The 230686-nt window shown below is 69.9% G+C and carries 198 protein-coding genes, 2 pseudogenes and 1 riboswitch (1 of these 201 cut by a window edge); of the genes and pseudogenes, 88 read left to right on the top strand and 112 right to left on the bottom strand.

Annotated features, from left to right (window positions below):
* Positions 1 to 652: the end of a transaminase gene (locus B0I29_RS21045; RefSeq protein ID WP_111650731.1), read on the top strand. The gene continues 716 nt to the left of window position 1, outside the view; 652 of the gene's 1368 nt are visible here — the last part of the coding sequence; its start codon lies off the left edge, out of view; it ends in the stop codon at positions 650 to 652.
* 75 nt (positions 653 to 727) lie between these two features.
* Here B0I29_RS21045 and B0I29_RS21040 read toward each other — a convergent pair whose 3' ends face one another.
* Positions 728 to 1678, bottom strand: a complete 951-nt coding sequence (locus tag B0I29_RS21040) for a hypothetical protein (RefSeq protein ID WP_111650730.1) — start codon at positions 1676 to 1678, stop codon at positions 728 to 730.
* 2 nt (positions 1679 to 1680) lie between these two features.
* Positions 1681 to 2181, bottom strand: coding sequence for a SigE family RNA polymerase sigma factor (locus tag B0I29_RS21035; RefSeq protein ID WP_111650729.1), 501 nt, complete (start codon positions 2179 to 2181; stop codon positions 1681 to 1683).
* A gap of 80 nt (positions 2182 to 2261) precedes the next feature.
* On the opposite strand from B0I29_RS21035, the gene B0I29_RS21030 reads away from it, so the two are divergent.
* Both B0I29_RS21030 and B0I29_RS21025 read left to right on the top strand, forming a co-directional pair.
* Positions 2262 to 3110 carry an alpha/beta fold hydrolase gene (locus B0I29_RS21030; RefSeq protein WP_220091382.1) on the top strand — a complete coding sequence of 283 codons (849 nt, stop codon included), beginning with the start codon at positions 2262 to 2264 and terminating at the stop codon, positions 3108 to 3110.
* A 115-nt stretch (positions 3111 to 3225) separates the two neighbouring features.
* Positions 3226 to 4098 (top strand): phosphotransferase, encoded by an 873-nt coding sequence (locus tag B0I29_RS21025; protein WP_245972654.1) that lies wholly within the window; start codon positions 3226 to 3228, stop codon positions 4096 to 4098.
* A gap of 172 nt (positions 4099 to 4270) precedes the next feature.
* On the opposite strand, the gene menC is transcribed toward B0I29_RS21025, so the two are convergent.
* From menC to B0I29_RS21010, 3 genes are read right to left on the bottom strand one after another with little or no spacing between them, the layout of a single operon-like run.
* Positions 4271 to 5371: an o-succinylbenzoate synthase gene (gene menC / locus B0I29_RS21020; protein ID WP_111650727.1), complete on the bottom strand. Its 1101-nt coding sequence runs from the start codon at positions 5369 to 5371 to the stop codon at positions 4271 to 4273.
* Positions 5368 to 5994 carry a MurR/RpiR family transcriptional regulator gene (locus B0I29_RS21015; RefSeq protein ID WP_111650726.1) on the bottom strand — a complete coding sequence of 209 codons (627 nt, stop codon included), beginning with the start codon at positions 5992 to 5994 and terminating at the stop codon, positions 5368 to 5370. Before B0I29_RS21015 ends, menC begins: the two co-directional genes overlap by 4 nt.
* Positions 5991 to 6788, bottom strand: coding sequence for a GNAT family N-acetyltransferase (locus B0I29_RS21010; protein WP_245972653.1), 798 nt, complete (start codon positions 6786 to 6788; stop codon positions 5991 to 5993). Before B0I29_RS21010 ends, B0I29_RS21015 begins: the two co-directional genes overlap by 4 nt.
* Between B0I29_RS21010 and B0I29_RS21005 the strand changes: the two genes are divergently transcribed.
* The gene (locus B0I29_RS21005) at positions 6759 to 7841 is read left to right on the top strand and encodes a M20/M25/M40 family metallo-hydrolase (RefSeq protein ID WP_111650724.1); all 1083 of its coding nucleotides are present in this window, start codon (positions 6759 to 6761) and stop codon (positions 7839 to 7841) included. The two genes, B0I29_RS21010 and B0I29_RS21005, sit on opposite strands and share 30 nt — an antisense overlap.
* 26 nt (positions 7842 to 7867) lie before the next feature.
* Positions 7868 to 9346 carry a PP2C family protein-serine/threonine phosphatase gene (locus B0I29_RS21000; RefSeq protein WP_111650723.1) on the top strand — a complete coding sequence of 493 codons (1479 nt, stop codon included), beginning with the start codon at positions 7868 to 7870 and terminating at the stop codon, positions 9344 to 9346.
* Here B0I29_RS21000 and B0I29_RS20995 read toward each other — a convergent pair whose 3' ends face one another.
* The 6 genes from B0I29_RS20995 to B0I29_RS20970 all read right to left on the bottom strand — a co-directional run bounded on the left by B0I29_RS20995 (position 9347) and on the right by B0I29_RS20970 (position 14527).
* Positions 9347 to 9709, bottom strand: a complete 363-nt coding sequence (locus B0I29_RS20995) for an STAS domain-containing protein (protein ID WP_181557900.1) — start codon at positions 9707 to 9709, stop codon at positions 9347 to 9349.
* A 96-nt stretch (positions 9710 to 9805) separates the two neighbouring features.
* The gene (locus B0I29_RS20990; protein WP_111650721.1) at positions 9806 to 10291 is read right to left on the bottom strand and encodes a hypothetical protein; all 486 of its coding nucleotides are present in this window, start codon (positions 10289 to 10291) and stop codon (positions 9806 to 9808) included.
* Positions 10292 to 10297: 6 nt separating this feature from the next.
* Positions 10298 to 11467 (bottom strand): ABC transporter permease, encoded by a 1170-nt coding sequence (locus B0I29_RS20985; protein WP_111650720.1) that lies wholly within the window; start codon positions 11465 to 11467, stop codon positions 10298 to 10300.
* Complete coding sequence (locus tag B0I29_RS20980; RefSeq protein ID WP_111650719.1) at positions 11464 to 12168, bottom strand: ABC transporter ATP-binding protein; 705 nt, start codon at positions 12166 to 12168, stop codon at positions 11464 to 11466. The genes B0I29_RS20985 and B0I29_RS20980 overlap by 4 nt, the downstream gene beginning before the upstream one ends.
* A gap of 3 nt (positions 12169 to 12171) precedes the next feature.
* Complete coding sequence (locus B0I29_RS20975; protein ID WP_111650718.1) at positions 12172 to 13290, bottom strand: efflux RND transporter periplasmic adaptor subunit; 1119 nt, start codon at positions 13288 to 13290, stop codon at positions 12172 to 12174.
* Positions 13291 to 13360: 70 nt separating this feature from the next.
* Positions 13361 to 14527 carry an efflux RND transporter periplasmic adaptor subunit gene (locus tag B0I29_RS20970; protein WP_111650717.1) on the bottom strand — a complete coding sequence of 389 codons (1167 nt, stop codon included), beginning with the start codon at positions 14525 to 14527 and terminating at the stop codon, positions 13361 to 13363.
* A 40-nt stretch (positions 14528 to 14567) separates the two neighbouring features.
* On the opposite strand from B0I29_RS20970, the gene B0I29_RS20965 reads away from it, so the two are divergent.
* Entirely contained in the window at positions 14568 to 15230 is a 663-nt protein-coding gene (locus B0I29_RS20965; protein ID WP_245972652.1) for a sensor histidine kinase, read from the top strand.
* Positions 15231 to 15235: 5 nt separating this feature from the next.
* On the opposite strand, the gene B0I29_RS20960 is transcribed toward B0I29_RS20965, so the two are convergent.
* The 3 genes from B0I29_RS20960 to B0I29_RS20950 are packed head-to-tail and all read right to left on the bottom strand — an operon-like array spanning position 15236 to position 16269.
* Positions 15236 to 15646, bottom strand: coding sequence for a hypothetical protein (locus B0I29_RS20960; protein WP_111650715.1), 411 nt, complete (start codon positions 15644 to 15646; stop codon positions 15236 to 15238).
* Positions 15643 to 15819 carry a hypothetical protein gene (locus B0I29_RS45810; protein ID WP_181557899.1) on the bottom strand — a complete coding sequence of 59 codons (177 nt, stop codon included), beginning with the start codon at positions 15817 to 15819 and terminating at the stop codon, positions 15643 to 15645. Before B0I29_RS45810 ends, B0I29_RS20960 begins: the two co-directional genes overlap by 4 nt.
* Before the next feature lie 45 nt (positions 15820 to 15864).
* Positions 15865 to 16269, bottom strand: coding sequence for a response regulator transcription factor (locus tag B0I29_RS20950; RefSeq protein WP_245972651.1), 405 nt, complete (start codon positions 16267 to 16269; stop codon positions 15865 to 15867).
* A gap of 32 nt (positions 16270 to 16301) precedes the next feature.
* Between B0I29_RS20950 and B0I29_RS20945 the strand changes: the two genes are divergently transcribed.
* Complete coding sequence (locus tag B0I29_RS20945) at positions 16302 to 18605, top strand: ATP-binding protein (protein ID WP_245972650.1); 2304 nt, start codon at positions 16302 to 16304, stop codon at positions 18603 to 18605.
* Here B0I29_RS20945 and B0I29_RS20940 read toward each other — a convergent pair.
* Together B0I29_RS20940 and B0I29_RS20935 are read right to left on the bottom strand one after the other, a co-directional pair.
* Positions 18602 to 19186: a hypothetical protein gene (locus B0I29_RS20940; protein ID WP_111650713.1), complete on the bottom strand. Its 585-nt coding sequence runs from the start codon at positions 19184 to 19186 to the stop codon at positions 18602 to 18604. The genes B0I29_RS20945 and B0I29_RS20940 overlap by 4 nt on opposite strands.
* A gap of 85 nt (positions 19187 to 19271) precedes the next feature.
* The gene (locus B0I29_RS20935; RefSeq protein WP_111650712.1) at positions 19272 to 20270 is read right to left on the bottom strand and encodes a zinc-binding dehydrogenase; all 999 of its coding nucleotides are present in this window, start codon (positions 20268 to 20270) and stop codon (positions 19272 to 19274) included.
* Here B0I29_RS20935 and B0I29_RS20930 point away from each other — a divergent pair.
* Both B0I29_RS20930 and B0I29_RS20925 read left to right on the top strand, forming a co-directional pair.
* Positions 20269 to 20829: a hypothetical protein gene (locus tag B0I29_RS20930; RefSeq protein ID WP_111650711.1), complete on the top strand. Its 561-nt coding sequence runs from the start codon at positions 20269 to 20271 to the stop codon at positions 20827 to 20829. The two genes, B0I29_RS20935 and B0I29_RS20930, sit on opposite strands and share 2 nt — an antisense overlap.
* A 16-nt stretch (positions 20830 to 20845) precedes the next feature.
* A complete protein-coding gene (locus B0I29_RS20925) occupies positions 20846 to 21643 on the top strand; it encodes a hypothetical protein (protein ID WP_111650710.1) in 798 nt (265 codons plus the stop codon).
* On the opposite strand, the gene B0I29_RS20920 is transcribed toward B0I29_RS20925, so the two are convergent.
* Positions 21633 to 22256: an SMI1/KNR4 family protein gene (locus B0I29_RS20920; RefSeq protein ID WP_181557898.1), complete on the bottom strand. Its 624-nt coding sequence runs from the start codon at positions 22254 to 22256 to the stop codon at positions 21633 to 21635. The genes B0I29_RS20925 and B0I29_RS20920 overlap by 11 nt on opposite strands.
* 338 nt (positions 22257 to 22594) lie before the next feature.
* Here B0I29_RS20920 and B0I29_RS20915 point away from each other — a divergent pair, with 338 nt between their 5' ends.
* Positions 22595 to 22825 (top strand): hypothetical protein, encoded by a 231-nt coding sequence (locus tag B0I29_RS20915; protein ID WP_111650708.1) that lies wholly within the window; start codon positions 22595 to 22597, stop codon positions 22823 to 22825.
* On the opposite strand, the gene B0I29_RS20910 is transcribed toward B0I29_RS20915, so the two are convergent.
* The 5 genes from B0I29_RS20910 to B0I29_RS20890 are packed head-to-tail and all read right to left on the bottom strand — an operon-like array spanning position 22822 to position 28978.
* On the bottom strand, positions 22822 to 23412 hold the full coding sequence (locus B0I29_RS20910; protein ID WP_111650814.1) for a LutC/YkgG family protein: 591 nt from the start codon (positions 23410 to 23412) through the stop codon (positions 22822 to 22824). The two genes, B0I29_RS20915 and B0I29_RS20910, sit on opposite strands and share 4 nt — an antisense overlap.
* Positions 23409 to 24836, bottom strand: coding sequence for a LutB/LldF family L-lactate oxidation iron-sulfur protein (locus tag B0I29_RS20905; RefSeq protein WP_111650707.1), 1428 nt, complete (start codon positions 24834 to 24836; stop codon positions 23409 to 23411). Before B0I29_RS20905 ends, B0I29_RS20910 begins: the two co-directional genes overlap by 4 nt.
* Before the next feature lies 1 nt (position 24837).
* On the bottom strand, positions 24838 to 25569 hold the full coding sequence (locus tag B0I29_RS20900; protein ID WP_111650813.1) for a (Fe-S)-binding protein: 732 nt from the start codon (positions 25567 to 25569) through the stop codon (positions 24838 to 24840).
* 2 nt (positions 25570 to 25571) lie between these two features.
* Positions 25572 to 26951 carry a rhamnulokinase gene (locus B0I29_RS20895; protein ID WP_111650706.1) on the bottom strand — a complete coding sequence of 460 codons (1380 nt, stop codon included), beginning with the start codon at positions 26949 to 26951 and terminating at the stop codon, positions 25572 to 25574.
* On the bottom strand, positions 26948 to 28978 hold the full coding sequence (locus B0I29_RS20890) for a bifunctional aldolase/short-chain dehydrogenase (RefSeq protein WP_111650705.1): 2031 nt from the start codon (positions 28976 to 28978) through the stop codon (positions 26948 to 26950). Before B0I29_RS20890 ends, B0I29_RS20895 begins: the two co-directional genes overlap by 4 nt.
* Before the next feature lie 1826 nt (positions 28979 to 30804).
* On the opposite strand from B0I29_RS20890, the gene B0I29_RS20880 reads away from it, so the two are divergent.
* Both B0I29_RS20880 and B0I29_RS20875 read left to right on the top strand, forming a co-directional pair.
* Positions 30805 to 31371 (top strand): sugar O-acetyltransferase, encoded by a 567-nt coding sequence (locus tag B0I29_RS20880; protein ID WP_111650704.1) that lies wholly within the window; start codon positions 30805 to 30807, stop codon positions 31369 to 31371.
* 23 nt (positions 31372 to 31394) lie between these two features.
* A complete protein-coding gene (locus B0I29_RS20875) occupies positions 31395 to 32147 on the top strand; it encodes a TetR/AcrR family transcriptional regulator (RefSeq protein WP_245972649.1) in 753 nt (250 codons plus the stop codon).
* Positions 32148 to 32155: 8 nt separating this feature from the next.
* On the opposite strand, the gene B0I29_RS20870 is transcribed toward B0I29_RS20875, so the two are convergent.
* On the bottom strand, positions 32156 to 33535 hold the full coding sequence (locus B0I29_RS20870; protein ID WP_111650703.1) for an MFS transporter: 1380 nt from the start codon (positions 33533 to 33535) through the stop codon (positions 32156 to 32158).
* An 86-nt stretch (positions 33536 to 33621) separates the two neighbouring features.
* Here B0I29_RS20870 and B0I29_RS20865 point away from each other — a divergent pair, with 86 nt between their 5' ends.
* Positions 33622 to 34572 carry an Lrp/AsnC family transcriptional regulator gene (locus tag B0I29_RS20865; RefSeq protein ID WP_111650702.1) on the top strand — a complete coding sequence of 317 codons (951 nt, stop codon included), beginning with the start codon at positions 33622 to 33624 and terminating at the stop codon, positions 34570 to 34572.
* A 141-nt stretch (positions 34573 to 34713) separates the two neighbouring features.
* Here B0I29_RS20865 and B0I29_RS20860 read toward each other — a convergent pair whose 3' ends face one another.
* The 3 genes from B0I29_RS20860 to B0I29_RS20850 form a co-directional block, all read right to left on the bottom strand.
* The gene (locus tag B0I29_RS20860) at positions 34714 to 35532 is read right to left on the bottom strand and encodes an NAD-dependent epimerase/dehydratase family protein (RefSeq protein WP_111650701.1); all 819 of its coding nucleotides are present in this window, start codon (positions 35530 to 35532) and stop codon (positions 34714 to 34716) included.
* Between the two features lie 130 nt (positions 35533 to 35662).
* Positions 35663 to 36340 (bottom strand): SDR family NAD(P)-dependent oxidoreductase, encoded by a 678-nt coding sequence (locus B0I29_RS20855; protein ID WP_111650700.1) that lies wholly within the window; start codon positions 36338 to 36340, stop codon positions 35663 to 35665.
* 9 nt (positions 36341 to 36349) lie between these two features.
* Positions 36350 to 37063, bottom strand: coding sequence for an MBL fold metallo-hydrolase (locus tag B0I29_RS20850; RefSeq protein WP_111650699.1), 714 nt, complete (start codon positions 37061 to 37063; stop codon positions 36350 to 36352).
* 137 nt (positions 37064 to 37200) lie between these two features.
* Here B0I29_RS20850 and B0I29_RS20845 point away from each other — a divergent pair, with 137 nt between their 5' ends.
* Together B0I29_RS20845 and B0I29_RS20835 are read left to right on the top strand one after the other, a co-directional pair.
* Positions 37201 to 37761 (top strand): TetR/AcrR family transcriptional regulator, encoded by a 561-nt coding sequence (locus B0I29_RS20845; protein WP_111650698.1) that lies wholly within the window; start codon positions 37201 to 37203, stop codon positions 37759 to 37761.
* Between the two features lie 1595 nt (positions 37762 to 39356).
* Positions 39357 to 39767, top strand: a complete 411-nt coding sequence (locus B0I29_RS20835) for a hypothetical protein (protein WP_146616838.1) — start codon at positions 39357 to 39359, stop codon at positions 39765 to 39767.
* A 244-nt stretch (positions 39768 to 40011) separates the two neighbouring features.
* Here the strand turns inward: B0I29_RS20835 and B0I29_RS46805 are convergent, their stop codons facing one another.
* Positions 40012 to 41304 (bottom strand): RtcB family protein, encoded by a 1293-nt coding sequence (locus tag B0I29_RS46805; RefSeq protein WP_245972648.1) that lies wholly within the window; start codon positions 41302 to 41304, stop codon positions 40012 to 40014.
* 225 nt (positions 41305 to 41529) lie between these two features.
* On the opposite strand from B0I29_RS46805, the gene B0I29_RS20820 reads away from it, so the two are divergent.
* On the top strand, positions 41530 to 42381 hold the full coding sequence (locus B0I29_RS20820; RefSeq protein ID WP_111650696.1) for a poly(ethylene terephthalate) hydrolase family protein: 852 nt from the start codon (positions 41530 to 41532) through the stop codon (positions 42379 to 42381).
* A gap of 86 nt (positions 42382 to 42467) precedes the next feature.
* Positions 42468 to 44051 carry an ABC transporter substrate-binding protein gene (locus B0I29_RS20815; RefSeq protein WP_111650695.1) on the top strand — a complete coding sequence of 528 codons (1584 nt, stop codon included), beginning with the start codon at positions 42468 to 42470 and terminating at the stop codon, positions 44049 to 44051.
* Here the strand turns inward: B0I29_RS20815 and B0I29_RS20810 are convergent.
* From B0I29_RS20810 to B0I29_RS20795, 4 genes are all read right to left on the bottom strand, one after another.
* Complete coding sequence (locus tag B0I29_RS20810) at positions 44033 to 44440, bottom strand: hypothetical protein (protein WP_111650694.1); 408 nt, start codon at positions 44438 to 44440, stop codon at positions 44033 to 44035. The two genes, B0I29_RS20815 and B0I29_RS20810, sit on opposite strands and share 19 nt — an antisense overlap.
* Positions 44441 to 44467: 27 nt before the next feature.
* Positions 44468 to 45298, bottom strand: a complete 831-nt coding sequence (locus B0I29_RS20805) for a DUF72 domain-containing protein (protein WP_220091384.1) — start codon at positions 45296 to 45298, stop codon at positions 44468 to 44470.
* A 101-nt stretch (positions 45299 to 45399) separates the two neighbouring features.
* Positions 45400 to 46083 carry an alpha/beta fold hydrolase gene (locus B0I29_RS20800; protein ID WP_220091381.1) on the bottom strand — a complete coding sequence of 228 codons (684 nt, stop codon included), beginning with the start codon at positions 46081 to 46083 and terminating at the stop codon, positions 45400 to 45402.
* 146 nt (positions 46084 to 46229) lie between these two features.
* Positions 46230 to 47264, bottom strand: coding sequence for a LacI family DNA-binding transcriptional regulator (locus tag B0I29_RS20795; RefSeq protein WP_111650691.1), 1035 nt, complete (start codon positions 47262 to 47264; stop codon positions 46230 to 46232).
* A 172-nt stretch (positions 47265 to 47436) separates the two neighbouring features.
* On the opposite strand from B0I29_RS20795, the gene B0I29_RS20790 reads away from it, so the two are divergent.
* Complete coding sequence (locus B0I29_RS20790) at positions 47437 to 47814, top strand: VOC family protein (RefSeq protein ID WP_111650690.1); 378 nt, start codon at positions 47437 to 47439, stop codon at positions 47812 to 47814.
* A 46-nt stretch (positions 47815 to 47860) separates the two neighbouring features.
* Here B0I29_RS20790 and B0I29_RS20785 read toward each other — a convergent pair whose 3' ends face one another.
* On the bottom strand, positions 47861 to 48358 hold the full coding sequence (locus B0I29_RS20785; protein ID WP_111650689.1) for a polyketide cyclase: 498 nt from the start codon (positions 48356 to 48358) through the stop codon (positions 47861 to 47863).
* Positions 48359 to 48558: 200 nt separating this feature from the next.
* On the opposite strand from B0I29_RS20785, the gene B0I29_RS20780 reads away from it, so the two are divergent.
* The gene (locus B0I29_RS20780; protein WP_111650810.1) at positions 48559 to 48858 is read left to right on the top strand and encodes a hypothetical protein; all 300 of its coding nucleotides are present in this window, start codon (positions 48559 to 48561) and stop codon (positions 48856 to 48858) included.
* Positions 48855 to 50435 carry an amidase gene (locus B0I29_RS20775; RefSeq protein ID WP_111650809.1) on the top strand — a complete coding sequence of 527 codons (1581 nt, stop codon included), beginning with the start codon at positions 48855 to 48857 and terminating at the stop codon, positions 50433 to 50435. Before B0I29_RS20780 ends, B0I29_RS20775 begins: the two co-directional genes overlap by 4 nt.
* 83 nt (positions 50436 to 50518) lie before the next feature.
* Here the strand turns inward: B0I29_RS20775 and B0I29_RS20770 are convergent, their stop codons facing one another.
* Positions 50519 to 50731 (bottom strand): helix-hairpin-helix domain-containing protein, encoded by a 213-nt coding sequence (locus tag B0I29_RS20770; protein WP_111650688.1) that lies wholly within the window; start codon positions 50729 to 50731, stop codon positions 50519 to 50521.
* A 214-nt stretch (positions 50732 to 50945) separates the two neighbouring features.
* On the opposite strand from B0I29_RS20770, the gene B0I29_RS20765 reads away from it, so the two are divergent.
* The 8 genes from B0I29_RS20765 to B0I29_RS20730 all read left to right on the top strand — a co-directional run bounded on the left by B0I29_RS20765 (position 50946) and on the right by B0I29_RS20730 (position 57560).
* Entirely contained in the window at positions 50946 to 51269 is a 324-nt protein-coding gene (locus B0I29_RS20765) for a hypothetical protein (protein ID WP_111650687.1), read from the top strand.
* Between the two features lie 86 nt (positions 51270 to 51355).
* Complete coding sequence (locus B0I29_RS20760) at positions 51356 to 51871, top strand: hypothetical protein (protein WP_111650686.1); 516 nt, start codon at positions 51356 to 51358, stop codon at positions 51869 to 51871.
* A gap of 134 nt (positions 51872 to 52005) precedes the next feature.
* A complete protein-coding gene (locus tag B0I29_RS20755; protein WP_111650685.1) occupies positions 52006 to 53094 on the top strand; it encodes a hypothetical protein in 1089 nt (362 codons plus the stop codon).
* Positions 53095 to 53146: 52 nt separating this feature from the next.
* Entirely contained in the window at positions 53147 to 53617 is a 471-nt protein-coding gene (locus tag B0I29_RS20750; protein ID WP_111650684.1) for a SigE family RNA polymerase sigma factor, read from the top strand.
* A complete protein-coding gene (locus tag B0I29_RS20745; protein WP_146616837.1) occupies positions 53614 to 54615 on the top strand; it encodes a hypothetical protein in 1002 nt (333 codons plus the stop codon). The genes B0I29_RS20750 and B0I29_RS20745 overlap by 4 nt, the downstream gene beginning before the upstream one ends.
* Before the next feature lie 52 nt (positions 54616 to 54667).
* The gene (locus B0I29_RS20740; RefSeq protein WP_111650682.1) at positions 54668 to 55114 is read left to right on the top strand and encodes an SHOCT domain-containing protein; all 447 of its coding nucleotides are present in this window, start codon (positions 54668 to 54670) and stop codon (positions 55112 to 55114) included.
* 44 nt (positions 55115 to 55158) lie between these two features.
* Complete coding sequence (locus tag B0I29_RS20735) at positions 55159 to 55917, top strand: group II truncated hemoglobin (protein ID WP_111650681.1); 759 nt, start codon at positions 55159 to 55161, stop codon at positions 55915 to 55917.
* Positions 55918 to 55961: 44 nt separating this feature from the next.
* Positions 55962 to 57560 (top strand): methyl-accepting chemotaxis protein, encoded by a 1599-nt coding sequence (locus B0I29_RS20730; RefSeq protein ID WP_181557897.1) that lies wholly within the window; start codon positions 55962 to 55964, stop codon positions 57558 to 57560.
* Between the two features lie 42 nt (positions 57561 to 57602).
* On the opposite strand, the gene B0I29_RS20725 is transcribed toward B0I29_RS20730, so the two are convergent.
* Entirely contained in the window at positions 57603 to 58217 is a 615-nt protein-coding gene (locus B0I29_RS20725) for a hypothetical protein (RefSeq protein ID WP_181557896.1), read from the bottom strand.
* Between the two features lie 209 nt (positions 58218 to 58426).
* On the opposite strand from B0I29_RS20725, the gene B0I29_RS20720 reads away from it, so the two are divergent.
* Positions 58427 to 59260, top strand: coding sequence for a PHP domain-containing protein (locus B0I29_RS20720; protein ID WP_111650808.1), 834 nt, complete (start codon positions 58427 to 58429; stop codon positions 59258 to 59260).
* A gap of 33 nt (positions 59261 to 59293) precedes the next feature.
* On the opposite strand, the gene B0I29_RS20715 is transcribed toward B0I29_RS20720, so the two are convergent.
* Positions 59294 to 60508, bottom strand: coding sequence for a PQQ-binding-like beta-propeller repeat protein (locus B0I29_RS20715; protein WP_146616836.1), 1215 nt, complete (start codon positions 60506 to 60508; stop codon positions 59294 to 59296).
* Positions 60509 to 60691: 183 nt separating this feature from the next.
* On the opposite strand from B0I29_RS20715, the gene B0I29_RS20710 reads away from it, so the two are divergent.
* A complete protein-coding gene (locus B0I29_RS20710; RefSeq protein WP_111650678.1) occupies positions 60692 to 61744 on the top strand; it encodes a glutamate-cysteine ligase family protein in 1053 nt (350 codons plus the stop codon).
* A 646-nt stretch (positions 61745 to 62390) separates the two neighbouring features.
* Here B0I29_RS20710 and B0I29_RS20705 read toward each other — a convergent pair.
* On the bottom strand, positions 62391 to 63272 hold the full coding sequence (locus tag B0I29_RS20705; protein ID WP_111650677.1) for an LLM class flavin-dependent oxidoreductase: 882 nt from the start codon (positions 63270 to 63272) through the stop codon (positions 62391 to 62393).
* Between the two features lie 567 nt (positions 63273 to 63839).
* Entirely contained in the window at positions 63840 to 64598 is a 759-nt protein-coding gene (locus B0I29_RS20700; protein WP_111650676.1) for a nucleotidyltransferase domain-containing protein, read from the bottom strand.
* Between the two features lie 54 nt (positions 64599 to 64652).
* Between B0I29_RS20700 and B0I29_RS20695 the strand changes: the two genes are divergently transcribed.
* Entirely contained in the window at positions 64653 to 65057 is a 405-nt protein-coding gene (locus B0I29_RS20695) for a hypothetical protein (protein WP_146616835.1), read from the top strand.
* Between the two features lie 57 nt (positions 65058 to 65114).
* On the opposite strand, the gene B0I29_RS20690 is transcribed toward B0I29_RS20695, so the two are convergent.
* The 3 genes from B0I29_RS20690 to B0I29_RS20680 all read right to left on the bottom strand — a co-directional run bounded on the left by B0I29_RS20690 (position 65115) and on the right by B0I29_RS20680 (position 67129).
* Entirely contained in the window at positions 65115 to 66248 is a 1134-nt protein-coding gene (locus tag B0I29_RS20690) for a tyrosine-protein phosphatase (RefSeq protein ID WP_111650807.1), read from the bottom strand.
* Positions 66249 to 66314: 66 nt separating this feature from the next.
* Entirely contained in the window at positions 66315 to 66536 is a 222-nt protein-coding gene (locus B0I29_RS20685; protein ID WP_111650674.1) for a hypothetical protein, read from the bottom strand.
* Positions 66537 to 66748: 212 nt separating this feature from the next.
* Positions 66749 to 67129, bottom strand: coding sequence for an STAS domain-containing protein (locus B0I29_RS20680; protein ID WP_111650673.1), 381 nt, complete (start codon positions 67127 to 67129; stop codon positions 66749 to 66751).
* Positions 67130 to 67274: 145 nt separating this feature from the next.
* Between B0I29_RS20680 and B0I29_RS20675 the strand changes: the two genes are divergently transcribed.
* Positions 67275 to 67640, top strand: coding sequence for an ArsR/SmtB family transcription factor (locus B0I29_RS20675; RefSeq protein ID WP_111650672.1), 366 nt, complete (start codon positions 67275 to 67277; stop codon positions 67638 to 67640).
* Positions 67624 to 68094 carry an SRPBCC family protein gene (locus tag B0I29_RS20670; RefSeq protein WP_111650671.1) on the top strand — a complete coding sequence of 157 codons (471 nt, stop codon included), beginning with the start codon at positions 67624 to 67626 and terminating at the stop codon, positions 68092 to 68094. The genes B0I29_RS20675 and B0I29_RS20670 overlap by 17 nt, the downstream gene beginning before the upstream one ends.
* 53 nt (positions 68095 to 68147) lie before the next feature.
* Here the strand turns inward: B0I29_RS20670 and B0I29_RS20665 are convergent, their stop codons facing one another.
* The 4 genes from B0I29_RS20665 to B0I29_RS20650 are packed head-to-tail and all read right to left on the bottom strand — an operon-like array spanning position 68148 to position 75193.
* Positions 68148 to 69398, bottom strand: coding sequence for a glycosyltransferase (locus tag B0I29_RS20665; protein ID WP_111650670.1), 1251 nt, complete (start codon positions 69396 to 69398; stop codon positions 68148 to 68150).
* Entirely contained in the window at positions 69395 to 71605 is a 2211-nt protein-coding gene (locus B0I29_RS20660; protein WP_281270901.1) for a glycoside hydrolase domain-containing protein, read from the bottom strand. Before B0I29_RS20660 ends, B0I29_RS20665 begins: the two co-directional genes overlap by 4 nt.
* 33 nt (positions 71606 to 71638) lie before the next feature.
* On the bottom strand, positions 71639 to 73933 hold the full coding sequence (locus B0I29_RS20655) for a putative bifunctional diguanylate cyclase/phosphodiesterase (protein ID WP_245972646.1): 2295 nt from the start codon (positions 73931 to 73933) through the stop codon (positions 71639 to 71641).
* Between the two features lie 54 nt (positions 73934 to 73987).
* Positions 73988 to 75193 carry an aminotransferase class V-fold PLP-dependent enzyme gene (locus tag B0I29_RS20650; protein WP_111650669.1) on the bottom strand — a complete coding sequence of 402 codons (1206 nt, stop codon included), beginning with the start codon at positions 75191 to 75193 and terminating at the stop codon, positions 73988 to 73990.
* A gap of 33 nt (positions 75194 to 75226) precedes the next feature.
* Positions 75227 to 75341: riboswitch (SAM riboswitch) on the bottom strand.
* Between B0I29_RS20650 and B0I29_RS20645 the strand changes: the two genes are divergently transcribed.
* Together B0I29_RS20645 and B0I29_RS20640 are read left to right on the top strand one after the other, a co-directional pair.
* Positions 75336 to 76187, top strand: coding sequence for a DUF1684 domain-containing protein (locus B0I29_RS20645; RefSeq protein ID WP_111650804.1), 852 nt, complete (start codon positions 75336 to 75338; stop codon positions 76185 to 76187). Its footprint overlaps the riboswitch before it by 6 nt.
* 9 nt (positions 76188 to 76196) lie before the next feature.
* Positions 76197 to 77285 carry a M20 family metallopeptidase gene (locus tag B0I29_RS20640; RefSeq protein WP_245972645.1) on the top strand — a complete coding sequence of 363 codons (1089 nt, stop codon included), beginning with the start codon at positions 76197 to 76199 and terminating at the stop codon, positions 77283 to 77285.
* A gap of 497 nt (positions 77286 to 77782) precedes the next feature.
* On the opposite strand, the gene B0I29_RS20635 is transcribed toward B0I29_RS20640, so the two are convergent.
* The 3 genes from B0I29_RS20635 to B0I29_RS20625 form a co-directional block, all read right to left on the bottom strand.
* Positions 77783 to 78340, bottom strand: a complete 558-nt coding sequence (locus B0I29_RS20635) for an HD domain-containing protein (RefSeq protein ID WP_111650668.1) — start codon at positions 78338 to 78340, stop codon at positions 77783 to 77785.
* Between the two features lie 66 nt (positions 78341 to 78406).
* The gene (locus B0I29_RS20630; protein ID WP_111650667.1) at positions 78407 to 78727 is read right to left on the bottom strand and encodes an STAS domain-containing protein; all 321 of its coding nucleotides are present in this window, start codon (positions 78725 to 78727) and stop codon (positions 78407 to 78409) included.
* Between the two features lie 107 nt (positions 78728 to 78834).
* A complete protein-coding gene (locus tag B0I29_RS20625; protein WP_111650666.1) occupies positions 78835 to 79170 on the bottom strand; it encodes a hypothetical protein in 336 nt (111 codons plus the stop codon).
* A gap of 113 nt (positions 79171 to 79283) precedes the next feature.
* On the opposite strand from B0I29_RS20625, the gene B0I29_RS20620 reads away from it, so the two are divergent.
* On the top strand, positions 79284 to 79574 hold the full coding sequence (locus tag B0I29_RS20620; protein ID WP_111650665.1) for a SemiSWEET family sugar transporter: 291 nt from the start codon (positions 79284 to 79286) through the stop codon (positions 79572 to 79574).
* Here the strand turns inward: B0I29_RS20620 and B0I29_RS20615 are convergent.
* The 4 genes from B0I29_RS20615 to B0I29_RS20600 all read right to left on the bottom strand — a co-directional run bounded on the left by B0I29_RS20615 (position 79555) and on the right by B0I29_RS20600 (position 88258).
* Positions 79555 to 80439, bottom strand: a complete 885-nt coding sequence (locus tag B0I29_RS20615; RefSeq protein ID WP_111650664.1) for a hypothetical protein — start codon at positions 80437 to 80439, stop codon at positions 79555 to 79557. The two genes, B0I29_RS20620 and B0I29_RS20615, sit on opposite strands and share 20 nt — an antisense overlap.
* 278 nt (positions 80440 to 80717) lie before the next feature.
* The gene (locus B0I29_RS20610) at positions 80718 to 81110 is read right to left on the bottom strand and encodes a sigma factor (protein ID WP_111650663.1); all 393 of its coding nucleotides are present in this window, start codon (positions 81108 to 81110) and stop codon (positions 80718 to 80720) included.
* A gap of 49 nt (positions 81111 to 81159) precedes the next feature.
* Positions 81160 to 87021, bottom strand: coding sequence for a beta strand repeat-containing protein (locus B0I29_RS20605; RefSeq protein ID WP_111650662.1), 5862 nt, complete (start codon positions 87019 to 87021; stop codon positions 81160 to 81162).
* A gap of 10 nt (positions 87022 to 87031) precedes the next feature.
* Positions 87032 to 88258: an MFS transporter gene (locus B0I29_RS20600; protein ID WP_111650802.1), complete on the bottom strand. Its 1227-nt coding sequence runs from the start codon at positions 88256 to 88258 to the stop codon at positions 87032 to 87034.
* A gap of 173 nt (positions 88259 to 88431) precedes the next feature.
* On the opposite strand from B0I29_RS20600, the gene B0I29_RS20595 reads away from it, so the two are divergent.
* From B0I29_RS20595 to B0I29_RS20570, 6 genes and pseudogenes are all read left to right on the top strand, one after another.
* Complete coding sequence (locus B0I29_RS20595; protein ID WP_111650661.1) at positions 88432 to 90009, top strand: glycoside hydrolase domain-containing protein; 1578 nt, start codon at positions 88432 to 88434, stop codon at positions 90007 to 90009.
* Between the two features lie 238 nt (positions 90010 to 90247).
* Positions 90248 to 90616, top strand: coding sequence for a hypothetical protein (locus B0I29_RS20590; RefSeq protein WP_111650660.1), 369 nt, complete (start codon positions 90248 to 90250; stop codon positions 90614 to 90616).
* Positions 90616 to 91722, top strand: a complete 1107-nt coding sequence (locus tag B0I29_RS20585) for a hypothetical protein (protein WP_111650659.1) — start codon at positions 90616 to 90618, stop codon at positions 91720 to 91722. Before B0I29_RS20590 ends, B0I29_RS20585 begins: the two co-directional genes overlap by 1 nt.
* Entirely contained in the window at positions 91715 to 92011 is a 297-nt protein-coding gene (locus B0I29_RS20580; RefSeq protein ID WP_111650658.1) for a hypothetical protein, read from the top strand. Before B0I29_RS20585 ends, B0I29_RS20580 begins: the two co-directional genes overlap by 8 nt.
* Positions 92012 to 92118: 107 nt before the next feature.
* Positions 92119 to 92298, top strand: a pseudogene (locus tag B0I29_RS20575) (YfcE family phosphodiesterase); the annotation flags it as partial.
* Positions 92295 to 93002, top strand: coding sequence for a siderophore-interacting protein (locus B0I29_RS20570; RefSeq protein ID WP_146616834.1), 708 nt, complete (start codon positions 92295 to 92297; stop codon positions 93000 to 93002). The pseudogene B0I29_RS20575 and the gene B0I29_RS20570, both read left to right, overlap by 4 nt.
* Positions 93003 to 93215: 213 nt before the next feature.
* Here B0I29_RS20570 and B0I29_RS20565 read toward each other — a convergent pair whose 3' ends face one another.
* Positions 93216 to 93887, bottom strand: coding sequence for an NUDIX hydrolase (locus B0I29_RS20565; RefSeq protein WP_111650656.1), 672 nt, complete (start codon positions 93885 to 93887; stop codon positions 93216 to 93218).
* Between the two features lie 62 nt (positions 93888 to 93949).
* Between B0I29_RS20565 and B0I29_RS20560 the strand changes: the two genes are divergently transcribed.
* Together B0I29_RS20560 and B0I29_RS20555 are read left to right on the top strand one after the other, a co-directional pair.
* Positions 93950 to 95005: an SPFH domain-containing protein gene (locus B0I29_RS20560; protein WP_111650655.1), complete on the top strand. Its 1056-nt coding sequence runs from the start codon at positions 93950 to 93952 to the stop codon at positions 95003 to 95005.
* A gap of 26 nt (positions 95006 to 95031) precedes the next feature.
* Positions 95032 to 95883, top strand: coding sequence for an NAD(+)/NADH kinase (locus B0I29_RS20555; protein ID WP_245972644.1), 852 nt, complete (start codon positions 95032 to 95034; stop codon positions 95881 to 95883).
* A 47-nt stretch (positions 95884 to 95930) separates the two neighbouring features.
* Here B0I29_RS20555 and B0I29_RS20550 read toward each other — a convergent pair whose 3' ends face one another.
* From B0I29_RS20550 to B0I29_RS20540, 3 genes are read right to left on the bottom strand one after another with little or no spacing between them, the layout of a single operon-like run.
* Positions 95931 to 97565, bottom strand: a complete 1635-nt coding sequence (locus tag B0I29_RS20550) for a sensor histidine kinase (RefSeq protein ID WP_111650653.1) — start codon at positions 97563 to 97565, stop codon at positions 95931 to 95933.
* 3 nt (positions 97566 to 97568) lie between these two features.
* A complete protein-coding gene (locus tag B0I29_RS20545; protein ID WP_111650652.1) occupies positions 97569 to 98765 on the bottom strand; it encodes a GAF domain-containing protein in 1197 nt (398 codons plus the stop codon).
* 21 nt (positions 98766 to 98786) lie between these two features.
* Complete coding sequence (locus B0I29_RS20540) at positions 98787 to 100358, bottom strand: ABC transporter permease (RefSeq protein ID WP_111650651.1); 1572 nt, start codon at positions 100356 to 100358, stop codon at positions 98787 to 98789.
* Positions 100359 to 100495: 137 nt separating this feature from the next.
* On the opposite strand from B0I29_RS20540, the gene B0I29_RS20535 reads away from it, so the two are divergent.
* Complete coding sequence (locus B0I29_RS20535; RefSeq protein ID WP_111650650.1) at positions 100496 to 101848, top strand: gluzincin family metallopeptidase; 1353 nt, start codon at positions 100496 to 100498, stop codon at positions 101846 to 101848.
* On the opposite strand, the gene B0I29_RS20530 is transcribed toward B0I29_RS20535, so the two are convergent.
* On the bottom strand, positions 101827 to 102102 hold the full coding sequence (locus B0I29_RS20530) for a hypothetical protein (RefSeq protein WP_111650649.1): 276 nt from the start codon (positions 102100 to 102102) through the stop codon (positions 101827 to 101829). The genes B0I29_RS20535 and B0I29_RS20530 overlap by 22 nt on opposite strands.
* Positions 102103 to 102209: 107 nt before the next feature.
* Between B0I29_RS20530 and B0I29_RS20525 the strand changes: the two genes are divergently transcribed.
* The 3 genes from B0I29_RS20525 (at position 102210) to B0I29_RS20515 (ending at position 105582) form a co-directional block, all read left to right on the top strand.
* Positions 102210 to 102710 carry a GNAT family N-acetyltransferase gene (locus B0I29_RS20525; protein WP_111650648.1) on the top strand — a complete coding sequence of 167 codons (501 nt, stop codon included), beginning with the start codon at positions 102210 to 102212 and terminating at the stop codon, positions 102708 to 102710.
* Between the two features lie 28 nt (positions 102711 to 102738).
* Complete coding sequence (locus B0I29_RS20520; RefSeq protein ID WP_181557894.1) at positions 102739 to 103125, top strand: VOC family protein; 387 nt, start codon at positions 102739 to 102741, stop codon at positions 103123 to 103125.
* Between the two features lie 147 nt (positions 103126 to 103272).
* A complete protein-coding gene (locus tag B0I29_RS20515; RefSeq protein WP_111650646.1) occupies positions 103273 to 105582 on the top strand; it encodes a hypothetical protein in 2310 nt (769 codons plus the stop codon).
* Between the two features lie 6 nt (positions 105583 to 105588).
* Here B0I29_RS20515 and B0I29_RS20510 read toward each other — a convergent pair whose 3' ends face one another.
* From B0I29_RS20510 to B0I29_RS20495, 4 genes are all read right to left on the bottom strand, one after another.
* Positions 105589 to 106308, bottom strand: a complete 720-nt coding sequence (locus B0I29_RS20510; RefSeq protein ID WP_111650645.1) for a hypothetical protein — start codon at positions 106306 to 106308, stop codon at positions 105589 to 105591.
* 9 nt (positions 106309 to 106317) lie between these two features.
* Positions 106318 to 106689: a YunG family protein gene (locus B0I29_RS20505; RefSeq protein WP_111650644.1), complete on the bottom strand. Its 372-nt coding sequence runs from the start codon at positions 106687 to 106689 to the stop codon at positions 106318 to 106320.
* Positions 106690 to 106960: 271 nt separating this feature from the next.
* Positions 106961 to 109018, bottom strand: a complete 2058-nt coding sequence (locus tag B0I29_RS20500; protein ID WP_111650643.1) for a hypothetical protein — start codon at positions 109016 to 109018, stop codon at positions 106961 to 106963.
* Complete coding sequence (locus tag B0I29_RS20495; RefSeq protein ID WP_111650642.1) at positions 109015 to 109329, bottom strand: hypothetical protein; 315 nt, start codon at positions 109327 to 109329, stop codon at positions 109015 to 109017. The genes B0I29_RS20500 and B0I29_RS20495 overlap by 4 nt, the downstream gene beginning before the upstream one ends.
* Before the next feature lie 253 nt (positions 109330 to 109582).
* On the opposite strand from B0I29_RS20495, the gene B0I29_RS20490 reads away from it, so the two are divergent.
* Positions 109583 to 109927 carry a DoxX family protein gene (locus tag B0I29_RS20490; protein WP_111650641.1) on the top strand — a complete coding sequence of 115 codons (345 nt, stop codon included), beginning with the start codon at positions 109583 to 109585 and terminating at the stop codon, positions 109925 to 109927.
* Here the strand turns inward: B0I29_RS20490 and B0I29_RS20485 are convergent.
* Positions 109924 to 110856 (bottom strand): RICIN domain-containing protein, encoded by a 933-nt coding sequence (locus B0I29_RS20485; protein WP_111650640.1) that lies wholly within the window; start codon positions 110854 to 110856, stop codon positions 109924 to 109926. The two genes, B0I29_RS20490 and B0I29_RS20485, sit on opposite strands and share 4 nt — an antisense overlap.
* A 193-nt stretch (positions 110857 to 111049) precedes the next feature.
* Complete coding sequence (locus tag B0I29_RS20480; protein WP_111650639.1) at positions 111050 to 111481, bottom strand: VOC family protein; 432 nt, start codon at positions 111479 to 111481, stop codon at positions 111050 to 111052.
* 63 nt (positions 111482 to 111544) lie between these two features.
* On the opposite strand from B0I29_RS20480, the gene B0I29_RS20475 reads away from it, so the two are divergent.
* Positions 111545 to 112489 (top strand): helix-turn-helix transcriptional regulator, encoded by a 945-nt coding sequence (locus B0I29_RS20475; protein WP_111650638.1) that lies wholly within the window; start codon positions 111545 to 111547, stop codon positions 112487 to 112489.
* Here the strand turns inward: B0I29_RS20475 and B0I29_RS20470 are convergent.
* On the bottom strand, positions 112474 to 112917 hold the full coding sequence (locus B0I29_RS20470; protein ID WP_111650637.1) for an Lrp/AsnC family transcriptional regulator: 444 nt from the start codon (positions 112915 to 112917) through the stop codon (positions 112474 to 112476). The two genes, B0I29_RS20475 and B0I29_RS20470, sit on opposite strands and share 16 nt — an antisense overlap.
* Positions 112918 to 113056: 139 nt before the next feature.
* Here B0I29_RS20470 and pdhA point away from each other — a divergent pair, with 139 nt between their 5' ends.
* The 4 genes from pdhA (at position 113057) to B0I29_RS20450 (ending at position 118170) form a co-directional block, all read left to right on the top strand.
* Positions 113057 to 114148 (top strand): pyruvate dehydrogenase (acetyl-transferring) E1 component subunit alpha, encoded by a 1092-nt coding sequence (pdhA, locus tag B0I29_RS20465; RefSeq protein WP_111650636.1) that lies wholly within the window; start codon positions 113057 to 113059, stop codon positions 114146 to 114148.
* Positions 114149 to 114168: 20 nt separating this feature from the next.
* Positions 114169 to 115140 carry an alpha-ketoacid dehydrogenase subunit beta gene (locus B0I29_RS20460; RefSeq protein WP_245972660.1) on the top strand — a complete coding sequence of 324 codons (972 nt, stop codon included), beginning with the start codon at positions 114169 to 114171 and terminating at the stop codon, positions 115138 to 115140.
* A complete protein-coding gene (locus B0I29_RS20455) occupies positions 115137 to 116486 on the top strand; it encodes a dihydrolipoamide acetyltransferase family protein (RefSeq protein WP_111650634.1) in 1350 nt (449 codons plus the stop codon). The genes B0I29_RS20460 and B0I29_RS20455 overlap by 4 nt, the downstream gene beginning before the upstream one ends.
* Positions 116487 to 116559: 73 nt before the next feature.
* Positions 116560 to 118170, top strand: a complete 1611-nt coding sequence (locus tag B0I29_RS20450) for a methyl-accepting chemotaxis protein (protein WP_111650801.1) — start codon at positions 116560 to 116562, stop codon at positions 118168 to 118170.
* Positions 118171 to 118184: 14 nt separating this feature from the next.
* Here B0I29_RS20450 and B0I29_RS20445 read toward each other — a convergent pair whose 3' ends face one another.
* On the bottom strand, positions 118185 to 118670 hold the full coding sequence (locus tag B0I29_RS20445) for a GNAT family N-acetyltransferase (RefSeq protein ID WP_111650800.1): 486 nt from the start codon (positions 118668 to 118670) through the stop codon (positions 118185 to 118187).
* Between the two features lie 11 nt (positions 118671 to 118681).
* Here B0I29_RS20445 and B0I29_RS47735 point away from each other — a divergent pair, with 11 nt between their 5' ends.
* A complete protein-coding gene (locus tag B0I29_RS47735) occupies positions 118682 to 119326 on the top strand; it encodes an Ltp family lipoprotein (protein WP_311733602.1) in 645 nt (214 codons plus the stop codon).
* A gap of 9 nt (positions 119327 to 119335) precedes the next feature.
* Here the strand turns inward: B0I29_RS47735 and B0I29_RS20435 are convergent, their stop codons facing one another.
* From B0I29_RS20435 to B0I29_RS20410, 6 genes are all read right to left on the bottom strand, one after another.
* Positions 119336 to 119998 (bottom strand): nucleotidyltransferase domain-containing protein, encoded by a 663-nt coding sequence (locus tag B0I29_RS20435; protein WP_111650632.1) that lies wholly within the window; start codon positions 119996 to 119998, stop codon positions 119336 to 119338.
* A 1-nt stretch (position 119999) separates the two neighbouring features.
* Complete coding sequence (locus tag B0I29_RS20430; RefSeq protein WP_111650631.1) at positions 120000 to 120695, bottom strand: hypothetical protein; 696 nt, start codon at positions 120693 to 120695, stop codon at positions 120000 to 120002.
* Positions 120696 to 120742: 47 nt separating this feature from the next.
* Positions 120743 to 121363, bottom strand: a complete 621-nt coding sequence (locus B0I29_RS20425) for a hypothetical protein (protein ID WP_111650630.1) — start codon at positions 121361 to 121363, stop codon at positions 120743 to 120745.
* 80 nt (positions 121364 to 121443) lie between these two features.
* Positions 121444 to 122430 (bottom strand): malate dehydrogenase, encoded by a 987-nt coding sequence (locus B0I29_RS20420; protein WP_220091379.1) that lies wholly within the window; start codon positions 122428 to 122430, stop codon positions 121444 to 121446.
* Between the two features lie 124 nt (positions 122431 to 122554).
* Positions 122555 to 122938 carry a DoxX family protein gene (locus B0I29_RS20415; protein ID WP_111650628.1) on the bottom strand — a complete coding sequence of 128 codons (384 nt, stop codon included), beginning with the start codon at positions 122936 to 122938 and terminating at the stop codon, positions 122555 to 122557.
* A 2-nt stretch (positions 122939 to 122940) separates the two neighbouring features.
* Positions 122941 to 123804, bottom strand: a complete 864-nt coding sequence (locus B0I29_RS20410) for a sigma-70 family RNA polymerase sigma factor (RefSeq protein WP_111650799.1) — start codon at positions 123802 to 123804, stop codon at positions 122941 to 122943.
* 74 nt (positions 123805 to 123878) lie between these two features.
* Here B0I29_RS20410 and B0I29_RS20405 point away from each other — a divergent pair, with 74 nt between their 5' ends.
* Positions 123879 to 124751, top strand: coding sequence for a S66 peptidase family protein (locus B0I29_RS20405; protein ID WP_111650627.1), 873 nt, complete (start codon positions 123879 to 123881; stop codon positions 124749 to 124751).
* On the opposite strand, the gene B0I29_RS20400 is transcribed toward B0I29_RS20405, so the two are convergent.
* Together B0I29_RS20400 and B0I29_RS20395 are read right to left on the bottom strand one after the other, a co-directional pair.
* Positions 124675 to 125688 carry an esterase/lipase family protein gene (locus B0I29_RS20400; protein WP_111650626.1) on the bottom strand — a complete coding sequence of 338 codons (1014 nt, stop codon included), beginning with the start codon at positions 125686 to 125688 and terminating at the stop codon, positions 124675 to 124677. The two genes, B0I29_RS20405 and B0I29_RS20400, sit on opposite strands and share 77 nt — an antisense overlap.
* A gap of 69 nt (positions 125689 to 125757) precedes the next feature.
* Entirely contained in the window at positions 125758 to 127182 is a 1425-nt protein-coding gene (locus tag B0I29_RS20395; RefSeq protein WP_111650625.1) for a hypothetical protein, read from the bottom strand.
* A 230-nt stretch (positions 127183 to 127412) separates the two neighbouring features.
* Here B0I29_RS20395 and B0I29_RS20390 point away from each other — a divergent pair, with 230 nt between their 5' ends.
* Positions 127413 to 127700 (top strand): hypothetical protein, encoded by a 288-nt coding sequence (locus B0I29_RS20390; protein ID WP_245972643.1) that lies wholly within the window; start codon positions 127413 to 127415, stop codon positions 127698 to 127700.
* A gap of 4 nt (positions 127701 to 127704) precedes the next feature.
* On the opposite strand, the gene B0I29_RS20385 is transcribed toward B0I29_RS20390, so the two are convergent.
* Complete coding sequence (locus tag B0I29_RS20385) at positions 127705 to 128166, bottom strand: DinB family protein (RefSeq protein ID WP_111650623.1); 462 nt, start codon at positions 128164 to 128166, stop codon at positions 127705 to 127707.
* A 30-nt stretch (positions 128167 to 128196) separates the two neighbouring features.
* Here B0I29_RS20385 and B0I29_RS20380 point away from each other — a divergent pair, with 30 nt between their 5' ends.
* Together B0I29_RS20380 and B0I29_RS20375 are read left to right on the top strand one after the other, a co-directional pair.
* Positions 128197 to 128961 carry an alpha/beta hydrolase-fold protein gene (locus tag B0I29_RS20380; protein WP_311733601.1) on the top strand — a complete coding sequence of 255 codons (765 nt, stop codon included), beginning with the start codon at positions 128197 to 128199 and terminating at the stop codon, positions 128959 to 128961.
* Between the two features lie 95 nt (positions 128962 to 129056).
* Entirely contained in the window at positions 129057 to 129413 is a 357-nt protein-coding gene (locus B0I29_RS20375; protein ID WP_111650621.1) for a PRC-barrel domain-containing protein, read from the top strand.
* A gap of 28 nt (positions 129414 to 129441) precedes the next feature.
* Here B0I29_RS20375 and B0I29_RS20370 read toward each other — a convergent pair whose 3' ends face one another.
* Positions 129442 to 130827 (bottom strand): aminotransferase-like domain-containing protein, encoded by a 1386-nt coding sequence (locus B0I29_RS20370; protein ID WP_111650620.1) that lies wholly within the window; start codon positions 130825 to 130827, stop codon positions 129442 to 129444.
* Between B0I29_RS20370 and B0I29_RS20365 the strand changes: the two genes are divergently transcribed.
* Positions 130826 to 131728 (top strand): DMT family transporter, encoded by a 903-nt coding sequence (locus tag B0I29_RS20365; RefSeq protein ID WP_111650619.1) that lies wholly within the window; start codon positions 130826 to 130828, stop codon positions 131726 to 131728. The genes B0I29_RS20370 and B0I29_RS20365 overlap by 2 nt on opposite strands.
* 5 nt (positions 131729 to 131733) lie before the next feature.
* Positions 131734 to 132348 carry an FMN-binding negative transcriptional regulator gene (locus B0I29_RS20360; protein WP_111650618.1) on the top strand — a complete coding sequence of 205 codons (615 nt, stop codon included), beginning with the start codon at positions 131734 to 131736 and terminating at the stop codon, positions 132346 to 132348.
* A gap of 633 nt (positions 132349 to 132981) precedes the next feature.
* Here B0I29_RS20360 and B0I29_RS20355 read toward each other — a convergent pair.
* A complete protein-coding gene (locus B0I29_RS20355) occupies positions 132982 to 135075 on the bottom strand; it encodes a DUF4132 domain-containing protein (RefSeq protein ID WP_111650617.1) in 2094 nt (697 codons plus the stop codon).
* A 273-nt stretch (positions 135076 to 135348) separates the two neighbouring features.
* Between B0I29_RS20355 and B0I29_RS20350 the strand changes: the two genes are divergently transcribed.
* Together B0I29_RS20350 and B0I29_RS20345 are read left to right on the top strand one after the other, a co-directional pair.
* Positions 135349 to 138507 (top strand): N,N-dimethylformamidase beta subunit family domain-containing protein, encoded by a 3159-nt coding sequence (locus B0I29_RS20350; RefSeq protein WP_220091378.1) that lies wholly within the window; start codon positions 135349 to 135351, stop codon positions 138505 to 138507.
* A gap of 13 nt (positions 138508 to 138520) precedes the next feature.
* Entirely contained in the window at positions 138521 to 142921 is a 4401-nt protein-coding gene (locus B0I29_RS20345; protein WP_181557893.1) for a DUF4082 domain-containing protein, read from the top strand.
* Between the two features lie 29 nt (positions 142922 to 142950).
* Here B0I29_RS20345 and B0I29_RS20340 read toward each other — a convergent pair whose 3' ends face one another.
* The 5 genes from B0I29_RS20340 to B0I29_RS20320 are packed head-to-tail and all read right to left on the bottom strand — an operon-like array spanning position 142951 to position 147034.
* The gene (locus B0I29_RS20340; protein WP_111650614.1) at positions 142951 to 143556 is read right to left on the bottom strand and encodes a hypothetical protein; all 606 of its coding nucleotides are present in this window, start codon (positions 143554 to 143556) and stop codon (positions 142951 to 142953) included.
* Positions 143553 to 144866 carry a hypothetical protein gene (locus B0I29_RS20335; RefSeq protein WP_111650613.1) on the bottom strand — a complete coding sequence of 438 codons (1314 nt, stop codon included), beginning with the start codon at positions 144864 to 144866 and terminating at the stop codon, positions 143553 to 143555. The genes B0I29_RS20340 and B0I29_RS20335 overlap by 4 nt, the downstream gene beginning before the upstream one ends.
* Positions 144863 to 145663: an ATP-binding cassette domain-containing protein gene (locus tag B0I29_RS20330; protein ID WP_111650612.1), complete on the bottom strand. Its 801-nt coding sequence runs from the start codon at positions 145661 to 145663 to the stop codon at positions 144863 to 144865. Before B0I29_RS20330 ends, B0I29_RS20335 begins: the two co-directional genes overlap by 4 nt.
* Positions 145664 to 145685: 22 nt before the next feature.
* Positions 145686 to 146486, bottom strand: a complete 801-nt coding sequence (locus B0I29_RS20325) for a cupin domain-containing protein (RefSeq protein WP_111650611.1) — start codon at positions 146484 to 146486, stop codon at positions 145686 to 145688.
* Entirely contained in the window at positions 146483 to 147034 is a 552-nt protein-coding gene (locus B0I29_RS20320) for an RNA polymerase sigma factor (RefSeq protein ID WP_111650798.1), read from the bottom strand. The genes B0I29_RS20325 and B0I29_RS20320 overlap by 4 nt, the downstream gene beginning before the upstream one ends.
* Positions 147035 to 147155: 121 nt before the next feature.
* Between B0I29_RS20320 and B0I29_RS20315 the strand changes: the two genes are divergently transcribed.
* Both B0I29_RS20315 and B0I29_RS20310 read left to right on the top strand, forming a co-directional pair.
* Positions 147156 to 148106 carry a hypothetical protein gene (locus B0I29_RS20315; RefSeq protein ID WP_111650610.1) on the top strand — a complete coding sequence of 317 codons (951 nt, stop codon included), beginning with the start codon at positions 147156 to 147158 and terminating at the stop codon, positions 148104 to 148106.
* Positions 148106 to 149797, top strand: coding sequence for a peptidase M16 family protein (locus B0I29_RS20310; RefSeq protein WP_111650609.1), 1692 nt, complete (start codon positions 148106 to 148108; stop codon positions 149795 to 149797). Before B0I29_RS20315 ends, B0I29_RS20310 begins: the two co-directional genes overlap by 1 nt.
* A gap of 18 nt (positions 149798 to 149815) precedes the next feature.
* On the opposite strand, the gene B0I29_RS20305 is transcribed toward B0I29_RS20310, so the two are convergent.
* The 4 genes from B0I29_RS20305 to B0I29_RS20290 all read right to left on the bottom strand — a co-directional run bounded on the left by B0I29_RS20305 (position 149816) and on the right by B0I29_RS20290 (position 155110).
* Complete coding sequence (locus B0I29_RS20305) at positions 149816 to 150625, bottom strand: AfsR/SARP family transcriptional regulator (RefSeq protein WP_111650608.1); 810 nt, start codon at positions 150623 to 150625, stop codon at positions 149816 to 149818.
* Positions 150626 to 150663: 38 nt separating this feature from the next.
* Entirely contained in the window at positions 150664 to 153429 is a 2766-nt protein-coding gene (locus B0I29_RS20300; RefSeq protein WP_146616833.1) for a glycine-rich protein, read from the bottom strand.
* A gap of 84 nt (positions 153430 to 153513) precedes the next feature.
* Positions 153514 to 153939, bottom strand: a complete 426-nt coding sequence (locus B0I29_RS20295; protein WP_111650606.1) for an aromatic ring-opening dioxygenase LigA — start codon at positions 153937 to 153939, stop codon at positions 153514 to 153516.
* A gap of 64 nt (positions 153940 to 154003) precedes the next feature.
* Positions 154004 to 155110, bottom strand: coding sequence for a helix-turn-helix domain-containing protein (locus B0I29_RS20290; protein ID WP_111650797.1), 1107 nt, complete (start codon positions 155108 to 155110; stop codon positions 154004 to 154006).
* Between the two features lie 117 nt (positions 155111 to 155227).
* Here B0I29_RS20290 and B0I29_RS20285 point away from each other — a divergent pair, with 117 nt between their 5' ends.
* From B0I29_RS20285 to B0I29_RS20255, 7 genes are all read left to right on the top strand, one after another.
* Complete coding sequence (locus tag B0I29_RS20285) at positions 155228 to 156487, top strand: flavin-containing monooxygenase (RefSeq protein ID WP_111650605.1); 1260 nt, start codon at positions 155228 to 155230, stop codon at positions 156485 to 156487.
* Entirely contained in the window at positions 156484 to 157308 is an 825-nt protein-coding gene (locus B0I29_RS20280) for an SDR family NAD(P)-dependent oxidoreductase (protein ID WP_245972641.1), read from the top strand. Before B0I29_RS20285 ends, B0I29_RS20280 begins: the two co-directional genes overlap by 4 nt.
* Positions 157305 to 158627 carry an MFS transporter gene (locus B0I29_RS20275; RefSeq protein ID WP_245972640.1) on the top strand — a complete coding sequence of 441 codons (1323 nt, stop codon included), beginning with the start codon at positions 157305 to 157307 and terminating at the stop codon, positions 158625 to 158627. The genes B0I29_RS20280 and B0I29_RS20275 overlap by 4 nt, the downstream gene beginning before the upstream one ends.
* Positions 158628 to 158725: 98 nt before the next feature.
* Complete coding sequence (locus B0I29_RS20270; RefSeq protein ID WP_111650603.1) at positions 158726 to 158917, top strand: hypothetical protein; 192 nt, start codon at positions 158726 to 158728, stop codon at positions 158915 to 158917.
* Positions 158918 to 159126: 209 nt separating this feature from the next.
* A complete protein-coding gene (locus B0I29_RS20265; protein WP_111650602.1) occupies positions 159127 to 159720 on the top strand; it encodes a BON domain-containing protein in 594 nt (197 codons plus the stop codon).
* Positions 159721 to 159956: 236 nt separating this feature from the next.
* On the top strand, positions 159957 to 160577 hold the full coding sequence (locus B0I29_RS20260) for a TetR/AcrR family transcriptional regulator (protein ID WP_111650601.1): 621 nt from the start codon (positions 159957 to 159959) through the stop codon (positions 160575 to 160577).
* Between the two features lie 9 nt (positions 160578 to 160586).
* A complete protein-coding gene (locus B0I29_RS20255; protein WP_111650600.1) occupies positions 160587 to 162941 on the top strand; it encodes an MMPL family transporter in 2355 nt (784 codons plus the stop codon).
* Positions 162942 to 162994: 53 nt separating this feature from the next.
* Here B0I29_RS20255 and B0I29_RS20250 read toward each other — a convergent pair whose 3' ends face one another.
* Genes B0I29_RS20250 through B0I29_RS20240 form a run of 3 tightly spaced genes read right to left on the bottom strand, consistent with a single transcriptional unit; the run spans position 162995 to position 164206 of the window.
* Positions 162995 to 163303, bottom strand: a complete 309-nt coding sequence (locus B0I29_RS20250) for a hypothetical protein (RefSeq protein ID WP_111650599.1) — start codon at positions 163301 to 163303, stop codon at positions 162995 to 162997.
* A gap of 25 nt (positions 163304 to 163328) precedes the next feature.
* Positions 163329 to 163772: a DUF3618 domain-containing protein gene (locus tag B0I29_RS20245; RefSeq protein WP_111650598.1), complete on the bottom strand. Its 444-nt coding sequence runs from the start codon at positions 163770 to 163772 to the stop codon at positions 163329 to 163331.
* The gene (locus tag B0I29_RS20240) at positions 163769 to 164206 is read right to left on the bottom strand and encodes a phage holin family protein (RefSeq protein ID WP_111650597.1); all 438 of its coding nucleotides are present in this window, start codon (positions 164204 to 164206) and stop codon (positions 163769 to 163771) included. The genes B0I29_RS20245 and B0I29_RS20240 overlap by 4 nt, the downstream gene beginning before the upstream one ends.
* Positions 164207 to 164433: 227 nt before the next feature.
* Here B0I29_RS20240 and B0I29_RS20235 point away from each other — a divergent pair, with 227 nt between their 5' ends.
* Positions 164434 to 167649: a S8 family peptidase gene (locus B0I29_RS20235; protein ID WP_111650596.1), complete on the top strand. Its 3216-nt coding sequence runs from the start codon at positions 164434 to 164436 to the stop codon at positions 167647 to 167649.
* A 42-nt stretch (positions 167650 to 167691) separates the two neighbouring features.
* On the opposite strand, the gene B0I29_RS20230 is transcribed toward B0I29_RS20235, so the two are convergent.
* Positions 167692 to 168114 carry an SHOCT domain-containing protein gene (locus B0I29_RS20230; RefSeq protein WP_111650795.1) on the bottom strand — a complete coding sequence of 141 codons (423 nt, stop codon included), beginning with the start codon at positions 168112 to 168114 and terminating at the stop codon, positions 167692 to 167694.
* A gap of 127 nt (positions 168115 to 168241) precedes the next feature.
* Between B0I29_RS20230 and B0I29_RS20225 the strand changes: the two genes are divergently transcribed.
* The 5 genes and pseudogenes from B0I29_RS20225 (at position 168242) to B0I29_RS20205 (ending at position 176642) form a co-directional block, all read left to right on the top strand.
* Positions 168242 to 169819, top strand: a complete 1578-nt coding sequence (locus B0I29_RS20225; RefSeq protein WP_146616832.1) for a sensor domain-containing diguanylate cyclase — start codon at positions 168242 to 168244, stop codon at positions 169817 to 169819.
* A gap of 673 nt (positions 169820 to 170492) precedes the next feature.
* Positions 170493 to 171425, top strand: a complete 933-nt coding sequence (locus B0I29_RS20220) for a maleylpyruvate isomerase family mycothiol-dependent enzyme (protein ID WP_111650594.1) — start codon at positions 170493 to 170495, stop codon at positions 171423 to 171425.
* A 1-nt stretch (position 171426) separates the two neighbouring features.
* A complete protein-coding gene (locus tag B0I29_RS20215; RefSeq protein ID WP_111650593.1) occupies positions 171427 to 171990 on the top strand; it encodes an RNA polymerase sigma factor in 564 nt (187 codons plus the stop codon).
* 185 nt (positions 171991 to 172175) lie between these two features.
* Positions 172176 to 174977: a PQQ-dependent sugar dehydrogenase gene (locus tag B0I29_RS20210; protein WP_111650794.1), complete on the top strand. Its 2802-nt coding sequence runs from the start codon at positions 172176 to 172178 to the stop codon at positions 174975 to 174977.
* A gap of 35 nt (positions 174978 to 175012) precedes the next feature.
* Positions 175013 to 176642 (top strand): annotated as a pseudogene (locus tag B0I29_RS20205) (ThuA domain-containing protein).
* Positions 176643 to 176704: 62 nt separating this feature from the next.
* On the opposite strand, the gene B0I29_RS20200 reads toward B0I29_RS20205, so the two are convergent.
* The 3 genes from B0I29_RS20200 to B0I29_RS45800 all read right to left on the bottom strand — a co-directional run bounded on the left by B0I29_RS20200 (position 176705) and on the right by B0I29_RS45800 (position 179174).
* On the bottom strand, positions 176705 to 177490 hold the full coding sequence (locus B0I29_RS20200) for a maleylpyruvate isomerase family mycothiol-dependent enzyme (RefSeq protein WP_111650592.1): 786 nt from the start codon (positions 177488 to 177490) through the stop codon (positions 176705 to 176707).
* 583 nt (positions 177491 to 178073) lie between these two features.
* Complete coding sequence (locus tag B0I29_RS20195) at positions 178074 to 178700, bottom strand: hypothetical protein (RefSeq protein WP_111650591.1); 627 nt, start codon at positions 178698 to 178700, stop codon at positions 178074 to 178076.
* Positions 178701 to 179024: 324 nt separating this feature from the next.
* A complete protein-coding gene (locus B0I29_RS45800; RefSeq protein WP_181557891.1) occupies positions 179025 to 179174 on the bottom strand; it encodes a hypothetical protein in 150 nt (49 codons plus the stop codon).
* A 476-nt stretch (positions 179175 to 179650) separates the two neighbouring features.
* Here B0I29_RS45800 and B0I29_RS20185 point away from each other — a divergent pair, with 476 nt between their 5' ends.
* Both B0I29_RS20185 and B0I29_RS20180 read left to right on the top strand, forming a co-directional pair.
* Entirely contained in the window at positions 179651 to 183157 is a 3507-nt protein-coding gene (locus B0I29_RS20185) for a TIR domain-containing protein (protein ID WP_111650589.1), read from the top strand.
* Positions 183151 to 183636, top strand: coding sequence for a hypothetical protein (locus tag B0I29_RS20180; protein WP_245972639.1), 486 nt, complete (start codon positions 183151 to 183153; stop codon positions 183634 to 183636). Before B0I29_RS20185 ends, B0I29_RS20180 begins: the two co-directional genes overlap by 7 nt.
* Here B0I29_RS20180 and B0I29_RS20175 read toward each other — a convergent pair.
* The 5 genes from B0I29_RS20175 to B0I29_RS20155 all read right to left on the bottom strand — a co-directional run bounded on the left by B0I29_RS20175 (position 183573) and on the right by B0I29_RS20155 (position 193568).
* Positions 183573 to 186527: an AfsR/SARP family transcriptional regulator gene (locus B0I29_RS20175; RefSeq protein WP_245972638.1), complete on the bottom strand. Its 2955-nt coding sequence runs from the start codon at positions 186525 to 186527 to the stop codon at positions 183573 to 183575. The genes B0I29_RS20180 and B0I29_RS20175 overlap by 64 nt on opposite strands.
* Positions 186528 to 186662: 135 nt before the next feature.
* Complete coding sequence (locus B0I29_RS20170) at positions 186663 to 189542, bottom strand: AfsR/SARP family transcriptional regulator (protein ID WP_111650586.1); 2880 nt, start codon at positions 189540 to 189542, stop codon at positions 186663 to 186665.
* 120 nt (positions 189543 to 189662) lie between these two features.
* Positions 189663 to 190244: a class I SAM-dependent methyltransferase gene (locus B0I29_RS20165; RefSeq protein ID WP_220091376.1), complete on the bottom strand. Its 582-nt coding sequence runs from the start codon at positions 190242 to 190244 to the stop codon at positions 189663 to 189665.
* 2 nt (positions 190245 to 190246) lie between these two features.
* On the bottom strand, positions 190247 to 190552 hold the full coding sequence (locus B0I29_RS20160) for a 2TM domain-containing protein (RefSeq protein WP_111650585.1): 306 nt from the start codon (positions 190550 to 190552) through the stop codon (positions 190247 to 190249).
* 100 nt (positions 190553 to 190652) lie between these two features.
* A complete protein-coding gene (locus B0I29_RS20155; RefSeq protein ID WP_245972637.1) occupies positions 190653 to 193568 on the bottom strand; it encodes an ATP-binding protein in 2916 nt (971 codons plus the stop codon).
* A 79-nt stretch (positions 193569 to 193647) separates the two neighbouring features.
* On the opposite strand from B0I29_RS20155, the gene B0I29_RS20150 reads away from it, so the two are divergent.
* From B0I29_RS20150 to B0I29_RS20135, 4 genes are read left to right on the top strand one after another with little or no spacing between them, the layout of a single operon-like run.
* Complete coding sequence (locus B0I29_RS20150; protein WP_111650583.1) at positions 193648 to 196746, top strand: ATP-binding protein; 3099 nt, start codon at positions 193648 to 193650, stop codon at positions 196744 to 196746.
* A gap of 4 nt (positions 196747 to 196750) precedes the next feature.
* Positions 196751 to 199786 (top strand): ATP-binding protein, encoded by a 3036-nt coding sequence (locus tag B0I29_RS20145; protein WP_220091375.1) that lies wholly within the window; start codon positions 196751 to 196753, stop codon positions 199784 to 199786.
* A 49-nt stretch (positions 199787 to 199835) separates the two neighbouring features.
* Positions 199836 to 200630 carry an SAM-dependent methyltransferase gene (locus tag B0I29_RS20140; RefSeq protein WP_111650582.1) on the top strand — a complete coding sequence of 265 codons (795 nt, stop codon included), beginning with the start codon at positions 199836 to 199838 and terminating at the stop codon, positions 200628 to 200630.
* Positions 200631 to 200685: 55 nt separating this feature from the next.
* A complete protein-coding gene (locus tag B0I29_RS20135; RefSeq protein WP_111650581.1) occupies positions 200686 to 200934 on the top strand; it encodes a hypothetical protein in 249 nt (82 codons plus the stop codon).
* Positions 200935 to 200963: 29 nt separating this feature from the next.
* Here the strand turns inward: B0I29_RS20135 and B0I29_RS20130 are convergent, their stop codons facing one another.
* Positions 200964 to 201479: a DUF4097 family beta strand repeat-containing protein gene (locus B0I29_RS20130; protein ID WP_245972636.1), complete on the bottom strand. Its 516-nt coding sequence runs from the start codon at positions 201477 to 201479 to the stop codon at positions 200964 to 200966.
* A 132-nt stretch (positions 201480 to 201611) separates the two neighbouring features.
* On the opposite strand from B0I29_RS20130, the gene B0I29_RS45795 reads away from it, so the two are divergent.
* On the top strand, positions 201612 to 201767 hold the full coding sequence (locus B0I29_RS45795) for a hypothetical protein (RefSeq protein ID WP_092549807.1): 156 nt from the start codon (positions 201612 to 201614) through the stop codon (positions 201765 to 201767).
* Between the two features lie 98 nt (positions 201768 to 201865).
* Here B0I29_RS45795 and B0I29_RS20125 read toward each other — a convergent pair whose 3' ends face one another.
* The 6 genes from B0I29_RS20125 to B0I29_RS20100 form a co-directional block, all read right to left on the bottom strand.
* Positions 201866 to 202207, bottom strand: coding sequence for an ankyrin repeat domain-containing protein (locus B0I29_RS20125; RefSeq protein WP_111650580.1), 342 nt, complete (start codon positions 202205 to 202207; stop codon positions 201866 to 201868).
* A gap of 68 nt (positions 202208 to 202275) precedes the next feature.
* On the bottom strand, positions 202276 to 203016 hold the full coding sequence (locus tag B0I29_RS20120) for a hypothetical protein (protein ID WP_111650579.1): 741 nt from the start codon (positions 203014 to 203016) through the stop codon (positions 202276 to 202278).
* A gap of 46 nt (positions 203017 to 203062) precedes the next feature.
* The gene (locus tag B0I29_RS20115) at positions 203063 to 203272 is read right to left on the bottom strand and encodes a hypothetical protein (RefSeq protein ID WP_111650578.1); all 210 of its coding nucleotides are present in this window, start codon (positions 203270 to 203272) and stop codon (positions 203063 to 203065) included.
* 52 nt (positions 203273 to 203324) lie between these two features.
* Positions 203325 to 205628, bottom strand: coding sequence for a putative bifunctional diguanylate cyclase/phosphodiesterase (locus tag B0I29_RS20110; protein WP_111650577.1), 2304 nt, complete (start codon positions 205626 to 205628; stop codon positions 203325 to 203327).
* Positions 205629 to 205678: 50 nt separating this feature from the next.
* Positions 205679 to 206698, bottom strand: a complete 1020-nt coding sequence (locus B0I29_RS20105) for a glycoside hydrolase family 11 protein (protein ID WP_111650576.1) — start codon at positions 206696 to 206698, stop codon at positions 205679 to 205681.
* Positions 206699 to 206921: 223 nt separating this feature from the next.
* Positions 206922 to 208901 (bottom strand): putative bifunctional diguanylate cyclase/phosphodiesterase, encoded by a 1980-nt coding sequence (locus B0I29_RS20100; protein ID WP_111650575.1) that lies wholly within the window; start codon positions 208899 to 208901, stop codon positions 206922 to 206924.
* Positions 208902 to 209004: 103 nt separating this feature from the next.
* Between B0I29_RS20100 and B0I29_RS20095 the strand changes: the two genes are divergently transcribed.
* Entirely contained in the window at positions 209005 to 210186 is a 1182-nt protein-coding gene (locus B0I29_RS20095) for a branched-chain amino acid ABC transporter substrate-binding protein (RefSeq protein WP_111650574.1), read from the top strand.
* 5 nt (positions 210187 to 210191) lie between these two features.
* Here B0I29_RS20095 and B0I29_RS20090 read toward each other — a convergent pair whose 3' ends face one another.
* Positions 210192 to 210863 carry a hypothetical protein gene (locus B0I29_RS20090; RefSeq protein ID WP_111650573.1) on the bottom strand — a complete coding sequence of 224 codons (672 nt, stop codon included), beginning with the start codon at positions 210861 to 210863 and terminating at the stop codon, positions 210192 to 210194.
* A gap of 63 nt (positions 210864 to 210926) precedes the next feature.
* Positions 210927 to 211535: a hypothetical protein gene (locus B0I29_RS20085; RefSeq protein ID WP_111650572.1), complete on the bottom strand. Its 609-nt coding sequence runs from the start codon at positions 211533 to 211535 to the stop codon at positions 210927 to 210929.
* Between the two features lie 176 nt (positions 211536 to 211711).
* Here B0I29_RS20085 and fxsT (B0I29_RS20080) point away from each other — a divergent pair, with 176 nt between their 5' ends.
* Entirely contained in the window at positions 211712 to 214927 is a 3216-nt protein-coding gene (gene fxsT, locus B0I29_RS20080) for an FxSxx-COOH system tetratricopeptide repeat protein (protein WP_220091373.1), read from the top strand.
* Positions 214928 to 215114: 187 nt separating this feature from the next.
* On the opposite strand, the gene fxsT (B0I29_RS20075) is transcribed toward fxsT (B0I29_RS20080), so the two are convergent.
* The 4 genes from fxsT (B0I29_RS20075) to B0I29_RS20055 form a co-directional block, all read right to left on the bottom strand.
* Positions 215115 to 217985 (bottom strand): FxSxx-COOH system tetratricopeptide repeat protein, encoded by a 2871-nt coding sequence (gene fxsT / locus B0I29_RS20075; RefSeq protein ID WP_111650570.1) that lies wholly within the window; start codon positions 217983 to 217985, stop codon positions 215115 to 215117.
* A 676-nt stretch (positions 217986 to 218661) separates the two neighbouring features.
* Positions 218662 to 219513, bottom strand: coding sequence for a pyridoxal kinase PdxY (pdxY, locus tag B0I29_RS20065; RefSeq protein WP_111650568.1), 852 nt, complete (start codon positions 219511 to 219513; stop codon positions 218662 to 218664).
* 35 nt (positions 219514 to 219548) lie between these two features.
* Complete coding sequence (locus tag B0I29_RS20060) at positions 219549 to 223001, bottom strand: TIR domain-containing protein (protein ID WP_111650791.1); 3453 nt, start codon at positions 222999 to 223001, stop codon at positions 219549 to 219551.
* Between the two features lie 59 nt (positions 223002 to 223060).
* A complete protein-coding gene (locus tag B0I29_RS20055) occupies positions 223061 to 224176 on the bottom strand; it encodes a sensor domain-containing diguanylate cyclase (protein ID WP_220091372.1) in 1116 nt (371 codons plus the stop codon).
* A gap of 81 nt (positions 224177 to 224257) precedes the next feature.
* Here B0I29_RS20055 and B0I29_RS20050 point away from each other — a divergent pair, with 81 nt between their 5' ends.
* Complete coding sequence (locus B0I29_RS20050) at positions 224258 to 225316, top strand: MsnO8 family LLM class oxidoreductase (protein ID WP_245972634.1); 1059 nt, start codon at positions 224258 to 224260, stop codon at positions 225314 to 225316.
* Here B0I29_RS20050 and B0I29_RS20045 read toward each other — a convergent pair.
* The 3 genes from B0I29_RS20045 to B0I29_RS20035 form a co-directional block, all read right to left on the bottom strand.
* Positions 225250 to 226257, bottom strand: coding sequence for an LLM class flavin-dependent oxidoreductase (locus B0I29_RS20045; protein WP_111650567.1), 1008 nt, complete (start codon positions 226255 to 226257; stop codon positions 225250 to 225252). The two genes, B0I29_RS20050 and B0I29_RS20045, sit on opposite strands and share 67 nt — an antisense overlap.
* Positions 226258 to 226385: 128 nt before the next feature.
* Positions 226386 to 226658, bottom strand: a complete 273-nt coding sequence (locus B0I29_RS20040; protein WP_111650566.1) for a DUF3349 domain-containing protein — start codon at positions 226656 to 226658, stop codon at positions 226386 to 226388.
* A 2-nt stretch (positions 226659 to 226660) separates the two neighbouring features.
* Positions 226661 to 230686, bottom strand: a 4026-nt coding sequence (locus B0I29_RS20035) for a ricin-type beta-trefoil lectin domain protein (protein WP_146616830.1), incomplete at its 5' end; no start/stop codon positions are given.

The following is a 230686-nucleotide window of genomic DNA, read 5'->3' as shown; positions in this document are numbered from 1 at the left end:
GGACGGCTACCTGGCCGGCGTCCGCGAGCTGACCCGCCAGTACGGCACCTACCTGATCAACGACGAGACGCACACGTTCTCGGCCGGTCCGGGTGGCGCGACAGCGTTCTGGGACCTGCAGCCGGACGTCGTGACGATCGGCAAGGCGATCGGCGGCGGTGTGCCGGTCGGCGCCTACGGCCTGTCGGCAGAGCTCGCGGACGCGCTCACCGGCCGCGGCGACCTCGACCTGATCGACATGGGCGGCGTCGGCGGCACTCTGGCAGGCAACCCGGTGTCGATGGCCGCGACCCGCGCGACCCTGGAGCACGTGCTCACCGAGACCGCTTTCGATCACATGATCGGTACGGCGTCGGCTTTCGCCGACGGCATTCAGAAGATCATTGACGGGTACGCCCTGCCGTGGTCGGTCAGCCGTCTCGGCGCCCGCGTCGAATACCGGTTCGCCAACCCGGCCCCGCGCAACGGCACCGAGTCGGCGGCCAGCGCGGACGCCGAGCTGGAGGACTTCCTGCACGTCTACCTGGCGAACCGCGGCGTGCTGCTGACCCCGTTCCACAACATGGCCCTGATGTGCCCGGACACCTCGATCGCCGACGTCGCCCGCCACCACGAGATCTTCGACGCCGCCCTCAAAGAGCTGACCGCCTAGGCGCATCCCGCCCCTCCGCGATCTTGAGCGATTCTCCACCCTCCACGGTAGAAAGTCGCTCAAGATCGCGCGCAGTCAGCCGACCCAGGACAGATCGGGGGCCGTGGCGTTCGCCGCGGCCAGGATCGCCGTCGTCTGCTCATCCGTCAGCGGCACCCCGCCACCGACCGCGTCCGCCGGCTCCCCCGGCAGATAGACGGTGAGGCCGTTGCGCGTGACCGCCTTGAACTGCTCCCCGCTCTCCGGCGGCGACGTCGACAACTGATAGGCGCTCCGCCCGTCCGACGACGTGAAGGTCAGCGACTGCGCCCCGCCGCCGCTCGTCGGATACACCTCGAACAGCGCGGTCCCATCGTCGTACCCAGGCGGCGTGACCGGCGACGTCATGGTGACCAGCGCGGTCGCGGTCGTCGCGGCCACCGACCGCGCGACCCGCAGCGCGATCGAGGCGTCGTCCCCGGTCCCATAGACAGAAACGGTCATCCACGGCCCACCCGCCGGCTGCCACTGCACGAACGCCGTGTCGGTCACCCACATCGTGCCGTCCGCCGAACCGATTTTCACCGGCTCCGCGGTCTCCCCCTCACCGGCCTGCTCGCCGATGCCGAACGTGACGCTGCCTTCCGGCACCTGAACCGAGTACGGCGAACCCTCCGGGTACCACGACCGGGACCCGCCGAGCGCCGTGAAGTTCACCGTCGTGAACCGCACCGCCCGGAACCGCTCGGCCACTCCGTCCGGCAACCACGTCGGCGCGTACATCAGCGACACCGCACGCACCCGCACCGGCTGAACCTCCGCGGGCGGCGGCGAAAACCCCGGCGGCGCAAGCTCACCGAGCCCCTCACCCAGCGCCATGGGTACGCCCACCGCAGCGGCAACCGTGGCAAACCCGGCACCGGCCAGCAACAACCGTCGCTGCCGATGTGCCCTGGCCCGGGCGTCGATCCGGGCCCGCACCCGTTCCGGCGAGACCGCCGTGGCAGCGATCGCGTCGAAAGCATCCTTGATCGTCTGATCGTTCACGGTCAGCCTCCGATCCTGGTGGCGTCCTGGGGAAAGTTCGCGCGCAGACTCGCCAGCGCGCGTGAGGTGTGGCTGCGTACCGTCGCGGGCCGGCAGCCGATCAGGTCGGCGATCTCGTGGTCGCTCAGCCCTTCGTAGAACCGCAGCGCGATCACGATGCGCTGCTTCACCGGGAGCTGGGCGATCCGCCGGATCATGGCGTCCCGTTCGCCGAGTTCGGCCTGCCGATCGCTGTCCGGCGCCGTGACGGTCTCCAGGGCCTCGTGCGACAACGGCACCACCCGGGACGCCTTACGCCGCCGCCACGACGCCAGCTCGTTGATGATCATGCGTTTCACGTACGCCTCGGGCGCGTCGGCAGCGGCGATCCGCTCCCAGCGTGGCTGCGCCCGGGCCAGGACCTCCTGAACGATGTCCTCGGCCAGGTGCGGGTCACAGGCCAGCACGGTGGCGTACCGCAGCAGCGCCGCCAGCCGTGCCGCCAGAAACTCCTCGAATGTCACCGGCGTTCCCCCTTCCGCCCCTCGTGACGCGTTCGACGGCAGGAAGTGTGGAGTGGCGCACCGACAATTATCGTGTGGGAGTGATCGAGACCGATGTTCGCCTGCCCGGCGGCCGCATCCTGCATGCCTATTCGTGGGGTGACGGCGACCGGGTCGTCCTGTGGCATCACGGCACACCCAACATCGGCCGCCCACCGGAGCCGCTGTTCGCGGCGGCGACGATTCTCGGCCTGCGGTTCATCGCCTACGACCGGCCCGGTTACGGCGGCTCGACGCCCAGCCCGGGCCGCGACATCGCCTCGGCGGCCACCGACGCGGCAGCGGTGGCGGACGCCCTCGGCGCCGGCGAGTTCGCGGTCATGGGCCACTCCGGCGGCGGCCCGCACGCCCTGGCCTGCGCGGCCCTGCTCCCGGCCCGGGTCACGGCGGCGGTCTCGATCTCGGGTCTGGCCCCGCACACCGCCGCCGGCCTCGACTGGTTCGCCGGGATGGGGCCGGGCAGTCTCGCCTCCCTCCAGGCCGCCGCTGCCGGCCGCGCCGCCAAGGAGACCTACGCCGCCGCACCCACGGTCACCGACCCGGACTTCACCGACGGTGACTGGGCCGCTCTCGAAGGCGTCTGGGGCTGGTTCGGCTCGGTCGTCGAACCAGCGATCAAAAACGGTCCGGCCCCGCTGATCGACGACGACCTGGCCTACGTCGGCCCATGGGGGTTCGACCCGGCCACGATCACCACGCCTGTGCTGCTCGTGCACGGCGGCGACGATCTCATGGTGCCCAGCTCGCACAGTGCCTGGCTGGCCGGCCAGATCACGAACGCCGAACTCCGCGTCGTCCCCGGTGCCGGACACATCTCCGTGCTGCCGGTCGAGGGCGAGCCTGCGCTGGGCTGGATCCCGGCGGTTACGCGTACCCGGAAAAATGCGTGAGCCGCCCGCCGGCTTGACCGAAAGGGGTCTGCTTTCGGCGCTTCGCGCCGGGTGGGGTGTCAATTCCGGGGAGATCGAGTTTCTTCCGGTCGGTGCGGGCAGTCACCACTGGTCGGTGGCTCAGCGTTGGTTCGTCAAGGTTGACGATCTCGGTTTCGCGCCGGAGGGCCGGGAGGCGGAGCTCGACCGGATCCGGCGTTCACTGCTGACCGCGGTCTCGCTGCGCGACGATTCCGGGCTCGACTTCGTCCTCGCCCCCATCCCGGACGAGACCGGCGCGGTCATCCGCCGGCTCTCCCCTCGGTACGCGTTATCGCTGTACCCGCTGCTCGAAGGAGTCTCCGGACCGTTCGCGCCGCATCCTCCGGCCGATCGCCGTGAGATCGCTGAACTCCTCGCCCGGTTGCACACAGCAAACCCGCTTCCCGGCAGCGACCCCTACACGATCGCGCCTCGCCTCGACCTGGGCGTGCCCGGCCGTAAGAAAATCGACATGGCGCTGAGTGAGCTGGATCGGCCGTGGAACGCGGGCCCTTACTCTGCGGAAGCACGCACCCTGCTGGCCGCCCGAGCCGACGACGTCCGTCAGTGGCTGACCGATTGCGATCGCCTAGCCGCCGACCAGCCGCAACACTGGGTGCTGACTCACGGCGAGCCGCACCCCGGCAACTTCCTGCGCACCGGCGACGGTCGCTTCCTGATCGACTGGAACACCGTCGCGATCGCCCCACCGGAACGCGACCTCTGGATGCTGACCAGCCGCTTCGCCGACCTGGTGGGCGAGCCTCCGGACGGCGACGACCGCGAGGTGCTGCGCCACTACGAGGAGCTGACCGGCCTCACGATCACCGACCCGGCCCTGAACCTCTACCCGATCCGCTGGGCGCTGTTCGACATAGCCATCTTCGTCGACGAACTACGCCGAGGCGAAAACCTGCCGGACTCCCTGACCTATCTGCGCGGTTACCTGCACCCCACCACGCCCTGAGCACCCATCACTCGCATGGGCCGCCGTCGAATGCCACGCTTTCGCGCGAAAGTCTGGTCAGCGACGGTCGGACAGGACGTAGGACGCTGCTGCCGTCACGGCCGAGACCGCCAGAACCGACGGCCAGGCGCCGATCTTCTTGGCCAACGGGTGGGAGAGCCATGGGCCCAAACTACGCCACTGTCACCCGGTCGATCGTCTGCGACTCGATGAAGGCGAGGTCCGGCTCCCAGCCCAGGCCGGGTGTGGCGGGGATGTCGACGAAGCCGCCGGTGCAGACGATCGGGGCGGTCGTCACGTCGCGGGCGTAGTACTTGTCGGAACCGGACACGTCGGACGGCATCGTGAAGCCGGGCAGGGAGCTGAGCGCCACGTTGGCGGCGCGGCCGATGCCGAATTCGTGCATGCCGCCGCACCAGGCCGGGATGCCTTCGGCGCGGGCCAGGTCGTGGGCGCGGATCGCGGGGGTGAGGCCGCCCATCCGGGAGACCTTGATGTTGACGACCCGGCCGGCGCCCAGTTTCAGCGCGGTGGCCAGGTCGGCGACGTCCTCGATGGATTCGTCCAGGCAGATCGGGGTGGAGATCCGTTCCTGGAGCGCCGCGTGGGCGAGCAGATCACGCGGCGCGAACGGCTGCTCGATCATCAGCAGCCCGAGCTCGTCCAATTCCAGAAAAACGGAGATGTCGGAAAGAGAGAACGCACCGTTCGCGTCCACGTGCAGCGGCATTTGCGGAAACGCCGCGCGCACCGAACGCACCACCCCCACATCCCAACCCGGCGCTATTTTCAGCTTCACCCGCTGATATCCCTCGGCCACCCGGGCCGCCACCTGTTCCAGCAACGCGTCGACCGTCGGCTCGATGCCGAGCGAAACGCCCGCCGGAACCCGCGAGCGCGTACCGCCCAACGAAAAAGCCAGCGACTCGCCGCGACCGGCCGACCAGAGGGACCAGGCAGCCACATCGAATCCGGACCGCGCGAAATGGTTACCCCGGATCTTGCCCATCGCCTGCGCCAGAACCGACGGATGATCCCAGGAAACCCCGAGCACCAGCGGCGCCAGGAAATCGCGCGCCACCGCCCAGCACGACGACACCGTCTCGGCCGCATAGAACGGCCCGCTCGGCGACGCGATCTCACCCCAGCCGACCGCTCCGTCGTCGTTTTCGATGCTCACCAGGATGTGGTCGAGGAATCGTTTGGCGTGCGAGCTCGTCTGGAACTCGTGCACGAGAGGCAGCCGAACCCGGCGCAGGGTTATCCGGGTCATGGCTCCTCCGCGTACAGGCCTAGTTCGAGGGCGAGTTCGTCGCGTTCACGCAGGCGGCGACCGGCCCCTTTGGAACTGGCGATGGTCAATGTGGCGAGCAGGTGAAGGGCGAGCACGACCGAGGCCGGCGAGTTCGCATAGGAGGCCGTGTCCGCGCCGATCACGATTTTCACCGCTGCCAGGGAGGCGAGGGGCGCGTCCTCGGCGTCGGTGACCAGGACCAGGTCACCGCCGTGCCGGACGTAGGACGACGCGATCTCGACGGTTTCCCGGCGGTAACGCGACATCGACACCGCGACGAGCAGATCACCCTGCCGGATGTCGCCGAGAACGTCGAGCGACCGCAGCGCAGCCCCGTCGACCAGGTGCACCCCGGAAAGACCGGCGCTCAGGTCGGCGGCGAGCAATGACGCATAGCTGTGCGACTTTCCGTACCCGAGCAGGTAACGGCGCCTCGCCGAGACGATGAGAGCAGCCGCGCGTTCGATGGAGTCCTGTTCGGCGGCCCACGCGAGAGCCTTCCCGAATTCGGCGCGCTGCTGTTCGAGCACCCGCTGCTTGAGCACCTGCGCGGAACGGCGCTGCACATTGCGGTCGAACCGCTCGGAAGGAGAAGACGTCACGACGGAGCATTCTCGAACACGTAATCGACGCCATCTCCGGCGCGTGCCACGCCGGCAAGCCGGCTCCCGGCCCCGAATTGGTCCATCAACTGCCTTCGCAACCGGCCGCGATCCACCGGGTCAGGCGCCGCGACCGTGTCACTCGCCGCGGTCCGCACGCTCGCGACCACAGGGGTACGCGTAACCGCACCGCCCCCGAGCCCCCAGCTGACGAGAACCCGATCGGTGCCGGGCTCACCATAGAAATCGGGCATGAAACGAATCCCGGTGGCACCGAGAACGGCGAAGTTGAAATGGGCGTTGCGTAACGCGTACGGATCGAATGTCCACCGCATGGAACGCGCCCCGGTGGCTCGCGCCGCAGTGGCCTGCGCCTGCTTCAGCAGGCGTCCGACGCCGCCGCCCTGCGCGCCCGGCGCGACCACCGCGGCCTGGCTGTAGTGGTAGATCTCGCCGTCCTCGACCGCGGTGAAGCCGTAGCAGAAGCCGATCAGCGTGCCGTCCTCACCGAACGCGCCGATCGCCGTCCCGGAGTTCCTCTGCAAGGCCATGATCAGGCGTGGGCTGAGACCCCACTCGGGCTCGGTGTATCCGAAGACCAAGCGGTAGAGCGCGGCGGCCGCCGTCGATTCAGCGATGCCGTCCAGGTTGCGGATCTCGGCCACGAGGACCTCCCGGCGATCAAAGATAGAAACCGTATGTTGCCCATCCTGGCGCCGAACGGGCTCGTTGACAACGCAGTTGATGGAAATTATGTTTCGCATATGTTGTACACCGCTCTCGAAGCGCTGCACCGGTACACACTGCTGGAGTCGCCGACCGGTGACCCGGTGAGGCTGGGTGAGCTGGCCGAGGTGCTCGAGGCGGACGCCGCCCGGGCCGGGTTCACCGTCACCCGCGAGCCGCATCCCACCGGCGACCACCTGCTTTGGAGCATTCCCTCGACCGGCAGCGAAGGTGCGCCGACCCTGCTGCTGACTCATTACGACACGGTCTGGCCGGTCGGCACCCTGGAGACGATGCCCTGGTCGGTGGAGAGTGACGTGATCCGCGGGCCGGGGGTCTACGACACGAAAGCCGGCATCGCGGCACTGCTGGAATCGGTCACCGGGCTGACGACCCATCCGGAGATCCGGGTGATCGTGGTGGCCGACGAGGAGATCGGCTCACCGACCGCCGGCGACCTGGTGCGCTCCGAGGCGGGCCGGGCCGGCATGGTCCTCGGGCTGGAGCCGCCGCATCCCGGCGGCGACCTGAAGACCGGCCGGCGGGGCAGCACCCGCGCCCGCATCGAGGTGACCGGCGTGGAGGCGCACGCGGCCCTCGACCCGGACGCCGGGGCGAACGCCATCGACGAGCTGATCGACCAGCTCCTGCGGGTCCGGGCCGGTGTCGCGGACCGGCCGGTGCTGCTGAACACCGGGACGATCGCCGGCGGCGGGCGTACCAACGTGGTGGCCGGCTCGGCGTACGCCGACCTGGGGCTGCGGTTCGTCGCACCGGAGGACGAGGAGGCGGTGATCTCGCTTCTCACCGATCTGCGTCCGGTGAACGCCAAGGCCGAGGTCACGACAACGCTGCTCTCGCGGCGGCCGACATGGCGGCCGTCACCACCCGGCGCCGACCTCCTGCAAAGGATCACGATGGCTGCCGCCGGAATCGGTCAGCAGATCGGCGGGCGCCCGGCCGACGGGGCCGCCGACACGAACACCACAGGATCACTCGGCGTGCCGACCGTCGACGGCTTGGCTCCGCGCGGTGGTGGTGCTCATGCGCGTACCGAATGGGTCTCGGCAATCGGCGTGGGTGAGCGAGTCGCGTTGCTCGGGGCGCTCCTGGCCGGTTGAAGGTTATCGGCGGTTAGAGTTCGCGCGTGATTGATCTGTTCGAGGCCGCCGGATCGCTGCGCGGGGCGTATGCGGACGTCGGCTGGGCGGCGACCACGCTCGGGCCGCCGGCGGCGTGGAGCCCGACGCTGCAGACCGCCGTGGACCTCGCGCTGCGCAGCAAGTACCCGGTCACGCTCTTCTGGGGTGACGAGTTCCGGCTGATCTACAACGAGGCTTACGTCCCGATGATCGGCGACAAGCACCCGTCGGCGCTGGGTGCGCCGACCGCGGACGTCTTCCCGGAGATCTGGGACGTCATCGGGCCGATGCTGGAGTCGGTGCGATCATCCCGGCAGGCGACCATGGCCGACAATCTGCTGCTGATGATGGACCGGCACGGGTTCACCGAGGAAACCTACTTCACCTTCTGCTACTCCCCGATCGTCGGACCGTCCGGCGAGGTCGAAGGCATGATCGACATCGCGACCGAGACGACCTCGCAGATCCTGGCCCACCGGCGCCTCGAGGTCGTCGCCCGTCTCACCGACGCGCTCGCCGCCGCCGGCGGCCCCGGCAACATCGCGGAACGGGCCCTGACCGTGCTCCGGTCCGCACCGGCCGACCTGCCCGAGGTCACGATCCGGCTCGGTCCCGTCGTCGACGTACCCGGCACCGAGTCGGTCCGGATCTCGGACGATCCGGTCGCGGCTCTCGACGTCCGGCTCAGCGAGCATCTGCACGCCGACGAGGCTTATCTCGGGTTCGTCCGGCTCATCGGAGCGGCGCTGACACAGGCGTTCACCCGGGCGCAGGTCCGGCTGGCCGAGCAGCGGATGTCCGAGGCGCTGCAGCACAGCCTGCTGACCGCGCCGGTGCGAGCGGCGAATCTCGACATCGCCGTCCGATATCGCAGCGCCGCGCACTGGGCCCAGATCGGCGGGGACTGGTACGACTCGTTCCAGTTGCCCGACGGCTCCCTCGCGATGGTCGTCGGCGACGTCACCGGCCACGATCGCGACGCCGCCGCGGTGATGGCGCAGATGCGTAACCTGCTGCGCGGTGTCGCGTACGGCCAGGACCGCTCGCCGGCGCGCATCCTCACCGCGCTCGACGTGGCGATGCGGGGCCTCGGCGTCGGCTCGTTCGCGTCCGCGTTGCTCGTCCGGCTGCTGCCCGGCCGGATGTGGTGGTCCAGCGCCGGCCACCTGCCGCCGGCCACCATCCAGCCGGACGGCCGGGTCACCCTCCTGCACACGTCACCCGAGACGTTGCTCGGCTTCAACCCCGCGACGGTACGCCAGGACCACACGACCGAGCTGGCACCCGGTACGACAGTGGTCCTGTACACCGATGGACTGGTCGAGCGGCGGCATCAGATCATCGACGCGGGGCTGGCGAAGCTCGTCGCCACATTGACCGACCGGCAGGACCTGAGCCCCGGCGAGATCTGCGACCTGCTGCTCGCCGAGCACGCCGGCGGCGACGACGATGTGGCGCTGCTGGTGTTCCGGGTGCTGGCCTGATCAGGCCTGTTCGCTCGTGCGCATGTCGAAGAGCTCGCCGAGCCCGGCCATCTCGATGACCCGCTGCTCCCAGGAGCGCACGTTGTCCAGCACGAGGTGACGTCCTTGCTCCTGGCTGACGGTGTGGCACTCGACCAGGACCCGCAGGCCCACCGAGCCGAGGAACAGCACCCCGCCCATGTCGACGACCAGCGTCTCAGGCGTGGAGGAGAGCATCGTGAGCAGCGTGTGCCGCATGTGCTCCCCGTTGTCCATGTCGATCTCCCCGCGCACGGCCACGGTGACCGACGTGGCGGTCTGCCCGGTGACCTCCAGCTCGATCTCGGCCCGCGGGCAGCAGTCGGGAAGGTCCACCGAACTCATGCTGCCCCTCCTCATGCCGACAACGTGTCTTAAGAAGTTACCAACACCCGAGCGCGAAACAGGGCAGCTGGCGCGTCGACATGGAGACAGTGAGCCTCAGCCGGCGGTCACCGTTGTCGCTGTCACGATGCCCTCGGTGTCGGCGGCGCCCACCACTGTCACCTGCTGGCCGCTGACCAGCTTGTCCAGCGTCGTCGTCTCGGACAGTTTCACGGCTGTGGTGTCGTTCGTGCGTACCGTAATGGTCTCGCCTGCGTCAGTTTCGACGTAGAGGGTGGTTCCGTCGATGAGCTTGACCGTTCCGGACGTGCCGGACGCGGACGCGGCAGCGTCCGGCCGTTGCCCTCCGAAACCACCGCCTCCGCTGGGCATCCCCGCATTCCTCGGAAAAGAGGACGCAGGAGAAGACGACGAACCCCAGCGTTCCTGGGCCTGCACTCCCCCGAGGAAGCCGCCCACCGCCAGGACCAGGCCCAGCAGGGCGAGCGTCGTCCGGTTCCACCAGCGTTTGGGCGCGGCCGCGGCGATCGCGCTGTTCAGATCATCGTCGGTACGGGGTAACACCTCGGTGTCGGAATCCACGAGTCCTCATTCGTAGCGGAGGGCGTCGATCGGCCGGAGCCGGGCGGCGCGGGCGGCCGGCAGGCCACCGAAGAAGAGTCCGATGAGCACGGAGACGCCCAGGGCGAGCGCGACCGAGCTGGGCACGATCACCGGCGTGACGCCGACGATCTCGAAGCGGCTGCCGATCACGGCGGCCGCGACGCCCAGGCCTCCACCGATAACACTCAGCAGGGTCGCCTCGATGAGGAACTGACTGAGGATCACCCGGCGGGGCGCGCCGAGGGCCTTCCGGATGCCGATCTCGCGGGTCCGTTCGGTGACCGTCACGAGCATGATGTTGGTGATCCCGATGCCGCCGACCAGGAGGCTGATCGCCGCGACCGCGCCGAGCAGCGTGGTGAACGTGTCGGCTGTCTCGGTCTGCGTCTCCAGCAGCTGCGAGGCGTTCTGGATGCGGTAGGAGTCCGCGTCCAGCCGCTGGTTCAGCACCGTGGTGATCTCCGACTGGACGGTGTCCACCATGTCCGAGTCGTGGGCCTCGACCAGGATCGAGCTGAGTGAGCCGTACCCGGCCAGGACCTGCCGGACCGCGCTGAGCGGCGCGACAGCGGTGTCGTTGGAGTCCTGGAAGCCGGACGAGCTCTTCTCCTGGAGCACCCCGGCCACGGTGAACAGCGCGCCGCCGATGGTGACCTGCTCGCCGACCGGGTCGACGCCGGTGAACAGCTCCTCGGCGACGGTCTGTCCGATCACCACGACCCGCCGGGCCTGCGCCTCGTCGTCGTCGGTGAAGACCGCGCCGGTGCCGACCGGGAAGTTGGAGGCGGTGAACCACTCCGGCGTGGTGCCGACGAACGTGCTGATCTCGTGCTCGGCGCCCTCGTAGGTCAGCGTCGCGGACGTGCTGACCACCGGCGAGACGGATTTGACGTCGGGGGCGAGCACCGGGTCGTCGAGCGCCTCCGCGGTCGCCGGGCTGAGTGACGCGCCCCGGCTGGTGCTCATCACGGTCAGCGTGTTGGTGCCGAGCGCGGAGATCCGGTCGGCAATCGCCTGGGCGGAGCCGTTGCCGACCGCGACGAGCAGGATGACGGCGGCGACACCGATCAGGATGCCGAGCATGGTGAGCACGGAACGGAGTTTGTTGGCCCCGATCCCGCGCAGCGCGAATCGCACAATTTCGTGAAAATTCATGCTGCGTGCCGTCCGATTCGCGCGTCCTCGACCACGTGGCCGTCGAAGAGCCTGATCAGCCGGTCGGCGTGCGCCGCCACCTCGTCCTCATGGGTGATCAGCACGATCGTGCGACCGGCCGCGTTCAGGTCGTCGAACACGCGGAGCACCTCCTCGGTGGCGTGACTGTCCAGGTTGCCGGTCGGCTCGTCGGCCAGCAGCAACGCCGGCTCGGTGACCAGCGCCCGCGCCACCGCGACCCGCTGCTGCTGGCCGCCGGAGAGCTGATTCGGCTCGTGCTCGGCGCGGTCGGCGAGGCCGACCAGATCCAGGGAGAACATCGCGCGGCGGCGCCGTTCCGCGGCGCGCATCCCCGAGTACGCGAGAGGCAGCTCGACATTCGCGACCGCACTCGTGCGCGGGATGAGATTGAACGCCTGGAAGACGAACCCGATGAGCCGGTTCCGGACCAGGGCGAGCTGCGCGTCGCCGAGCCGGCTCACGTCAACGCCGTCCAGCAGGTAGGTGCCGGTGCTGGGCACGTCGAGGCAGCCCAGGATGTTCATCAGGGTGGATTTGCCGGAACCCGACGAGCCCATGATCGCCACGTACTCGCCACGCTCGACCTCGATCGAGACGCCGTCGAGAGCGCGCACCAGGGTGTCACCCGCGCCGTAGACCTTGGTCAGCGAGCGTACGTCGAGCACCGGCCTGGCGGACATCGCTCAGCGCCCGCCCATTCCGCCGCCGGTTCCGCTGCCGCCGCCGGGTGGGGCGCCGCCGCCACCGCTGCCGAATCCCCCGCCGCCGCCGCTGTTTGTCGTCGTCGTGGTGGTGGTCGCGGTCGGGACGATCACTCGCTCACCCGCGGTGAGACCCGAGGTGATTTGGTACGCGTCATCGCCCTCCAGCCCGACCTGCACCTGACGCGTCTCCTGCTGGTTGTCCGTACCCAGCACGGTGACGGTCTTCCGGTTGCCGGTGCTGGTCACGGCTGCCGAGTTGACCATGACGGCGTTCTCGACGTTGCCGGTGATCACGGCGACGCTGACGGTCTGGCCGGGCTTGGCGCCGTCCGGCGGGTTCGGCAGGCTCACCGTGACGCCGTAGGTGACGACGCTGTTCGTGGTCGTCGCGGTCGGGTCGACAGCGATCACCTGGCCGGTGGTCTCGGTGCCCTGCAGAGCGTTCCAGGTGACGGTGGCGGACTGGCCCTCTTTGAGCTCGGTGGCGTCAGCCTCGGAGAAGGCGGCGGTGATCTGGAGTTTGCCGAGGTCGGCGAGATCAACAAAGCCGCTGCTGGTGCTGCTGCTCGTCGTGCCGCTGCCTCCGCCGCTGGATGAGGCTCCTCCGAGGGTGCCGTTCACTGCCGTCACCGTGCCCGCCATCGGCGCGGTCAGCTTCGTGCCGGTGACCGCGGCCTCCGCCTCGTCGACGGACAGCTCCGCCTGGGTGACCTCGTTCGTCGCGCTGCTCGTGTCGGTCCCGGCGTCCTCGGCCCGGTCAAGAGCGTCCTGAGCCGCGTCCAGGTTCGCCTCGGCCAGGTCCAGCGATCGTTCCGAGTCGGTGGCGTCCACCCGGGCCAGCAGCTGACCCGACGTGACCTTGTCGCCGACCTTCACCTTGATCGTGGTGACCGTGCCCGACGTGGTGAACGTGGCGGTCGCCGTCGAGGCGCTCTCCACACTGCCGTCGGCCGAGACCGTCTTCGTCACGGTGCCCTGGTCGACGGTGAGCGTACGCAGGCCGGAAGCGTTCGCCTCGGTGTCCGAGTCGGTGTCGCGCAGCAGTGTCCAGCCCCAGAACGCGGCGCCGACGATGAGCAGTGCCAGCAGTGCGTTCACGGCCGTACTGGGACGGCGAAGCGCTTTCACATCTGCATTCTGTCCGGTTCCCGAGGCGTTGTCCGCGACATCACCAGGAACGTACGACTTGTTCGCCCTCGGACAGTCCGTCGGTTATCTCGGTGTACTGGTCGCCGCGCAGCCCGACGGTCACGGTCCGCTCGACCGGATCGCTGCCACCACTCACCATGACCGTCCCGGACTCCCCGGCGACGTCGTGGACGGCGGTGGACGGCACCCGCAGCACCCCGGAGGCCTCGCCGGTGCGTACCTGGACCTGGGCGCTCTGCCCGACGAGCAGGTCGGACGGCACGTCGGTGAAGGAGAGCAGCACGCCGTACCGGACGAGGGTCCCGTCGGAGGTGCCGACCGGGTCGACCTGCACGACCTTCGCCTCGTAGCTCTCGTCGGAGTCGGCGAGGGTGACGGTGCCGGTCTGCCCTTTCGCGAGGGAGCCCGCGTCGGCTTCCGGGAAGTCGGCGGAGACCTGCATGTCGTACGTGTCGGCCAGCCCGATGAAGGTCGACCCGGAGTTGACCTTGTCGCCGATGCTGCCGGAGATGGAGACGATCGTGCCGGCGATGGGTGCTGTGATGACGGTGCCGTCGAGCGCTTCCTCAGCCTCGGCGAGCGAGACCTCGGCGTTGTTGACGGCCTGTTCGGCGTTGAGCACCTGGTCGTTGCCGGTGTCGGGATAGCCCTGGGTCGCACAGGCGGTGGCGGAGCCGACTGCCGCGATTTCCGCGCCGGCCGCAAGTTGCGCGCCGGCCGCGACCGGCGCGCCGCCGCCACCGGTTCGCGTGGCTACGGCGCAAGCTGTCGCGCTGGCCGTGGCCGCCGCCGCGTTCGTCTCAGCGGTGGCGAGCCGGTCCTGAGCGTCGGCAAGCTTGGTGGAGGCGTCGCTGACCTTCTCGGTGGCGTCCGCGTCGTCCAGGGTGGCGAGCTCGTCGCCCTCCTCGACCTTGTTCCCGGCACGGACCGCGATCGCCTCGACGGTCCCGCCCACGGCGAACGACAGGCTCCGGGTGGTGGCCGGCTCAACGGTCCCGGTGGTGGCCACGTCCAGGGTGACGTCACCCTTGTCCGCCGCGACGGTGACGACCCGCGCCGTCGTGGTTTTCTCGTCCTGGTTCACAGCGAACACCACACCCGCAGCGGCCACGCCCACCAGCACGATCCCGGCGCCGATCCACCGATTGCGCCGTTCAGCCCGGCTCCGCCCCGTTACCTTGCTCATGATCGCATTGTGTCTGCTGGCCGAACCGCAGGAGCCCTCTTTGCCGACGACGCCAAGCCGGCACCGGCGCCGCCAGCAGAACCGCGCCCTGGCCGAGCTGACCGCTTCCAAGGCCGAGCTGGTCAGTGCCCTGCTGCACGAGCTGCGCACCCCGCTGGCGGCCGCGCTCGCCGTGGTGGGCCTGTTGCCGGAGAAGACCGGCGACCCTGCGGTGGACGACGTGCTGCCGATCCTGGGCCGCAACCTGCACCGCATCGAGGACGTGGTCTCCGAGATCGCCACGATCAGCGGCCTGGAGAACGGCACGATCCCGCTGGATCACCGGCCGTTCTCACTGCCGGAGCTGCTGACCGAGGTGTCAACCGAAGCAGGAACGAGGGTGTCCCTGCCCGCCTCGCCGACAGCGGGCGATGTGATCGGCGACCGTACCCGGATGGCCCAGGTCTTCCGCCGGCTGCTGGCAGCGGTACGCGCCCTCGGCGGCGACGGCACGATGGACGTGACCGAGGAGGCCGGCCACTGGCGAGTGGCTTTCCGCCTGCCGTCCGAACAACCCACCGACCGCCTGTTCACCGGCCCGGGCGGCCAGGGCAACGCGATGGCCCTGATGCTGGCCCGAGCAGTGGTGGGCCGTCACAACGGTCAGGTAGCGGTAGAAACCCTCAACGACACGCCCTACCTATGCACCACCCTCCCCCACTGACCGACTCAGATCACCGCCACCGAGATGTCGTGACCGCCATAGGCTTCCGGAACGCGAGTCACCACCACGGCGCCCATCTGCTTGGTCTCCCAGATCACCTGGCCGACCATGATCGGTCCGATCAGGGCGGAGTGCACCGGATGGTGCAGGAGCCGCGGGCGGGCGATATCACCGACATCCACTGCGGCGTCCGCGGAGAGCGGCAACTCGGTGACGCCGGTGCGACCGAGAATGGCACTCCAGGCGGAGCCTGTGACAGCCAGAACCGCCTGTGCTTCGGCGACCGCGACTGCCGGAACAGCGATGCTGAAGTCGCCATCGGCCGCTCCGCCTAGGAGCTCCAAGAGCCGGGGATGCCCCTGAAACAGTTCCACCAGAGCTGAAGCATCGAGCACGCGTGGCTGGTGGTCTGTCACGCCGCGTCTCTCCGGCGCGCACGCATCGCTTCGACCTGGGCGTCACCCTCACGCATCCACGCCTCGAAGGCCGCTCTCTGCTCCGCTGTCGGTGGCGGCGGCACCGGAATGCCCACAGCGGCGCAGAACTCATGCACAGCCTTACCCCACGCCGGAGGCCTGTCCTCATCCATGTGCATGAGACTAGTAGGCATACGCCAAGATCGCCACCCCCGCCACTACCCCGTCACCGTCATCGTCAGCGCCTCCACCCGGGTCAGCAGATCCTGCGCGGTAAACGGCTTGACCAGGTAATCGTCGGCCCCCGCGTCAAACCCGGAAGCCACATCCAGCCACTGCCCCCGCCCGGTCAGCAGCAGGATCGGAACGTCCGCCGTCTCCACGTCATCCCGCAGCGCCCGGCACACCTCAAGCCCCGTCATCCCCGGCATGCTCACGTCAAGAACGGCACAGTCCGGCACCCGCTCATGCGCCGCGACCAGCCCGTCACGACCAGTGCTGCGCGTGTCCACATCCAGCCCGCCGGACCGCAACACCGTCTCCACGATCTCCAGCACCGTCGGATCGTCGTCGATTACCAGCACCGATGTCACAACCACCACCTCATTAGCCCAGTCCGGCACACCACAGCAAACAATTACCTAGAGTAGTTCTCATGTCTGATCTCGGTGATCGGATCGCCGCCCGCAAACCCTCACGCTGGACCGTGGGGCGCATGCTCGCGGCCGGTTTCACGCTCGCCCTGGTGGCCCTGGCCGTCGTCGGGATCAGTGCGTACGTCCGGATCGGCAGTCTCGTCGCGACCCAGGACCCGATGCGCCACTCGCACATGCTCCTCGGGCAGATCGGCGGGCTCGGCGACGCCATCCACAACCTGGACCGGGTGACCCGGGGCCGGCAGGACCCGCCCACGGCCCAGTGGACCGAGGCGTTCCAGATGAGCCGCTCGATGGTCGACCGCCGGCTCGACGAGGTCCGGTCCGAGGCGGACGGCGACCTGACCCATCTGGCCCTCGCCGGGCGCATCCAGGAGCAGGTGGACACCTGGACACCGACCAGCGGCGGCGACATGAGCCTGATCTTCCCGCTGGTCAGCGAGATGCATCAGCACGAGGAGGCGCAGCTCTCCCGCAAGCTCTCGGAGAGCCGGGCGAGCGCGCAGAACACCCGCTGGCTGATCCTCTGGTTCGTGGTGGCGACGTCGATCCTGGTGGCACTCTGCGCCCGCTGGATCACCAAGAAGATCACCGACCCGGCGAAACAGGTCACCGCGGCCGCCCAGCGCGTTGCCGAGGGTGATCTGACCCAGCGCGCCGAGGTGACGTCACCCCGTGAGCTGGCGCAGATGGCGCAGGCCGTCAACGCGTCGATGACCGCGATACTCACCGCCCACGACGAGGCGGTGGCCGCGACGAACGCGAAGTCGGCGTTCCTGGCGACGATGAGCCACGAGATCCGTACCCCGATGAACGCGGTGATCGGGATGACCGGCCTGCTCATGGAGACCGATCTGGACGAACGGCAGCGCGAGCTCGTCGAGACGGTCCACGCCAGCGGCGGCTCGCTGCTCGTGATCATCAACGACGTGCTGGACTTCTCCAAGATCGAGGCGGGCGAGCTCTCCCTGGACGAGCAGCCGTTCACCCTGCGTGCCTGCGTGCAGCAGGCGATGAACCTGGTGGCGCTCACCGCCGACGCGAAGGGTCTGCACCTGTCCAGCCACTTCACCCCGGAATGCCCGGAGATGGTGTGCGGCGATCAGGCCCGGATCCGGCAGATCCTGGTGAACCTGCTCGGCAACGCGGTCAAGTTCACCGAGCACGGCGCGGTCACCGTCGCCGTCTCGACCGCGCCGGACCTCAACGCCCAGGAGAGCGGCCGGGTCGCGATCCGCCTCGCCGTGCGCGACACCGGCATCGGCATCGCCGCCGATCGGATGGACCGCCTCTTCCTCCCGTTCAGCCAGGTCGACGCGTCGACCGCGCGCAGCTACGAGGGCACCGGCCTCGGCCTGGTGATCAGCCAGCGCCTCGCGGAGGCGATGGACGGCGGCATCACCGCCGACAGCCAGCCCGGTCACGGGTCCACCTTCGCGGTCACCTTGCGCCTGGGCGAGGCCCAGGTCAAAACCCCCCTTGGGTACGCGCAAAGCACCCCAGCCTCGACCGCACTGACCCCGGGCCGCAGCCTCCTGGTGCTGGTCGCCGAGGACAACCCGGTCAACCAGCGGGTCGCCCAGCTCCTGCTGGAACGCCGCGGCCACCGCGTCGAGATGGTCACCGACGGCGAGGCAGCCGTCGAGGCCGTCATGCGTACGCGCTACGACCTGGTCCTGATGGACGTACAGATGCCGGTCCTGGACGGCCTGGACGCCACCCGCCTGATCCGCGCCGACCCGCCGGCACACGGCGCGCCCCGGATCGTCGCGCTGACCGCGAACGTCATGGTCGACGACCGCAAGGCCAGCCGTTCCGCCGGTATGGACGGCTTCCTGTCCAAGCCGATCAACGAGGAGGATCTGGACGTCGTCCTGGCCACCGCGTCGGCGTACGCCGATGTGCGCCTGGCCGGTCAGGGCCCGATGCCGGGACCGGACACCGCGGAGCCGGACAGCATCCGGGCCTGCGTCGACGCGATCGCGGGCGTGGTGCCGGACGACCGGGAGCGGCTCGCCGAGATCCTGCACAACTTCGCCGACCGGCTGCCCGGCGTGCTCGGCAAGATGGAGGAGGCCGCGGCCTCCGGCGACACCCGTAACCTGGCCCGGCTGGCTCACGGCCTGAAGGGCTCGTCCTCCACGCTGGGCGCGAACCGCTTCGCCGCGATCTGCGCCGACCTGGAGGACCGTGCCTTCCGCCACCCGGAGGGCTCCGCCGACCTGCTGCGCGACCTGCACGACCAGGCCCGCGAGGTGAGCGCCACGATGAACACCCTTTCCCGCGAGCTGGTCAGCGCCTAGGACGCAGGGCCGTCGCACTCCTTGAGCGTGACCACCGGCGTGGTGACCTCGGTGGTGCCGTCGTCGCCGTTGAACACGACCCGGCCCCGACCCTGCGCTGCTTTCAGCCGCCAGCGATAGGTGTCGCCGGACCGGGACAGCAGCGGGCTCTTGGCCTTGACCTCGACCCAGGACCACTCGGTGCCGTTCGAGCGGAAGAGCAGATCGTTCTCGATCATGATGTCGGCGCCGAAGTCACCGGCCACGTCGACTCCCGTGTACCCGGTCCGGTGGTCGCCGTCGGTGTCGATGAAGACGTGGTGGAACTCGAAGTCGTCCTGGTACGTGGCGGTGAAGGTGACAGTGCCGCCGGACGAGCATGCCGAGTACTTCACGATCGGCTTCGCCGTCGCGGCCGGCACCGACGAGGACGGCGTGGGTGACGGCGACTCGGCCGCCGGTGGCGTGACGATCGGGAATCCCTTGCCCACCGCGTCGTTTGTCGCCTCGGCCTGCGCGCCGGCGCCGGCCCCGGCGCACCCGGAGACGGTGAGGGCGAGCGCGATCGCGGCCGCCAGGTGCCTGCCCGTACGCTCCCTCACCGTTACTCCACATTGTCTTAAATGTTGATCGATGTCCGACTGGCACCGTACACAACCATCATCGATCGCTTGACGCCAGCCGACGTCATGGCCGAAGGATGAGCCGGATCGGATTGCCCTCCCGGCTCTGCAGGCGCTCCACGGCGGCCGGGGCGTCGGCCAGCGGCAGCACGTCGCTGATCGAGCCGGCCAGGTCGAGCCGCTTCTGCCGGGCCAGCCGGACCAGTTCCTCGACGTGTTCCGCATCCGAGCCGTAGTGCCCGTGGATCGACAGCTTCAGGTAGTTGAAGAAGCTGTCCGAGCTGATCGTCACCGGTTTGTTGGCGATACCGGCGAGGATCAGCTTGCCGCCCCGGGCGAGCACGGTCAGCGCCTGCTCGCGGACCGCCGGTACGCCCGCGAAGTCGAACGCCACCGCGAGCCCGCCGCCGGTGAGCTCCCGGATCCGGCCGGCCTCACCGGGATCCAGTGCGAAGTCCGCGCCGAACGCCAGGGCCCGTTCCCGGGCCGCCGGCAGCGGGTCCACCGCGATCACCGGCGCCGCGCCGATGAGCCGCAGCAGCTGCACCGCGTGCGCGCCGAGCCCGCCGACACCCCAGACCGCCACCGGATCGCCGGCCTTGACCTGCGCGGTCGCCGTGATCGCCGCCCACGGTGTGGACACCGCGTCCGGGATGATGCAGGCCTGCTCGAACGGCAGATCGTCCGGGATCGCCACCAGCGTGTCGGCGCGGGCCGCCGTGTACTCGGCCCAGCCACCGTCGTAGTCGACGCCCCGCGTGTAGACGGTCCCCAGCCGGTCCCGCTGGCCGGCCTGCAGCAGGACCCGGTCCCCCGGCTTCCAGCCCTCGACCCGGTCACCCACCCGGTCGATCGTTCCGGCGGTCTCGTGCCCGAGGGTGACCACGTCACCGCCGAGCAGCCGCGGGGTCAGCCCGCCCTCGATCAGGTGCACGTCGGACAGGCACACCCCGGCCGCCTCCACCTTGATCAGAACCTCCTCCGGCCCCGGCTCGGGCACGTCCACGGACTCCATCCGCAGCGCGCGTTCCTTCAGGTGCAACCGGCCCGCAAGCATCTTCATGAAGATCACCCTATGGGCACCCGGGACCGGCTTCCTTGACATCGGCGCCGATGATGTCGGCGTGACCGAAGCGGAGCTGGTGATCTGGCGTGCCGAGACCGACGATTCCGGGTACGCCTGGCGTAAGGCCGGGATCTACCTGCTGGCCTCCGCCATCCCGATGGTGCTGATCTTCTGCGCCGGCGGGCTGATGGGCGCCATCCCGAACGCGCTCTGGCTGTCGCTGCTGCTCATTCCGGTCGGTGCGATCTTCGGCATCCGGGAGATCCTGATGGACCGCAGGGCAATCGTTGCCGTCGAGCTGCGGAACAACGCGTTCACGGTGACCGGCAGCGATCACCGGCGGACGAGCTATCCGGCCCGCGAGGTGAGCCGGATCGACGTGGTCCGCAACGTGTACGACGGCCGGCCCTCGAATCTCACGATGCGGCTGCACGCCGGCGGCCGGGTTCTGCGTACCCGGCCCGGGCCGCCCGACCTACCGGAGGGCTGGGCGGACGCCGTCCGGATCGCCGAGGTCGAGATGGCCGTCCGCGACAAACACCACCGCGACAGCTGACGAGGCGAGGCGTGACATGACCGGCTGGCGGCGCCGCGAGACCAAGCGGGAAGAACAGATCATCCGGGTTCTCCAAGAACCTCCGGAAGCCATCGACCTGCGCGGAGCCCGGCGCTGGCGGTGGGCGGACGAGCACTGGCGGGTCTGGCTGCGCCGCTCGGCGACCGGGGTGGAGCTGTTCACCCGGTGGCAGGAGTCGGACGAATACCGGTACATGCTGGGCGATGACGCGTACCAAATGCAGTTGATCGAGATTTTGACCCGGGCGACGCCGCGCGATTGTGCGGCGGCGGGTTTCGGCTGCACGCGGCGGATGGATCGGGCGTGCTCGGAGCCGTCGATCTGCTCCCGGGACCCGCTGCCGGCGGCCGGCGTCGATCCGCACCGGGAGGGTCCGGTGCCCGGCGGGTGCGACTCGTTCTACGGCGGCGACGATGTGCGGGTGCGGTTCAGCGCCGGCAACCGGCACCAGGCGGTGCGATGGTCGATGTCGCTGTGGATCGACGGTGTGCGGGTGGGCGCGGGTCTGCGGCTGGCGTCGAGCGGGTGGTGGCTCGACGACCGGTTCTTCGTGGTGCCGGCCGAGGGCCCGGACGAGCATCCGGCCCAGGAGTACACGATGGGCGACCTGGTCAGCGTCATCCACTCGGTGCTGATCCACGACGCCGCACTGTCGGTCACCCGGGTCCTGGTGCCGGGTCCCGAGGAGATGTGGACCGAGCCGTGGGTGGTGCGCGACGGCGACGAGCTGCGCGTTTATCCGGACCAGGAGACCTCGCGGGGGCCGGACCGGACGATCGTTCTCACGGACTGACCGCCGTGACGTCCCGGAGCCACTCCGGTCGTGGAGCCGGATAGTCGGACGACTCGCCCCACTCGCAGGACGGCCCGGTCTCGTCGATCTTCAGCGCCGATCGTTCCAGGTCTTCCGCGTACCGGATCAGCAGCTGCTCCCACGAGGGTGCGATCACGTCCCAGCACCCGGACTCGATATCCACCCGGACCACCTGCCCGACGGTGCCGCCCGGCGCCGGCGCGAGATCGAGGAACCACCAGATGTCGCCGTTCATGTCACCCACCACGACCCGCCGGCCACCCGCATCCATTCTCGGCAGCACCGGCCCGGTGACACTGAGGAACGCGTTGTCGATCAGGTAGGCCCAGGCTCCCGGATTGTCGAACTGCTGATCGTCGCCGGCGTTCGCCCGCCACATGCGCGTACCGTCGACGATGCCCGAGGCGCTGTAGAGACTGTCCAGCGGCACCGGCTGGGGCATCCCCCACTCCGTGCCGTCGTGGATAAGCAGGCTGGCCCGGAAGTCGCTCGGCAGGGTGAGCCCGAGCGCGGTCTCAGCGGCGTCGATCGCAGCGGGGTCAGCGGGCCCGGCGAGCTTGCCGGCCGCCTCCGGCAGAACCTCAGCCAGCACCGCCTCAATCCGAGCCCACGCGTCCGCAATCACGCGACACCCGCCCGGCAGCCAGGCAACCAATCGACAACAGTCACCGCCGCAGTCTAGATAATCCCCGCCCGCGACCTCGAGCCGTCGCTCAGCGAGGTTATGGCACGGCTATGACATGCCTGACCTACGGCTCGCCCGGCCGACGGGCGTCCATGCCGGTCCGAGCGCCTGACCAGCGCGGGATCTCGTCGGCGCAGAGCCGGCCCCGGACCACGCAGCGGCGAGACGGAATGCTTCACGACCCCCAGCCGGGCAGGAACCACGACCGCTCCTGCCCGCGGGGTGCGCGCGGGTAGGGTTCGGGCATGACTTTCGCCGATCGCCTCGAAGAGCAGCTGCGCGCCGTCGAAGCGTCGATCGTGCCCGGCACCGACTGGGGCCGTGAGTTCCAGGAGATCATCGACAAGACCCGGGCCGACGCGCGCAACGGCGACGCGATGGACCTGGACGAGAGCCTCGCCCAGGTCACCGCCATGGTCGCCCGCCACCGCGCCCGCCAAGATCAGTCGGCAACGCAGGGACAAACGGAGAACTAACCCAGCAACAACACGTGCAGGTTTCGCGGGCCGTGCACCCCTTCGACCCGGTTCAGCTCGATGTCGCTCGTCGCCGACGGCCCGCTGATCCAGGTCAGCGGCCGCCGCGCGTCCAGCCGGGCGACCGCGTCCGGCACCGCCGCGACCACCTGTTCCGGCCGCAGCACGATGATGTGCACGTCCGGCAGCAGGGTGATGATGCGCCGGCCCTGGTCCGGTGAGGCGTCCAGGACGATGGTTCCGGTCTCCGCCACGGCCACGGCCGCGGCGGTCAGGACCGCTGCGGCTGCCGCTATCCGGTCCGGCGCGAGGCCGTCGTCGACCAGGGCGCCGGCTGGGCGCCATTCTTGCGGCAGACCCGAGGGTACGAGTACCGCACCGCTGACCAGCCCTTCCACGGTCGACGCGATCTCATCCTCGCGAATCCGGTGGACCGTGGCCTTGTAGTCGACGAGCCGGTCCACCAGCACGTCGAGATCAACGGGCCGCCCGGCGGGCCGATAGTCCCGGGGCACCTCGGGAACCACCAGCGCGTCCCGCAATGCGGCACGCACCCGGCTCAGGATCAGCTCTCGTGACGCGCTCATCGGGCCGCCCACCAATCACGGAACGTCTGCGACGGCATCTCCGGCAGATCACGGCTGGCCGTCCACCCGGTCAGTGGCGGTGGCAGGCCCCGGCCACGACGCCCGGCGATGCGGGCCAGTTTGGCGGCGCGCTGCGCTGACGCGTACAAACGGGGTCTGTCCATGATCCGAGCCGCCGCCTTCATCGCCGCGCGCTCGCCGCGCGGGTGTGGCACCTCGTTGCGCAGGTGGACGAGGATCGACGGGATGTCGATCTTGACGGGGCAGGCGTCGAAGCAGGCGCCGCAGAGCGACGACGCGTAGGGCAGTGACGCGTTGTCCTCGATGCCGGTGAGCTGCGGCGACAGGATCGCGCCGATCGGTCCGGGATAGACCGACCCGTACGCGTGCCCGCCGGTCCGCTCGTAGACCGGGCACACGTTGAGACAGGCCGAGCAGCGGATGCAGTGCAGCGCCGAGCGGCCGGCCTCGTCGGCGAGGACCGCGCTGCGACCGTTGTCCAGCAGGATCAGGTGGAAGTTCTGCGGGCCGTCGCCGGGCGTGACCCCGGTCCACATCGTGGTGTACGGGTTCATCCGCTCCCCGGTCGACGCCCGGGGCAGCAGTTGCAGGAAGACCTCCAGGTCCTGCCAGGTCGGCAGCACCTTCTCGATGCCCATCACGGTGATCAGCGTGTCCGGCAGGGTGAGGCACATCCGGCCGTTGCCCTCGGATTCGACGACGGCGAGCGTGCCGGTGTCGGCGATCGCGAAGTTCGCGCCGCTCACGGCCACCGTGGTCGAGAGGAACGTCTCCCGCAGATAACGCCGGGCGGCCGCCGCGAGCACCGGCGGATCATCCGTCAGCGCGGGGTCCACGCCGGGCATCTCGCGCAGGAAGATCTCCCGGATCTCCGAGCGGTTGCGGTGGATCGCCGGCACCAGGATGTGGCTCGGCTTGTCGTGGCCAAGCTGGACGATCAGCTCGGCGAGGTCGGTCTCGACCGGCGCGATGCCGGCCTCCTCCAGGGCCTCGTTGAGCCCGATCTCCTGGGTCGCCATCGACTTGACCTTGATGACGCGATCAGAACCGGTCTCCTTGACGAGCCGGGTGACGATCGCATTGGCCTCGTTGGCGTCGGCGGCCCAGTGCACGATGCCACCGGCTGCGGTGACGTTCTGTTCCAATTGCTCCAATAAGAAAGGCAGCCGCGCCATCACGTCGGCCTTGATCGCCGACCCGGCGTCCCGAAGCCGCTGCCAATCCGGCAGCTCACCGATGACTTTGCCGGATTTGCCACGAATAGTCGTGGTGGCATGCCTCAGGTTGCGCCGCATCTGATCGTTGCCAAGGGCATCGTGCGCCGCCTCCGGAAACGTCTGGTCACCGCGCAGATTGCCGACACCCCGCGGAGCGGTAGCCGGCATCCCCAGAAAAGTGGTCATGTCACGACTCCGTCGCGGCGAGGATCTCGGCAAGATGGACCGTGCGCACCCCGGACCGCAGCCGCGACAACCCACCCCCGATGTGCATGAGGCAGGACGCGTCACCAGCGCTGCAGACATCCGCGCCGGTGGAGACGATGTTGGTCATCTTGTCGGCCAGCATCGCCGACGACGTCTCGGCGTTCTTGATCGCGAACGTGCCACCGAACCCGCAGCACTGCTCGGCGGCCGGCAGCTCGACCAGGTCGAGGCCGCGCACCTGCCGGAGCAGGCGCAGCGGCTTGTCGCCGACCCGGGTCATCCGCAGGCTGTGGCAGGTCGGGTGATAGGTGACCTTGTGCGGATAGAACGCGCCGACATCCTCGATCTTGAGAACGTCGATGAGCAACTCGGACAATTCGTAAGTGCGCTCCCCCACCGATGACGCGCGGGAGGCCAGCCCCGCGTCACCGTATTTGGCAGCGACCATCGCGTGCTGATGACGAATCGACCCGACGCACGATCCCGACGGCGCCACGATCACGTCATAAGGATCAAACGTCTTCACATACCGCTTCACCAGCGGCAACGCGTCCTTCTGATAGCCCGTGTTCACGTGCATCTGCCCGCAACACGTCTGCTCGAACGGGAACACCACCTCATGGCCGAGCCGCTCCAGCAAGAGCGCTGTCGCCTTGGCAGCCTCCGGGAACAGCGTGTCGGCCAGACAGGTGGCGAAAAGAGCGATCCGCACGGTCACCTCCCTGCCCGCGTGGCCGCTGCCCGCCAGACAGCATCGTCGCCGCGCGGCTCATAACGCACGATGCGTTGAGTCTCGCGCACCAGCGCCCGCATCGCATCCAGACCCCCCTCGACCACCCCGGCCGCCCGGGCCTGGACGAGCAGGTTGCCGATCGCGGTGGCCTCGACCGGTCCGGCGAGCACCGGCAGGCCGCTGGCGTCCGCGGTCAGCTGGCAGAGCAGCGCGTTCAACGCTCCGCCGCCGACCAGGTGCACACTCGACACCGAACGGCCGGACAGCTCCTGGGCCTGGCGCAACGCGCGCCGTTGCGCGAGCGCCAGGCTGTCCAGGATGCACCGGGTGATCGTCGCCCGCCCGGCTTCGGCAGGCAGCCCGGCCAGCTTGCGCAGCCGGCCCTCCATGTCGCCGGGCGGCATGAACACCGGGTCGTCGAGGTCGACGACGTAGGCCAGCCCGGGTTCGGCGGCGGCCTCTTTCAGCAGCTCCGGCAGGTCCGGCGAACCCCACTCGCGCAGGCACTCCTGCAGCGGCCACAGCCCCATGACATTCCGCAGATAGCGAATCGTCCCGTCGACGCCGCCCTCGTTGGTGAAGTTCGCCTCGCGCGACGCGTCACTGAGCACCGGCTCGTCCAGTTCCAGGCCGACCAGCGACCACGTGCCGCACGAGATGTAGGCGAAGTCGCTGCCCTCGGCCGGCACCCCGACGATCGCCGACGCGGTGTCATGCGACCCGACCGCCACGACCGGCGTGCCCTCATGGAAGCCGATCACCTCGCCGGGATGCCGGACCGGAGGCAACACCTCGGCCCGCAACCCCAAATCCGAGATCAAATTCAACGACCATTCTTGGGTACGCACATCGAGCAGCCCCGTGGTCGACGCGTTCGTGTACTCCGCCCCGATCTCACCGGTGAGCCAGTAGGCCAGCAGGTCCGGCACCAGGAGCAGGTGACGCGCCAGCCCGTACTGCGGTGTGTCCCGGGCCGCCATCAGCTGATAGACCGTGTTGAACGGCAGCGTCTGCAACCCGTTGACCGCATAGAGGTCGTCGGTCGCCGCGGCGATCCCGTCGGTCCGCGAGTCCCGGTAGTGCACAGGGTTGCCGAGCAGCGCGCCGCTCGCGTCGATCAGCCCGTAATCGACAGCCCACGAGTCGATGCCGATGCTGTCCACCGGGCCGGCCTTGCGCAGGCCCTCGATCATGCCGCGGTGCAGCGACAGGATGTCCCAGTGCAGGGTGCCGCCGACGCGTACCGGGTCGTTGGAGAACCGGTGCACCACGTCCAGTTCGAGCCCGTTGTCACCGAACCGGCCGACCACGACGCGTCCGCTGGACGCACCGAGGTCGACCGCCGCGAAAACCTTGCTCATCGCAGGAACGCCGCCGCGACACCGGCGTCCACCGGAACGTGCAGGCCGGTCGTGTGCGACAGCTCGCCGGCCGTCAGCACGAAGACCGCGTTCGCCACGTGCTCCGGCAGCACCTCACGCTTGAGCAGGGTGCGCTGCGCGTAGTACTCGCCGAGCTTCTCCTCCGGCACGCCGTAGACCGCGGCACGCTTGGCTCCCCAGCCACTGGAGAAGATGCCCGAGCCGCGGACGACACCGTCCGGGTTGATGCCGTTGACCTTGATGCCGTACCCGCCCAGTTCGGCCGCGAGAAGGCGTACCTGATGGGCTTGATCTGCTTTGGCGGCGCCGTAGGCGACGTTGTTCGGTCCCGCGAAGAGTGAGTTCTTGCTGGAGATGTAGACGATGTCGCCGCCGATGCCCTGCTCGATCAGGATTTTCGCGGTGGCCTTGGCGACCAGGAACGAGCCCTTCGCCATCACGTCGTGCTGCAGGTCCCAGTCCTGTTCGGTGGTCTCCAGCAGCGGCTTCGAGATGGAGAGGCCGGCGTTGTTGACGACCAGGTCGACGCCGCCGAACGCGAGGACACCGGTTTCCAACGCTTTGTGGATCGCCTCGGCATCGGTCACGTCGGCGACCACGCTGATCGCCGCGTCGGTGCCGCCGATCTCGCGGGCCACGTTCTCGGCGGCCTCGCCGTCGCGGTCGGCCACGATCACCACGGCGCCCTCGGCGGCGAGCCGCAGCGCGATGGCCCGGCCGATGCCGGAGCCGCCGCCGGTCACGAACGCGATCCGGGTGGCGAGGGGCTTCGGCTTCGGCATCCGCTGCAGCTTCGCCTCCTCCAGCGACCAGTACTCGATGCGGAACTTCTCCGACTCGTCGATCGGGGCGTACCGGGAGACCGACTCGGCGCCGCGCATCACGTTGATGGCGTTGACGTAGAACTCGCCGGCCACCCGGGCGGTCTGCTTGTTCGCGCCGAACGAGAACATGCCGACACCCGGGACCAGCACGATCGCCGGGTCGGCGCCACGGATCGCCGGGCTCTCCGGGGTCGCGTGCCGCTCGTAGTAGGCGCGGTAGTCGTCCCGGTAAGCGGCGTGCAGTTCCTTCAGCCGGTCGATCACGGCCTCGAGCGGCGCGTCAGGTGCCGTGTCCACGACCAAGGGCTTCACTTTGGTACGCAGGAAGTGGTCCGGGCAGGACGTGCCCAGTGCCGCCAGCTCGGCGAGGCGTTCGCTGCCGACGAAGTCGAGGACCACGTCGCTGTCGGTGTAGTGGCCGACCTGGGTACGGTCCGTCGAGGCGAGGCCGCGGATCACCGGGAACAGGGCGGCGGCTCGCTCCGCGCGTACCGTCTGCTCCAGAGGCTGATGGGTCGCCGCGCCGAAAGGCGCGCTGCGGCCGTGCTCGGCGAGATAGGCCGCGGCGGTGGAGATGATCTCGTTGGAGTTGGCCTCGCAGGCGTCGCTCGTGGCGCCCCACGCGGTGATGCCGTGACCGCCAAGGATCACGCCGATCGCCTGCGGGTTCGCCTTCTGCACGGCGGCGATGTCGAGCCCGAGCTGGAACCCGGGACGACGCCAGTCCACCCAGACCACCCGGTCACCGAAGATCTCCTTGGTGAGCGCGGGCCCGTCCGCGGCGGTCGCGATGGCGATACCGGCGTCCGGGTGCAGGTGGTCGACGTGCGGGACGTCGACGAGCCCGTGCATGGCGGTGTCGATGCTGGGCGCGGCGCCACCCCGCCCGTGCAGGCAGTAGTCGAACGCGGCGACCATCTCGTCCTCGCGCTCCAGACCGGGATAGACGCTGGGCAGGCTCTTGAGCCGGTCGAGGCGGATCACGGCGAGACCGTTCTCGGTCAGCGTGCCGAGGTCGCCGCCGGAGCCCTTGACCCAGAGAAGGTCGACGGGCGTCCCGGTGACCGGGTCGGTGTCGGTGCCCTTGGCCGACGTGTTGCCGCCGGCATAGTTGGTCGTTCGGGGATCCGCGCCGAGGCGGTTCGAGCGGGCGATGAGCTCGGCGACTACGGGGTTCGTCATGACGGTCCTTCGGGCCGGGGCGGGTTCCGTCTTCCAGTTTCACGGGGTTCCCGGGGTTGGGGTTGGTGCTGGTCACGGGCCGTTCTCGGTAGTAGAGAGCCCGTGGTTTCCCGATGCCGGTGTGAAACGTTTCAGAGTTACGGACACATTACGACGCACCACAACCGCGGTCAAGGCCAACCACCACCCATTCCCGCACCCGGCCCAGCACCGGGCTCGGCGCAGCACCCGCCCAGCCCGCCCACACACTCAGCCCGGCCCGGCCCATGCGTCGAGCCCGCCCACGCGCCCAGCCCGCCCCATGCGCCCGAGCCCAGCCCACGCGCCCAGCCCAGCCCACGCGCCCAGCCCTGCCGCGAACCCGGGCCCGGCCACGCGCACCCAGCCCGGTCATGCGCCCGAGCCCGGCCACGCACCAAGCCCTGCCTATACGTCCGGGCCTGCCGCGAACCCGAGCCCGGCCACGCACCCGAGCCGGCCCACGCCTCGCGCGACGCAAACGCTGAAGCCTCGCGGCACTCGCGCGGACACCCCGCCCCCTGGACACGTCCGCCACCACGCGAGCGAGCCGAGCGAGCCGAGCGAGCCGAGCCAGCCGAGCCAGCCGAGCCAGCCGAGCGAGCCGAGCCAGCCGAGCGAGCCGAGCCAGCCGTAGCCCAGGCCTGTTATCGGGCACTCATACCGTGGCTGGACTACGGCTCAGGGGCGCGAGCCGTAGTCCAGCCACGGAATGGCCGTCTAATAACCGCTCTCAGCTACGGCTCGTCCTGCGACACGAGACCTTCCGCGACAGGGTGCACCCGCATCACGACCCGCACCGCGTAGCCGGGCCGCGCGTGTCGAGGTCCGGACGAGAGCGGCGGCAATCGACCAACCCGGACGGCCGAGCCCCGGCTGTTTGACGTCACGCCCCCGAGTAAGCAGCACCCTCAGCTGACCGGCACGGAGAGCACTGACCCTGCTGGTCAATTGAGGTAGCCGCTTACCCGGGGATGCGTGCCGTCGACCTATGGTCGGGCGTGATTTGTCGCCGTAGGTCTCGTCTCCGCGGGGAGCGAGTCACCCAGCCGCGAGTCCAGATTCCGCCAGGCGGGCCGAAGGCAATGCGCCGCGAGTACCCCCGCCCGCTGTGTGTCGAGTTGAGGCGCGTATCGAACCCGAAATCGACACAGCGCAGGCGATCCGCGGGGTCCGTGTCGAATTTGGGGGCGCAGCAAACCCGAAACCGACACAGGCCAGGCGAACCGCGGGGTGCGTGTCGAGTTTGGGGGCGTAGCGAACCCGAAATCGACACAGCCGCTTTGGCCTGCGCGATCTTGGGCCGCCGTTCCCGCCGGGGTGTGGTTCGGGGGCCACGATCGCCACGGGAGGACTGTGGCGGAGAGGCGATCAAGACCTGGCGTCCGCTACTTGCGGGATTTCCAATAACCAGCAGTGCGAGCCAGCCGGCCCTCGCAGGGGTGAGTCCAGGAAATACACCAGCCTCCGAACGTATGCCCCGCACCACTGTGTGCCCCCAACTCTGCGGCGATGGTCACTGCACCTGCGCACCTAGCCGGCGGGGTTCGATCACGCGGGGAGTGCCGGGCGGGGCGCGAGGAGCGAGCCCACGGCCGGGCCGGCGAAACAGCCGCCGACTCCGCCGACCCTGCCGACCCGCCGACCCGCCGCCCTGCCGACCCGCCGCCCCACCGGCCCGTCGGCCCGCCGGCCCACCGGCCCGCCGCCCCGCCGACCCCGCCGACCCCGCCGGCCATCGATCGGGGAGGTGGAAACCGGCGATTAATGGGACGCGGTGGTTGGCAACTCAGCGTACATTTGTACACATGTCCGTCAGTGAGAAGAGCATGCACGCACGGATGCTCGCCGGAGAGCTCTACATCGCCGATGACCCGGATATCGCCCGGGAGTCCGCCCGCGCCCGGCGCCTCGCCCACGAGATCAACGCGATGGATCCGACCGACGATGACCGGCGGCGGGAGCTGCTGACCGAGCTGCTCGGCGGGTTCGGTGAGGGCAGTGAGATCCGGCCGCCGTTCCAGTGTGACTACGGCTTCCAGACGACGGTCGGTGCGCGTACGTTCGCGAACTTCGGTCTTGTCGTTCTGGATGTGGCGAAGGTGACGATCGGTGACGACGTGCAGATCGGGCCGAACGTTCAGCTGCTGACCGCTACGCACCCGCTCGAGCCGGGGCCGCGCCGGGACAAGTGGGAGTCGGCGGAACCGATCGTCATCGGGGACAACGTCTGGCTCGGCGGCGGGGTGATCGTCTGCCCCGGCGTGACGATCGGCGAGAACACCGTGGTCGGCGCCGGTTCGGTGGTCGTGAAGGATCTGCCGTCCAACGTGGTCGCGGTCGGTTCGCCGGCGCGCGTCATCCGCGAACTGTGAGCCGGACGCGCGCCGACGGCGTCGTGCGTCAGGCCACCCCGGCAGCAAACCCCGCAAAAGCCGCCCCCGCAAAAGCCACCCCAGCGAAAGCCGCGCCAACCAAAGCCGGCCTGCCCAAAGCCAGCCCATCCAAAGCTGGCCTGCCCAAAGCCAGCCCATCCAAAGCCAGCCCGTCCCAAGCTGGCCCGACCGAAAAAGCCCACCACGACCCCACTAAACGCAACAACCCGCGCCGCGCTCGCCGTCACGACCCGGATCGCAAGGATCGCATCGTCGACGCCGCCATCCAGGTGATCGCCGAGCACGGTGTAGCCGGCACCACGCACCGGCTGATCGCGGCGGCGGCGGATGTCCCGCTGGGTTCGCTGACGTATCACTTCACCGGGCTCGACGATCTGCGCGCGCAAGCCTTCAAGCGGCACGCCGAGCGGATGTCAGCGACGTACGCCGCGCACTTCGACGGGGTGCACGACCGCGACCAGCTGATCGACGCGGTGACCCGGCTGATCCACGGCGACGCGGGCGCCGACACGCACGACTGGGCGATCGCGTACGAGCTCTACCTCGCCGCGCTGCGCGACCCGGCCTTGCGCGAGGTCACCGAGACATGGATGCGGGCCAGCCGCGCGGTACTGGAACGCTTCGTCGATCCGGTGACCGCCCGCGGGGTGGACGCGCTGATCGAGGGCCTCGTCATTCATAAAACTCTGGCGACCACCCCGGTGCCGGTGGAGGAGATCCGCGCGATAGTCACCCGAGCCGTCGGTAAGCCGTAAAAAAACCGTCACCCGGCCACTCCGGCAACCGCCGCCGCCTGCTCCTTGTGCCTGGCGAACACCAGCACCACCACCGCACCCACCAGCGCCAGCCCGGCCGCGATCAACAGAGCCGTATCAAGCCCATCCACAAAAGAGCCCGAACCATAGGCCGAACCGAACACCGTCCCGAGCACCGCCACCCCGAACGCGAACCCCAGCTGCCGGAACGCGTTCATCGCGCCGCCCGCCATCCCGCTGCGCTCCTTCGGCACCTCGTCAAGAATCGCCGACGACATGGTCGGCAGAACCATTCCGACGCCGAGCCCGACCAGGACCAGCCCGGGAATCAGCACACCCCCGCCGGACGACGAGTCAACCCGCGTCTGCAGCAGATCACCGGCAGCCACCAGCAGCAGGCCGACACCGACGGTCCAGCGCGCCGGCCGCCCCTGCAGCGCCCGACCAGCGAAAACGCCGACCACCAGCGACGCGAGACTCATCGGCAGCGCGCCGAGCAGCCCGGCGTCAACCGGCCCGTGACCGAGGATCCGCTGAAGCCACACGGTCGTATAAGGCATCACCGCGAACGCCGCCGCCTGGGTGAGAAACGCCGCCGCGATCAGCGAGGCGAACGCCGGCCGCCGGAACAGCCCAAGATCCAGCATCGGATGGTCCGAGCGCCGCTCGACAACCATAAATACGATAAATCCGATAAGTCCAGCAGTGATCGACCCGATCGTCACCCCGGCACTCCACCCTGACACCGAAGCCGAGATCAGCCCATAGGTCAACGCCCCCGCCCCCACCGTGAACGCCACCGTCCCCGGCACATCGAACCGGCCCGCCCGCGGCGCACGGGACTCCACGACACCCCGATAGGTGAACCAGGCCGCAGCGGCACAGATCGGCAGGTTCACCAGGAAGATCCAATGCCACCCGAGGTGCTCGGTCAGCAGCCCACCGGCGATCGGCCCGGCAGCCGCGGCCGCACCGTTCACCGCTCCCCAGACACCGAACGCCACACCCCGATCCCGCCCCTGATAGGTCACGTTGAGCAGCGCGGCCGTCGTGGCATACATCGCCGCACCCCCGATCCCCTGCACGATCCGGGCGCCGATCAGCGTCGCCGCATCCGGCGCCAACGCACAGATCAACGACGAAACCCCAAAGATCAAGAGCCCGATTCCGTACGCGCGGCGGCGCCCGTACCGATCGGCCAGTGACCCGGCGCCGAGCAGGAGCGCAGCGAGTGCGAGGGCGTAACCGTCGAGGATCCATTGCAGTTCGCCGGCGCCGGCGCCGAGGCTGGCGGCGATGTCCGGCAGGGCGACCACGACGACGGTGACGTCGACGAGAAGAAGGAACGTGCCGAGACAGACGGCGACGAGCGGTGACCATTTGTGCATGCGAAGCACTGTGCCGGTCCGGCGGCGGAGAGAGCGACGCAGAACGTGGAAACCGGCGGATCTCGACACCTGATTACGCTGGGTCGATGGAAATCGACACGCTCGACCAGCAGGTGATCCACGCGTTGCGGATCAACGGCCGGGCCGGTTACCGGGAGATCGGCGTGGCCCTCGGCGTCGCCGACCAGACCGTGGCCCGCCGGTACCGCAAGCTGCGCGAACAGGCCGGCCTGCGGGTCGTGGCGCTGCCGAACCCGCTGACGCTAGGTCAGGAGATGTGGACGATCCGGTTGCGTACCGCGCCGGATGCGGCGACGACCATCGCCGCGGCGCTCGCGCGTCGCCGCGACACGGTCTGGGTGAGCCTGACCAGCGGCGGGACGGAGATCTCCTGCAGCGTACGCGTACCGGCCACCGCCGACTGGGAGTCGCTGCTGCTGGAGAAGCTGCCGCGTACGCCGCGTCTGGTCTCGGTGACGGCGCACTGTCTGATCCACCAGTTCAGCGGCGGAGCGATCGGGCCGGACGGCCGTGACCAGGCGCTGACCAGCGAGCAGATCGAGGCCCTGACGCCGGAGCGGCTGCCCGGTCACCCCCAGCTGACCGATGCCGATCAGCCGCTGATCGACGCGCTGGCCCGGGACGGCCGGCTCGGGTACACCGAACTGGCGGCGGCAACCGGGTGGCCGGAGTCCACCGTGCGCCGGCGGCTACGCGACCTGCTGGGCACCGGCGCGCTCTTCTGCGACGTGGAGATCGACCCGGACGCACTCGGATATCGGGGCCGGGTGATGCTCTGGCTGTCGGTGGCGCCGTCCCGGCTCGCCGAGGTCGGCGCCGCGCTGGCCGCGCACGACGAGGTCGTCTTCGCGGCCGCCACGACGGGGCCGACGAACGTCACCGCCACCGTCGTCTGCCAGGACATGGCCGGCTTCTACCGCTATCTGACCGAGAAGATCGGCTCCCTCGACGGGGTGGAGCGGGTGGAGTCGGCCCCGCTGGTCCGCCACGTGAAGCAGGTCGGATCGATCAATTGAAAAATTCTGGTTACCGATGCAACGGAAGCAGGGGTGCCAAACGTCCTTGATCTACGAGGGCACTCCCCTGCCCCCGGGGCCGTGCCTGGCACGGAGGCGGCGGCGGTACCGATTCGGGCCGCCGCCGCTCCCGCTCTTCCCTCAGTGGTCAAAGGTGAATCCGGCCGCGCGCAGCTTCGCCGAGCTCATCGGCACCACCGGGGTGGCGATCTCCGCGCGATAGGTCAGGTCCGGCCAGCCCTCTGCCGCGCAGATTCCGGCGAAGACCTCCCGGTTGGTCGGCGGCGTGACGGCGTCCGGTACCGCGTTGTAGACCCCGGTCAGGCCACCGGTGACCACAAAGTCGAGCGCCGCGGCGGCATCCCGGTAGTCGATCCGATAGAGCAGGGCCTCGCCGTCGAACGGCACGCTGCCGCCGAGCATCTCGTGGGCCAGCTTCACCCGGCTCGGGTAGTCGATGTCGCGCGGATGCCCGTACACATCGGGAAGACGCACGACCGCGCCGCGCGCCGCGGCCAGGACCGCCGCCTCGGCCGCGATGAAGTTGCGCGGCGAGGCGTCCGGATCGTCGGTGAGCGGCGTGGTCTCGTCGACGACGGGCGCGAGACCGCGACCATAAACGGACACCGAACTGGTGAAGACGACGCGATCATGGACCGCCGCCGCGGTACGCGCCGTAGCGGTCAGGGTGTCGGCGTACTCGGCTACGCGCGCCGTGGCGTCGAAGGCGCGGGTGATGCGCGGGCTCACCGTGAGCACCACCGCGTCGGCGCCGGTGACCGCTTCGGACAGCGCGGAACGGTCACTGCCGCGCAGCACCGCGACCGACGCGCAGACCGCGCCGACCTCGGCGGCCCGGGCGGGCGAGGTGGTCGTCCCGACGACGTGGTGACCGGCCGCGGTCCAGCGCCGGGCCAGCTCCATACCGACGTTCCCACAGCCGACGATCACGTATCGCATAAGCACTCCGCCCTATGGAAACGCCGTTTCCACAGAACCCTAGCGGCAGATCGTCACCGGAGGACCGTCCGGATCGGATGGGCATCACGAAACACGGCGATGGGCGAATTGTCGCGCGTGGGTGGCGTCGTTAACGCGTACCGAAGAAGGGTTTTGAGCGGGCGGCGAGGCGGAGAGCGGGACCGAGGACGCCGGTGAGCGCCGCCATGCGGCGCGGATAGGAGACCAGGGCTGGGCGTTTTCGGACACAGGTCAGGAGTACGTCGACGGCCTTCTCGGTCGGGATGCGGAATGGGGTGACCGGTGACTTCGCCATCTTGGTGTCGACGAAGCCGAAGCGGACCGTCGTCACCGCGACGCCGCGCGGGCGCAGTGCCGCGTCCAGGCCGAGGAAGTACGCACTCAGGCCCGCCTTGGAGGCCGCGTAGCCGGGCGCGTCCGCGCTGATCAGAGTGTCGGCCATGCTGGACAGCCCGATCAGGTGCCCGCGACCGGCGGCCAGCATCTTCGGGACGATCACCTCGACGGTACGCGCGGCGCCGAGCAGGTTGACCTCGATGGCCCGGGTCTGCGCGGTGAAGTCGTCGGTGAGGGTGTCACCGATCCCGGCCGCGTAGACGCAGAGGTCGACGTTGTCGATTTCGGACAGGGCCCGGGGGAAGTCCGGCGAGGTCACGTCCACGACGCGGTGGTCGCCGACCGGGGCCGGGCTGCGCGACAGTCCGGTCACCTGCCAGCCGCCGTCGATCAGTCGTCTGGTCAGCGCGAGACCGATCCCGTCACTGTTGCCCACGATCAATGCGTGCATGAACAGCGATTATGAGCGGTGCGACTCGATCCGGCGCACGATTTCCCCCGCGCCCTGGTTCCACGGCGTGCCGTGGCCGGGCAGCACCCACGTCACGTCCAGCTCGGCGATCTTCGCGAGGGAGGCGGCGGCCTGCGCCGGGTCGTCGGTGAACGGGGCCGGCTGGGGACCGTTCTCGCCAGTCAGCACGTGCCGGGTGGTCAGCGCGTCACCCACGAAGACCGCGTCGGCGGCCGCCGAGTGGATCGCGATGCTGCCCGGTGAGTGCCCGGGCAGCCCGATGATCCGGGGCGCTCCGGGGAGGTCGAGCACCTGACCGTCTTCGATCGTGTTCACCTCGGTCAGGTACGTGGTTTTGAGACCACCCTTGCGGGACGCGTACCAAAAGAAGCTCGTGATCCCACCCAGCTTGACCTTTCCCCAGGTGGGTTTGGTTTTGATCTCGCCGCGGGCGCGCGCGGCGTCGGCCGCGTGGACGAAGATCGGCACCTGGTGGTCGCGTCGCAGTCGCTCGGCGAAGCCGAGGTGGTCGGAGTCACCGTGCGTGAGAATGACGCCGCGGATGTCGGCGACGGAGAGGCCCAGGCTTGTCAGTTCGCTGATCAGTTCCGGCCATTGGCCGGAGAGTCCGGCGTCGATGAGCGTGACGCCCTCGTCGGTGACGATGAGGTAGACCGCCACGATGTCGCTGCCGATGCGGTGGAGTTGGGGACCCAGCTTCATGATGGCTAAGGTACATAGCTATGATGGCTACGGTCAATAGCTATCGTTTGTTGTGGCCTGTGGTTGTTGAGGCTTGCAGTCGTTGAGGCCTGTGGTCGTTGAGGCCTGTGGTCGTTGAGGTCTGTGAGGGAGCGCTTATGCCGACGCCGGAACGCACGTCGCTGGACGAGATCGTCGGGGCCGCGCGGGAGATCCTTGAGGCCGACGGCCTGGCGCGGCTGACGATGCAGGCCGTCGCGGAGCGGGTCGGGGTGCGTGCGCCGTCGCTCTACAAGCGGGTTCGCAACCGGGAGGCGCTGATCCAGTTGGTCGCGTCGGCGTCGGTCGACGATCTGGGCGCGCGGCTGGGTGCGGTGGTTCGCACCGGTGACCCGCGGGCGGATCTGGCTTCGCTGGCGCGGGCGTTCCGGGCGTTCGCTCATGCCCGCCCGGCGGCCTATCGGCTGATCATGGCGTGGTCGCCGGAGGTCGTGGTCGCCGTGGACGTCGAGCGGCTGGCGCAGGCGAGCGCACCGATGCTGGAGGTGTCCGCGCAGCTGGCGGGGCCGGGGAACGCGCTGGAGGCGGCGCGCCTGGTCACCGCGTGGGGGAACGGGTTCATCAACATGGAGCTGGCGGGCGCGTTCAAGCTGGGTGGGGATGTCGAGGAGGCTTTCGAGTACGGGATTGAGAGGCTGGCGCGGGCGCTGGCGCTGTAGTCGCGGGGTGTGCTGGCTGGCGCGGGCGCTGTAGTCGCGGGGTGTGCGGGCCGGCGTTGGCGCTGCAGGCGCTGGCTGGCATTGCCGGTTTGCGTGATTGGCCTGTTCTGCCCTGTGGCCTGGACCGGTTTGGCACTCGCTCCGGTCGGCGGTGGCTTCCTTGGCCTGCCCTCTCGCCGTGGCTTCCGGGCCTCGCGGGCCGGCCACTCCCGTGCTGAGTTTGGGCGCGGGCTGGGTCTCGCCTCGAACCCGGCCCGCGCCACGCAGCGGAGCTCCCCCGAACTCGGCCCGCTGCCAAGATTCCACCAGATGCGGGGTGGGCTGAACACGCAGAACGATATGCAGAACTAGTGATTCCGGGGTTCCGATGCCGAGGGCCGCTGGGCTTGTTGGGCTGTCGTTGCTTTCCTGAGCGCGCCACGCCCGAGCTGGGGGTGGTCCTGGAAGGTTCGGCGGGCGCGGGGTTTGATTTTCTTATGCTGGGATTTCGGGCTGGAAAGCGGCTTGATCGAATGCTTACCGGTCGCTTCTTCGGGCTGGAAGAATTGGGCCATGGGACAGCGGGGATTGTTCACCAGAGCCGAATTAGCGTCGTGGCGGGACCGAACCGCCAGGCGCAATTATTCGGCCGAGGCTGAGGAATTCCGGCGTCAGCACGAGCGCCATCGCGCGTGGGGGCTCAACCGTCGGCACGCCGAGCGCCTGCGGCAGATTCGCGAGGCCTCGAAGGACGTTCAGCCTGCAGCGCCCGAGCCAGCCACCCCGCCCGACCTGGTTGATCCGGGCATCCACACCGGCTCGGATGCGCGTCCCTTCCGGTGCGCCCGTTCCGATCCTGACCATCGGGCGGCGGGTTTGACTGACACTCCTGAGCAGGGAGAACAGGGAGGTTTTCCGGGCATCACTTCGGAGACGTCTCCCGAGCCCGCTTGCCCGGAGGCCGCGAGCCCCGATCCCACGGAGTCCGGACGAACGGACTCCGGGCCTGCGGACGCCGGGCCTGCCGAGTCCGGGCCTGCCGAGTCCGGGCCTGCCGAGTCCGGGGCTGCCGAGTCCGGACGGGCAGGTTCGGGATCCACCGGTGCCGGGCTTGATATCAGCCAGGAAATGGAGCCGATTCCCCATTCCGAAAATTGCCGGAACAAAGCACGCATCTTCGGAAGGTCACGAAGCCCTCCCATACATCGGCAGGAATCGACACCTCAGCCGCGATTCGCATTGTTTACTGTTTCAGGCTGCGCGCCTTGATTCCTGACATCGGCTAAAGGAGAGCCGGGGTTGGAGGACGACCGCTGCGCTGGTTCTTGCGGCTCTGCTTGGGTCACTGGGATCCTCTGCGGTCATGACCTTCCGCGTTGGGGACGTGCTGCGGATCTCGGTGCCGGCCAGGTCCACGATTGTCACCGAGCGCAACGGGTGGACGCTCTCGGTTCGGTGGCCCTGGTGGGAGGTCGATCCTGAGTCGGAGTTCATCCGGTGGAACGGTGACGTCGGTATCGGGCTCGATACCCGGGACGAGCTCTATGCCACCGGTTCCGCCTGCTCACACGCTTGCGCCTGGCGACTCCTGCGAGGTCGGCATGCCGGAGCGGATCGTGCACGTCATCGAGGTGCAGGAGTCCGACCCGCCCATGGTTACCGGCTGGTTGCCGCGGACCAGCCTTGAGCTGCTTGTTCTCCGGGCTGGTGAGGCGCAGGACCCGAGGGCCGAGTTCCAGGGCACGGGGATTCAGCCGCATGGCGGAATCCCGTACCGAATTGAATTGGTCTTTCGTCCTTTTGCCTTTCTTGAGCTCGGCGACGACGTGGCCGGCGCGGACGGGCGGGCGTGGCGGTTCGACGGGCCGTGGGCGTGGACGGCCTACGACGGCGGCGCGGGGCTGCCGGTGTGGCCGCTGACGCTGATCGAAAACGGAAACGGAAACGGAAGCAGGCCGGTCAACGACGGGAGCACTCATGACGACGAGATGAATCGATGGCGTCGCGCCGCCGGGCTGCCGGCCTGATCACGCGGACGGTCAGCTTCGCCGGGGCGCCCGCATGACCAGTCGGCTGCCACTTTCGCCTGCCGCCCGGATGAACCTGGCCGCCGCCAACACCGTCTGACTGCCAGCAAGACCAAGCGGCTGCCACCTCAAACCGGGCCACCGCATGGCCGGGCCGACGCATGGCCGGGCCGACGCATGGCCGGGCCGACGCATGGCCGGACCGGCTGCCGCCTCTATCGGCCCCGCGTGATCGAGGCGGTTGTCACCTTCGCCTGGCTGTTCGGGAGGCTGGTGGAGACATGTGCTTGTCGGCGGTTTTGTAGGTGATCACCGGGACTGTGGTGAGCCGCGGGGTTGCCAGGCTGAAGACGGTCAGGTCGGCAATTACCTGCTCGATGCGTTTGTAAGCGGTCGGGGCCTCCTCGAACAGCAACTGGCGGTCGCCGCAGACGACTAAGGAGCCGACGGGTGTGCGCCGGAGTTCCTCGACGGTGTGTTTGGCCTTGCCCCGCTTCAGGGCGTCGGATCGGGACATCTTGCGGCCTGCGCCGTGGGCCACCGAGAAACCCGCGTCGGGGCCGGCGTGCGCGGACACCAGGTAGGACCTGGTGCCTCGGGTGCCGGCGATCAGCACGTCCTGCCCGTCGCCCGGTGCGGCGCCCTTGCGGTGCAGGTAGAGCCCGTCGCGGATCTCCACCGCGTTGTGACAGACGTCGAGGATCGGTTCGCCGACGTCGGCACCGAGCGCCGATCCGACGCGTTCGGCCAGGGTGCGCCGGTTCAGGCTTCCCCACAGTACGGCCGAGTCGTGCGCTTCGAGATAGGCGGCGGGGTCGGTGGCCGGGCCGGCGCCGTGCACTTCGGTGTGTGCCCGCAGGATCCGCTCACCGAATCCGCGGGACCCGCTGTGCACGATCAGCACATGATCCCCAGCGGCCAGAGCCGGTGACGCCGACGCCGACGCCGACGGCGAGGCCAGCGGCGACCGCGAGGCCAGCGGCGACGTCTGCGACAGCGACGGCGACGGCGACGGCGACGCCTGCAGCGACGTCTGCGCCGACGTCTGCAGTGACGTCTGCGGCGACGTCTGCAGTGACGTCTGCGGCGACGTCTGCGCGGGCGGCAAAGGCGGTGCCGTCGGCGGCGCGGGCGGCAAAGCGCGCGGCGGTGGGAAGACCTCGTCCACCCTGGCTAGCTCTACGAAGTGGTTGCCTCGGCCTACCGTGCCGAGGCCCTCCCCGTATCCGCCCGGGACGTCGCCTGGTGGTGGCACTGGCTCGTCGAGGTCGGGGAAGCGTTTGGCCAGGCGCTCGGGGACGACCTTCTTGAGGCGGAACGGGAAGACCGCGATGCCGCAGCCGATGTCCGAGCCGACGAGGAAGGGGTACAGCACCGACGACAGCATGGCGGCGCCGATCGGGGCGCCCTTGCCGGGGTGCAGGTCGGGCATTCCGGCCACGTGGATCATGCCGTCCAGGGCTGCGACCTGGTGGCATTGGGTGATCGCGGCGGACTCGATCCAGCTGGACGGGCCCGCGAAGACTTTTACAGACAAGATGACGATCTTTCTCAGTCAAGGATTGGCACAGGCTGAAGGCGGATCGTCAGTACGTCATGTCGATCATTGTTGGCCCAGTTCACGGCTGCGGCAACGGAATTTCCGTCGTGTTACATATCGCGGCAGCATGTACTCAGTGGGATTACCGGCAGGTAACGAGCGGCGAGATCTTAACCACATCGATCTATGTGTGAACGATCCCACACCCCAGGGAGCACTCGCATGAAAGTTTCGCTTCTCTTCGCCTCGATCGCCGCGGCAGCAACAGTCCTGGTCGCGCCGACGCAGGCCCTCGCCGCCAACCCGTACGAGCGGGGACCCGCACCCACGAACGCCAGCATCGAGGCGTCACGTGGCACGTACGCCGTCTCGCAGACCACGGTGGCCCGCCAGAGCGGCTTCGGCGGCGGCACCATCTACTACCCGACCAGCACCGCGGACGGCACGTTCGGCGCGGTCGCCATCTCCCCCGGATTCACCGCGACCCAGTCGAGCGTCGCCTGGCTCGGACCCCGGCTCGCCTCGCAGGGCTTCGTGGTGATCACGATCAACACGCTGAGCACTCTGGACCAGCCGGACAGCCGCGGCACCCAGCTGCTGTCCGCGCTCGATTACCTGACCGGGACCAGCTCGGTGCGTACGCGCATCGACGCCACCCGGCTCGGCGTGATGGGCCACTCGATGGGCGGCGGCGGCAGTCTCGCGGCGGCACGCACCCGTCCGGCGTTGCAGGCGGCCGTGCCGCTGACCCCGTGGCACGGGACAAAATCGTGGACCACGGTACGCGTACCCACGATGATCATCGGCGCGGAGAACGACACTGTCGCACCGGTGGCGTCGCACTCCGAGCCGTTCTACACAAGTTTGTCCAGTGCGCCGGACAAGGCGTACCTGGAGGTCAACAACGCCACGCACTCGGCGCCGACCGAGGGTGGCAACGTCACGGTCGCGAAGTACGCGCTGTCGTGGATCAAGCGCTTCATCGACAACGACACCCGGTACGACCAGTTCCTGTGCCCGGCCCCGAGCGGTTCCACGATCCAGGAGTACCGCGCCACCTGTCCGCACGCGTAGCCCGTACCGCGTAATTGTGAACGGCCCGGTGGCTCTGATGCAAAGAGCCGCCGGGCCGTTCACTGGAAACTTACAATTCAAGAATTATGCGCCTCGCCATCACCATTCTTCTGCTCGCCGTTTTCGGCGCTGCCGCACCGGCCGAAGCCTCCACCGGCGGCACGCTCCGGATCCTGTCAGCCGCCGACGACGTCGATTTCGATCCGGCGCGCAGCAGTTCCTCGGCCATCAGCCTGCCCAGCCTGGTGCTGCGCCGGCTGAACACCTGGGACGCCCGGCCCGGCAAGCCGACCCTGGTCACGCCCGATCTGGCGACCGACACCGGGCGCAGCGACGACGGCGGGCGCACCTGGACGCACACCCTCAAGCCCGGCCTGAAATATGCCGACGGCAGCCCGATCACTTCGGCCGACATCAAATTCGGTGTCGAGCGCACTTTCGCGGCGAAGCATTCCGGCGGGCTCGGATATCACCGGTCGCTGCTGGCCGGCGGGGCCGATTATCGTGGGCCCTACGACGGCGAGAAATTGGACTCCATCGAGACGCCCGATGACCGGACCATCGTGTTCCGGCTGCGGATGGCGTACCGGGACTGGCCCTGGATCGCATCGATGGCGGCGTTCGTCCCGGTGCCGGAGTCGAAGGACGAAGCGGTCGCCTCCGGCCCGTACCAAATCGCCCTGAAGAAGCGCGACAAGCGCGCCGAGCTGATCCGCAACCCGCACTGGGATCGCGCCAGCGATCCGATCCGGACCGCCGAGCCGGACCGGATCGTGATGGAGCTCGGCCAGAGCGCGGAGGAACAGGCGCGGCGGTTGGTCGCCGATGCCGGCAAGGACCGGTACGCGATCGGCACCGCGCTGCTCCCCACCGACACGCTGAAGCGCATCCACCAGAGCTCTGAGCTGCACAAACGCTTGATCACCTCGGCACCGGACGCGCTCGAATACCTGGCGATGAACACCACGCGCGGCCCGCTGGCGGTGCGCAAGGTCCGGCAGGCGATGCAGTACGCGATCGACAAGCGCCCCCTGATGCAGGCCTATGGCGAGTACACGACCGTCGAGTACGCCAGCGCGCTGATCGGCCCCGGTATGCCCGGCCGGGTCGACTACCAGCTGTACGCAAAGGATCCGTCCGGCGATGTCGCCACCGCGAGACGGCTGCTCGCCGAAGCCGGCCACGCCGACCTGAAACTGACGCTGAGTTACGACGACGAGATCCGCTGGCGGGAGGAGGCGGAGACGATCGCGCGCGGGCTGGCCCGGGCCGGCATCGCCGTGACCCTGAAGCCGATCGTCGACCCGGCCGAGGACTTCGAGCTGAGGGTGAGCGCCTGGCTCGCCGACTACCCGAACCCGGCCGCCAGCATCCATCCGCTGTTCACGTCGCGCGGCAGCGACCACAACATCACCGGGTACGCCGACCCGGAGGTCGACGCGGCGATGGACCGCGCGTTCGCCGAAGCCGACCCGGTCAGGGCGCAGGCGCAGTGGGCGAGCCTGGATCGCCGGATCATGCGGGACGCGCCGGTGGTGCCGCTGCTCTACAGCGGGATCTCGACGATGCACGGCTCCCGGGTCGAGAACCTGACCGCGACGGCCAACCCGCACTTCCTCAACTACCTGCGCCTGTCCCTGCGCAGCGACACTCAGTCCAGCAGCCACTGATGCAGCTGCGTGCCGAACGGTGTCAGGGCGCCCGCTGTCAGCACCACCCACGCCCCGGTGCTCTTCAGCAGCCCGCGCAACGTCTCCCGGTCGCCCACCTGCCAGGTGTGCATCACCATCCCGAGTCCGAAAAAGACCGTCACGAACGCCACCGGGTAGATGAAGTACGCGACGAACATCCCCGGCACGAACCCGTAGACCAGCGGCGCCTCGGGCAGCGAGTCCATCGGGTCACCGAGGCGGTCCAGCCCTGGGTCGAACACCGCGCCGAGGTCGTTGGCACGCAGCGCGGCCAGCAACAACACGCCGAAACTGCTGATCAGGCACACCACGAGCAGTGTCCACTGTGCCCACACGAGAACGCGGCCACCGGCCGACCGTTGATCCACGGCGCGCAATCTATCCAACGATGATCTTCAGAAGAGCGTGAGGGGTGCTTCCGGCTCCGGCAGCGGCAACGGGTCGGGCAACGGCTCCAGCTCCGGCACGAGCGCGCGCACCTCGTCATGGAATCGGCGGCACAATTCCGGCGCGTCAGCATTGTCGGGAGTATGCACGAAAACGGTCGGCGCGCGCCCCTCACGCAGCCATTCCGCGGTCGTTCTCACCCATTTCTGCCAGCCTTCTATCGTACGATCGGAATCGTCTCGTCCCAGATAGCGCACGATGGGTCGTGCCGTTGTCGCATGCTCGCGAAGCGGCATGCGAGGCTTTTTCGTCCAGGCGTCGCGCTCGGCGTCGCTGGTCGGCGGGCTGGCGAAGAACGTGGTCGTGTCGAACGGGACCCATTCCGCATCGACCGCGGTCAGCATTTCTTCGAGCCGGCGCGGGTCGGCGAAGAATTCCGGGTGGCGCACTTCAACGGCCCAGCGATGCCCTGCGGGCATTCGCCGCAGAAATCGGTACAGGTCGTGCAGATCTTGCGGTCCGAATGCGCCGGGCAATTGGATCCAGAGCGCTTGGGTACGATCCTTGAGCGGCTCAATCGCGTCAAAGAAAGCAGCCAGCGGCTCATCGGCGTCGATCAGCCGGCGCTCATGCGTCACTATTTTCGGAATTTTCAGCACAAATCCGAAATCGTCGGGTGCGTGTGCGGCCCAGCTCTCCACGGTCTCCCGGGTCGGGATCGCGTAGAAGGTCGTGTTGCCCTCGACGGCGTTGCACCAGCTCGCATAGGCGCGCAGCCGATCGCCGGGCGTCGCCGGATGCGGCTGGAACCGGCCCTGCCACGACTTGAGACTCCACATGGCACAGCCGACGCGCAGCCTCATCCGAGCGGGGCTTTCGTGCGGACTCATCTGAGTGGAGTCTTCGTGCCGGCTCAGTCGAGCGGAGTCTTCGTGTGGGCTCATTCGAGCAGGGCTTTCGTCAGCTCGTCGGGGCGGCTCAGGGCGTTGAGGTGGCCGCCGGGCAGGCGTTCGACGTCGAGGCCGAGCCGGTCCCGGGCTACCCGCGCCTGGAAGTCCGCCGGGAAGAATCGGTCATCGGCGCCGGCGAGGGCCCGGGTCGGCACGTCCGGCCAGGCGGGCAGCGGCCAGGGCAGCCCGAACACGGCGCCGGACTGCGGGCTGCCGTGCGCCATGGCGTAATCGGTCAGGTCCTGCGGGACGTCGTGGAAGAAGTAGACGCCGAGGTCGAACTCCGCGTCCGGGTCACGGCCCTGGGCCCGGTCGTTGTCGCGGCGCGCCTGCTCCTGGCCGGTGTTCGCCCACCAGTCGCCGCCGGTCTCGCCGGGGGCCGGGATCATGGCGTTGACCAGGATGATCCTGGAGACCGGGAGCCGGTCGCAGGTCAGGGGTGCGCTGAGGCCGCCCAGCGACTGCGCCACGAGCACGACGTCGTCGGTCGTGCCGGCTGTTTCGGCTGTTTCGACTGCTTTGACGATCAGGTCGGCGTATTCGCGCAGGCCCGCGGTCTCGTCGTCGCCGGGCAGGTCGACGGCGATCGCGTTGTGGCCGGCGGCTTGTAGACGGGCGACGACCAGGTGCCAGATCCAGCCACTGCCACCTGCGCCGGGAACCAGGACGAACATGCGACCCATGCTATTTCACGCTCCCGATGCCAGAAGCACACCGTGCGCCCGGGTCCCGGCGGGACGAAAGCACACCGTGCGCCCAGATCCCAGCGGGACGAAAGCACACCGTGCGCCCAGACCCCGGCGGCACAGCACCCCCGAAATCAGCTGCGCTTGACGATTCCCGTCGACGCCCGGGCCACCAGCGCCGGCACGAAAGTTGCCTGCTCGTGCACATGATCTGGATTGCTCGCCTCGTCCAGCACCAGCCGTGCCGCCGTTCGCCCCAGCTCCTGACGAGGCTGCCGCACCGACGTCAGCGGGACCGCGGCGGCCGCCGCGAAGTCGATGTCGTCAAACCCGACGATCGCCAGATCGTCCGGCACTCGCAGCCCCGCCGTGACCGCGTGCTGCAACAACCCGAGCGCCAGCAGATCGTTGGCGCAGAACGCCGCCGTCGGCCGCCGCCGGCTGGGCAGGCCGGCGAGCCGCTCCCCCGCTGACCGTCCTTCACTCACGGTAAGAGCCTCGGTGGGCAGGTTGATCAGGTCCTCGGCCGGCAGGCCGAACTCCGCCCACACCTCGCGGGCGCCCTGCAACCGCTCCCGCACCTGTCCGATGCTGCCCGGCCCGCCCACGAACGCGACCCGCTGATGACCGCGATCGATCAGGTGCTCGACGGCGATCCGGCCACCGAGCACGTCGTCCACCGAGACCGAGCAGTGATCGCCGGCCCGGCTCAGCCGGTCGACCATGACGAACGGGATCCCGCGCTGCCCGACCTCGGCGAGGTGCGGCGCGTCCGGGTCGGCCGGGGTGATCAGAATGCCCTGAACCCGCTGCTGCACGAGCCGGTCGAGATGTTTCGCCTCACGGTCGCCGCGGCCGCTGCTGTTGCAGACGAACAGCGACAGGTCGGCGTCCTCGGCGGCGGTCTCGATGCCCTCGGCAACGTCGTGGAAGAACGGGTTGCCGCCGTCGAGCATCACGTACGCCAGCGCCCGGCTGGTCCCGGCCCGCAGCTGGCGGGCGGACTCGTTGCGGACGAAACCCAGGTCGGCCATGGCGCGCTCGACCCGTTCGCGGGTCGTGGTGCTGACCACGGCGGGGCGGTTGAGCACGTTCGACACCGTGCCGAGCGAGACACCGGCGGCCGCGGCGACGTCCTTGACCGAGGGGGCGCGGCCGTTGCGGGTCAACGGTGGACCTTTCGCCGAGTTGGATGTTGCACTCCGAGTGAACCACCGGAGATCGATGTTGCACTCCGAGTGAACCACCGGAACTGAAACATTTCAACCAGCCCACGCCTCGCGTGTCATCAAGCTTAATGCCCGACCGCCTGCGCTGACCGTAGCCGGTTAACATCGGTCGATGGCAGCGATCGCGCAGATATCGCTCGGGGTGACCGACCCGGAGCGTGCCGGAGCGTTCTGGGCACAGGCCCTCGGGTACGTCCGCCGGCCGCCCCGCTGGCCCGGCGACGAGTGGATCGTCATCGAGCCCTCACCCGGCGAACCGGGCGCCCCGATCGCGATGGACACCAGCGGGAGCCCGGCTGAGCAGTTTCCCCGCATCCACGTCGACCTGCTGGCCGACGACCTGAACACCGAGGTCGACCGCCTACTGAAGCTGGGCGCCACCCACGTCGACTGGCCGCACTACCCGAAACCGGGCGAGCGCCACCCGGGCGAACTCCCGTACGTGGTCCTGGCCGACCCCGAGGGCAACCGCTTCTGCGTCGCGGCCTGACCGGCCGTCGCCGCCCCGGACGATCGACGACTCCGGCACCAGCGGCTCAGCCGGCCGACTCGGCCAGCCGTCGCCAATTCAGCAGCTGCCGCCGAGCCATGACGAGATCCCCGGCGGAGAGCCACGGCGCGGCCCATCGATGCCCCTGCATGACAACCTTGAGCAGCAGCCGGGTAGCCCCGTCCGGCTCGTCGACCAGCACATACGACATGTACGCGCCCATGATCGTGCCGGTCAGCTGCCGCCCGGCGTCGACCGAGACGATCCGCCCCTGCGGCCGGCCGCCGGTCATGGTGAACGCCTCACCTACCCGGGGTTCCGCGAGCCCCACCAGCCGCCGCGGTGATCGCCGCCCACGGTTGTCCAGCCAGTCGTAGGAGTAGGGCGCGATCCGCACCTGCCCCACCCACGGCCACAACGCGGCAGCATCAACCGCGACCCGCACGCCACGCCAGACCTGAAGTACGGGCGCCTCGACAAACGCGTCACACGGATAGACCCGCCCGACATCTCCGTCCCCGACACCCCACCGGTCCCCGATCACCCACCCACCCCACCACCGATTGAGGGCGCGTATCAAGCCCGAAATCAACACACCCGCCAGGCCCGACATCCGCGCCGGGGCGGTAACGCGTACCAAATGGGGGCGGAAGGGATCGTCCTGGATGGACCGGAGCGGGGTGGTCACTGGGGCGTGATCATGCGGACACAGCGCCGACACAGATGGCTCCAAGAGTGGCGATCATGGCTGCCACCCCTCCTACGGACGCCGAGCTGGACATCATGATCCGGGCTCGTCTCGCGTCTCTCGGCATTGATTTGGACCAGCTACCGCCCGGCACGACCGCCGATCCGGAGACCGGATCGCCTGGCCGGGATTCCGTTCTCGCCTCGCTGCGATCGTTCGTGCGGGGCAGTGTCACCACTCTCGCGGCGTTCCAGATGCCCGCGCCCGCCGGTAGCGACCCGGCGCACGCGGCCGCGCTGTCGCAGCAGCCGGCACCGATGCTCTATCCCTCGATCAGTACGGAGTGGCGTCGATGACCGCAGTGAACCGGCGGGTCTTCCTGGCCCGCACCGCGGCGATCACCGCGGCTGCCGCCACCGGCGCGGCCGCACTGCCCGCCGCCGCGCAGGCGTGGTCCGGCAAGTCGCCCAAGTTCGGTGATGACGCCTATGTCGCCCCGCGCGCCGAGGCCCGCAAGGACCTGACCGAGCTGACCGTCGCCGAGGCGGCCTGGATGATCCGGTTCGGCAAGCTCAAGCCGGCCGCCATCGTCGAGGCATACCTGGCCCGGATCGGCTCCTACGACGCGGTCTACCAGGCGTTCAACACGGTTCTGACCGACGACGCCATCAAGGCGGCGGTCGCCGCGGGCAAGAAGAAGCAGGCCACGCCGCTGCACGGCATCCCGCTCGCGATCAAGGACAACTACTGGACGAAGGGGGTGCGGACCACCGCGAACTCGTACCTGTTCCAGGATTTCGTCCCGCCGTATGACGCGACAGCGGTGGCCAAGCTGAAGTCGGCCGGCGCGATCGTGCTCGGCAAGACCCAGATGGGTCCCCTCGCCACGACCCGCGCGACCACCCCGGCCGGCAAGATCACCACGGTGAACGCGTGGACACCGGCGAATCCGGCCACCGATCCGGGTGGCTCGTCGACCGGCACCGCCACGTCGGTCGCCAGCCGGATGGCCGCGTCCGGGACCGGCACCCAGACCGGCGGCTCGATCACCGCGCCGTCGAACGCGCAGAACCTCACCGGCCTCAAACCGACGATGGGCCGGGTGTCGCTCGCCGGGATCATCCCGCTCAGCTACACCCGCGACCACCCGGGCCCGCTCGCGCGCGACGCCAAGGACGCGGCGATCATGCTGACCGCGATGGCCGGTGAGGACCCGGCGGATCCGCGTACCCAAGGCCTTCCCGCCCTGCCGGACCTGATCGCGGCCGCTACTCCGGTGGTGTCGAAGGGCAAGTGCCGGGTCCGCAAGAGGGTGCGCGTCGGTGTGCTGCCGGGATATGCCTCGACCACCACCCGGACGGCATTCCTGTCGACCTTGGACACGATCGACGGCATCTCCCTGGTCGACGTCCCGTTCCCCGATCAATGGGACCTGCTCACCGGCAACGAGTTCAACAACGTGCGCCTGCCGGAGCGCAGCGAGCCGTTCATGCCGTACCTGCGCAACGACCTGCGCGGCTTCGGCGTCTCGGTGACCGGCTGGCTGCAGGGCGCCCTGCTGGGCGCGAACGAGTTCATCACCGGCCAGCGGGCCAAGCTCCTGCTGCTGGAACGCGTCCTCGACCAGGTCTTCGAAAAATGCGACGTGGTGGTGCAGACCAGCCCCGTCCCGTTCGACATCCTCGGCCTGCCGGAGATCGGCTTCCCGATCGGCTTCTCCGCGGCCGGCGTTCCGATCGGCACGATCCTGGGCGGCGCGCCCTACGAGGAGGACCAGCTGCTCTCGGTGGTGGCCGCCTACCAGGCCGTCACGGACTGGCACTGGAAGCGTCCCGCCGATCCGGCCACGCCGGCGGCAGCCGCCCGCTCCCTCAAGACCACCGACGACCGCGGCACGCTCACCGCCGAGGACGTCCTGGAACAAATGCAATAACACTCACCCTCAGCGGCCCGGTCCGGCTCCCCGCCGGTCCGGGCCCCTTCTTGGGTACGCGTAACCGCACGCGATTCCCGGCCTCAGTCGGTGAAGGTCAGGCCATGCTCGGAGAGGGCTGCGGTGAGGATTTTGATCGCCTTGGGGCCTACGCCGTGCATGGCCAGCAGGTCGCGGCGGCTGTGGGCGGAGACATGGGCCAGGGTGGTGATGCCGGCGGCCAGGAACGCGCTGGTGGCCGGGCGGCCGATCGGGGGCAGGTCGCCGATCTGGGCCGGGGCGTCGCGGGTGCTCATCCGGCCACGATAGGGCCAGGCTCGTTCGGCCTCGGCGCGTAGATGGCGGTGCCACCATCGGCGTACCCCATGAGGTCAGCAGGATGGCGGCCGGGGCAAGGAAACAGACGGCTATCAGCGTGCCCATGCGCCGGACGGTAGGCGTGGGACCGCCCGGACCGCGTCACACCAGGGTCGGACCCCCGGGTGGTACCTCAGGATTACCATGCCCGCCATGACGGGGACTTCGAGACTGCGTACGGCCGGCGGGACCTTCACCTGGGCTCTGGTGATCATGGTGATCGCGGCCTGGTTCTTCTACATGGCGGCCGGCAGCGAGACCGCCTGGATGGAGAATCTGACCGACGACGGCACCGGCACCGCGGTGGCCACCGCCGCGATCGTCGTCCCGTTTCTGCTGGTCCTGCTCGGTGTGCGGCTGTTTCTGTTCCGCTCCGCGCGGCTCGCCGTGGTGCTCGGCTGGGCGGCCAGCCTGCCGCTGTTCCTCGGGCTTTATCTTGCCGCCCGGGACGCGGTCTACTGCCTCACGTGTGGATGACATCAATTTCACCCGTTCCGATGCCGGGCACACGCGGCCTCCGGGCATGGCGATACTAAAGGGTCGTCATTTGAAGCGGAGGTCTGATGGACGAGTACAACCCCGGGGCAGCTCCTTCGGTGGCCCGGCTCCTGCTGGAGCTTCGCGGCCGGACCACCGTCGATGTGCGCACGGTCGGCCGCGCCCTGCAGGTGCGGCCACAGGGCGCCACCGGTGTCGCGGTGTACATCCATCCGGGTGGCGTCGACGTCGCCGTGGACCCTGAGCGGGCCAACGAGGTGGCGCTGTCGATGCCGGGCGCGTACGTGCGCGACCCGGACGACCCGAACACGGTCGTGACTCTGGAGGCAGACCTGATCGACGAGAACTACGACGTCCTGCTGGCGACCGCGGTGGATGCCGTGGAGCTGCGCAAGACGACGGTCAAGCCGGTCAAGGCGACGCGGGCCAAGGCCGCCGCGGCGCCGAAGGCACCAAAGGCGGCGAAGGCCACCACGACGAAGCGTGCTCCGGCGAAGGTGGAGGTGGAACGCCCCCGCTGCCCGAAATGCCGGCAGTACGAGCTGCTGGCCAGCGGCGAGTGCCCTTCCGGCTACTGCTGACAGCGCGGTCCCTTCACGGATCTTGAGCGTTTTCTGCCCTCCTGCTGAGGTCGGAAAACGCTCAAGATCCGCGAGGGGCGGGTTCATACCGCGCGGGTGATCCGCGCGAGCGGTGCAGCTGGTGTGATGGGGTGATGACGGCTACCGCGACGGCTGTGTTCCTGGCGGTGGTCGGTGCGCGTTTTCTCGTGCCGTTGCTGATTCCCCGGTTCCCGCTGCCGGCGATCGTCGCGGCGCTGGTCCTGGACGCCGTCGACCAGACCGTCTTCCAGTCGTTCGGTTTCGACCCGCCCGGTTACCAGGGTTACGACAAGGCGATGGACGTCTACTACCTGGCGATCGCCTATCTGTCGACGATGCGGAACTGGTCCAGCCGTCCGGCCGTACAGGTGGCAAGGTTTCTGTACTTCTATCGCCTGGTCGGTGTGGTGGCGTTCGAGCTGGCCGAGGCGCGCTGGCTGCTGATGGTCTTCCCGAACACGTTCGAGTACTTTTTCATCGCCTACGAGGCGTATCGGCTGTTCTGGGACCCCGCACGGGTGACATTGCGGAATTGGATCCTGGCGGCCGCCGGCATCTGGATCTTCGTGAAGCTGCCGCAGGAGTGGTGGATCCACGTCGCCCAGCTCGATTTCACCGACATGGTCGAGGACGTGCCCTGGTTCGGCCCGGCGGTCGCGGCCGGTGTGGTGCTGCTCTGCCTGGCGTACTGGTTCGCGGTCCGGCCACGGCAACCCGCTCCGGACTGGGCGTGGCACGTCGCGGCCGACCCGCTGCCGGACGGGGCGCGGACCATCGCCGACCGCACCCGCTGGACCGCCACCCACGGCCGGCTGTGGTCGACCGGCACCCTGGAGAAGGTGGCACTGGTCAGCCTGATCTGGGTCATCTACGCCCAGGTGCTGCCCAGCGCCACGTTCAGCAACACCCAGCGGATTCTGGTCACCACCGCGTTCGTGGTGGTGAACGCCGCGATCAGCCTCTGGTCGGCCCGCGCGGCCCGCAGCGTGGAGAGCGCACTGGCCGGGTTCGGCGCCCGCGCCCTGCTCAACGTCGCCCTGGTCTGGCTCGCCGACTGGCTGCTCCCGCGCGGCGGCGGTGACCTCGACCCGGGCGTCGCCCTCTTCTTCATCCTGCTGCTGAGCCTGATCACGCTGCTCGACGACCGATACCGCCCGGTCTACGAGATCCGCTTCCGCACCCTCGCCAATACTTCCCGCTGACGCCGCACAACACATCGAGGTTCGTCCGCGTCAGACACGGTGGAGGCGATGGATGGAATTCGAGGAGTTCGCGACAGCCCGGCTGCCGGCGCTGTCGCGATACGCGGTCCTGCTCTGCGGTGACCGGGAACAAGCACGCGACATGGTCCAGGAGGTGCTCGCCCGGGCCTTCCTGAAATGGCGCCGGATAGCGACGGCCGACGATCCCTATGCCTATGTGCGGCGGATGCTGACCAACGAGTACCTGTCCTGGCTACGCCGGCGGCGACTACCGACAGTACCGGTCGACCACGACACGCTGCCCGCGCCGCAACCCCCGGACAGCAGCGATGAGCTGTGGAAACTGCTCGGCAGCCTGCCTCGCCAGCAACGCGCGGTGATCGTCCTGCGCTACTACGAAGGGCTCACCGACCAACAGATAGCGGACGTGCTGGGCTGCCGGTCCGGAACCGTGCGCGGGTACGCCAGCCGGGCGCTGTCCGCCCTGCGCATCGAGCTCACCGAGGTTGAGGTGCTGTCATGACGACCGTTTCTGATCTGCGCCGCGCCCTGGACGACCACTCCGCCGACGCGATAGTGGATTTCGCCGTGGTCGCGGGGGCACGATCGCGAGGGTTGCGCTTGCGGCGCCGCCGCCGGCTTCTTTCCGTGGGTACGGCCGGAGCGCTGGCCCTTGCCGCCGGACTCCTGCCTGTCCTGCCGGTGCTGCGGGACCGGTCGGCGCCGCCTGTCGTGGTGGGTCCGGCTGTCGTCGCGAGCCCGGCGTACCGCACGCCGGCCCAGCTCGGCATCACCGTGATCGACGGCTCCGACTATGTGATCACCGAATTCACCGCCCAGGCCGGGCAGCAGACCGCGGAGATCCGGCACAAGGCGACCGCGACGACCGCCGAGGAGAGCGCCCGGTCGGTCAACAACGGCGCCGACCTGGTCGTCTACGATCCCGGCCTGTTCGACCCGTCCGCGCTGCTCCAGGGCAAACAGGGCGTCCTGCCCGGCCGGCCGGTGATGTACAGCCTGGCTGACCCGCCGATGGTCGGCTGGCAGGAGCCGTCCGGCGCCTGGGCGGTGGCCACCGGGCCCCGCGGCGCGCTGAAGCAGGTGCTCAGGGTCGCGGCCGACGTCCAGATGACGACGCCGTCGGTGCCACCGATGCCGTTCCGGTTCGGCTGGGTCCCGGGCGGACTGACCCTCGACCGCGCCTCGACGCGATGGGCGTCGGCGCAGGTCGGCTTCGGTAACGCGCTGACGGTTTCGGCGCAACAGTCCGATGACCCGGCCGGGGTGATCTCGGGGAAGACGTTGCCGTCGCCGGTGACGATCGCCGGCCATCAGACGTGGTACTTCGCAGATGCGGACGACAATCCCGGCGGCACCCTGATGGTTGCTGCCGGTGACTGCCTGGTGCAGCTCGCGGCCCGCGACCGGTCCACGGTTCCCCTCGCTGACGTGCGGCGCATGGTCGAGGCCATGGAGTTCGCCACGTGTGCCGACCCTGCCACCTGGGGGCCGCCTCTCTGAGCATGCCGGGGCAGCGGGTGGGCTTTGGGCGTACCCAACTAGGGTTTGATTTATGGGGTTGTTCTCCGAAAAGGGTGACGCGCGGGCGCGGGCCGAGCGGGCCGGAATCGATGTGATCGGTGCGCTGGCTGTCGGGCACATGGTGGACGGTGGGGCGAGCGTCTATCTGCTGGTGTTCCCGGATCGGCTGGAGCTGGTGAGCACCGGGCAGATGGGGTTTCGCACCGGGGCCGGGCGGTCGGTGATCGCGCTCGGCGACGTCTCCGGTGCGGCTGTGCGTGACGGGCTTTTTCGCGGGATTCTGCTGATCGCGGTGGGTGGGAACACTGTCGAATTCAGCACCGGCAAGGCCGCCGCCGGGCATCTGTGCCGGGTCATCGAGGAGCGGCTGGCCGCTGGTCCGGTGGAGAACCCGCTGCTGCGCAACCTGGCCGAGCTGCACGCGGCGGGGCTGCTCACCGACGCGGAGTACGAGGCGAAGCGGGCCGGATTGCTCTGATTACATGCTTACATCATTACGGGCCTTGGTTCTATGGTGGACGCATGACGGTCGAATACATCCGGTATCGGATCTCCGGGGACACCGAGTCATTCGAGCAGGCCTATGCCCGCGCGGCCCGGTTCCTCGCCCGGGCGCCGCAGTGCGTCGACTACGAGTTGAGCCGCTGCGCCGAGGAGCCGTCCGCCTACGTTCTGCGCATCACCTGGACGTCGGCGGACGACCATCTGAAGGGATTTCGCGGCGGTGACCTGTTCCCCGGGTTCCTGGCCGAGATCCGTGGCTACATCGAGGCCATCGAGGAGATGCGCCATTACGAGCCCACTTCGGTACGCGGCGCCGGGGCCGCCGTGCCGACGCTGTACGACTGGGGCGGCGGCGCGGAGGCGTTCGAGCGGCTGACCGAGCGGTTCTACGAGAAAGTGGTGGCCGACGACCTCATCGGGCCGCTGTTCGCGCACATGGACTCGGCACACCCCCGGTTCGTCGCGATGTGGCTCGGCGAGGTGTTCGGCGGGCCGGCGCGCTATACCGAGGAGCGCGGCGGTTACGCGCACATGCTCGGCCACCACCTCGGCAAGGCGATCACCGAACCGCAGCGGCGGCGCTGGGTGAGCCTGCTGGCCGACGCGGCCGACGACGTCGGGCTGCCGGACGATCCCGAGTTCCGGTCGGCGTTCATGGGTTACCTCGAGTGGGGCACCAGGCTGGCCGTGGCCAACTCGCAGCCCGGCGCGACGCCGCCCGGGCAGGCACCGGTGCCGCACTGGGGATGGGGTGTGGCGCCGCCGTACCTCGGATGAGATTCGGGGCTCAGTTCCCCGAGGGGCCAGACGATAGGAAAGTCGTGGCTCAGCGTCCCGGTCTGGTCGGAAACCTCAGCGTCCGCACCAATCTCGCCCTGCTCGTCGCTCTCACCGGCATCGTCGCCATCCTGGTGGGCACGATCAGCCTGGTCCGGATGTCGCAGGTCGCCGACAGCGGCCGCAACATCTACACCGAGGCGTTGCTGCCCTCCAAGGAGGTGGCGACGATCCGGGAGCAGGTGTGGGTCTACCGGTTCGAGATCCTCTCCTCGGCGACGGCCACCCTGGCCACGTTGCGTACCGAGTCGCAGGAGCGGGCCGAAACCGCGCAGGCCGCGATCGAGGCCGCCGTCGGCTCGTACAGCGGCCGTGACCTCGACAGCGAGCAGCGCACCGCGATCGATGCGTTCAGCACCGCGTGGACCGAGTACGGCGAACTGCGGGAGAAGGCCGGCGAACTCCAGGCCGCCGGCGACCTCACCGGCTTCGACGAGATCCGGGCGACCGAGATCCCGGCGAAGGTCACCGAGGCGCTCTCCAGCCTGGAAGCTCTCGACGATGCCGGTGACACGGTCGCCACCGCGGCGCTGAGCGAGGCCGACAGCGAATACTCGTCCGCCCGCGTCATGATCATCGCCGTGCTGGTGGCCGGCCTGCTCGTCGCGGCCGCGCTCGCCTTCCTGATCGCCAACAGCGTGATCCGGCCACTGCGGCAGTTCCGCGACGTGCTGCACGCCGTCGCCGACGGCGACCTCACCCGCCGTGCCGAGATCAACAACCGGAACGAGTTCGGTGACATGAGCTCGGCGCTCAACCAGGCCACCGAGCAGATGCGTACGGCCGTCGGCACCCTCGCCGCCAGTGGAAACGCTCTGGCCGGCCGGGCCGGTGAACTCCAGGTCGCGTCGCGCAGCCTGGCCGGTGGCGCCGACCGCACCTCCGGCGAGGTCAACCACATCGGCGGGGCGGTCACCGAGGTCAACTCCCGGGTCGGCGCGGTCGCCACCGGCGCCGAGGAGATGGGCGCCGCGATCCGCGAGATCGCCGTGTCGGCCGCCGAGGCCGCCAGCGTCGCGCAGGAAGCCGTGATCGCGTCCAGCACCGCCGAGGATCTGATGGCGCGCCTGGGACGGTCGTCCGCCGAGATCGGCGACGTGGTCAAGGTGATCACGGCGATCGCCGAGCAGACCAACCTGCTCGCGCTGAACGCCACCATCGAGGCCGCCCGCGCCGGCGAGAGCGGCAAGGGGTTCGCCGTGGTCGCCGGCGAGGTCAAGGACCTCGCCCAGGAGACGACGAAGGCCACCGAGGACATCAGCAAGCGGGTCGCGGCCATTCAGGCGGACACCAGCACCGCTGTCGACTCGATCTCGCAGATCGGCGAGATCATCGGCCGGATCAACGAGTTCCAGACGACGATCGCGTCGGCGGTCGAGGAGCAGAGTGCGGTAACGAGTGGGATGGCGTCCGACCTGAGCGCGGCGGCGGACGGTGCCAACCAGATCGGCGACGGCATCAGCCAGGTCGTGGATGTGGCGGAGGAGAACCGTAAGGGTGCATATGCGACCCACGAGGCGGCGGCCGAACTGACCCGGTTGTCGGATGATCTTCAGGGGTTGGTGCGGACGTTCAAGTACTGAGGGTATTGACCGCGTGCCCCCGTGGCCGCGGTCAAGTCTCCCTCAGTGCCTGGTCAGCTCCGGCTTGAAGCGCTCGCGGGCGGCCTGCCTGGACACCTCGCCGGTGTGGTCTTTCTGCTGGGGTTCCTCGTCGACGTCGCCGGCCAGCGGCGACAGCGCCGCCAGGATGATCAGGGACGCGATCGGCAGCATGTCCAGGTTCACGGTGATCGCGGCGATGCCGGCGCCGAACAGCAGCGGGCTCCACACCGGCATCCGGCGTACCGCGACCATCAGGCCGAGCAGCACCAGCATCCCGAGCGGGAAGAGCGCCGAACCGCCCGTCCGCAGGACGTCCGGAAGCGGGGCCGCCTCGCGGAATGAGTCCGACAGGTCGCCGGTGATCACCCAGAGGAAGCAGCCGATGCCGACCAGGGCGGTCGCCGCGGCGACCGAGCCGACCCGGTGCGCCCATTGCGGGACCGCCGGGCGGATCGCGACGGCGAGCACCCCGAACACCACCATGGCGGCGAAGAACGCCAGGTGCCCGGCATCCCAGGCCAGGCCGTTGCCCCGGTCTCCGTCGGCACCGTCGAAGAACCGCAGCACGCCGTAGCCGAACATGAGTGCCGGCGCGGCGATCGCGGCCCGGCGAACGGTGACGCTTTTCGATGACATGAGCTGACGGTATGGCTGAGGTCGTGTCGTGGTGCTCCGGTGCAATCCCTGTCCGTCCCCGGATTCCGCCCTCGGGGACGTGTGCCTTACCCCCTAAGGCATCCTAGGAACCTAGATTGAAGGTTTGTGTGCTGGGTGACAGCTTCGGTGCGGCCGTCTCGGATACGTTCACTTCGCCGGACGAATCGGAAAAGGAACAGGCGACACCCATGACGCTTCCCGCGGACAGTCACGTGCACAGTGAGTTCTCCTGGGACGCCCCTCGGGGCGCGATGGAGAAGACCTGCGCCCGCGCCGCCGAACTCGGCCTGCCGGTGATCGCGTTCACCGAGCACCTCGACCACACCGCGTGGCCGGCGCCGACCGACGGGCCGTACGCGAACCTCAGCGAATCGGCCGGCCCGGACGGCCTGGTCACTCCCCCGCCGTTCGACGTCGACGGATATCTCGCGACGATCGAACGCTGCCGGGACCTCTTCCCCGCGCTGCGCATCCTCACCGGGCTGGAACTCGGCGAACCGCACTGGCACGCGGACGCGATCGCCAAGGTCCTCGCGGCCGGCCCGTTCCAGCGGGTGATCGGCTCGCTGCACTGCCTGCCGCACAACGGCGGGTACGCGGAACCGTTCGGCATCTACCCGGACCGGCCCGCCGCCGAGGTGGTCCGCGATTACCTCCTGGAGATCCCGAACGTGGTCGCCGGCAGCGACGTGTTCGAGATCCTGACGCACATCGACTACCCGATCCGGCACTGGCCCGGGCCGGAGACGTTCGACCCGCGCGACTTCGAGGAGGAGTTCCGGCACGCGCTGCGCGCCACTGCCGAGGCCGGCCGGGCGCTGGAGATCAACACGCGGCTCGGCTTCGACCGGTTGATCGTGACGTGGTGGCATGAGGAGGGCGGGGACGCGGTCAGTTTCGGCAGCGACGCGCACTATCCGGAGGCGGTGGCGCACGGGTTGCGCGAGGCGGCGGACATGGCGGAGGCGTGCGGATTCCGGCCGGGTGACAGTCCTTTTGAGCTGTGGGGCCGGGTCGGTTAGCAGGCGGTTTGGGGCCGGGTCGGCTGGCAGGCGTTATGGTGCTGGGTCGATCAATAGGCCGAAATATCCGGCGCGGGTGGCCACTACGGCGTATCCGTCGGCGATGGCGCCGACCGCGGTCCACGCCGGTTCGGGCGGCACGCCGTCCGCGCCGCAGGCGGAGGCCAGGTCGGCGGTGAAGCACCAGGACGCGCCGGCGGGAGTTGTGCGTTCGCCGGTGGTCAGGGAGATCGCGACACCACGGATGACGATCGTCGCGCCTGTTTCCGCACTCCCGCCGACTGCTACCGGACCGCGCAGCGGCACCGACCAGCTGGCATTGCCGGTGAGCGGGTCGAAGGCCTCGATGCGGCCGTCGCGGCAGCGGATCACGGCCGTGTGCAGCGGGATTCCGCAGCCGGTCAGGACGCCGGGAAGCGCCCACAGCTGTGTTCCGTTCCGGGCGTCCAGGCCGATGCTGCCGCCGGCGGTCTCCCCGACCCAGACACCAGCCGGTCCAGCCGGCGCAGCTGATCCAGCCGGCGCAGCTGATCCAGCCGGACTCGGGGAACCGGCCGCACCGGCCGGACTGGCTGGTGCGGAGGGCTGCGCGGCCTCACCCGGAACCGCCACGCTCTCCGCCGGGACGAGGGTCCACCGCGTCGCCCCGGGATCCGGGCGGCGCCACAGGACCACGCCGTCGTGGGCCAGCCCCACTTCGTTACCGATTTTGATCAGGCCCTCGCCGGTCACCCCGTCGCCCGACGGGATGAAGGCGCCGCTGGCCAGGTCGAGGCGGTAGCCGTGCGCCGGCTCATCCTCGGCCGGCGCCGCCGACACGCACACGGCCCGGCCCGTGAAACAGCTCTGCGGCACACCCGAAAAGATCATCGCCGGGCTGCGCTGCATCTGCGTTCCGGTCAGTGGATCGGCGACGACGACGCTCGCGTATCCGGCGCCGAACGCCTCCTGCGGCTCCAGATAGACCGCCCACTCGCCGACTCGCACCGGGATGCCGGGAACCGCTTCGGACTCCCACAGCACCGAACCGTCCTCCGGCGCCCGGCCCTGGATGTTGATCTGGGGGCCACTCCGGGCGTACCCAAGAATGGCCGAACCGATCGCGACCGGCTGACCGAGAGGTTCGACGCCGCTCACCGCCCACTGGCCCCGCGCCTGCGCTGCGCTGGCCATATTCACGGCCGCAAGATCCGCGACGCAGGTGAGGGTCACGGCCGCGAGCGCGGCGATTGCCAGTCTCGGTGCCATCAGACCTCCCGGGTACGCGTAAACAGGCTGGCCCGCAAGGGCCGCGAACCAGTATGCAAGCCGCATACCGGTCATCCCAGCATTTGCGCGGCGTTGTCCAGCTACAGAGATCCGCTATTCCTATCAGCCAGATAGGAATGCTATGCTCGCCGCTCGTGGAAAACCCCTGGGGAGTGAGGCACCGTGACCGCCCTGACCGAACAGTCAGCCGCCGATCTCATCGCCGCCGGGGCCTTCTCGCCCGGACTGCCCGGGTTCGTCGGGATTGCCGTCGATCTGCTCCTCGACCCGGCCTCCGCACCGACCGGACGCCGGCCGCTGCGGCACGGTTTCCTCGACGCCCGCTCGCCGCGCGTCATGGTGGTCAGCGGGCCGCCGTCGCCCGGCCTCGACGTGGCGCTACGCCGGATGACCGACGACCTGGCGGCGTCCACCCGCCTCGTCGAGCAGCACCGGCTGACCGTTGTTGATCAGGCTACCGACACCGTTCACCCGGACGGGCCGGAGCACGCGCTCGGCACCGCCACGGCCGGCATCCGGATCGGCCTGGAAGCCGGGCTCGACGGTGGCGGCGCGCTCGGCCTGCGGCACCGGTGGGCCCTGGCCCACACGCTCGCGCCGGTGCTCGCGGCCGCTTTCGCGAACGCGCCGCTGCGGCACGGCCGCCCGACCGGCTGGCGCAGCGTGCGCCAGGCTCTGCGCCGCGACCTTCCGGTCGGCCCGCCGGCCGGGGAGGCACGGGAGTCCTGGGCCGGGTACGTCATGGATGCGCGTACCGCCTCCGGCCGCAGCCTGCGCGAGGCGATCCGGGCCGGCGCCCGGCTGACCGAGAACGATCTGCAGCGGCACCTGGCCGCCCTGCGCCCGCCGGTGGCCGCGCGTGGCCACCTGGAGCTCGACGTGGCCGACCGCCAGCCCGGCCGGGACTGGCGCCTGCCGGCCACACTGGCCGCGGTGCTGCTCGACGACCCGCGCGCGTCCGAGGAGGCGTGGCAGGCCACCGCGCACCTGGTCGACGAACCGCGTCTGTGGGAGCGGGCCGGGCGCGACGCCCTGACCGATTCTGTTCTGGCAGCGGCGGCGCGGGACTGCTTCGTGGCGGCCTACGCGGCGCTGGCACGGCAGGGCGCCGAGCGCGAACTGCGCGACGCGATCGCCGACTTCACCGACAAGTACGTGCACCGCGGCCGATGCCCCGCCGACGACGTCCTCGACCAGGTCGCCGCCCGCTCCTGATCCCGCCGGTAAGCCCGCACCGGCCCGCATCGCATCGCGTGGCATGGCATCGCGTCGCGTGGCGTGGCGTCGCATCGCGTGGCGTGGCGTCGCGTGGCGTCGCGTGGCGTGGCGTGGCGTGGCGTGGCGTCGCGTGGCGTGGCGTGGCGTGGCGTGGCGGGAGATCTTGATGCCGTAGGCGAGCCGTAGCTCAGGTATGTCATCGGCCTCTGATGAGGTGTCTGAGCTACGGCCGAGCGGGCTGCGCCGTAGCTCAGACATGTCATCGCCGGCTGATTACCGCTCTGAGCTACGGCTCGCCGCCGCGGCTGGCCGATCTTGTGCGGTTCGGCCGTCCGAGCGACCGCAAACTCACAAGATCTCGGGAGACCACCGGATCTTGAGCGATCCTGCACCTTTGACTGTTGAAAATCGCTCAAGATCTGTGGCCGGCCGAGCCCGGCCCGGCCGCCGGCCAGCGCTGGTGGTCAGGCTCCGGCCGGCCGGCGCTGGCGTCAGACCCCGGCCGGCGCTGGGGTCAGGCTCCGGCCAGCACTTGGCGTCAGACCCCGGCTGGCGCTGGGGTCAGGCTCCGGCTGCGCTGGCGGTCAGGCTCGGGCTGGCGTTGGCGCTGGCGCTGGCGGTCAGGGTCGGGCTGGCGCTGGGGTCAGGGGCGGATCAGGTTCAGGATTGTGTCCATTGCCTTGAACTTCGCGGCGTCCTTGCCTAGCAGGCCGTCTGGGATGATCAGTTCGTCGACGCCGGCCTTCTCATAAGCCGCGATGTCAGCCGTCAGCTGCTTTACCGAGCCGCCGATCACCGGCATCGACACGCCGTCCGGCACCGGGCCGTCTACCACGGTCAGTGCCTGCGCGGTGCGGACGATCGACTTCGGGTCGCGGCCTGCGTCGGCGCAGTGCCGGTCGAGGACGCCGGACTTGTGGGCGATCAGGTCCGGGCGGCCCCAGGTGTTCCACATGTCGGCGTGTTCGGCGACGACCCGGAGCATCCGCTGTTCGCCCTTCGCCCCGATCATGATGGGCAGCGGGTCCTGCACCGGTTTCGGCTCGCAGACCGCGTCGGTGAGCTGGTAGAACTCGCCGTTCACGGTGGTTCGCTCGGACCGGAGCAGGCCCTTGAGCACCAACAATGCCTCGACGAAACGGTCGATGCGGCGGCCGATCGGCGGGAGCTCGATCCCGTACTGTTCGTGCTCGTTGATCTGCCACCCGGCGCCCACGCCGAGGGTGAAGCGGCCACGCGTGATGTGGTCGACGGTCGCGGCCATGTTGGCGAGCACGGCCGGGTGACGGTACATGTTGCCGTACACCAGGGTGCCGATCCGCACCCGCGGGACGGCCGCGCCGAGCGCTGCCACCAGGGAGCCTGCCTCCAGGACCGGGTGCAGCGGGTCGGTGCCGGTGCCGTCGTTCGGCATGAAGTGATCGGCGATCCAGACGCCGTCCCAGCCGGTCTCAGCCGCGTGCCGGGCCGTTTCGAGCACGTCGCCGTAGGGTTGCCCGGCCCCGGGCCAGATCGAGATACGCATGACGATCACCCTGCCACGGAGTGCGATCCGGGCGGTGGCTCGGGGCCCGTCCGCCCGGTGACGCATCCCGGGTGGCGCGCGCACGCGGATCTAGTGCGGTTGCGGCGGGCGGAGTGGCTCAACCTCACAAGATCTGGGCGAGCAATCGCGGCGCAGGCACCGGCCACGGCGGATCTTGTGAGCCTGTGGCTAGCCGGGCGGCACAAACTCACAAGATCTGGGCGAGCAGTCGCGGCGCAGGCACCGGCCACCGGCCCACGGAGATCTTGTGAGCCTGCGGCTAGCCGGACGGCACAAACTCACAAGATCTGGGCGGGTGAGCGGGTTCCGGCGCAGCGCGATGTCCAGCGCGGCACGGCATGGCCGGCACGGCACGGCATGGCCGGCACGGCACGGCATGGCCGGCACGGCACGGCATGGCCGGCACGGCACACGGCATGGCCGGCACGGCACGGCATGGCCGGCACGGCGGCGGGGGCGGCCTGGCAGATCTAGTGGGGTGGCGGGGCGAGGGTGGGGTGGGGGCACAAGAGCTGGCGCGGGTGGTTTGGGATGTCGGGCGGTTGCCTACGGCCGGGGCTGGGGCTGGGGCCGGGGTGATGGTGGGTGCGCGCGGGCCGCCTTGACGGTTTGGCGGGCGTCGCGCCAGGACTGCCAGGCGGTTCGGAGTCGTGGTGACCGGGTGGAAGAGCCGGATCGGCGGGCTCGGAGCTGGGCTTTCAGCCAGGGTGGGGCCGCCGACTGCTCGATCGCTCGGCTCTTGGTGAGCAGGTCGCCTGTGGACAGGGCATGGCGGCCGCGGGCCATCGAGGTCAGGCCCAGGTCGGCGATCACCGGGTCGAGCCAGATCCAGGGCCGGCGGGCGGCCCAGGACCAGTAACCGGTCAGTTCGGCGTGGGCTGCTACGCGTACATCATGATGGGTGAAAGCGGGCAGCAGGTCGCCTGGCTCGCGACCGTGCACGGCGAAGCCGTGGCGCACGAGCTCAGCGCGAGTGATCCCGGAGAGAATGCGCTGCACAAGCTGGCCGTGCGTCCAGGTCGGGTGGGTGGCCGCGGGGTCGGCGAGCTGGGACTCGGGCACGTAGACGCAGCCCAGCTGGAGACCGGAGGCCGGGCCCGCGTCCAGGCGCCGGTGCAGATCGATCAGGAGCTTCTGACGTTCGGGGGTGACCGGGCCGTCGGTGATCGCTACCAGGTCGAGGTCGCTGACGCCCGGACGGTAGTCGCCGGTGGCGAGGGAGCCGGCGACCAGCAGGTCGGTCGCCCAGCCCAGGTTGGTCAGCTCGGTGGAGAAGAGATCTACGGCATGCGGCCGGGCGTTCATGGCCGCAGTTTATGGGCAGGCCCCGGCGGCCGCGCTTCGATAGACTCCCGCCTCGTGAAATTGAAGCCTATCCACATCGCCGTGGCGGCGATGCTCGCGTTCACGCTGGCGGCGGTCGCGCCCGCCTCGCCGGCTCAGGCCTATCCGGACACCTGTGACTACGTCTACTGGCGGCCCAACGGGGAAGGAAAACTCACCTTCTTCAAGAGCTACAACGTCAAGGAAGCCCCGCTCGGCGCGTGCGACAAGGTCGCCTCCGTCTCGGCGGGCACCGACTTCTACATCTGGTGCATCTACTACAACATGTACGGCAACATGTGGTTCTACGGCCGGATCGCCGGGACGCAGACCAAGGGATGGGCGCACCGGGACGCGTTCGGGCCGAAGATCGAGCTCGGTGACCGGGACGACGACGACAACCAGGACGGCATCACGAAGCTGGAGTACTGCGGCTTCTAGGCGCAAAGCGGGCGCCTCTTCGCGCGTACTGAAGAGGCGCCCGGAAGCGGGGCTGGGTCAGCCCACCAGGAGCTGGGCGCGCAGGGCGCGGAGGTCCTTCGGGGTGAGGCCGAGGCCCTGGCGGAGGTAGTTGTCGAAGGTGCCGTACGTGACGGTGACCTCATCGAACCCGGACTGGAGGTAGGACTCGCGAACGTCGAGGACGGCCTTGTATCCCGGGCGGATGGCCGCCGGGACCGCGGCGAGGGTGGCGGCGTTGGAGGCGGCCAGGTTGACGTTGCTGAGCAGGTAGTCCTCCAGGACCGTGGCCTTCGGGACACCAAGCGCGGTGAGCAGGGCGGCGCTGGCCCAGCCGGTGCGGTCCTTGCCGGCGGTGCAGTGGTAGACGACGTTCGCGGCCTTCGGGTCGGCGACCGTGGTGAAGAACGTCGTGTACGCGGCGCGGCCCGAGTCCGAGGAGACGAACGCCTTCTCGCCGGCCTCCATCATCGCGACGCCGCCGGCCTCGGTGGTGAGGTCGATGCCGCCGGTGCCGACGCCTGAAGTGCCGATCACGTTGGCGTGGATGTACGTCACGCCGGCCGGGATCCTGTCGGGCGAGGCGGTGATCTCGGAGTCGGTACGGAAGTCGATGTCGGTGCGGATGCCGAGACGCTTCAGCTTGGCCACGTCGGCGTCGGTGAGCTTGCCGAGGTCGTTGGCGCGGTACAGCACGCCCATCCGTACCCACTGGCCGCCGGCGGTGCGGTAACCGCCCGCGTCGCGGAAGTTCGGGGCCGAGGCGAGGTGCAGCGAACGGTCGGCGACGGTCAGCGACTCGCCGCGGTCCGGCACCAGCTCGAACCACCAGCGGTCCGCGGCGGCGAGGCCGGTGACCGTGACGGTGGCCTTCGCGGAGCCCTTGGCGACGGCGCGCTTGTACGAGATCCGGTTCTGGTCGGTGCCGGCGTACACGCTCACCGAGCGGGCGCCGGTGGCGGCCCAGGTGATGGTGAACGAGCCGTCGGCGTTCTGGGTCACCGTGGCCGCGGTGAACGGGATCTGGTGGCGGGTGGCCGGCTGGTGAACACCGTGGCCGTCCCCGTGCCTACCACCGGCGACGGCGGGGCTGATGCCGGCCGCGAGGCCGCTGCTGAGGGCGATGGCGCAGGCGGCACAGGTGGCGGCGAGGCGCTTGTTGATCAACTTCACGCGGTATTGGTACGCGGCCAGGCCGAACAACGGGCAACGGCGAGGCCATCGCGAAGTAAACAATGTTTACCTGACTGGCGCAGCCTCGGCGGGACGGGCGGATTCGCGGTCCGCGTCGGTGACCACCTGGGTGGCCAGGGTGGCGAAGCGTTCGGCGGCGGCTATCGCTGCCAGGGCCGTACTGCGGCGCTCGCCGGGCTGGACCCGGCGATTGGCGGCGAGGTCGCCGCGGAGCAGCAGCAATGAGGAGACGCAGTCGTCGAACAGCGTCAGCATCTGGTCGTGCACGGACCGTTCTCCCCGATCGGATTGAGCGGGCCGCCGCGCGGGTGGCGGCGGCCCCTGTCCCACTACTTCTTCTTCTTTTTCTTGTCTTTCTTGTCCTTGTCCTTCTTGTCCTTCTTCGACTTCTTGGCCATGGCGGTTCCCCCCTCCCAGCACAGGCTTACGAGCGAAATCGATCGTAGGCCCGGGGCGGTCACCCGCTGTTGGGAATGGGTTTACCCGCGGTTATCCGGGGTAGCGGCCGGTACGCTCTCGACGAGGGCGATCAGCGAGTCGAACATGTCGTCGACCGCGGGCTCGCAGAGGCCGGTCAGGGCGAGCGCCTGCCGGACCGGTCCGTGGGCGTTGACCACTTCGTAACCGGTGCCGCTGCGCAGCGCGCGGGTGTAACCGACGAGCAGCACCTCGATGCATTCACTGCCGATCGAGGAGACCTCGGCCATGTCGACGACGACGCTGCCCCGGCCGGCGCGGTCGCAGGCCTTGCGCAGCGAGCGGCGCAGCTCGGGGTGAGCCGCACGGCCGAACTCGCCGGCCAGGTGCAGGCGCACGGCGGACCGGTCGTCGCGGCGGATCACACAACGCACTTCTTCCATGGGTTCGGTCTATCGGGCAGACGTGTACGGATCCCGAACACAAGATTGCCGATCCGGCCTGAGCTGCGCTTTCAACTTTTTAGTTGACAGGTGACCGGGGACACGTCTAGGTTCGCTTTAAACCAGCGAGTTGAAAGAAGGATCGATGCCGGCGGACACGTTGACCCGCGTCTTCTCCGCACTCGCCGACCCGACACGCCGCGACATGGTGGCCCGGCTCTCCGGCGGCGACGCCACGGTGAACCAGCTGGCCGAGCCGTACCGGATGTCGCTGCAGGCGGTCTACAAGCACCTCAAGGTGCTGGAGGACGCCGGGGTGGTGAGCCGGCCGCCGGGACCGCAACCCCGGATGGTGCGCCTGGAGACGGAGGTGTTCGACGAGATGGACGCCTGGATCGAGCAGTACCGGCGACGGGCCGAGGAGCGTTACAGCCGCCTCGACGCCCTGCTGGCAGAGACGAAGACAGCACAGACCGACGAGAGTGAGGACAGCAATGACCGCGAAGATTGAGGCTGACGACAAGCTTCCGATCATCCGCATCACGCGCGACTTCGACGCGACGCCGGAGCAGCTGTTCCGCGCGCACACCGACCCGGAGCTCTTCGCGCAGTGGAACGGCCCCGACTCGATCAGCACGAAGATCGATTACTGGGACGCGCGGACCGGCGGCAGCTGGCGGTACGTGGGCACCCGGGGCACCGACGAGTTCGCCTTCCACGGCAGCTTCCACGAGGTGCGACCGGATCTGATCGTGCAGACCTTCACCTGGGAGGGCCAGCCGGACGGCGTCTCCCTGGAGACGCTGCGGTTCGAGGACCTGGGCAACGGCCGGACCCGGCTGCACGCGCAGTCGCTGGTCGACAGCTTCGAGGGCCGCGACGCCTGGTTGCAGAGCGGCATGGAGGTCGGCGTCAACGAGGGATACGCACGACTGGAGCAGCTGGCGAGAGACGGCAAGCTGTAACGACCACGGAAGGCCGCCCGGGACCGGAAGGACGGGCGGCCTTTCCGCGTACCCTAGGGCTTGAAGAGATCGTCGAAGACCGCGACGCGGTCGAATTGCATGGCGTGCGCTCGCGCACGCGTCTCGAGCTCGCGTTTCTCCTCGTCGGGCATCGCCAGGATGACCTTGTCGAGCGCGTCGGCGAGCGCGCCGATGTCACCCGCCTCGACGATGATCGCCGTGTCGCCGACCGCTTCGCCGGTGCCGCCGGTCAGGGTCGTGACGATCGGGCCGCCGCCCGCCAGGGCTTTCTCGGCCAGCGCGATGCCGAACGTCTCGACGAAGTCCGGTTCCGGCTTGGTGGGCAGCGCGTACGCCGCACAGCCCGCCATGAGCAGCGGCTTCTCGTCGTCGTCGACGTCGGTGAGGAAGACGATCCGGTCGTCCTCCTTGGCCATTGCCTGCACGTGTTCCAGGGCCGGGCCGGTGCCGGCGACAACCAGCGTGACGTCCTCGCGGGCGCGCATCTGGCCGAAAGCGATCACCAGGTCGTAGATCCCCTTGGCGCGGGCGACGCGGGAGAGGAACAGGATGTACTTGCCGCGTTCCAGACCGCGCTTGGACAGGGCGGCATCGATCGCGGAGTCCTCCAGCGGGACGAACGCCGAGGAGTCGATCGGCGGGTAACTCACCGTGACCCGCTCGCGGCACTGCGCGGCGAACGTGGTGCCGCAGTGGGCGTCCACCTCCTCGGCCGAGGCGATGATCTCGTCGCGGGTGTAATCCGAGACCGCGACCACCTCGTCGCTGGCGAGGAACGTGGTGAGCAGCACGGTGGCCGCGCCGAACCGGCCCTCGCGCAGGCAGGAGCGGATCACGTTGGTGACGTCCGAGCCGACGGCCTTCGCGATCGTGTGCACCTGCGGATTGAAACCGGCCGCGCGGGCCGAGTTCACCGCCTCGTTGATCACCTGGGTGTGCGGCACCAGGTACATCGAGAGGCAGACGGTCGGTACCGGCTCGGAGAGCAGCTCGACCAGACGGCCGGTGAGACCGGCGATGTGCCGGCCGTCCGGCACCCGGTAGTCACCGACCGACTCGGGGCGCTCCACGGTGATGCCGGGGCTGTACGGGAGCAGCCGGTCGAGCGGCTTGAGGGGCAGTCCGGCGGCCTGAAGCGTCGGGATCGGCCAGGTGAGCAGCCGGACGTCGTCGAAGCCCCGGGTGAGCGCGACCTCGGCGAGGTTGCGCGCCTCGCCCGAATGGCCGCAGATGACAGGGTCGGCACGGACCGCTATGACCAGGCGGCGGGTCGGTCGACTCATGGTGTTTCCTTCGGGTGGGGGTGTGAGAGGGAAGGCGGCCGGGACCCCTGACCCCAGGTCGAGGGCTCGGGACCGAGCCGCAGATGCAGCCGACCGCCTTGATGGACGTCGGCAGCGCTCAGGTGGGTGGTGTGCAGTGGTTTGCCGTTGAGGGTGGCGGACTGCACGTACTGCGGCGCCGGGTCGTGTTCCAGGCCGTCGACCCCGATCGGGGTCTCCCGGTGCCCGCTGGTCTCGATGACGAACTCGCCGCCCTCGACCTGCATCTGCGCCCGGGCGAACGCCGGCGCGTTGACCAGGAAGAGGTTCTGGCCGGCGACCGGGAACAGGCCCAGGGACGCCCAGATGTACCAGGAGCTGAGACCTCCGGAGTCGTCGTTGCCCGGCAGACCGCCGGGTCCGGTGCCGAACTGCCAGGTCAGTGCGGAGTGCACGATCTCGGCGGTGCGGTCCGGGCGACCCGCGTAGTGGTACGCCCAGGGCGCCTCCATGTCCGGCTCGTTGTTGAGACCTTCGAAGCGGTTCAGGGCGTACCCGGCGGCCATCTCGACCGGTGACGGGCAGCGGCCCGGCTGCTTGACCGGGTCGGCGCCGTACCCGAAGAACTGGTCGAGCTTGCCGATGAACCCCTTGTCGCCGCCGGCCAGCTCGATCCGCGCGGCCATGTCGTGCAGCAGGCGGAACGAGTAGTTCCACTTGCCGCCCTCGTAGAACTCCGAGTCGCGCAGCAGACCGGTCGCCGGATCAAAGGCGTTGACCCAGTCGCGGCTGCGCCGCTCCAGGTCACTGGCCAGTCGGTGGTCATTCAGGGCGCGTGCCACCTTCGCGGTGCAATGGTGTGCGTACGCGAGATCGAGCGTGTGCGTGATCGGATGCACCACGCCGTGTTCCCAGAAGTCCTCGCCGTAGAGACGGCGCAGGTCGTCGACCATGTGCACCAGCGCGCCGGTCCAGTCGATGCCGGGCCGGCGCAGCGCGTGCACGTCCGCGAGGGCGGTGTGCGCGAGCGCGCTGGCCTGCCGGAAGAACCGGTCGGCGCCGCGGGCCATCCGATAGCCGATCGGGAAGTTGCCCTCCTCCTCGCACACCCGGATCAGCGATTCGAGCAGGTCGTTCGCCCGGTCCGGGGCGATCGCGGAGAGCAGCGGCAGCTGGGTCTTGTAGATGTCCCACATCGTGCAGATGTCGAAGGCGTACGGGCCGCTGGTGGGCCAGAACGGGCTCTCGTCGTCGGCGATGCACGGCTTGATCAGCGAGTGGTACAGCGAGGTCGCCATGACGGTCCGGCGGGCCGGGGTGCCGCCGTCGACCTGCACCCGGCCGAGGTGGTCACGCCAGCGCGCGCGGGTGCGGGCGCGAACCGTCTCGAAAGCGCTCTCCGCGCCGCCACACTCGCGGTCCAGGTTGGCGCGGGCCTGGTCGTTGCCGCGCAGCGAGAAGCCGAGGCGTACCTCGATGGTCTGCCCGGCGCGGGCCGGACCCATGAAGAGCATCCCGAACGGGCGCAGCGTGGTGTGCCGGATGCTGTCGAAGTCGAGGCGGGTGCCGCCCGGGATGAGCCGGCGGTCGTACCAGAGCATCTGCCGCCAGCCGGGGCTGTCCACCTCGACGTAGACGGAGAGCGGGACGCCCTCCATCACGACGGTGCCCTGCGCCCGGCCCTGCCCCATGCTCTCGGCCTGCGCGCGCAACGGGACGGTACGCCCGAGGTCGATGGCGAGGCCGCCGCAGGACAGGTCGACCACCACGCGGGCGCTCTCGTTGTCGGGGAACGTGTAGCGGTGGACCGCGACCTTCTCCCCCACGGTGATCTCGCAGCGCACGCCGGTGTCCAGGTTCGCCGCGTAGTAGCCCGCTTCGGCGCGCTCGTCCTCCAGCGGCCAGGACTGGCCGAGGTCGTCGAGCGGCTGGATCATCGGGGTGACCCGCACGTAGTTGTAGTACTTGCGGATCGCCCCGGTGCCGGACTGCTGGAAATGCGTGAACCCGGACGCCTGGAGGCGGTCGAACATCTCCTCCGGCACGCCCTCGGTGTTCTTGGCGTACCGGCCGTAACCGGTCGGGTACGCCCCCGAGTAGGGGCAGGCCGAGACCATGCCGAACGGGGAGGTGGCGCCCGGGTGGGTGTTACCCACCTGCGGTTTCGGCCACCACCATGTGGCGGCCAACCCGTGCGCGCGAGGCAGGTCGGTGGCCGCTGTACCGATGAATGGATCAACGTTGTCAAGGATGGCCGGACTCTAACCGGCCAGGGCGCGTCCCGTGGTTTCGTTCAGATGAACTCCACCAAAGGTGGAATTCACCACGTCGGCCACGGTCGTGCCGGCGACCAGCATCCGGTCGAACTCCGGGGCCGGCAGCGGCTTGCTGAAGAAGTAGCCCTGCACCGCCGGGCAACCGGCCTCACGCAGCGCCTCCCAGTCGGAGAACTCCTCCACGCCCTCGGCGATCGTCGACATGCCCAGCGAGTGGGCCAGCCAGAGCACCGCGGAGATGATCGATGCCTTGCGCGGGTCGTCGGCCAGGCCGGCCACGAACGAGCGATCCAGCTTCACCACGTCGGCGGGCAGCGACTTGAGCCAGGTCAGCGAGCTGTACCCGGTGCCGAAGTCGTCCAGGGCCACGCGTACGCCGAGCTGCTTGAGCAGCGCGAGCCGCTCGCTCACGTCGACGGTCGAGGAGATCAGCGCGGTCTCGGTGACCTCCAGGACGAGACGGGACGGGTCGATGTACGGGTACTCGGCCAGCAGCGCCGCCACCATCGGGACGAAATCCGCCTCGGCGAGCTGACGCGGGCTGACGTTGACCGAGACGTATCCCAGCCAGTCCGACCAGTGCTGCAGGTGCTCGATCGCCGAACGCAGCACGTGCTCACCGAGCGGCACGATCATCCCGGTCTCCTCGGCGACACCGATGAAGTGGCCGGGCGCGAGCACGTTGCCCTGCTCGGTGCGCATCCGGACCAGCGCCTCGGCGCCGATGATCCGCCCGGTGGCGGTGGAGACGACCGGCTGGAACCAGAGCGGCAGCGTGTACCGCGGGTCGGAGGCCAGCGCACGGCGCAGGCGAGCCTCGGCGGCGATCCGCTCCTGCACCGGCACCCGCAGGTCGTCGGTGAAGACCTGCAGACGGTTGCCGCCGGCGCGCTTGGCCGCGTACATGGCGGTGTCGGCGGCGAGCACGATCTCGTCGGCGGTGGACGGGCCGAACGCCGTGGTGACGCCGACGCTGAGCGAGACCGGTACGCCGGCGAGCGGCTCGGCCAGGCAGCCGAGGATGCCGTTGGCGACGGCCAGGCCGGTGCCGGACGGTCCGGGCAGGGCGACCACGAACTCGTCGCCGCCGAGACGGGCGATCAGGGCACCAGTCGGCACCACGGCGGACAGGCGTACGGCCAGCGCGCGCAGCACGTCGTCGCCGGTGTGGTGACCGGCGCCGTCGTTGATCGACTTGAAGCGGTCGACGTCGAGGTAGATGACGCTGACCGGCTCGGCGCTGCCGGTGAGCATGGCGGCGAGGTCGTGCTCGAACGCCTTGCGGGAGAGCAGGCCGGTCAGCGCGTCGTGGCGTACCTGGTAGCGCAGCTCCGCCTCGTGGTCGCGGGTAGCGGTCACGTCGAAGCAGTGCACGTAGATGAGCCGGAGCTGGTTGTTCCGGTCGTAGAGGCCGGTCCCGTGCACCTGCACCCAGATCGTCGAGCCGTCCGGGCGGCGGTACTGCCGGGTCACCGTCCGCGGCTCGTGGCTGTCCGCGAAGAGGGCCAGTATCGGCGGCTCGGTGGGGTCGACCGGGGTCAGCGGCACGTCGGCCAGCGAGAAGCCGGACGGCAGGTCGCCGGGCAGGCCGAGCCACTCGCGGTACGCGGCGTTGCTGCGCAGCACCATGCCCTCGGGCGAGAACATCGCCATCGGGATGGGCGTCTGGTCGAACGCCACGCTGAGCTGCGCCTGGCTCTCGTCCAGGTTCTCCCGGGCGCGGTCCTCCTCGACCTCGGTGAGGCGCCAGGAGACGATCTGGAAGCAGGCGGCGATCAGCACCGCACCGCCGTGGATCACCGCCCAGACCAGCGGGTGCGCGACGGCCGAGTTGTGGTCGTAGGTGTGGTCGCTGACCAGCGTGCCGAAGACGGCGTGGTGCAGCGTCGTGGCGACCAGGAACGCACCGAACGGCGCCCAGTCCCGGTACAGCGCGAGCGCGCCCACCGAGATGAAGAACGTGAAGTGGGCCTCGGTCAGGCCGTGGCTCAGCGACACGATGCCGGCACACGCGGCCGTGTAACCGAGCGCCACGAAGACCGAGCGCGCCCGGCGTGAGCGCAGCAACGAGGCCGCGATCAGGCACGGCAGCACCAGGCCGACGGTGAGCAGCATCGCGGGGATGTGATCCTCGCGCTGCAGCACGCCGAACAGCACCAGCGCCACCATGATGACGGCGAGCAGCACCGTCAGCAGCCGGTGCCGGCCCGCCCAGTCCTCGTCGCGCAGTCCGCCACCGGTCGGAAGCCGGTCACGCAACCACTTCATCCAGGTCGCCACACTGATGATGATCGGCCGCAGGCCCGGCCGGGACAGTCACTTCCCGGTAGCGGATCAGGAGTTTCGCAAACCGTCCAGAACCCGGTCGACGTGCTCGGTGGTGCTGCCGAGACCGAAACTGATCCTCAGCAGGCCCGGCGTGACGCCGCACTCCCCCGTGACGCCGCTGCCGGTGAGCCGGCGGACCAGCGGGTGAGCGCAGAACTGACCGGCGCGCACCCCGATGCCGTGGTCCCGGCCGAGCCGCAGCGCCACGTCGGCCGGGTCGTCGGTCGTGAACGCCAGTGACACGATGCCGACCCGGGGGTGGTCCGGCCCGAAAAGACTGACCTCGGTCACGCCCGGGATCGTCGCGATCCCGGCACGCAGCCGGGCCAGCAGCTCCTGCTCCCGCTCGTGCAGAACGTCACGGTCGGCCCTGGTCAGGGCCTCGCAGACGGCCGCGATCGCGACGGCGCCGAGCAGGTTGGGGGTGCCACCCTCGTGCCTCGCCGGCCCGGTTGCCCACTCCAGCTCACCGGGGCGGTCACCCACGGCGGCGCTCGCTCCACCCCCACAGAGGTACGGGTCAGCGGCGTCCAGCCAGTCCCGGCGGCCGGCGAGGACACCGGCGCCGAACGGGGCGTAGAGCTTGTGACCGGAGAACGCGACGTAATCGGCGCCCAGGTCGTTGATCGGCCGGTGCGGGGCCAGCTGCGCGGCATCGACGGCGATCCGGGCGCCGTGCCGGTGGGCGAGCCCGGCCAGTTCCTTGATCGGCCAGACCTCGCCGGTGACGTTGCTGGCGCCGGTGACGGTGAGCAGGACCGTTCCTGTTGTGCTTTCGAGCGCCTGCTCGACCGCGGCGATCGCCTCGGCCACCGATGACGGGGCGGGCAGGCGCACCTGGTTCGGCCAGGGCAGCAGGTTGGCGTGGTGCTCGCCGTCGAAGACGATCGTCGTGGTGCCGGCGGGCAATGCCCGGGCCAGCAGGTTCAGCGCGTCGGTCGTGTTCCGCGTGAAGATCACTTCATCGTCCGGGCCGGCGCCGACGAATTCCGACACCACATCGCGAGCTAGTTCGTACGCGAGGGTGGAGGCCTGTGAGCGTACCCCTGTGCCTCGATGAACGCTGCCGTAGCGCGGCAGGAGGTCGGCGACCGCCTGGGCCGCGGCTTCGACGCAGGGAGCGGAAGCAGCGTAATCGAGATGGGCGAAAGGCCGGGTCTCGCCGTCGGGAAGAGTGACTTTGAGGTCGTCGCCGACGATGTCGAGGGACATGGTTCGCCTCCGTGAGGTCTCGGGACCCACACGGGCCCGCGCTTGCCGCGTCGGGCTCGACGCGGCCCGGTCCTCACCCGGGGCACCCCATCGCGAACGGAAGGGTTGCCGGCCAGCAAGCCGGGGCTACGCGCTGGCACTCATGACCAGCTCCGACGGTAGCAGACGTGTATTTCCCATGCAACAAGTAGGGATTAGGCTGTGCGGTATGACGATCTTGTTTCAGCAGCAATGGGACGAGTGGCACACCGCGCACGAGAAGCGCCGGGCGGATCCGCACGGGTTTCTCGCCATCACGAGCCTGAACTGGCTGAATGAATCGCCGCAGCGCTTCGACGATGCGCCGGGTTCGTGGAGTACCGGCCCTTCCGGGGTGGTGGTCTCTCTGGCGGATGGGGAGGAACTGGTTGTCGACGGTGTAGCGGTGACCGGAACTCATCAGTTCGCGCCGCTCGCCGAACGGGCCGACATCGCCGTGGGCTGGGGCAAAGTGGTGATCGAGATCGCTCGGCGTGGTGGGTTCGACGTGATCCGGCCCCGGGATCCGTCGAGTCCAGTGTTGGCGGGGTATACCGGCACTTCCGCTTATCCGGCCGACGAGAAGTGGGTTGTGCCCGGATATTTCACGCCTTATGAGTCGCCTCGGCCGACGCCGGTCGGGTCGGTGTCGGAGGGGATCGAGCACGTCTACGAGTCGCCGGGGACGGTGTCGTTCAGCGTCGGCGGGGACGAGTTGTCGTTGATCGCTTTCAACGGCGCCACACCCGGGTCGTTGTTCGTGCTGTTCACCGATGCGACGTCGGGGCTGACTACCTATGCCGCCAACCGGAGTCTCTTCATCGCGCCGCCGGGGCCGGACGGGTCGGTCACGCTGGACTTCAACCGGGCCACGAATCTGCCGTGCGCGTACACGGAGTTCGCGACGTGCCCGCTGCCGCCGGCCGGGAACAAGCTGCCGGTCGCGATCGAAGCGGGCGAGCTGAAGCCGCAGTAGGTTCGGGTCGTGTCGTCGTTGCTTCTGGATGATGTGGTCCGGCTCATCGGGATCCGGTCCACTGCGGACCGGCCCGATGAGCTGCGGCGGGCGCTCGATTTCATGCTCGACCTGGTCGGGCCGGGGTTCTCGGTGCGGCGGTTCTCGTCGGGCGGCAAGCCGAGCGCGCTGGTCACCGTGGGTCCTGGTCTTCCCCGGGTGATCCTCAACGCCCATCTGGACGTGGTGCCCGGCTCCGACGCGCAGTTCGCCGCCCGGCTGGACGGTGATCGGCTCTACGGGCGCGGGGCGCACGACATGAAGGCCGCCGCGGTGGTGCTCGCCACGGTCTTCCGGGACTGTGCCCGGACGCTGCCCTATCCGATCGCGTTGCAACTGGTCACCGACGAGGAGGTGGGCGGCTTCGACGGCACCGGCCACCAGGTGGCGCAGGGCGTACGCGGTGAGTTCGTGGTGATCGGCGAGCAGAGCGGCCTGCGGATCGTGACCGAGTCCAAGGGCATCGTGCGGGTCCGGCTGGAGGCCGTGGGGGTCTCCGCGCACGCGGCCTATCCGTGGCTCGGGTCGAACGCGCTGGATGCGGTGGTGTCGGCGGTGTCAGCGTTGACGGCGCGATATCCGGTGCCGGAGGCGGAGGTGTGGACGACAACGGTGAACGTGGCCAGCGTAGCAACGTCGAACGTGGCCGCCAACATCGTGCCGGCTGATGCCACGGCCCTGCTCGACATCCGTTTCCCGCCGAGTGATCCCGATCTGGCCGGCCGGTCCCCCTCCGAGATCGTCTCTTTCCTGGCGTCGGTGACCGGCCCGGCCGTCGAGGTGACGGTGGAAGCGCTGGGCGCACCCCATCATGCTTCTTCGTCGAGTGCGTTCGTGGGGTTGCTGGGGGCGGCCGCGCGGTCGGTGGGATACGAGGGTTCGCTGCTCCGGAAGCACGGGGCAGCGGACGGCCGGTTCTATTCGGCGCAGGGCGTCGACGCGGTGATCTTCGGCCCGGGCGGGGACGGCCAGCACGGGCCCGAGGAGTACCTCGACGTGCGCACGCTCGACCCCTACCAAGAGGCGCTGATCGCCTTCCTGAAATCCGCCGGCGAGTAACGCCGACGCCAGGGCCCGAGGTCGGCCCACATGTCGAGCGGGGCTTGCCACGGTCGCGACGGATGGGCCAAGCGGCGGGGGCGCTTACGGCCGAAGCGGCGGGGGCGGCCGCGGGGAGCGCGGGACAGGCCGAGCGAGCTATTTGTTTGGCGGGCCGCCGGCTTGGCGAGATGCGGATCTCTTGTGCCTGGGGACAGCTCAGTGACGAGAGAATGCCCGGGTCGCGGTGAGATGGGGTATTTGTGCTGCCGGCAAGGGCGGCGGGAGGGCCGATCTTGTGAGTTTGTGGCTGGCGCGGCGGCGGAAACTCACAAGATCGCGGGCGATGGTCGCTGCGCAGGGCCGACTCTCCACGATCTTGGGACGTTTTGTCGCCTCGGCCTACTCGGCGCGTGCGGAATCGAGTCGCAGGCAGGAAACCAGGCGCGCAGGCCGAGAAGCGCGCAGGCCCAGGGGCACGCAAGGCCGAGCGGGCTTGCGGTGGGTTCGGGGGTGGGTCAGTTCTGGTGGAGGAGGTATTCGACTCGGGTGGCTATGGCTCGCAGGTACGGGCGGCGGAGCGGGTCGGCCTGGGCGTTGAAGGAGCACGGGCCGTGGCGGTGGAGCATCTCCGTGTACCGCGTCTCCGGCTCGACCCGGTCGCCGCGGGGGCCGACCGTCTGGTCGGCGTAGGTGAGGACATCGGAGATCAGGTTGCGCTCGTCCGGGAACTCGGCCAACTCCGTCGACAGGCCTCGGACGTCGGCGACGAAGCGGGCGCCCGAGTGGTAGGCGACCAGGCCGGCGATCTGGGCGGGCCAGCCCTCGCGGGTCAGGTGGCGGGCGCCGTCGATCGGGTGGAAGCCGGTTTCGATCAGCGGTGACGCGTACCCGATGTCGTGGAGCCAGGCGGCCGCGACCAGGAGGTCTTCGTCGAGGCCGAGCCGTAAGGCGAGGCCGGATGCTCGCTCGGCGACGCCGGCGGTGTGCCGGAACCGATTGCCGCTGTCACCCAGGAGGGTTTCCGCGATGGTCCGGGCCGCGTCGGCGCGGGTGAGAATGATCGGTGCCGCCATCGTCCGAGATTAGGCCCGATCAGGTTAACAATGAACGAACTCGCGATGGCAGGTCCCTGAATCCCCTCAGGTACTGCGCACCCGCTGTCTCGGCACACCGGCCGCGGCCAGCTGGCGGGCGAGTAACCCGTTCGGGTTGTCCAGGAAAACGGCCACCTGGTGATCGTCGCCGAGGTCGCATGCGGCGGCGACCGAACCGAGGTTGATCGGGTCGAGATCGAGCACGTCGGCGAGGTCCACGATCAGTCGCAGCGGGCGGACCCGCCGAACCGCGTGAACGAGCAGCTGCTGCAGCTCGACGGCGTGAGCGGGACCCACCGAGCCGTGTGGCTGAATGACCACACTGCCGTCGGGACTGGTACTTACCTCAAGAACCGAGCTACGCATCGGATCACCTCTCGTTACCGAGCGTTCAGCTGCCTGACCACCATAAGTGCAGGCCCGGAGGTCGTCGAGCCACCATCAGGTGCACGAGACGTGTCCATCCGGTGAACTCAGTTCAGGGGCGGGCCGAGCCGCAGGATCCGGCGGGCCCGGCGGCGGTCCAGCCAGCTCGGCTGCGGCGGATCGATCGGGTCACCGGCGCCACCGAGTTCGACGAGGATCTGCAGCCAGAACCCGGCGGCGCTGAGGATGTTGCGGATCTTGCCCGGTTCCGGGGCGCCGACCGGGAGGACGGCCTCGGCCCACCGCCATGCCACCCAGGCAACCTCGGGGTCGGGGTGGCGGCGGCCGGCCCGGGCGAGGTCGCGTACCTCCTTGCGGGTCTCGTCCGGCAGCCGCCACCAACCACGAAGGGTCTCCAGGCGAGCCGAGCCATCGTCAGTCATGGCCGGTATTCTGTCCCATGGTTGCGTTTGCGCTCCCGGCCCTCCCGGCACTCCCAGCCCTCCGGCCGACGCGGCCCGCCAGACCGAGCGCCTTACGTCTCGTGAGGTGAAACATGGCATCGATTCTCGGCATAGCGGCTGGTCTCTGGGGCGTGGTGATGGCGATCGCCCCCGTCCTGCAGATCCGCCGCATGATCGTCCGCCGGTCCTCGGCCGATCTGTCGCTCGGTTACTTCGCGGTGCTGCTGCCGGGTTTCGCCCTGTGGTTCGCGTACGGGTGGACCCGGCAGGACTGGCCCCTCGTCATTCCGAACGTCATCGCGTTCACGGTCAGCATCATCACGGTGATCATCGGATTGTGGCTGCGCAGGAAAGACGGGGCGGTCACCGACAGCGCCACATGACGGCCTGGATCGTGCCGCCGGCGTCGTCGGACTGGCCCGCGATCACCCGGCCGTCGTCGCTGATGCTGCTCGCGATCGTCGCGGTGCCGTCGGCCCGATGCGATGCCAGGTCCGGCAGGCGGACCACGTCGTCACCGGCCAGGACGACCGCGTAACCCTTGCGGTCGGTGCCGATCTGCCATCCGTACGCGTTGACCGCGTCCGCCGGGTACTGCAGCCCGTCGGTCACCTCGGTCACCCCGGTACGCAGGTTCCACCGCACCGCGATAACCGGCGCGGTCCCCCGGCTGCCCTTCAGGCTGGTCGTGCTCGCCATCCCGGTGACCCAGCCGTTGCGGATGTCGAAGGCCTGCGCGATCGCCGCCGGCTTGCCGTCGATCTCGGGCATCGGCAGCTCACGGTGGGTGCCATCGGGCATCCAGACGTACGGGATCTCGAGGCCGAGGCTGCCGACGATCGTGCCGTCCAGGTCGATGTCGCGGGCCTGCGCGTCCGTGGTTCCGGCCGGCACACCGAGCCGGACCGGTTTGGCGCCGGCCGACGCCCAGACGACCGGGTGGCCCTTGCCGTCGTCGCCGGCGATCCGGCCGGCCTCGTTGATCGCGAGGGCGGAGCCGGACGAGGCCAGCCGGGTGACCGTGCCGTCGCGGTAGGCGTACGGAACCGGGCCGGACGCGTCGTAACTCCAGCCGACCACGGTGCCGGACGCGTTGACGTCCTGGAGCGACTCCTCGAGGTCACCCGGCAGCATCACCTTCGCGACGGTGCCCTCGTGCCAGAGCACCGCCTGGTATCCGCCGGACTTCGGGTAGGTCCGCCCGACGATCCACGAGCCGGTGGGGTCGCCGCCGGAGACGAGAGCCATCGGTTCCTTGTCCGGGACCGGGAGGCGACTAAGGGTGCAGGCAGCAAGACCAGGAGGAGTAGGAGACGGCGAGCTGGAGGCGGCAACTAAAGGAGCAACGGCCGAGGGCTTTGTCATGACAAATCCGGCAACTGATGCGGCGACAGTGAAACAGGCCGCACTCGCCCCGACGACACCCCGCCGGAACGCTCGCTTGCGGCGAGCGGCAACGATCGCGCGCCGGATATCCACAGTGGAAGGCGTGTCCGGCTCGTCGTCGAGCGTACGCAGAAGGTCGGTCATCTCGGCACCTCGATTCGTGGTGGGAGCAGGCGGCGCAGCGCGGCCAGCCCGCGGGAGGTGTGACTCTTGACGGTGCCGCCGGAGCAGCCGAGGATCGCGGCGACCTCCTCGACCGGTTCCGGTTCCGGGAGCTGCCGGAACAGCCGGACCTTCGACCAGGCGAGACGCTTCTCGTCGACGTAACCGCGAACGAGCATGGTCCGCACGTAGGCGTCGATGTTGTCCGCGACGCGGGCCTTCGGCCACTTCAGGTACAGCGTCGTGATGGTCTGTTGCACCAGGTCGTCGGCACGATGGCCGTCACCGGTCAGGACGTACGCCAGCCGTCGCAGCACGGGCACCCGCGCCGTGACGTACTCGACGTACTCCTCTTCCGCGCCGTCGCGCATCGCCCGGTCCTTCCGTCGGTGTCGTCACCCCTAGGACGGGCACGGGCGGTCAACCGGTTGTCATCGATTTCGCGCGGGTCGCCATCAGTAGGACGAGTCCACCGAGGATGCACGAGAAACCGAGGATGAGCAGCGGCCACGACCGCGGTCCGGTGATCGGGTTGTCGACCGGGCCGGCGCGCGGCGGAACCGGGTCCGGATCGGGTCGCGGCTGGTCAGCGGGGGCGGCGAGCGCTCCCAGCGCCTCGGCGTCGACGTCCTGCTCCATGCCGCCCAGGGCGATGCCCTCGGCCAGGGCATCGACGGTTCGCCCGCCGGATGCGATCTCCTCGCCGGTCAGGTGATAGGCGCGCGAGACGCACCGGACCCGCTCCCCCGGCGCGATCCGGGTCTCCGGGCAGACGGTCGCCGCCGGCAGGCCGGTGACGGTCAGACCGATCACTGTCACGTTGCCGGCGTTGCGCACATCGACCGTGGAGACGACGTCGTCGCGCGCGCCGAGCGTTCCGTCACCGTCGGTGTCGCGCCAGACCGCGGTCTGCGTCGCGCTCAGACCGGGCGCTGCCGCGGCCACCGGCACGCCCGTCTCGGCCTGCTTCTTGGGTACGCCTTCGCGAGTGCCCGCCCGCACACCGGTGACCGCCGCGACGGCCCGGATCTCGCCGCCCGCGTCGACGTCAGCCTGGGTGACGGCGATCGCCGGGGAGACGCACTCCACCGCACCGCCGACCGGGAGCGCCGCATTCGAGCAGGTCGCCGCCCCGGACCGGGTGTCCCGGGCGGACAGCGACGCGATCGTCACGTTGCCCTCGTTGGTCACGGCGTACCGGAGCCGGAAGGTGTCGCCCGCGCTGACCGGTCCGGCGCGGGACGGGGTCACCGTGAGCCCGAGTTCGGCCTCGCCGTCGACGACCGGGACGGGCGCGGTGAACGGGCCGAACGTGCGCGGCCCGGAACCCGGCGCTCTGGCGGTGGCGAAGACCCGGCCACCGACCGGGTCGCCGGAGTCCACGTCGGACTGCTGGACCGTGTATGTCCTGCTCGCCACGCACGTCATCACCGCACGGATAGCCAGCGCGGCCGACGGGCAGGTGACCGGGCCGACCGGCTCGTCGGCCACACCGACAGCGGTCATCACGGCGCTGCCGTTGTTGGTGACCTGGTACGCGTACGCGATGGTGTCCCCGGCCCCGGCGGCGTGCTGGTGCGCGGCCGGGGTGACGGTAGCGGTCACGTCCACGGTCAGCGCCGGCTCGTCGAGCAGGACCGGCGTCGTCGCGTACCCGGGTCCCCACCGCATCTCGGAGGCTGAGGCGGACCGCCGCCCGTACGCATAGGCGCTGGTCACGATCGGCTCGCCGGCGTCGATGTCGATCTGCCCGACCCGGTACGACGTGGTGGACTCGCAGATCGCGGTGGCACCGACGGCGACCGTGCGGTCCGGGCAGTCCGCCTCGCCGGTCTGCTCGTCCTCGACCCGGATCTGACGCATCGTGACGTTGCCGGCGTTGGTCACCCGATATCGGTAGCCGATCTGGTCGCCCTTTTCGACAGCGGTCTGGTGACCGGCCGGCGACACCACCGGGGTGACCGTGATGGTGAGCGCCGGTGTGATCGCCGCGGTCGTCACGGTCGCCGGGCCGGTGCCCTGGACGGCGACCGAGGTTTCCGCGGGCGCCCGGCCGAGTGCTTTCGCGATGCTGGTCACGCCGCCCTCGTCCACGTCGGCCTGGGTGACCCGGTAACTCGCGGCGGCCGTGCAGGTGGCGGCCGAGCCGACCGCGAGGGTGCCGGCAAGACAGGTGACCGGCCCGGCCAGGGCGTGGTCGACGGCAAGGTCGTTCATCGTGACGTTGCCGGTGTTGGTGATCCGATAACTGAACGCGGCCTGGTCACCGGCGGCGGCCGCGTTCTGCCGGGCGGCCGGGGTGATCGCGGCGCTCGCGACGATGGTCAGCCGGGGCGATGCCGCGACCACGGTGACCGGCGCCGAACCCTGGGCACTGGCCGGAAGCGAGGCCGGCGCCGGTCCGGTCCCGGTGGCGACCGCGTCGTCGTGGATCGACCCGCCGGCGTCGACATCGACCTGGGTGACCGTGTACGGGGTGACCGACGTGCACATGCGCGAGGCGCCGACAGCCAGGTCCCCGCCGGGGCAGCTGACCCGCTCGGCGTGCGAGTCGGCCACACTCAGCCCGCTGATCGTGACGTTTCCGGTGTTGAGGACGCTGTACGCGTACCCAAGGGTGTCTCCGAGGGACAACGGCCCGGCGCGCCCGGCAGTGACGGTGAGGGAGATCGCGGGATCGGCGGCCGCGACCGGGACCGCGGCGGAGGCCGGGCCGAAGACGCCGCCGGTGGCGGTCGCGGTGACCGAGTCGGTGAGCGGGACGGCAGCGTCGACGTCGGCCTGGGTGACCGTGTAACGCGCGGCGGCCGGGGTGGTGCAGACCATCGAGACGCCGACCGCGAGGGTGGTCTGCGGGCAGCTCACCGCACTGACCCGGGTGTCGGCAAGGGCGATCCCGGTCATCAGGGCGGTGCCGTTGTTGCTGACCGTGTACGCATAGCCGATCCGGTCACCGACGGCGACCGCATGCGCCCGTTCGGCCGGGCTGACGACCGGCGTGACCGCGAGCGCGAGCGAGGGTGCGAGCACCGCGACCGGAACGCTCCCGACGACCGTCGCGAACAACGCCGGATCGGCCGACACCCCGGTCACGGCGGTGACCCGGGCCGTGTCGAGGATCGGCTGCCCGGCGTCGACGTCGGCCTGCACCACGGTGTAGCTGCCGGCCGTGCAGTTCGTGGTGTCGCCGGGCGCGAGGCTGGTGCTGCCGCAGGTCGCGGTCCCGCCGCGGGTACCGGTCACGACGACGCCGGTCGCGGGCAGGTTCCCGGTGTTCGCGACGGTGTACGCGTAGTCGACGCGCGAACCGGCCTTGACCCCGTGCCGATCGGCGGCCGGCACCACGTCCGGCGCGTTGACCAGGCTCAGCGCGGGAGCGGCCGCAGCGGCGGTGACGGTCGCCGCGTCGCTGTCGTTGCCGGACGCGGTGTCGGTGCTGACCGACGACGCGAGCCGCGCCGACGCGGTCAGCGTCCCGGAGCTCTGCACCGACGCGACCAGGTCGAGCGTCGCGGTGGCGCCGTCCGCGAGGGTGGCGAAGGTCCAGTTCAGCGTGGCCGGGTCGAACGCACCGTCGCTCGCGGTCCCGCCGGAGACCAGCAGGCCCGCCGACGCGCTCGCGACGACGACGGCCTGGACCGCGTCGGACGGCCCGAGGTTGCGGACCGTCACCTGGAAGCGGGCGTTCTCGGTCTGCACCACGTTCGGTGTGCTGGTGGTCTCGGTGATCCGCAGGTCGGCGCGGCGCTCCACGGCACGGCTCGTGGTGACGCTGTCGTTGCCGGAGGCCGGGTCGGTCGTGGTCGCGGACACGGCGGCGGTGCGCGCGAAGACCGCGTCGCCGTACCCCGCCGGGATCAGCACGCCGGCGAAGTCGATGCGCCAGGTCGCTGCCGCGGCCAGCGCCGGGAGCAGACAGACGAAAGACCCACTCTGGTACGAGCACGCGGAACCGGTCGCGGCCGTCGAGACGGCCGGCACGGCACGGCCCGTCGGTACGGCTTGGCGCACCACCACACCCTCGGCCCGGGTACGCCCATTGTTGGTGACCGTGACCGTACCCTCGACGCTCTGGCCGGCGACGAGAGCGGACGCGTCGCTCGGGTTGCTGAGGCTCTGGGTGATCGACAGGTCGGCGCTGAGCAGGATCGTGAAGCTGACCGTGGTGGTGTCGTTCGCCGCGTTGTTGTCGGTGGTCGGCGAGATGACGGTGCTGCTCGCGATGCCCGGACCGGCGGTGGCGCCGGCGCCGAGCACGGCGTCGCCGGTGAGCGGGATCGACGCGCCGGCCGCGAGGTACGGCAGGGTGCAGCCGTTGACCGTGCAGTACGGGCTGGTCCGGACGATGGTGACGCCGGGCGGGACGACGGTGTTGAAGTTGACGTTCACCGCCGCCGACGGCCCGTTGTTCGTGACCGTGAGGGTGTACGGGACCGTGTCTCCGGCGTACGCCGAACTGGATCCGAGCGTGAGCGAGACGCCCACGTCGGCCACCGCGGTTCCGGCCGACTGCACCGAGAAGTTGTTGTTCGCGGCGATCGGGTCGGGGGTGGCCGCGGTGACCGAGACCGCGTTGTTGATCGCGCCGGAGCCGCTGGAGCTGAGCACCATGGTGATGGTGACCGTGGCGGTCGCGCCCGGATTGAGGTCGGCGACCGAGCACTCGACAGTGCCGGTGGAGGCGAGCGCGCACCCGCTGCTGCCGCTGGAATAGGTGGATCCGCTGTTCACCGGGTCGGCGAGCATGATGCCGCGGGCCACCGACGGGCCCTGGTTGGTGATCGTCACGGTGTAGGTGACCGGGGCGCCGGCCACCCCGGCGGTATTGGTCATGGTAACGGCGAGGTCGGCGCGGGTGGCGACCGTGGCGCTGACCGAGGTCGCGTTGTCCGTGTTGTCGATCTCGTGGGTGGTGGAGGCGACCGATGCGGTCAGCGACGCCTGGATGCCGGCCGGCGCGGTGACGGGCACGTCGGCGGTGACGGCCATCGTCGCGGTGACGCCCGCGGCGAGGGTGGTCACGTCACAGCGGGCGGTCTGCCCGGTGACCGTGCAGGTACCGTCCGGCGATGACGCGGTGATGTTGGTCAGCCCGGCCGGGACGGTCGCGCTGATCCGCGCGGCCGACGCCGGATTCGGACCGGCGTTGCGGGCCGTGACGGTGGCCGTCGTGGTCGTGCCGGCCACCACGCCGGCCGCGCCGATCACCGCGTCGACCGACAGGTTCGCGGCCGGCGCGACAGTGGTGGTGACGGTGTTGGAGGTCGCGAGCGGCCGGCTGCCGGTGAGCGCGTCGGTGTAGGTGGCCGTAGCCTCGTCGGCGAGCACCGACGCGGCGGCCGCCGAGCCGATCACCGCCTGGTAACTGAACGACCGGGACTCACCGACCGGGATCGCGCCGCCCGCCGACGCGCTCGCGCCGGTGCCGGCCCGGATCCGGACGGTACGGGCCGGCGCGTCGTACTCGCCGATGTCGCCGTCCGCGCCGTCGCTGATGGTGGTCGACGACGACCCGCTGAGCGACCGGATCGAGCCGGGTACGAACGTGACACCGGCCGGCAGGTCGTCGGTGAGCACGGTGGCCGCCACCGGGTTGCCGCCGTCGTTACGGGCCGTGACCGTGTAGGTCAGCACGTCGCCGACGTCGGCCGTCGCCTTGTCCACCGTCGTGGTGGTGAGCAGGCAGGCCGAGGTGCCGAACGAGATGCCGTCGAGGAAGTTGCCGATGCTCTGGCTGCCGCCGGCCGCCGAGACCGACTGGAACGCGAACCGGGTCGACGCCTGACCGGCCGGCACCGTGTAGAACCCGGACCAGGTGCCCCACGCGGCCTTGCCGTCGGTGTAGGTCCCCTGGCTGATCAGGGTGCCGCCGGGCGGGCCGATCAGCAGCGACATGGTGTCGTTGCCGCTGCGGCCCCGGTGCCGCAACTCCCAGCGCAGCGCCTGGCCGGGTGTGGTGGTGACGTCCTGGTAGAGGGTGGAGACCTGGTTCGCGTTCAGCTCGGCGTGCTGGGCGCCCGATGCGGCATACACGCCGTTGAACGGCTGCCGCCAGAGCTCGATCTTCTTGTCGGTGGCGGTGGTCTGCCAGCCGGGGACGTTGGTCTGCGCGGTGATGACGACGGTGCCGTCGTTGAGCACCGGGGTCTCGAAGTCACCGTTGATCAGGGAGACCGGAGAGGGGCAGGTCGTCTGTACCGCTGTCGCCCGGTGCGGTTGCCACGGGAGCACCAGGAGCACCGCGAGGAGCAGAAGCACCCCGGCCAGACGTACCTTCGTCACCCCACGTAATTTATGTGGCTATTTCATGTTTTTGGGCGGAAACCGACTTACGGTCCAGGGCAAAGCTCGTTCCGGCCAGGGCCAGACCGCCCGCGGCCAGGGCGACTCCGGTCCAGGCGGGGGCGAGATATCCGTACCCTCGGGCGATCACCAGGCCGCCGAGCGCGGCACCCAGGCTGTTCGCCAGGTTCATCGCGGACTGGTTCACCGCGGCGCCCATCAGCTGCGCCTCCGGCGCGACCGTGATGAGCCGCGCCTGCAGCGCCGGGCCGAGGAAGATGCAGGTCGCGCCGGTCAGGAAAGCGCCCGCGAACAGGCCGACCGGCGTCGCCGCGAACAGCGCGAAGAAGACCGTCGACACGATCACCCCGGCGAACCCGGCGAGAGTCGCGACCCGCAGGTTCCGGTCGGCGAACGCGCCACCGAGGAAGTTGCCGGCCGTCATGCCCAGGCCGAAGACGGCCAGCACCCAGGGAACGGCGCCTTCGCTGAGCCCGGTCACCTCGGTGGTCACCGGGGCGATGTAGGTGTTCACCGCGAAGAACCCGGCGAACCCGATCGCGGCGGTCACCGCGACCAGCCAGACCTGCGGCCGGCGCAGGGCGCGCAGCTCGGCGGCCGGCGAGGCGTCCTTCTTCGCCGGCGAGTCCGGAACCGTGGCGAGCACCGCCAGCAGCGTCAGCACGAAGACGACGGCGATGACGCTGTAGGCGACCCGCCACCCCGCCGACTGGCCCAGATGCGTGATCAGCGGAACCCCGACGACGTTGGACAGCGTCAGCCCGCCCAGCACGATCGAATAGCCGCGCGCCTCGTTGCCCGGGCCCATCAGACCCGCCGCGAGCAGCCCGGCCGCCCCGAAGTAGGCGCCGTGCGGCAGCGCCGCCACGAACCGCGACACCAGGACCAGCTCGAACGTCGGCGCGATCGACGACGCGAACGTACCCACCGCGAACAGCACCAGAAGACCGAGAACCAGCCGCTTACGCGGCATCCGGGCGGAGAGCGCGGCGATCAGCGGCGCGCCCGCGACAACCCCTAGGGCGTACGCCGTGATCACCCACCCGGCCTGCGCGACAGCGTCCTCATGCGACCGCGCCCACGCCTCCGGCAGGAGCGCCTGTGCCATGTCGGGCAGCAGCCCCATGGCGACGAACTCGGTCAGACCGATAGCCACGCCGCCGAGAGAGAGCGCGATCAGCGCAGCCCACCGCTGCCGCCCAGTGAGTTGATCCACCACCCGTACGCTAGTGGTCCACTCCCCCAGGCCTTCCCAGCCAGTGGCCCAGGTCACCCGGCAGGCCGTTCGTACGGCACCGTCTCGTCCGAACGGCCGTAGCGATACGTCTATGCGTTTGTTTACCTCGATGGGCTCGCCGCCCGGCTGTTTTTTGCCCGAAGAGGTATCGAATGCTCCTGAAGTACCGGAAGCGCCTCCTCGGCGCCCTGGTTGTCGCGCTCTGTGTCGCCCCGCTCGCTCTGGTGAACGGGAACGCCGCCGCGGCCGCTGCCCTGGCTCCGCAGCCGGGCACCTTCAAGGGGTACGGCTTCGACGCGTGCACGGCCCCGTCGAGTGACGCGATGAAGGCGTGGCTGAAGTCGCCGTACCGGGCGGTCGGCATTTACTTCGGCGGCAACAACCGGGGCTGCGCGCAGCCGAACCTCACCGCAGCGTGGGTACGCGAGCAGATCACCCGTGGCTGGCGGATGATCCCGCTCTACGTGGGGCCGCAGGCGACGTGCACCACCACGACGAAGAAGAACCTGATCGACAACAAGAACGCGGAGAAGCAGGGCCGCACGATCGCCGACGACGCGGTGGGGCAGGCGAAACTGCTCGGGCTCGCACCGGAGAGCGTGCTGATCTACGACATGGAGGCGTACCGGACGAACGACGCGGTCTGCAAAGCCGGTGTCCTCGCCTTCATGAAGGGCTGGACGGCCCGCCTGCACGACCACGGGTATTTCTCCGGTTTCTACAGCAGCGTCAGCTCCGGCGTCGCCGACCAGGTGGCCGTTTACAACAAGGCCGGTTACGTGAAGCCGGACTACATGGACTTCGCCCGCTGGGACCAGGTCGTCACCACCGCCGACAAGGTGATCCCGTCGACCTATTGGACGCCCGGCCGCCGGATGAAGCAGTACCGCGGCGACCACAAGGAGACGTGGGGCGGCGTCACCATCAACATCGACAACGACTACCTGGACTTCGCTCGCCTGCCGTCCGCGAAATTCGGTGACTGGACCCGGAACGGCTGGCCGGACGTGCTGGCCCGCACCAAGTCGAGCGGCAACCTGTTCAGCTACCCGGGCAACGGTTCGTACATCTCCGAGGCGAACCGCACGAAGATCGCCGGCGGTTTCGCGGGCATGAACGCGATCGTCCGGATGGATCTGAACCGGGACGGGTTCGAGGACATCATCGCGCGTACCAAAGCTGGGGTTGTCTGGTTCTATCCCGGCAAGAGCAACGGCAAGCTGGGTACGCGCAAGAAGCTCTACAAGAAGTTCACCCACATGCGCGAATTGACGGCAGTCGGCGACTTCAACCGCGACGGTTATCCCGACCTGCTGGCCACCCAGATCAGCAACGGTGACGTCTATCTGTACCCGGGTAAGAAGGGCGCCAAGTTCGGCGCGCGGAAGGTCCTCGCTTACGGCAACTGGGCGGACCGCACCGAATTCACCGGCGTCGGCGACTACAACCGCGACGGTTATGTGGATCTGCTGGTCAAGGAGACGAAGACCAGCACGCTCTACCTGTACCCGGGCAAGGGAAACGGCTTCAAGACCCGCGTGAAAATCGGCAAGGCCAGCGGTTTCCGCGACATCATCGGAACCGGCGACTTCGACCGCGACGGCTTCACCGACATCTTCGCGGTCCAATCCGCGACCGGTTACCTGTTCCTGTTCCGCGGCACCGGCAAAACCCTGCGAGCCCCGGTGAAGATGGCGACCGGTTACAAGGGCAGGACGCCCCTCTTCTGAAACCGGCCTCGTAGGCTCGGGTGGTGCGAGTTGTTCTGATGCCGCTCGAGGCTCGGGCCGCCCGCCAGTCACTCGACCGGCTACAGGCTGACGGTCCAGCAGATCGGCGTGATGGAGATGTGACCGCATAACGCTCGGCGGGGGCTCCCGGTTCATCGATGGCGAATACTTCGCAGATGCCTGGGAACCAGCTCGGGGAAGAGACCCACGGCCAGCTCCACTTGGTACGGTCCGTGCCGTGGCAAGGAAGAGAAACCGCAGACCGAGTACCAGGCAGCACGATACCGCCGCCAGCCGCCCGGAGGCGCCCACCGAGCGCGAGAATCCGTTCGCCGGCGTTCAGCGGACAGGGCTCTGGAACCTGCAAATCCTTGCGGCTGCCCTGAGTATCGCGCTCGGCATCCTCTCCGTCCTCACGATCTCGCAAGGCGGGGTTTCCGGAGTCCGCCTGGTCCCGCACCTGATGTGCGCCGTGGGAGCAGTGTGCGGTGCTGGATTCTTCTTCAGTAAGCCCTATCCCGCGCTGATGCGGTCGCTTCAGATTGCTGCGGCGGCGTTCACTGTCCTTGGAGTCGGTGGCCTGGTGATCGCGGCAGGGTCCGGCTGATGTCCACGCTCAGGGTGGAGCCGTCGGCCTTGACCTCGTACGCGGAACAGGTGAATCGAGCCCGGTCGGACATCCAGACAGTCAGCTCCTACATCACCAAGTGGGCCACGGACGGCACCGGCGGCGAGTATTGGGCATTAGCTCAAGAGAAGAATGCCGAAGCCATGGTGACCATTTCAAGCACGTTCTATCGACTGACGTGCGTTTTGGAGTATTCCGAACCGGAGCTCCAGGCAGCCGCCAGCTACTACCGCGCAACTGATGTCGCAGCGGCGGCGAACCTGGATCGCGCATTACCCGATGCCGTACGAATGTGCCCCACGCCGCTTGAGTACGAGAATGCCGGGATCATCTGTAAACCGGCACTCTTCAGCGACCCCAGGACACCAGAGTCAAACTTGATCCCTCCGCCGGAGGAGCCTGATAGTCCGGTGAACCGGCTGGCGTTCTTGGACTACATCAGCCCCACCTCGTGGATCATGAAAGGTCTGGACACAGTCCTTGGATTCGATCCGATCCAAGAGGTTCAGAACAAGATTGTCGGCGACTGGGAGACGTTCGCCAGGATGCCCTCCGTTCTGAACAGCGCAGCAACAGCTCTGCACGATGTCGCCATCAACACCCAGTCCGGATCCTCGTCTTTGCAGGAGTATTGGCAGGGGAATGCTGGGGATGCCGCATACCGGTACTTCAGTGACCTGTCCTCGGCAATAGACCGTCTGCGTGCTCCCCTCCTGAAAATCGGAGAGGAATACAAGGTTATGGCCAATGCCGTGTGGTCCGCGGGGGACGCCATTGGCGGCATACTCAAGGCCATGTGCGACACCGCCATCATTATGGGAATCGCGGCAGTCGGCGGAACTGTCACCGCGGCCACTGGCGCCGGCGCGGCAATCGGCTATGGCGTTGCAGCGGTCAGTACGGCTGCGGTCCTCCACCAGTGGGGACAGATCACCAAGTACCTCGCCTTGGCCAATACGGCGATCATGACGTTCCGCTCGGCCCTCAATCTCAATCTCAGCGACCTGGACTCGGTCAAGCTCCCCATCATCGGCGGCGGAGCCGGCTACGACCATCCGCTGACCGGAGCAGGCTCCCATGTCTGACGAGATTCTCGACATCGCCCAGGGCGACGCTCGCCTAGCCAACAGGCTCCGCGAGATCCTCGAATCGCTCGCCGATCGCGGAAGCGACCAAATGCGTGAGATGGCCCGCGAGGTACTCGGCGGAAGATCGTTACGGGAGATGGCCGCAAGCAGCGTGTACGGCGATGAAGTCGGCGTGGCGTTCGGCGATTTCTGGGCCAGGTACCAGGAGTTGTCCCCGGTCGAACAGGCCGAGTGGGAAGAGACCGGTCGCACCCATCTTGACGAGAAGACGAACATCGAGCGATGAGCAATGCGAATGCCGGAGCGCAGGTCTTTGAGCATCGCCTGCGGATACAGCTCGACACCTGGCGAGTGCGATCACCGTGCTAGCGTCCACGAGTTGTGGGTCTTGGAATGTTCGGTCACTCGCACATCCCGTGGGGTAGCACCGCGCCGGGCGGGTTGCGCCTGCTCAACCCGGGTTCGCCGACCGACCGGCGGCGGCCGTTCTGCACCTACCTGACAACTACGGCCGCGGGTGGCGCGCTGACGGACGTGACGCTGCACCGGCTGCCGGCGCGAGTGGCCGCGTGAGGCAGGTTCTGCTCACCCGGGTCCGGGCGGTCGCTGACGTCAACGCTCATATGCGTGAGATCGAGCTGGCCGGGCCGGACGTGCCCCGGCTGCGGCCTCGGCCCGGTGCTCACCTGGTGGTTCATGTGCCGGACGGCGACGCGGTGGCGCGGCGGGTCTATTCGATCTGGCGGCATGATCCGCGGGACGCCAGCCTGACGCTTCGGGTCGCGGTGCATCCGGCGGGTGGGCCGGGCTGCGCGTGGGCCCGGGCTGTCGCGGCCGGTGATCGGATCACGGTCGAACCGCCGCGTAGCAAGATCACGCTCGCTGAACAGGCGGCGTTCCACCTCTTTGCCGGGGACGAGACCGGGGCGGTGCCGCTACTGGCGATGCGGGCCGCGCTCCCCCGCGCGGCACCGGTGGCGGGTGTCTTCGCGTCGATCGGTGGGGACGACGAGATGCCGGGCTTCGACGGCGTACCGACGCTGCCGTGGGTTCATCGCGGCGCGACCAGCGCTGTCGGGTCGCGGACGCTGTTGCGCGCGGTGCAGGAGTTGGAGTTGCCGCAGGGCGCGGGAGTCGCCTATCTGGCCGGGGAGAGCGACACCTGCCGGCTGATCCAGCGGCACCTGATCGAGCAGCGGGGCTGGCCTCGGCGTTCCGTGCTGACGCAGCCACAGTGGACCCCGGACCGCCCCGGCTTCGGCGCCGGCCCGGCCTGAGACCCAGCACCACCACAACGGCCCAGCATCACCGCAGAGGACCGGCACCTCCGCAGATCTTGAGCGACTTTGCCCATCGGGAGGTGAACAATCGCTCAAGATCTGGCGGGGCTCGGTCAGGGGTTGAAGGTGTCGCTGTCCACGTCGAGGTCTGCTCGTTCCATCCGGTCAGCATCGCGGACCAGGTTGCGGGGCATTGGGCGTACCCGAGAATCAGCGGGACGGGCGCAGTAAGGGTGGGTGGAGCAGGGTTGCCGGGCCTCGGCGGTAGAGCTGGGCCGGTCTGCCTCGGTCGCGGATGGCCGTGGCGCCCGTGGCTTCGACGAAGCCCTCGGCCGATGTCACCTTGCGGTGGAAGTTGCGGGGGTCGAGGGTGGTCTGCCAGACCGTCTCGTAGACCGTACGCAGCTCCGCGACCGTGAACTCGGGCGAGCAGAACGCGGTGGCCAGGGACGTGTACTCCAGCTTGGCCCGGGCGCGCTCCAGCCCGTCGGCGAGGATCCGGTCGTGGTCGAAGGCGAGGCCGGTGGAGGACGAACGCCACTCCGCCCCGGACGCGTCGCTGCCCGCCACCGGGGCCGGCAGATCCGGCAGCAGCGCGAGGTAGGCGACGGTCACCACCCGGCCACGCGGATCCCGGCCCGGCGTGCCATAGGTGGCCAGCTGTTCCAGGTGGCCGGCCTCGGGATCAAGGCCGGTCTCCTCGCGGAGTTCGCGCCTGGCCGCGGCGTCCAGATCCTCGTCGGGGAGCACGAAGCCGCCCGGCAGCGCCCATTCGCCCTCGAACGGCGGGATGCCGCGCTGCACGAGCAGCACCTGCAGATCACCCGACCGGATCGTCAGCAGTACGAGATCCACTGTGACCGCCGCCATGTTAAGCGTCATGTTGACGATAATAGCGGGCGGCATTATCGTCATGATGACGAGATACAAGCGAAAGGCAGAACATGGCTGACGTGACACGGCGATTCCACCTGCGGCACCTGCGGTCGGCGCCGACAAGCTGGGTCAGTCACACGGTCCGGGGCGCGGCGAAACACGAGGGCACCGGGCTGTCGTTCTGGTACCGGCCGCTGACCGCGGCGCTCTCCGAGGTGCCGGTCGACGACCGGGAGCTGCCGCTGCTGTTCCACGCGCGTACCGAGGACTTCGCGGACGTGACAGTGCAGGCGACCGTGACCTACCGGGTGAGCGACCCGGCCGCGGCAGCGGGCCGGCTCGATTTCTCGATCGACCCCTACCGGGGCACCTGGCGCGGGCAGCCGCTCGACCAGGTCGCCGGGCTCCTCGCCGAGCTGGCGCAGCAGCCCGCGCTCGACCTGCTCGCCCGGCTGCCGCTGGCCGAGGCGCTGACCACCGGTGTCGCGCGGATCCGGCAGTCCGTCGCGGACGCACTCGCCGCCGACCCGCGACTCACCGAGACGGGGGTGTCGGTGGTCAGCGCCCGGGTCGTCGCGATCCGCCCCGAGCCCGACCTGGAGCGGGCGCTGCAGACGCCGACCCGCGAGCAGGTGCAGCAGGACGCGGACCGGGCCACGTACGCACGCCGGGCGCACGCGGTCCAGCAGGAGCAGGCGATCGCCGAGAACGAACTGCAGAGCAAGATCGAACTCGCCCGCCGCGAGCAGGAACTCGTCGAGCAGCACGGCGCCAACACCCGCCGCGAAGCCGAGCTCGACGCCGAGACGCAGCTGGTGGCAGCCCGCGCCGAAGCCGATCGGGAAGAGGTCGCGAGCACCGCGTCAGCCGAGCGACTGCGGCGCCTTGCGGCCTCCGAGGCAGAGGCAGCGTGGGTACGGGATGAGGCCCGCGCCGCCGGAGCCCGAGCTGTCGGCCTGGCCGAGGCGGAGGCGGAAGCGGCGCGCCTGGCCGCGTACCGGGACCTGCCGCCGGCGGTGCTGCAGGCGCTCGCGCTGAAGGAACTGGCCGCGCACGTGCCGGCGATCGGCGAGCTGACCGTGACGCCGGACCTGCTCAGCAAGCTGGTCGGGCGGCTGGGGTGAGCATTCTTCCCCCGAGGGTGGTCGTCGTGTCGCGGCGTAGTGAGCTCGACGAGCTGCTCGCCCGGCACGGCACCCGGGGTGCGGCCGCGTTCTTCCTGCGCCGGCGGGGCCGCGACCTGGACGAGGTGACCGCGCGGCACGAGGCGTTGCAGGACGCGCTGACCCGGGTCGGCGCGGCCGTGCCCACCGACTGGCGGCGCGGTCATGTGGAACGCGCCGACCTGCCCCGCTTCCTGTTCGCACCGGAGGACATCGTGGTCGCCGTCGGCCCGGACGGCCTGGTGGCGAACGTGGCGAAGTACCTGACCGGCCAGCCCGTGATCGGCGTCGACCCGGAGCCCGGACGTAATGCCGGCGTGCTGGTCCGCCACCGGCCGGATGCCGTGGCGGGTCTGTTGCGCGACCGGCCGCCGGGGCAGAGCCGCACCATGGTGGTGGCCAGGCTCGACGACGGTCAGGAGCTGTACGGCCTCAACGAGATCTACGTGGGGCACGCCGGCCACCAGTCGGCGCGCTACATCCTCTCGGACCAGGCGGGCGCCCGGGAACGCCAGTCGTCATCCGGCCTGATCGCCGGAACCGGCACCGGGGCCACCGGGTGGTGCGCCTCGATCGCCAAGGAGCGGGCTGTCGCGCCGGCTGCTCCGTCGCCCGAGGAGCCGGCCCTGTGCTGGTACGTCCGGGAGGCCTGGCCGTCACCGGCGACGGGCGCTTCCCTGGTCGCGGGTGTGCTGGCCGGAGGCGACGAGCTGGAGCTGACCAGCGAGTCGGAGCGCCTGGTGGTGTTCGCCGACGGCCTGGAGTCGGACGCGCTGGAGCTGTCGTGGGGCCAGCGCATCAGCATCGGCGTGGCGACCCGCCGCCTGAACCTGATCTGACGGGTACCGGATCTGGCGGGAACCGGATCTGACGGGAACCGGATCGCTCAGTCGGGCAGGGTGAAGATCACGCGGGTGCCGCCGGTGGGGTTCTCCTCCACGCGGATGGCGCCGCCGTGCCGGTCGACGATGCGCAGGCAGCTGGAGAGTCCGATGCCGTGGCCGCCCGCTGGGGCGTCGTCGAGGCGGGTGAACATCTCGAAGACGCGGTCGCGCTGGGAGGGCGGGATGCCTACGCCGTTGTCGGTGACCGCTATCTGCCACGCCTCTGGTGAACGGGTGGCGGTCACTGTGACGTGGGCCGGACGGTCCGGATGGCGGTATTTGATCGAGTTGGCGATCAGGTTCTGCAGCAGCTGGCGGGCCAGGACCGGGTCGCAGGCCACCACCGGCAGCGGTTTCGGGGCCTCCACGGTCGCGGACGTCTCCTCGACCAGGGACTGGAGGTCGTCCAGCACCTGGTCGACGATGTCGCCGAGGTCGGCGGGTACACGGTGGACCGGGGCGCTGCCGGCCTGGGCGTACTGAAGCAGCGAACCGATCAGGTCGCGCATCCGGGTGACCGCGCGCTGGCAGGCGGCCACCCAGCGCTGGGTTTCGGGGGTCGCCGTCTCTTCGAGCAGCTCCAGGTGGGCGTGCACGGCGGAGAGCGGGGAGACCAGATCGTGGCTGACCGCGCCGGCGAAGTTCGTCAGGTCGGCGTTGGAGCGGCGCAGGTCCTCGTTCGCGGCGGCCAGTTCGCGCCGCGCCGCCTCGATCGCGCGTTGCTGGGCCCGGTCGGTGGTCACGTCGGTCATCGCGACGACCGCGCCCATCGGGGTGCCGTCGCCGGAGATCAGCGCGCGGCCGCTCGCCGTGACGTGCACCGGATCGGCTTCGGGCCGTTTGATGATGATCTCGGCGTTGTCGACGGTGCCCTCGCGCAGGGCGCGCAGCAGCGGGATCTGGGACGGGGGCAGCAGCGTCACGCCGTCGGTGGCGTACAGCTGGTAGCGGTCCGAGAAGTCCTGCGGTTCCAGGGTCGGGTCGGCGTCGAGGCCGTGCCACTCGCGGGCCGCCCGGTTGAAAACGGTCAGGCGACCCGACTGGTCGGCCGCGACCACTGCCACGTCGATCGTCTCCAGCAGCGTGTCGGTCCAGCGCTGGCGGGCTTCGGAGATCAGTGCCAGCTCACGGTTGAGCCGGGCCTGCCGGCGGCGTTCGAACAGGGCCAGGACGATGCCGGACAGGTCCTTGAGGCGGCCGATCTGGCGCGAGTCCAGTGTGCCGGGCTCGTCGTGGAAGACGCAGAGCGAGCCGAGCGCGTACCCGTCCGGGGTGATCAGCGGTGCCGAGCCGTAGAGGCGCACGTCGGCGAGGACGCCGGTCACCCACGGGTTGGCGCGGTAGTGCGGGTCCTTGCTGGCGTCCGGCGTGTACATGAAATCGCCGGCCTCGAACCGGACCGCGCACATCGAGTCGGTGCGTGCCGAGTCGCCGCCCTCGAAACCGACAGTGGTCAGCTGGCACTGGCGGTGCTCGTCGATCAGGTTGAGGGTGGCGGTGGGCACGTTCGCGACGGCGGCCGCGACCCGGACCACCGCTTCCAGTTCGTCGTCGGCCGGCGAGTCGAGCAGACGGTACTCGTGCAGCGCGGCGAGCCTGCGTATCTCCCGCTCCTGGTCCGGCACGACGAGGTCCACCCCTCACCTATCGGCAGCCTCAGCGGGGATCTGACCCCCATGCGCGCCATCGGCGGCCGCGGCGCTGAGCAGGGACTCGATCAGATTCTGCATCCGTTCCACCTCGCGAGTGGCCGGTTCGACGGACAATCCGGCCTCGTCGGCGAGCAGCTCCAGGTATCCGCCGACCGCGGCGAGCGGGGAGACCAGGTCGTGGCTGACCGCGGCGGCGAAATTCGTCAGGTCGGCGTTGGAGCGCAGCAGCTCGGCGTTCGCGGCGGCAAGCCGGGACCGGGCCTCTTCGATCAGCCGTTTGCGGGTGGCCTCGGCCGTCACGTCCTGCAGGGCCACAACGGCGCCGGTGATCGCGCCGGCCGCGTCGTACAGGGCGCGGGCGTTCGCGCGTACCGTCGCCGGGCCGGTCTTCGGCCGGCGCAGGATCATCTCCTTGGCGGTGACCGGGCCGTTGCCGGCGAGGGCGACCATCAGCGGCACCTCGTCGTCGGGGATCAGGGTGTGCCCGTCCGGCTCGAACAGCTGGTAGCGCTCGGCGATGCCGACCGGTGCGGCGCCCAGGTCGACGTCCGGGTCGTGGCTCAGCCGGGCCGCTCGGTTGTACAGGGTCGCCTGGAACTCGGTGTCGATCGCGACGACTGCCACGTCGATGCCGTCGAGCAGCGCCTCGGCCCACTCCTTGCGGGCCTCGGTGATGGCTGCGAACTCGGCGGTCACCCGGGTCTGCCGGCGGCGCTCGAAGAACGCGACGATCACCGCGGCCAGGTCTTCGAGCCGAGCGGCCTGCTCGGCGCTGAGCTCATGCGGCTCGGTGTCGAAGACGCAGAGGGTGCCGAGGATGTGCCCGTGCGGTGTGATCAGCGGGGCGTTCGCATAGAAGCGGATCAGGCCGAGCTCGCCGGTCACCCACGGATTGTTCCGGTACGCCGGATCGAGGCTGGCGTCCGGAAGATTCACCGGCTGTCCGGTGCCGAGCCGGATCGCGCACATCGAGTCGTCCCGGTCGCAGTCACGTCCGGTGAAACCGACAGTGGTCAGCATGACCTGACGATGCTCGTCGATCAGATTGAGTGTCGCGGTGGGTACGCCGGCCACGGCAGCGGCGATCCGCACGACGGCCCGCAGTTCCTCCTGCGGCGGTGTGTCGAACAGCCGGTACTCATGCAGCGCGGCGAGCCTGCCCGACTCCTGTTCCGCCCCGTTCACCCCGACAGTATCGCCACTTTTTCAGTACCCCACGTCCCTCCGCCGAAAGCCGGCGAAACCGGCCGCGACGAGAACGGCGACGATCACGGCGAGGGTGACGATCGGGCCGGCGGTGACCGCGTCCAGCGGCGCGGCCGGCACGTGCGCGAACGGTGAGGCCTGCTGCGACCAGTCCGGCAGCCGGAACGAGTCGGCGAACAACGCGACGACCGCGCAGTAACCGAGCGCGACCCAGCCGGCGGCCGCGGCGGCCCGCGCCAGCCAGCCGAAACCGAGCACGGCGACGGCAATGATCGCCCAGACGGCGGGCAGATAGACCAGGGCCGCCCCGGCCATCCGGATCGCCTGGCCCGGCTCATCCACGGTCATCCCGTACGCCAGGCCCTCGCCGAAACCCGCCGTGACCAGGACCAGCGCGCTGCCGGCCAGTGCCACGCCGACGTGGCTCGCCAGCCAGGCGGCGCGGCCGGTCGAGGCGGCGAGCACGACCTCGGCGCGGCCGGCCGTCTCCTCGGCGCGGGCACGCAGCGTCGCGGAAACCCCGAACGCTGCCGCCAGCAGCGCGCACAGCGTCAGGCTCAGCGCCAGGTACGCGTCGACGACATCCGCCGCCCCGCCGGGCAGATAGGCGGCGACCTCCGGGTTGTCGGCGATGTACTGCTCGATGCTGTCGCCGATCGAACCGTAGGCGGCGCCGAGCAGTCCGACGCCGGCCGTCCAGCCGATCACCGTGCCCCGGTGCAGGCGCCAGGCCAGCCCCGACGGGCCGCGCAGCGCCCTGGACGCGCGCGGGCGGCCGAGCCTCGGGCGGATCAGGCCGGCGCCGACATCGCGTCGATCCAGAGTCTTGTGGGCCGCCAGTGTGAGGGCGCTGAGCGTACCCAAGATCAATAAGAGTGGCCACCAACGGCCTGGACCGAAAGGGAAGGTCCGCTGGCCCCAGCCGATCGGGGAAACCCAGGCCAGGGCGGGGTTGCCGGCGTCGCCGGCGGCGCGGAGAGCGTAGCTCGCGCCGATGATCGATCCGGTGAGGCCGTAGACGCCGCGGGTGTGTTCGAAGATCTGCGCGGCGAGGGCGGTGACCGCCGCGAAGACCAGGCCGACGCCGGCGAGGGCGAGAGCGGTCAGTGCGGAGCCGGTCTTGTCGAGGCCCGTCCCCGCGGTGGCGGCGAAGACGACGACGGCGACCGCCGTGTTCGCGATCGCTGCCAGGGCGAGCGCCGCGTAGAGCGGAGAATGGCGGCTCACCTGGGCGGACCGGATCAGCTCGGCGCGGCCGGCTTCCTCGTCGGCACGGGTGTGCCGGCCGACCAGGAACATGTTCATCAGCGCCACGATGATCGCGGCGAACGCGAACATCTCGAAGACGATCTCGTTGCCGATGGTGCCGAGGAGTTCGGGTGGACCGCTCATCGCGATCACCGCGGTGTTGCCGCCGAGCGTGGCACGGAGCTGGGCGAGCTTTTCCGGGGTGTCGTAGAGGCTCTGGCTCTGCGTCGACTGGATCAGGAAGAGCAGCCCCACTCCGGCGATCCACAGTGGCAGGGCGCGTCGTTCCAGTCGCAGATTGAAAGCGATCAGTACGCCGGTCATATCCGCATGCTCCTCCCCCATGCGGCGTGGTGGCCTCGGCGGAACGGGTGCTCCTTCAGGTGGTTCATGGACAGCTGCGTTGACTTGGATCTGGGGCGGGTCTACCGCTGAAGGTCACACCTCCAGGAGGTACTCCCATGTCAGTCGCACTCGACCGCAGGCTTGCCGAGACCGGCACCCGGTTCCGGATCTTCCCGCAGCCCCGATTCCTCACCAAGGCCGACGGTTCGCCGCTCTTCCCGGAGCCGGAGACCGTGACGGTCGCCCCGTCGCCGGGCGCTGTCGAACGAGGACCCGCCGACGACCGGATGTTCGTCGTCGACGCGATCGGCAAGCTGCCGTACAACCAGTTCTTCCGGCCTCCGTACTCCGGTGCGGCCCGGGACGCGGTGGAGCCCGGTCCGGACGGTCACTTCGATCACCTCGACCCGGCCAGCCGGGAGTTCTCGGCGGCCACCATGTACGCCACGGTGCGGCGCGTCCTGGACATCTGGGAGGACTACTTCGGGCGTACCATTCAATGGCATTTCGAATCTGATTTCGCCCGGCTCGAACTGATTCCGTTGATCGAGTGGAACAACGCCCAGTCCGGGTACGGCTTCCTCGAATTCGGGTTCGGCCGGACGCCGACCGGCACGATCGACCACAGCCGCCCGTTCTGCGAGAACTTCGACGTGCTCTCCCACGAATTGGGGCACAGCCTCATCTTCGCCGAGGTCGGCATCCCGGCCAGCCCGGCTGACGAGGGCATCGATTACGGCGGCATGCACGAGTCTGCCGGTGACCTGGTCGCGATCGTGGCGTCGCTGCATTTCCATTCGGTCGTCGACATGCTGCTGGAGAACACCAAGGGCAATCTGCTCACCATCAACGGCCTGGACCGGGTCGGTGAGCTGTCGGACAGCAGGCAGATCCGGATCGCGTTCAACGCCCTGCGCATGTCGGACGTGAACGACGAACCGCACGACCGGTCGATGCCGCTGACCGGCGCCATCTTCGACACGATGGTCGAGTTCTTCCAGCAGGACCTGGTGAACAAGAAGCTGATCACCGACGACCTGCGGAACCGCTCGACGAACCTGCCCGGCACCGCGCACGACCTGGACCAGATCCAGACCGATTTCGCGGCGGCCTATGCGGGCAACGAGGCCGCGTTCAAAGAATCGCTGCTGCTGGCCCGCGACTATCTGGGCCGGCTGCTCGCCACCACCTGGTCGGACATCTCCCCGGATTTCCTGACCTATCACGGGATCCTGCGGGCCATCCTCGACGCCGACCGCACGCTGACCGGCGGCGCGAACGCCGCCATCATCCGGTCGTGTTTCGCCTGGCGGGAGATCGCGCCGGTGCCGGCGTCGATGTTGATGCGCCAGCACACGCTGACGTCGTGCGGGCTGGACACCGCGGCATCAGCGGCCGCCGGCCCGGCTGACGGATTTTCGGCGATGATCCCGACGCCGCGGAGCAGTTACCAGAATTTGCGCCGGTAGTGACCGTGGTGACGGTAGTGCCCGTGGTGCCGATAGTGGCCGTGATGGCCGTAGGCACCCGGGTGCCCGTAACCGGGGTGGCCGTAGCCGGGGTGGCCGTAGCCGGGCTGGCCGTAGCCGTGGCCTTGGCTTCTCGCGATGCGGTGGTTCACGTCGCGGAGGAGGGCGTCGACGGCCGGGTTGTGCCTTTTCTGTGAGGCGCGGTGAAGCTTGGATGCCACCATCGAGAGCACGAAACGCTTCACGAAGCCCATCGGGGATGCTCCTTCTTTGTTTCTTCGGATCCTCAACGGTACGGGGTGATGTCCAGCCTGACCTGTATGTTTGCTGTGCGGTCGTTGAGTCTCCTTAGAGTGACGGGATGAAGATCCGACCCGCCGTCGTCGCGGACGCTGATGCTCTCGCCGAGGTGCACGTGCTCGGCTGGCAGGCCGCCTATCGCGGGATGATGCCGCAGGAATATCTCGACGGGCTGTCGGTGGCCGATCGTGCCGATGGGTGGCGGAACTGGCTCACCACCATTCAGCCACCGCAGGCGATCCTGGTCCTCGACCCCGGGGTTGCGGGGTTTGTGACGGTCGGCGCTGATGACGAGGAGCCTGGGGTCGGGCGGGTCTATGCGATCTATGTGCGGCCGGGGTCGTGGGGGCAGGGACGCGGGCAGGCGCTGATGGCGGCCGGGGTGCGGCAGTTGGCGTTGCCCGGGTTGGGGTTCAGCGAGGCGACGCTGTGGGTGCTGGAGGCGAATGTGCGGGCGCGGCGCTTCTACGAGGCCGCGGGGTGGTTCGCCGATGGCGGGATGTTGGTGGACGAGTCGCGGGGTTTCCCGCTGGAGGAGATCCGTTATCGGCGGCGGTTGTGAGCCGGCGGGGGCGGTCGCGGTGGCGGTCGTGAGCCGCCGGGGGCGGCCGCATCACATCGAGTTGTGGCTCGACGACGACGGCTCGTGGCCGTGGTTGCTGGAGCGGCTCGGGTATGTCCTGGAGAGCAGCTGGGCTTCCGGTGGCAGCTGGGTGCTCGGTGACGTTTACATCGTGCTTGAGTCCGGGCCGGATCATGTTCGTGGCCGGCACGAGCGGCTGCGTAGCGGGCTCAATCATGTGGCGTTCTGGGCGGGCAGCCGGGCCGAGGTCGACGCGGTCGTCGGTGAGGCCGGGCGGCACGGGTGGACGCTGATGTTCGCGGACCGGCATCCACATGCCGGCGGGCCGGATGTTTATGCCGCCTATTTGGAGAACGCGGCCGGTTTCGAGGTCGAGCTGGTCGCGGAGGACTAATCGGCGTCGTCGGTCAATGCCACCACCGTTCACCTCACCGCCCCTGGGGGGAATGGTCGGCCGCGGTGCCTCTAAAGGGGACGCCGCGGTTCATGGGGAAGCAGAGCGGGCTGTGGTGGGTCCCGCGACCTGCTAGCTTCCAACGCCGTGCGGGTCTTCGAAAGTGATGAATATCTTCCCGACTACGGGCTGCTCGTTCTGCGGGATCCGGACGTGGCCTGGGAGCGGGCGCCTGCGCTGCCACGGGAGCATGACAGCGGGGTCGAGCCGGCGGGGACGTTCGCCGGGGCGGGCGCCGGGTGGATCATGTGCCAGGCCAGTGGGAACGAGCCTCATCGGGTGCGGCTTGAACTCCACGACACCCCGCCGAAAGGATCAGACGGCGACGGCTTCGGTGGTGGCGATGTCGCTGAGCTTCCCTATCTCGCTTGCTCCGGTGGGCTGGTGCTCACCTGGCTGACCGGCGGCGTCGGCCCGGCGGACTTTGATCTCGGCTCGGGCGGGGATTATCGGGTGCGGATCTGTAGCGCGCCGATCGAGGGCGGCGGCTTTCGGTGGCTGCTTCAGTTCTGGCCGGTTTCGGACATCGCGTTGCCTGTTTGGCTTCGGCGCAGCCGGCCTGCGGTCGGCCCGGGCAACAGCGGATGGATAACTGAGCTTGGGTACGAGTTGATGGAGCTGGCCGGCATCGTCCGTGCCACGGCCGACCGGCTCGACGGGTTGGCCAGCGCGGAACAGGTCGACGCCTGGGGACGGGAGCATCTGCGGCCCGAGGGTTGGCTTGATCAACCGGTGTGGCCGCTACCCCGTACACCGCTGCCGACCGGGCACGCCGACCTCGATAAACGCAACGCCGCGCAGCACGCCGAGGTGGCCGCGCGTCTCAACGGCCAACAGAGTCGGCTTGATGAGATCGCCGCCGAATTGGGCGTACCCAGGGTGGCTCGGAAGCGTGACGCGTTCGCGCTGCTTGCGGCCGCGGGGGTTCTGGTGGCCGAGGCGCCGGGCCGGTATCGGGTCGGGGAGCCGGCGCGGGTGGACACGGTGCTGGCGCTGTCGGCGAAGCAGGCGCGGATGATCCGCCAGCAGGACGCTCGCAGCCGGTTCGGGTCGGTCGCCGAGGATGTCGAACTGGTGCTGCGGTGGTCGCCGCGGATGCCGCTTTCGGTCACGGCGGGTGAGCTGGCGGCGCGGCTGCTGATGCCGGAGGCGGATCTGGGTGGGGCGTTGCGGTTCGCCGAGGAGAGCGGGCTGCTCTGGTCGGAACCGGTCAGTGATGGCGGGGAGCTGCGTCTTTGGATGGGGCGGAGGCCGGAGCCCGAGCCTCAACCAGGGCCCACGGTGGGCTCTCGTCCTGCCGCCGCGCAGGCGCGGTCAGGGCCCACGGTGGGCTCTCGACCCGCCGCCGCGCAGCCGCAACCCGAGCCCACCGTGAGCCCTGGACCCGCCGCCGCGCAGCCGCAACCCGAGCCCACCGTGAGCCCTTGGCCCGCTGGATCGGGTGGAAGTGGTGGAAATCGGCGCCTTCGGGGCAGTGTTCGGATGGGGGCGATGGTTCGGTTCACCTTCAACGCGCCGGTCGGGGTTGATCCGTTCGCCCGGCGGGATAGGCCGGAGCCGCCGATCGGTGCGCCCCCGAAAGCGGGCATCTTTCTCGCCGACGGGACGCTTGTGACCGGTTCTGATCGCGTACCCACGGAAAGCGCGCGGCCTGAGGCCGCGCCATGGACCCGGGCCATGCAGACTGCTCGCGGAATCCTGGTGGCGGGACCTGGGCGGATGGCTGAGCTTATCGCCGCCGATGGCGGCATGCGGGAGATTCCTGGGGTACGCGGAACCGGCCTGCTCCTTCTCAGCGACGGGCACCGCATCGCCGTGGCCGATAATGGACAGTTGAGCATCGTCGATCTGTTTGGTGGTCCGACGATCGCCATGCCCTCGCCGGAGGAGCGCCTCATCGGCTTGATCGGGGTGCACGGGGAGACGATCTATTTCGGTGACGGACGCGGTTCGACGATGTGCTGGACGCCGGGCGGTGCGCCGCGGGCGGCCGAGCGGGCATTCCAGCAGATCGATCCGATCAGTGGTATCGGGCTGATCCGAAGCGGACAAGGCGTCATCGTTGTTCGGCCAGGGCGACCGGATGTGACCGTGCCGGTCGATCTTGCCGCGAGGCTCGCGCCGGGCGGAGAGCGGCTGTGGACCGTGCGGACGAATCCGTCGGCGTTGACGCTGTTCGCGATCACGCCGGAGGTGGAACCACAGGTGTTCTGGCTGCCGGACGGGTCCTATCGGGCGCCGATCTGGGAGGACGCCGAGCACGTGCTGTTCGGCGTCGAACCGTGGCATTTCATGCGCGAGCCGACCGCCGGCATCCGCCTGTCCCTGCGCGACGGGTCGGTGGAGCGCCTGCCGACGGAGGGCCGCATGCCGGCGATCATCGTCGAGCCCCGATGACCACATTCAGACGAGCGGGTACCCGGTCTCGGTGAGATCGGCGCGCAGGGTGGTGAGGGTGGTTTCCGGGTTCAGCGCCTGCACCACGGCCTCGGTGAGGGGGCGACCGTTGATGACGTGCTCCACCGCAGCCTGATCGATATCGGTCTCGTAGTAGTCCTCGGCGAACTCCACATATTCGTCGATGATGTCGTCGAGCAGGATGTCGAGCATGTCCGAGCCGTCCTCGACGGCCGGCTCAGCTGACTCAGCCTGCTCGGCCGGCTCAGCTGACTCAGCCTGCTCGGCCGGCTCGGCTGACTCAGCCTGCTCGGCCGGCTCACGCAGCTCGGTGCCCGTGTGCCAGCGGTCGTCAGCGGTGAGCCGCCACAGCACTGCGGTCGCCAGGAACTGGCCGGTCTCGTCGCTGAACGCCTTCTCGTCGACGTGCCGGCGGAACACCTCGGGCAGGCCGTCGAGCAGGCCGGGCCGTAGTTCGTGGTCCGGGTTGCCGTACGGCGACAGCGGCGACTCATGATCGAAGATCCGGATGAATGCGCCGTCCCCGGTAAAGACGATCGCCCATTCGTCACCGGAGCCGTGGTCCATGAACGCCGCCTCGTCGTCACCCCACGACACGGTGTAGTGGTAGAAGGGCTCGCCCTGATCGGCGATGCACGACAGCACCGCGAGCGCCTGACACCGGGAGCGAAGCACATCGATGGAGGGGAGTTCAGAAACGGTCACCCGGCGACCCTACAAGGCGGCTTGGACCCGGTTGCTCAAGAGCTGATACCGGGCGCGGCAGCGTTTCGGGGCGCCCGGTGGGCGGTGCTGGACCTCGCCGCCGACGATCTGCTCGCCGGGGTGGAACTGGTCCGCGGTGAAGTCGGTCTCCTCGCCGCTGGGCAGGCGGTTCCAGTAGTGGTGGCCGACCTTGTGACCGTTCTTGAACACCTCGCCGAGGATCAGGTCGCCGCCCAGCAGATCTTGGACCAGCAGGGCGGTTACGCCGCATTGGCCGCGCGACGGGTTACCCGGGTGCCAGTCGGGCAGGTCGTGCGGATCGCAGGTATCGGCTCCCCAGGAAGCGCGCAGGATCGGTCGCAAGATCTCGGTGGTCAGCATGCGGTGAAAGCTATGGCCTCAACCGGCTCGAGGGTCAAGGCAACACCTGTGTCGACTTCAGGTTCGATACGCACCCCAACTCAACACACACCCTGCAAACCGCCCGCCTGCGGGCTTCAGACTTGAGATGCTCGTCGATTTGTTCAGCTGAGAAGGGGTGCGGACGCTTGCAGCGGGAAACCTGCCGGCTTACTGAGCTCCGACGACCGCGGGCACCGAAGCAACGGGTGACAACTATGCGCGCCGAACGACCGGCGGCACAGTGCCTTGGTCAGCGTGGGATCTGGGGATATGTCACCGGGGATGGCATCGGCTGCTGCCTTGGCAGGCGTCGGTGCATTCGCTGCTGCTCCAGGGCGATCCAGTCCCGCCCGTCCGCCGCCACCGCCTCCAGGATGTGCAGGGCGCTCGTCACCCCCGCCGCGTCGGAGGCCAGCCTCGCCAGGTGGTCCGGGTTCTCCCGCAGGTAGTCGATCGACTCGTCGCTGAAGTCGTCCAGCAGGACTCGGATGCTGTGGCCGTTCACCAGCGCCAGCTGGAACGCCTGCCGGGTCACCAGTTTCTGGTCGCCCATGCGCAGGCCCACCTCGGTGACCTGCACCGAGCCGATCGCGTCGTACCGGAACGTCGTGCGCCGCTCCCCCGAGAAGCCGCCGCCGGCGAAGTCGAGTTTCGCCTGCACCTGCCGCACGCCGCCCTCGGTCAGCAGGAACAACAGGACCGTGTACGCCGAATGCCGGAACGGGCCGCCCACATCGCGGGCACGACGGGCGTTCGGCGCCGCCTCGGTCAGCGTCAGGTGGGTGAGCAGATCCCGGTTGGAGAGCCGGTAGTCCCCCATCACACCCCGCTTCCAGTAAGCGAGGTCGAGGGCCAGCCAGTAGCCCATCTCCACATCGGTGGGACGGTCCGACAGCCACGCGACCCAGCGGTCGTAGGCCGCGCGCTCGTCGCGGTGGCGCTGTTCGAATTCGGTCGCGTCCAGGGCCAGGCGGCGGCGTTCGCCGTACAGGGCGAGGCCGCCCTGGTGGGCGAAACGGGCGCCGAAGAAGAGCATCGGCGCGGCGACTACCAGGGCGCAGAAGGTCATCGCCGTCATCGAGAGCAGGACGAGTGCCACGGCGGCACCGAGGGCGGCGACGCCGGCCAGGAACGCCGGCGGTGTCGCGGACGGGCGGTATTCGCGGCGGAAATCGTCGAGAGTGCCCGCGCGCCAGCGTCCCGCAATGCCCTCGCAGTGGTGAGCCGCGAGATATCTGACCTGCTCAGGGCGGGTTCCGCGAATTCCGTACAAATCGATGAGGTCTCCTTGCAGGGCCGTGCGCAAGCCGGCGGTGTCGCGCCAGAAGGAGTCGCGGAGTTGCTGCTCGCGGGGTTGCTGGCTCGCGAAGGCCGTGTCGATGATCGAGGCGACGGCGTCGGCGAAGCCGGCGCGGAGGGAGTCGCCGCCGGGGCCGATGAACGCGGCGCGGGTGCCGGAGCGGAGTTCGGCGTCCTTGGCGGCGAGGCGGGAACGCAGGAACGCGCGGTCCAGGCCGTGCCGGACCACCGCCCAGCCGCCGGCCGCCAGGAGAACGAAAACGGTCACGGCGGCGAGGACGCTGCGTGCGGCGGCGGCCTGGACCAGCGTCACCGCACCGAGGAGGAGCAGCAGTCCACCTCCGGCGAGCGGCAGCCAGGTCGACTCGGCCGGCGCTGCGCGCGCGACCTTCGCGACCGGCTCGACCGGGTCGGGCTCAAAGAATTTGGGTACGCGCACCGCACGGTCCCCGGCCATCCGAGCCCGCCGCACATGCTCCGCGTTGAGCTGTTCGATGTGGTCCTGTGCCACGCCGGAAAGTGTCTGGCTGAGATGCCGTTCGATGTCCTGGCGATCAGTTTCGGGCAGCGTCGAGTACGCCTGCAACGCCTGCCCGAGCGCCTGCTGATTCTCCGGTCCGACGGTCAGCAGCGCGTTGAACAGCATCCGGATCACGCCGACGCAGCGCCACCAGCGCCCGGTCGGATAGAGATCCGCCATCCCGAACGCCTGCTCGAGCTGGTGCATGTCGGCGCTGCTCAGGCTGGTCAGCGAGCGGCCGCTGAGCACGGAAAGTGACCAGTGGTAGGCGATCTCGGCCGAGCTGACCCGGTCCTCGAAGACCAGCGCGGAGAGCCGCCGTTCCGCCTCACGGGGTGAACCGCCCTGCAGGTAGTGGACCGCTACCTGGAGTTTCTCGGCGGGGGTCGCGGTCGGGGCGGTCTGGTAGACGTAGGCGTTGCCGTGCAGGACACCGACCTGCACGCCGATGCTGGCGTCACCATCAGCGACGTTCGTGTAGGTACTCACCGCATCGCCTGGATCGTGGCGGTGACCGAGCTGATCAGCGTGGCGAGGCCGGGCGCCATGGCAGCGAGCCGGCTCAGGGCGCGGACAGCGCGGCCTCTGTTGTCCGTCGCGAGGGCTTCGGCGGTCGTGGTGATCTCGTGGTCGGCCTCGGCCAGCGCGTCGGCGTCCAGATCGGTGGCGCGCAGGGCGTCTCGCAGCTGATCGAGTTCGGCCGCTAGTGGAGCCGGCCCGACCGTGACGGTTCCGGTGTTCTTGCCGATCTGGGCGCCGACGTGAGCGTTGCCGGAGGCGACGTTCTGAAAGTTCTCCATCGTCTGCTTTCTCTCCGCTTTTCTCCGCAGGTGGCGTGGCGGCTTCTTCTCCGCAGGTGGCGCAGCGGCCCGCACGTGGGGCTGTGGCGGCGAGAATTCTGGTCCGGCGAGCGGGTGTGGCAACCCGGGCGAACGGCGGATGCGCGGCCCGAAGCGCGGCTGGCCTGCGCTTTCGACGTGTCCTCGAACGGAGAATCCCCCGTTCGAGGAGTGACGCTGTCACATTCAGGGACGGTTGATCGTCCATGGTGGTATGTCCATCGCTTACATCACGATCACCGCTGTGGCCGCGTTCTTCACCGGCAGCGCAGCCGTCTTCTACCTGATCGGCCACGAATATCCGAAGACGCAGGCCGACATGAAGGGAATCCCCCGCAAGTACGTGCCGGTGCTGGGGTCGCTGCTCGCGGCCGGAACGGTGGGACTGGCCGCCGGGTTCGCGGTGCCGCTGCTGGGGCAGCTCGCGGCCGGCGGCCTCATCCTCTACTTCATCGGCGCGATCATCGCGCACCTGCGGGTGGGTTCGCGCAACGTGATCGGCGGTGTGGTGTTCCTGGCTACGTCAGTTGCCGCCCTCGTCGTGAGTCTGGCCCGCTAGAAGCGCCGGGTCTTGGTCAGGTCGTCGAGGGAGCGCCAGCCCTGGCCGTCGCTCTTCACGTCACCTTCGATGCCGGTGACCCGGATCGTGTATTCGCCGGCGTGCCGCAGCGGCATCCATCCGCCCTCGCAGGTGACGGTGTACGTGCTGTGCGCCGGCCAGCTGGTGGTGAAGGGGCCGCTGCCACAGTCCTGGAAACCACCGGCGCCGCTCGGGTCGGTCCAGGAGAGGCGGAGGTGGACACCGTAGACGCTCAGCCGCTTACGGTGCCGCAGCTCGGTGAAACTGCACGACACCGCCCAGGGCGCTCCGGCGGAACAGGTGCTCGGCCAGTCGACCTGAAAGTCCGCCACCGGACGGACGATTCCCTTGTCCCAGTGGAAGCAGGTGCGTACCCGTACCCTCGCGAAATCGGTGCTGGTGGTCCATAGCCCGGCCGCGTTGTATGCGGGACAGGAATCGCTCTGGACACTGTTGTAGAGGCCGTAGAACTGTTGTTGCCGCGATCCGTTGCAGTCCCACAATTGAATCCGGGCGCCGTCGACGTTGATGCGGTTCAGGTCGGCGTCGAGACATTTTCCGCTGTACCCGCTGCGGACCACCTTGTTGATGATCGACCAGCGCTGCTGCGGCGAGCCGTTGCACTGCCACAGCTGCACGACTGTCCCGTTGCGACCGGCCGTGTTGGTGTCGGCGTCGAGACAACGGCCGTTCGTGCCCACCCGGATCGTGCCGTCGGCGTGCGAGGTCCAGGACTGCTGACGAGATCCGTTGCAGGCCCAGAGCTGAATCGCCGCGCCGTTCTGGTTGATCCGGTTGGCGTCGGCGTCGACGCATTTGCTGTTGAACGAGGTGTGCCAGGCCGAGGTGTTCGCCTCGGCGGGCTCAGCGAAGAACGCCAGCAGGGTCATGATCATGACCGCGCCCATCAGGGAACGACATAGCGGGATGGGATTCACGGCGTTACCGCTTTCTCGCGGGGCTTCGCACCGATTGATGCGGATGCGACGGCACGCTATCGGCGTTTTCGCGACATTCTCAATGGGTCATCTCAATGGCGTCACTCGGTAGGGTTGGAACGAATCGGCGCTGAGCGCCAATTCGGCGGAACGGTTGAGCGAATCAGCTGTTCTCCCGACCCCGGGACGAATTAGTACGCACGGCGGCCAGTACGTCCTGATAGTGCTGGTTGAGCATCACCCCGAGGACGTTGCCGAACGGGTCGAGGACGGACGCCGTCACATAACCCGGTCCTCGCTCGGTGGGCTTGTCGTGCGGCGTCGCGCCCAGTCCCAGCAGACGCTGATAGGCCGCCTCGACGTCGTCGACCGCCCAGTAGACGATCGCTCCGCTCGCCTGCCCGCCGTGCGGGTGCGGGGCGAACCGGCTGTTCAGGACGCCGAACTCGTGCTGGTAGTCGCCGACCCGCCATTCCAGGTAGGCGCCGTCCCGGACGAAGTAGGGCTCGCTCTCGAAGACGCCGGTGTACCAGGCGCGGGCCGCGTCGAGGTCGTCGGCGAAGAACGTGACGGTGGTGAATCCGCGAAGAGTCATGCCCCTGATCCTGCCCATGAAAGTGCTCACCTTCTGAGCACTTTGTCGGCGAGAATCCAGGGCATGCGTGCCGACCGTCTCGTGGCGACCCTTCTCCTGATGCAGACGCGCGGCCGGATCACCGCCGCCGAGCTCGCGGCCGAGCTGGAGGTCTCGGTCGCCACCGCACGCCGTGATCTGGAGGCGTTGTCGAGCGCCGGGATTCCGGTCTATCCGCAGCCCGGACGGCACGGTGGCTGGCAACTGGTGGGCGGTGCGCGTACCGACCTGAGCGGGTTGTCCGCGCCGGAGGCGAGGGCGTTGTTCCTGCTGGCGGGACCGGCGTCCGCCTCGTCGGCCGCACAGGGTGACGCGAAAACCGCGCTGCGCAAGCTTCTCCGGGCGCTGCCCGAGACGTTCCGCGACGAAGCGCAGGCCGCCGCCGAGGCCACACTGATCGATCCCTCGCGGTGGGGCGAACACGGCCGCGACCAGCCGGACGACGTGCGCCGGCTCCAGGACGCGGTGGTCCGGACCCGGCGGATCCGGTTCACCTACAACGAGAAGGAGCGCGAGGCCGACCCGTGGGGCGTGATCGACAAGGACGGCGTCTGGTACCTGCTCGCCGGCACCGGCCGCGGCCAGCGCACATTCCGCCTCGACCGGATGAGCGCACTGAACGAAACCGGTCAGACCTTCGAACGCCCGGACGGCTTCACCCTCGACGAGGCATGGGCCCGGGTCGTCGGCACCATCGAGGAACGCCGATCGAGCACGTGGGCCACCGTGCTCATCCCGGAACGCTTCCTCTGGGTGCTCCGCGACCATTTCGGCCGCCACTGCCATCCCGATGAGGAGGTGCGACCCGACGGCCGCGTGCGGGTCACGGTCGGCGCGCCGACCGCGCGCGACATCGCGCGCACGCTCTCCGGGTGGGGCGCGGCCGTGGAGGTCACCGAGCCTTCTTCGGTACGCACGGAGCTCGCCCGCATCGGGTCGGAGCTGACAGCCCTTTACGCCACGCCCTGACCCGGTGCCGACTCCTCGAAGAGCAGCAGGGTGCGGGTGCTGACGACGCCCGCCATGCCCTGGATCTCGTCGAGGACCAGGTGGCGAAGCTCGGTGTTGTCGGCGACCCGGACCAGCAGGATCACGTCGAAGTCGCCGCCGACCAGGCCGATGTGGACGACGCCCGGCAGGGTGCGCAGCCGGCCGAGCACCTCACGCCAGTTCGCCTGCTGGAGGTTGACGGTCACGTAGGCCGCAGTGGTCAGGCCCGCCGCGACCGGGTCGATGTCGGCGTGGAAGCCCCGGATCACGCCGTCCTGCTGGAGGCGGGCGACCCGGGCGTACGCGTTCGCCCGGGAGATGTGCAGCGTCTCGGCGAGGGTACGCATCGACATGCGGCCATCCCGGGCGAGCTCGGTGATGATGCGCCGGTCGGTCTCGTCGAGCACGTTGCCACCTGTCTCACCTGCTGGGTTTTTCGCTGGGTGGCGCTGGACGTTCGGCTCCGCATCGCCCTCGCCGACGAAACAATATCTCGCGTTGAAGCCAGCTCTGGTGTTCAAATGGCAAGCAAATAAGAATCCGTCCATGACACGTGACGCAGCCCACCTGCTGCCGTCCACGGAGCCGGTGACGCTCATCGACTCGGACGGCCACCCCGTTCCGCACGTCGGCCACGACATGCCCGACCCCCAGGCACTGGTTTCCGCGTACGCCGCCCTGATCGCCGCCCGCCGCTTCAACGACCAGGCGAACGCGCTGGTCAGGCAGGGCCGGCTCGCGGTGTACCCCTCGTCGCACGGGCAGGAGGCCTGCCAGGTCGCCTGCGTCCAGGTGCTCGGCGACGGCGACTGGCTGTTCCCCACCTACCGTGACTCGGCGGCGATCGTGGCCCGCGGCGTCGACCCCGTCGAGGCGCTCACCCTGCTGCGCGGCGACTGGCACAGCGGTTACGACCCGCAGACCACGAATGTCGCGCCGCAGGCCACACCCCTCGCCACCCATCTGCTGCACGCCGTCGGTGTGGCGCACGCGGCCCGTCTGCGCGGTGAGCCGACCGTCGTCATGGCGCTCTGCGGCGACGGCGCGACCAGCGAGGGCGACTTCCACGAGGCGCTCAACTTCGCCGCGGTCTTCCGTACCCCGGTGGTGTTCTTCATTCAGAACAACGAATACGCGATCTCCGTGCCTCTGGCACGCCAGACTGCCGCGCCCTCGCTCGCTCACAAGGGCATCGGGTACGGGGTACCGAGCGAACGTGTCGACGGCAACGACGTGGCGGCGCTGCTCACGGTGCTGGGCGATGCCGTCTCGCGGGCCCGTGCCGGGGAGGGTCCGCAGCTGATCGAGGCTCATACGTACCGGGTGCAGGCGCACACGAACGCCGACGATCCGAGGCGTTATCGGTCTGAGGACGAGGTCACGCCGTGGCTCTCGCGGGATCCGATCACCCGGCTGTCGGACTATCTGGCCGAGCAGGGCCTGCTCGATGACGAGCGGGTCGCCGCGTGCGCCGCTGACGCCGAGCAGCTCGCCGAACGGATGCGCGCCGGGCTCAACGCCGAGACGGCCGCCGACTATCGGGACCTGTTCGCGCACGTTTATGCCGTACCCACGTCGCAGCTGCGTGAGCAGCAAGCGCTCGTCGCCGACGAGCTGTCCCGTGAGGAGGTCCGATGACGTCGGTCGTGCCCGAGAAGATGACCATGGCGAACGCGCTCAACCGGGCTCTGCGGGACGCGATGCGTGCCGACGAGTCGGTGGTGATGTTCGGGGAGGACGTCGGGGCGCTCGGCGGGGTCTTCCGGATCACCGACGGGCTGACCGCCGAGTTCGGCGAGCAGCGCTGCTTCGACACTCCCCTCGCCGAGGCCGGCATTCTCGGCATGGCGATCGGGATGGCGATGAACGGGATGCGGCCGATCGTCGAGATGCAGTTCGACGCGTTCGCGTACCCGGCGTTCGAGCAGCTGATCAGCCACGCCGCGAAGATGCGCAACCGGACCCGCGGCCGGGTCACGCTGCCGCTGGTGATCCGGATTCCGTACGCGGGTGGCATCGGCGGTGTGGAGCACCACTGCGACTCATCGGAGGCGTACTACGCGCACACTCCCGGGCTGCACGTGGTGGCGCCGTCCGACCCGGCTGACGCGTACGGACTGCTGCGGGCGGCGATCGAGTCGCCCGACCCGGTCGTGTTCCTGGAACCGAAAAAGCTGTACTTCTCCCGCTCCGAAGCGGATCTCACGCTCCCGGTGCCGCCGATCGGTACGGCCGTGGTGCGCCGGCCGGGAACCGACGCGACCCTGATCGCCTACGGTCCGGCGGTGCCGATCGCCCTCGAAGCGGCCGAAGCCGCGGCCCAGGAAGGCCGCAGCCTGCAGGTGGTCGATCTCCGCTCGATCGTGCCGTTCGACGACGAGACGGTGTGCGCAGCGGTCCGTTCGACCGGGCGGGCCGTCGTGGTGGCCGAGGCCGCCGGGTTCGCCAGCGTGTCCGCCGAAGTCGTGGCACGGGTGACCGAACGCTGCTTCCACTCACTGCACGCCCCGATCCGGCGGGTCACCGGTTTCGACATCCCGTACCCGCCGCCGAAGCTGGAGCACCTGCACCTCCCCTCGGTGGACCGCATCCTCGACGCCGTCGACGAGCTCCAGTGGGAGTACGCGTGAACACCTTCCTGCTGCCCGACCTCGGCGAAGGGCTGACCGAGGCGGAGATCGTCCGGTGGCTGGTCGCCGAAGGCGATGTCATCGAGATCGACCAGCCGGTCGTCGAGGTGGAGACCGCGAAGGCGATGGTCGAGGTCCCGTCCCCGCACGCCGGCCGGGTCGCGACCCGGCACGCCGCCGAGGGCGCGACGGTTGACGTCGGCGCGCCGCTGATCACGGTGACGGCGGTGGGTGCCGCGGCGGGTGCGGCGGCGGGTGCGGCGGTCGGCTCGGCTGAGGTTTATCGCGAGGAGGAGCGGGCCGGATCCGGCAACGTTCTCATCGGGTACGGGACTACGCCTGGAGCCGGCGCGGTCCGGCACCGACGGCCGCGGGGTCGCGAGACGGTGCCGGCCAGTCCGGCGGTCGCAGCCAGCCCGGTAGCGACCGGTCCGGTGGTGGTGGCTCGGGTGGTGTCGCCGCTGGTGCGGCGGCTGGCTCGGGAGGGTGGCGTTGATCTGGCGGCGCTGGAGGGAACCGGTCCGGGCGGAGTGATCACCCGGCGGGACGTGGAGTCGGTGGTTTCGGTTGCTCCGGTGATCCCGGCGCCTCGGGTGGTTTCGGCGATTGAGCAGGCGACATTTCCGAAATATCCGATGCAGGATCGGTCGGCCGGCAGCGGTGGCTCGGCCGGTGAGCGGCGGGTTCCGCTCAGTGGGTTCCGGAAGGCCGCCGCGGCGGTTCTCGGGCGCAGCCGCGCGGAGATCCCGGAGGCGACCGTCTGGGTGGATGTCGACGCTACTCCCCTGTGGGAGCTGCGGGAACGCACCCGCGGTGTTGCCGGGTCGCCGGGGCTGATGGCATACGTGGCGCGGTTCGTGGTTGCCGGGCTGCGGGTTTACCCCGTGCTCAACTCCCGCCTGGACGTCGAACGCCAGGAGATCGTCGAGCTGGACGGGATCAACCTGGGTATCGCCGTGCAGTCCGACCGTGGCCTGGTCGTGCCGGCCGTGATGGGCGCGCAGGCCATGACCACCACCGAACTCGACGCCGCGATCCGCGACGTCACCGCCCGGGCCCGGCGCAACGAGTCCACCCCGGCGGGCACGTTCACGCTGAACAACTACGGCGCGTTCCGGGTCGACGGCAGCGCCCCGATCATCAACCATCCCCAGGTGGCGATGCTCGGACTCGGCCGTGTGATGGATCGTCCTTGGGTGGTGGACGGGGCTTTGTGCGTACGAAAGATCGTGCAGTTGTCCTTTGTTTTTGATCATCGAGTGTGTGACGGCGCGACGGCGGCCGGCTTCATGCGCGTGGTCGCCGATGCGATGGAGGACCCGGCGGGGGCGCTGGCGCGGATGTGAGTTCACGCGCCCGCTCGGGACAATACGGGCGCTATCGTCACCATGAGAACTTTTCACTATCGTGGTGGTGGCGATGCGCTTGCTCCGCAATCTCAAGATCGGCATGCGCCTCGGTGTCGCCTTCACCGGTGTCTGCCTGTGCATGGTCGCGGCCATCGGCATCGGGCTGTGGGGGCAGCATCGCGCGAGCGACGCCACCAGCGAGCTGGCCGCGGCCGAGACGGCCAACAGCGCGGCCCTGGTGGCGAAGTTCCGCACCGCCGATTTCAACGGCTGGCAGACCGGGTACGCCTTCGACACGATCCGCGGCATCGCCGACGCCACCGACGACAGCGTCGGGCAGCGCGCCTCGTTCCTCGCCTCCACCGACGCGTTCCGTGACGACCTCGCCCTGCTCAGATCCCTCGGTCTCACCGCCGACGAGTCGGCGCTGGTTGATGCCGCCGAGGCGTCCTTCGAGCAGTTCATGGACGTCGACGAGCAGGTCATCGCCGGGTACCGCGCGGGAACCAGGGCCGGCGAGCGCGCCGCGAACGCGCTGGTCTCCGGGGATGCCCTGGAACTGATGCACGACATCATCGCCTCGGTCGACGGCCTCGTCGAAAAGACCGAGGCCAGCTCGGCGGCCGCACAGCAGACCGCCGAGGACGCCGCGGCGACCGCTGAGACCTTCATGATCACGGCGGGGGCGCTCTGCCTGGTGCTGGCCGCGCTCGTCGCTGTCGTGGTGACCCGCAGCATCACCCGGCCGCTGGCCACCACCGTCACCGCGCTCGAAACGGTGGCCGGCAAGGACCTCACGGTACGGGTGCCCGAAGCCGGACGCGACGAGCTCGCCGCGATGGGCAGCGCCATGAACCGCACCCTCGACGTGTTGCGTTCCGCGTTCGCCACGATCACCGAGAACAGTCGTACCCTCTCGGACGCCGCCACCGAACTCACCGCGACCTCCGCCCGGATCGCCGACGCGGCCGACTCGGCGTCCGGCCAGTCCGACATGATCGCGTCCTCCGCCGAGGAGGTCTCCACCAGCGTGCAGACCGTCGCGGCCGGCACCGAGGAGATGAACGCCGCGATCCGCGAGATCGCCGACGGCGCCGGCCGGGCCGCCGGCGTCGCCGCCGCGGGCGTGGACAGCGTCCGCGCCGCCTCGGAGACCATCGCCAGGCTGGGCCGATCCAGCGAAGAGATCACCGGCGTGGTCAGCCTGATCACCTCGATCGCCGAACAGACGAACCTCCTCGCCCTGAACGCCACGATCGAAGCAGCCCGGGCCGGTGAGCTTGGCAAAGGCTTCGCGGTGGTCGCCGGCGAAGTCAAAGATCTGGCGCAGGCGACGTCCCGGGCCACCGTCGACATCAGCGATCGCGTCCAGGCGATCCAGGAGGACACCGGGTCGGCGATCGCCGCCATCGACCGGATCGCCGGCATCATCAGCGACGTGAACGAGCACTCCATGACGATCGCGGCAGCGGTCGAGGAGCAGACCGCGACCACGGCGGAGATGGGCCGCAACATCGCCGAGGCAGCCACCGGGTCCAGCCAGATCGCCGCCGGCATCACCGGGGTCGCCACGGCCAGCCAGGACACGGCTCACGGCGTCGTCGAGTCGCGGCAGACCGCGGAGCAGCTGGCGGTCATGTCCCACGAGCTGCGCGACCTGGTCGGCCAATTCCGCTCCTGAGCCGTCGGCGGGCCCTAGGAATCGCTCCCGTCCAGGCGCAGGATGGTTTCCTCGATCTCCGCGTTGCGCGCGTTGGCGAAGCCGGTGTCGGTGCCGATGGCGGTGAAGCCGGCCTTGTGCAGCACCTTGAGCGAGCCGGCGTTGTCGCTGGCGGCTCGGGCGAAGATCGGCCGTGCCGGGACCAGCTCCAGGAGCTGGGCGAGCGCTCGGCTGGCGACGCCCTGACCCCAGAACTCTCGACCGATCCAGTACGTCACCTCGGTGTCGCCCTCGATGACAAAACTGGCGATGGTGCCGGCCGGCTGCCCGTCAACGGTGACGACGCGGTGGGTGACCCCGGGTGTCGCCCTGATCCTCGCGATGTGGGCGTCGAAGGCGGCTCGGTCACCGGGGTCCTTGGCGGTGAAGGCCGCCATCCGGACCGACTCGGGATCTCGCATCTGCTCGAACAACGCGTCCAGGTCAGAGTCCTCGACCGGCCGCAACACCACCTCAGCCATCAGCATCCCCCATCTGCTCCAGCATCCGTCGCGAAGCTATCAGCGGGGTACGACAACTTTTCCGGAAGACAGGGCGGCCAAGGCCTCGCTCGGCCCGAGGGCACATACACGTTTCGTGCTCCACCCGCTGCCGATGCACAGCCGACGAGTCGGCCGGCAAGCCTCAAGTCAGCCCGCGGGTCTCCGATGGTGCGTGCCAGTACACATCGGCTCAGGGACTCAAGGGGTTCACCATAAAGAAGATTCTCGTCTCCGCCTCGACCGCTTTCATCGCCCTCGGGCTCGTCGGCGGCGTTGCATCCCCGGCGCAGGCGCAGCCGACCGCTGCTCACTCCGTCGCCGCGGTCTCCTACTCCGCTGCCAAGGAGTCGGTCGCACAGAAAAACGCCCGACGCATGGCGGCCTCCTACCTGAAGTACTCCCCCTTCTCCCGCTCGGGTCTCATCGACCAACTCAAGTACGAGGGCTTCAGCACGAAGCTCGCCACCTATGGCGTGGACAAGCAGCGCGCCAACTGGAACACCCAGGCCGCCAAGATGGCGAAGCAGTACCTGGAGTACTCCGCGTTTTCCCGTTCGGGTCTGATCGCCCAGCTGGAATATGAAGGCTTCACCACGGCACAGGCCAAGTACGGCGTGAAAAAGGTGGGACTCTGAGCGTCGGCTTCAGGGTGCGGGTGGCAGGGACGTCAGCCAGGGGTGTGCTGGATGGGCTCGGGCCAGCAGGCCGGACAGACGCTCGCGCTGCGTGTCACTCAGCAACGGGAGGACACCCCTGAAGTCGGCCTCGTCCTTCTCGCCCACGTGCTTCGCCTTGAAGTAGAGGACCAGTTCCGGGATCAGGTACGGAATCCCGTCCGGGGTGTGCCGGATGATCTCGGCGTAGGGCCGCCTGATCGTTTCGTCTCGCCGGCAGATCCAGGTCTCGCCGTCGTGCGGCTCGCGGAAGACGTCGAGCAGGTACCGCCCGGTGCCCGGTTCGCGTAGCCACGTCTGCCATGTCGCGCTCAAGGCCTCCGGGCCGGCTGACTCCCAGATCCGGCCGGTCCCGACAGCGTCGACGGTGAACTCGGGGAAATGAGAGCGGATCTCCGGGAACCGGGCGGCCGGCACGGCGATCTCGATGTCGTGGTGGTGGCGGGTCTGCTCGCCGCGGAACAGATCCAGGGCCCAGCCCGCGGCCACGTACCAAGGGACCGTGGTTCCGGCCAGGCGTTGCGCGACCGCCTGCGGTGTCCAGCTTGCGGACCAGCGGGCTTCGAGGGCTTCGACATCGCCGGGTGTCAGCTCGATGCCGCCGCTGGGCAGGCCGATGTGCGGACGAGACATGTCAACTCGATCGGAGGGCAGCTGTCAGCCAGGTGAGCTGGAGTTCGCGCGCCGTGAGTTCGGCTGCCTCGTGGAGCTGGTCCGCTTCCGCGCCGGGGGTCAGCTCTCCGGCGAGGGTGAGGGCGGCCGCTGCCGTCTGCGGACGGGCGCCGAGGGCTGCCCGCAGGTGGTAAGACCGGCGCAGCTGGGCGATACCCCGGTCCCGGTCGGTCTTCAGCAGGTGGTCGCCGAGGTGTCGTACCGCGTAGGACTCCAGCAGGGTGTCGCCCTGGCTGTGGGCATGCTCCAGGGCCTTGCGATAGGCCTCGGCGGCCGAAGCCGGATCGCTCTCGATCATGTCGGCGAACACGCCCAGCCAGAACGTGGCCCATCCTGCCAGGCGTGGGTCAGCGGTGGCCGTACGGAATCCGTGGTGGGCCTGACGCTGGTCGTCGGGGAGCGGGCTGAGGTCGAAGAGCAGCCGGGTGTAGCGCAGTTGCGCGTCGAGGTGTCCGGCCAGGACAGGATCTCGGGGCAGCAGCGCCTCGACTGCTTCCGCGGCCGCCTCGGGCTCGTCCAGCCGCCACCAGTGGCGATCCACCAGGATTTCGGCTCGGGCGGCGAATGCGTCCGGCGTCAGCACGGCGAGGGCCTGGTCCCACCGGCCCGCACGGTGCAGCAGTCGCGCGGTGGCGGATGCGTCGGCCTGCGTGTCCATGATGCCTACAGTGCACCAACGGGCTGCAAGTGGACAGCCGGCGGCTCTCAGTAGCTCCGGCAGGTGAGGCCGGTGTCCGGGCTGATCCGGTTCTCCAGGGGAACCGTGACCGAACACGTCCGGCCGGTCATCTCGGCCTTCACCATCAGGTTGCGGAACTGGCCGCTGTCCGTCACCGCCAGCGTGACCTGGGCGAACCCGTCGTCGTCGGCCGTCGCGACGACATGCACCAGGTCGGCCTGCACGGCGTCGTAGGTGATGCCCTTCAGCGTCGCGTCGACGAGGCTGTGCGGCCGCAGGCCCGGAAGGTCGAGCAGCACCGACACGCTCGTTTCGCCGGCGCCGCCGTTGACCGCGAGGGTCATCTCTGGCTTGTCCGAGTGGACGCCCGCTGCCGGGCGCAGGACCACGATCAGTGCCGCCGCTGTCCCGAAGGCCACGGCGAGGATGCTGAGGGCGGCCGCGCCGATGAGCGTACCCAAGAATTGCCGCACCGACGCGCCCAGCGCGACCACGACGGAGACGGCGGCAAGAGCAACTGCCAAAACCGCTAGGGTACGGCTGAGCGAAGACTGATTCAGGCGGTCCGCGGTGATCAGGCAGAGCCCGATGATCAGCACGCCTGTGCCGCTGACCGCCGTCGCGGCCGGACCGACCGATCGTTTCACGGCCTGACGCTATCCGGCCGGAGTGCTCGCCGAAGCCGAAAAGGGCGACCTGGACAGGCCGCCCTTTTCTGATGGAACGGTCAGATGAGGCCGAGCTTGCGGACGGCCTCGCGCTCCTCGACCAGCTCGGCGACCGAGGCGTCGATGCGGGTACGGGAGAAGTCGTCGATCTCCAGGCCCTGGACGATCGAGAACTGGCCGTCCTTCGCGGTGACCGGGAACGAGGAGATGATGCCCTCGGCTACGCCGTAGGAGCCGTCGGAGATGACGCCGGCGGAGGTCCAGTCGCCCTCGGCGGTGCCGTTCACCCAGGTGTAGACGTGGTCGATCGCGGCCGACGCGGCGGACGCGGCCGAGGACGCGCCACGGACCTCGATGATCTCGGCGCCGCGCTTGGCGACCCGCGGGATGAACTCGTCGGCGAGCCAGGCCTGGTCGTTGATGGCCGCGGCGACGCTCTTGCCGTTGACCAAGGCGTGCGAGACGTCCGGGTACTGGGTGGCGGAGTGGTTGCCCCAGATGGTGACCTTCTTCAGCTCCTCGACCGAGACGCCGAGCTTGCCGGCGAGCTGGGCGAGCGCGCGGTTGTGGTCGAGGCGGGTCATCGCGGTGAAGCGGTCCGCCGGGACGTCGGGCGCGTGCTGCTGGGCGATCAGAGCGTTCGTGTTGGCCGGGTTGCCGACCACGAGAACCTTGATGTCCGCGGCGGCACCGGCGTTGATCGCCTCGCCCTGCGGCTTGAAGATGCCACCGTTGGCCTCGAGCAGGTCGCCACGCTCCATGCCTTTGGTACGCGGGCGCGCGCCGACCAGCAGAGCGACGTTCGTGCCGTCGAAGGCGGCCTTCGGGTTGTCGAAGACGTCGACGCCGGCGAGCGCCGGGAACGCGCCGTCCTGCAGCTCAAGGGCGACGCCCTCAGCGGCCTTGGTCGCGGCCGGGATCTCCAGCAGGCGCAGCTTGACCTTCTTGTCCGCCCCGAGCAGCTGGCCGGACGCGATGCGGAACAGCAGCGCGTACCCGATCTGGCCGGCGGCTCCGGTGACGGTTACGTTGATCGGCTCGCCCATGAGCAGCATCTCCCTGTTAACAGTGTGGGTACGCGATTGTGATCCACACACCTTATAAGGCGTTCAGCGGACGTAGGCCATGATAAGTACCTCACTATCACCCCTGCGTCTCAGCCTCGGCGCGTCAGATGATGAACGGCTCCGGGCCGAGGCGGCCGACCGCCACGAACGTGGCCAGGCTCAGGTAGATGATGTTGATGAGCAGGTGGGCGTATTCGCCTCGGCGGTAGATGACGATCGCCGCGCCGAGCATGATCGCGGCGATTCCTACCGCTGCCAGTGGGACCAGGATCGGCGCTATGCCGAGGACCGCCGGCAGGATCAGGCCTGCGGCGCCGAGAATTTCCAGAGTGCCGAGGATCTTCAGGAAGCGCGGGCTGAAGTCCAGGACCCAGCCTCCGCCCGGCGCCTTGGCGAGGGTCTCCTGGGACAGGATCAGTTTGTTGAGGCCGGCGATGGTGAAAACCGTGGCGAGCAGGCCGGCGACGATCCACAGAGCAGTGTTCATGTTCAGGATGACGGTGGGGGCGGCTCGGAGGTAACAGTGACGGTCGCCAGGTGGGCCGGATCCGAGACCGACAGCATCTCGACGATGCGGTCGCCGGAGACGGTGCACGCCATCACGGCCAGGAGTTTGCCGTTCAGGGCGCGGACCACAAACCCGGCCTCGCCGTTGACCCGGGCCGGGTGAGCGGTGATGGCGGCGTGAACGCCCTGCTGGGCGCGCGCGGCGACCGCGGTCGCGCCGTGCCGGACGACCAGGCCGCGGGCGGTCCAGGTACGCCAGGTGACGTCCGGGTCGAGGATGCGCAGCAGGCCGTCGAAGTCGCCGCCGCGGGCCGCCGCGAGGAACGCGTCGACGACGGCGCGCTGGCGGCGGCGTTCGCCGGCCGGGTGCGGGGTGCCCTGGACCTTGCGGCGGGCCCGGCTCGCCAGCATCTTGGTGGCGTCGGCCGACCTGCCGAGGATCTGGCCGATCTCGTCGAACGGCACCGCGAACATGTCGTGCAGCACGAACGCCAGACGCTCGGCGGGGCGCAGCGTGTCCAGCACGACCAGCAGCGCCTGCCCGACGGCGTCGGCGAGAAGCTCGTCGTCCTCGATCACTACGAGATCCGGGGGCTGATCACCGTACGGAATCTCGGGTTTGATCTTTTTGCTTCTCAGCATGTCGACGCAGATGCGGCCGGTGACCGTGGTGAGCCAGCCGCCCAGGTTGTCGATGGTGCCGGTGTCCTGGCGGGCGAGGCGCAGCCAGGCCTCCTGGACGGCGTCCTCGGCGTCGGCGCGCGAGCCGAGGATCCGGTGGGCGACCGTGGTGAGGCGTGGGCGGTGCTGTTCGAAGGCTGCCGCGAGGTCGTCGGGTTCGCTCATTGCCGCCACCTTCATCCGGTCGGGTTCCTTCATGGCGATGACGAAGCGGAGACCCCGGAGGTAACAAGGAAAGCATGAGACCGGAACGGCTGCGGAACGGTGACGTTGTCGCGCTGGTGGCGCCTGCTGGGCCCGTGCAGGAGGGGCAGGCTGAGGACGCGGCGCGGATTCTTCGCGGGTGGGGGTTGCGGGTGCGGTTCGGGCGGTATGCGCTCGGCGAGCGCGGCTTTCTCTCCGGGACCGATGACGAGCGGCTCGCGGATCTCAACGACGCGCTGCGGGATCCGGAGGTGCGGGGTGTCGTGTGCCTGCGTGGGGGTTACGGCAGTCAGCGGATCGCCGAACGGGTCGACTTCGACGCGGTACGCGCCGATCCGAAGCTGTTCCTCGGGTTCTCCGACATCACCGCCCTGCATGCGGCGTTCTGGTGCGAGACGGGGCTGGCGACCGTGCACGGATCGGTCACGGCTGACGGGGTGCGGGAGGTGCTGATGACCGGTGAGCCCGTCGTGGTCCACGGGCTCGCGGGAGAGAGCGGGAAAGTCACCGGCACTCTGCTGGGCGGCAATCTGACGATGCTCGCCACCAATGCCGGGACACCCCATCAGCTCGACCTCACCAACGCCATCCTCCTGCTCGAAGAGGTCGGTGAGGCGCCGTATCGGATCGACCGGATGCTGACCCAGCTCCAGCGGTCCGGAGCACTCGACGGGGTCGCCGGGATCGCTCTCGGACAGTTTCTTCCTCACGAGCCGGAGGAGCTTCGGTTAGGCGTACCCATGCTCCGGGGTCTGGAGATCGGTCATGGTGACCGGCAGGTCGCGGTCGGCCTCGGCGTGAGCGCCTGCCTGGACGCCGAGGCCGGGACGCTTACCGTCGAACCGGTGTGCAGGACCGATCGGCGTAACAGCGCAGCGGCGGCTCCGCCTTCAGCTGCCGGGCGGTGACCATCGCGCTGGCGCTCTGCACCAGCGCGGCCGCGGCCCGGGTGGGGAAATCGAGCGGGTCGACCGCCGGCATCAGAGGCGGACCGCACCTGGCGGTGCGGATCCGCGCGGGCTGCGCGGGGCCCGGGTGCGTCAGCGCGTCCTGCCCGATGAGGTACGCGGCATTGTCGTACGCGAGACCGAAGTGCTCGACCGTCTCGGCCGGGCAGATCCGGTTGACCTCGATGTTGGTGACGTTCGTGGCGGCCGGCAGCACCGACGAGGTGTGCGGGACGACGATCTCGTCGGAATGCACCATGACCTGCGTGTAGTCGACGCCCGGCCAGGTCTGCGGGCCGTCGTTCAGCGCCGCGAGCAGGCGGGAGCCGGTCCGCTGCTGCCACCGTGCGGCCGGGCACTTCCCCGCCGCCTCGCACTGGGCGACGAACGTGGCGGTTCCGTGGTTCGGCGCGCCGAACGACACGTAGTCGTCGACCATGTCGCGGGTGTCCGGCCAGTACTTGAGCGCCCACCGGCCGATCAGCCCGCCCTGGCTGTGCCCGACGATCGAGATCGGCGCCCCGGCGGCCTTGTGCAGGGTACGGATCGCCCGCACGACGTGCTCGGCCGCGAGCTGGATGTCGCCGCTGGCGTCCTGTGGCAGGTCGATCCCGCAGTACGCCCGCTTCTCGGCGGTGAGGGCGCGAGCCCAGTTCCAGGAGAAGTTGGCCTGGAAGTTCGAGCCGGTTCCGTGGATCAGCAGTACCGGGGCGCGGCCGGCGCGGGCGCTGGCGGCGGCGTCACCGGCGCAGTGCAGGATCGGCGTGGCCGCGGCCAGGACCGGCCCCGGCTCCCGGCTGGGCATCGCGAAGGCCGCGCCGACGCCGGTCACGAGGACGGCGAGAGCGCCCAGCAGGAGGGCGCGTACGCCGAACGGGCGGGGTCGATGCTGAAGCATGGTGCCGGTGCTCCTCCTCGGTGTGGCTTACCAGCGAGGAAACGACTGTCGGCGGGCGTGGTGACGCGGTCAGCCTCGTTGGAGACGCCGGGCGGCGCCGGCGACCGCGGTGGTGGCGAGCAGCAGACCCGCTCCGATCAGGAAGTACGCGAACCAGGCCGTCCACCCCTGCGGTAGATAGGTGGACTGCTGTCCGAGATCGATCACCGGGAACAGCAGGTCGGCGGCGTACGCGGCGGCGTGGAACTCCGGGGCCTTGGGTGCTTCGGCGGGTCTCGGACGCCATTGGGCGAACACGAGGGTGCCGATCGCGAGCAGCACACCGAGCCAGGCGACGGCACGGACCGGGCGGTACCCGTACCCGACGGTGCCGTCCTGCAGCAGGCCCCAGATCCGGCCGGCCGGTCGCAGTGTCCGGCGCCGGTGCTGTTCACCGGCGAGGGCGACGGTACGCGCGTCGTCGTCCCGTCCCGTCGCCCGGTAGACCGCCGCTAGCTGGCTGTACACCTGCGGCGGGAAGTCCGGCGAGTCCCGCTGCAGCCAGCGCAGCCGGTCGGCGACGGTGGCCGTGCCGGACAGGGCGCCGTACGTCAGCCCGTTCAGTGACAACGAGGCCGGCCAGCTCGCCGGGTCGTCACGCAGCACCTCCACCCGGGCATGACTGAGGTCGACCGCGCCGGCCGGCGGCTGCCGGGCCGACAGGATGAACTCCCGGGCGGTGACGCTGCCGAGGGTCAGCGACTCGGGTACGCCGTCCAGGACCGCGTCGTCGGCCGAGAACTCGCCGCCGATCTGCGCGCCGCGCAGGTCGACCCGGCCGTCCGCGGTGAACCCGTTGCGGAACCGGACCTCGGAGACGACCCGGATCCCGCGGGCGTCCAGCACCCGGCCTCCCGGGTTGGACAGGGTCGCTCCTTCCCAGCGCAGCGATCCGCCGATCTCGGCGTGGTCGATCCGGATCTCGCCGGTGCTGTGGAAGCCGTGCCGGGCGTACACGTCGGAGCCGATCTGGATCCGGGTCGCGTCGACGGTGTAGTCCGGGGCGGTCAGTTCGGCTCCGCTCAGGGTCAGCGCGCCTTCGATGCGGGCGCCGATCAGCCGGATCGTGCCGGTGCTGCGGACACCGCGCAGCCGCATCCCGCCCTCGACGACAGCGTTCGACGCGATGAACCCGGGGAAGACGCAGTTGTCCAGGCTGATCCGGCGGAACCGGGTGCCGGAGAAGTACATCGGCCGTTTGAAGACGCACTGCCGCAGGCTGATCGGCGCGGCCACGTCGACGTAGGCGAGCTTCCAATCACCGGTGATCATCGCCCCGGTGATCCGCAGGGCGCTGCGCTCGCCGTCGTGGTCCGGAACCCCGCCGAGCAGCAGGAACGTGAGCAGTTCGGCCCGTACCCGCCGGTCTTCCTCGCCGGTGAGATCAACGCGGCGCCCGGTGGTGAAGGCGTCCCAGATCCTGCGTTCGGTCACGGTCAGGCTCTCACGGTCCATGCTGGACACCGTAGGGGTGGCCCGCCGCTCACCCGGACACGGTCGGCGGTTTCCGGAGCAGGGCGGCGATCGGGAGGATCGTGGTGGCCAGGGCGAGCACCGTGGTCCCGCCGAGGACCGCCGCCCCGCCGAGGACCGGCACCTAGGGCCAGAGCGCGTCGGCGGTCGCTCGCAGTCGCGGCACGACATGACGGCGCATCCGGGCGACGATAGCGGGTAAGTGCTCACCCGTGGAGAAGACCGAGGATGGGCGTTACATCGTCGTCAAGGGCCGCCGCTGGCGGGCCACCGATCCGGAGATCCCGGAGGACGAGGCGGCCCGGCTGCGCAAAGCGCTGATGTCCGCCCGCCGCGATGTGGGCACGGCCCTGCGCAACAGCGACGACCCGAAATCGGCGCGGGCCCGGGTACAGCTCGCGAAGGTCGCGCTCGGCGAGCGCGGCGATCCCTGGTGGGAGCAGTCGCCCGACGAGCGGCGGGAGCGCTGGGAGAAGGGTCTGCGCGAGCTCGGCGGTTAGTTTCCTATTGCTGGCGCGCCGCCAGGATCTGCTCGCGCAGGATGTCCGCGTGCCCGCAGTGCTGCGCGGTCTCCCGCAGCACGTGCAGCAGGACCCAGCTCAGCGGCAACGGCCCCCTCCGGTTGCCGGGCAGCAGATCATCCAGGCTTTTCTCTTGCACGGCCTGCCGGGATTCCTCGCAAGCCTCTCGGTACGCGTCCCGCACACTCTCGATCGTGTCGTCGCTGTCGAGGGTGAACGACGCGTCCGGCGTCCGCGGAATCCCGATCTCGGCACGGGACCTGCCGGTGACCGCCTCGTCGAACCACACCTTCTCCACGAACGTGGCGTGCTTGACCAGGCCGAGCAGCGTGGTCTTCGACGGCACCAGCCGGCGGCGGGCCTCCTCCTCGGTGAGGCCGTCCAGGCTTTCGGCGAGGTCGTGCCGGTGCTCGTCGATGAAGGTCAGAATCTCGGACGGTGACATCCGGAAAGCATCCCATCCGTTGATCAGGCCGTGCGACGACGAGCGTTCCTTCTGGCCGGTTCGGTTCTGGCGGCCGCCGGCGGCTGCTCCTGGGTCGGCGCCGACCCCGGCCCGGTGATGCCCTCCGCCCCGGCCGGCGACGAGCGCCTGGAACAGCGCTTCTCCGCGGCGCGGGGCCGGACCGTCGACTTCTGGACGGCGGTTCCGGCCGGTCATGGCGACGGGCGCGGCCTGCCGGTCTGCTTCGTGCTGCACGGCGGTTCGAAACGGCCGGCGGACTTCTCGGCGATGGGCCTGGGCCGGTTCCTGACCGACGCCGTACAGCGGGGCGCGGCCCCGTTCGTGCTGGCCGGCGCGACCGGGGACCGGCTGGCGTGGCGGCCACGCGGCGGCGACGACCCGCAGTGGATGGTCCGCCAGGAGATGCCGGCGTGGTGCGCGGAACGCGGTTTCGACACGACCCGGCTGGCCGCGTGGGGCTGGTCGATGGGCGGGTCGGGGGCATTGCTGCTGGCGTCGACGTTTCCCGGTTTCGTCCGGTCGGTGGCGGCGTTCTCCCCCGCGGTCGCCCCGGGGGACGCGGTTTTCGACGGCTTGGAACGGTTGCGAGACGTTCCGATCGGCCTGTGGTGCGGCAAGGACGACGATCTCTACGAGAATGTCCGCGAATTGTGGGCGTCACTCCCGGTGCCACCGGGAGCGGGCGGATTCGGCCCGGGCAAACACAACTTCAGCTACTGGTCGACCCTGATCCCGGACGCATTCGACTACATCGCGAAGAATCTGAGCCCATAGGCGCCCCACCCAAGCGGTCCCCGGCGAGCACCGTCGCGGTGGGGAAGTGTGTGGGGGCGGTTTCCTTGGGGCTGGGTACGGGCACAACGGAAGGCATGTTCCCTGCTGAGAACCTGCGTGACTGGCGTGGTGAGAACGTCGTCGATCCGGATGGCGACAAGATTGGTGACCTTGAGGCTGTGTACGTGGACACCATCAGTGACGAGCCTGCGTTCGCCACGGTTCGGGTTGGTTTCATCGGGCGGCATCGGCTGGTGTTCGTGCCGCTCGACGGGGCGACGGTGAGTCCGAAGGCGGTTCGGGTGCGGTACGGCAAGAAGCTCGTCGGCAACGCGCCCAGCATCGACCTCGACGGGGAGCTGGCGGCTACCGACGAGCCGGCGTTGTTCGCCCACTACGAGCTGCCGTACCAGACCGGCATCTCGGGGGCGCGCCGCCTGGCCCGCCGGTGAACCCCGCCGATTCTCCGGCCCGGCGTTGTCAGAAGGCTCGGGCCAGCCTTCTGACCGCCTCGTCCATCAGGTCGGGCGGGCTCGCCGCGTAGGTGAGGCGCAGGAAGGCGCCCGTCGGCTCCGCGGCGAACCACGGCCTGCCGGGGAAGACGACCACGCCCTGGGAGGCTGCCGCCGCCGTGACCGCGGTGTCGTCGGCCCCGGTGGGCAGGGGGGACCAGAGGTGCATGCCGCCGCGCGGCACCCGCGACGGCAGCAGGTCGGGCAGGTGGCGGGACAGGGCCGTGAGCAGTGCCTCGCGGCGGTCGCGCAGCGCGGTGCGCAGAGTTTTGCGGTGCCGGGTCCAGGCCGGGGACGAGACGAACTCGCTGGTGGCCTGCTGGAGCGGGCCGGAGACGAAGAAGTCGTCGAGCAGACGGGCGGCGCGCAGCCGGGCGCCGGCCGGTCCGCGAGCGCCGATCGCGGCGACCCGCAGGCCCGGAGCCGCGGGTTTCGTGAGGGACCGCAGGTAGATGACGTGGCCGTCGGGATCCTCGGAAGCCAGGGGTGCGGGCGGTTCGGCGTCGATCGTCAGGTCGCGGGCGTAATCATCCTCGATCAGGAATGCGGCGTTATCCCGTACGCAAGAAAGAATCGCGGCCCGGCGGGCCGCCGCCAAGCTCGCGCCCGTCGGGTTGGCATGGAGCGGCTGGCAGTAGAAGAGGCGCGATCCGGTACGCGCGAACGCGGCCGCGAGCTGGTCGGGGCGGACACCGTCGTCGTCGGCCGGTACCGGAACCACCCGCAGGCCGGCGGCGCGGGCCGCGGCGAGCGCACCCAGATAGGTCGGCGACTCGACCAGAACGGTGTCACCCGGCGCGGTCAGCGCGCGCAGCGCGGTGGAGAGCGCGGCCTGGCCGCCCGGGCAGATCACCATGTCCTCGGCGCGCAGGCCACCGCCGGACTCGCGGGCGAACCAGGCGCGCAGGTCCTCGCGACCCTCGACCGGACCGCGCTGCCAGCTCGCCGGCTGACGGGCCGCCCGGGCCAGGGCGGCGCCGAGCGCGGCGGCCGGCTGGAGGTCGGTGTCGAGGTAGCCGCTGCTGAGCGAAATCGCCCCGGAAGGCGGTAACGCCAGTAACGCTTGCATCTCGTGCTCGCCGGAGCGCGCCGGGCCGAGAGCGACCGTCTGCCAGGAAAGATCAGGGGTACGCGTCCGCTCGCTCCTCGCTGCCACGAACGTGCCCCGGCCGTTCCTGGTCTCGACGACTCCCTCCGCCACGAGCTGGCGAATCGCTGACGCCACGGTGACCGGGGACGCCTGGTGGCGTGCCGTCAGCTCGCGCACCGACGGCAGTTGCGCACCAGCGGGCGAGACGGCCGCCACGCGGCGGATGGCTTGGACAACCCGGGCTGCCGCGTTACCGTGCTCCATGACAGCACAGAGTAGCGCTACTGCCTCCAGAGCGGTAACGGGCGGCATCTTCCTCGGGGCGCTGGGCGTGCTCGCCTTCAGCCTGTCCCTGCCGTTCACCCGGGTCGCCGTCGCCGACCTGGACCCGTGGTTCGTCGCGTTCGGCCGAGCGGTCGGCGCTGGCATGCTGGCCTGGGTCTACCTGCGGGTCACGTCAGCCACCGCGCCGACCCCGCAGCAGTGGTGCCGGCTCGCCGTCGTGGCGATCGGGGTGGTCGTCGGATTCCCGCTCTTCACGTCGCTCGCGCTCACCACGTCCACCTCGGCGCACGGCGCGGTCGTGATCACCGTGCTGCCCGCGATGACGGCGGTCTTCGCGGTACTCCGCGCCGGCGAACGGCCGCCGGCACTGTTCTGGCTGGCAAGCCTCGGCGGTCTGGCTGTCGTGCTGACGTTCCTGGTCACCAGCGGCGCGGTGCACGGCGAGCTCACGTCCGCCGATCTCTTCCTGCTGATCGCGGTGATCCTTTGCGGACTTGGGTACGCCGAGGGCGGCGCGTTGTCACGAGAGCTGGGCGGTGCGCGTACGATCTGCTGGGCTTTGATCATCTCGCTGCCGGTGACCGTTCCGGTGACGGTGACCAGCGCTCTTGCCTCTCCCCCGCACGCCGGCGTATCCGGGTGGGCGGCCTTCGGATATCTCACCGTGGTGTCGATGTTCCTCGGGTTCTTCGCCTGGTACGGCGGACTGGCTCGCGGCGGTATCGCCAAAGTCGGTCAGATCCAGCTGATGCAGCCGCTGCTCACGTTGGCGTGGTCGGCGCTGCTGCTCGGCGAGGCGGTGAGCCGGAGTTCGATCGCGGCGGCGCTGATCGTGCTCGGTTGTGTTGTGCTGACGCAGCGAACCCGTTCGAAAGGCTGATTCTCATGTACGTGCCGACGCATTTCGCTGGTTCAGGCTTGTCTCTCCTGGAAAACGGTGGTCTCGCCGACCTGGTGACCTGTACGCCTGAGGGGCTGCTCGCCACTCCGGTGCCGTTCGTTTATGACGCTGAGACTCATGCTCTGCACGCTCACCTGGCCCGGAACAACGATCAGTGGCGGCAGCCTGTCATCGGTGAGGCGATGGCTATCGTGCGGGGTCCGGATGCCTATGTGTCGCCCGGTTTTTATGCGTCCAAAGCGGAGCACGGGCGGGTGGTGCCGACGTGGAATTACGTGGTGGCGCACGTTTACGGGGAACTTGTCGTGCATGACGATCCGGTTTGGCTTTCGGCGCAGGTGCGGCGGCTGACCGGGAAACACGAGGGTGGGCGGGAGGAGCCGTGGGCGGTGGAGGACGCGCCGGCGCGGTTCGTGGAGGGGCAGTTGCGGGCGATCGTCGGGGTTTCGCTGCGGATCAGCCGGGTGGAGGCGAAGTGGAAGCTGAGCCAGAACCGTTCGGAGGCTGATGTGGACGGGGTGATCGCGGGGTTGGCGGCGGAGGACTCGGGCGGCGGGGTGGATGTGGCGGCGGCGATGCGGTCGACCGCCGGCCGTTGACGGTCACGGCGTGGATAGCCGCCGGCCGTTGAAGGTTGCGGGCCGCTCGACCGCCGGTTATTGACTGGCCGCCGCTTGGCTGACCGCCCCGCATCGGCGTCGTGGGTACGCTTGCCGGCTCGGGCGCGCTGACTGACGCGGGATGCGGGGGCGAAGGCGCACGTAGCGCTCGGGCTGCGTGGATGCGGTCGCACGTAACGGCACCGTGCGATTTCATCCACGCCAGGGCCGAGACGCGAGCTCACAGACGCATTCGGTGAGGCCTGATCACCGCTGCCAGCCTCCTGCGTGTGCCCTCATCGACGCGGCACGAAGCCGACGCGGCACAAAGTCCGGCCGGGAGCCAAGTTCGAGGCGGCGCGGGGCCTTGCCGAAGTCGGCGTTGATGGGAGTTTGGCGGCGGACGCGAATGTTGTGAGCTTGCGCCGTCATGGCAACCGGAAACTCACAAGATCGGCGGCCAAGGCGGGCCACGCGCGGCGTCGGGCGCGATCTTGTGAGCTTGGGCCGTCATGGCAGCCGGAAACTCACAAGATCGGCGGCCAAGGCGGGCCAGGCCCGGCGGCGGGCCAGTGGAATCAACGAGCCAGTGGGATCAGCGGGGGCGCGGGCCCTGCGCATGAAAACTGCGCGCTATTTCAGGGCTCTCAGCTCCACCAGCAGCTCGGACAGTGTCGCTGGGTCGCAGGTGGACAGGGGGATGTGGCGGGTCAGCTGCCAGTGGTCGGAACCGGCGTCGTCGCACCAGATCTCGGTTATGTGCTGTTCGGCGACCGTGTTGTAGGACATCGTGACGCCTGGGGAGATCTCTACGACCAGCGCCAGGCCGTTGCCCAGGGAGCGCGTCAGCTGGGTGTGTACGCCGCCCGCCGGGTAGGACGCCCAGCGGCCGTTCAGCATCGAGACGATGCGGTCCGTCGGGATCGGGCCGAAACCCGGCAGGCTGGTCGCCGCGCGTTCGGCGGCGGTCAGGGTCACCGCCGGCCGGTGCACCTGCGGGAACGGCTGCAGGATCTCGTAGTCGGCGAACGTCTGCGCCCACGACTCCAGCGACGAACCCAGCTCGGCCGGGTGCACGATCCCGAGCAGTTCGTCGTCGTCGACATCAGCGGCCCGGTCGTCGACGTCAGCGAAACTGCCGTCCTCCGCGATCCGCAACACCCGCACCAGCCCGCCAGATGAAGAACCCGCGGAATACGAACCCCACAACAATCGGCGGGCGATCCGGCCCAGGATCGGGTGTGGCAACAAAACTGACGCCAGATCTCGCGCCGGCCGGAGACGATGCGCGATCATCTCCCGCTCGAAGCGCGCGATCTCCGCCCCCACTGTCGCCCGCAAATCCTTCTTAAATCGCAGAAAATCCGGATAAGCGGTCGGATTTATATCCCGTGCCCCCGGCTTCGGCGGTCGCGCCAGAACCCGCCCGTCCGCACCCCGGACCGACACCCCGAAACTCTCGGCCACGACAACCGAGAAGACCCGCGACCCGTAATCCAGCGTCACCCCATTCTCCAGCCCGTGCGTGACAGCCAGCCGATCCGCCAGCTGCGTCACCGACAACCCGCGTTTCGCCGCGGCCTGCCCGAGATAAGCACTGGCCCGATCGTTGGTAGGCCCACCCGACATCCCCGACTCGATCGCGAGCAGATGCCGCAGCGCCACATCGGTGCCGGCCGAAGCCAGCACCGCAAGCCCGTCGATGGCCCGCGCCCACCGGCTCCTGGCCGGCCACGACCGCACCAGAGGAGCGAGCTGGTCCATCGTCGCGTCGTCACCGACATGCGCCTGCGCCAGCACCACCCAAGCCCGAGCCGCCGGCATCCCGTCAGCCACCCACTCGTCGAGCAACGCCCGCCCGAACTCGGCGTGACCCGGCCCGAGGTCAGCGGGAAGCGCCCGGACAAACGGCTGCGCGGCCGCCGACGACTCCACCGCCACACCGAGCACCGCATCCCCCGGAGCAGGCTCCGGCGGATCATCAAGACAGGACCCCGACAAAACCTCAATCAGCGCAGGTCGCGCTTCAAGCCAGTTCAAAACCGGCGAGGGTACGGGTGACAGCTCCCCGATCATGCCGGAAACGGCGTCACGAGTGCTTCCCCCGTACCCCAGCGCTGTTGTTGTGATGATCGGCCCGCGGCCGATGGCAGCTAGATGGACCAGCGCCTGCTCGGCGTTCTGACGGGCTTTGCCGGGGCGGCCAACCGCGATCGGGATGAGCGCCCGCGCGGCGGCTTCGGCGTGCCGCTCCAGCCAGAGTCGTGCCCAGAGGCGTGCGGAGCCGAGGTGCCGCAGCCATCCGGAGATCAGGATCGCCGCTTCGGGCGCGCGGAACGGCAGCATGACCAGGCCGAGGCGGTCGGCGCTCTCCCCCGCTTCGGTCAGTGCGAGGGGCAGCGCGTCCAGTTCGAAGCGGGCGACGGCGACCCGGACCAGGTCGAGGCGTTGCCGGTTGCGGTGCGGCATCGTCGTGCTGAGCAGCGCCCGCGCGGAGGCCTCGGGGCCTTGGGTGAACAGCCAGGACACCTGCGGCGGGGTGAGGTCGGAGAGGCGGTCGGCGCTGGTCGCGGCGAGCGGCCAGCCGGGCTCCTCGCGGCCGTGGTCGAGGGCCGCGGCGCGGGACCACCAGCGGTCGCGTTCGCCGTCCTCCCAGACCATGGTGGCGGGGTCGTCGCAGACCAGGCCCTCGATCACGACCGGTTTGCGCCCCTTGCCCGCTGCCATGCGAATCCTCCCCGGTCCGTTCGCCGCAGAGACCGTATCGGAGGGTGCGCGGCGGCTTCTACGGCGGCCGGGAGCGTTGGGAAATCCTCTGATCGGCGGGTCTTTTGATCCGGACTGGCCAAGATCATGGAACTGACCGGGCCGACTAAATTCGCACTTCGCCCACCACGGCCGGGGCTGTCGGGTGACCGACAGATACTGCGTTCACGTATTCCCATGATTCGCTGTGGTGTTCTTTTTCAATCCCTATCAAGCGCGGGGGAGACGATTCCGGTGCGTCATCTCAACTCATTCCGGTTACGGCTGTTACTGGTCGTCACGCTGGTCGTCGCGGGTGCGGCCGTCGTCGGGGCCGGTCCGGCCGCCGCTGACGCGTGCGCGCCGCTGATCAATCCGATCGCCTGCGAGAACACCAAGACCGGCACACCGAAGAGCACTTGGGACGTTTCCGGCGCCGGTAGCGACGCCATTCAGGGATTCAGCACTCAGATCAGTGTCAATGTCGGCGAAACGGTCAATTTCAAAATCAAATCCTCGGCGACGTCGTATCGGCTCGACATCTACCGGATGGGTTATTACGCCGGAAACGGCGCACGGCTCATCACGACGGTCAATCCGGTCGGGCAGCAGACCCAGCCCAACTGCATGAGCCAGGCCGCCACCGGCCTGGTCGACTGCGGCAACTGGGCGGTCTCCGCGTCGTGGGCGGTGCCGTCGAGCGCGGTCTCCGGCATCTACTTCGCCCGGCTCGTGCGTACCGACGGCACGTCCGGCGCCAGCCACATCGTGTTCGTGGTGCGCAACGACGCCAGCCACTCGGACGTCGTCTTCCAGACCTCCGACTCGACCTGGCAGGCCTACAACCAGTACGGCGGCAACAGCCTGTACGTGGGTTCGCCGGTCGGGCGCGCGTACAAGGTGAGCTACAACCGGCCGATCACCACGCGCGGGACCGGTCCCGAGGACGCCGTCTTCAACGCCGAGTACCCGATGGTGCGGTGGATGGAGGCGAACGGCTACGACGTCAGCTACATCGCCGGTGTCGACGCCGACCGCAGCGGCGGCCTGCTGACCAACCACAAGGCGTTCCTGTCGGTCGGCCACGACGAGTACTGGTCGGGCGCTCAGCGCGACAACGTCGAAGCGGCTCGCGACGCCGGGCTGAACCTGGCGTTCCTCAGCGGCAACGAGGTGTTCTGGAAGACCCGCTGGGAGGACTCGTACCGCACGATGGTCGCGTACAAGGAGACCCACGCGGGCGGGAAGATCGACCCGACCTCGACCTGGACCGGCACCTGGCGTGACCCGCGGTTCAGCCCGCCGTCCGACGGCAACCGCCCGGAGAACGCGCTGACCGGCACCAACTTCGAGGTCAACGCCGGCACGGTGAACCTGCAGGTGCCTGCCGCCGACGGCAAGATGCGGTTCTGGCGCGGTACCACTGTCGCCACCCAGTCGGCCGGCGCCACCGCGACACTGGGCACCGGGACCGTCGGTTACGAGTGGGACATCGACGAGGACAACGGGTTCCGGCCGCGCGGGCTGTTCCGGCTGTCCACCACGTCCGCCTCCGGGCTCGACGTGCTGCAGGACTGGGGATCCACGTACGCGACCGGCAGCGCCACCCACAACATGACGATGTACCGGGCGGCGAGCGGCGCCCTGGTCTTCGGCGCCGGCACCGTGCAGTGGTCCTGGGGCCTGGACAGCAACCACGACCGCGGCTCCGGCGCGGCCAGCACCCCGATCAAGCAGGCCACCGTCAACTTCCTGGCCGACATGGGCGCGCAGCCCGGCACCCTGCAGTCCGGTCTGACGCTGGCCACCGCCTCCACCGACACGGTGGCGCCGGCCGCGGCGATCACCGCGCCGGCCGCCGGCACGACGGTCCAGTCCGGCACCCCGACGGCGATCTCCGGCACCGCGACCGACACCGGCGGCGGTGTGGTCGGCGGCGTCGAGGTCTCCACCGACAACGGCACCAGCTGGCACCCGGCGAACGGGCGCGCGGCGTGGACGTACACCTGGACGCCGGGCACCACCGGCGCGACGACGATCAAGGTGCGGGCCACCGACGACAGCGGCAACGTGGGCGCCGAGGCGACCCGGGCGGTCACCGTGGGGGCGCGTACCTGTCCGTGCAGCATCTGGGGCTCGGCGATCACGCCGAACACGCCGGCCGACCCGGACGGCACCGGCACCGAGGTGGGGCTGCGATTCCGTACCGACGTGGCCGGCACGGTCAGCGCGATCCGGTTCTACAAGGCCGCCACCAACACCGGCACGCACGTCGGCCGGTTGTGGTCGAACACCGGCACGCAGCTCGCGACGGTCACGTTCAGCGGTGAGACGGCGTCCGGCTGGCAGCAGGCCGCCCTGTCCACGCCGGTGACGCTGGCGGCGAACACCACGTACGTCGTGTCGTACTACGCGCCGAACGGCCACTACGCCGGTGACACCGGGGCGTTCGCGACGGCCGGTGTCGACAACGCGCCGCTGCACGCGCTGCGCGACGGCGTGGACGGGGTCAACGGCATCTACCGGTACGGCACCGGCTTCCCGACCGAGTCGTGGGAGAGCGCCAACTACTACGTCGACGTGGTCTTCAACCCGGGCGCCGCCACGCCGGACACCACGGCGCCGACCGTGACGACGCGGACGCCGGCCTCGGGGGCGACCGGTGTGGCGCGGACGACCACGGTGGCCGCCGCGTTCAGTGAGCCGGTGCAGAGCTCCACGGTCAGTCTCACGGTGGCCGGCGTGTCCGGCACGACGCTGTACAACGCGGCGACGAACACGGCCACGTTCACGCCGTCGGCGCAGCTCGCCACGAGCACCACGTACACCGCGACGGTCAGCGGGGCGAAGGACACCGCCGGCAACACGATGGCGCCGGCGTCCTGGTCGTTCACCACCGCGGCGCCGCCGCCGACCGGCACGAGTTACTCGGTCTGGCCGGCCACCGCGGTGCCGGGTGTGGCGGCCGATCCGGAGACCGCCGCGGTCGAGCTCGGCATGCGGTTCCGCTCCGACGTGGCCGGCACGGTCACCGGCGTCCGGTTCTACAAGGGCACCGGCAACAGCGGTACGCACGTCGGCCACCTGTGGAGTTCGAGCGGCACGCAGCTCGGCACGGTCACCTTCGGCGGCGAGACGGCAACCGGCTGGCAGACCGCCACGTTCGCGACACCGGTGGCGATCACCGCGAACACCACGTACGTCGTGTCGTACTACGCGCCGGTCGGCCGGTACGCCGCGGACACCGGCTTCTTCGCGAGCGCCGGTGCCGACAACGGCCCGCTGCACGCGTTGCGGGACGGCACCGACGGCGCCAACGGGCTCTATCGGTACGGCAGCGGCGGGGGCTTCCCGAACAGCTCATGGCAGTCGGCCAACTACTGGGTCGATGTCGTCTTCACACCAGCCGCCTGAGGAGCGTGCGCTCTTGAAATTGTTGTCAAAGCTGGCGGCATGCCTGGTCCTGGTGGCCGGGCTGCTCGTCGCCCCGGAGGCGGCACTCGCCGCCACCTGTCCCTGTTCGATCTGGCCGAGCACAGCGGTGCCGGCCAACCCGTCCGAAGCGGACACCGACGCCGTCGAGGTCGGCGTGAAGTTCCGCTCGGACACCGACGGTTTCGTCACCGGGGTGCGCTTCTACAAGGGCGCCACCAACACCGGTACGCACGTCGGCAACCTGTGGGACGCGGCCGGCGTGAACCGGGGCAGCGTCGTGTTCACCGGTGAGTCCGCATCCGGCTGGCAGACCGCCACGTTCGCCAACCCGATCGCGATCAGCGCGAACACCACGTACGTCGCGTCGTACTACGCGCCCAACGGCCGGTACGCCGCCGACGGCAACGCATTCGCGACGGCCGGCGTGGACAACGCGCCGCTGCACGCGCTGCGCAACGGGACGGACGGGGTCAACGGCGTCTACCGGTACGGCACCGGCGGCGGTTTCCCGAACAGCTCGTGGCAGTCGACCAACTACTGGGTCGACGTCGTATTCAACTCCAGCGTCACCGACACGACGCCGCCCACGGTCACCGGCACATCCCCGGCCTCCGGCGCCACCGGCGTGGCCGCCGCGACGACGGTCAGCGCCACCTTCAACGAGCCGCTGCAGACCGGTACGGCAGCCGTCGCGCTGCGGGCCGGCAGCACCACCGTGGCCGGCACGACCGGGTACGACGCCGGCACCCGGACCGTCACGTTCACGCCGTCGAGCGCGCTCACCACGTCGACCGTGTACACCGCCACGGTCAGCGGGGCCAGGGACACCGCCGGGAACACGATGACCGCGTCCTCGTGGTCGTTCACCACCCTGGACTCGTCCAGCTCGGCCTGCCCGTGCACGATCTGGCCGGCCACCGCGACGCCGGCCACCCCCGCGGTCGCCGACAACAGCGCCGTCGAGGTCGGGGTGAAGTTCCGGTCGAACAGCGCCGGGTACATCACCGGCCTGAAGTTCTACAAGGGTTCCGGCAACACCGGGACACACCTCGGCTCACTCTGGAACAGCACCGGCACCACCCGGCTGTCCCAGGTCACGTTCACCGGGGAGAGCGCCACCGGCTGGCAGACCGCCACGCTGCCCAACCCGGTCCCGGTCACGGCGAACACCACGTACGTGGCGTCGTACCACACCGACGCGGGCTTCTACGCGGCCACCAGCAACGGCCTCGCCACCGCGGTGACCCGGGGCCCGCTGAGCACGATCGCCGGCAGCAACGGCGTCTACAAGTACGGCGCCAGCGCGTTCCCGGACGGCAGTTACCAGTCGACCAACTACTGGGTCGACGTCGTCTTCAACACCACCGCCGCCGACACGGTGGCGCCGGCCCTGACCGGTCGCGCCCCGGCCGCCGGCGCCACCGGCGTGCCGGCCACCACGGCCGTCACCGCGAACTTCAGCGAGCCGGTCTCCGGTGCGGTGGTGACGCTGACCGGCCCGGCCGGCGCGGTCGCCGGTGCCACCGCGTACGACGCGGGCACCGCCACTGCCACGTTCACCCCGTCGGCGGCGCTGGCGTACTCGACCGCGTTCACGGCCTCGGTGAGCGGCGCCCGGGATGCCGCCGGGAACCTGATGACACCGGTCACCTGGACGTTCACCAGTGCGGCCGCGCCACCGCCGCCGCCTGACCAGGGTCCCGGCGGCCCGGTGCTCGTGATCAAGTCGGCGGCGTCGGGGTTCACCCCGTTCCTGGCCGAGGTGCTGCGTACCGAAGGCCTCAACGAGTTCACCACGGCCGACCTGACCGGCGTCACCGCGACCACGCTGAGCCAGTACGACGTCGTGCTGCTCGGACCGGCCACGCTCACCGCGGCCCAGGTCACCATGTTCACCACCTGGGTGAACGCGGGCGGCAACCTGGTCGCGTTCCGGCCGGACAAGCAGCTGGCCGGCCTGCTCGGGCTCACCACCTCGACCACCACGCTCGCCGAGGGATACCTCAAGGTCGACACGACCTCGTCGCCCGGCGCGGGCATCACCGATCAGACGATCCAGTACCACGGCATCGCCGACCGGTACACGCTGAACGGCGCCCGCTCGGTCGCCACGCTGTACTCCACCGCGACCGCGGCCACCACCAACCCGGCGGTGTCGCTGGTCGATGTGGGCAGCAACGGCGGCCAGGCGGCGGCGTTCACGTTCGACCTGGCACAGTCGCTGGTCTACACCCGGCAGGGCAACCCGGCCTGGGACGGCCAGGAACGTGACGGCTCCTCGCCGCGGCGATCCGACGACCTGTACTTCGGCGGCAGCAGCGCCGACTGGGTCGATCTCGCGAAGGTCGCCGTGCCGCAGGCCGACGAGCAGCAGCGGCTGCTGGCGAACCTAATCGGCGCGATGAACCTCGACCGCAAGCCGCTGCCGAAGTTCTGGTACTTCCCGCGCAGCCTCAAGGCGGTCGTGGTCGCCACCGGTGACGACCACGCCAACAACGGCACGGCCGGCCGGTTCGACCAGTACGCGGCGAACAGCCCGGCCAACTGCGTCGTCGAGGACTGGCAGTGCGCCCGGTACACGTCGTACATCTTCCCGAACACGCCGCTGACCAGCACGCAGGCGACGAATTACCAATCCCGGGGCTTCGAGGTCGGCCTGCACGTCAACACCGACTGCGCCGACTACACGGCGAGCTCGGTGGCCGGTTTCTACACGAACCAGCTGACCACGTTCCGCTCGAAGTACACCGGCGTGCCGGCACCGGTCACCAACCGCACGCACTGCATCGTCTGGTCGGACTGGTCCAGTCAGGCGAGCACCGAGCTGTCCAACGGGATCCGGCTCGACACGAACTACTACTACTGGCCCGCGTCCTGGGTCGCCGACCGGCCGGGCTTCATGACCGGCTCCGGCATGCCGATGCGCTTCTCCGCCAAGACCGGCGGGCTCATCGACGTGTACCAGGCCGCCACGCAGATGACCGACGAGTCCGGCCAGAGTTACCCGTACACGGTGAACACCCTGCTCGACCGGGCGCTCGGTGCGGAGGGTTACTACGGCGCCTTCACGGCGAACATGCACACCGACCTCTCCACCGAGTACCAGAGTGATGCGCTGCTCGCCTCGGCCCAGGCCCGCAACGTACCGATCATCACCGCCAAACAGCTGCTGACCTGGACCGACGGCCGCAACGCTTCGTCGTACTCGGGCATCTCCTGGTCGGGTGACAACCTGGCGTTCACGGTGAACGTCGGTGCCGGCGCCACCGGGCTGACCGGCATGGTCCCGACGCTCGGCCCGGGTGGCCGGACGCTGGCCACGCTGACCCGCGCGGGCACACCGGTGTCGTTCACCCGGACGACGATCAAGGGCGTTGAGTACGCGATGTTCACCGCCGCGTCCGGCGCGCATCTCGCCACCTACGGCGCGGCCGCGGCCGTACCGTCGGTGACCGCGACCGTCCAGGAAACCGACGCGACGACCGCCGAGGTCACCCTGGCCGGCACGCTGTCCAGCAAGATCGCCGTTGAGTACGGTACGAGCGCCACCGCACTGACGTCTCAGGTCGTCGACGGCACGCAGGCGACCGAGCGGACCGTGGAGCTCACCGGGCTCACGGCCGGCACCACCTACTGGTACCGGGCCCGGGCGACCGCACCGGACGGCCGGACCACCGTTTCGCCGGTACGGAAACTCGTCACCGGCACGGTGGACAAGAAGGCCCCGGCGAACGCCAAGGTGACCGCGTTGTCCCGTCCGGACGGCACGGCGACGGTCTCCTGGACCACCAACGAGCCGGCCGCCGGAACCCTCGAGGTCGAGGGCTTCACCGCGCTGCCGGCCGACGAGTCCGGCACGAGGCACAGCGCGGTGGTCACCGGGCTGGAGCCGCGGACCAGGTACAAGTACCGGGTGCGCAGCGTCGACGAGTCGGGCAACGTGTCGACCTCGCGGTGGACCACGTTCGTCTCGACGGCGGCCGGTGTCGCCGACCACACGGTCGCCGGCCAGCGCACCGGAACGGAGACCCGCACCACGGTCAACGCGGACGGCGTACGCCTGAACGCCAAGGCACGCACCGGCACCCTGGTGTCCCGGGTGCTCGACGCGGGCCAGATGGTCAACTGGGACCGGTTGTCGTACCAGGCATCCGTTCCGTCCGGCGCCGCGGTGCGGCTCTACGTCCGCACCGGCAGCACCTCCACCCCGGGAGCGGGCTGGACCGGCTGGAAACTCGTCGGCCAGAACGGCAAGGTCACCGGCGGATCCCGGTACGCGCAGTACCGGGCCGAGCTGACCAGCGGCAACGGCGGCACGTCGCCGGTGCTGAGCGGCGTCGGCATCACCAGCGACGCGAAGCCGCTGAACCACCCGACCGAAACCGGTCACTAGGAGTTCGACGCGCCCGCCGAAGCCGCCGGCTATTGCTGTGCGGCCTCGGCGGGCGCTCGCCGCACCGGCCCGGCCACGCCGTAGGCCACGATCCCCGCGACCGCGAACAGCCCGGCCGTCACCGCCGCAGCGGTGCTCTCCGGCGCCTGCGCCTGCCACGTCAGCACCCGGCCGGCGAGCGGATCCGCCTGCGGGAACAGCGCCGCCGCGAAGGTCCAGCCCAGCGGCAGGAACCAGGCCTTCGCGACACCGATCGTCGCGGCGCACAGCGCGGTCAGCCCGAGCAGCCCGGCCGCGTCGCGGATCACCAGCCAGCCCGGCCCGAACCGCGCCCCGGTCGCCTGGGTGAGAAGGATCAACCCGGTCACCACCAGGAACGCCACCAGCAGATGGGCGATCCGGCGCGGCGGCCAGGAGAGCGCGGCGGTCGCCTCCAAGGCGTCGTCCGGCCCGCCGAGGGTGGCGGTCAGCGCCGCCACCAGCAGCAGAACCGTCAGGATCACCATCGGTACGTCGGCTTCCGGGCTGTCCGAGAACACCGACAACAGCGTCCACATCAGCACCGTGACGGCGACCGCGCCGGCCAGCGCGATCGGGGCGCGCCGGGAGCGCAGGTACAGGGTCAGGAACCTCATGGCTTGTCCTGGGGGAACAGTCCGTCGCCGGCCGAGCAGGTCAGCGCGGCCTGGCGCAGCGCTGTCACCCGGGCCTGGGCATCGTCGGCGGGCATCTCGCGCAGGTTCTTCCACAGCACCGCGGTCAGGGCGACGTCGTCGGCGAAGGCGTCCGGGTCGGCCACCGGCTCACGTCCGATCAGCCAGTAGGCGGCCGCGTACCGGTCCGCCGCCGGTGCGGCGTCGGCGCAGGTGAAATCGCTGGCGAACGCCCCGGCGACCACCTCGGCCTGCACGCTGTCCTGGTTCGCGAGGTGACCGTCGGTGCCGGCGTCGACCCGCAGGAACACCACGTCGGTACGCCATCGCGGGAAAGCGTCCGGGACGAACGTACTGGTGTCCTCGTGCACCAGGGCCGGCGCGTCCGGCAGCTTCGCCAGCACCGCGAGGCCGTCGGCGGCCGGACCGGCGATCTCGGAGCGCAGTCCGGTGTGTACCCGGCTGAGGCACACCCGCTCCGCACAGACCAGCTCCTTGGCGACCGGGTCGATCGCGCTGACCACGACCCGGTCCCCGTGCGGCATCACCGCGATCGCCAGCGCCGCGCCCAGAGCCACCGGCAGTACCGCCGCCACCCGCAGACGCCAGCCGGTGGACGCGAAGAGCATCACGGCGGTCACCGCCAGGGCGCCGAGCCAGATGGCCTGCGCCGCGCTGACCCGGCCGGGAACGTCGCCGAAGGCATCCGGCATGTTCATCTCGTAGATCGGCGAGAAGACCAGGGCCAGCCAGCCTCGGGGCCGCGTCGCGCCGGGAAGGCTCAGCAGCAGCCCGAGCCCGGCGACGGCCGCCGCCGGAGCGGTCACCGGCCACGGCAGCAGACGGCCGATCGCCAGGCCGAGCCAGACCGCCGCGATCAGCGACAGCACGCCGACAGCGGTGACCGCGAAGACCGCGAGCGGCAGATATCGGGCGGTCGCGACGATCCACAGCCCGCCGGCGATACTCATCGCCAGGTAGGCGGCGATCACCGCGACCGCCATCACGCCGAGGGCGGGCAGCGCCCGCTGCGCGACCGGGCGCGGGGTGCTCGCAAACAACTCACCCACTTTCGACCGGTGTTCGCGCCGGGCCTGCCAGGCTCCGGCCGCGAGAGCGAGCGGCCAGAGCAGGGCGAGGTAGAGCCGCTGCGTCATGGCCAGCTGCATCCACCCGTCGGAGAAGCCGATCCCCTCGGCGAAGTACAGCGCCAGTACGCCCACCACCAGCAGAATCAGTGCGGACCCGAACGCCGCCGAGCGACGCAGCTCGATGCCGAAAACGCGGCTCATCGGCCGGCCTCCGCCCGGTGCCGGCGCAGCAGCGCGGAGTAACCCCGTTCCGCCGGGCTGTCCCCCGGATCCCCGTCACCGCCCTGGGTGACCAGGTCGTCCGGTGTGCCCTGGTAGACGAGCCGGCCCTCGCTGACCAGCACCACGTCGGAGCAGGCGGCCACCACGTCCTCGACAAGGTGGGTGGAGACCAGCACACACGTGTCGACGCCGATGTCGCGCAGCAGCTCACGGAAGTCGAGGCGCTGCTCCGGGTCGAGGCCGACGGTGGGCTCATCGAGCAGCAGCACCGCCGGGTCGTTCACGATCGCCTGCGCGATGCCGGCCCGGCGCAGCATGCCGCCGGACAGCGTCTTCATCCGTGCGCCGGCCTTGGCGGTCAGCCCGACCCGGTCGATGGCCCGCTGGGTCGCACCGGGGATCGCGGTCTTCGGCATCTCCTTGAGCCACGCCATGTATTCGACGAACTCCCGGACCGTGAACCGCGGATAGAAGCCGAACTGCTGTGGGAGGTAGCCCAGTCCCCGGCGTACCCGTCGCAGGTCGCCGCGACCGTCGACGGCCTCGCCGAGCAGGGTGAGCTTCCCGCCGGCCGGCTTCAGCACCGTGGCCAGGGCACGCATCAGCGTGGTCTTGCCGGCGCCGTTCGGCCCGAGCAGACCGTGCACACCGGTGCCCAGCGCGAGGTCGAGACCGTCCACGGCGACATGCCGGCCGGCGCGAACCCGCAGGCCCTCGGCGTGAACCGCCCACGGGTGGGTGGTGGGGGCCGTCTCGGCCGCACTCACCGTACGCATGAAGGTGTTCCTCTCAGTAATGTCAGTCATGGCTTGTGAGGCGGCGGAAGTTCTCGCTCCGCGCGACGACGAGGCCGCCGAGGGCCAGCGCGACGATCGCCCACCCGCCGGAGCTGCCCGGTCGCAGCATTACCGGCAGTTCGGCGGTGACCACCGCGGGCAGGATCACGGCGACGGCCCAGGCAGTACCCAGCGTCACGGCCGCACGGCGAACACCGATAAAGCCACCCACAGCGATGGTCGCGGCCGTGAATGCCAGGCACGGCAGGAGCGTCAAGGCCAACGACCCTTGGGTACGCGTACTCGCCACCGCCAGCGCCGGGATCACCACGACGAGAACGCCCGCCGTCCGGCGCAGCAGCATCGCGAGTCCGGCCGCCGGGGTGCCTGCGATGAGCTCCCAGGCCGGGTCCTGACGCCGGCTCCAGGCGATCGCCACCGCGGGCAGCGGCGCCACCGGTGCGAGCAGCGCCACCAGCGATGGCAGCGACGGCTGTAACGCCTCAAGACCGACGGCGCAGGCCAGCACGGCCACCGTCATGATCAGCCACGGCGCCAGCCGCCAGACCATCCAGCGATGCCGCGCCGCCGCCCACCCCGGACGCTTCTCCGGCGCCGGCCCGGCCGCGATCCCCCGGTCGACGCCGGCGGCGATCGAGGCGAGCAGATCCCGGCTGTCGTCCTCGGTGCTCTGGGCGACCAGCGCACGGCAGTCCGTGCACTCCTCCAGGTGCACCTCGACCGACCAGGCCGTGACCTCGTCGAGGACGGCATGCCGATCGGTGTACCGGGCGATCACCGCTGGACTCGGATGTGTGGTCACGACAGTGCCTCCCGCAAAAAGATCCGTGCCCGCCGGGCCCGGGACTTCACCGTGCTCTCGGGTACGCCCAGAAGCAGGGACGTCTCCCGGACCGAGAACCCGTCGAGAACCATCGCCCGCAGAACGTCGCGGGCCTCCGGCGGCAGCTCGGTCAGGGCCTGTTCCAGCTCCTGCCCGACCCGCCCGGCCATCACCTCGTCCTCGGCGGCCGGCGCGACGGTGTCGGCGAACGGCACCGCCGGCACGTTGTTGACCCGCGCCCGCCGCCGGAACGCGTCGACCAGCCGATGCGCCGCGATGGTCCACAGCCAGCCGACGGCGCTGCCGTCGGCACCGGCCCCGGCGAAACTCCCGGCCGCCCGCCAGACGGCCAGGTATGTCTCCTGCATGACGTCAGCGACCACGTCGTCGTCGGCGCACCGCCGGCGCAACCGGGCGAGCAGCCACGGCGACGTCCGCCGGTACAACTCGTCGAAGGCGCGCCGATCACCGGCAGCGGTGCGGCGCACGAGTTCACCCTCGTCAGCCGCGCTCAAACTTCGTCTCACAATCTCCAAGACGACAGCTCCTTCGCCGGCGATCCCCGAGTCGGCGTGACGTGGGTCACACATCTCACGGCCTGGGCGGCTGCCCCCATTTTGAAGATCATCTCCGTTAATATCTCGCGCCATGGTGCCGCCGCACGACGTTGTTCTCGATCTCGCCACCGCGTACCCCGACATCGCTGTCGTGCGTGCCGCGCTGGCCCGTCGTGACTGGCAGGCCTGCCGCCGGGTGCTCGACGCCGCCGCGCCGGACAGCCGGACCGGACTGATCCGGGCAGGTGCGGACGAGGACGGCCTCGACGACTTCCTGCGTGACATCCTGCGCCGGGATCCGTCGGACGGCGCCGCGTCAGCCATGCTCGGCACCCGCTTGATCGGCATCGGCTGGAAGGTCCGCACCTCGGCCCAGGCCAAGGACGTGAGCGCCGAGCAGTTCAAGGTATTCCACGAGTGGCTCGGCCACGCGGAAGAAGTGCTGATCGAGGGCGCCGCCCGCAACCCCCGCGACCCGGCCATCTGGACCGTCCGGCTGACCTCGGCGCTGGGCCTCTCACTCGGCCTCGCCGAGGCACGCCGCCGCTACGACCGGATGGCCGCTGCTGATCCGCACCATCTGCCGGGCCAGCGTTCGCTCCTGCAGCAGCTGTGCCCGAAGTGGGGCGGATCGTGGGAGGAACTGCACACCTTCGCCCGCGACGCCATGCGTGCCGTTCCGACCGGCACGGCGCACGGCATCCTGGTCGCCGAGGCGCACACCGAGCACATGATCTCGATTTGGCTGGCGGGTGGCGACGATGCCGCCCTGCGGGACTATCTCCGTGCTCCGGCCGTGCGTGCCGAACTCTTCGAAGCGGCGCAGCGTTCGATCGGCGACCCCGCCTTCCGCCACACCTACGGCTGGCTGGAGGCGGCGAGCACATTCGCCTTCCTGTTCTGGAAGATGCAGGAGAAGTCCGCGGCGGCCTGGGCGTTACGCCTGCTCGGCGACCTGGGCACCGCCTATCCCTGGAACATCCACAAGAGCGTCCCCGACGTCATCCGCGCGGCCCGGACCTGGGCGTCGGGAGAGCCCTGATGATCCAGCAGTTCGCGATCGACGGCATCCCGGCGCTGTTCACGCCCACCGACGGGCCGACACACGCGGGGCTCGCGTTCCGGGTCGGCACCGCCGACGAGCCGCTCTCCCGCCGCGGCATCACCCATCTGATCGAGCACCTGGCGCTGTACTCACTCGGCGTCGCCGACTACCACTACAACGGCGCCACCGGCGACGAGATCACCTACTTCCACCTCCAGGGCAGCGCACCCGACGTGGTCGCGTTCCTCAACGGTGTCTGCGAATCGCTGCGCGACCTGCCGATGCACCGGCTGCCGGTGGAGAAGGAGATCCTGCGTACCGAACAGCGAGGGCGCGGTGCGACCGTCGACGATCCCCTCGCCATCCACCGGCACGGCGCCCGCGACTTCGGCCTGCGCGGTTACACCGAGCTGGGGCTGCCCGCGATCACCCCGGACGACCTGCGGCGATGGACCGGCTGGTTCTTCACCCGCGGCAACGCGGCACTGTGGATCGCCGGCAGTGCGGTGCCACCCGGCCTGCGCCTGAACCTGCCCGGCGGGCCACGGCGCCCCGCGCCACCGGTGACGTCGGCGCTCTCCGCGTTCCCGGCGTACTTCCCCGGGCCCTCCGGGGTGCTCGCGTGGAACGCCGGGGTACGCCGGCACGCCGCTTCCTCGGTCTTCGCCGGTGTGCTCCAGCGGGCGATGTTCCGCGCCCTGCGCCAGGAGAGCGGAATCTCGTACACGGTTCAGGCCGGGTACGCGACGCGCGGCAACGGGACCGCCTTCGTCACGGCGACGGCGGACGCCCTGCCGGCGAAGAGCGGCGCTGTCCTCGGCGGTTTCGTCGACGTGCTGGCCTCGCTGCGGTTCGCCGGCGCCGACCCGGCTGACGTCGCCGCCGTGGTGGCCCAGGAGTGCGACCAGCTCGCCGAGGCCTCCCGGCAGGGCGCTCTGCTGCCCGGCCAGGTCGAGGATCTGCTCACCGGCCAGCCCGTGCTCGACCTGGCCGCGCTGACCGCCGCCACCCGCGCGGTCACCCCCGGCCAGGTCTCCGCGATCGCCGCCGAGGCGTACGCCGACGGTCTGCTGATGGCCCCGCGAGGCACCCCGGCCACGTGGGCCGGTTTCACCCGGGTGCCGGGCCAGTCCACGTACGCCGTGACCGGCGCGGCGCATCCCGCCCTGGGCGGCCTGAACCTGCGCCTGGTGGTCGGGCAGGACGGCGTGAGCATCGTCGAGGGTGAGGACTGTTTCCTGACGGTGCCTTTCGACGGGTGCGCGGCGCTGCTCGCGTACCCCGACGGCGGCCGCGTGCTGATCGGCCACGACGGCATCACGGTCCCGGTCGAGCCGACGATGATGGAGGACAGCGCGCCGGCCGTCCCGTACATCGACTCCCGCATCCATCCCGACCTGCGTGTCGACCTGCCGCCCCGGGATCCGGGCGAGATACCGCAGCCGCCGTCTCCGGACGAGGACGACGACGAGGAGGAGTGCTGCGACGACGACTGCTGTGACAGCGACTGCAGCGGCGGCGACTGTTGCTCGTCCGACGACTGCACGGGCGAGTGCTGCGCGAGCTGCTGCGACGACGCCTGCTGTCCCAGCGACTGCCAGGACGGCGACTGCTGCTCCTCCGGCGACTGCCCCGGCAAGTGCTGCAGCGGGGTGAAGGGCGCGATCCGCCGCTTCCGCTCCCGCTGAGCGACCGTTCCCGTCAGGTCACCGCGCCGGGTCCGGCGGGAAGAGATCGTGCCCCTCCCAGGGGTCGACCGCCTCGGGATATTCCGGCTTCTCCCCCACCGGCTCAAGGCGGGTCGGGTCGAGGCGCGCTGGTGCGGCCCGGGTGGAGTCCAGGCGCGCGGGCGCGGCCCGGGTGGGGTCCAGGCGCGCCGGTGCGGCCCGGGTCGGGTCGGCGGGCGGCGGCGTGGCTCGTGCGGGTGCGACCGGCGCACGCTCAGGTGACTCGGGTTCCGGCGGGTGCATGCGCATCGGGCGGACCAGGAACTGCGAGGCGGTGGCGCGCTCGGCGTTGAGGCGGAAGCGGGCAGACTCGAAGACCGGGCCGGTCAGGCCGGCCAGAGGCTCGCCCTGCCAGAGGCCGAGCGACGTGCGCACCTCCTCGGCTGCTGCATCGAGCCGACCGGTCTGGTGTTCGCCCTGCGCGCGAGCCATCGAGGCCCGGAACCGCTCGACGTCGATCGCGTTTTCACCCGCTCGGAGCACATAACCGCCGTCGGCCAGCGCGATCAAGGACGTCCGCTCCGGGTCGAGAGCCCGGCGCAGACCGCCCACGAACCTCTGCACCACGTCGATGCCGTTCTCCGGCGGATCGCCGTTCCAAAGCGCCGCGATGATCTGGCCCATCGGCACGGCCCGGCCCGCGTTCAGCAGCAGAACAGCCAGCAGTGCCCGCTGTTTGATCGGCCCGAGATCCACCACCTCGGCCCCCCGGTACGCCCGGACCGGCCCCAGGATCTCGAACCGCACCGTGAGGGAGGACGAGCCGTCGTTCATCTCTGAATCCCCCATCAACCAGCAGTTTCGCCAGCAGCATAACGACGGGTGACCTACATCGGCGACCAGGTCTTGTAGTCGCGCATCACGTCCTCGTACGGGTCGGGCCCGATCGGAGCGAAGTACTTGTTGTCGATATTCGCGATCACCCCGGAGAGCCGCTCCAGCGATGTCGTCCTCGTGGTCGGGCGTGGGATCCGGCCGCACTTCCCGCTGCTGAACTTCGGAGCGCTCGCGTTGAGGTCCCGCGGGCTGGATTCCTTGCGGTAGAAGACATCGCGCATCGTGTAAGCGCCACCGGCCTTCGGCGACGGCCAATCCTGGTAGATCTCGATCGACGGGAACTTGTCGATGAAGGCGCAGGAGACCGCGACGCGGCCGTCGCTCGTTCCGCTGAAGCCGAATATCCCGTCGATCGCGGCCGGTGCGGTGTCCACGTACCGCCGGGCGGCGTTGGTGAAGTGGTACCGGATCCGGAAATTGCCGGAGGTGTTCGTGCTCGGGAAGTAGAAGCCCGCCGAGTTCGCCTTCCGGAACGTCTCGTAGACCCGGGCCTGGCAGGACTTGTCCAGGTGAACATACGACCGTTCGGCGCGGACGCAACGGACCAGGGCGTCCGCGACGCCGGAGTCCGCGTTCTTCGTGACGTTGACGGGGAACGCGTTGAAGGACGCCACACGCGTGTCGGTGTGGTTCGCCACGGTGTCGATCCGGCCGGTCTCGAAGTTGACCCAGATCGACCCTTTGCTCGCCGTGGCGTCGGCGAGTGACGACGGCCCGCGATCGTTTCCGTACCCAAGAATGTCGATGTATTTGGCCGCGATGAACATGTTGATTCGCAGGCAGCCCCAGCCCGGGCGGGGTGTGATCGTGGTGCTCGCCCGGGTGCGGGTCTTGTAGTAAGCGCCGTCCTTGAACTCGATCGGCACCTTGCAGACGTTCTCCTGGATGAAGCGCGGCTCCGATCGGCCGGTGTTGCCGTCCGTGTCGGTGACGTCGACGGCGATGAATCTGCTCAGATCGGGGATGCGGGTGCGATAGGTGGCGGCTGTCGCGCCCGCCATCCTGGTGCAGGTGGTGGGGTCGAGGGAGGTGCAGCGCAGCCACGCGTACGAACGCAGTGGTTTGCCGAAGGTGCCGGTGACCTTCCAGATCGAGCCGACGCGCAGCTCGCCCGCGGTGGCCGGGGTCAGCACCACCGAGCCCGGAGCGGTCGGCGTCGGCGTGGGGTCCGGGTCCGCCGCCGTCGCGGTGATGCTCAGCTGCCCGTCACCGCCGGCCGTGTTCGAGGCGTACGCGGGATCGCCGATCGCGTCGGTGACATGGCTGGACCCGGCACCGCCGCCGCCCGGACTGCCGCCGCTGCTGTCACCGCCTCCACCGCCACCGCCGAACCAGCCGCCGCCACCGCTGCCGCCGAAGAAGCCACCGCTACCGCCGTCCAGAGCACGACCCGCACCCGCGTACGCGCCACCGCCCGCGCCACCGGCCGACTGGCTGCCGCCGGCGCCACCGGTGTACTGGCCGTCACCGGGCCCGCCGGAATTGCCGATCGGGCCGGAGGCGTCGCCGCCGCGCCCGCGCCCGGCGTCCACGACGCCGCTGACCGCGGATCCGCCACCACCGCCGGCGACCACGATGCGTTTGTCCAGCCGCCAGCTACCGCGGCGCAGGTCGGTCGCACCACCGCCGCCGGTGCCGCGTCCGGTCCCGGCACCGGCGAAGGTGCTGGACCCGCCGCCGTTGAAACCGCCGACGCTGTTGCCGGCGACGGGCTCGCCGCAGCTGAGCGCGCCGCACCCGTCGCCGTTGCCGCCCCGGCCACCGACCAGTACGGCGAGTACCTGACCGGGGGTGACGGGCACCTCGGCGGAGACGTCCGCACCGAGTCCTGGCTGTGCGGTCCCGGTGCCGCCTTGCGCGCCCTTGGCCCGCACGTCCACGGCGGTGACCCCGGCGGGCACCTGGAAGAGTTGTGATCCGCCGGTGAAGGCGAAGGCCGCGACCGGATTGTCCGCGCCGGCCGGTGTACCGACGCCCCAGCTGATCCGGACCTCGCCGTTGCCCGTCCGGGCGCCCTGCACGAAGGTCGCCCCGGCCGGCCCGCGGCTGGATCCGGCACCGCCGCCGGCCGGTGACCCGCCGCTGCTGTCGCCGCCGCCGCCACCGCCGCCGTACCAGCCGCCGCCACCGCCTCCGCCGTAGAAGCCGCCGTTGCCGCCGGTGGCGCTGTTACCGCCACCGGCGAAGGCGCCTCCACCCAGTCCGGCCTGCACGGATGTCCCGCCGCCGCCACCGTGGTGAACACTGCTGCCGTCGACTCCGGCCTCGCCGATGGTGCCACCGGCCGATCCGCCCATGCCGAAGGAGGGTCCGCCGGCCGCGCCTCCGCCGCCACCGGACACCACGAGCCGGCTGTCGCCCAGGCTCAGGTCGGAGGCGCCACCGCCGCCCTGGCCCTGGCCGAGCCCGGCGCCGGCGAAGGAGCTGCCGCCACCGCCGTTGAATCCGCCGGTGGCCAGGCCGCCGCGGCCGCCGACCCGTACGGTCAGTCGCTGGGCCGCTGTGACGGCGACGTTGGCGACGACCCCGGCACCGAAGCCGCCGTATTCACCACCGCCCTGGGCGCCGAAAGCCTCGACGCGCACCGCGGACACCCCCGCCGGGACGGTCCAGGTCTGATCGAGTCCGGTGTAGCTGAAGGTCACCGCGGAGGCGGCCGCCTCGGCGACCGGCAGGTTCACCACCAGCGCCCCACCGGTGGTGATCGCCATGAGGGCGCCCAGCCAGCGGCGCGACCTGTTGAACGTACGGCTCACGCGTTGCCCCCAAGGACTACCGCAAATGCCACTATCTCTCGTATCAGCGACAATTTACCGTGAGCCAGGGCGCCGGCGGGCCGTTCAGGCCCGGGCGAGCCGGCGCAGCGCGATCCCGGTCAGCACCAGGACCACCCCCAGCCCGGCGGCCAGCAGGGCGACGCCGAAGGCGACCACCGACGTGAACAGCGAGGCCTGCAGGAACGACGCGGTCATCACGGACTCCCGGTTGGGGTCGTCCCGCGGCAACTCCGCGTACGTCTTCCCGCCGGCCATCTCGCTGGCGTGGTCGGCGATCACCATGGCTTCGGCGTAGGCCTCCCACGGCTGGCTGATGTGCTGACCGGCGAAATAGGCGGCGTCGTCGGAGACCGTGATCCGCTGGTCGGACAGGGTGGTGCTGACCGTGCTGTACGCGACCGTGCCGGCGACGAGGAAAATCGCGCCCGCGATGATCACCAATAGTCCGAGCAGAGGGACCGATCCGGCCCGGCGCACTGTCGATGCCATCCCCTCACCCTGGCGGTGACGGCGGCGGCCGAAATCGTCCGCAGCGGATGAAACCGATCAAAAGTCACGTCGCCTCGCGCAGCCAGGTGCGGCACAGCCACCAGGCGTTTGTAGCGCCGAAGGTGCCGGCCGGGTCGATGCCGGTCACCTCGGTGAAACGGCGCACCCGGTTGCGCACGGTGTTCGGGTGGACGAACAGCCGTGAACCGGCCACCGTGACGTCCCGGTCGCTCTCCAGCCAGGCGAGTACGGCATATGCCACCGGCTCCGCGTTCGGCCCGAGCGCCGCCCACGCGCGCAGGTGCCGCTCCAGCAGCACGGCGGCCAGATCGGCCCGTTCGGTGAGCGCCGCCTGCCACGCCACGTCGGCGATGTGGACCAGGCCGGTACGTCCGGTCGACTCGGCCGCGGTCAGAGCGGCGACGGCAAGGCGCTGCACCGGCGCCAGCTTGTCGGGCTCCGACGGCCCAGCAACACCGGCGGTCGCGCGCACACCACCGGGTGAGCGCGACAAGACCCCCACGAACAGGTCGTCCACCACCGCGCAGACCACCGGCGGCTGGTCGCGCAGCGGGCGTTCGTCGAATCCCGGCCGGGCGACGAGCACCCACAGCCCGCCGCCGACCGGCAGGCCCGCCTCGGCGACGGCCAGGGCGGCCGCCGAGCCGCCCTGCAGCAGCCGGCGCAGGATCGCCGCGTCCCGGCCGCCGGGACGGGGTTCCGCGCCGGCCTTCGCCACCCGGTGCGCCATGATCAGCCGGTTGCGGACGGCGTCGGCCCAGTCGTCGTAGAGCTCCCGGACGTCCAGCAACCGGTCCGCGCCGACGCCCTCGGAGCGGGCCACTTCGCGGGCGCGGGCCCAGATCGCGCGTTCGGCGACGTGGATGGCGCCGAGCACCGCCTCGATCGGCACGCCCTGCCCGGCCCGGGTCACGCCGAGCTCCTCGACGAACGACAGCTCGGCCTCGGTGGGTCCGCGCCGGGCGGCGAGGGCCCGGGTGGCCGCGGTGAGCAGGGCACGGGTGTGTCCCGCGATGTCCGACGGCGGCAGCACCGCCACCTGCGGAACCGTGGCGCGCACGCCGGCGATCACCGACGGCAGCAGGTCCTCGTCGCCCATGACCCGTTCGATGAGGTCGACCACGGCGGTCCAGCCGTCGGAGGGATTCATGCCGTCATTGTGGTGGCCCACAACATCGATGCGAAACCACGTGGTCCGCTCCATTTTCAGGCCGCCTGCCAGGGCCTACGGTTTGGCAAACACCACAAGGCCCCTAGGAGAAGTGTCATGCGTGTCGCCGTGATCGGCGCGGGAGCCGCCGGACTCGCCACGCTCAAGGCGCTGCTCGACGCCGGTTGCGAGGCGGTCGCGTACGAACGGAACCAGCAGCCCGGTGGCCTGTGGACCGAGGCGTACTCCTCGTTGCATCTGAACACCAGCAAGGGCCGCACCGAGTTCGCCGAATTTCCGATGCCCGCGGACTGGCCGGACTATCCGTCAGCTGCCCGCATCGCCGGATATTTACAGCAATATGCCGAAGAATTCGGGCTGACGCCGCACATCAGGCTGGGCACGGAAGTCACCACGATCGACAAGAACGAAACCTGGACCGTCGACTCCGAACCCTACGACGCGGTGGTCATCGCGAACGGCCACAACTGGCACCCCCGCCTGCCCGATTACCCCGGCACGTTCGACGGCACCCAGATGCACGCCCACGACTACCGCACCCCGGACGTCTTCACGGACAAGAAGGTGCTCATCGTCGGCATGGGCAACTCGGCCATGGACATCGCGGTCGACGCCTCCTACACAGCGGAAACCCCGGTCCTGCTCTCCGCCCGGCACGGCGTCCACATCGTCCCGAAGTACCTCTTCGGCCGCCCGGCCGACGCGACCGGCGGCGCCATCGCGGCGCTACCCTGGCGGCTGCGCCAGCGCCTCGCCGAGACTCTGCTCCGGGTGGCTGTCGGCAGACCAGAGAATTACGGCCTGCCCGCTCCCTCAGGCGGCCTGTTCCAGAACCACCCCACGGTCAGCGACACGATCCTGCACCGCCTCACCCACGGCGAGGTCGCCCCGCGTCCCGGCATCACCCGCTTCGACGGGGCAAAGGTCGTCTTCACCGACGACACCGCCGAACTGGTGGATGTCATCGTGTGGGCGACCGGTTATCGCGTACACATGCCGTTTCTGTCGCAGCGATGGCTCGGACCGGACCCGGAAGCGCTACCGCTCTACCAGCGGGTTTTTCATCTTGACGACCCGAGCCTGGCGTTCGTCGGGCTGATGCAGTCCACCGGTGCGGCGTTTCCGGTTGTCGAGGCGCAGGCCAAGCTCGTGGCCGCGTACCACAGTGGCTCTTATGTCCTTCCTCCGCAGGAGGAACAGAGGCGCGCTGTCGACCGCGCTCTGCGCGGCGCCGTCGACCGCTGGGGTGCGAACGCGCGGCCACACATGCGCGTCGACTTCGATCGGTACGTCGCCGACCTGAACCGTGAGATCGCCCGAGGAGCCACCGGAATCGCCCGAGGAGTCACCAGATGAGCAGAGATCCTCGCGGCATGCGGGTCCTCGTGACCGGTGCGTCCGGCACGTTCGGGCGGGCGATCTGCGCCCGGTTCGACGCGCTCGGCGCCCGGGTCATCGGCCTGGACCTGAAACCGCGCGCCGACGACCCGGTCGAGGTCCTGCCCTGCGACATCACCGACGACCACGCCGTCTCCGTGGCGGTGGCCGAGGCGATCAGCGCGCTGGGCGGGCTCGACCTGCTGATCAACAACGCCGGGATCGGCGGGCCCGCACCGGCCGAGTTGCCGCCGGGCGCCGAGGTACGCCGTCAGCTCGACATCAACCTGCTCGGCGCCTGGCGGGTCACCGCCGCGTGCGTGGACGCGCTGGTCACCTCGCGCGGCCGGGTCGTGATGCTCACCTCGCGGATGGCCGTCATGCAACTGCCCCTGGCGGCCGCTTACGGCGCGTCGAAGCGGGCGCTTGTCGCGTACGCCGATGCGCTCCGCCTGGAGATCGGCACCCATGTGGGAGTGACGTGCGTGTATCCCTCCGCCGTCCGCAGCCCGATCCATGACGCGACGGCGGAGGCCGGGCTGTCCCTCGAGGGCATGAGTCAGTTCGAGCCGTTGGAGGGCGTTGTGCGTACCGTCGAAAAGGCCGCGTTGAGCGGCCGCGCGCGACGCGATCTACCGACCACGCGCCGGGGATCGGTCGAATTCTTCCTGGCCAGGCACTTCCCGGCGCTGACCGACCGGATCGTCGCCCGCACCCTCGCCGGCCGGGTCCGCTCCGGGGCGTTCGCGGGCGCGGCACTGGCCGCCGGAGTCGTGGCACGACACGGGGGCACCGAGTGAAGACCCGGACCAACGATCTTCTGGCCTATGCCACCGGCTCGATCGGAATGGGTGTCTGGGTCACCGTGCCCGGCCTGCTGCTTCTCTACTTCCTCACCCACACGCTCGGCGTCCCGCCGTTCCTGGCCGGCCTGACCCTGCTGCTGCCGAAGATCATCGACGTCATCGTGCACCCGCTGCTCGGCAGCCGCTCCGACCGCGAGGCACGCCGCAGCGGACATCGGCGCGGCCTGCTCAGAATCGGTCTTCTGCTAGCCGTAGCGATGGTCGGCATGTTCACCGTCCCCAGCGGACTGTCCGGCGGATCGGCGGCGCTGTGGGTGGGCGGCTGGTTCATCGCCGGGAACCTGCTCTTCGCCTGCTTCCAGGTTCCGTACCTGACCACCCCCTCCGACCTGCTCATCGACTATCACGAGCGGACCCGGGTCTTCATGTTCCGGATGCTGTTCCTCACGCTCGGCCTGCTCGGCGCGGGGGTGGCGGCCCCCGCGCTGGTATCCGCCGGCGCACGCTCCGACTACGCCAGAATGGCCCTGCTGCTCTCCGGCGTCATGGTCGTTTCCGGTCTCGTGGCCATCGCCGGGGTCCGGCGCCTCACCACCAGCGCCGGCTTCCGAACCCCCGACGCGGCATCCCACTCGACGCTCAGCGACGTCAGAATCGCCTGGCAGGACCGCGATTTCCGCTCGCTGGTGCTGTCATACCTGTTCACCGGCACCACGACACACCTGTTCCTGGCGGCGCTGCCGTTCTACACCGAGCACGTCTTCGGCAACTCCGGCCTCACCGCCGTCTTCATGGGCGCCTTCCTCGGCCCAGCCGTCATTGCCGGCCCCATCTGGGCTTCCGTTTCACGGAAGATCGGCAAGCAGCGCGGGTTGATCATCTCCCAGGTGGTCTTTGTGATCGGCTCTCTCGCGCCCCTTCTTGGGTACGGGGTAGTGCCCGCAGTCGCGGTGGTCGTGCTCCTGGGAATCGCTTTCGCCGGGCTGCAGCTGTTCGCGTTCTCGATGGTCCCGGATGCGGTGGCTGCCGCGGAGTCGCGTGGGGTCGCGCGGGCGGGTGCGTACACGGGTGTGTGGACCGCGACCGAGGCGACCGGAACCGCGATCGGGCCCTACCTGTATTCGGCGGCGCTGGCGCTGGGCGGTTTCGTCTCGACCGTCGAGGGCCAGAGTGTGACGCAGCCGGGTTCGGCCCGCACGGCGTTGTTGCTGGGGTTCACCCTGGTGCCGGCGGCGCTGATGGCGACAGCGCTGTTCTTCCAGCTCCGCTGGAGTCTCGACAAATCCTTCAGCGAGCCGGCGGGGCGCCGATAGGGCGTGTCCTTTGGCAGCGGGGTGTTCACGTTTTTCGTGTGATATCAGCGGTTTTGTGGTTTCCGCGCTGTCCTGGGACGACGAGAGGCAGGTCGCTCATGGCCGCAACATCAGCAGACGTCCTGGAAGTCCACCATCACGACGACCGCATCAGCCAGTACGAGCAGGTGGAGTACTGCGCCTGGCACGGCGGCGTGACCGTCTACCGGGACGGCACGGAGATCGCCAGACACGACGACGTGCTGGGCACCCAGGCCCTGAAGTTCGCCGACAGCGACCGCATGCCGTAGGCGGTTGATGTGTCGCCCCTCAGCCCGAGCACTGGCTGGGTGCCGGACCAGCTGGCGCGTGGAGTCGCCATGGCGCCCCTTCTTTGCGGATCTTGAGCGATTGTTGACGCCCCGCTGTGGAAAATCGCTCAAGATCCCGGCGGGGCTCCGTCATGAAAGCGTCATCAACTCGCCAGCAAGCCTCCATGATCTGCGGCCACCCTGGCTAAGTGCTGCACCTACCCCGCGACCACGACGCTCAGCTCACCCACAAGGTGGCGACGCGGATTCTTCACGAGCCCCGCCTCCTGGACGAGCGCATCACGGTCCAGGTGCAGAACAGCGTGGTCGATCTGGCCGGTACCGTCGGCTCCCTCTACGCCCGGCTCACCGCTGCCGACATAGCCCGCTCCACCCCCGGTGTCGCCGACGTCTGCAACCGCCTCGAACTCGCCCGCGTCGCCGACGTGACCCTCGATCCCGACGTGAGCCTCGACCCCGACGTCAAACTCGACCCGGACATCAAACTCGACCCCGACATGCGACCCCCCGGCACGCGAGCCCTCGACATGCAAGCCCCCGGCACGCGAGCTCCCGACTCGTTCGACGAGATCATCGCGCGCTGGGATGACGAGCCGCCCAAGTCCGCCTCCCCGGCGCAGACGTTTCGGGTCGGGGCCGGTGTGACGGCCGGCGTCGCAGTGATGCTGTGGCTGGTGGTCGTCCCCGAGTTCGGCCTGGCCGGCCTGTTCATCGTGCTGCCGTTCGTCTTCGTAGCCCTCGCCCTGGCCCGCCTGGCCCGCAGCGTGGACACCACCGACTGAACAGCTCGCCGATCGCAGGACGCCCCAGCTTCCACCGCCGCCGGGATGGGGAGAACCTCTTCACGATCGCCCTGTGCGCCGCCGTCATGCACGGCGCTGCCCGATGACGGCTGGCGCGCGGTCCGCCCGCACTGGGTCAACCTGGTGATCGCGCTGGCCGCGCTGGCGCTGGTCTTCAGGCTGGGATAGCCACCCCTCACTGCACTTAGTGCAACGATGCACTTAGTATACCGAGTATGGAAACTGCGCCGGATCGTCGCGCGGCGCTCAAAGCACGTCACCGCCGCGCCATCCTCGATGCCGCCAAGGACCTGGTCAGTGAGGGTCAGCGGTTCAGCGTCGACCAGCTCGCCGAGCGGGCCGACGTGTCCCGGCGGACGATCTTCAACCACTTCACGTCGATCGACGACGTGGTCACGACGGTGTGCAGCGAGACGCTCGGGGTGGTGATCGAGCACTTCCGCCAGGTCGTCACCGCGGGCTCCGAGGGGCCCGGCACCCGGGCGGACGCCTTCGCCACCCTCACCGAGGCGTTGCGGGCCACCGACATCCCGGGGCTGATCACTTTTCTGTGGCGGGCGCTCGGCGGATTCGACAAAGGGGATCCCCGCCCGCGGCAGATCTTCCAGGCCACGTTCTCACGCACGTCCGCTGATTTGGCGCGCGAATTGAGCGTACGGAATGCGGGTTTGGATCCTCTCGAAGCGGAACTGCTGGTCAGTGCGCTGATGCACGGCACCGAGGTGATCGCGGAGCACTGGCTCGCGGCAACCAGCGCCGCCACCGACGAGGCCGCGCGCACGCTGTGGCGCGAGCTCCTGGAACGAATGATCGAAAGCGTCAGAACCGGCTACTAAAGGGTAGAAATGGCTGAATTGCTGTATCGCATCGGGCGGTTCTCCGCCCGGCGCGCCTGGGCCGTCCTGATCACCTGGCTGGTGGTCCTGGGGCTGTCCGTCACCGCTTACTTCACCCTCGGCGGCGCGCTGTCGTCGCAGGTGAGCATCCCGGGGACGGCGACCGCAAAGGTCACCGACCAGCTCAGGGAACGCTTTCCGAGTGCCAGCGGCGGCAGCGGGACGATCGTGTTCCACACCGCCGACGGCGCAAAATTCAACGACGACCAGCGTACGGCGATCGGCGCTCTGCTGAAGAGCACCGGCGAGCTGGACGGTGTCGCCGCCACGACCGACCCGTTCACCACGTCTCAGCAGCTCGCCCAGCAGTCCGAGCAGCTGAAGCAGGGTGAGCAGCAGCTGGAAGCGGCGCTGGCGAACCGGGACGCGCTCCCGGAGGAGCAGCGTCAGCAGCTGGACGCGCAGGCCGCCAAGCTGGAGAACTCGCAGCAGATCCTGGACATGTCGTCGCAGATCCGGATGGTCTCGGTGGACGACACCACAGCGGTCGCCTCGATCGTCTTCGACAAGGCACAGATGGACGTCACGCCGGAGACGAAGGAGGGTGTCGTCGAGCATGTGACCGATGGCGTACCGGCCGGGATCGAGGCCGACTTCTCCAACGAGATCACGCAGAGTGTGCCGCAGGTTCTCGGTGTGGGTGAGGTGGCCGGCCTGGTGGTCGCCGCGATCACCCTGCTGGTGATGCTCGGCGCGATCGTCGCGGCGGCGCTGCCGATCCTGACCGCCCTGGTCGGCGTGGGTGTCGGCGTCACCGCTTCGCTGGCGCTGTCCGGCGCGGTCGACATGCTGTCGATCACCCCGGTGCTGGGTGTGATGCTCGGCCTGGCGGTCGGCATCGACTACTGCCTGTTCATCCTGAACCGGCACCGCCGTCAGCTGCTCGACGGCGTCGAGCTGCACGAGTCCATCGCCCTGGCGAATGGCACCTCCGGCAACGCGGTCGTCTTCGCCGGCGCCACGGTGCTGGTCGCCCTGCTGGCATTGAACGTCACCGGGATCGGTTTCCTCGGTCTCATGGGTACGGTCGGCGCCATCTGTGTCGCCGTCGCCGTGGTCATCGCGGTGACGCTGACCCCGGCGCTGCTGGCCCTGCTCGGCACCAGGATTCTGACGAAGAAGGCGAAGGCCACGATCGGCCAGTCCCGCGCCGGCAAGATCCCGACCACGCCGATGACCACCGGCCGGGCCCTGATCACCGCGGTCGCCGGCCTCGCCGTGCTGGTCGTGCTCGCCATCCCGGCGCTGTCCATGCGGCTCGGCCTGCCGGACGGCTCGTCGGAGGCGGCGGACTCCACGCAGTATCAGGCGTACCAACTGATCGAGGAGAAGTTCGGCGCCGGGGTGAACGGCCCGCTGCTGGTCGTCGCCGAGCTGCCGCAGGCAGTGACCGGCGACGCGGCGCTCGCCGCGCAGGCGGAGATCGGCGGGCGGATCCTCGCCCAGGACAACGTCGTGGCGGTTGCCCCGATCGGGCAGTCCAGTGACAACGAGCTGATCGCGTTCCAGGTGGTTCCGGCCGAGGGCCCGAACAGTGAGACCACCGAGCAACTGGTCCGTGACCTGCGTGATCTTTCACCGTTGGAAGGCGACATCGTTCTCGGCGTGGCCGGCAGTGCCAGCGGCAACATCGACATCTCCGAGCAGCTGTCCGACGTCCTGCCGATCTATCTCGGTGTGGTGCTCGGCCTGTCGCTGATCATTTTGATCCTGGTGTTCCGCTCGATCCTGGTCCCGGTCACCGCGACGATCGGCTTCGTGCTGTCGCTGTTCGCGACGTTCGGCGGCATCACCGCGATCTTCCAGTGGGGCTGGCTCGGCGCGCTGTTCGGCGTCCACGATCCCGGTCCGGTGCTGAGCTTCCTGCCGACCATCCTGATCGGCATCCTGTTCGGCTTGGCGATGGACTACCAGCTGTTCCTGGTGTCGGGGATGCGCGAGGCGTACGCCCACGGCGCACCCGCCCGCCTCGCCGTACGCCAAGGTCTGCACGCCGGCCGCACCGTGGTCACCGCCGCCGCGATCATCATGATCTCGGTCTTCGGCGGCTTCATCTTCAGCCACACCACGATGATCCGGTCGCTCGGCTTCGGCCTGGCGTTCGGTGTGCTGGCGGACGCGTTCCTGGTCCGGATGCTGCTCATCCCGGCGGTCATGCACCTGCTCGGCAAGTCCGCCTGGTGGATCCCGCGCTGGCTGGACCGCATCCTGCCGAACGTGGACGTCGAGGGCGCGGCGCTGGAGCGCAGCCACCCGGTCGCCCACCCGGCAGCAGAGAAAGAAGCGGTCACCGCGGACCGCTAGAAGACAACGTCGACGGGCCCGGCCGATCGGCCGGGCCCGTCGTCATGTTCCGCTCAGGAGAGGGTGCCACCGGTGTAGGTGGTCGGGCCCGACGGGGTGTCGGTCTCGTAGAGCGGCGCCGGCCGGGCACCGGCGACCGGTTCGTCGGACTTCACGACGCCGGCCGCTCGGGGCCGGGTGTCGGCCGGGTCGACGCCGGCGTCGAGCAGCGCTTTCGCGGAGCTCTGCGCGCGGGTCAGCGTGGGGCTGCCGCTCACCTTGCGGGCGGCGGCGGCGATCTGTTCGTACTTCTCCCGGCCGGCTCGGGTGCCGAGCACGTAACCGGTCGCGAATCCGGCCGCGAGCGTAACGAGGCGGATCATCACATCGCTCCTGTCGGTTGGCGGGTCACGCGCGCCGGCGGCGCGCGGCGACGACGATGCCGGTGACGACGGCCACGGCTGCGACGCCGATCAGGGCCGGTGGCACCGCGCGGCGGGGGTTCTCCCGAACCTCGACCGCCGTCTGCTGAGCACGATCCTTCACATCCGCGGCGGCAACCTTGGTGCGGTCCGTGACGTCGGCGGCGACGACTTTCGCTCGCTCTTTCGCGTCGGTCGCTGCCTCTTTGGTACGGTCCTTCGCCCCGCTGACGGCCTCGACCGCACGGTCCTTGGCGTCGGCGGCGGCCTCCGTGGCGCGGTGCTTCGCGTCAGTGGCGGCGCCCTTGGCGCGGGCCTTGACGTCGGTCTTCGCGGCCAGGGCCTCGACGGTGCTGCCCAGGTCGGCGCGGGTCTTCTCGATCTCGGTCCGCAGCTGCTGCGGGTCGACGGGCTTCTCCGGGGTGCTCATGCGTGGCGTCCTTCTCGGGCTGCGGTCTTGATGGTCTGCACGTCGGCTTCGACACCGGCGATCGCGTCGCTCGGCAGCGGCGGCGTGGCCTGCTTCAACTTGGTCCGGCCCAGCAGCGCGGCGACTCCGGCCGCGGCGAAGACCACGACCATCACGACGAGCACGGCCAGCCAGAGCGGCCAGGCAAGGTCGAGGAGCACCACGGCGAGGGTCAGCAGCAGGCCCAGCCCGTAGAGGCCGAGGACGGCCGCTCCGCCGAACAGGCCGCCGCCGACACCGGCGCGCTTGCCCTTTTCGGTCAGTTCGAGCTTCGCCAGGGTCAGTTCGTCGCGTACCAATGTCGAGATCTGGGCGGCGGCCTGGCTGACCAGGTCGGATGTCGATGCGCTGGTGCGCTCGCCACCGGTGGATGCGCTTGCGGTCACTGCGTTCACCTCCTTGGTTACGCAGTGCAGTGCCCCTGCTCAGCGCGAGGGAAACGCGACCGGCCGGTAATCGGCACTTTGGAGATCACCCGTTCGCGGCAACATCCCGGGCACCGGATCTTCGCAATCGGGAAACATCGATCGACAAAACAATCGGTACGGTCAGTGCAAATTGTTTCGCGTCCACTGTCGACACCCTGACGGACGCGATCCCTCCGCGTTGACCTGGAGATCCCATGCACCGACGCCCCTGGACCGCGCGCGCCGCGATCCTGCTGATAGCGGCCGCATTGACGACCGCCCCCACGCCCGCGGAGGCCGGGCCGGTGACGCTCGGGGCCGAGTCGAAAACGGACGACGGACTCGCCCGTAGCCTCACGCTGATCACCGGCGACCGGATCACCGTGTCCGGCGATCGGATCACCGTGACGCCCCGGCCCGGCGTCCAGGTGGCGCAGTTCGACGCGGCTGGGCACCGTTACGTCGTACCCTCGGATGCTCTTGATCTGCTCCGGGAAGACCTTCTCGACCAGCGGCTTTTCGACGTCACCACCCTGCTGGACGGCAATTTCGACCGGCGGGGCGAGCTGCCGCTGATCGTTTCGGACGCGGCGCGGGCCGCCGGGCTGGCCGCGACGCGCGCGCTGCCGGCGGTGGACGGCATCGCCGGCGAGGTGCCGGTCGACGAACTCGCCGCACGCTGGGCGACGATCAAAAAGACCACCGGCAAGATCTGGCTGGACGGGGTACGGAAACCGGCGCTCGACACCAGCGTCGGACTGACCGGAGCACCGGCGGCGTGGGAACAGGGCTTCGACGGGTCCGGAGTGACCGTGGCGGTGCTCGACTCCGGCGTCGACGACACCCACCCTGACCTGGCCGGACGTGTCGCCGGGCGGAAGAACTTCGTGCCCGAGTGGGAAGGCGACGCCGACGTGAACGGGCACGGCACGCACGTCGCGTCGATCGTCGGCGGCAGCGGCGCCGGCTCGGACGGCCGTTACCGGGGCATGGCGCCCGGTGCGGCGCTGCTCGACGGCAAGGTCTGCTTCGACTGGTACGGCCAGGGCGCATGTCCGGAATCGGCCATCCTGGCCGGCATGCAGTGGGCCGCCGAGCAGGGCGCCGACGTGGTCAACCTGAGTCTCGGCTCGCCCGACTCCCCCGGCGTCGACCCCTTGGAAGCTGCTGTCGACGAATTGACCGCGGCGTACGACACGCTGTTCGTGATCGCCGCCGGCAACGAGGGGCTGCCGCAGTCGGTCGGCTCCCCCGCCACCGCCGACGCGGCCCTGGCGGTCGGCGCGGTCACCAAATCCGGTGTCGTCGACTCGTACTCCAGTCGCGGGCCACGGCTCGGTGACTACGCCGTCAAGCCGGAGATCACCGCGCCCGGCAGTGACATCACCGCTGCTCAGAATGGTGGTGGCTACATCGCGAAGTCGGGTACGTCGATGGCCACCCCGCACGTGGCCGGCGCCGCGGCGCTGCTCGCCCAGGCGCAGCCGTCGCTGGGCGCGGCGCAGCTCAAGTCGGCGCTGATCGGCAGCGCCCGGCCGCAGGACGGGTTCGACGAGTTCGCACAGGGTGCCGGCCTGGTCGACGTGCCGCACGCACTGTCCGCGCCGGTCAGCGCATTGCCGGCGACGGTGAACTTCGGCTTCCGGGCCTATCCGCACGACGCCGGGGACGTGGTGACCAGGACGCTGACCTACCGCAACACCAGCTCCGCGCCGGTCACTGTGAACCTGGCGCTCACCGGCAACGCGCCGGCCGGCGTGCTGACGCTGAGCGCCTCGACGGTGACCGTGCCGGCTCAGGGTTCGGCGACCGTCGACGTGGTCGCGGACACCCGTGAGGGCGGCAGTTCCTACGGGGCGTTCTCCGGCCGGGTCGTCGCGACCGGGGACGGCATCTCGGTGCAGACCCCGTTCAGCGTGATGCGGGAGGAGCCCAGCGCCGACATCGACCTGACCGCTTTCGATCGTTCCGGTGCCACGCCCGCCAGCATCATGACCATGGTGGCGAGCCCGTCGAGTTTCATGGTCCACTTCGGTTTCGCCACCGAGGAGACCATCCGGGTGCCGCTCGGCGACTACTTCGTCGCCGCGATGATCCCCAGTCCGGACGGCACCTCCACGTCGATCGTCCACCCGAACCTGAGCGTCACGGCCGACACCGCCGTCGCCCTCGACGCGCGGCTGGCCAAGAAGGTCGACATCACCGTGCCGGCCCGGGACGCGAAACCGGTCGTGGCCGCGGTGCAGACCCGTTACGAGGGCACCGCGCAGGCCGTCAGCGCCACCGCGTACGGCACCGACCCGGCAACCCTGTTCACCGCCGACCTGTCCCGGACCACGTTGCCGGGTCTGATCACGCACGCCGGGGCGCTGTTCGCCGGAACCTCGGGCACCTATCAGCTGGGCTGGAGCTGGACCGGCAGGTACGGCACCGGCGTCACCCGGCACGTCCGGTCCCGGGATCTCACGACGGTCCGGGCCGGGTACGCGCTGAACACCCCGGGTGCCGTGGTGCGGCGGGCCAACTATCCGGTGATCGCCGGATTCCCGTACCCCGCCGGTGCGGAACTTCCCGAGATCGCGTTGCCGGCCCGGCGCGCCGAGCACTATGCCGGCAACCTGACCTGGGAATCCACGGTCACCGAGGTGCTGGACGGGGTGCGGCTCGCCGAGTTCACCGGCCGAGCCGGTCTCGCTGAGCAGTGGAACGGTGGCGTCCTCGGCGTTCCCCTGACCCCCTATTTCCCGGAATATCCGACAGTGGAACGCCGGGACGACGAACTGTTGCTCCGCCTGACCGGTTACCAGGACGCGGCCGGGCACCTCGGTTACGTCGACGCCGCCGTCGAGGACTACCAGGTCAAGCTCTACCGCGACGGCGAGCTGGCCGAGACCCGCGAGGGTCCCTATCAGGGCATTCCGCTCGCCCCGGAGAAGCACCGGTACCGGCTCGACTACACGGTCTCCCCGGCGGCGTCGCGGGTGTCGACGACGATGCACACGGTCTGGGAGTTCGACTCGGCGCCCGTCGCGACCGCCACCGCGCTGCCGCTCACCGCGGTCGGCTTCGCACCCCGCCTCGACCTCGGCAACACCGCCCGGGTCCGCGACTCCGTCGCGATCCCTCTGACTTTCACCCAGCAAGCGGGTGCGGGAGCTCCCCAGAGGGTACGCGTAGAGGCCTCGTACAACGACGGCAAGACCTGGTCGGCGGCACCGGCCGCCCGGATCGGGTCGAGGTGGACAGCCGTGGTCCACCATCCGTCCGGCAAGACCTGGTCGGCGGCACCGGCCGCCCGGATCGGGTCGAGGTGGACAGCCGTGGTCCACCACCCGTCCAAGCCCGGCTTCGTGTCGCTGCGAGCCACGGTGGTGAACAAGGCGGGCACCACGGTGACCCAGACGGTGATCCGCGCGTACGAAATCCGGTAGGTGGTTGGGCCCGCAGCGCTCCGGCGCTGCGGGCTACGCCCGTTATGCGACAGCCGAGGTGGCTCTGCTGCCACCCAGCGCCTCGGATTTCAGCCGGTCGAACTCGGCCGCGGTGATCGCGCCGGAGTCGAGGAGCGACTTGGCCGAGGCGATCTCCTCGGTGGCGCTGCGCGAGCCGCCGCCCGACGACGAGACCGATCGGATGTAGGCCTCCTGCCGGCTCTGCAGATCGGCGGCCGAGGCGAGGGCACGCTCGTTCATCCCGTTGCCCCGCGCGATCAGGTAGACCAGCATGCCGAGCAGCGGCAGGACGATCAGGAAGATGCTCCACACCGTCTTGCCGAAACCGCCGAGGTCCTTGCTGCGGAACAGGTCTCCGAAAACCCAGAAGAGGCCCATGAACCAGGCGCAGAAGATGAAGAACTCGAAAATCGCCAGCAGGAATGACCCGTTGTCATCGAACATGTGAATGCCCTTCCATGGCAGGTCACCCGAGTACACCCCGGCACGCGCCGGCCGGCCTCATCCGTAATGGATTACTCCGGCCGCCCGGAACGCTTGGCTCGGGGTTCTTCGAGCCGATAATGAGCACGTGACCGGAGCAGTGAGCGCTGGATCGATCCCGGTGCGCTCCGCGCTGGAGATCGCCGCCGAGATCCAGTCGCTGGAGTACCGGTTCGGATCCGACGGCGCCCACGTCCTGACCCGCGCGGCGGAACTGGCCGGCGAAGCCCGGGCCCGCGGCGAGCACGCTCTGCATCTCTGGGCCCGCCTGCTGGAAGCGAACATGCTCCGCCGCACCGGTGACCTGGCGACCGCGGCGGCCATCTGCACCACGGTCAACACCTGGGCGCAGCAGACCCGGCACCGGCCGCTGCTGGCCCGCAGCCACCAGCAGCTCTCCATCGTTCACGACAATCTCGGCGACGTCGCCGCCGGTCTGGAACACGCCGTGCGGGCCGTCGAGGCGCTCGACGACGACGCGTCACCGCGGGCGCAGGGCGCCATCCTTCTGCGGCTGGCCGACGTCCTCGCCACCGACGGCTCGATCGAAGCGGCCCGCACCCGGTACGAGCACGCCGAACGGGTCGCCGCCGGCAACAACGACGTCGAGCTGCGCCTGGTCGTGCTGAACAACCTGGCGTACGCCGAACACCTGGCCGGCGACGGCGAACGAGCCTGGATCGCCATCCAGCGGCTGCGCACGGTCACCGAGGCGACCGGCGAGCGGCTGTCCCTGGACGCCCTCGACACCATGGCGATGATCCAGATCTCACGCGGCCGCTTCGCCGAGGCGGCGACGATCGCACGGGGCAACGTCGAGGCGTACGAAAGCTCGGGCCTGGACGACGCGGACGGCCTGGCCGAGTTCCTGCTGACGCTCGCGATCGCCCAGCGGCACCTGGGTGACACCGGCGCGGCGCAGGTCAGCCTGGACCGATGCACCGCGCTCTGCCAGGAACGGGCCCTCGCCGGCGTCGAAGCCCGGGTCCTGCAGGAGCAGGCCGAGCTGTATGCGGCATGCGGCGACCACAGCCAGGCCTTCGTCGTCTACAAGAGGTTCCACGCGGCGGAACGGCTGCTCCACTCGCAGCAGCGCGACGCTCAGGCCCGGGCACGGCACGCCGTCTTCGAGACGGCCGAGGCACGCGACCAGGCCGAACGGTTCCGCGAGCAGGCCCGCCGTGACCCACTGACCGGGCTGCGCAACCGGCGCTTCATCGACGAGAACCTGCCCGCCCTGCTGACCGCAGCCGCACCGCTCGTCGTCGCGCTGGTCGACCTCGACCACTTCAAGCGGGTCAACGACATCTGCTCGCACGAGATCGGCGACCGCGTCCTGGTCGCCCTCGCCGAGCTGATCACCGACGCGGCACGCACCTGGCCGGACCCCGGCAGCAGTTTCGCGGCCCGCCTCGGCGGCGAGGAGTTCCTGCTGGTGCTCCCCGGCTGCGACGCCGCGTCGGCGGCCCCGCACCTGGAGCGTTTCCGCCAGTCCGTCCAGAACCACCCCTGGCACCCACTGACCGGCGACCTCCCGGTCACGGTCAGCATCGGCGCCACCGAGGCGCTGCCGGGCAGCACCCAGAGCAGCATCCTGGCCGCCGCCGACAAGCTGCTCTACCAGGCCAAACACAACGGCCGAAACCGCTGCCGGCTGAGCCGGTAATCGTGTTCGCCGCAGGAGCCGCAGGCCGAACGGACACCACGCTCAGCCAGCCACTCGTCATAGCGGCGGGTGATCGCCCCAGCCCGCTTCCGCGCGTCCGCGTCGTCGCTGCCGTCAGCCGCCACGGAGGTCGCCCGGCCCAGGTCGAGTGTGTCGAGTTCGGGTTCGCTACCCCCCCAAACTCGACACACACGCCGCGAGTCGCTCGCCCGTGTCGATTTTCGGTTCGATGGGCGCCCGAACTCGACACACGCCGGTAGGCCGCTCGCGCCGTGGCGGCGCCGGCCCGCGCCGGCCCGCGCTGACCCGCACTGACCCGCGCTGACCCGCGCTGGCGGAAGCCGGGCCCAGCCGCTGGGCGCCTCGATCGCCGGGCGAGCCGTCGCTCAGCCATGTCATCCGACCCTCATAACGTGGCTGGACTACGGCCGCGAGGCGCGAGCCGTAGTTCAGCCGCGTAATCGCAGCTCTATTACACGTCTGAGCTACGGCTCGCCCTCGGGCCGCGAGTCGCTGGGGGCCCCGCCGACTCGCGGCGGCTCGAAGCGGTTGCCCGCTGATCGGAGATCGATCGGCAAAGTGACCCGCGTCACAGTCGCGCCTTCGGGTTCCCGACATACGAACCCCTGCGGCAGGTGCGACAGTGCCCGAAGCCCGTCGATTCGGAGACAAAATGATCGACAACGGACACATCGGCGACCTCGCCGGACCGTACGCCGTCGGGGCCTGTTCCCCCGATGAGGAAATGGCCGTCGCCGAGCACGTGAGCAGCTGCCCGGCCTGCGCCACGGAGATCGACACGCTGTCCCGGACTGCCGAGCTGATCGGTGAGGCCGCGGCCCGGCCTCCCTCGCCCGGCCTGCGCTCGCGGGTTCTCGCCGCCGCGTTCACCGCCCGGCCCGGCCGTTCCGAGGTCCGCCGGCTCAGCGACATCTACCGCACCCAGGTCGCCGAGCTCGATCGCCTGCTCGCCGACCTGCCACCCACCCAATGGCAAAACCCTTGCCAAACCCATTCTTCGGTACGCGCAATGCTGCTGCACCTGACCGAAAACGATCGCCAGGTGGCGGCCACGGCGGGCGTCGGCGCACGAGCAGGGGCATCGGATGTGCGGGCGTCATGGCGTACCCAAGCCTTGGCGATCTCGGAAACGGTCGGCCGGGCCGGCGGCGATCTGATGGAGCGCGACGTCCGTCTGGCCGGGCGCCGGGCGGTGCGCCGCCCGATGCGCGAGGCGCTGATCCAGCGCGGTTTCGAGACCTGGATCCACGCGGAGGACGTGCGCGTGGTGCTGGAACTGCCACCGCAGCGGCCGGACGGTCGCCAGATCGCCGACATCGTCGGGTTCGCACTGCCGCTGCTGCCGGCCGCGATGGCCGCTGCCGGAAACGGGCGGGCGATCCGGCTGGTGCTGACCGGCGACGGTGGGCGTACCGACGTGGTGGGTGACGGCGACGTGGTCGCCGAGATCTCGCTGCCGGCGGAGCGGTTCTGCCGGCTGCTGGCCGGTCGGCTCACTCCGGACGCGACCGGCGCCGAGATCGGCGGGGACACGGTCGCGGCGCGCGGATTCCTGACCGTGGCGGCCACGATGGGATGTGATTGAGATGCGGCCGCTGCCGGTGGCGGACGACGTGCGCATCCGCGACGAGTTGATGGCCGGTTCCGAGGAGTGCCTCGGCGAGGTGTATGACCGATACAGCCCAGCCGTCTACGGGCTGGCGCTGCAGATGACGCGGGATCGGGGCGCCGCCGAGGACATCACTCAGGAGGTCTTCGTCGACCTGTGGCAGCGGCCCGAGCGTTTCGATCCGCACCGCGCTCCGCTGGGCGGCTGGCTCAGCATGATCGCTCGCAGGAGGGGCATCGACTGGGTGCGCCGGCGGCGTACCCAAGCAAGCGTGATCGTGGCAGCGGCCGGCGGCGAGCCGGAGCATCGCGTCGAAGACGCGGTGCTGACCTCGACGACGAACCGGCAGGTGCGGCGAGCGGTCGCGGACCTGCCCGCAACGCATCGACAAGCGGTGATGCTGGCGTATTACGACGGGTTGACCTATCGCGAGGTGGCGCTGGCACTGAACATCCCGGAGGGCACCGCGAAGTGGCGCCTGCGCAACGCCCTGCACCGCATCGGCGAGCAACTCACGGCAGAGGGCATCCATCAGGACTGAAACTTTTGTCGCTATCGATGAAAGTATGGACTCGGGCATCGAAAGTCATTAACGTCGGGGGAGCCGTGTAACACGGTGGTAACCCTGCGGGCCCCTCCCTCGGTCCCGCTCCCCCGGCCAGGGCTCGGCGAGTCGGCGCAGGTCCCGCCCCTTGGCATCCACCTGGAAAGAAAGTGGACCTGCCCATGCCCCTGAAACGCGGTTTCTCCGTCCTCGGGTCGCTTCTCCTCGTCCCATCGCTGATCCTGGCCGCGCCTCGGCCGGCTCTCGCTCATCCGGTCGATCCGGCCGACTTTCAGCAGGTCACGCTCGCCAAGGGTGTCGCCGAGGTGGGCGAGCCGATGGCGATCGCAGTGCTGCCGGACCGATCGGTGCTGCACACCGCCCGGAACGGGACGCTGCGGCGTACCGACGCCGCCGGCGCCACCACGGTGATCGGCACGCTGCCGGTCTACACGCACGACGAGGAAGGCCTGCAGGGCGTCGGGGTCGACCCGGGCTTCGCGACCAACCGGCAGATCTATCTGTATTACGCGCCGCCGCTCTCCACGCCGGCCGGGGACGCGCCCGCCACCGGAACCGATTTCTCCGCGTGGAACGGGGTGAACCGGCTCGCCCGGTACACGCTGAACGCCGACTGGACGCTGAACACCGGCAGTGCGGTGACCGTTCTCGACGTGCCGGCCACCCGGGGCATCTGCTGTCACGTCGGCGGGGACATCGACTTCGACGCGGCCGGCAATCTCTATCTGTCGACCGGTGACGACAGCAACCCGTTCGACTCGGCCGGATATTCGCCGCTGGACGAGCGGACGAACCGCAACCCCGCGTACGACGCGCAGCGCACCGCTGGCAACACCAACGACCTGCGCGGCAAGGTGCTGCGGATCAAGGTGAATGCGAACGGGACGTACTCGATCCCGAGCGGCAACCTGTTCGCCTCGGGCACCGCGAACACCCGCCCGGAGATCTACGCGATGGGCTTCCGCAACCCGTTCCGGATGAGCGTCGACAAGGCCACCGGCATCGTCTACCTCGGCGACTACGGTCCGGACGCGGGATCCACGGATGCGAACCGCGGGCCCAGCGGGCAGGTCGAGTTCAACCGGATCACCAGCGCGGGCAACTACGGATGGCCGTACTGCACCGGGACGAACACCAGCACCGAGACGTACAACGAGTGGAACTTCAGCACCGGGACCACCGGGGCGAAGTACAACTGCGCCGCCGGGCCTGCGAACAACTCGTTCCGCAACACCGGCCAGACCACCCTGCCACCTGCGCGTTCCGCCTGGATTCGGTACGCCGGAGACGCCGGCAGCCCGCCGGAGTTCGGCGGCGGATCCGAGTCGCCGATGGCCGGACCGGTCTACCGCTACGACGCCTCCAACACGTCGGCGACGAAGTTCCCGCAGTCGCTCGACGGCCACTTCTTCGCCGGTGAGCTGGGCCGGGGCTGGATCAAGCCGATCCACGTCGGCGCCGACGGCTCGGTCGGGGCGATCTCCGACTTCCCGTGGGCCGGCAAACAGGTGATGGACATGGCGTTCGGGCCGGACGGCGCGCTCTACGTGCTGGATTACGGCACCGGGTACTTCAACGGCGACGCCAACTCCGCGCTCTACCGATACGACTACGTGGGCGGCGGCAACCGCGCGCCGACCGCCGTCGCCGCGGGCGCGCCCACCACCGGGCAGGCGCCGCTCACCGTCACGTTCTCCTCGGCCGGCTCCTCCGACCCGGAGGGTGGCGCACTGACGTACTCCTGGAACTTCGGCGACGGCACGTCGTCTGGTTCGGCGAATCCGGTAAAGACCTATGCGGCCAACGGCACCTACAACGTGACACTAACCGTGACCGACCCGCAGGGCGCGACCGGTACCGCGAGTGTCCAGATCGGTGTCGGCAACACCGCGCCGACCATCAGCATCGGTACACCGGGCAACGGGCAGCTCTTCTCCTACGGCGACACCATCCCGTTCACCTTCACCCCCAGTGACCCCGAGGACGGCACGATCAACTGTGCCCGGGCCAAGATGACGTACGTTCTCGGCCACGACAGCCACGGCCACCAGATCACCTCGGTGAACGGCTGCACCGGCGTCATCACCATCCCGGTCGACGGCGAGCACGACGCGGCGGCGAACATCTTCGCGGTCTTCGACGCCGAGTACACCGATGCGGCCGGGCTCACCACGCACCAGCAGCACATCCTGCAGCCCCGGCACCGGCAGGCCGAGCACTTCAAGACCTCGTCCGGGATCACCACGTTCACCAAGACGCCGGCGGAGGGTGGAAAGACCGTCGGGGACATCAACAACGGTGACTGGGTCGCCTTTGAGCCGTACCAACTGGGTGGGGTCACGTCCTTCACCGCCCGGGTCTCGTCCGCCGGGGTTGGCGGAACGCTGCAGATCAGGGCCGGTTCGCCGACCGGGACGGTGCTCGGCTCGGCCACCGTGCCGGTGACCGGCGGCTGGGAGACGTTCACGAACGTCACCGGCGCGGTGAGCGGCGCTCCGGCCGGAACCACCACGCTGTACCTGACCTTCGCCGGCGCCGCGACCGGCGCGCTGTACGACGTGGACGCCTTCACCCTGAACGGCTCGGCCTCGGGCCCGGTCAAGGGCCTGGCGAGCAAGTGCCTGGACGTCAACGGGGCTTTGTCCGCTGACGGCACCAAGATCCAGCTCTACACCTGCAACGGCACCGCCGCGCAGCACTGGGCCCGGCAGGGACAGACGTTCCGCGCCCTCGGCAAGTGTCTCGACGTGGCCGGCGGGGCGCTGGTGAACGGCACGAAAGCCCAGCTCTGGACGTGCAACGGCTCCGGGGCGCAGAACTGGGCGCCGCAGGCCGACGGCACGATCCGCAACCCGCAGTCCGGGCGCTGCCTCGATGTCAGCCAGAACAACTCCGCCGACGGTCAGCAGATTCACATCTGGGACTGCGGAACCGGAGCCAACCAGAAGTGGGTGCTTCCGTGAGACGAGTCTTGCTTCTTTTAGCAGTGGTCGCTTCGATGCTCGGCGTGCCTGCCGCGGCGCACGCCGACACCCCCTATGACGTGCTGGTCTTCTCCCGTACGGCCGGTTTCCGGCACGACTCCATCGCGGCCGGAACCCAGACGATCCGCGAGCTGGGCGCTGCAAACGGTTTCTCGGTGACGGCCACCGAGGACCCGGCTGTGTTCACGGCTTTATCCAGCTTTGAAGCAGTGGTCTTTCTGAATACGACCGGTGACGTGCTCAACGCGGCGCAGCAGACCGCGTTCGAGACCTGGATCAAGTCCGGTCGCGGTTATGTCGGGGTGCACGCCGCCGCCGACACCGAGTACGACTGGCCGTTCTACGGCGAACTGGTCGGCGCGTGGTTCGCCTCGCACCCGGCCATCCAGTCCGCCAACGTGAAGGTCGAGGACCGGGCACACGCCGCTACCGCCCACCTGCCCCAGGTCTGGAACCGCACCGACGAGTGGTACGACTACCGCACCAACGCCCGGTCCACGGCTCATGTGCTGGCGACTCTGGACGAGTCGTCGTACTCCGGCGGGACCATGGGCGCCGATCATCCGCACTCATGGTGCAAGCCGTACCAGGGTGGACGCTCCTTCTACACCGGTGGCGGGCACACCGTCGCGTCGTACACCGACGGCGCCTTCCGCGCGCATCTGCTCGGCGGCATTCGGTACGCGGCCGGCCAGGCCAAAGCGGACTGCCGGCCGGAGACCGGGTACGTCCCGCTGTTCAACGGCTCGACGGCGGGCTGGTCACAGGCCGGGCCGGGCGCGTTCACCAACACCGACGCGACCCTCACGTCGACCGGTGGGATGGGCCTCTACTGGTACAGCGCGAAGCAGTTCACCAGCTACTCATTGAAGCTGGACTGGCGGCTCGCCGGGGGACGACAACACCGGCGTCTTCATCGGATTCCCGCCGTCGAGCGACCCGTGGTCGGCGGTCAACAACGGGTACGAGGTGCAGATCGACGCCACCGACGCGGCGGATCGGACGACCGGGGCGGTTTATACGTTCAAGTCCGCGGATCTGGCGGCCCGGGATGCGGCGCTGAACCCGCCGGGGGCGTGGAACACCTATGAGCTTCTCGTCGAAGGTGAGCGGTTGCGGGTCTTTCTCAACGGCGTACAGATAAATGATTTTCTGAATGTGGATCCGGTGCGGTCCCTGGCGGGGCACATCGGCATCCAGAACCACGGTGACGGGGATGAGGCATCGTTCCGCAATATCCGGATAAAGGAGCTTTCTTCGGCATCTTCGGGTGCGATCAAGGGGTTGGCCGGTAAGTGCCTGGACGTCTCCGGTGCGGCGACCGCCGACGGCACGAAGATCCAGCTGTGGACGTGCAACGGCAGTGGCGCGCAGAACTGGACGCGGCAGGGCAGCACGCTCCGGGCGCTGGGCAAATGCCTCGACGTGGCCGGCGGGGCGACCGTCAACGGGACCAAGGCGCAGCTCTGGACATGCAACGGGTCCGGGGCGCAGAACTGGACGCCGCAGGCCGACGGCTCGATCCGGAATCCGCAGTCGGGGCGCTGCCTCGACGTGAGCCAGAACAGCTCCGCCGACGGCCAGCAGATCCACATCTGGGACTGCCACGGCGGCGCCAACCAGAAGTGGGTGCTGCCCGCCTAGAACGCGTTTTACGGACCCGGCCGCGGCGATCGCCGCGGCCGGGTCATCCGTTTCTGGTCGCCTCAGAAACCGGGGAAGGTTGCCCGCAGCTCGTCGAGGGTGACGTTGCCGGTGACGGTGAGGTCGTCGGGGGTGTACTCCGGGTTCAGGCGGCCGTAGAGCAGCCGCAACGCGGACTCCAGCGGCCCGTTGAACGTCGCCGTCGCGGTCAGCGTCTCGGTGGTGAGGCGGACCGAGTCGTCGACCACGATGCTGTACGGCGTGCCGCTGATCTCGATCACGGCGGGCTCGGTGACCGCCTTCGGCTTGCCGATGAAACCGAGCAGGAAGCCGAGGCCGCCGCTCAGGTGCTCGGCGAGAAGCTCGGTGGAGTCGTCGGCGAGAGCCGCGGACGGGTCGAGGCCGGCGCGGACGTCCCAGCTGTGCTGGGATACCTCGCTCAGCCGCAGGGCGGCGAACAGCGCGAACGGAACCGGGTCGGGCAGGAAGGTCCGCACGCGCAGCTCTTCATGACGCTCCTCGGGTACGGCTTCGAGGGCGGTGACCAGCTCCTTATCCGACGCGACCTCGCCGGTTGCCTGGTCCTGCGGGGCGAGGGCGTTCCAGCGGTCCCACACGCCCTGGTTGAAGTCCGGGCCTGGCGCCTCCGCCTCACCCACCGCCGCCCGGAAACCGGCCAGCGTGATCTCGGCGCCGCTGCCCAGGTGCGAGAGGACGTCGGCAACCGTCCAGGCGGAAGCCCCGGACGGCCCGGTCAGCTGGTCGGCGGAGAGCGCGGGAACGAGGCTCGCGAGGGTGTCGTGCTCACTGCGCAGGGCCGCGATGGTACGGCCGGCAAGGGTGCTCATGCCTCAAAGCCTAGACACTCCCAGGCGATGTGGGCCCGCGGTCCGCCCCACCCCAGCCCGCCAGCCACAAGGCACACGGGCCCCGGCTTGCGCTCGCGGTCGTGAGGAAGCCGGAAACACGACCACAAGCACAAACCGGCCCCGAGCTGGGACGGGGCATGCCCGGCCGGGCACGAGCTTGGACCGGCTGTACGCAGCGGTCACCACGCTGTGCAGCTGGCAGCCGTGAACGACAGCCGGCCGAAACTGGCTGTCGCTGGCGGTCGCCACGCCGTACAGCCGGCAGCCGTGAGCGACAGCCGGCAAATACCCAGACCGGGCCAGCTCGCGCTTGTGGTCGCGCAAGGGCCGGGAACACGACCACAAACACAAGCCGGACCCGACCGGCCAGCGCTTACGGTCGCGCAAGAGCCGAAAACACGACCACAAGCACAAGCCGGACCCGACCGGCCAGCGCTTACGGTCGCGCAAGAGCCGAAAACACGACCACAAGCACAAGCCGGACCCGACCGGCCAGCGCTTACGGTCGCGCAAGAGCCGGAAACACGACCACGAGCGCGAGCCGGGCACGGCCGGCTCGCGCTTACGGTCGCGCGAGGGCCGGGGACACGACTGTGAGCGCGGGCCGGGTTGGGCTGTTTCGGTAGTGGGTTGTTAACGGTTGCTTTGGTCGGGTGGGCGGGGCTGCCACTGGCCTGGCGGCTGCCAGGGCTGGGACTGCCACGGCGGAGGGTGACCTAGTGAGGGCGGCTGGGGCTGCCGCTGCTGGGGCTGCTGGGCTGCCGATGGGGCTCATCGTCGAGTCCTGGGTGGAGCGGCGGCGTTTCAGCTCGTCGGCCGCGGCTAGGGTGCCCAGGAAGATTTGGGCGTAGAGGAAGACCAGGATCGGTACGAGCCAGTCGAACGGGTCCTCGAAGCGCTGGGCCACCGGGGCGACCAGGCCGGCCAGGAAGACCGGTAGGGCTACGCCCAGGGGCCAGGTCGGCCAGGGCAGGCGGTCCAGGCCTCGCACCGTCACGATGATCAGGAGCGCGGACGGCAGCGCGGCTATCACTACGCCGGTTGCGAGGCTGCCGCTCAGTGTGGTTACCGCCACCGCCGCCGCGGTGGACAGGAGCCACAGGGTGACGCCGATGATGAACAGCGCTCTCGGCCAGCGGTGGCGCAGGCTCTCCAGTACGCGGTCGACGGCGTCCAGGAGAACATCCATCCGGTCATGGAAGCACTGTGGACGGCCTCGGCACCATCAGATTCGTCGATGACTACGGGTGATAGCGGCCTGACTTTTGACCGATTTGTCCGGTATGGGGATAGCCTCGGGGGGTTCCGTCCTTCCCGATCAAGGAGGTCTCCGGATGCGCCGATTCGTCGCCATCGCCGGGGTCGCCGTCATCACGTCGCTGTTGCCGCCATCTGTTGCTCGCGGCGACGTACCCGATCCTGTCGCCAGCAAGACGCCCGACGGCAATTCTGACGCCGACGTGCTCCGGATTCTCGATTCCCGAGGGAGGCCGGTCTCCGGTAGCCCCGGTGGCTACCGGCCGGTGCCGCCGACAAAAACACCAAGCCCGACAGCAACACCAAGCCCGACAAAAACACCAAGCCCCACAAGTACCACCAGCCCGACAAGCGCTCCCAGCACGAGCTCACCGAGCCCGAGCGCACCCACCACGAACACGCCCACCTGTCCGCCTACGCCGAGTGAGCACCCCAGCCCGACCTGGACAGAACCGGACCACAGCACACATGGCGATCACCATGGCGGCAGCCAGAGCCACGACAGCCACAACGATCACCACGACAACGACCACCACAACAGCGACAACCCGCACGGCGATCGGCACCACGGCAACCAGCCGCTGGTCATCGGGGATCCGGACACCGGGGTCGTGATCATCCACGGGAACGGGGATGTCGACGTTCACGGGCCGGGCGGTTCGCGCGTACCCAAGTGGGACGCTCCCGGCTGGTGAAAGATCGCGCCGCAAGGCGGCGCGGAAGATGGGGGCCGGGCATCCACGGGGGAGAATGCCCGGCCTTCGTAGATCAAACCATATCGTCCTATGTCCACGCCAGATGGGATCTGCCCGTTCGCTTTACCTGTGGGTCAGCGGCATGGAGAATCGGCCATCGCCGATCAAGACGACCACGGGGACAGTCATGCCGTTCGATGGGTTCATCTCCTATAGTCATGCCGCTGATGGGCGGCTGGCACCCGCCGTGCAGCGCGGTCTGCACCGGCTGGCGAAACCCTGGCATCAGCGGCGGGCGTTGTGGATCTTCCGGGATCAGACCGGGCTGGCGGTGACGCCGAAGCTGTGGACGTCCATTCAGGAGGCGCTGGACGGCTCGAAGCACTTCGTGCTGCTCGCTTCGCCCGAGGCGGCGAACTCGCAGTGGGTGAATCGGGAGATCGAGCATTGGCTGGCGACGAAGTCGCCGGACCGCATCCTGCCGGTGGTGACCGACGGTGAGTGGTGCTGGGATCCCGCCGCGAAGGATTTCACCGAGGAGTCCACGTCGGTTCCGGCGGCGCTGCGCGGTGTGTTCGCCGAGGAGCCGCTCTATCTGGACCTGCGGTGGGCTCGCGACGACCTGCACCTGAGCCTGCAGCACATCCGGTTCCGGGACGCGATCGCGCAGCTTGCCGCGCCGATGCACGGAGTGAGCAAGGACGAGCTGGAGGGTGAGGACGTCCGGCAGCACCGGCGGGCGCGGCGGCTGTCGGCAGTGGCGGTCGCGATGCTGGTGCTGCTGACCCTGGTCGCGTCGCTGACCGGTGTCTTCGCGGTGCGTAACGCCGATCGGGCCGAGACCGCCGCGGCGAACGCCCTGGTGCAGCAGCGGCTGGCGTCGGAGCAGCGCAGCACGGCCGAGCGGGCCACCGAGGAGTCGCAGCGGCAGCAGGAGAACGCCCGGGTGCAGGAGGGGCGGGCGCTGGAGGCCGGCTCCGAGACCCGGCGGCAGGAGCAGCTGGCCGAGCAGAAGCAGGCACTCGCCGAGACCGCCACGGCCGAGGCGAAGCGGCAGCAGGTCCTGGCGGAGAACGCGGCGGCCCAGGTGAAGCGGGAACAGGCCCTCGCGCAGGACGCCGCCGCCGAGGCGAAGCGGGAACAGGCGAACGCCGCGCGGTACCGGGCCGACGCCGTGGCGGAGCAGGCGCACGCCGAGCGGTACAAGGCCGACGCGGCCCGTGAGCAGGCCGTCGCCGAGCAGCAGAAGGCCGAGGCCGAGGAGCAGAAGGAGCTGGCGCAGGACGCCACCGAGGAGGCCGAGCGTCAGAAGGCCAACGCGGAGCGGCAGAAGGCCGTCGCCGAGCAACAGATGGCGTACGCCCGGCAGCAGCAGGAACTCGCCGACCAGGCCACCGCCCGGGCCAAGGAGCAGGAGAAGCTCGCCGCATGGCACCGCGCGCAGGCGGAGAAGGCCGAGGTGGAGCGCAAGCGTCAGGAAGGGCTGGCCCGCCAGGCCGCCGAGGAGGCCCGCCGCCAGAGGGAGGCCGCCGAGCTGCAGCAACGCGTCGTGATCAACCAGCGGCTGATGGACCGGGCCCGGGCCATGATCGTGGACGACCCGAAGAAGGGCCTGATGCTCGGGGTGGCCGCGCAGCGTGTGCACGACACCGCGCTGACCCGCCAGCAGCTCAGCCACCTCGCGATGGCGACGGATTACGCGAGCTCGATCGCCGACGTGATCGACGTGGTGGCGGTCGGCGCCCGGGTGATCGCCACGACCGGCTCCGGCGGGACGGTGTCGCTGTGGAACACGGCGGACCCGGAGAAGCCGGTCCGGCTCACCCAGCTGACGGCCGGCGGGACCACCGACAAGACCCTCGCGGCCAGCCGGGACGGCAAGACCCTCGCCGTGTACGACGGAGGCCCGGAGGCGGTGCTGTGGAACGTCGCGGACCCGGCCCGGCCGGCACGGATCACCACGATCCCGGATGCCGCTGGGATCGTGACGGTGACGTTCAGCCCGGACGGCAGGACCGTCGCGACCAGCAACAGCGCCAAGAACACCGTTCTGTGGGACATCTCCGGCGCTGCGCCGGCAATCCTCTCGACGCTGACCGGCGCGTACCCTCTGGAATTCGGTCCGGACGGCAGGACCGCGGTGACCAGCGGCGCCACGGTCCTGGCCTGGAACCTGGCCGACCTGACCGCGCCGGTGAAGGGCGTCACGATCACGCCGGGCTGGGGTGACCCGGTGCCGGACGCGAAGATCACGTACCACCCGAAGCAGCCCGTGGTGGCCGTTCAGGGGCCGAGCGGTTACCTGTACCTCTGGGATCTGACCGACCCGGCCAAGCCACGGCAGGGCACGTCGCAGCTCACCTCGAAGGGTGACGCGCTGCTCAGCACGATGGAGTTCAGCCCGGACGGGACCATGGCGGCGATCGGGGACTCCGATGGGCGTACCGAAGTGTGGGGTTATGAGAACACCAACCAGTATCCGAGTCTGATGGCGCGGATCGCCACGCCGACCGCGCGCGGCGGGCCGGTACGGGCGATGGCCTTCAGCCCGGACGGACGGACGCTGACCACCGCCGGATACCGGCAGACCGGGACGGTCTGGTACAGCAACGGGCGGTACGACAAGAAGCCGATCGCCACGATGCCCGGCCCGTTCCCCGGCAGGGTCGTCGGGATCGCGTTCGGCGCGGACAACCGCTCGCTGCTCGCCGCCGGCCGCGACGGGATCGGCGTGTCCTGGGACCTGTCCGATCCGGCCAACCCGGTCCGGACGGACGGTCTGAAGCTGTACGCCGGCAAGATCGTTCAGACGGCGCAGAGCAAGGACGGCCGTACCCTGGCCGTCGCCGGCCTGGACAACGTGGTGACGCTGCTGGACATGTCCCGGCCGGCCGAGCCCGCCGTCCTGTCCACATTCAGCGACCCGGGGAAGGAGGTGTGGGCCATGATGTTCAGCCCGGACGGTCGCACCCTGGTCGTCGGCCATTCCAACGGCAAGACGTCGCTGTGGGATCTGACCGACCGCACGGCGCCGAACCGGCTCACCGAGCTCGCCCTGCGGGACATGCTGCAGTCCATCGCGTTCTCCCCCGACGGGCGGGTGATGGCCGTCGGTGAGGGCTACAACGTGTCGATGTGGGACATGACCGATCGGTCCGCACCGGGACGGCTCACGTCGATCCCGCTCGCCAACTACGGTGGGTACCACGCGAACACGCTCGAATTCAGCCCGGACGGCCGCACCATGGCGGCCGCCACCACGGAGAGCGGATCGGCCATGCTGTGGGACGTCGCCGACCCGGCGCAGCCTCGCAAGATCGCCACCCTGGCCGGGCACAGTGGGTACGCCTATTCGGCCACCTACAGCCCGGACGGACAGACCCTGGCCACCGCGGGCATGGACAACTCGATGGTCCTGTGGGACATCACCGATCCGGACAGCCCGGTGCGGTACACCACGTTCAAGACCCCCGACATGCAGAGCTTCCACATGGCACTCAGCCCGGACGGACGCACCCTGGCGGCCAGCAGCACGTACGCCTCCAGCAAGAACGTCACGCTCTGGGATGCCACGGTGCCGGCGGATCTCGCCGCCGACCCGGTACGGAACGCCTGCGCGGTCAGCGGCCGCGGGCTCGACGCCGGCGAATGGGCCCGGTACGTCCCCGAGCTGCCGTACCAGCCAACGTGCTGACCGCCCGCCGGTTCGGCGTGACCGGTCACCGGATGCTCCCACCGGGCATCGCCGAACGCGCGGTGGAGCACTGGCGGCGGGTGCTGCCGACCGGCGCCGGCCTGCTCGGGGTGTCCAGCCTTGCCGACGGCGCCGACCAGCTGTTCGCCGAGCACGTGCTGGCGGCCGGCGGGGTTCTCGAAGCGGTCCTGCCGTGCGCGGGCTACGCCGGTTCGCTGGCGTCGGACGGCAGCCGGGCCCGGCTGGACGCATTCGTCCGGGCCGCGGCTTCCGTCGTCACGTTGCCGTTCGATCGACCCGGCGACGAGGCTTATCTGGCTGCCGGGAAAGCCCTGGTGGACCGGTGTGACCACCTGTTCGCCGTGTGGGACGGATTGCCGGCGCGCGGGCTGGGCGGGACGGCCGATGTGGTCGCCTACGCCCGATCCCGCGGCCGGCCGGTCACCGTGCTGTGGGTCGACGGCGTCATCAGAAGCTGAGGCGGGGTCGGCACCCGCAAACCGGCGAAGATGCGCCCTGCCCGCCCGGTGTCCAGGCCGTCGTGGGCCCGCGCCTGTTCGTACCGATCGCCGATCTCCTCGGCCAGCGCCAGCGCCTGACCGTGCTGATCACCGGCCTCGGCCTCGTCCCCGGCCGCCCGCAGCACCTGGCCGAGGTCGTTGAGCGCCTCGGCCTCGCTGGCCCGGTCACCGATCCGGCGGAGCAGCACGAGCGCGCGACGCAGGTGGGTGGCGGCCTCGGTGAGGCGGCCCTGCCGCGCGTCGATCGCGGCCAGATCGGAGAGGACGTACGCCTCAGCGGTGCGATCCCCGGTACGCCGGACCGCGGCGAGACTCCGTTCGAGGTCCCCGGCGGCCTGATCGAGCGACGCCGGGCGATGCGGCAGCCGGGCCAGCAGCGACAGCACGTATGCCTCGCTGAACCGGTCGCCGAGGCCGGCGTACAGGTCCAATGCGGACTCGAACCGCTGCGCCGCCTCTTTCTCCTCGCCGAGCCGGGCGTCGACCAGCCCGAGCCGGACCAGCGCGTCGGCCTGGCCGGCGTGGTCGCCGAGGCTCTCGAACAGCGTCCAGGCCCGCCGGTAGTGGTCGGCGGCCTGCCGGTAATCGCCGAGCCGCCAGTCGACGCTGCCCAGGTTGCGCAGCACCAGAGCTTCGGCCGCCGGGTCGGCGAGGTCCGCGTACAGGGTCAGGGCCTGCCGGTAGGTCGCGACGGCCTCGGGCAGACGGCCCTGCCGCCGGTGCAGCCGGCCCAGGTGGGACAGTGCCCGGGCCTGCGCCTGCCGGTCGCCGGCCGAGCGGGCCGCCGAGACCGCGGACGCCGTGACGGCCACGGCCTCGGCGGCCGGTCCGCCCGCGTCGAGGTAACCGAACAGGGTGTCGGCCAGGGTGATGGTGTGCTGGTACCAGCCGTGTGCCGCGCCGTGCGCGCAGACCGCCGCGAGGTTGGGCCGTTCCGCCTCGATCCAAGCACGGGCATTATCGGACAGTGGTGAGGACAGCGGCGAGGACAGCGCCGCCTTCGCGCCGTCCAGATAATGGTCGAACAACCGGGTGAGTGCGGCCCGCCGGTCCGGTTCGGCGTCGTGTGCGGTGGCCAGTTCGGCGGCGTACGCCCGCAGCAGGTCGTGCATCCCGTACCGCCCGCCGCGCCCGGCCTGCACGAGGCTGGCCCGGGTCAGCACGCTCAGCAGCCGCCGGGTCTCCCCCACGGCCGTGCCGGTCAGCGCCGCCACCGCGTCGACGTGCGCGGTCTCCCCCGGGTGCAGCCCGAGCAGCCGGAACGCCCGGGCCGCGCCGTCCGGCAGGTTCTGGTACGACCAGGAGAACACCGCCCTGACCTCGGCACGCGGGTCACCGCCGGCGTCCAGCAGGTCGAGCCGGCCCTGGTGGTCACCGAGCTCGGCGACCAGCTCGGCCAGTGGCACGTCGGTGCGTTCGGCGGCCAGCTCGGCGGCGATCCGCAACGCCAGCGGCAGCCGGGCGCACGCCGCGGCGAGCTCGGCGGCGGCTGCCGGTTCCTGGTCGACCCGGGCGCCGATCAGCTTGCGCAGCAGCCCGATCGCGTCCGGCACCGGGAGCAGATCGAGGTTGACCCGCTCGGCGCCGTGCACCGCGACCATGCCGGGCAGCGAGTCCCGGCTGGTGATCAGAACCAGACATGACCCGGTGCCGGGCAGCAGTGGCCGGACCTGTTCCACCGAGGACGCGTTGTCCAGCAGCACGAGCATCCGCCGGCCGGTCAGCTCCGAGCGGTACCGTCCGGCACGTTCGTCGACGCCGGGTGGGATCTCCGGTCCGCGTACCCCTAAAGCCGTGAGAAATCCGGCGAGCGCGTCCGCGACCGCGACCGGTTGCTCCGCGTCGTAGCCGCGCAGGTTCACATAGAGCTGCCCGTCCGGGAACGCTTCCCGGACGCGGTGCGCCCACCGCACGGCCAGGGCTGATTTGCCGACGCCGGCGGTGCCGGACAACAACGCCACGGTCAGCGGTGGTTCATCGCCGCCTGCCGGCGCCAGCAAGCGGTCCAACGAGGCCAATTCGTGGGTACGCCCAGTGAAGGCGCGGACGTCGGCCGGGAGCTGAGTGGGAGGGTTCGCCTCCTTGGTGCTTTTCTGTGGTGTCGTCGCGACCAGGGTGGGATCGGCGGCGAGGATCCGCTCGTGCAACTGGCGCAGCGGCGCACCCGGGTCGCTGCCCAGTTCCTCGGCGAGACTGCGGCGGATCCGCCGGTACTGTTCGTCGGCGTCGGCCTGGCGCCCGCACCGGTACAGCGCGAGCATCGCCTGCCCGGCCACCCGCTCGTCGAGGGGATGCTCGGCGACCGCGGCGGACAACGCCGGCAGCAGCTCACCGTGCCGGCCCAGCCGCAGCAGCACGTCGTTGCCGTCCAGCTCGGCGGCGAACTTCTCGCTCAGCAGGGTGCGCCGGGTCGCGTCCATCCACGGCGTGTCCACGCCGGCGAACGGCTCACCGCGCCACAGACCCAGCGCCTGCTCGATCAGATCGGCGGCCGGCGCGTCCGACTCGGTCGAGCGCGCCAGAGTCATCAGCGCCCGGAACCGGTGCAGGTCCACCGTCTGCGGATCCACGGTGAGCAGGTAACCACCGGGCTCCCGCAGGATCCTGATGTCACTCCCGTCGGCGACGGCTCTGCGCAGCCTCGACAGATAGCTGTAGAGCGCACTCGCGGCCCGCTGCGGCGCGTGCTCACCCCAGACCCGGTCGATCAGCTGGTCCACCGAGACCGGACGGCCCGCCTCGATGAGCAGAATGCCGAGCACACACCGCTGCCGGGTGTGCCCCACATCAGTGGGCCGGCCGTCGATCCGAGCCTCCACCACACCGAGCACACCGAACTCCGCCGCCAACTGACCTCCGTACGCTCGTGACCCGACCTGCGGATTCAAGAAATCCACAAGGACCGTTACGAGTCTCCCATGCTTCGTACAAGGTCCTTCGATGAGCATTGGTCTCGTTGCAGGGGACAGGTCGCTCTCGCCCGGTTACGCAAGCGTTACGGGGGAATCGGGACGCCACAGTGCCATCGACGGTGATGAGCGACCTCCCCTGCGACAAGATCCGCCCTCGAGGCGCTCCTCGATTCTGGTGAAGCGGATGCGCAGGCTCTCCGGGCCGCCGTCCTGGAACTCGGCGAGGGCCGACCGGATGCGGTGGACGACCGTCCTCCCCCGCTCTGTCTCGCCCATGGTGATCAGCAGCTCGGCCAGCTCGCACAGCGTGTCGACCTTCTCCGGCAGGTGCTCCCGCGCGGCGTCGGCCGCCCGGTCCAGTTCGCGCACCGCGTCGTCCATCCGGCCCGATTCGGCGAGGTTCGCGGCGACCGCCCGGCGGGTCGCGCCCTCCAGGACGAGCATCCTCGGCTCGTCGAAGTGCCGGTGGATGCCGAGCGCCTCGTCCAGCGCCAGCGACGACTCCGCCAGCCGCCCGAGCCGGGTCAGCGAGCGGCCGTTGAACGTCAGTCCTTTCGCGACGGCCTGGCGGTCGCCGAGAGCGCGGTATCTCTCCAGCGCCCGCTCGCCGTGCGCGAGGGCTTCGTCGTGCCGGTCGAGTTCCTGGTGCACCCATTGCAGGTTGGTGTGCACCAGCGCCTGCTCCAGGCACATGTCGCGGCGCTCGAAGATGCGCTGCGCGGCGGTCAGCATCTCCAGCGCGTCGTCGTAGTTGCCCGTGTAACACCGCGCGCCCGCCAGGCTGCGCAGAGCGTGCCCCTCACCGGCCTCGTCGCCGTCGCGCCGCGCGGCGTCCAGCGCGGTGCGGGTGACCTCCTCCCAGTCGTGGAAATATCCGAACCCGTGCAGGTACTGCTGCATCGCGATGGCCAGCTGCCACGGCCGGATCCCGGATCGCGGATCGGCGGCGACCCGGACCGCCTCCTTGAGCACCGTCCGGCGGGCGTCGAACCAGGCGAACGCCTCGTCGTAACTCGCCGGCTCGTCCGCGACGACGCCCGGCATCGGCGGTGCCGGCTGCGGGTTCCGATACGGCGTCACCAGCACATGCGCGCGGTAACTGCTGTGCAGATAGAACTCCAGCAGGCGACAGAGCGCCGCGCTGCGTTCCGCCGCCGGCTCCGTCGTTTCAAAGAGCTCCTGAGCGTACGCACGAACGAGCACATGCGACGTGAACCGCCCGTCGTCGTGTTCGGTCACCAGCGCCGCCTCGACCAGTTCCGCCAGCTCCAGACGGGTCCGGGCGGCGTCCTGACCGGCCAGGCTCGCGCAGGCGGTGAGCCGCACCCCGGCGGGCAGGGCCACCGACAGGAACCGGAACAGCCGGGCCGCGCCGGTGCTGAGCTGCCGGTACGACCAGGCGAAGCTGGCACGGGGGTCGTGCTCGCCCGCGCCGGCCGACAGCGCCTCCAGCCGATGGGCGCCGTCGCGCAGCTCGGCGGCGACGATGTCCGGCGACAGGTGCCGGCGTACGGCGAGCCGGGCGCCGACGATCGCCAGGGCCAGCGGCAGCCGCCCGCACAGCTCGATCATCTCGTCGGCGGCGCCGCCGACCGGGCGGTTCGGCAGCGCGGCCAGCCGGCGGTCCAGCAGTTCCCGGGCCTCCGGAAGGCCGGGCAGGTCCACGTGCACCAGGTGGGCTCCGTCGAACGCCGCCAGGCCGAGCAGCGGGCGCCGGCTGGTGACCAGCACGGTGCTCTCCGGGGAGTTCGGGAGCAGTGGGCGTACCTGTGCCGGGTCGCGGGCGTTGTCCAGGAGCACCAGGATCCGCTTGGCCGCGGTGAGGCTGCGGTACATCCCCTTGCGCGCGTCCACCGAGTCCGGGACGTCGGCGGCGTGCACGCCGAGCGCGTACAGCAGGGACCGCAACGCCTCCCCCGCCGTCTCCGGTTCGTCCCGGTCGCCGTGCAGGTCGAGGTGGAGCCGGCCGTCCGGGAACGCGGCCGACACCTGATGGGCGAAGTGGACCGCGAGCGTCGACTTGCCGACGCCGCCCATGCCGTCCATCGCCACGACCAGCGGGCTGTGCCGGCGGCCGCCGACGAGGCCGGTGAGCATCGCGAGCTCGGCCGAGCGGCCGGTGAACAGCGCCAGGTCCGGCGGGAGCTGCGCGGGCTGCGGTGCCTCAGCCTGCGCAACTGCCGGCGCGGGGATCAGCACCCGCCGCTGGGCCTCCCGCAGCGCGGAGCCGGGGTCGATGCCCAGTTCGCCGGAGAGGCGCTCGCGGATCGTCCGATAGGCGTCCAGCGCCTCCGCCTGCTGCCCGGCAGCGGCAAGCGCGGTCACCAGGCCGGCGTGCACCGGCTCGTGCAGCGGGTCCATCGTCGCCGCCAGCCGCAGCGCGGACAGAACCTCGGACGGCTGCCCCCGTTTGACGGCGATCTCGGTGGCGGCGACGGTCGCGTCAAAGAACTGGCCGTCCAGACCGGCGAAGACGGCCGCTGCCCGGGCGCTGTCGGCGACGGCACCGCCGGCCGGGCCGCGGACCAGGCGCAGCGCGGCGGTGTAGTGGCCGAGCGCCTGCTCCCAGGCGCCGGCCCCGGCACACGCCTTCGCCTCGGCCAGCCGCCGGCGGAACACCAGCAGGTCGACCGTCGCCGACCCGGTCGTCAGGAGGTAACCGCTGCCGTGACGCAACAGGTACGACCCGGGATCCCGCGACCGGAGCCCGGGCTCGAACAGCCGCCGCAACGCACCGACGTACTTGTGGATGATGTTCACGGCACTCGTCGGCGGGTCCGCTTCCCAGATCAGCTCCGCCAGTTCGCCCATGCCCAGTGGCTGGTCGGCCGCGGCCAGCAGGAGCATGAGCAGGCATCGCTGCTGCCGCGGTCCGGCGTCCAGCTCCACGTCGCCACGCCAGAACCGCAGCGGGCCCAGAACCGTGAAACGCAGAGCTCCCGAGTCGCTCATGCTTTCCCCCTCGATCGACGTGCCGGAACACGTCAACCTTCGGCGAAGGCACTGAAGTATCACGGAGCAGCTGTGGACGCGTACTGAACCGGCACTTCACTGCTGACTTCAGTACGGACTTCAGTGCGGTGGGATCGGGCGGCGGCACACGTAGACGAGGGCCGGCGGCACGTTGGCCCAGACCGTCCGGCTGATCACCACCTCGTCGAACCGTGACCGCAGGGAACGCAGCAGCCGCCGGGCGGGCGGCGACCACCGGGCGTGGACGTACGCGAAGGTGGTGAACACGCCGTGCGGACCGAGCACATCGGCCACTCCGGACAGCATGTCGCCCTGTTGCTCCTCGCCGAAGGCCGCCCACGGCAGTCCGCTGACCACTACGTCGGTGTGCTGGATCCCGCGACCGGCCAGCACCGCGCCCAGCCCGGCCGCGTTCGCGGTGACCACGTCGACCGCCGGATAGCGGGTGGCGAGCTGCTCGGCGAAACGCGGATTGAGCTCCACGGCGAGGTGCCGGCCCCGGCCGGCGAGACGTTCCTGAATGGCCGCGGTGAACGGGCCGGTTCCCGGGCCGAGTTCGACGACCACCGGCGATCCCGTACGGGGAACCGTCGAGGTGACGACCTCGGCCAGGGCCGGGCTGCTGGGCGCCACCGCGGCGACCGTCATCGGATCACGGACGAATTCGAGAAGGAACGACACGCTCAGTTGCCTGCTCCGCCACGATTGATGCGATTGACCTCGCGCTCGATACGATCCTCGTCGAGGCTCGCCCCCGAATACACCGCCCAGATGTGGAAAACCAGGCCGATGCCCCAGCCGAGAATCGACCAGAGCGGCCAGAAGAACTGCTCCGATGTGTACGCGAACCAGACAACGACCTGGATGATGTTGGCCATCACGTAGATCAGGGCGTGGATCTGAAGACCGCGTTTGAGGTGCAGCTGCCGGATGGCACGCGCCCGGACCGGGTCGGTTTCGATATCGGAATTCTCACGGCGAGTGTACATTTTCTGCTCCTATTTTCATTTCGGGTCTTCATTTCGGAACCCCGAATATCGAAAGCGTAGAAGCGCGCTGTGAATGCCTTGTGGACGAATTCTTTACGCCTTACAGCGTGGCCAGGAGCTCCTCGGCGCGGCGGGTGAACAGGTGCGCGCCGCGCTCGGCGGAGAGCTCACGGGCCTGTTCGGCGACCCGTCGGACGTCCGCGACGGGTCGCCCGGAGGCCAGCATCACCCGGGCTCGCACCAGCAGCAGAAGGCCCTCCGGATAGCGCTGGCCGCAGGTCTCGAGGAACCAGTCGGCGCGGTCCAGCGCGGCAGCCGCCGCCGCCGTCATCCCGGCGGACAGCCACATCTCGGCCAGCAGGCCGTACCAGGTCGCCACGCCCGACCGCGGCGGGTCGAGCAGCGCCGCGGCGATGATGCCCTCCGCCTCGGCCGCGGCGCCGGCCGGGTCGTCACCGGTCACCGCCCGCGCCCAGCACCGGGCCAGCCGCTGATAACTGCCGAGGAACAGGAACGTGAGATCGGGGTCGGCGGCGATCCCCCGCGCCGCGGCGCGCATCGCCTGGGCCGGGTCGCCGGAGACCGCCGCGACCGTCACCGCGAACGCGGCCCAGACCGTGATGGCGTACGAGTCGTCGCCGGCGGCCGCCTCGATCGAGTCGAGCAGCGCGCACGCGCCGGCGAGGTCGCCGCTCAGCGCCGTCATCAGCGCCAGCATCACCGGTGAGAGCAGTTGCAGGTCGTGCCGGAGCGGGTCGTCCTCCCGGTTGGTGAGCTCGTCGACCACGGTCCGGTTGGACTGGCTGAGGTACCGGTACGCCTCGCCGATGTCCCCGACGTCCCACTGGTGGATCCCCCACGAGTGCAGGCCGTACGCGCGAACGACCGGGTCGGCCGACGCCTCGCCCTGTATGCGCAGCCGGCGGGCCAGGCGGCCGGCCCGGTCGAGCTGGATGCCCTGCGAGTGCGCGGCCCAGCGGGAGAAGAGGAAGTCGGCGGCCTCCCGCTCCCGGCCGAGTGCGCGGGCCACCTCCTCGGCGCGTTCCAGCAGGTCGAGCGCCGAGCCGACATAGCCCGAACGCATTCCGACGACGGCGGTGAGCTCCGACAACGCGGACAGCTCCAGCTCCGCGAGACCGGCCGCGCGCGCCACGTTCGCGGCCGAGTGCAGCTGCCATTCGGCGGCCTCGAACGCGGACTTGGTGGTGGCCCGGCGGCCCGCCCGGACCAGCGCCCCCGCGGTTCGCGCCGGTTCGGCGAGCGGGCCGGCCGCCCAGAGATGGTGGGCGAGCCGCTCGGCGACCGGTTCGCTCGCCCGTTCCGGCTGTTCCAGGGCGTCCGCGACCCGCAGGTGCAGCCGGGCCGCCCGCCGCGACGGCGTCGTGTCAGCGACCGACTCCCGGACCAGGTCGTGCGGGAAACGGGCGAAGAACGGGTTGTCCGGCACGGGTTCGAGCAGGCCGAGCGCCTCCATCGGCTCCAGCTGGTCGAGGCAGGTCTGCACGTCCAGCCCGGCGGCCCGGGCGAGCAGGGCAAGATCGACGTCCCGGCCGATCAGCGCGGCGACCTGGAGCAGCTCCCTGGTGCCGTCGCCGAGGCCGGCGACCCGATCCCGGACGACGTCGCGGACGGTGGACGGCACGGTCGCGATGTCGCCGCCGGCGGCGAGCAGCCGGGACAGTTCCTGAACGAAGTACGGGTTGCCGGCCGTGCGTTCGTGGATGCTGCGGACGGCGGCATCGCCCGGCGTCCGCCCGATCTCGCGGCGCACCAGCTCGGCCACCTCGGCCGGGCCGAGCGGACCCAGCCGGATGCGGCGGTGACCCGGCATCCGGCTCACCGCGGCCAGGATCCGGGCCAGCTCCGAGCCGGGCGCCGGCGCGCGGTCACGCAGTGCGCCGACGATCACCGTACGGCCCGGCAGCCTCGCCGTGAGGTGGCCGAACATCTGCAGCGAGGCCACGTCCGCCCATTGCATGTCGTCGATCATCAGCACCACCGGCACCTGGTCCGCGACCTGTGCGACGACGGCGACGGTCCGTTCGAAGAGCCGGAACTGGGCGCCGCTGTCCGGCAGGATCGGCGCGGCCAGGACGTCGCGGTGCGCCTCCACGAGCCGGCCCAGCTCGCTGTCGAGTCCCCGCTGCCGTGCTTCCGGCGGCAGGCTGTCCAGCAGCGCGCCCACCACCTGCACCCACGGCCACATCGACGGTGTCCCGTCGCCTTCGAGGCAGCGGCCCCAGACCACGAGCGCACCGCTTCGCGCGGCCTCGATGGCGGTCTCCTGCAGCACCCGGGTCTTGCCGGCGCCCGGTTCGCCCTCGACGACCACGACCGCCGTCGCGCCGGCGACGGCCGACTCCACGGCCTGCCGGAGCACGACGATCTCCTCGGCCCGGCCGACCAGGCCGTTCACCGTCGGCACGGCCAGGGTCCGCAGCCGTTCCCGCACGTCGGCGTTCCGTGGCGCGATCGAGGCCGCCAGCCGCAGCGCGTCGAGCACCCGTTCCGCCCGGCCGAGCGGAACGGCGAGGTCAGCGGCGGTCAGGCAGGCGCCGACGAACTCGGCGTTCAGTGCGTCCAGAGAAGGTCCTCGCCACAGGCTCAGCGCCTGGACGACGAGGTCGAGGGCCGCGACGCCCGAGGCCTGCTGGGCCTTGTCCAGAAGATCCCGGAACTCGAGCACGTCCAGCATCGCGGTGGTCGCGTCGAAAACGTACCCGTCTCCGCGCCGCCGCAGGTAGGAGCCGGATTCGCGTGCCGGGAGCTCGGGTTCGAGGAGGCGTCGCAGCGCGCCGACGTACTTCTGGATGATGTTCAGCGCGCTCGCCGGGGCGTCGTCGCCGGCCCAGATCAGGTCGGCCAGGTCAGTGGTGCTGATCGGACTGCCCGCGTGGGCCAGCAGGACGGTCAGGAGCAGGGCCTGCTGCGGTGGCCCGGCATCCAGCTCGACGCCGTCGCGCTGGATCCGCAACGGGCCGAGGACGTCCAGGCGTAACGATCCGCCGGCACCCACTCCCACCTCCAGCTGCGGTAAAACGACTTGGCAGGCTAGAGCATAAGCACCAGCACCGATAGGGTTTCGTCTCGTGGCCATGCGCTTGCAGATTCTCGGCCCGCTGCGGCTCTGGCGCGACGGTGCCGAGTCGCATCCTCTTCCCCGGCAGCAGGCACATCTGCTCGCCGCCCTTCTCGTGTCGGCCGGACAGCCGGTCAGCACGGCTGAGCTGATCGACCTGGTCTGGGCCGACGAGGATGTTCCGGCCAGCGCGCTGAACATCCTCCAGAAGTACGTCGGTGAGCTGCGGCGTCTGCTCGAACCGTCGCTGCCGGCCCGCGAGTCCGGCTCCTACCTGCAGCGTCACGGCAACGGCTACCTGTTCGACGCGGCCCCGGACGTGCTGGACCTTCTCGCCTTCCGCACGCTCGTGGCCGGCGCCCGGGCGGCCACCGGCGAGCGGAGCCTCGACTCCTATGCGGAGGCGCTGGGCCTGTGGCACGGACCGGCGGGTAGCGGACTGACCCCCAACGCGGCGTTCGCCGGGCTGAACGGCGAGTTCTTCGACGCGTGTGTCGCGGCCACCGGGATCGCCGTGGAGCTGGGCCGGCCGGCCCGGGTGCTCACGCCGCTGACGCTCGCCGCCTCGATGGCGCCGTTGCACGAACCGGTCCAGGCGAGCCTCATCCTCGCGCTGGCCGCGTCCGGGCAGCAGGCCGAGGCGTTGTCGGTGTTCGAGGCGGTTCGCCTGCGGCTCGCCGACGAGCTCGGCGTCCTGCCCGGACCGGCGTTGCGGGCAGCACACCAGCGGGTGCTGCGCCCCGCGCAAGAACCGGCGTCCGCAGCGGCGAAAGCACCTAGAGCGACTCACGGGGACGGCCTGGTCGGCCGGATCGACGAGGCCCGGATCGTGGGGTCCACTCTCGCCGGTGGCATCGGGCTCGTTCTCGTCGAGGGCGAACCCGGCGTCGGCAAGACCCGGCTCCTCGAGGAGACGACCAGGCCGGCCGACCGGCACGGCACGCTTGTCGTCTGGGGCCGGTGCCTGGAAGGCGCCGGGACGCCGTCGATGTGGCCGTGGGTGCAGGTCATCGAGGCGCTGATCGACAGCCTGCCGCAACCCGCCAGGGAGAAGCGGCTGGCCGGCGAGCTGGGCCGGCTCGTCCGACCCGGTCACGGGGTGCAGGGCGGCCCTCTGATGCCCGACAGCGGCGCGCAGTTCCGCCTCTTCGAGGAGGCCACGGCCGTCGTCGGCGAAGTCGCGACACGGCAGCCGGTCGTGCTGGTCTTCGACGACCTCCAGTGGGCGGACAGCTCCTCGCTGCTGTTGTTGAGTCATCTGGCTGCCCGGCTGCCGCGGCGTACCGTGCTGATCGGCGCGCTCCGCAACCGCGCGCCCGTGCCCGGATCGGAGCTGACCCGGTTCCTCGCCGCCGCGAGCCGGCTGCCGGGCCATCGCCGGATCCGGCTCGGCCCGCTGGTGCCGGACGAGGTGGCCGAGCTGGTCCGGCGCGAGACCGGCCGCAACCCCACCGCCGGTGTCGCGGCCCGGATCCACGCGCGTACCGCCGGCAATCCGTTCTTCGTCCGTGAGCTGACCCGGTTGCTCGCGACCGACCAGGGTGTCATCACCGCCGCCGCCGCGACCAGGGCCGAGGTGCCGTCCACGGTGCGTGACGTGGTCCACGACCGGATGGCTGGGCTCGACGACGACGCGACCGCCCTGCTGCAGATCGCCGCGCTGGTCGGCCGCAACGTCGAGCTGGGCCTGCTGGCCCACGCCGCCGGCCTGGACGCGCGGACCTGCCTGGCCCGCCTGGAACCGGCGGAGGCCCTGGTCCTGCTCGGTCCAGCGCCCGGCGATCCATTCTCGCTGCGCTTCGCCCACGACCTGGTCCGCGAGTCGGTCGCCGCGGCCACGCCGTCGATGTCGGCGCCCCGGCTGCACCTGCGGCTCGCCGACGCGCTCGAACACACCGCGCCGGGCGCGTACCCCGAGCGCCTCGCCCACCATCTGCTGGCCGCCGGCCCGCTCGCCGAGCCGGCCCGGACCGCTGTCGCTCTGGTACGCGCGGGGAGCAACGCGGCGGCGAAATCCGCGCTGGAAGCCGCGGAACGTCAGCTCCGGTCCGCCACCCAGGTCGCCCGGATGGCGGGCCTGGCGGAGCTGGAACTCTCCGCACTGAAACAGCTCGCCGCGGTGGTCGGAATGCGGTCGTTGTACGGCGGCGCCGCGGCACTCGACCTGCTGGAACGCGCCGAACACCTGGCCCGTGGCCTGGGCCGGGAACGCGAGGCCGCCGACTTCCTCTTCTCCCGCTGGGCCGGGTACGCGCAGACCATCGAACTCGACCGTGCCGAACCCCTGGCCCAGCAGCTGTACGAACAGGTCTCGTCGCCCGACCCCACCATCCGGGCGTACGGCCTGAACGCCTGGGGCATCCACCAGTGGGACATCGGCAACATCGGGCAGGGCGTCCGGTACCTCGAACAGGCCGGGCAGACCCTCGCCGAGTACGCGACGCGGCGTGAGGACGACCCGCTGCGGCACGACCTGCAGATGCTCCCGGCCGGGATCTTCGCGGAGATGACGGCCCAGCACGGCGACCTCGGCACCGCTCAGATGCTGCTCGACGCGCTGGAGGCCACCGCCGGGGACGACCCGTACATGATCACGGTGTGGGCCTCGATGGCCGCGCGGATCGCCGCGAACGCCGGCGATCCGGCGGCGGCGCTGCGCGCGGCGGAGCGGGGAATCGCCGCGGACCCCGAGTTCACGTTCGTCTTCATGGGCACGTACCAGCGGCTGGCCCGGCACTGGGCGCAGGCGATGACCGGCCAGGACCCGGCCGGGGCCGCGGACCGGGCCGAGCGCCTGGTCCTGAAGAACCTGCTCGACCCGCCGCGCTCGTGTGTCGCCACCTGGTTCGGCCTGCTCGCTGAGGCGCGGCTGGCGGCCGGGCAGCTGGACCTGGCCGCGGCGGCCCTGGACCGGGCCGAGTGGGCGCTCGACACGTTCGGGCAGCGGTACCCCGAGGGCCTGATCCTGCTGATCCGCGCGCGGCTGTCGCAGGCCCGCGGCGAGCCGGCCGCCGTCGTGCGGGCCGCCGCCGAACGGGCGCGGTCGGTCTCGGTCACGGGCGAGGCCCATCTGTACGCACGCCGTGCCGAGAAGTTGCTGGCCGGGGAATACTGACACCGTGTCACCGCCCCGCATCGAGATTCTCGGACCCCTGCGCGTCCGGCGCGACGGCACCGAAGTGGACACCGGTCCACGCCAGCAGGCGCTGCTGCTCGTTCTGCTGGCCGCGCGGGCCGGCCGGCCGGTCGGCACCGACGAGCTGATCGACCTGATCTGGGAGGACGACGTCCCGGCCAGCGCGCTCAACCTCGTCCAGAAATACGTGGGCGCGCTCCGGCGGCTGCTGGAACCGGATCTGCCGCCGCGGGCCACCGGATCGTTCCTGCACCGCAGGGGCAACAGCTACGTGTTCGTGGCCGGCCCCGGTGTGCTGGACCTCGCCGATTTCCGGGACCTCGTCGCGACGGCCCCGGCGTCGCTCGACTCCTGCGTCGAAGCCCTGGAACTCTGGCGCGGCCCGGTCGGAGCGGAGTGGGGTCCCGCGCCGGCGGCGGCGTCCGTGTTCGCCGCGCTCGACGGCGAGCTCCTCGGCGCCTGCGCCACTGCGGCACGGCTCGCCATCGCGCTCGATCAGCCGGACCGCGTCCTGCGGCCGCTGCGCCTGGCCGCGTCGATGGCGCCGCTGCACGAACCCGTCCAGGCGGCGCTGGTGTCGGTGCTGAACGCCGTTGGGCGTACCCAAGAAGCTGATTTTGTCTTGGAGCGGGTGAACGCTCGGCTGGTCGACGAGCTGGGCATCGAGCCCGGCCCCGCTCTGCTCGCCGCTCGTGAGATCGCGGTGCCGGCGCTGGGGCTGGTCGGTCGCACCGAGGAGCTCGCGGTGCTGCGGCAGGCGATGGATTCCGCACTGGCCGGGGGAACCGGGCTGGTCCTGGTGGAGGGCGAACCCGGTGCGGGCAAGACGCGGCTGGTCGAGGAGGCGGCCGGTGAGGCCGGCCGGCGGGGCGCGCACGTCGTGTGGGGGCAGTGTCTGGAGGACGGCGGCGCGCCCTCGATGTGGCCGTGGATGCGCGCGGTCGGCATGATCCTCGACGCGCTGCCGGCGGAGAGCCGTGGCGAGTGGCTGACCAGTGAGCTGGGCTCCCTCGTCGAGATGGGCTCGCTCACCGAGCCGGCGGCACCGGACCCCGGAAGCCAGTTCCGTCTCTTCGAACGGGTGGTCGCCCTGATCGGGCGGCTTGCCACAGCACGGCCGGTGGTGCTGGTCATCGACGACCTCCAGTGGGCCGACCTCGCCTCGCTCGCGCTCTTCGCTCACCTCGCGGCCCGGCTCCCGAGCGGTACGGTGACCGTCGGTGTGCTCCGTGACCGCGCGCCGGCGCAGAACCTGGCCCGGCTGCTCGCCGCGATCAGCCGGATGTCCGGGAACCGCCGGATCCAGCTGGGTCCGCTGGAACCGGCCGAGGTGGCCGAGCTGGTTCGCCGCGAGATCGGCCACGATCCGGGCGAGGGCGTCGCCCGCAACATCCACGCGCGGACCGCCGGCAACCCGTTCTTCGTCCAGGAGCTGGCCCGGCTGCTCGCCGCCGGCGGCACCATCGCCGCCGTGCCGTCCACCGTCCGCGACGTCGTCCGCGACCGCGTCTCCCACCTCGACGACGACGCCCGGGACCTGCTCCAGGTCGCCGCCCTCATCGGCCGCGACGTCGACCTCCGGCTGCTGGCCCAGGTCGCCGGCATCGACGTGCCGGCCTGCCTCGACCGCCTCGAGCCGATCGAGCAGCTGGGCCTGCTCGTCGATGTCCGCGACAACCCGTACGCGCGGCGTTTCGCCCACGACCTGGTCCGCGAGGCGGTCGACACGACCACGTCGCCGCACCGCAAGGTCCAGCTGCATCTGCGCCTCGCGGACGCGCTGGAAGCCGGCGACACCAAGGTCGAATCGGTCGCCGAGCGGGTCGCCCACCATCTCTGGGCCGCCGGTCCGCTGGCCGAACCCGCGCGCACCGCGGACGCGTTGATCTGTGCCGGTCGCCGGGCCGCGGCCAAGTCCGCTCTCGACGCGGCCGGGCAGCACCTGCGGTCGGCGGCTCAGCTGGCCCGGACGGCGGGCCTGGCCGAGCTGGAATTGTCCGCGTTGTCGCAGCTCACCGTCGTGGTCGGGATGGGATCGGGGTACGCCGGTTCGACGACCGAGCTGCTGGAACGCGCTGAGCACGTCGCCCGGGAACTCGGTCGTGACCAGGAGGCGGTCAACTTCCTGATCTCCCGGCTGGCCGCGGACTGCCAGGGGCTGCGGCTCGACCGCGCCGACCGGCTGGCCGGTCAGTTCCTCAAGCAGAGCGAGGCGTCGGCGGACCCGATGCTGCGCGCGTACGGCCTGCATTCCTGGGCCATCTACCAGTGGGCGATCGGTGAGATCGGTGAGGCCGTCGAATATCAGAGTCGCTCGGACCGGACCCTGCTGGAGGACATCGACGGGGACAGCGCGTACCCGCTGCGGCGTGACCTGCATCTGATCGCGGCCGGGATGCACGCGGAGATCTCCGCGCTGCACGGCGACCTCAACGCGGCACGGCCGGTGCTCGACACCCTCGAAGCGGCCGGCGACGACCCGTACGCGATCACGCTCTGGGCCGCGTTCGCCTCGACGATCGCGGCGCTGGCCGGCGACCCCGCCTGGGCGTTGCGTACCGCCGGCCGGGGCATCGCCGAGGACCCCGGTTTCTCCTTCGCCTTCTTCGGCGCCCATCTGCGCATGAACCGCTGCTGGGCGCTCGCGGTGACCGGCCAGGATCCGGCCGGCGCCGCCGCCGAGGCCGAGGCCGTGCTCACCGCGAAGCTGCTGGACCCGCCGCTCACCGGCCTCGCCACCTGGTACGGCCTGATCGCCGAGATGTGGCTGGCCGCGGACCGGGTGGACGCCGCGGCCACCGCGCTCGACCGGGCCGATCAGGTCGTCGAGGCGTACGGCGAGCGTTACGCGGAAGGGTTCCTGCTCCTGCTGCGTGCCCGGTTGCTACGGGCCGGTGGTGCGCCCGCGGGCGTCGTGCGGGCCGCCGCCGAGCGCGCCCGGGCGCTGTCCGCCGGGCGCGGCGCGCACCTGTTCACCCGCCGCGCCGAGGAACTGCTGCGCGAACTGCCGGAAAGATAATCGGCACTGTCCACTTGCGATTGTCGGGCGCGCGGCGTAGAACGTCCGCATGGCGTCCACGGATGATCAGACTTCGGCCCAGCTTCAGCCGGATGTGCCGCACGCGGCGCGCATCTGGAACTACTGGATGGGAGGTAAGGACAACTTCGCGGCCGACCGGGCCGCCGGTGACGCGGTCGCGCAGGTCTATCCCGAGATCGTCCTGATGGCGAAGCAGTCGCGCCGGTTCCTCATCCGGGTCGTTCACCACCTGGCCGCCGAGGCCGGCATCCGGCAGTTCCTCGACATCGGCACCGGGTTGCCGACCATGCAGAACACCCACGAGGTCGCGCAGGCCGTCGCGCCCGAGTCCCGCGTGGTCTACGTGGACAACGACCCGCTCGTGCTGGTGCACGCCCGGGCGCTGATGGCCGAGACGACCCAGGGCGGCCGGACCGTTCACGTCGACGCCGATTACCACGACCCGGACCGGATCCTGGCCACCGCGCGGCAGGAGCTCGACTTCTCCCAGCCCATCGGCGTGATGTTCATGGGCGTGCTGGGTTACGAGCCGGATCTCAAGGTCGCGGCCTCCATCGTGAATCGGATCATGGACGCGGCGCCGTCCGGCAGTTATCTGGTGCTGTGGGACGGCACCGACACCACGCCGGCCGTTGTCGAGGGCGCCGAGCGGCTGGCCCAGAACGGCGGCGTGCCGTACATCCTGCGCAGCCCGGACGAGATCGGCAGCCTGTTCGACGGCCTGGAGCTGGTCGAGCCGGGCCTCGTGCAGATCACCAACTGGCGTCCGGACGACGAGGCCGAGTGGCTGGACGCGTACGGAGCGGTGGCCCGCAAGCCCTGATCACGATCATGGGGGCATTCCTCGACCGCCGGACCCGATGGCCGATACTGCACCTGTGACCTCGACAGACGACAACGCCCAGCCAGAAGAAAAACAGCGGAAACCGTTCAACACCGGCTGGGCCCTGCCGGTTGCCGGGCTGCTCTTCGGTGCCTACTTCCTGGTCAGTGCCGCCCTCACCCTCCGGGAGAAGCACGGGAACGGGCTGTTCGCCCTGCTCATCGCCGGGATCGTGATCATCGTGGGCGGGATCGGCGCGGTACTGTTCCGGACATACCGCGCCGAAAAGGCCGCACAAAAGTAGCTGTCAGCCCATCGCGGCCTTGACGGCCGTCAGAGGCTGTGGGCGACGATGTCGCCGTGCTGGGTGGTCGCGTGGATGTCCAGCCCGGCGGATCCGTCGTTCTTGAGCCGGTTGTCGACCCGGCCGTACGCGGTGCCGGCGTTCAGCACCGCTGAGACGCCCGGCGCCGCGCCAACCGAGATCGTCCCGGCCTGGGTACGCAGAACCACCGCACCCCGCACCGCCTCGGTGATCCGGATGTCACCCTTGGCCGTGCTGATCTCCGCAGCGCCGGTGAGCCGGCCGACCGTGACGTCGCCGGCGGCCACGCTCAGCCGGGCGCTCGCCGCCGCGTCGAGGTCGATCGGGCCCTGCGCGGTCTCGAAGACGACGTCGCCGAGGCGTCCGGTGCCCCGGAAGTCGGCGGCGGCTGCCTTGCCCTCCACCCTGGAGCCGGCCGCAACCCGCACGGTGACCGCGATGGAACCCGGGTTGCCGTACGCCTGCGGGCCCGTGCGATCGGTGTTTCGCGGTGACTCACTGACAATGACCGCCGGCGCCGACACGGCTCTGACAGCGCGCTGACACCCGTCCGTGGCAGATGTCAGCCAACCCATTTATTTAAAGGGATTGGTTTTTCGATGGGCTGGGTACCAACTGCCCGGCGGGGAAACCCCCGGACGAAACGGAGCAAAGTCATGCTGGTTCTTGGACTCATCCTGCTGCTGCTGGGCATCTTCCTGAAGGTGTCGATCCTTTACACGATCGGCATCGTCCTCCTGGTGATCGGTGCTGTGCTGTGGATCCTCGGTGCTGTCGGCCGCCCGGTCGGTGGTCGAAAAGTATGGTTCTAACGAGCCGCTGGTCATGACCAGCTTCTAGGCGATGCTGAAAAGGGCGCCCCGCTTTGCGGGGGCGCCCTTTCGCGCGTTCCGGCCACTGCGGGCCACCATCAGCGCAGCAGCGCGGCCATCTCCGGCAGTTTGAAGAATTCCGCCGTGGCCACGGCCGAGGGCATTCCACCGTCCGGGTCGGCGCCGGCCTCGCGCAGCACCCTCACCTCGCCGGCGTTCTGCCGGAAGACCGCCGCGGAGAGTGCGGACTGGCCCCGGTCGTTGACGCGATTCGGATCGGCGCCCTGCTCCAGCAGGGCGGTCACCGTGTCGAGGTGATTGTGGTACGCCGCCAGAATCAGCAGCGTGTCGCCCTTGTCGTTGGTGAGGTTGACCGGCAGCCCCGCGATGACGTTGCCGATGAGTTCCTCGGTGCCACCGGTGCGGGCCAGGTCGAACATCCGGTGAGCAAACGCGATCGCCTCTTCATCCAGTTCAGTCACGCCTGAACACTAGCCGCGCCCGAGCCTCAGGCCGGCTGCTGCACCCAGCGGCGTTCGCGGACCGGCGCCACCTGGCTGTCGCGGCGCGGCAGGTACCGGGTCAGGACGGCGGCCTGCGCGAGCGCCTCGCCGGCCTCGAAGCGCAGGCTGTCCCGGGTCGCCAGTGCCAGCTCGGCGTCGTGCCACGCGGTCTTCTCCGCGGCCTGGGCGTCACGGCACACCTGCTGCCGGTACGCGGCCACGGCCCGGGTGATGGCGAACTCCTGCTCCACCGGGTGCAGCCGGGCGTCGAAGGCGATCGTGGTGAGCGCGTCGCCGGGCAGGTCACCACGGGCCACCGCGGTGTCCACGGTCCGGAGCAGGAAACGCTCGCGCTCGGCGTACTCGGACGGGGTGCGCAGGCTCCACGCCGGACGGAACGCGGCGGCCGCGCGGGCCCGGGCCACCTGCTGCTCGGCGTCCTGCCACCGCTGCCATGCCAGGCTGGCGTTCTCCTCGGCCTGCTGCCAGCTCTCGTGCCAGCGCTGCGCGGCCACTGTGGCACGGTCGGCGGCCACGGCCACCTCGCCGGCGTACCGCTCGGCGGTGACGGCTTCGTTCTGCCGACGTTCCCGCTCCTCGTGGCGGCGGCGCAGGAATCCGAAGGTGTCCAGGGCCGTCTGCCGCGGGTCGACGATCGCCCGCGTGCTGGCGAGCATCAGCAGCGCCGGCAGCGACAACAGCATCAGTACGGCCCAGATGGTGACCGGGGTGATCAGAACATTCATGACGGCAAAACTCCCCAAGAGCAGGATCCACGCGGACGAGAACGAGTCAGGCGTGGAGTGCGGGCGGAGCACGAGAGGCGTCAGCGGCCGGGACGAGCCGGTTCCGCAGCCACCGGGGAGCATCGAAGGCCGGAACCGTGACAACGGGTTCGGCGACGACGACCGGGTGTCCACTGTGCCGGGCAGTGCCGGTCAGCAGTGTGAGCACAAAGGAGACGGACCAGCGCAGCACCAGGCGCGCCGAGTCCGAGATCATGCTATTACCGTACCCAAGGGGGCTGATCTGAACCGCGCGCCACGCGGCATGATCAGGCGGCAAGGCCCGGCGCTGCCCCCATCGGGCGATATGCGGCGATCGCCTCGGCCGGCAACGGGCGGGCGAAGTGGTAACCCTGAGCGAACCGGTAACCGAGCCGGTAGAGCTCCGCGGCCTGCTCGGCGGTCTCCACGCCCTCGGCCACCGCCCGCAGGTTCATGCCGGCGCAGATGCGGATCAGTGCCGCGGCCACCACCGCCTGCTGGCCGCCCTCGGTGATGTCGTCGATGAACGACTTGTCGACCTTCAGGATGTCGGCCGGGCAGGTGCGCAGCAGCCCCAGCGACGAGTGGCCGGTGCCGAAGTCGTCGAGCGCGATGCTGACGCCGAGCGCGGCGATCGCATGCAGCTCGGTGAGTGCGGTGCCGCCGTCGAAGACCGCCGTCTCGGTGACCTCGACGGTCAGCATGTGCGGCGCCAGCCCGGTCCGGCGCAGCACCGCCGCCACCTCACCGGCGAAACCGGCCTCCCGCAGCTGGCGGGCGGACACGTTCACGCTGACCGTGCGCGGCGCGGCGCCGCCGAGCTCGTACGCCCAGCGGGCCGCCTGCCGGCACGCCTCCTCCAGGATCCAGGCGCCCAGCGGCACGATCAGCCCGGTGCGCTCGGCGGCCGGGATGAACAGCCCCGGCCCGATCGGGCCACGTTCCGGATGGGTCCAGCGGATCAGCGCCTCCACCCCGTGCAGCTCGCCGCCGGGCAGCGCCACGATCGGCTGGTAATGCAGCTGCAGCTGGCCGGTGTCCAGCGCGGTACGCAGATCGGCGGCGAGCCGGGCCTGTTCGGCGGACCGCTGGTCCATCTCGGCGCTGTAGACCACCTGCCGGCCCTTGCCCTGGCTCTTCGCCTCGTACATCGCGACGTCGGCCCGGCGCAGCAGCTCGTCGGCGGTGTCGCCGGCCCGGGCGCGGGCCACGCCGATGCTTGCTTCGACGACGAGTTCGTGGTCGGCGGCGTGCAACGGCAGGCGCAGGTGAGCGGCGATGGCGGCCGGTGTGGTGGTGTCGCCGCCGCGCAGCAGCAGCGCGTACTCGTCGCCGCCGAGCCGGGCCACCATGCCGTCGTGCGGGGTCTGCGCCACGATCCGCTCGGCGACCGCGATGAGCAGGGCGTCACCGACGGCATGGCCGAGGTCGTCGTTGATCGCTTTGAAGTCGTCCAGGTCGATCAGGGCCACGCTGACCGTGGACAGGTCGTCGGTCAGGGCGGCGGCGACCTCGCGGAGCAGAACCGCCCGGTTCGGCAGGTCGGTGAGCACGTCGTGGGTCGCCCGATGTGCCAGTTCCCGCTGGCGGGCGTCCAGGTCGTCGAGCAGCCGGACGTTGTCGCGCAGCGCGACCATCTGCCGGCCGGCGACCAGCAGCGTCACGGTGACCGCGCCGACGGCGACCACCATCAGATCGGAGGTGCGCCCGGCCGCGGAGATCAGCAGCAGGCCGGCGGTCAGCAGCACCGCGGCGTACGGCATCACACTGAGCCGCCGTGGCAACGGACGCGGCAGCGGCCGGCCCGCCCGGCTCGCCCGCAGCTGACGGTCGGCGGCCAGGCAGAGCACCAGACAGACCGCCGGCAGCAGGATGTGGGTGTTGTTCAGGTAGGGCCGGGAGGCGAGCAGCGGGGTCAGCGCCCCGCCGCCGGCGCCGACCGCCCCGGTCAGCGCGAGCAGGTGCAGAGCTCGCCGGTCGATCGGCCCGGTGCCGGTGAAGGCCACCTTCACGAACGCGGACACGCAGACGAGACCGGCCGCCACCACGATGAACACCGTGATCATCCCGGCGGCCGTGTCGCCGGCCCAGCCCTGCCACTGCCGGTAGAACAGATGCCAGCCGAAGGTCAGCACGGTGACGATGACCGTGGCGATGTCCAGGCCGAACCGGGTCCACTCGATCCGGGTACGCCCGGCGCCGGGAATCCTGAGCAGTCCGGCCAGCATGACCAGCAGCCCGGCGACGTACATCGCGGCGGTCGGGCCGCTGATGTGCTGGCCCTGCTGGTCACCGCTGAAGTAGTCGTACGCGGCACCGGCCGAGGCCAGGCCGATCATCAGGACACCGATGGCCACGTACCGCCAGAAGGTCCGGCCGTCCCGCCCGGCCTGCCACGCGGTGCGCACCGACACCGCGACCGAGACCACCGGCGGCAGCCAGCCGATCACGTCCGGGGTCCGGCGGGTGAGACCGATCGAGAACCAGATCGCCGCGATCACCAGTGCGCCCGAGGCCACGGCGAGGGTTCGGGTCAGCCGCCACGGTGTGACGGCAGTCCCGGTCACCTCAGCCGTGCCCCGGGTTCCCACCAGGACCTCATCGGCCGGGCCGCACCGAACTTGAGGCCAAGACCAGCCGATCAGCTCGCTCGGCAGGTCACCGTCGGCCAGGTCCAGTTGCCGTTCGACATGATCGTCACGCCGAAGTTGTTGCCGTTGCCGTTCGGCCTGGCGGTGATCGCCCCGGTCGTGCCGGTGACCGCGGCGTTCCAGCTGTTCTGCAGGCTCTGGCCGCCGTTGAGGTTCAGCGTGACGGTCCAGTTGCTGGTGCCGCTGACCGCGACGTTGAGGTTGAACCGGTCACTCCACTGCTGCCCGGCCGTCAGCGTCGCCGTGCAGTTGCTGCCGGTCGGCGGCGGGCTGGTCGGGGTGGTGGGTGTCGTGCCGCCGCCCTCCCGGACGGTGATGTCCGAGCTGCCGCTGCTCTGATATCCCTCGGTCGCCATCACCTGGTAGCTGTGGTTCGTGCCGAGGTTCAGCCCGGCCCGCGCCCACGCGTCGAAGTGGTTGGCCGTGGTGATCGTGCCGGAGCTGCGCTTCTGCTGACGCACACTCCAGAACTGATAGAACGTCTGGATGCCGTCGATCGACGGCTGGTTGACCCGCTGACTGCGGTAGATGTCGTACGTGCTGCCGTCGGTGGTGACCGAGCCCATCCGGGTGGCGCCGCTGCTCGGGTTGTAGGTGCCGAAGTTCTCCACCACGTAGTACTCGATGAGCGGGCTGCGCGTCCATCCGTACAGCGCCAGATAGCTGTTGCCGTTGGGGTTGTAGCTGCCCGAGTAACTGATCGTCCGGCGGGTGCCGGTGGCCCAGCCCTTGCCGCCGACCCAGTTGTTGGTGCTGTTGCTCCACCTGCTGGTGTACCGGCCGTCGGCGAGCAGCGTCATGCTCGCGTCGCCGCTGTCCTTCCAGAACGAGAAGTAGTACCCGTTGTGGGTTCCGGTCGTGTTCGAGCTGACGGTCCGGTCGGCTTCGGCGTGCGCGACGCCGGCCACCGCGACTGCGGAGACGGCCATCGCCACGGCACAGGCCGCGCCCGCGAGCAGGCGGACGCGGCCCCTTCTGGGGGTTTTCGGGCGTGCGAGATCTGCGGTCATCTGAGGGCTTCCTCCTCAAACAAGGGCTGTCGGGGAACAGCCCTCCGGGGATGACGGCCATTGAAGTCCGTCAGTGCGGATCGTGGCCTGCCGGAACCATCGCTGTCAACAACTTCCGGAAACATTGCGGAAATACCGAAACACCCAAGACCCAGCAAGGGTACGCCCAAAGCCCACGCCCAGCTGAAACGAAACAACCGCCGGATTCCGAAACTTTCGGAGCTCAACCCTGGAAGTTGGGCAACAGCGGCCGGTCCGGGATCACCTCGGCGGCCACCGCCCGCGCCTGCTCGCACGCCGCCGGCAGGTCCGCGGCCGGCACCGGTCGGCTCAGCGCATAACCCTGGGCGAAATCGCAGGACATCTCGCGCAGCCGGGCCAGCGTCTCCACGTCCTCCACGCCTTCGGCCACGACCTCCAGGCCGAGGTTGTGCCCGAGGTCGATCGAGCTGCGCACCATCACCGCGTCGGGCGTGCCGTCGCGCAGATCCCGTACGAAAGTGCGGTCGATCTTGAGTTCGTCGGCCGGGACGTCGCGCAGCTGGACCAGCGAGCTGAACCCGGTGCCGAAGTCGTCCACCGAGACGCTGACGCCGTGCGCGCTGACCTCGCGCAGCGCCTGGACGGCGCGGCCGGGGTCGGTCATGATGCTGGTCTCGGTCAGTTCCAGGCGCAGCAGCTCAGCGGGCAGGCCGGCCGCCGCGATGGCGGCGAGGACGCGGTCGGCGAACGCGTCGTCGTTCAGCGCGCCGGGCGAGACGTTCACCGACACCCGCCAGCGGCGGCCGGCGGCCATCCAGGACGAGGCCTGCCGGACGGCCACCGCGATCAGGTGATGGGTGAGCGGGATCTCCAGTCCCCCGCGCTCGGCGGACGGCAGGAACGCGGCCGGCATCAGCAGACCGCGGTCCGGGTGTTCCCACCGCACGAGTGCCTCGACCGCGACGACTTCGGCGTCGGAGAGGCGTACCTGGGGCTGGTAATGCAGTCGCAGCTGACCGTCCGGGTCGCCGGCGTCCAGCAGGCCGCGCAGGTCGGCGAAGAGCGACATCCGGTCGGGTTCACCGGTGTCGATGCTGGGCTGGTAGACGGCGACGCCGCCACCGCTGTTCTTGGCCCGGTACATGGCCGCGTCAGCGTGCCGGAACAGCTCGTCACCGGCGTCGCCCGGCTCGCCGAGCGCGATGCCGAGGCTACCGCTGATCGCCGCGGTCAGGCCGTCCAGGACGAAGTCGCGCCGCAGCCCGGCGACCAGCTGCTCGGCGAGGGCCCGGACCGCGGTCAGGCCGTTCGCCCGGGTCAGCAGCACGGCGAACTCGTCACCGCCCAGCCGCGCCACCACCCCACGGCCGCCGACGCCACCGGTCAGCCGCCGTCCGGCTTCGATCAGCAGCAGGTCACCGGCCTGGTGGCCGAGCGTGTCGTTGACCGCCTTGAAGCCGTCGAGGTCGATGACCAGGATGGCGACGCTGTTCTTGCCGGCCAGCGCGTGGGTCAGCTCGCGATAGAACAGCTCGCGGTTCGGCAGGCCGGTCAACGGATCGTGCATGGCCCGGTGCTGGCTCTCGACCGCCTGATCGACCAGGCGGCGCTGATGTCCGACGATCAACCTCATGATCATCGCGACCATCGCCAGGCCCAGTCCGAAACCGATCAAAGTACCGACAAGCAACTGCACTTGGGTACGCCGTAACGCGCTCACCTGCTCCTGCGCGTACTCATGAGAGGCCCGTGACACCTCGTCGACGTCGTTCTGGAGCGAGTAGAACGCGGGGGTGACCTCGAGCCGATCGAGCTGGGCGAAGCCCGGATCGCTGTCGGCGACCATGGTGATCAGCTGCTCGGCCAGCTCCCGGTACCGGGCCTGGGCGCGCAGCAACCGCTCGGCGTCCGCGCGCGTCCGGGCGTCATCCTTGGCGGCGACCGAGGAGAGCACCTCGCTGGTGGTGTCGGCGATCTGCGCGAAACGCTGCTGGACGGCGACCGACGGCTCGACCTGATAGTGCCGGAGATTGACCTCCTGCATCGCGACGGCGATCCGCGCCTCGGTGAACAGCATGTCCACCACCAGCGCCTCACGCTGCTGATCGGTCGCGCGCGTGGTGTGCACGATGCCCTGGATGACGTACCCACCGAGGGCGAGCAACACCAGAGCCAGCGATGCCGTCATCACGACGCTGCGTCGGCCGTTGCTCCGGGTCACATCGAAATGATCGGCGCTACGCACGTCTGGTCAAGGGAAAACACCTCAGACTCAGGTCACAAACGCCGAACAGAAGTCCGAGTCTCGCGAACGGAGTCCCTCGGTGCAGAGCCGGATCGTGCTGGGTCTGACGACCGCCGCGCTCGTCTCGGCCGTGCTGGCCGCCTGCGGATCGCCGGACCAGGATTCCTCGGACCGGGCCGGAAAAGCCGCGTCGGAGGCATCGGCCACCACGATCAGGCTGGGCAGCGTGCTGCCCCTGACCGGCCGCAGCAATCACTCCGGCGAGTCGATGCGCAACGGCGCCCAGCTGGCGGTGGACGAGCTGAACGCGGCCGGCGGAGTGCTCGGCAAGCAGATCGAGCTGGTCACCGCTGACGACGCCTGCGACCCGGGTACCGCGGTGAGCGCCGCCCAGGACATCGTCAAGGACGGCATCGCGGTGTCGGTCGGCGGGTACTGCAGCAGTGCCGTCGTACCCACCCTGCGGATCTTCCGGGACGCCGGCATCCCGATGGTCATCGCCCAGGCCAACTCGACGGACCTCACCGAACCCGGGTACGACAGCGTCTTCCTCATCTGCGGGACCGTGGGCGCCGAGGCCGTCTTCGCCGTCGATCGCATCCATCGCCTCGGCGGCAGCCGGCTGGCCGTGGTGCACGACGGCACCAGTTTCTCGCTGACCCTGGCCGACTCCTCGGTCGCCGAGGCGAAGCGCACCAAGACGCTGACCATCACCGACGAGATCAAGCTCAGCCAGGGCGCGCCCGACTACGAGCGCATCGCGCAGACCGTGATCAGCGGCAAGGCCGACACTGTCTACTTCACCGGTTACTACGCCGAGGCGAACCAGCTGATCAAGGACCTGCGCGCCCAGGGTTTCCGCGGCCGGATCGTGGTCGGCGACGGCGCCACCGACGGCCCGCTGCTCAACGACCTGACCACGGCCCAGAGCACCGGCGTTTACGGCACCGCCCTGCTGTTCCCCGAGCTGATGCCCACTCTCAAGGAATGGTCGGCCCGGTACAAGGCGGCCTTCGGTACGAGTCCGGGGCCGTCGACGGTCGAGGCGTACGACGCCGTGCAGGTGGCCGTCGACGCGATCCGGCGCGCCGGGAGCAGCGAGCCCTCGGCGATCCGGCAGGCGCTGACCACCACCGACACCACTGTCGTGTCCGGAGAGGTCAGCTTCCGCGCGGACGGCACGCGTACCGTCCCGACGTTCCTGCTGCTGCGCGCCGAGGACCAGGCCTTCGTCCTCGACGCGCTCACCGACGCGAACTGACGGGGTCAGCCCACCCGTTCGATCACGGCGCGCCGGATCAGGAACTTGCCGGGCTCGCGGACCTCTTCGAAGGCCGCGTTGTTGAGCAGGATGCAACTGCCCGACGTGGACGCCACGGTCACCGTGATGCTCTTGCTGTTGTCCAGGTTGGTCACCCGCAGCCGGGTGCCGATCGGGAACGTGCCGCTGGACGCCGCGGGCGCGCCGGCCTCACCGGAGAGCGTGACCGTCGAGCCGGCACAGACGACATCGCCGCCCGCGGCCCCTTCCTCAGCGGGAGCCTCGGTTTCTTCCTCAGCGGGCGCCTCGGTCTCTTCCTCGACCGGCGCCTCGGTCTCTTCCTCTACGGGCGCCTCCGTCGTCGGCTGGGCCACCGGCACCTCGACCGCTCCCCCGCAACCGCCCTGCGCCTTCTGCACGTTGATCAGATCGAGCACCGCCTGCCGGTTCGCCAGGATCGCCTCGGTCTGCGCGTTCGGGTTGGCCCGCTGCTCCGCCATGAAGTCCCGGGTCACCTGGATCTGCTCGTCCAGCCCGTCGCAGAACGTGGAGGCACTGCTCAGCCCGGTGCCCACCGCAAGCCCGCCGCCGACCACCACGGCCGCCACGAGCCCGATCACGATCTTGCGATTACGTCCGCTGAAGCCGCTGCCCGGCCGCCTGTAGGTGCGTCTCATGACCGCATCTACGAGCGTGAGTTCACCATCGGACGGGCGACAAACCTTAAACAACCTTAAAGATCAACCCCGCCGAGGGTACGGCGTAACGTGCCCGTTGGCCGGCGCCTGGTCGACAGCACGCTCCCGGGCGATCCGCGCGAGCCGGGCCGCCGTACCCGGGTTGATCCGGCTGCCACCGGCCACCAGGAGTTTGTCCAGCTCACGATCGGTGGCGACCAGGCACGTGGTGGGCAGGCCGTGAGTGCTCATCGCGCCGACGCCGGCGAACGCGAGCACCGGGGTGACCGGCACCTCGACACCGGCCGCCGCGGCGAACGCGGCGGCGGCCCGGCTGGCGGCGCGACGGGCCTCGGCCACGTACGGAAGTCGCCTGCCGTTGATCTGCACCACGTCACCGACGATCAGGACCCGGGAGAGTCCCTGGTCGGCGATGGTGACCGCGTAGACCCCGCCCGGCCCGATCGCCAGGAACCCGGCCCGGGCACGGACCGGGTCGTTCTCGTCGTGCCGCCGCGACAACCCGGTCTGCGACCAGTCGACGATGTGCCAGTCGTCGCCGAGCCGCCCCAGCCGCCCGAACGCCCTCGCCCCGGCGACCTCAAGCCTCCGGTCGACGTGATCGGCACGGCGCCGCCGCGCCCACTCCGCAGGTGACAATCTCGTAGACATCGGACCACCGTAGTTCCCGCGCCGCCGCCGTCCACACAGCACGCGCCGGGGCCGTGATCCCGGCCTGCCGAAAACTCGTCTACGGGGGGCCGTAACCACGATCGGGGGATCTGTCCCGGCTGGAATCCAGTTACCATGCGCGCACACATCAAATCGCATCCAAGGATTGATGAGCCGTGCCGGAAATCAAGCCGCTCGACGCATTGGTCGACGCGTTGTTACAGGTCAACGCCCTTTCTGACGGGGACGCCCGAGATCGTGCGGTTGATCATTCCGCCAGCCTCCTCCGGCGAAAATTCCCGACCCGACGCTCCCCTGATCCGCGACGCGATCTATTGTCCTTGATCAATTCTTTTGACCTGCTCAGCGGCGCGACAGTGATCTTCACTCGGGTCGTCGCCGACCATCATCCGGAGGCGGCCGCGTTGCGTGCCGCCGAAATCGCGCTCGATCTGCGTCGCCCGTTGCTGCTGTCCCGACCGGACCGCTTCGACCTGTGCCGGATGCTTGGTGAGGTCGGCACCACGTCGGTCTTCAAGGCCCTCGACGAGCTGTCCGAGGTGCCGGAGTTACAGAATTTCAATATTTGGCGTGACTGGGACGCGGTCGTCCGGGTCATGGAACAGCAGCCGGTCCCGGACGGCGGCGTGCCGCCCCTGCTCCGGTTCGTGATCCGGCTCGCCCGGCTGGTCGGCACCAGCACCGGCAACTCCCTGCGACAGTGGGCCACCGACGTGGCGGGCGGCCTCGGCGTCTCCGAGACGGACTACGACGCGTTGCGACTCGCCGAGCGCGACGAGGCCGGCCCGGACGAGCCGCGGCGACGGGTCTCCAGTACCCGGGCCATCCGGGGTGGTGTGCCGTTGCAGAACCACAACTTCACCGGCCGAACGGTGCTGCTCGACCGGCTGGCCACCACGCTGGCCTCCGGGTCCAAGGCGGCCGTGCTGCCGCAGTCCGTGCACGGCATGGGCGGTGTCGGCAAGACCCAGCTGGTCCTGGAGTACGTGTACCGGCACCTCGACGACTACGACCTGGTCTGGTGGATTCCCGCCGACGCCACTGCCGGTGTGCTCGCGTCGCTGGAGCAGCTGGCCGGACAGCTCGGCGTCCGGCCCGGTGAGAACGCGCAGCAGACCGCCCGGCTCGTGCTCGACACGCTGGCCGCCGGGACGATGAAGTGGCTGCTGGTCTACGACAACGCCAACGACCCGGACTCGATCGACGAGTACCTGCCGTCCACCGGCGGGGACGTCGTCGTCACCACGCGTAACAAGGAGTGGGCAGCGTTCGGCACCGACATCGAGGTCGACGTCTTCGAGCGCGACGAGAGCATCGATCTGCTGCGCCGCCGCACCGACAACAGCATCAGCACCGTCGACGCCGATCGGCTCGCCGACCGCCTCGGTGACCTTCCGCTGGCGCTGGAGCAGGCGGCGTCGTGGTACCTGCTCACCCGGATGCCGGTCAGCGAGTACATCGAGTTGCTCAAGCGGCACCAGAACGAGTTGCTCTCCGAGGGCAAGCCGGCGGGTTACCCCGACTCGGTCGTCGCGTTCGTCACGCTGGCGATCGACCGCTTGCGTACCAAGACCCCGGCGACCGCTCAACTACTGGAACTGTTCGCCTTCCTCGGAGGCGAGCCGGTTCCGATCTCGCTGCTGCGATTCGGGCAGTCCACCATGGTGGTGGAGCCGCTGCGCACCCTGCTCGGCAACTCGATCAGAATCAACATCGCGATTCGTGACCTCACCCGGTACGGCCTGGTCAAGGTCGACAACGCTCAGCGCCTCCGGGTCCACCGGCTCGTCCAGGCAGTGCTCCGTGACGTCATGGACGATGCGACAGCCGCCGAGATCCTGCGAAGCGTGCAGAACCTGCTGGCCAGCGCGAACCCCGGCGACCCGGACGAGAGGGACTCGCGCGCCGACCTCGACCTGCACCGCGAGATCGGGCCCCATCTTCTTCCCGCATCCATGATCAGCGCGGAGAGCATCGCCGCGCGCACCACGGTCCTCGACCACGTCCGCTACCTCTACAACATGGGCGACTACGAGAACAGCAATCGCCTCGCCACGGACGCCGTCGCCCATTGGGAGAGGGAGACCCACGACCCGAAACTCGGACCGCACGGCGAGCTGACCCTCAACGGACGGGCGCACATCGCCAACGCCAGGCGCGCGCTCGGCGAGAGCTACCCGGCCGACGAGATCACCACAGATACGTACGAGTTGATGCGCCGGCACCTCGGCGAGAACGCACGGCCCACCCTGGTGATGGGTAACCAGATTGCCCAGGCTCTTCGCATCCGGGGCGAGTACGCGGTTTCGCTGTCGTTCTCGCGGGAATCGCTGGAACGGCATCGGGAGGTGTTCCATCATCCCGCGCCCTACATCCTTAACGCCCAGTCGAACCTAGCCGTCGCCTACCGCATGGTCGGCGATTTCGCCGCGGCGGCCGACCTCGACCAGGACACGCTGAACTATTGGGAGGCCACCGGGCAGGAGAGCCCGGGCCGTGAGGCCGGCAGTGCGCTCACCACCAGCTTCGGCGCCCTCGAGGCCTACATGAACATCGCCCGTGACTACTACGGGCTGGGCGCGTACCAGGCCGGGATCGCAGTGGTCGAGGGTTGGCGCGAGGCGCTGCTCAACGAACGCAGCAGTGGCCACCGCCTCGTGCTGTTGTCCGGCCGGACGTACGGAATCCTGCTCCGCAAAGCCGGACGGCTCCAGGACGCGGCCGCCGTGCTGAGCGAGAACCTGGATCAGACGCTCGCCCGGTTCGGCCCCCACCACGAGTACACCGTCGCCGCGCTGACGAGTTACGGAAACCTGCTGCGCCAGAGCGGCGACATCGCCGGCGCGCTGCAACACCTCAGAGAGGCGGTAACCCGCTACCGGGAGTACTTCGGCGACCGGCATCCGCTCACCCTCAGCGCACTCGTCAACGAAGCGATCGCGCGGCGCGCGGCCGGGGAGCACGATTTCGCGGCGGAGATCGACGCCGAGGCCTACGAGCAGCTGACCGCGACGCTGGGAGCGGACCACCCGTACACCCTCTGCGCCGGTACCTCGCTGGCGACTGATCACGCCCTGCGCGGCGACACGGCTGAGGCCGTGTCGCTCTCCACGGACGTGCTGGACCGCAGCCGCAGGGTCTCCGGTGGCCCGCACGAGGTGCGCGGCGGCGCCCGGCATCCGTACCTGATCGCCCGGGCGGTGAACCTCTCCCACGACCTACGCTCGGCCGGGGCGACCACCGAGGCTGACCAGTTGCTCAGCACATCACTGGAGGAGTTGGGCCAGGCGCTCGCTCCTCCGCACCCGGAGCTCACCGCGGCCAGGGCCGGCGAACGACTCGAATGCGACATCGAGCCACCGCCGACCTGATCCACCGAGGCCGGCTGATCCACGAGGCCGGCTGATCCACCGAGCGAAGCTATGCCGTTGTGCCTGGCGTGCCATCGGATTCGCCTGCAGCCGCTGGATCGATCGGAGAACCGGCGAATTCCCGTGCGCAATCACCAGCGCGGCCGGCCGTTGTGAGGGGAATATGACCAATTCTTGTCAAGAACAGTTAAACGAGCGGAGGCTCAAGAACGCAATCGACGCGCTCGCCCCGTGCGACAGTTCTCGCCGCCGGATGCTCCGGGCCGTACCGAGCCTCCAGACGCCGCAGCACCTCGAGCCGCTTCTCCGCGGCCAGCGGGAGGTTTGCGGCCGCCAGATCGGCCGCCAGGTTCGCCTCGGCCGCGATCACGTGCGGGTGGTCGAGGACGGTGTAGGCGCGTAACGCGAACTCGACCGCCTTGCGCGAGGCGACCAGCCGGTTCGGGTGCTCGCCCAGCGCGTAATCCGACGCCAGGTTGACGAGTGCGGCCACTGAGAACGGATGATCACGGCCGACCCGGTCGATAAGCGTCTCGCTACCGTGCCCGTCGATGCGGATCGCCAGCGAATGATCGCCCCGAGCTCGCAGCGCGTTCGCGAGATTGATCTCGGCAACCACGGTCAGCGGATTGCCGTGGCCGAACAACCGGCGGTAGTCCGTGATGCCCTGCGAAAGCTCCTCGACCGCTTCATCGGTGCGGTTCAGCAGGTGCAGCGTGTTGGCGCGGCTCATCCGCAGGGCCAGTGGGTACTCGTGGCCCTCACCGAACAGCCGGACGCAGTCGGCGTACGAGCTCTCCAGCAGTCCGAGCGCCTCTGTCCAGCGGCCGATCCCGCGCTGAGCCAGGGCCAGCGCCCTCTGCGCCAGCAGCAGACCACGATCCATCCGGGTGTGCTCCTGCGACGTGACACGCGCCAGCATCGGCTCCAATTCGGTGAGAACGTCCTGGTGACGCCCCTGGCCGTTGAGATCCTCAGCGAGCGCGTTCATCGACAGCAGGGTGCGCCAATTGGCGTCACCGAACTCCTCGCGATGCCGCGCCAGCGCCTCCCGGTCGGTCTGCTCCGCCTGCCGGAACTCCCCGTTGAGCCGCAGGCTGATCCCCCGGTTGTGCAGGCTCATGACGGTGCGTGGATGGTCCTCGCCGAACCGAGCCTTGCAGAGCTCGTAGGTCTCCTCATCGACCTCCAGCGCCCGCCGGTAGTCACCGGCGATCCGCAGATCCGCGGCTCGGCTGCCGGCCATCGCCAAGGTGTACGGATGGTCTTCGCCGTATGCCGGATCCACTCCGAGCTGGCTCATCGCCCCACGGGTCAGCTCACCGGCCCGCTCGTACTGCCCGGTGGCACGAAGGGCGTTCGCCCACTCGTGCGACATCCGCAGCAGCAGATGGTCGTCCGTCGAGGGGTCATTACCCGGCCGCCAGGCCTTGTAGGCCTGTTCCCCCAGGTCACATGCCACGTTGTAGTCGCCGGCCAGATAACGGAAGCGGACCTGGTCGCACACCGTCTCCCGTGCCTTCAGATCTTCCGACCACACCAGTCCCGTCGCGTCCACGTGAGCGGCGATCCCCTCATACATGTCGGTCGCCGAGCGCTGATCGTCAGGCCGGCCCGGATTGACCGCGGCCAGCATCGCGTGGGCGCGCCGATATGCCCGGGCGGCCTCCTCGCCGGCCAGCGTCCCCCGCACCACCATCCGGACCAGGGGCAGCACCTCCACGCCGTCACCGGTGAGCCGGGCCAGACCCCGGCGACGCAGTTCGAGGATCGCCAGGTTCAGCGCCACCTCACCGCGCGGTGTCTCGGCCAGGACGCTGCCCGGGCTCGCCGTGGCGTTCGCACCACGGCCGAGCAGCTTCGTCGAAATCCGGATCGGAGCGAAGCAGGACAACGCCTCCAGCAGGCGCAGTGCCTGGCCGCTCGCCGCGTCCAGCCGATCGAGGGCCAGCAGCAGCGCCAATGAGGCACTGCTGCCGTAGCCGTCCGCGGGCACCGTTGTCAGACACTCGGCCGGGTCGGCGTCGCCGATCACGCCGACCTGCCGGCCGGCGACCCGCGACCAGGACACCAGCTGGCGCATGGCGAGGGGTGACGGTCCGTACGCCGCGATGACCTCCGCTATCAGCCACGCCGGCAGGTCCGGATCATGCGTACGCAGCAGGAGCTCGGCGTCGGCCGGCTCGAGATCAGGAACCTCCATCCCGACACTCGATCCGTCGTCGCCGAACGCCGGATCACGGGTGGTGATGACGACGTGCCCGCCGTTCGGGACCAAGCGCAACAGATCAGGATCGTCGAGCCCGTCAAAAATCATCAAGTACGGGAAACGGCGCGCCTGGAGCGCCTCCAGCACCAGCCGGACGGTGCGATCGACCCGGTGGTGGCGGTCGACGCCGAGCGCGGCCGCCAGCTCGATCAGCGACGCGCGGGCGGTATCCGCCGTCGTGCACGGCACCCACCAGAGCGGCCGATCGGCGCCATGATGCCGGTCCAGGTAATGCAAGATCGTCTGGGTCTTACCCGCGCCCACGCCACCGAAGAGGACCAGCCTGACGTCGTCAGGGCTCGTCAGAGCCGTGTGCACCGCCGCGATCAGCGTCGCCCGCCCGACGAAACCGGGCGCCGGCCGCGGGCGAAACCCGGCCATCGGCACCGCCTCGGCGGGCAGCCGGGCCGATGACAGCGCGATCGTCACCGGCGGCCGCCGCGAGGCGGAGACGGGCGGGTCCTGAACCCGGTGCCGGGCGGCTGTCCACAGGGCTCTCATCCGAAGCTCGGTGTCTGGCAGCTCGACGTCGTCGGGCAACCCGTCGGTCAGCACCTTCAGGATCGAGCGGACCTTCTCCCAGGCGGGAACCGCACCGCCACGCAGGGTGCCGCTCACCGTCTCGTGCGACACCGCCTGGTAGTCCTTGGAAGGAAGCGCAAGAGTGGTCTTGGCAATGAGGCGGCTCGCGGGCTGGCCCGCCGCGTCATAGATCTCATGCATGGCCGTGACGAAGTCGCGCACCGGCCCGTCAGGGACTCTGTCGCGACCCGGCATCGGGATGGCCACGTCGATACGCTCCAGCTCGGTGGCGCGTCAATTTTGTCAAGCTTGAGCATTCCATGCAGGACATGCGTCCACAATGACGGACGTGCATTGCACGGACATCCCGTCCGGGATTTCGCTATGACATACGGACGGGGCGCGGCGCGTCCTTTCTGATCATCTCACCGCGTCAATTGACAGGCGATGATCGCCATTCTGGACATCGCGCGATAGCCGGACGCGTCAAGAGATGTCGGTATTGAGCCGCAAGCCCTTTCGCTTGACTCCCGGACATTCAAGCCTTGGTCGTGTAGCAGATCGCACACACCGAGGAGTCGAGATGGTCGACCTGCCTGACCCGGAAACGCTGATCACCCTGGCCCGCCTCATCGAGGCAGCGGCCATGGCACTGATCGCGGCGGCCGGCCTGTGGCACCGCCGTCGTCCCACGGACGACCGTGAACCCCGCCTCCGGCGGCGTTATCGCCCCCGGCACGGTCGCCCCCGCGGCAGCCGTCTCCCGCGACCCCAGCGTCCTCCCCGCCACAGGAGACCCGCACGCCACGGGCAGACGGCCCGCCACAGATGGCTTGCCAGGCTGAAGCGGCCTCCCCATCGAAGGCCGCCGACGCCGTAGCTGAGCACCGGCGAGCCGGTACGGTCGAACCTGTCATGCCTGTGCCACCACCGCCCCAAGGGGTCAGCGGACCTGCTTGGCGCTGAACTGCATACGCGGCGTGGCGTAGAACTCCTGGGCCTGCACCAGCCGCAGCTCGCGCTCGCCGGAGCGGTACGTGGTCTCGATCAGGTCGAAGACGCTGGACGCGGTGCGTTCCAGAGCCACCGCCGCGCTCTTGGTCTGCACGTAGTGGGCGGTGAACAGCGCCGCCGTGACGTCGCCGGAGCCGTTAGCCTTGAACGGCAGGTGCGGGGTGGTGACGATCCAGGCGCCGGCCGGGTCGACGACGAGCATCTCGATCGTGCCCTCCTCCCGGTCCGGGCGTTCCACGCTGGTGACCAGCACGGTAGAGGGACCCATGGCGCGGGCCAGGTCGGCCGAGGCGAGGGTCGACTCGATGCTGGCCGGCTCGGTGCCGGTCAGGAAGCCCAGCTCGAACTGGTTCGGCGTGATGATGTCGGCCACCGGCACGACCCGGTCGCGCAACAGCACCGGGATCTCCGGCGCGACGAAGCATCCGGACTTGGCGTTGCCCATCACCGGGTCGCACGCGTACACCGCTGAGGGGTTCGCGGCCTTGACCCGGCGGACGGCGTCGATGATGACGTCGGCGATGCCCGCGCCGCCCTGATATCCGGACAGCACGGCGTCGATCTGCGGGAAGACCCCGCGCTCCTGGACCCCGAGCAGGATCTCGGCCACGTCCGGCGGCGGGATGAGCGGGCCCCGCCAGGCGCCGTACCCGGTGTGGTTGGAGAAGTTCACCGTGGGGATCGGCACGACCTCGACACCGATGCGCTGCAGGGGGAACACGGCCGCGGAGTTGCCGACATGGCCGTGCGCGACCACCGACTGGATGGACAAGACCTTCATGCCCACAGCCTAGAGACCCGCGCACGGCCTCCCGGTCAACAGGTCGCCTGGTACGGGAGTTCGGGCACGTACTGCGCCCACTCCTCGGCGTTGAGCCCGCGCCCGGTGAGAGTGCAGGCGTGCGTGCCGGGGTCGGCGGACAGGGCCTTCGGCACCGAGTAGTCCCACAGCGTGACGGATCGGCTTCCGGCGGCCGCCAGGGTGTGCCCGTCCGAGCTGAACACCAGGTCGCGGGATCGGAGCTGGTTGTGCACCAGCGTGGAGAACCGTACCGGTGAGGTCCGGTCGGTGACCTCCCACAGGTGCGCCTCGCTGATCCCGCCGGTGGCCAGCACGGTTCCGTCCGGGCTGAAGCCCAGCCACATCACCACGCTCTCGGCGTCCTTCATGGTGGCGAGCCGGTGCGGGCGGGCCGGGTCGGCGATGTCCCAGAGGCTCGCCGATCCACCCCAGCCGACGCCGGCGGCGAGGGTGCGCCCGTCCGGGCTGAGCGCCACCGCCAGGGTGGACGCACCCAGCGAGAGCTCGGTGTGGCGAACCGGGGCGGACCGGTCGGTCAGGTCCCACAGCGACACGTTGTATCCGGCGGCCACGGCCAGGGTGCGCCCGTCGCCGCTGAACGAGAGCCCGTTGAGGAATCCGCGGTCGGTGAGTTCGGCGAGCGGGGCGGGCCGGGCCGGATTCGCCATGTCGTACAGCGACGTCCGGCCGTTGGTCCGGCCGACCGCGAGGACGCTCCCGTCCGGGCTGAAGGTGAACGTGCTCACGTCGCCGGGGTCGGTGATCCTGGTCAGCACCGCGGGCTCGGCCGGGCGGCTGATGTCGATGAGCGTCACCACCTCGTCCATGCCGCCGACGGCCAGGGTGTGCCCGTCCCGGCTCTGGTCCATCAGCTGGATCCGTCCGCTGTTCAGCTGCACGGCCGCGCCCTGTACCGGTTTGGCCGGATCGGTCAGATCCCAGGTCACCGTCGTTCCCGGTGCGTCGGCGGCGATCACCGATCGGCCGTCGGGACCGAACGCCACCCCCACCACGTCCGCGGGGTCCGGCCTGACCAGCGCGGCGATCGTCTCCCGGCCGAAGGCGCCCCGGGTGTTCCACAGCGTCGCGGTCCGGCGTTCACCGGAGGTGATCAGCATCTTCCCGTCGGCGCTGAGTGCCGCCGACCGGATCGGGCCGTCGCGGCCGGTCAGGGTGGCGACCCGGCCGATCAACGAGGTCTGGCCGGCGATCGCGCCGAGCGAGAGGTTGCGCAGCCGGGTCGTGCCGCTGGAGTCGCTGAGCGCCAGCATGAGCCCGTCCGCGCTGAACGCCAGCCGGCTCAGCGCCGCGTCGCCGGTCGCCGCTTCCAACGAGGAACCGCGTTTCGGCAGGGCCGGGTTCCGCATGTCCCACGGGACCACGTAACCGTCGATCTCCTCGATGACCACCACCGGCAGCTTCGGGCTGAACACGACGGCCCCGTCGGCCAGGGCCTTGCTGATGGTGGTGAGCTGGACCGGAGCCGTCCGGTCGGCCAGGTTCCACACGGTGGCCGTCGCGCCGCTGGTCACCGCGATCTTCCCGTCCGGCCCGAACGTCAGCGACCGCGTGCCCGGCAGCGTGCTGAGCACGGCCGGCGCCCGGCCACGAACCACGTCCCACAGGGTGGTGCTCTTGTCCCGGTTGCTGGTCGCGACGGTACGCCCGTCCGGACTGAACGCCACCGCCACCGTCCCGGCCGCGTCAGCGAGCTCCGTCAGCCGTGCCGGCCGCGCCGGGTCGCTCACATCCCACAACACCACGGGCGACAACCCTTCAAACACCGCGAGCGTACGCCCATCCGGGCTGGCCACCAGCGTCTTGCCGGCCGATCCACCGGTCGGCACGGCGGCCAGCCGGACGACCCGCGCCGGGCGGGAGATGTCCCACAGCGCCACTGTCCCGTCCGGGCCGGCGGCGGCGAGCACCCCGTTCGCCACCACGGCGACCTCGACCACGTCGGCGAGAGCACCGGCGTAGTGCGTCGACATGACGAGATGGCTGAGCTGGTCACCGCTCAGCGCGCCGGCGTGCAGTCGCTGCGCGGCCACGCCCAGCATCAGGGCCTTCTGCGGGTCGTATTCGATCATCGCTCGGGCCCGGTCGATCAGCCGCTGGTTGATCGCGATCCGCCGCTGCAACGCCGCCTCCTCGCGCTGGCGGCGTGCCTCCTCGGCCGCTTCCCGGGCCAGTTGCTCCTGCTCCCGCGCGATCTTCTCCTGCCGCTGCCGCTCCTCGATGGCCAGCTGGGCCTGCTCCTGGTACTGCTGCGCGAGCTGCTCCTGCTGCCGGGCCCGGCCTTCCGCCTGGTCGGCGAGCTCCTGCTGCCGCTTGGCCTCCTCGGCGGAGCGCTGCGCGTCCTCGGCGGACCGTTGCGCGTTCTCCTCCTGCTGCTGGGCGTTCTCCTTCTGGCGCTGGGCGTCCTCGGCGTACCGCCGGGCGTCTTCCTGCTGGCGGCGGGCGTTCTCCTTCTCCCGGCGGGCATCCTCGGCGGAGCGCCGGGCGTCCTCCTGCTCGCGGCGGGCGTCCTCGGCGGATCGCTGGGCGTTCTCCTTCTCCCGCCGGGCGTACTCCTGCTGCTGTTCGGCGTTGCCCTTCTGCAGGGCTGCGTCCGCCGCGGCCTGGTCGGCCAGCGCGCGCTGCTCGCCGGCGAGCACACCCTGCCGGCGGGTCTCCTCGGCGGCGGTCTGCGCCCGTTGCTCCTGCGTCTGGGCGTTCTCCTGCTGCCGCAGCGACTCCTCGGTGGCCCGTTCGGCGCTGCCGCGCTGTTCGAAGGCGATCTGCTGCTGCCGCCGTGCCTCCACGGCCGAGGCGTTGGCCCGGCCGGCGTTACGCATCGCCAGGACACCGGTCAGCGAGGCCACCAGCGCGAGGACCAGCACCATCGCGGTGGCGGCCGACCACAGCCGGCGGGCCCGCCGGTGCTGGCGGACGTCCTCGCTCTCCAGCTCGTCCTTGCTGACGCCGTGCATCGGCGCGGCCAGCTGCGCGATCGAGTCCCGGAACCGGGCGTGCCGCAGGGTCAGGTGCAGGTCGTCGCGGGCCCACCGCAGGTCCAGATACAGCGGTTCCTCGACGAAGACGCCGCGCAGCGCCTCGGGCACGGCCGTGGAATCGCCGGTGAAGTCACCGATCGCTGAGTCCCAGCGCCACTCGCCGTCGGTCAGCACCGGCAGTATCCGCTGCGGTGACTTGGTGGCCACCCAGTGCTCGATCTCCTTGTTCACCCAGGGCGAGCGCGCCGCCTCCGGCGAGGCGAGCAGCACGAAGTACTGCGAACCGTCCATCGCGGTCTGGATCGACGACCACAGGCCGGGCGTGACCGCCAGGCCGGTCTGGTCCCGGAAGATCCACAACGCCCGGCGCCGGTGCCATGGCCGCGCGAGCCGGTGCAGGCCTCGCTGCACAGCGGGCGCGAGGCGCCCATCGGCGGCATGGCTGTACGAGATGAACCCATCGAACGGCATGGTTCGTTCCCTGCGGTCGGCATTGATCGGCGGCGACCGATTCTCCATGCCGGAGCCCGTCAGGAGAAGAGCACCCCGTCGATCGATGTCAGCCGGCTGTGCGCAACCGCTGCTGTTCGCGGGCGCCGGCCTTGCCGGCCCGCTTCGCGGCGTACGTCCGGGCAGATGATCAGGAACTCGTCGCCGCCGACCCGGCCGACCACGTCCTCACCCCGGACCGCGTCGCGCAACCGGGCCGCCGCGGCACGCAGCACGCTGTCGCCGGCCTCGTGCCCGAGCTCGTCGTTGATCGGCTTGAATTCGTTGAGGTCGCAGAACAGCACCGCGACCCCGCCGGCGCCTTCGAGGGTCTTCAGCAGCTCGAACAGGTAACGCCGGTTCGGCAACCCGGTCAGCTCGTCGTGTTGCGCCTGCTCGGCCAGCAGCCGCTGCTGCGCGGCCCGGTCCCGCTCCGACTGGTTGAGTCGGACCAGCACCAGGACGGTCATGACGGCCTGGCCGGCGCAGAGCATCACCCCGTCCGGCGCCCTCCCGAACACCTGCGGAACACCGCCGACCACCGGGCCGAGAAGCAAACCCACACCGAGGTACGGCAACCGGACGGTGCCCTGACCGGTGCCCTGCGGCACCCGGCCCAGCTCGTTGTTGCCCGGGTCGAGTGCGGCCCCGGCGAGGCACAGCATCGCCGCCACCCAGAACAGCACCACCCAGGTCGGCTGCCCGCCGGTCACCGGATCCGTGTGGGTGACGACCACGACCATTCCGCTGAGCGAGATGCCGAGCGCGGTGAACATGTAACGCAGGGTGTTCTTGACCGGCCCGCCATCCGGGGCGAGCCGTACCAGACCACCCATGATCGCCGCGATGCAGTACACCGGGAGCAGCGTGAGAATCTGCCCGAGCGCCGGCGTGTCCAGCCGCAGCCCCGGGCCGATGAACAGCCAGACCGGCCGGTACGTCCCGCGATACCAGCGCAGCACCGCCATCACAGCGACGGCAGCGCCGACGTCGGACAGCAGCGGCAGCGCAAGACGCAGGGCCGCGTTCCCGGTCAGGTACCCCAGCCCGGCCACCACCATCGCGATGAGGACGGCACGCAGCACGGCGGCGCTGGACAACCGCAACGGCACGGCGCCACCCCCACCCACGTCCGCGCGTACCTCCCGGCTCGGCACCTCCCGATCCTCGCGGAGTGAGCCGCCACCGGTGACCGATTCCTGGGAACAAGCGCCCGGCCCGGCGGCGCTGGACCTGGTGTGATCAACGCTGGGGTTCGACTCTCGCTGCTGGACCGGTCCCGTACTCGCGCCGGCGAGGCCGAGGCGGCGGCGCTGCGCGGCAGCGTCGCGCGGGCCGTGCGGGCCGAGCGGCTCGGATACGACCGGTTCTGGGTCGCCGAGCACCACGGGGTGCCCGGGATCGCCGGTGCTGCCCCGGCGGTACTGCTGGCCGCCGTCGCCGGAGCGACGACGCGGATCCGGCTGGGGTCGGCCGGGGTGATGCTGCCGCACCACCAGCCGCTGGTCGTCGCCGAGCAGTTCGCCATGCTGACCGCGTTCGCTCCGGGCCGGGTCGACCTGGGGCTGGGCCGCTCCCCCGGTTTCACCGCACCGGTGCGGCGGGCGCTGCGGCAGGGTGACAGCGACTTCGCCGCCGACCTCGCTGAGCTGCGCGGATACTTCGACGGGACGGCCGAGGTCACGCTGCGTCCGCAGCCGGACGGCCCGGTGCCGCTCTCCGTGCTGGCCACCGGGAGCGGGCTTCGGGTCGCGGCCGAGTTCGGGCTACCGGTGATCGTCGGCGGGCCGCTGCTGGGTGTGGGCGGCGACCCGGCGCCCGGGCTGGAGGCGCTGGCCGGCTATCGGCGCGCTTTCCGGCCGTCGGCGCAGCAACAGGAGCCGCGGGTGGCGATCAGCCTCGACGTGCTGATCGCCGACACCGAGGCCGAGGCCGCCGAACTCGCGGTTCCGGAGGCGTGGGCGATGGCCTTTGCGCGTACCCATGGGGTGTTTCCGTCTTTGGAGCCGGCGGCGGCGATCCGGGCAGTGACCCGGACCGCGCGCCAGCGGCAATATATGGACGAGACCGTCGCGGCGGCGATCGTCGGCACGCCGGCCCGGGTGGAGAGCAGGCTCGCCGAACTGCTGGACCGCACCGGGGCCGCCGAGCTGGTCGCCGCGGGCAGCACCTTCGACCGGGACGCTCTGGAGGCCTCGGACGCGAGCCTGGCCGCGTTGTTCGGCCGTTCCTACCCGAGTACGGCGGAGGCGGTCAGGGCCACGGACTCCAGGCGGTCGGCGATCCGCGTCGACTGATGCGCGACGATCAGCTCGTCGGCCTGGGCCTCCTTGGCGAAATCGGTGAGGTACGCGCTCACCTCGTCCGGGGTGCCCACCGCCGTGTAGGTCAGCATCGCGGCGAGCTGACGGCCGTTCGGTGTGGTGAGGAAGGCGTCGATCTCCGCGTCGCTGTACTCCCCCGGGCCGGAGGACCGCGTGACCAGGCCGCGCACCAGCGTCCGGCGGGTGGTCTCGAACTGATGCCGTGCGGCGTCCGACGAGGCGGCGGCCACCACGTTCACACCGGCGATCACGTACGGCGACGACAGCTGCGCCGACGGGGTGAACTCCTGGCGGTAGGCCGTGACCGCCTCGTGGAGCAGGCCGGGCGAGAAGTGCGAGGCGAACGCGTAGGGCAGGCCGTACGCGGCGGCGAGCCGGGCGCCGAACATCGACGAGCCCAGGATGTAGAGCGGCACGTTGGTTCCGGCGCCGGGCGTGGCTTGGACGCCTTCGATCCGTGACTCGCCGCTGAGATAGCCCTGCAGTTCGAGGATGTCCTGCGGGAACGACTCCGCCGACATCGGATCGCGGCGCATCGCCCGCATGGTGGCCTGGTCGCTGCCGGGCGCCCGGCCGAGGCCCAGATCGATCCGGTCCGGGTACAGCGACGCGAGGGTGCCGAACTGCTCGGCGATCACCAGCGGCGAATGGTTCGGCAGCATGATGCCGCCGGCACCGAGCCGGATCGTCGAGGTGTTCCCGGCGACATGCCCGATCAGCAGGCTCGTCGCACTGGAGGCGATCCGGGCCATGTTGTGGTGTTCGGCGTACCAGATCCGCTCGTAACCGTGACTCTCGGCAGTCTGAGCGAGTGCGACGGAGTTCGCGAAGGCCTGCGCGACGGTTTCGCCGGGGGCGATGGGCGCGAGGTCGAGGATCGAGAGGCGCAGCCCGGCCGGGGAGGTACGTGTCATAAGCGGAGCAACACCCGGCCAGCCATGATCGTTCCCGCGACCGCTCGGAAACACCGGGCGTTGACAAAGACGACAGGCCTGGCCGCGAGGCCAGGCCTGTCGTACAACGTGCGGTTGATCGCCCTGACTCAGCTCTCGTCAGGCTCCCAGCCTGCCGCCCGCAAGCGGGCCGCCACCACTTCGATCTCCTCGCGGTTCGCGTTCCGCGCGGACAACGCCCGCGGAATGTCGTTCGAAACGTCCCATCGGTTCCGGCCCGTGAAGAGCGCGATCGTCTTGGAGAGGTTCTCGTCGGACATGTCCTCGTACAGACACGCGAGCAGGCTCAGATAAGAATCGTCACCGATCCCGTCGGGAAACGCCTGACGCAATGTGGCGACCATGTCAGCGATCGGATCCACATCTACCTTCCCAGGAAATTGAACGGAGGATGGACGATCGCATCGAACTCGACATTCTGCGCCAGAGCTCCGCGAAGGAACTTCTCGTCGCCGGTGAAGATCTGCATGCCGAGTTTGTCTGCCGTACCGAAGATCAGTTTATCGTTCGCGCCGACCTTCTTGGTCTCGACCAGGGCCGAGGCTCTAGCGGTGGGGCTGTCGGGCACGATCCTGACCTTGCCCATCAGTCCCGCGACGAGATCGCGCTCGACCGGCCCGGCCAGGCGTGACGCCGCGTCTTGGAACTCGGTGAGTGCGGTCTGGCACATGTAGATCTGCCGGTCCCCGATCTGGCTGCGGATGCGATCCGCCATGTTCTGATTCGCCGAGGAGAGCGCTCTGGCCGTCCCCGAGTCGATCATGACGCCGTCGCTTCCGCCGCCACCGCCACTGCCGCCACCGCCACTGCCGCCGCCACTGCCACCGTCATCCGCCTTGCCGGCGCCGCCGCCTCCGCTGGAGCCGCCGCTGTTCCGAGCGGATCCGCCGGAGGAGCCACCGGGCCTGGACCCGCCGCCATTTCCACCGTCGGCACTGGAAACAGATGAACTCTTCGGCGCAGCCTTGGCCTGGGCCTGTTTCTGGACCGCGCCGCCGGTTTTCTTCGTAGCAGTGGTTGCCTTGTTGCTTGTCGTATTGACCTTGTCGGCGGCTTTCTTCTTCGCCGCCTGTGCCGCCTTCTTGGCCCTTTCGATTGCCAGCTTTTTAGCGTTGAGTGCCGCTGCTTCCGCTGCTCGCGCAGCGGCCAACACCGCTTCTGCCGCCTTCTTGGCGGTTTTCCACGCTGAGATCGCAGCGATCGTACGATCGATGGCCTTGAGTACCGCCGGGATCTTCCCGAGTTTCGCCCAGGGGATCGCGCCGATGATCAGGCTGCCGCAGGCCCACATGTCACCGCCGAAGCAGTTCATCGCGTCGGTGATGCCGATGAAATCCTTGAGCATCGACCAGGCGGCCGACAGGATCACATCGGTCAGCGACCGGTTCGCGTTGGCCTGCGCCTCAGCGATCTGCGCCGCGGAAAGACCAGCACCGGCAAGCGCCGACGCCAACTCCGAAGCGGTCAGAGTGATCGACCGGCCGGTCGGGTCGGCGTGCGTCGCCGGGTTGTTGTGGGCATAGGCGTAACCGTTGGACTGCAGCGGGTCAGCCAGGTCGAGCACCGGGTCCGGGGAAAGGAATCGGCCCACCGCCGGGTCGTAGAATCGCGCGCCGAGCGCCGTGAAGCCGGACGCGTCATCGCGCGTGGCCCCAAGGAATCCGGCCCGTGTCTGCATGTTGCGTGCGAGCACGGCCGTGCCACGTTCGTTGCCGAACGGGTCCTGCTTGCGGATCCGGAAACCCATCCCGCCGGCGAGGCTGACCTCGGCGTACGGAGTGCCCTGATGGTCACCGGTCAGCGCGGCCATCGCAGAGGCCGCGCCGCCCTGGGCATAACGGAGCACCGTGCCACCCGGCACCGAGTACGCGCGCTGGGTGTTGACCGGCGCGCCGCCCGGCTGAACGGTGAGCTGAGATTCACCAAGGTTCAGCGTCGCCTGCTTGCCCTGGATGGTGAGCAGCCGGGAACCGCCAGGACCGTAGATGTAGGTGGTCTGGTCCTGCGGTGCCCACACCTGGCCGGCGTTGCCGGTGGCACATGCCACCAGCGAGACCCCGGTGTTGTCGGCGGTGGCGGTGATGCACAACCCGGACGCCACGTGGGTCAGCTGACCGGTAACCGTGCGCCGGAGCTGCTGAGCTGCCGAGCCGTCACACTTCTGCAGTGCGACAGCCGATCCGGCGGTGTTCGCCGCCGGCTGAGCGCACCAGCCGCCGTCGTACTGCGACAGGGTGCCGAGGTTCGCGTCCGCCTGACCCGGCGTCGAACGGAAGCTCCACTTCTGCGCCGGGCTGCCGTTACAGCCCCAGAGCTGGACCTTCGCGCCCGCCGCGGCAGCGCCACCACTGACATCGAGACAGGCGTTGTTCAGGCCGATGTACGACGTCTTGCCGTTGCCGCCCTGGCCGGAGATCCGCTCGACCTGTCCGTCGAAGGTCCAGGACAGCTCCTGCTTCTCACCGGTCTGCACCGAGGTGACCGAGGTCGTGTCGCCGGTCAGCGAGTACAGACGCTCCGCCTCGGCGGTGACCTGCGCACCGGCCGGAGTGGTGTACTTCTCCGTCACCTTGGTCAGCGTGCCGGGCTGGCTGCCGTCAGCTTTACCGTAGGTGTACGTGCTGGTGGCGTCCTTGGCGGTCGCCCCGGTGATGTCCTTCTCGACCAGCTTGGTGCGGTTGCCCAGCAGGTCGTACTCGAATTCCTGCCAGTACCCGGCGTTGTCCTTTCCGGCGGCGACGTTGACCGTGCCGTCAGTACCGACCGGGCCGGCCGCGCAGGACTCCTGGTCCTTCGACGTCCACGACTTGGTCAGCTGACCAACCATGTCGTAGTTGAAGCACTGCCGCTCCTCGAACCCGACCGAACGCTCGCGGATCGCAGTGACATTGCCCGCATTGTCGTAGCCATAGGACCGGTGTGACGCCAGGACACCACCGACGAGGGTCTTGTCGGCGGTGTTCTCCCGGTAGACCTGCTGGTCCTTGAGAGCACCGTCGGCCTCGTCGTAGCTGTTGAGCGCCCAGACCCGGTACGGCTGTGCACCGAGTGTCGAGCGCATCAGCTGTCCGTACGGGGAGTACGCAGTCTCGGCGCCGTACCAGTCCTGGCCCGAGACCGAGAGGGGCAGGCCCTCGGCGTTGTACCGGGCGAGAAGCTTCTCGCTCGGGAAGTTACCGACCGCCGGCAACGTCACCGACTCGGACAGACCGGTGTCGGTGTACGTGTAGTTGTAGCTGTACGACGTCTTCAGACCCCACGCTGTGGCGATGTCCGCCGGCAGCGTCAGCGTGGTGCCGGTCGGCTGGTAATCGCTGGTGTACCCGGCGACTGTCTGCTTGTACGGCTTACCGTCGGTGTACCTCGTCGAGGTCGCCGGCATGCCCTTGCCGCCCGCCGCCGAGTCATAGGTGAACTCAGCCCGCAGGTCGGTCATCTCCCAGCCCACGTACTGCTTGGACGGGCGAGAGAGATCGTCGTACTCGGTGACGAGTGTGGTGCCCTTGGCGTTGGTCGTGGAGATGATCCGGTCGCGGTGGTCGTAGGTGTTACTCGTGGTGCCGCTTTCCGGGTCCTTCGCCTGCACCACCCGGTTGCGCTGGTCGTAGGTCCAGGACCAGGCGTTGCCGGCCTTCGCCTCGGAGTTGGTGGCCTTCACCATCTGACCGGACGCGTTGAACTCGTACCGCATCGAGGTGAAGCCGGCGGTAGCCGCGTTGTTGAACGTGTCCACCCGGCTGGTCCGGCCCAGAGCGTCGGTGAACACCCGGTAGGAGGCCGCGCCCGACGGGTTGCGGACGATCGACCAGTCTTCGCCGTATTCGTACTTCGTCGCCCTGGCGGGCGTCTCGGCGCCGCGCAGGATCGGAAGTTCCTGGAGCACCCGGCCGAGGCCGTCGTAGGTGTACCGGGTCGCGTTCGGAACCGCGATCTCCGAATCCGGGGTGAACAGGTTGCCGGACGGGCTGCCTGCGGTGAAGTAGGCGTTGTTGGTCTGCCACACCTCGCCGGAGCTGTTGTACAGCGTGTCAGTGATCAGCCGGCCGCCACCGGTGGCCGGCTCCTGCGACTGCCGCTCACGACCCAGACCGTCGTAGATCGTGATGGACGTTTCGACGCGGTTCTCGTGACCCCGCGCCTTGGTGACGACGTACGGCGGCTTACGAATGCCGTCAGCGTCCGGCTTCGGGATCGTGTAGGTCGCCTCGAAGTCCGGGATCGCCGCACCCGCACGGCCCGGCGCCCAGCCCTTGATCAGCCGGCCCAGCGGGTCGTACTCAGCGGTGCTGATGTGACCGTTGGCGTCGGTGGTCTTGACCGAGGCGGCGCGGCCGGGCTCGAGTTCCTGGGTCTGCTTGTGGCCGAAGCCGTTCTCCTCGGTCACCTTGAA

The sequence above is a fragment of the Actinoplanes lutulentus genome (genome assembly GCF_003259845.1).
GTDB classification, from domain to species: domain Bacteria; phylum Actinomycetota; class Actinomycetes; order Mycobacteriales; family Micromonosporaceae; genus Actinoplanes; species Actinoplanes lutulentus.
Note: the sequence above shows the minus strand (reverse complement) of the source record. Positions and strands in the feature narration are given on the sequence as shown.

Excerpts from the sequence above, each read along its gene's own strand:
- menC (WP_111650727.1), bottom strand. The coding sequence starts at position 5,371 with ATGACCCGGATAACCCTGCGCCGGGTTCGGCTGCCTCTCGTGCACGAG.
- B0I29_RS21005 (WP_111650724.1), top strand. The coding sequence starts at position 6,759 with ATGTTGTACACCGCTCTCGAAGCGCTGCACCGGTACACACTGCTGGAG.
- B0I29_RS20995 (WP_181557900.1), bottom strand. The coding sequence starts at position 9,709 with ATGAGTTCGGTGGACCTTCCCGACTGCTGCCCGCGGGCCGAGATCGAG.
- B0I29_RS20985 (WP_111650720.1), bottom strand. The coding sequence starts at position 11,467 with ATGAATTTTCACGAAATTGTGCGATTCGCGCTGCGCGGGATCGGGGCC.
- B0I29_RS20980 (WP_111650719.1), bottom strand. The coding sequence starts at position 12,168 with ATGTCCGCCAGGCCGGTGCTCGACGTACGCTCGCTGACCAAGGTCTAC.
- B0I29_RS20970 (WP_111650717.1), bottom strand. The coding sequence starts at position 14,527 with ATGAGCAAGGTAACGGGGCGGAGCCGGGCTGAACGGCGCAATCGGTGG.
- B0I29_RS45810 (WP_181557899.1), bottom strand. The coding sequence starts at position 15,819 with ATGGATGAGGACAGGCCTCCGGCGTGGGGTAAGGCTGTGCATGAGTTC.
- B0I29_RS20945 (WP_245972650.1), top strand. The coding sequence starts at position 16,302 with ATGTCTGATCTCGGTGATCGGATCGCCGCCCGCAAACCCTCACGCTGG.
- B0I29_RS20930 (WP_111650711.1), top strand. The coding sequence starts at position 20,269 with ATGAAGATCACCCTATGGGCACCCGGGACCGGCTTCCTTGACATCGGC.
- B0I29_RS20935 (WP_111650712.1), bottom strand. The coding sequence starts at position 20,270 with ATGAAGATGCTTGCGGGCCGGTTGCACCTGAAGGAACGCGCGCTGCGG.
- B0I29_RS20925 (WP_111650710.1), top strand. The coding sequence starts at position 20,846 with ATGACCGGCTGGCGGCGCCGCGAGACCAAGCGGGAAGAACAGATCATC.
- B0I29_RS20915 (WP_111650708.1), top strand. The coding sequence starts at position 22,595 with ATGACTTTCGCCGATCGCCTCGAAGAGCAGCTGCGCGCCGTCGAAGCG.
- B0I29_RS20910 (WP_111650814.1), bottom strand. The coding sequence starts at position 23,412 with ATGAGCGCGTCACGAGAGCTGATCCTGAGCCGGGTGCGTGCCGCATTG.
- B0I29_RS20905 (WP_111650707.1), bottom strand. The coding sequence starts at position 24,836 with ATGACCACTTTTCTGGGGATGCCGGCTACCGCTCCGCGGGGTGTCGGC.
- B0I29_RS20895 (WP_111650706.1), bottom strand. The coding sequence starts at position 26,951 with ATGAGCAAGGTTTTCGCGGCGGTCGACCTCGGTGCGTCCAGCGGACGC.
- B0I29_RS20890 (WP_111650705.1), bottom strand. The coding sequence starts at position 28,978 with ATGACGAACCCCGTAGTCGCCGAGCTCATCGCCCGCTCGAACCGCCTC.
- B0I29_RS20880 (WP_111650704.1), top strand. The coding sequence starts at position 30,805 with ATGTCCGTCAGTGAGAAGAGCATGCACGCACGGATGCTCGCCGGAGAG.
- B0I29_RS20870 (WP_111650703.1), bottom strand. The coding sequence starts at position 33,535 with ATGCACAAATGGTCACCGCTCGTCGCCGTCTGTCTCGGCACGTTCCTT.
- B0I29_RS20865 (WP_111650702.1), top strand. The coding sequence starts at position 33,622 with ATGGAAATCGACACGCTCGACCAGCAGGTGATCCACGCGTTGCGGATC.
- B0I29_RS20860 (WP_111650701.1), bottom strand. The coding sequence starts at position 35,532 with ATGCGATACGTGATCGTCGGCTGTGGGAACGTCGGTATGGAGCTGGCC.
- B0I29_RS20855 (WP_111650700.1), bottom strand. The coding sequence starts at position 36,340 with ATGCACGCATTGATCGTGGGCAACAGTGACGGGATCGGTCTCGCGCTG.
- B0I29_RS20850 (WP_111650699.1), bottom strand. The coding sequence starts at position 37,063 with ATGAAGCTGGGTCCCCAACTCCACCGCATCGGCAGCGACATCGTGGCG.
- B0I29_RS20845 (WP_111650698.1), top strand. The coding sequence starts at position 37,201 with ATGCCGACGCCGGAACGCACGTCGCTGGACGAGATCGTCGGGGCCGCG.
- B0I29_RS20820 (WP_111650696.1), top strand. The coding sequence starts at position 41,530 with ATGAAAGTTTCGCTTCTCTTCGCCTCGATCGCCGCGGCAGCAACAGTC.
- B0I29_RS20815 (WP_111650695.1), top strand. The coding sequence starts at position 42,468 with ATGCGCCTCGCCATCACCATTCTTCTGCTCGCCGTTTTCGGCGCTGCC.
- B0I29_RS20805 (WP_220091384.1), bottom strand. The coding sequence starts at position 45,298 with ATGTGGAGTCTCAAGTCGTGGCAGGGCCGGTTCCAGCCGCATCCGGCG.
- B0I29_RS20800 (WP_220091381.1), bottom strand. The coding sequence starts at position 46,083 with ATGTTCGTCCTGGTTCCCGGCGCAGGTGGCAGTGGCTGGATCTGGCAC.
- B0I29_RS20790 (WP_111650690.1), top strand. The coding sequence starts at position 47,437 with ATGGCAGCGATCGCGCAGATATCGCTCGGGGTGACCGACCCGGAGCGT.
- B0I29_RS20780 (WP_111650810.1), top strand. The coding sequence starts at position 48,559 with ATGGCTGCCACCCCTCCTACGGACGCCGAGCTGGACATCATGATCCGG.
- B0I29_RS20775 (WP_111650809.1), top strand. The coding sequence starts at position 48,855 with ATGACCGCAGTGAACCGGCGGGTCTTCCTGGCCCGCACCGCGGCGATC.
- B0I29_RS20770 (WP_111650688.1), bottom strand. The coding sequence starts at position 50,731 with ATGAGCACCCGCGACGCCCCGGCCCAGATCGGCGACCTGCCCCCGATC.
- B0I29_RS20765 (WP_111650687.1), top strand. The coding sequence starts at position 50,946 with ATGACGGGGACTTCGAGACTGCGTACGGCCGGCGGGACCTTCACCTGG.
- B0I29_RS20760 (WP_111650686.1), top strand. The coding sequence starts at position 51,356 with ATGGACGAGTACAACCCCGGGGCAGCTCCTTCGGTGGCCCGGCTCCTG.
- B0I29_RS20755 (WP_111650685.1), top strand. The coding sequence starts at position 52,006 with ATGACGGCTACCGCGACGGCTGTGTTCCTGGCGGTGGTCGGTGCGCGT.
- B0I29_RS20750 (WP_111650684.1), top strand. The coding sequence starts at position 53,147 with ATGGAATTCGAGGAGTTCGCGACAGCCCGGCTGCCGGCGCTGTCGCGA.
- B0I29_RS20745 (WP_146616837.1), top strand. The coding sequence starts at position 53,614 with ATGACGACCGTTTCTGATCTGCGCCGCGCCCTGGACGACCACTCCGCC.
- B0I29_RS20740 (WP_111650682.1), top strand. The coding sequence starts at position 54,668 with ATGGGGTTGTTCTCCGAAAAGGGTGACGCGCGGGCGCGGGCCGAGCGG.
- B0I29_RS20735 (WP_111650681.1), top strand. The coding sequence starts at position 55,159 with ATGACGGTCGAATACATCCGGTATCGGATCTCCGGGGACACCGAGTCA.
- B0I29_RS20725 (WP_181557896.1), bottom strand. The coding sequence starts at position 58,217 with ATGTCATCGAAAAGCGTCACCGTTCGCCGGGCCGCGATCGCCGCGCCG.
- B0I29_RS20720 (WP_111650808.1), top strand. The coding sequence starts at position 58,427 with ATGACGCTTCCCGCGGACAGTCACGTGCACAGTGAGTTCTCCTGGGAC.
- B0I29_RS20715 (WP_146616836.1), bottom strand. The coding sequence starts at position 60,508 with ATGGCACCGAGACTGGCAATCGCCGCGCTCGCGGCCGTGACCCTCACC.
- B0I29_RS20705 (WP_111650677.1), bottom strand. The coding sequence starts at position 63,272 with ATGCGTATCTCGATCTGGCCCGGGGCCGGGCAACCCTACGGCGACGTG.
- B0I29_RS20700 (WP_111650676.1), bottom strand. The coding sequence starts at position 64,598 with ATGAACGCCCGGCCGCATGCCGTAGATCTCTTCTCCACCGAGCTGACC.
- B0I29_RS20680 (WP_111650673.1), bottom strand. The coding sequence starts at position 67,129 with ATGGAAGAAGTGCGTTGTGTGATCCGCCGCGACGACCGGTCCGCCGTG.
- B0I29_RS20675 (WP_111650672.1), top strand. The coding sequence starts at position 67,275 with ATGCCGGCGGACACGTTGACCCGCGTCTTCTCCGCACTCGCCGACCCG.
- B0I29_RS20670 (WP_111650671.1), top strand. The coding sequence starts at position 67,624 with ATGACCGCGAAGATTGAGGCTGACGACAAGCTTCCGATCATCCGCATC.
- B0I29_RS20665 (WP_111650670.1), bottom strand. The coding sequence starts at position 69,398 with ATGAGTCGACCGACCCGCCGCCTGGTCATAGCGGTCCGTGCCGACCCT.
- B0I29_RS20650 (WP_111650669.1), bottom strand. The coding sequence starts at position 75,193 with ATGTCCCTCGACATCGTCGGCGACGACCTCAAAGTCACTCTTCCCGAC.
- B0I29_RS20645 (WP_111650804.1), top strand. The coding sequence starts at position 75,336 with ATGACCAGCTCCGACGGTAGCAGACGTGTATTTCCCATGCAACAAGTA.
- B0I29_RS20635 (WP_111650668.1), bottom strand. The coding sequence starts at position 78,340 with ATGGCGGCACCGATCATTCTCACCCGCGCCGACGCGGCCCGGACCATC.
- B0I29_RS20630 (WP_111650667.1), bottom strand. The coding sequence starts at position 78,727 with ATGCGTAGCTCGGTTCTTGAGGTAAGTACCAGTCCCGACGGCAGTGTG.
- B0I29_RS20625 (WP_111650666.1), bottom strand. The coding sequence starts at position 79,170 with ATGACTGACGATGGCTCGGCTCGCCTGGAGACCCTTCGTGGTTGGTGG.
- B0I29_RS20620 (WP_111650665.1), top strand. The coding sequence starts at position 79,284 with ATGGCATCGATTCTCGGCATAGCGGCTGGTCTCTGGGGCGTGGTGATG.
- B0I29_RS20615 (WP_111650664.1), bottom strand. The coding sequence starts at position 80,439 with ATGGCTCTCGTCTCCGGCGGCGACCCCACCGGCTCGTGGATCGTCGGG.
- B0I29_RS20610 (WP_111650663.1), bottom strand. The coding sequence starts at position 81,110 with ATGCGCGACGGCGCGGAAGAGGAGTACGTCGAGTACGTCACGGCGCGG.
- B0I29_RS20595 (WP_111650661.1), top strand. The coding sequence starts at position 88,432 with ATGCTCCTGAAGTACCGGAAGCGCCTCCTCGGCGCCCTGGTTGTCGCG.
- B0I29_RS20585 (WP_111650659.1), top strand. The coding sequence starts at position 90,616 with ATGTCCACGCTCAGGGTGGAGCCGTCGGCCTTGACCTCGTACGCGGAA.
- B0I29_RS20580 (WP_111650658.1), top strand. The coding sequence starts at position 91,715 with ATGTCTGACGAGATTCTCGACATCGCCCAGGGCGACGCTCGCCTAGCC.
- B0I29_RS20565 (WP_111650656.1), bottom strand. The coding sequence starts at position 93,887 with ATGACGCTTAACATGGCGGCGGTCACAGTGGATCTCGTACTGCTGACG.
- B0I29_RS20560 (WP_111650655.1), top strand. The coding sequence starts at position 93,950 with ATGGCTGACGTGACACGGCGATTCCACCTGCGGCACCTGCGGTCGGCG.
- B0I29_RS20540 (WP_111650651.1), bottom strand. The coding sequence starts at position 100,358 with ATGACCGGCGTACTGATCGCTTTCAATCTGCGACTGGAACGACGCGCC.
- B0I29_RS20535 (WP_111650650.1), top strand. The coding sequence starts at position 100,496 with ATGTCAGTCGCACTCGACCGCAGGCTTGCCGAGACCGGCACCCGGTTC.
- B0I29_RS20530 (WP_111650649.1), bottom strand. The coding sequence starts at position 102,102 with ATGGGCTTCGTGAAGCGTTTCGTGCTCTCGATGGTGGCATCCAAGCTT.
- B0I29_RS20525 (WP_111650648.1), top strand. The coding sequence starts at position 102,210 with ATGAAGATCCGACCCGCCGTCGTCGCGGACGCTGATGCTCTCGCCGAG.
- B0I29_RS20505 (WP_111650644.1), bottom strand. The coding sequence starts at position 106,689 with ATGCTGACCACCGAGATCTTGCGACCGATCCTGCGCGCTTCCTGGGGA.
- B0I29_RS20495 (WP_111650642.1), bottom strand. The coding sequence starts at position 109,329 with ATGGAGAACTTTCAGAACGTCGCCTCCGGCAACGCTCACGTCGGCGCC.
- B0I29_RS20490 (WP_111650641.1), top strand. The coding sequence starts at position 109,583 with ATGTCCATCGCTTACATCACGATCACCGCTGTGGCCGCGTTCTTCACC.
- B0I29_RS20485 (WP_111650640.1), bottom strand. The coding sequence starts at position 110,856 with ATGGGCGCGGTCATGATCATGACCCTGCTGGCGTTCTTCGCTGAGCCC.
- B0I29_RS20480 (WP_111650639.1), bottom strand. The coding sequence starts at position 111,481 with ATGACTCTTCGCGGATTCACCACCGTCACGTTCTTCGCCGACGACCTC.
- B0I29_RS20475 (WP_111650638.1), top strand. The coding sequence starts at position 111,545 with ATGCGTGCCGACCGTCTCGTGGCGACCCTTCTCCTGATGCAGACGCGC.
- pdhA (WP_111650636.1), top strand. The coding sequence starts at position 113,057 with ATGACACGTGACGCAGCCCACCTGCTGCCGTCCACGGAGCCGGTGACG.
- B0I29_RS20460 (WP_245972660.1), top strand. The coding sequence starts at position 114,169 with ATGACCATGGCGAACGCGCTCAACCGGGCTCTGCGGGACGCGATGCGT.
- B0I29_RS20450 (WP_111650801.1), top strand. The coding sequence starts at position 116,560 with ATGCGCTTGCTCCGCAATCTCAAGATCGGCATGCGCCTCGGTGTCGCC.
- B0I29_RS20445 (WP_111650800.1), bottom strand. The coding sequence starts at position 118,670 with ATGGCTGAGGTGGTGTTGCGGCCGGTCGAGGACTCTGACCTGGACGCG.
- B0I29_RS20435 (WP_111650632.1), bottom strand. The coding sequence starts at position 119,998 with ATGTCTCGTCCGCACATCGGCCTGCCCAGCGGCGGCATCGAGCTGACA.
- B0I29_RS20430 (WP_111650631.1), bottom strand. The coding sequence starts at position 120,695 with ATGGACACGCAGGCCGACGCATCCGCCACCGCGCGACTGCTGCACCGT.
- B0I29_RS20420 (WP_220091379.1), bottom strand. The coding sequence starts at position 122,430 with ATGGGCGAGCCGATCAACGTAACCGTCACCGGAGCCGCCGGCCAGATC.
- B0I29_RS20415 (WP_111650628.1), bottom strand. The coding sequence starts at position 122,938 with ATGAACACTGCTCTGTGGATCGTCGCCGGCCTGCTCGCCACGGTTTTC.
- B0I29_RS20410 (WP_111650799.1), bottom strand. The coding sequence starts at position 123,804 with ATGAGCGAACCCGACGACCTCGCGGCAGCCTTCGAACAGCACCGCCCA.
- B0I29_RS20405 (WP_111650627.1), top strand. The coding sequence starts at position 123,879 with ATGAGACCGGAACGGCTGCGGAACGGTGACGTTGTCGCGCTGGTGGCG.
- B0I29_RS20400 (WP_111650626.1), bottom strand. The coding sequence starts at position 125,688 with ATGCTTCAGCATCGACCCCGCCCGTTCGGCGTACGCGCCCTCCTGCTG.
- B0I29_RS20395 (WP_111650625.1), bottom strand. The coding sequence starts at position 127,182 with ATGGACCGTGAGAGCCTGACCGTGACCGAACGCAGGATCTGGGACGCC.
- B0I29_RS20385 (WP_111650623.1), bottom strand. The coding sequence starts at position 128,166 with ATGTCACCGTCCGAGATTCTGACCTTCATCGACGAGCACCGGCACGAC.
- B0I29_RS20375 (WP_111650621.1), top strand. The coding sequence starts at position 129,057 with ATGTTCCCTGCTGAGAACCTGCGTGACTGGCGTGGTGAGAACGTCGTC.
- B0I29_RS20365 (WP_111650619.1), top strand. The coding sequence starts at position 130,826 with ATGACAGCACAGAGTAGCGCTACTGCCTCCAGAGCGGTAACGGGCGGC.
- B0I29_RS20370 (WP_111650620.1), bottom strand. The coding sequence starts at position 130,827 with ATGGAGCACGGTAACGCGGCAGCCCGGGTTGTCCAAGCCATCCGCCGC.
- B0I29_RS20360 (WP_111650618.1), top strand. The coding sequence starts at position 131,734 with ATGTACGTGCCGACGCATTTCGCTGGTTCAGGCTTGTCTCTCCTGGAA.
- B0I29_RS20355 (WP_111650617.1), bottom strand. The coding sequence starts at position 135,075 with ATGGCAGCGGGCAAGGGGCGCAAACCGGTCGTGATCGAGGGCCTGGTC.
- B0I29_RS20340 (WP_111650614.1), bottom strand. The coding sequence starts at position 143,556 with ATGAGGTTCCTGACCCTGTACCTGCGCTCCCGGCGCGCCCCGATCGCG.
- B0I29_RS20335 (WP_111650613.1), bottom strand. The coding sequence starts at position 144,866 with ATGAGCCGCGTTTTCGGCATCGAGCTGCGTCGCTCGGCGGCGTTCGGG.
- B0I29_RS20330 (WP_111650612.1), bottom strand. The coding sequence starts at position 145,663 with ATGCGTACGGTGAGTGCGGCCGAGACGGCCCCCACCACCCACCCGTGG.
- B0I29_RS20315 (WP_111650610.1), top strand. The coding sequence starts at position 147,156 with ATGGTGCCGCCGCACGACGTTGTTCTCGATCTCGCCACCGCGTACCCC.
- B0I29_RS20310 (WP_111650609.1), top strand. The coding sequence starts at position 148,106 with ATGATCCAGCAGTTCGCGATCGACGGCATCCCGGCGCTGTTCACGCCC.
- B0I29_RS20305 (WP_111650608.1), bottom strand. The coding sequence starts at position 150,625 with ATGGGGGATTCAGAGATGAACGACGGCTCGTCCTCCCTCACGGTGCGG.
- B0I29_RS20295 (WP_111650606.1), bottom strand. The coding sequence starts at position 153,939 with ATGGCATCGACAGTGCGCCGGGCCGGATCGGTCCCTCTGCTCGGACTA.
- B0I29_RS20290 (WP_111650797.1), bottom strand. The coding sequence starts at position 155,110 with ATGAATCCCTCCGACGGCTGGACCGCCGTGGTCGACCTCATCGAACGG.
- B0I29_RS20285 (WP_111650605.1), top strand. The coding sequence starts at position 155,228 with ATGCGTGTCGCCGTGATCGGCGCGGGAGCCGCCGGACTCGCCACGCTC.
- B0I29_RS20280 (WP_245972641.1), top strand. The coding sequence starts at position 156,484 with ATGAGCAGAGATCCTCGCGGCATGCGGGTCCTCGTGACCGGTGCGTCC.
- B0I29_RS20270 (WP_111650603.1), top strand. The coding sequence starts at position 158,726 with ATGGCCGCAACATCAGCAGACGTCCTGGAAGTCCACCATCACGACGAC.
- B0I29_RS20260 (WP_111650601.1), top strand. The coding sequence starts at position 159,957 with ATGGAAACTGCGCCGGATCGTCGCGCGGCGCTCAAAGCACGTCACCGC.
- B0I29_RS20255 (WP_111650600.1), top strand. The coding sequence starts at position 160,587 with ATGGCTGAATTGCTGTATCGCATCGGGCGGTTCTCCGCCCGGCGCGCC.
- B0I29_RS20250 (WP_111650599.1), bottom strand. The coding sequence starts at position 163,303 with ATGATCCGCCTCGTTACGCTCGCGGCCGGATTCGCGACCGGTTACGTG.
- B0I29_RS20245 (WP_111650598.1), bottom strand. The coding sequence starts at position 163,772 with ATGAGCACCCCGGAGAAGCCCGTCGACCCGCAGCAGCTGCGGACCGAG.
- B0I29_RS20235 (WP_111650596.1), top strand. The coding sequence starts at position 164,434 with ATGCACCGACGCCCCTGGACCGCGCGCGCCGCGATCCTGCTGATAGCG.
- B0I29_RS20230 (WP_111650795.1), bottom strand. The coding sequence starts at position 168,114 with ATGTTCGATGACAACGGGTCATTCCTGCTGGCGATTTTCGAGTTCTTC.
- B0I29_RS20220 (WP_111650594.1), top strand. The coding sequence starts at position 170,493 with ATGATCGACAACGGACACATCGGCGACCTCGCCGGACCGTACGCCGTC.
- B0I29_RS20215 (WP_111650593.1), top strand. The coding sequence starts at position 171,427 with ATGCGGCCGCTGCCGGTGGCGGACGACGTGCGCATCCGCGACGAGTTG.
- B0I29_RS20210 (WP_111650794.1), top strand. The coding sequence starts at position 172,176 with ATGCCCCTGAAACGCGGTTTCTCCGTCCTCGGGTCGCTTCTCCTCGTC.
- B0I29_RS20200 (WP_111650592.1), bottom strand. The coding sequence starts at position 177,490 with ATGAGCACCCTTGCCGGCCGTACCATCGCGGCCCTGCGCAGTGAGCAC.
- B0I29_RS20195 (WP_111650591.1), bottom strand. The coding sequence starts at position 178,700 with ATGGATGTTCTCCTGGACGCCGTCGACCGCGTACTGGAGAGCCTGCGC.
- B0I29_RS20185 (WP_111650589.1), top strand. The coding sequence starts at position 179,651 with ATGCCGTTCGATGGGTTCATCTCCTATAGTCATGCCGCTGATGGGCGG.
- B0I29_RS20170 (WP_111650586.1), bottom strand. The coding sequence starts at position 189,542 with ATGAGCGACTCGGGAGCTCTGCGTTTCACGGTTCTGGGCCCGCTGCGG.
- B0I29_RS20160 (WP_111650585.1), bottom strand. The coding sequence starts at position 190,552 with ATGTACACTCGCCGTGAGAATTCCGATATCGAAACCGACCCGGTCCGG.
- B0I29_RS20150 (WP_111650583.1), top strand. The coding sequence starts at position 193,648 with ATGCGCTTGCAGATTCTCGGCCCGCTGCGGCTCTGGCGCGACGGTGCC.
- B0I29_RS20140 (WP_111650582.1), top strand. The coding sequence starts at position 199,836 with ATGGCGTCCACGGATGATCAGACTTCGGCCCAGCTTCAGCCGGATGTG.
- B0I29_RS45795 (WP_092549807.1), top strand. The coding sequence starts at position 201,612 with ATGCTGGTTCTTGGACTCATCCTGCTGCTGCTGGGCATCTTCCTGAAG.
- B0I29_RS20125 (WP_111650580.1), bottom strand. The coding sequence starts at position 202,207 with ATGTTCGACCTGGCCCGCACCGGTGGCACCGAGGAACTCATCGGCAAC.
- B0I29_RS20120 (WP_111650579.1), bottom strand. The coding sequence starts at position 203,016 with ATGAATGTTCTGATCACCCCGGTCACCATCTGGGCCGTACTGATGCTG.
- B0I29_RS20115 (WP_111650578.1), bottom strand. The coding sequence starts at position 203,272 with ATGATCTCGGACTCGGCGCGCCTGGTGCTGCGCTGGTCCGTCTCCTTT.
- B0I29_RS20105 (WP_111650576.1), bottom strand. The coding sequence starts at position 206,698 with ATGACCGCAGATCTCGCACGCCCGAAAACCCCCAGAAGGGGCCGCGTC.
- B0I29_RS20090 (WP_111650573.1), bottom strand. The coding sequence starts at position 210,863 with ATGAGACGCACCTACAGGCGGCCGGGCAGCGGCTTCAGCGGACGTAAT.
- B0I29_RS20085 (WP_111650572.1), bottom strand. The coding sequence starts at position 211,535 with ATGTCTACGAGATTGTCACCTGCGGAGTGGGCGCGGCGGCGCCGTGCC.
- pdxY (WP_111650568.1), bottom strand. The coding sequence starts at position 219,513 with ATGAAGGTCTTGTCCATCCAGTCGGTGGTCGCGCACGGCCATGTCGGC.
- B0I29_RS20060 (WP_111650791.1), bottom strand. The coding sequence starts at position 223,001 with ATGCCGTTCGATGGGTTCATCTCGTACAGCCATGCCGCCGATGGGCGC.
- B0I29_RS20045 (WP_111650567.1), bottom strand. The coding sequence starts at position 226,257 with ATGACACGTACCTCCCCGGCCGGGCTGCGCCTCTCGATCCTCGACCTC.